Source organism: Streptomyces sp. NPDC008150, from assembly GCF_042956945.1.
GTDB lineage: Bacteria > Actinomycetota > Actinomycetes > Streptomycetales > Streptomycetaceae > Streptomyces.
On record NZ_JBIBHJ010000006.1, the window covers coordinates 1 to 187,607 of the forward strand.

176 protein-coding genes and 2 pseudogenes are annotated in these 187,607 nt (G+C 71.3%); 88 read left to right on the forward strand and 90 right to left on the reverse strand.

All coding sequences use genetic code 11. From position 1 onward, the window contains the following. Positions 1-86: 86 nt before the first annotated feature. Complete coding sequence (locus ACFZA0_RS16400) at positions 87-719, reverse strand: SRPBCC domain-containing protein (protein WP_391016595.1); 633 nt, start codon at positions 717-719, stop codon at positions 87-89. A 206-nt stretch (positions 720-925) separates the two neighbouring features. Further along, a complete protein-coding gene (locus ACFZA0_RS16405; protein ID WP_391016597.1) occupies positions 926-1,720 on the reverse strand; it encodes an ATP-binding cassette domain-containing protein in 795 nt (264 codons plus the stop codon). 568 nt (positions 1,721-2,288) lie between these two features. On the opposite strand from ACFZA0_RS16405, the gene ACFZA0_RS16410 reads away from it, so the two are divergent. Then, positions 2,289-2,981, forward strand: coding sequence for an FCD domain-containing protein (locus ACFZA0_RS16410; RefSeq protein WP_391016600.1), 693 nt, complete (start codon positions 2,289-2,291; stop codon positions 2,979-2,981). 115 nt (positions 2,982-3,096) lie between these two features. Here the strand turns inward: ACFZA0_RS16410 and ACFZA0_RS16415 are convergent, their stop codons facing one another. The 3 genes from ACFZA0_RS16415 to ACFZA0_RS16425 all read right to left on the reverse strand — a co-directional run bounded on the left by ACFZA0_RS16415 (position 3,097) and on the right by ACFZA0_RS16425 (position 5,640). Beyond that, complete coding sequence (locus tag ACFZA0_RS16415) at positions 3,097-3,534, reverse strand: hypothetical protein (RefSeq protein WP_391016602.1); 438 nt, start codon at positions 3,532-3,534, stop codon at positions 3,097-3,099. 178 nt (positions 3,535-3,712) lie between these two features. Beyond that, entirely contained in the window at positions 3,713-4,921 is a 1,209-nt protein-coding gene (locus ACFZA0_RS16420; RefSeq protein WP_391017578.1) for a sigma-70 family RNA polymerase sigma factor, read from the reverse strand. A gap of 17 nt (positions 4,922-4,938) precedes the next feature. After that, entirely contained in the window at positions 4,939-5,640 is a 702-nt protein-coding gene (locus ACFZA0_RS16425) for a YciI family protein (RefSeq protein ID WP_391016605.1), read from the reverse strand. Positions 5,641-5,729: 89 nt separating this feature from the next. Between ACFZA0_RS16425 and ACFZA0_RS16430 the strand changes: the two genes are divergently transcribed. After that, complete coding sequence (locus ACFZA0_RS16430; protein ID WP_391017582.1) at positions 5,730-5,963, forward strand: DUF664 domain-containing protein; 234 nt, start codon at positions 5,730-5,732, stop codon at positions 5,961-5,963. Positions 5,964-6,158: 195 nt separating this feature from the next. On the opposite strand, the gene ACFZA0_RS16435 is transcribed toward ACFZA0_RS16430, so the two are convergent. Both ACFZA0_RS16435 and ACFZA0_RS16440 read right to left on the reverse strand, forming a co-directional pair. After that, a complete protein-coding gene (locus ACFZA0_RS16435; RefSeq protein ID WP_391016608.1) occupies positions 6,159-7,472 on the reverse strand; it encodes an NtaA/DmoA family FMN-dependent monooxygenase in 1,314 nt (437 codons plus the stop codon). A gap of 337 nt (positions 7,473-7,809) precedes the next feature. Further along, positions 7,810-9,174 (reverse strand): cation:dicarboxylate symporter family transporter, encoded by a 1,365-nt coding sequence (locus ACFZA0_RS16440; protein WP_391016611.1) that lies wholly within the window; start codon positions 9,172-9,174, stop codon positions 7,810-7,812. Between the two features lie 555 nt (positions 9,175-9,729). Between ACFZA0_RS16440 and ACFZA0_RS16445 the strand changes: the two genes are divergently transcribed. Both ACFZA0_RS16445 and ACFZA0_RS16450 read left to right on the forward strand, forming a co-directional pair. Next, positions 9,730-11,640: a lamin tail domain-containing protein gene (locus tag ACFZA0_RS16445; RefSeq protein WP_391016614.1), complete on the forward strand. Its 1,911-nt coding sequence runs from the start codon at positions 9,730-9,732 to the stop codon at positions 11,638-11,640. A gap of 221 nt (positions 11,641-11,861) precedes the next feature. Next, positions 11,862-12,425 (forward strand): GNAT family N-acetyltransferase, encoded by a 564-nt coding sequence (locus ACFZA0_RS16450; RefSeq protein ID WP_391016617.1) that lies wholly within the window; start codon positions 11,862-11,864, stop codon positions 12,423-12,425. Between the two features lie 110 nt (positions 12,426-12,535). On the opposite strand, the gene ACFZA0_RS16455 is transcribed toward ACFZA0_RS16450, so the two are convergent. Beyond that, a complete protein-coding gene (locus ACFZA0_RS16455) occupies positions 12,536-13,348 on the reverse strand; it encodes a UTRA domain-containing protein (protein WP_391017585.1) in 813 nt (270 codons plus the stop codon). Between the two features lie 294 nt (positions 13,349-13,642). Between ACFZA0_RS16455 and ACFZA0_RS16460 the strand changes: the two genes are divergently transcribed. The 7 genes from ACFZA0_RS16460 (at position 13,643) to ACFZA0_RS16490 (ending at position 21,154) form a co-directional block, all read left to right on the forward strand. Then, the gene (locus ACFZA0_RS16460) at positions 13,643-14,911 is read left to right on the forward strand and encodes an extracellular solute-binding protein (protein WP_391016620.1); all 1,269 of its coding nucleotides are present in this window, start codon (positions 13,643-13,645) and stop codon (positions 14,909-14,911) included. Between the two features lie 123 nt (positions 14,912-15,034). Then, on the forward strand, positions 15,035-15,919 hold the full coding sequence (locus ACFZA0_RS16465) for an ABC transporter permease subunit (protein ID WP_391017587.1): 885 nt from the start codon (positions 15,035-15,037) through the stop codon (positions 15,917-15,919). After that, entirely contained in the window at positions 15,916-16,752 is an 837-nt protein-coding gene (locus tag ACFZA0_RS16470) for an ABC transporter permease subunit (RefSeq protein ID WP_391016624.1), read from the forward strand. Before ACFZA0_RS16465 ends, ACFZA0_RS16470 begins: the two co-directional genes overlap by 4 nt. A 155-nt stretch (positions 16,753-16,907) precedes the next feature. Next, a complete protein-coding gene (locus ACFZA0_RS16475) occupies positions 16,908-18,473 on the forward strand; it encodes a family 20 glycosylhydrolase (protein WP_391016627.1) in 1,566 nt (521 codons plus the stop codon). Continuing rightward, positions 18,470-19,900, forward strand: a complete 1,431-nt coding sequence (locus ACFZA0_RS16480; protein WP_391016629.1) for a cellulose binding domain-containing protein — start codon at positions 18,470-18,472, stop codon at positions 19,898-19,900. Before ACFZA0_RS16475 ends, ACFZA0_RS16480 begins: the two co-directional genes overlap by 4 nt. A gap of 191 nt (positions 19,901-20,091) precedes the next feature. Continuing rightward, positions 20,092-20,526, forward strand: a complete 435-nt coding sequence (locus ACFZA0_RS16485; RefSeq protein ID WP_391016631.1) for a hypothetical protein — start codon at positions 20,092-20,094, stop codon at positions 20,524-20,526. 58 nt (positions 20,527-20,584) lie between these two features. Then, positions 20,585-21,154: a GNAT family N-acetyltransferase gene (locus ACFZA0_RS16490; RefSeq protein ID WP_391016634.1), complete on the forward strand. Its 570-nt coding sequence runs from the start codon at positions 20,585-20,587 to the stop codon at positions 21,152-21,154. Between the two features lie 118 nt (positions 21,155-21,272). On the opposite strand, the gene ACFZA0_RS16495 is transcribed toward ACFZA0_RS16490, so the two are convergent. Continuing rightward, the gene (locus ACFZA0_RS16495; protein WP_391016635.1) at positions 21,273-21,833 is read right to left on the reverse strand and encodes a TetR family transcriptional regulator; all 561 of its coding nucleotides are present in this window, start codon (positions 21,831-21,833) and stop codon (positions 21,273-21,275) included. Positions 21,834-21,912: 79 nt separating this feature from the next. On the opposite strand from ACFZA0_RS16495, the gene ACFZA0_RS16500 reads away from it, so the two are divergent. Continuing rightward, the gene (locus ACFZA0_RS16500; RefSeq protein ID WP_391016637.1) at positions 21,913-22,971 is read left to right on the forward strand and encodes a zinc-binding dehydrogenase; all 1,059 of its coding nucleotides are present in this window, start codon (positions 21,913-21,915) and stop codon (positions 22,969-22,971) included. Between the two features lie 123 nt (positions 22,972-23,094). Here ACFZA0_RS16500 and ACFZA0_RS16505 read toward each other — a convergent pair whose 3' ends face one another. Together ACFZA0_RS16505 and ACFZA0_RS16510 are read right to left on the reverse strand one after the other, a co-directional pair. Then, entirely contained in the window at positions 23,095-25,581 is a 2,487-nt protein-coding gene (locus tag ACFZA0_RS16505; RefSeq protein WP_391016639.1) for a Helicase associated domain protein, read from the reverse strand. A 312-nt stretch (positions 25,582-25,893) separates the two neighbouring features. Beyond that, positions 25,894-26,523 (reverse strand): TetR/AcrR family transcriptional regulator C-terminal ligand-binding domain-containing protein, encoded by a 630-nt coding sequence (locus tag ACFZA0_RS16510; protein WP_391016641.1) that lies wholly within the window; start codon positions 26,521-26,523, stop codon positions 25,894-25,896. Positions 26,524-26,667: 144 nt separating this feature from the next. Between ACFZA0_RS16510 and ACFZA0_RS16515 the strand changes: the two genes are divergently transcribed. The 4 genes from ACFZA0_RS16515 (at position 26,668) to ACFZA0_RS16530 (ending at position 30,478) form a co-directional block, all read left to right on the forward strand. Then, positions 26,668-27,435 (forward strand): SDR family oxidoreductase, encoded by a 768-nt coding sequence (locus ACFZA0_RS16515; RefSeq protein WP_391016644.1) that lies wholly within the window; start codon positions 26,668-26,670, stop codon positions 27,433-27,435. Between the two features lie 105 nt (positions 27,436-27,540). Continuing rightward, positions 27,541-28,434, forward strand: coding sequence for an SDR family NAD(P)-dependent oxidoreductase (locus tag ACFZA0_RS16520; RefSeq protein ID WP_391016646.1), 894 nt, complete (start codon positions 27,541-27,543; stop codon positions 28,432-28,434). Positions 28,435-28,484: 50 nt separating this feature from the next. Further along, on the forward strand, positions 28,485-29,399 hold the full coding sequence (locus tag ACFZA0_RS16525; protein ID WP_391016649.1) for an alpha/beta hydrolase fold domain-containing protein: 915 nt from the start codon (positions 28,485-28,487) through the stop codon (positions 29,397-29,399). A gap of 161 nt (positions 29,400-29,560) precedes the next feature. Next, positions 29,561-30,478, forward strand: coding sequence for an alcohol dehydrogenase catalytic domain-containing protein (locus tag ACFZA0_RS16530; protein WP_391017590.1), 918 nt, complete (start codon positions 29,561-29,563; stop codon positions 30,476-30,478). A gap of 52 nt (positions 30,479-30,530) precedes the next feature. Here ACFZA0_RS16530 and ACFZA0_RS16535 read toward each other — a convergent pair. Beyond that, positions 30,531-30,761: pseudogene (locus ACFZA0_RS16535) on the reverse strand (hypothetical protein); the annotation flags it as partial. On the opposite strand from ACFZA0_RS16535, the pseudogene ACFZA0_RS16540 reads away from it, so the two are divergent. Next, positions 30,718-31,140, forward strand: a pseudogene (locus ACFZA0_RS16540) (class I SAM-dependent methyltransferase); the annotation flags it as partial. The pseudogenes ACFZA0_RS16535 and ACFZA0_RS16540 sit on opposite strands and share 44 nt — an antisense overlap. Positions 31,141-31,200: 60 nt before the next feature. On the opposite strand, the gene ACFZA0_RS16545 reads toward ACFZA0_RS16540, so the two are convergent. After that, complete coding sequence (locus ACFZA0_RS16545) at positions 31,201-31,794, reverse strand: hypothetical protein (protein ID WP_391016652.1); 594 nt, start codon at positions 31,792-31,794, stop codon at positions 31,201-31,203. Between the two features lie 300 nt (positions 31,795-32,094). Between ACFZA0_RS16545 and ACFZA0_RS16550 the strand changes: the two genes are divergently transcribed. Then, complete coding sequence (locus tag ACFZA0_RS16550) at positions 32,095-32,763, forward strand: Type 1 glutamine amidotransferase-like domain-containing protein (protein ID WP_391016654.1); 669 nt, start codon at positions 32,095-32,097, stop codon at positions 32,761-32,763. Between the two features lie 179 nt (positions 32,764-32,942). Next, entirely contained in the window at positions 32,943-33,533 is a 591-nt protein-coding gene (locus tag ACFZA0_RS16555) for an exonuclease domain-containing protein (RefSeq protein ID WP_391016656.1), read from the forward strand. Positions 33,534-33,571: 38 nt separating this feature from the next. Here the strand turns inward: ACFZA0_RS16555 and ACFZA0_RS16560 are convergent, their stop codons facing one another. The 4 genes from ACFZA0_RS16560 to ACFZA0_RS16575 all read right to left on the reverse strand — a co-directional run bounded on the left by ACFZA0_RS16560 (position 33,572) and on the right by ACFZA0_RS16575 (position 38,797). Beyond that, positions 33,572-34,150 (reverse strand): GNAT family N-acetyltransferase, encoded by a 579-nt coding sequence (locus ACFZA0_RS16560; RefSeq protein WP_391016659.1) that lies wholly within the window; start codon positions 34,148-34,150, stop codon positions 33,572-33,574. Between the two features lie 112 nt (positions 34,151-34,262). Next, positions 34,263-36,008, reverse strand: a complete 1,746-nt coding sequence (locus ACFZA0_RS16565) for a SpoIIE family protein phosphatase (RefSeq protein ID WP_391016661.1) — start codon at positions 36,006-36,008, stop codon at positions 34,263-34,265. Positions 36,009-36,593: 585 nt separating this feature from the next. Next, on the reverse strand, positions 36,594-38,240 hold the full coding sequence (locus ACFZA0_RS16570; RefSeq protein ID WP_391016664.1) for an FAD-dependent oxidoreductase: 1,647 nt from the start codon (positions 38,238-38,240) through the stop codon (positions 36,594-36,596). Positions 38,241-38,296: 56 nt separating this feature from the next. Further along, positions 38,297-38,797, reverse strand: a complete 501-nt coding sequence (locus ACFZA0_RS16575; RefSeq protein ID WP_391016667.1) for an SRPBCC family protein — start codon at positions 38,795-38,797, stop codon at positions 38,297-38,299. Positions 38,798-39,164: 367 nt separating this feature from the next. Here ACFZA0_RS16575 and ACFZA0_RS16580 point away from each other — a divergent pair, with 367 nt between their 5' ends. Next, on the forward strand, positions 39,165-39,839 hold the full coding sequence (locus tag ACFZA0_RS16580) for a GPP34 family phosphoprotein (RefSeq protein ID WP_391016670.1): 675 nt from the start codon (positions 39,165-39,167) through the stop codon (positions 39,837-39,839). A 164-nt stretch (positions 39,840-40,003) separates the two neighbouring features. Here ACFZA0_RS16580 and ACFZA0_RS16585 read toward each other — a convergent pair whose 3' ends face one another. Next, positions 40,004-41,668: an ATP-binding cassette domain-containing protein gene (locus ACFZA0_RS16585; protein WP_391016673.1), complete on the reverse strand. Its 1,665-nt coding sequence runs from the start codon at positions 41,666-41,668 to the stop codon at positions 40,004-40,006. Between the two features lie 157 nt (positions 41,669-41,825). Between ACFZA0_RS16585 and sigJ the strand changes: the two genes are divergently transcribed. Both sigJ and ACFZA0_RS16595 read left to right on the forward strand, forming a co-directional pair. Next, positions 41,826-42,764: an RNA polymerase sigma factor SigJ gene (sigJ, locus tag ACFZA0_RS16590; protein WP_391016676.1), complete on the forward strand. Its 939-nt coding sequence runs from the start codon at positions 41,826-41,828 to the stop codon at positions 42,762-42,764. Between the two features lie 39 nt (positions 42,765-42,803). Continuing rightward, the gene (locus ACFZA0_RS16595; RefSeq protein WP_391016679.1) at positions 42,804-43,310 is read left to right on the forward strand and encodes a VOC family protein; all 507 of its coding nucleotides are present in this window, start codon (positions 42,804-42,806) and stop codon (positions 43,308-43,310) included. A 123-nt stretch (positions 43,311-43,433) separates the two neighbouring features. On the opposite strand, the gene ACFZA0_RS16600 is transcribed toward ACFZA0_RS16595, so the two are convergent. Together ACFZA0_RS16600 and ACFZA0_RS16605 are read right to left on the reverse strand one after the other, a co-directional pair. Continuing rightward, positions 43,434-44,171, reverse strand: coding sequence for an alpha/beta fold hydrolase (locus tag ACFZA0_RS16600; protein ID WP_391016682.1), 738 nt, complete (start codon positions 44,169-44,171; stop codon positions 43,434-43,436). Between the two features lie 127 nt (positions 44,172-44,298). Beyond that, positions 44,299-45,075 (reverse strand): alpha/beta fold hydrolase, encoded by a 777-nt coding sequence (locus ACFZA0_RS16605; RefSeq protein WP_391016685.1) that lies wholly within the window; start codon positions 45,073-45,075, stop codon positions 44,299-44,301. Between the two features lie 131 nt (positions 45,076-45,206). On the opposite strand from ACFZA0_RS16605, the gene ACFZA0_RS16610 reads away from it, so the two are divergent. After that, positions 45,207-46,016 (forward strand): helix-turn-helix domain-containing protein, encoded by an 810-nt coding sequence (locus ACFZA0_RS16610; RefSeq protein ID WP_391016687.1) that lies wholly within the window; start codon positions 45,207-45,209, stop codon positions 46,014-46,016. A 282-nt stretch (positions 46,017-46,298) separates the two neighbouring features. Here the strand turns inward: ACFZA0_RS16610 and ACFZA0_RS16615 are convergent, their stop codons facing one another. Continuing rightward, positions 46,299-46,943 carry a dihydrofolate reductase family protein gene (locus ACFZA0_RS16615; RefSeq protein ID WP_391016690.1) on the reverse strand — a complete coding sequence of 215 codons (645 nt, stop codon included), beginning with the start codon at positions 46,941-46,943 and terminating at the stop codon, positions 46,299-46,301. Between the two features lie 217 nt (positions 46,944-47,160). On the opposite strand from ACFZA0_RS16615, the gene ACFZA0_RS16620 reads away from it, so the two are divergent. Both ACFZA0_RS16620 and ACFZA0_RS16625 read left to right on the forward strand, forming a co-directional pair. Further along, positions 47,161-48,747, forward strand: coding sequence for a UbiD family decarboxylase domain-containing protein (locus ACFZA0_RS16620; protein ID WP_391016692.1), 1,587 nt, complete (start codon positions 47,161-47,163; stop codon positions 48,745-48,747). Between the two features lie 43 nt (positions 48,748-48,790). Next, positions 48,791-49,435, forward strand: a complete 645-nt coding sequence (locus ACFZA0_RS16625; RefSeq protein ID WP_391016694.1) for a UbiX family flavin prenyltransferase — start codon at positions 48,791-48,793, stop codon at positions 49,433-49,435. A 318-nt stretch (positions 49,436-49,753) separates the two neighbouring features. On the opposite strand, the gene ACFZA0_RS16630 is transcribed toward ACFZA0_RS16625, so the two are convergent. Next, positions 49,754-51,901, reverse strand: coding sequence for a glycoside hydrolase family 6 protein (locus ACFZA0_RS16630; RefSeq protein ID WP_391016697.1), 2,148 nt, complete (start codon positions 51,899-51,901; stop codon positions 49,754-49,756). A 1,054-nt stretch (positions 51,902-52,955) separates the two neighbouring features. On the opposite strand from ACFZA0_RS16630, the gene ACFZA0_RS16635 reads away from it, so the two are divergent. The 3 genes from ACFZA0_RS16635 to ACFZA0_RS16645 all read left to right on the forward strand — a co-directional run bounded on the left by ACFZA0_RS16635 (position 52,956) and on the right by ACFZA0_RS16645 (position 56,081). Further along, positions 52,956-54,782, forward strand: coding sequence for a cellulase family glycosylhydrolase (locus ACFZA0_RS16635; protein WP_391016699.1), 1,827 nt, complete (start codon positions 52,956-52,958; stop codon positions 54,780-54,782). Between the two features lie 180 nt (positions 54,783-54,962). Then, positions 54,963-55,472 carry an NUDIX domain-containing protein gene (locus ACFZA0_RS16640; protein WP_391016702.1) on the forward strand — a complete coding sequence of 170 codons (510 nt, stop codon included), beginning with the start codon at positions 54,963-54,965 and terminating at the stop codon, positions 55,470-55,472. A 57-nt stretch (positions 55,473-55,529) separates the two neighbouring features. Next, positions 55,530-56,081 carry a YciI family protein gene (locus ACFZA0_RS16645; protein ID WP_391017593.1) on the forward strand — a complete coding sequence of 184 codons (552 nt, stop codon included), beginning with the start codon at positions 55,530-55,532 and terminating at the stop codon, positions 56,079-56,081. Between the two features lie 231 nt (positions 56,082-56,312). Here ACFZA0_RS16645 and ACFZA0_RS16650 read toward each other — a convergent pair whose 3' ends face one another. Continuing rightward, entirely contained in the window at positions 56,313-56,924 is a 612-nt protein-coding gene (locus ACFZA0_RS16650; RefSeq protein WP_391016705.1) for a TetR family transcriptional regulator, read from the reverse strand. 113 nt (positions 56,925-57,037) lie between these two features. On the opposite strand from ACFZA0_RS16650, the gene ACFZA0_RS16655 reads away from it, so the two are divergent. Beyond that, positions 57,038-57,997, forward strand: coding sequence for a zinc-binding dehydrogenase (locus ACFZA0_RS16655; RefSeq protein WP_391016708.1), 960 nt, complete (start codon positions 57,038-57,040; stop codon positions 57,995-57,997). Between the two features lie 216 nt (positions 57,998-58,213). On the opposite strand, the gene ACFZA0_RS16660 is transcribed toward ACFZA0_RS16655, so the two are convergent. Both ACFZA0_RS16660 and ACFZA0_RS16665 read right to left on the reverse strand, forming a co-directional pair. Further along, complete coding sequence (locus ACFZA0_RS16660; protein WP_391016711.1) at positions 58,214-58,705, reverse strand: MSMEG_6728 family protein; 492 nt, start codon at positions 58,703-58,705, stop codon at positions 58,214-58,216. Between the two features lie 346 nt (positions 58,706-59,051). Then, positions 59,052-59,645 (reverse strand): TetR family transcriptional regulator, encoded by a 594-nt coding sequence (locus ACFZA0_RS16665; RefSeq protein ID WP_391016713.1) that lies wholly within the window; start codon positions 59,643-59,645, stop codon positions 59,052-59,054. Positions 59,646-59,795: 150 nt separating this feature from the next. Between ACFZA0_RS16665 and ACFZA0_RS16670 the strand changes: the two genes are divergently transcribed. Continuing rightward, the gene (locus ACFZA0_RS16670; RefSeq protein WP_391017595.1) at positions 59,796-60,101 is read left to right on the forward strand and encodes a hypothetical protein; all 306 of its coding nucleotides are present in this window, start codon (positions 59,796-59,798) and stop codon (positions 60,099-60,101) included. Next, positions 59,989-60,570: a hypothetical protein gene (locus ACFZA0_RS16675; protein WP_391017627.1), complete on the forward strand. Its 582-nt coding sequence runs from the start codon at positions 59,989-59,991 to the stop codon at positions 60,568-60,570. The genes ACFZA0_RS16670 and ACFZA0_RS16675 overlap by 113 nt, the downstream gene beginning before the upstream one ends. A 129-nt stretch (positions 60,571-60,699) precedes the next feature. On the opposite strand, the gene ACFZA0_RS16680 is transcribed toward ACFZA0_RS16675, so the two are convergent. Next, positions 60,700-62,217 carry a DHA2 family efflux MFS transporter permease subunit gene (locus tag ACFZA0_RS16680; protein WP_391016715.1) on the reverse strand — a complete coding sequence of 506 codons (1,518 nt, stop codon included), beginning with the start codon at positions 62,215-62,217 and terminating at the stop codon, positions 60,700-60,702. Positions 62,218-62,401: 184 nt separating this feature from the next. Between ACFZA0_RS16680 and ACFZA0_RS16685 the strand changes: the two genes are divergently transcribed. Beyond that, positions 62,402-62,989, forward strand: a complete 588-nt coding sequence (locus tag ACFZA0_RS16685; RefSeq protein WP_391016718.1) for a TetR/AcrR family transcriptional regulator C-terminal ligand-binding domain-containing protein — start codon at positions 62,402-62,404, stop codon at positions 62,987-62,989. Positions 62,990-63,219: 230 nt separating this feature from the next. Here the strand turns inward: ACFZA0_RS16685 and ACFZA0_RS16690 are convergent, their stop codons facing one another. Then, entirely contained in the window at positions 63,220-64,062 is an 843-nt protein-coding gene (locus tag ACFZA0_RS16690; protein WP_391016721.1) for a maleylpyruvate isomerase family mycothiol-dependent enzyme, read from the reverse strand. A 193-nt stretch (positions 64,063-64,255) separates the two neighbouring features. Here ACFZA0_RS16690 and ACFZA0_RS16695 point away from each other — a divergent pair, with 193 nt between their 5' ends. The 3 genes from ACFZA0_RS16695 (at position 64,256) to ACFZA0_RS16705 (ending at position 66,385) form a co-directional block, all read left to right on the forward strand. Then, a complete protein-coding gene (locus ACFZA0_RS16695; RefSeq protein WP_391016723.1) occupies positions 64,256-65,170 on the forward strand; it encodes an alcohol dehydrogenase catalytic domain-containing protein in 915 nt (304 codons plus the stop codon). 37 nt (positions 65,171-65,207) lie between these two features. Continuing rightward, positions 65,208-65,684, forward strand: a complete 477-nt coding sequence (locus ACFZA0_RS16700) for a MarR family transcriptional regulator (protein WP_391016726.1) — start codon at positions 65,208-65,210, stop codon at positions 65,682-65,684. Between the two features lie 290 nt (positions 65,685-65,974). Then, positions 65,975-66,385, forward strand: coding sequence for an SRPBCC family protein (locus ACFZA0_RS16705; RefSeq protein WP_391016728.1), 411 nt, complete (start codon positions 65,975-65,977; stop codon positions 66,383-66,385). Positions 66,386-66,430: 45 nt separating this feature from the next. Here ACFZA0_RS16705 and ACFZA0_RS16710 read toward each other — a convergent pair whose 3' ends face one another. After that, complete coding sequence (locus tag ACFZA0_RS16710) at positions 66,431-66,907, reverse strand: hypothetical protein (RefSeq protein ID WP_391016731.1); 477 nt, start codon at positions 66,905-66,907, stop codon at positions 66,431-66,433. 120 nt (positions 66,908-67,027) lie between these two features. After that, positions 67,028-68,629, reverse strand: a complete 1,602-nt coding sequence (locus ACFZA0_RS16715; protein ID WP_391016732.1) for a SpoIIE family protein phosphatase — start codon at positions 68,627-68,629, stop codon at positions 67,028-67,030. Between the two features lie 391 nt (positions 68,630-69,020). Here ACFZA0_RS16715 and ACFZA0_RS16720 point away from each other — a divergent pair, with 391 nt between their 5' ends. Then, positions 69,021-69,395 (forward strand): hypothetical protein, encoded by a 375-nt coding sequence (locus tag ACFZA0_RS16720; protein WP_391016733.1) that lies wholly within the window; start codon positions 69,021-69,023, stop codon positions 69,393-69,395. 177 nt (positions 69,396-69,572) lie between these two features. Continuing rightward, positions 69,573-69,941, forward strand: coding sequence for a metalloregulator ArsR/SmtB family transcription factor (locus tag ACFZA0_RS16725; protein ID WP_391016736.1), 369 nt, complete (start codon positions 69,573-69,575; stop codon positions 69,939-69,941). Between the two features lie 29 nt (positions 69,942-69,970). Here ACFZA0_RS16725 and ACFZA0_RS16730 read toward each other — a convergent pair whose 3' ends face one another. Next, complete coding sequence (locus ACFZA0_RS16730) at positions 69,971-70,591, reverse strand: NUDIX domain-containing protein (protein ID WP_391016739.1); 621 nt, start codon at positions 70,589-70,591, stop codon at positions 69,971-69,973. Positions 70,592-70,800: 209 nt separating this feature from the next. Then, positions 70,801-74,994 carry a hypothetical protein gene (locus tag ACFZA0_RS16735; protein WP_391016742.1) on the reverse strand — a complete coding sequence of 1,398 codons (4,194 nt, stop codon included), beginning with the start codon at positions 74,992-74,994 and terminating at the stop codon, positions 70,801-70,803. A gap of 176 nt (positions 74,995-75,170) precedes the next feature. On the opposite strand from ACFZA0_RS16735, the gene ACFZA0_RS16740 reads away from it, so the two are divergent. Beyond that, positions 75,171-76,142, forward strand: a complete 972-nt coding sequence (locus ACFZA0_RS16740) for a helix-turn-helix domain-containing protein (protein ID WP_391016745.1) — start codon at positions 75,171-75,173, stop codon at positions 76,140-76,142. 108 nt (positions 76,143-76,250) lie between these two features. Here ACFZA0_RS16740 and ACFZA0_RS16745 read toward each other — a convergent pair whose 3' ends face one another. The 4 genes from ACFZA0_RS16745 to ACFZA0_RS16760 all read right to left on the reverse strand — a co-directional run bounded on the left by ACFZA0_RS16745 (position 76,251) and on the right by ACFZA0_RS16760 (position 80,226). Beyond that, entirely contained in the window at positions 76,251-77,087 is an 837-nt protein-coding gene (locus ACFZA0_RS16745) for a hypothetical protein (RefSeq protein ID WP_391016747.1), read from the reverse strand. 373 nt (positions 77,088-77,460) lie between these two features. Continuing rightward, positions 77,461-78,405, reverse strand: a complete 945-nt coding sequence (locus ACFZA0_RS16750; RefSeq protein WP_391016750.1) for a GNAT family N-acetyltransferase — start codon at positions 78,403-78,405, stop codon at positions 77,461-77,463. A gap of 303 nt (positions 78,406-78,708) precedes the next feature. Beyond that, on the reverse strand, positions 78,709-79,350 hold the full coding sequence (locus ACFZA0_RS16755; protein ID WP_391016753.1) for an NAD(P)-binding domain-containing protein: 642 nt from the start codon (positions 79,348-79,350) through the stop codon (positions 78,709-78,711). Positions 79,351-79,413: 63 nt separating this feature from the next. Continuing rightward, positions 79,414-80,226, reverse strand: a complete 813-nt coding sequence (locus tag ACFZA0_RS16760; RefSeq protein ID WP_391016755.1) for an inositol monophosphatase family protein — start codon at positions 80,224-80,226, stop codon at positions 79,414-79,416. 114 nt (positions 80,227-80,340) lie between these two features. On the opposite strand from ACFZA0_RS16760, the gene ACFZA0_RS16765 reads away from it, so the two are divergent. Further along, a complete protein-coding gene (locus tag ACFZA0_RS16765; protein WP_391016757.1) occupies positions 80,341-81,252 on the forward strand; it encodes a LysR substrate-binding domain-containing protein in 912 nt (303 codons plus the stop codon). A gap of 114 nt (positions 81,253-81,366) precedes the next feature. On the opposite strand, the gene ACFZA0_RS16770 is transcribed toward ACFZA0_RS16765, so the two are convergent. The 3 genes from ACFZA0_RS16770 to ACFZA0_RS16780 all read right to left on the reverse strand — a co-directional run bounded on the left by ACFZA0_RS16770 (position 81,367) and on the right by ACFZA0_RS16780 (position 82,946). Beyond that, complete coding sequence (locus ACFZA0_RS16770) at positions 81,367-81,498, reverse strand: hypothetical protein (RefSeq protein ID WP_391016759.1); 132 nt, start codon at positions 81,496-81,498, stop codon at positions 81,367-81,369. A 159-nt stretch (positions 81,499-81,657) separates the two neighbouring features. Next, complete coding sequence (locus tag ACFZA0_RS16775) at positions 81,658-82,188, reverse strand: YfcE family phosphodiesterase (RefSeq protein ID WP_391016762.1); 531 nt, start codon at positions 82,186-82,188, stop codon at positions 81,658-81,660. Between the two features lie 95 nt (positions 82,189-82,283). Then, on the reverse strand, positions 82,284-82,946 hold the full coding sequence (locus ACFZA0_RS16780; RefSeq protein WP_391016764.1) for a 1-acyl-sn-glycerol-3-phosphate acyltransferase: 663 nt from the start codon (positions 82,944-82,946) through the stop codon (positions 82,284-82,286). Between the two features lie 292 nt (positions 82,947-83,238). Between ACFZA0_RS16780 and ACFZA0_RS16785 the strand changes: the two genes are divergently transcribed. Next, positions 83,239-83,667 (forward strand): polyketide cyclase, encoded by a 429-nt coding sequence (locus tag ACFZA0_RS16785; protein WP_391016767.1) that lies wholly within the window; start codon positions 83,239-83,241, stop codon positions 83,665-83,667. A 108-nt stretch (positions 83,668-83,775) separates the two neighbouring features. Here the strand turns inward: ACFZA0_RS16785 and ACFZA0_RS16790 are convergent, their stop codons facing one another. The 3 genes from ACFZA0_RS16790 to ACFZA0_RS16800 form a co-directional block, all read right to left on the reverse strand. Next, on the reverse strand, positions 83,776-84,339 hold the full coding sequence (locus ACFZA0_RS16790) for a hypothetical protein (protein WP_391016769.1): 564 nt from the start codon (positions 84,337-84,339) through the stop codon (positions 83,776-83,778). Between the two features lie 111 nt (positions 84,340-84,450). Further along, complete coding sequence (locus tag ACFZA0_RS16795; protein ID WP_391016771.1) at positions 84,451-86,280, reverse strand: alkyl sulfatase dimerization domain-containing protein; 1,830 nt, start codon at positions 86,278-86,280, stop codon at positions 84,451-84,453. 181 nt (positions 86,281-86,461) lie between these two features. After that, the gene (locus ACFZA0_RS16800) at positions 86,462-87,079 is read right to left on the reverse strand and encodes a TetR family transcriptional regulator (RefSeq protein WP_391016774.1); all 618 of its coding nucleotides are present in this window, start codon (positions 87,077-87,079) and stop codon (positions 86,462-86,464) included. A 57-nt stretch (positions 87,080-87,136) separates the two neighbouring features. Between ACFZA0_RS16800 and ACFZA0_RS16805 the strand changes: the two genes are divergently transcribed. Beyond that, the gene (locus ACFZA0_RS16805) at positions 87,137-88,093 is read left to right on the forward strand and encodes an alcohol dehydrogenase catalytic domain-containing protein (protein WP_391016777.1); all 957 of its coding nucleotides are present in this window, start codon (positions 87,137-87,139) and stop codon (positions 88,091-88,093) included. Between the two features lie 358 nt (positions 88,094-88,451). Here the strand turns inward: ACFZA0_RS16805 and ACFZA0_RS16810 are convergent, their stop codons facing one another. The 5 genes from ACFZA0_RS16810 to ACFZA0_RS16830 form a co-directional block, all read right to left on the reverse strand. Continuing rightward, a complete protein-coding gene (locus ACFZA0_RS16810; RefSeq protein WP_391016780.1) occupies positions 88,452-89,414 on the reverse strand; it encodes a UbiA family prenyltransferase in 963 nt (320 codons plus the stop codon). Then, positions 89,411-90,460 (reverse strand): polyprenyl synthetase family protein, encoded by a 1,050-nt coding sequence (locus ACFZA0_RS16815; RefSeq protein WP_391016783.1) that lies wholly within the window; start codon positions 90,458-90,460, stop codon positions 89,411-89,413. The genes ACFZA0_RS16810 and ACFZA0_RS16815 overlap by 4 nt, the downstream gene beginning before the upstream one ends. A 204-nt stretch (positions 90,461-90,664) precedes the next feature. Further along, complete coding sequence (locus ACFZA0_RS16820; protein ID WP_391016785.1) at positions 90,665-91,372, reverse strand: acetate uptake transporter; 708 nt, start codon at positions 91,370-91,372, stop codon at positions 90,665-90,667. Beyond that, complete coding sequence (locus tag ACFZA0_RS16825) at positions 91,369-92,214, reverse strand: fumarylacetoacetate hydrolase family protein (RefSeq protein WP_391016788.1); 846 nt, start codon at positions 92,212-92,214, stop codon at positions 91,369-91,371. Before ACFZA0_RS16825 ends, ACFZA0_RS16820 begins: the two co-directional genes overlap by 4 nt. A 103-nt stretch (positions 92,215-92,317) precedes the next feature. Beyond that, on the reverse strand, positions 92,318-92,962 hold the full coding sequence (locus ACFZA0_RS16830; RefSeq protein ID WP_391016791.1) for an MBL fold metallo-hydrolase: 645 nt from the start codon (positions 92,960-92,962) through the stop codon (positions 92,318-92,320). 178 nt (positions 92,963-93,140) lie between these two features. Here ACFZA0_RS16830 and ACFZA0_RS16835 point away from each other — a divergent pair, with 178 nt between their 5' ends. Both ACFZA0_RS16835 and araB read left to right on the forward strand, forming a co-directional pair. Next, a complete protein-coding gene (locus tag ACFZA0_RS16835; protein WP_391016793.1) occupies positions 93,141-93,593 on the forward strand; it encodes a MarR family transcriptional regulator in 453 nt (150 codons plus the stop codon). A gap of 408 nt (positions 93,594-94,001) precedes the next feature. After that, the gene (araB, locus tag ACFZA0_RS16840; RefSeq protein ID WP_391016795.1) at positions 94,002-95,684 is read left to right on the forward strand and encodes a ribulokinase; all 1,683 of its coding nucleotides are present in this window, start codon (positions 94,002-94,004) and stop codon (positions 95,682-95,684) included. Between the two features lie 71 nt (positions 95,685-95,755). Here araB and ACFZA0_RS16845 read toward each other — a convergent pair whose 3' ends face one another. Continuing rightward, positions 95,756-96,139 carry a winged helix-turn-helix transcriptional regulator gene (locus tag ACFZA0_RS16845; RefSeq protein WP_391016797.1) on the reverse strand — a complete coding sequence of 128 codons (384 nt, stop codon included), beginning with the start codon at positions 96,137-96,139 and terminating at the stop codon, positions 95,756-95,758. A gap of 115 nt (positions 96,140-96,254) precedes the next feature. Here ACFZA0_RS16845 and ACFZA0_RS16850 point away from each other — a divergent pair, with 115 nt between their 5' ends. Then, positions 96,255-97,238, forward strand: coding sequence for a zinc-binding dehydrogenase (locus tag ACFZA0_RS16850; RefSeq protein WP_391016799.1), 984 nt, complete (start codon positions 96,255-96,257; stop codon positions 97,236-97,238). Positions 97,239-97,417: 179 nt separating this feature from the next. On the opposite strand, the gene ACFZA0_RS16855 is transcribed toward ACFZA0_RS16850, so the two are convergent. After that, the gene (locus ACFZA0_RS16855; RefSeq protein ID WP_391016802.1) at positions 97,418-98,293 is read right to left on the reverse strand and encodes a LysR family transcriptional regulator; all 876 of its coding nucleotides are present in this window, start codon (positions 98,291-98,293) and stop codon (positions 97,418-97,420) included. A 123-nt stretch (positions 98,294-98,416) separates the two neighbouring features. On the opposite strand from ACFZA0_RS16855, the gene ACFZA0_RS16860 reads away from it, so the two are divergent. Together ACFZA0_RS16860 and ACFZA0_RS16865 are read left to right on the forward strand one after the other, a co-directional pair. After that, positions 98,417-99,415 (forward strand): zinc-binding dehydrogenase, encoded by a 999-nt coding sequence (locus ACFZA0_RS16860; RefSeq protein ID WP_391016805.1) that lies wholly within the window; start codon positions 98,417-98,419, stop codon positions 99,413-99,415. Further along, a complete protein-coding gene (locus tag ACFZA0_RS16865) occupies positions 99,412-99,825 on the forward strand; it encodes a nuclear transport factor 2 family protein (RefSeq protein WP_391016808.1) in 414 nt (137 codons plus the stop codon). The genes ACFZA0_RS16860 and ACFZA0_RS16865 overlap by 4 nt, the downstream gene beginning before the upstream one ends. Before the next feature lie 203 nt (positions 99,826-100,028). On the opposite strand, the gene ACFZA0_RS16870 is transcribed toward ACFZA0_RS16865, so the two are convergent. The 6 genes from ACFZA0_RS16870 to ACFZA0_RS16895 form a co-directional block, all read right to left on the reverse strand. Further along, on the reverse strand, positions 100,029-101,375 hold the full coding sequence (locus ACFZA0_RS16870; protein WP_391016810.1) for a SpoIIE family protein phosphatase: 1,347 nt from the start codon (positions 101,373-101,375) through the stop codon (positions 100,029-100,031). After that, positions 101,372-102,532, reverse strand: coding sequence for a SpoIIE family protein phosphatase (locus tag ACFZA0_RS16875; protein WP_391017597.1), 1,161 nt, complete (start codon positions 102,530-102,532; stop codon positions 101,372-101,374). Before ACFZA0_RS16875 ends, ACFZA0_RS16870 begins: the two co-directional genes overlap by 4 nt. Beyond that, positions 102,529-102,942 (reverse strand): ATP-binding protein, encoded by a 414-nt coding sequence (locus ACFZA0_RS16880; protein WP_391016813.1) that lies wholly within the window; start codon positions 102,940-102,942, stop codon positions 102,529-102,531. Before ACFZA0_RS16880 ends, ACFZA0_RS16875 begins: the two co-directional genes overlap by 4 nt. Then, positions 102,939-103,352 (reverse strand): STAS domain-containing protein, encoded by a 414-nt coding sequence (locus ACFZA0_RS16885; RefSeq protein WP_391016815.1) that lies wholly within the window; start codon positions 103,350-103,352, stop codon positions 102,939-102,941. Before ACFZA0_RS16885 ends, ACFZA0_RS16880 begins: the two co-directional genes overlap by 4 nt. After that, complete coding sequence (locus ACFZA0_RS16890; protein WP_391016817.1) at positions 103,349-104,203, reverse strand: RsbRD N-terminal domain-containing protein; 855 nt, start codon at positions 104,201-104,203, stop codon at positions 103,349-103,351. The genes ACFZA0_RS16885 and ACFZA0_RS16890 overlap by 4 nt, the downstream gene beginning before the upstream one ends. A 173-nt stretch (positions 104,204-104,376) precedes the next feature. After that, positions 104,377-104,745, reverse strand: coding sequence for an STAS domain-containing protein (locus ACFZA0_RS16895; RefSeq protein WP_391016819.1), 369 nt, complete (start codon positions 104,743-104,745; stop codon positions 104,377-104,379). 224 nt (positions 104,746-104,969) lie between these two features. Between ACFZA0_RS16895 and ACFZA0_RS16900 the strand changes: the two genes are divergently transcribed. After that, positions 104,970-105,350: an ATP-binding protein gene (locus ACFZA0_RS16900; protein ID WP_391016821.1), complete on the forward strand. Its 381-nt coding sequence runs from the start codon at positions 104,970-104,972 to the stop codon at positions 105,348-105,350. A gap of 33 nt (positions 105,351-105,383) precedes the next feature. On the opposite strand, the gene ACFZA0_RS16905 is transcribed toward ACFZA0_RS16900, so the two are convergent. Continuing rightward, on the reverse strand, positions 105,384-106,088 hold the full coding sequence (locus tag ACFZA0_RS16905; RefSeq protein ID WP_391016823.1) for a type III effector protein: 705 nt from the start codon (positions 106,086-106,088) through the stop codon (positions 105,384-105,386). 151 nt (positions 106,089-106,239) lie between these two features. Here ACFZA0_RS16905 and ACFZA0_RS16910 point away from each other — a divergent pair, with 151 nt between their 5' ends. Together ACFZA0_RS16910 and ACFZA0_RS16915 are read left to right on the forward strand one after the other, a co-directional pair. Further along, entirely contained in the window at positions 106,240-106,671 is a 432-nt protein-coding gene (locus ACFZA0_RS16910) for an Hsp20 family protein (RefSeq protein ID WP_391016825.1), read from the forward strand. A 397-nt stretch (positions 106,672-107,068) separates the two neighbouring features. Further along, a complete protein-coding gene (locus tag ACFZA0_RS16915; protein WP_391016827.1) occupies positions 107,069-107,518 on the forward strand; it encodes a DUF2267 domain-containing protein in 450 nt (149 codons plus the stop codon). A gap of 333 nt (positions 107,519-107,851) precedes the next feature. Here the strand turns inward: ACFZA0_RS16915 and ACFZA0_RS16920 are convergent, their stop codons facing one another. Continuing rightward, on the reverse strand, positions 107,852-108,472 hold the full coding sequence (locus ACFZA0_RS16920) for a DUF3500 domain-containing protein (RefSeq protein WP_391016829.1): 621 nt from the start codon (positions 108,470-108,472) through the stop codon (positions 107,852-107,854). Continuing rightward, positions 108,469-108,864: a DUF3500 domain-containing protein gene (locus tag ACFZA0_RS16925; RefSeq protein ID WP_391016831.1), complete on the reverse strand. Its 396-nt coding sequence runs from the start codon at positions 108,862-108,864 to the stop codon at positions 108,469-108,471. Before ACFZA0_RS16925 ends, ACFZA0_RS16920 begins: the two co-directional genes overlap by 4 nt. Before the next feature lie 561 nt (positions 108,865-109,425). Between ACFZA0_RS16925 and ACFZA0_RS16930 the strand changes: the two genes are divergently transcribed. The 3 genes from ACFZA0_RS16930 (at position 109,426) to ACFZA0_RS16940 (ending at position 111,875) form a co-directional block, all read left to right on the forward strand. Then, positions 109,426-110,175, forward strand: a complete 750-nt coding sequence (locus ACFZA0_RS16930) for an SDR family oxidoreductase (protein WP_391016833.1) — start codon at positions 109,426-109,428, stop codon at positions 110,173-110,175. Positions 110,176-110,350: 175 nt separating this feature from the next. After that, on the forward strand, positions 110,351-110,767 hold the full coding sequence (locus ACFZA0_RS16935; RefSeq protein WP_391017599.1) for a MarR family transcriptional regulator: 417 nt from the start codon (positions 110,351-110,353) through the stop codon (positions 110,765-110,767). Positions 110,768-110,972: 205 nt separating this feature from the next. After that, entirely contained in the window at positions 110,973-111,875 is a 903-nt protein-coding gene (locus ACFZA0_RS16940) for an alcohol dehydrogenase catalytic domain-containing protein (protein WP_391016836.1), read from the forward strand. 328 nt (positions 111,876-112,203) lie between these two features. On the opposite strand, the gene ACFZA0_RS16945 is transcribed toward ACFZA0_RS16940, so the two are convergent. From ACFZA0_RS16945 to ACFZA0_RS16960, 4 genes are all read right to left on the reverse strand, one after another. Then, positions 112,204-112,686 (reverse strand): hypothetical protein, encoded by a 483-nt coding sequence (locus ACFZA0_RS16945; protein WP_391016839.1) that lies wholly within the window; start codon positions 112,684-112,686, stop codon positions 112,204-112,206. Between the two features lie 113 nt (positions 112,687-112,799). Next, positions 112,800-113,258, reverse strand: a complete 459-nt coding sequence (locus ACFZA0_RS16950; RefSeq protein WP_391016841.1) for a DUF6924 domain-containing protein — start codon at positions 113,256-113,258, stop codon at positions 112,800-112,802. 251 nt (positions 113,259-113,509) lie between these two features. Further along, positions 113,510-114,529, reverse strand: a complete 1,020-nt coding sequence (locus ACFZA0_RS16955; protein WP_391016844.1) for an aldo/keto reductase — start codon at positions 114,527-114,529, stop codon at positions 113,510-113,512. Between the two features lie 95 nt (positions 114,530-114,624). Beyond that, complete coding sequence (locus tag ACFZA0_RS16960; RefSeq protein ID WP_391016845.1) at positions 114,625-115,521, reverse strand: helix-turn-helix domain-containing protein; 897 nt, start codon at positions 115,519-115,521, stop codon at positions 114,625-114,627. Between the two features lie 414 nt (positions 115,522-115,935). Between ACFZA0_RS16960 and ACFZA0_RS16965 the strand changes: the two genes are divergently transcribed. Continuing rightward, complete coding sequence (locus tag ACFZA0_RS16965) at positions 115,936-116,820, forward strand: aldo/keto reductase (protein ID WP_391016847.1); 885 nt, start codon at positions 115,936-115,938, stop codon at positions 116,818-116,820. 220 nt (positions 116,821-117,040) lie between these two features. Here the strand turns inward: ACFZA0_RS16965 and ACFZA0_RS16970 are convergent, their stop codons facing one another. From ACFZA0_RS16970 to ACFZA0_RS16985, 4 genes are all read right to left on the reverse strand, one after another. Beyond that, positions 117,041-117,163 carry a hypothetical protein gene (locus ACFZA0_RS16970; protein WP_391016849.1) on the reverse strand — a complete coding sequence of 41 codons (123 nt, stop codon included), beginning with the start codon at positions 117,161-117,163 and terminating at the stop codon, positions 117,041-117,043. A 219-nt stretch (positions 117,164-117,382) separates the two neighbouring features. After that, a complete protein-coding gene (locus tag ACFZA0_RS16975) occupies positions 117,383-117,631 on the reverse strand; it encodes a non-oxidative hydroxyarylic acid decarboxylases subunit D (protein WP_391016852.1) in 249 nt (82 codons plus the stop codon). A 50-nt stretch (positions 117,632-117,681) separates the two neighbouring features. After that, positions 117,682-119,109, reverse strand: a complete 1,428-nt coding sequence (locus tag ACFZA0_RS16980) for a non-oxidative hydroxyarylic acid decarboxylases subunit C (RefSeq protein WP_391016854.1) — start codon at positions 119,107-119,109, stop codon at positions 117,682-117,684. 144 nt (positions 119,110-119,253) lie between these two features. Continuing rightward, positions 119,254-119,847 (reverse strand): non-oxidative hydroxyarylic acid decarboxylases subunit B, encoded by a 594-nt coding sequence (locus tag ACFZA0_RS16985; RefSeq protein ID WP_391016857.1) that lies wholly within the window; start codon positions 119,845-119,847, stop codon positions 119,254-119,256. A gap of 105 nt (positions 119,848-119,952) precedes the next feature. On the opposite strand from ACFZA0_RS16985, the gene ACFZA0_RS16990 reads away from it, so the two are divergent. Next, positions 119,953-120,879, forward strand: coding sequence for a helix-turn-helix domain-containing protein (locus ACFZA0_RS16990; protein WP_391016859.1), 927 nt, complete (start codon positions 119,953-119,955; stop codon positions 120,877-120,879). 141 nt (positions 120,880-121,020) lie between these two features. On the opposite strand, the gene ACFZA0_RS16995 is transcribed toward ACFZA0_RS16990, so the two are convergent. The 3 genes from ACFZA0_RS16995 to ACFZA0_RS17005 form a co-directional block, all read right to left on the reverse strand. Further along, entirely contained in the window at positions 121,021-121,188 is a 168-nt protein-coding gene (locus tag ACFZA0_RS16995; protein ID WP_391016861.1) for a hydrophobic protein, read from the reverse strand. 275 nt (positions 121,189-121,463) lie between these two features. Then, positions 121,464-121,853, reverse strand: a complete 390-nt coding sequence (locus ACFZA0_RS17000; protein WP_391016864.1) for a VOC family protein — start codon at positions 121,851-121,853, stop codon at positions 121,464-121,466. Positions 121,854-121,981: 128 nt separating this feature from the next. Further along, the gene (locus ACFZA0_RS17005; protein WP_391016866.1) at positions 121,982-123,379 is read right to left on the reverse strand and encodes a DUF1214 domain-containing protein; all 1,398 of its coding nucleotides are present in this window, start codon (positions 123,377-123,379) and stop codon (positions 121,982-121,984) included. A 176-nt stretch (positions 123,380-123,555) separates the two neighbouring features. On the opposite strand from ACFZA0_RS17005, the gene ACFZA0_RS17010 reads away from it, so the two are divergent. Beyond that, entirely contained in the window at positions 123,556-123,900 is a 345-nt protein-coding gene (locus ACFZA0_RS17010) for a DUF6233 domain-containing protein (RefSeq protein WP_391016868.1), read from the forward strand. Positions 123,901-124,180: 280 nt separating this feature from the next. On the opposite strand, the gene ACFZA0_RS17015 is transcribed toward ACFZA0_RS17010, so the two are convergent. The 3 genes from ACFZA0_RS17015 to ACFZA0_RS17025 all read right to left on the reverse strand — a co-directional run bounded on the left by ACFZA0_RS17015 (position 124,181) and on the right by ACFZA0_RS17025 (position 128,389). Further along, positions 124,181-124,858 (reverse strand): BlaI/MecI/CopY family transcriptional regulator, encoded by a 678-nt coding sequence (locus ACFZA0_RS17015; RefSeq protein ID WP_391016871.1) that lies wholly within the window; start codon positions 124,856-124,858, stop codon positions 124,181-124,183. A gap of 393 nt (positions 124,859-125,251) precedes the next feature. Further along, the gene (locus ACFZA0_RS17020) at positions 125,252-125,812 is read right to left on the reverse strand and encodes an isochorismatase family protein (protein ID WP_391016874.1); all 561 of its coding nucleotides are present in this window, start codon (positions 125,810-125,812) and stop codon (positions 125,252-125,254) included. A gap of 150 nt (positions 125,813-125,962) precedes the next feature. After that, positions 125,963-128,389, reverse strand: coding sequence for a glycosyl hydrolase family 65 protein (locus ACFZA0_RS17025; RefSeq protein ID WP_391016877.1), 2,427 nt, complete (start codon positions 128,387-128,389; stop codon positions 125,963-125,965). A gap of 409 nt (positions 128,390-128,798) precedes the next feature. On the opposite strand from ACFZA0_RS17025, the gene ACFZA0_RS17030 reads away from it, so the two are divergent. Then, positions 128,799-129,461: a class I SAM-dependent methyltransferase gene (locus ACFZA0_RS17030; protein ID WP_391016878.1), complete on the forward strand. Its 663-nt coding sequence runs from the start codon at positions 128,799-128,801 to the stop codon at positions 129,459-129,461. Between the two features lie 241 nt (positions 129,462-129,702). On the opposite strand, the gene ACFZA0_RS17035 is transcribed toward ACFZA0_RS17030, so the two are convergent. Then, positions 129,703-130,056: an anti-sigma factor antagonist gene (locus tag ACFZA0_RS17035; RefSeq protein WP_391016881.1), complete on the reverse strand. Its 354-nt coding sequence runs from the start codon at positions 130,054-130,056 to the stop codon at positions 129,703-129,705. A 580-nt stretch (positions 130,057-130,636) separates the two neighbouring features. Beyond that, the gene (locus ACFZA0_RS17040; protein ID WP_391016885.1) at positions 130,637-132,367 is read right to left on the reverse strand and encodes a SpoIIE family protein phosphatase; all 1,731 of its coding nucleotides are present in this window, start codon (positions 132,365-132,367) and stop codon (positions 130,637-130,639) included. Between the two features lie 505 nt (positions 132,368-132,872). On the opposite strand from ACFZA0_RS17040, the gene ACFZA0_RS17045 reads away from it, so the two are divergent. Beyond that, the gene (locus tag ACFZA0_RS17045; RefSeq protein WP_391016887.1) at positions 132,873-135,152 is read left to right on the forward strand and encodes a catalase; all 2,280 of its coding nucleotides are present in this window, start codon (positions 132,873-132,875) and stop codon (positions 135,150-135,152) included. Positions 135,153-135,285: 133 nt separating this feature from the next. Here ACFZA0_RS17045 and ctaD read toward each other — a convergent pair whose 3' ends face one another. Both ctaD and ACFZA0_RS17055 read right to left on the reverse strand, forming a co-directional pair. Beyond that, positions 135,286-137,004, reverse strand: a complete 1,719-nt coding sequence (ctaD, locus tag ACFZA0_RS17050; RefSeq protein WP_391016889.1) for a cytochrome c oxidase subunit I — start codon at positions 137,002-137,004, stop codon at positions 135,286-135,288. Between the two features lie 586 nt (positions 137,005-137,590). Continuing rightward, positions 137,591-138,025: an ATP-binding protein gene (locus tag ACFZA0_RS17055; protein WP_391016891.1), complete on the reverse strand. Its 435-nt coding sequence runs from the start codon at positions 138,023-138,025 to the stop codon at positions 137,591-137,593. Between the two features lie 320 nt (positions 138,026-138,345). Between ACFZA0_RS17055 and ACFZA0_RS17060 the strand changes: the two genes are divergently transcribed. Next, on the forward strand, positions 138,346-138,639 hold the full coding sequence (locus ACFZA0_RS17060; RefSeq protein WP_391016894.1) for a hypothetical protein: 294 nt from the start codon (positions 138,346-138,348) through the stop codon (positions 138,637-138,639). 116 nt (positions 138,640-138,755) lie between these two features. Here ACFZA0_RS17060 and ACFZA0_RS17065 read toward each other — a convergent pair whose 3' ends face one another. Then, positions 138,756-140,033: a helix-turn-helix domain-containing protein gene (locus tag ACFZA0_RS17065; RefSeq protein ID WP_391016897.1), complete on the reverse strand. Its 1,278-nt coding sequence runs from the start codon at positions 140,031-140,033 to the stop codon at positions 138,756-138,758. Between the two features lie 201 nt (positions 140,034-140,234). Here ACFZA0_RS17065 and ACFZA0_RS17070 point away from each other — a divergent pair, with 201 nt between their 5' ends. Further along, on the forward strand, positions 140,235-141,644 hold the full coding sequence (locus ACFZA0_RS17070) for an alkyl sulfatase dimerization domain-containing protein (protein WP_391016899.1): 1,410 nt from the start codon (positions 140,235-140,237) through the stop codon (positions 141,642-141,644). 2 nt (positions 141,645-141,646) lie between these two features. Then, entirely contained in the window at positions 141,647-143,026 is a 1,380-nt protein-coding gene (locus ACFZA0_RS17075; protein WP_391016902.1) for an MFS transporter, read from the forward strand. 356 nt (positions 143,027-143,382) lie between these two features. Here the strand turns inward: ACFZA0_RS17075 and ACFZA0_RS17080 are convergent, their stop codons facing one another. Beyond that, complete coding sequence (locus tag ACFZA0_RS17080; RefSeq protein WP_391016905.1) at positions 143,383-144,357, reverse strand: amidohydrolase family protein; 975 nt, start codon at positions 144,355-144,357, stop codon at positions 143,383-143,385. Between the two features lie 140 nt (positions 144,358-144,497). Between ACFZA0_RS17080 and ACFZA0_RS17085 the strand changes: the two genes are divergently transcribed. Then, the gene (locus tag ACFZA0_RS17085; protein WP_391016907.1) at positions 144,498-144,947 is read left to right on the forward strand and encodes a MarR family transcriptional regulator; all 450 of its coding nucleotides are present in this window, start codon (positions 144,498-144,500) and stop codon (positions 144,945-144,947) included. A 177-nt stretch (positions 144,948-145,124) separates the two neighbouring features. On the opposite strand, the gene ACFZA0_RS17090 is transcribed toward ACFZA0_RS17085, so the two are convergent. Then, positions 145,125-146,645 (reverse strand): MFS transporter, encoded by a 1,521-nt coding sequence (locus tag ACFZA0_RS17090; protein ID WP_391016910.1) that lies wholly within the window; start codon positions 146,643-146,645, stop codon positions 145,125-145,127. Between the two features lie 629 nt (positions 146,646-147,274). Then, on the reverse strand, positions 147,275-147,964 hold the full coding sequence (locus tag ACFZA0_RS17095; protein ID WP_391016913.1) for a helix-turn-helix domain-containing protein: 690 nt from the start codon (positions 147,962-147,964) through the stop codon (positions 147,275-147,277). A 115-nt stretch (positions 147,965-148,079) separates the two neighbouring features. On the opposite strand from ACFZA0_RS17095, the gene ACFZA0_RS17100 reads away from it, so the two are divergent. The 14 genes from ACFZA0_RS17100 to ACFZA0_RS17165 all read left to right on the forward strand — a co-directional run bounded on the left by ACFZA0_RS17100 (position 148,080) and on the right by ACFZA0_RS17165 (position 162,008). Then, entirely contained in the window at positions 148,080-148,586 is a 507-nt protein-coding gene (locus tag ACFZA0_RS17100) for a flavin reductase (RefSeq protein ID WP_391016916.1), read from the forward strand. A 26-nt stretch (positions 148,587-148,612) separates the two neighbouring features. Continuing rightward, positions 148,613-150,067 carry a 4-hydroxyphenylacetate 3-monooxygenase, oxygenase component gene (gene hpaB / locus ACFZA0_RS17105; RefSeq protein WP_391016919.1) on the forward strand — a complete coding sequence of 485 codons (1,455 nt, stop codon included), beginning with the start codon at positions 148,613-148,615 and terminating at the stop codon, positions 150,065-150,067. 229 nt (positions 150,068-150,296) lie between these two features. Then, a complete protein-coding gene (locus ACFZA0_RS17110) occupies positions 150,297-151,652 on the forward strand; it encodes a DUF3500 domain-containing protein (protein ID WP_391016921.1) in 1,356 nt (451 codons plus the stop codon). 141 nt (positions 151,653-151,793) lie between these two features. Further along, positions 151,794-152,957, forward strand: coding sequence for a DUF3500 domain-containing protein (locus tag ACFZA0_RS17115; protein WP_391016924.1), 1,164 nt, complete (start codon positions 151,794-151,796; stop codon positions 152,955-152,957). 141 nt (positions 152,958-153,098) lie between these two features. Further along, complete coding sequence (locus tag ACFZA0_RS17120; protein ID WP_391016927.1) at positions 153,099-154,619, forward strand: fumarylacetoacetate hydrolase family protein; 1,521 nt, start codon at positions 153,099-153,101, stop codon at positions 154,617-154,619. Further along, positions 154,580-155,299, forward strand: a complete 720-nt coding sequence (locus ACFZA0_RS17125; RefSeq protein ID WP_391016929.1) for an FCD domain-containing protein — start codon at positions 154,580-154,582, stop codon at positions 155,297-155,299. Before ACFZA0_RS17120 ends, ACFZA0_RS17125 begins: the two co-directional genes overlap by 40 nt. 58 nt (positions 155,300-155,357) lie before the next feature. Then, positions 155,358-156,143 (forward strand): 2-oxo-hept-4-ene-1,7-dioate hydratase, encoded by a 786-nt coding sequence (hpaH, locus tag ACFZA0_RS17130; protein WP_391016932.1) that lies wholly within the window; start codon positions 155,358-155,360, stop codon positions 156,141-156,143. Further along, entirely contained in the window at positions 156,128-156,931 is an 804-nt protein-coding gene (locus ACFZA0_RS17135; RefSeq protein ID WP_391016935.1) for an aldolase/citrate lyase family protein, read from the forward strand. Before hpaH ends, ACFZA0_RS17135 begins: the two co-directional genes overlap by 16 nt. 326 nt (positions 156,932-157,257) lie before the next feature. After that, complete coding sequence (locus tag ACFZA0_RS17140; protein WP_391016937.1) at positions 157,258-157,998, forward strand: dienelactone hydrolase family protein; 741 nt, start codon at positions 157,258-157,260, stop codon at positions 157,996-157,998. A gap of 107 nt (positions 157,999-158,105) precedes the next feature. Beyond that, positions 158,106-159,386, forward strand: a complete 1,281-nt coding sequence (locus ACFZA0_RS17145; RefSeq protein ID WP_391016939.1) for an FAD-dependent monooxygenase — start codon at positions 158,106-158,108, stop codon at positions 159,384-159,386. 82 nt (positions 159,387-159,468) lie between these two features. Then, positions 159,469-160,251: an SDR family oxidoreductase gene (locus tag ACFZA0_RS17150; protein WP_391016940.1), complete on the forward strand. Its 783-nt coding sequence runs from the start codon at positions 159,469-159,471 to the stop codon at positions 160,249-160,251. Further along, the gene (locus tag ACFZA0_RS17155) at positions 160,248-160,748 is read left to right on the forward strand and encodes a DUF4440 domain-containing protein (RefSeq protein ID WP_391016942.1); all 501 of its coding nucleotides are present in this window, start codon (positions 160,248-160,250) and stop codon (positions 160,746-160,748) included. Before ACFZA0_RS17150 ends, ACFZA0_RS17155 begins: the two co-directional genes overlap by 4 nt. Continuing rightward, positions 160,745-161,599, forward strand: a complete 855-nt coding sequence (locus tag ACFZA0_RS17160; protein ID WP_391016945.1) for a fumarylacetoacetate hydrolase family protein — start codon at positions 160,745-160,747, stop codon at positions 161,597-161,599. Before ACFZA0_RS17155 ends, ACFZA0_RS17160 begins: the two co-directional genes overlap by 4 nt. A 16-nt stretch (positions 161,600-161,615) precedes the next feature. Then, on the forward strand, positions 161,616-162,008 hold the full coding sequence (locus ACFZA0_RS17165) for a Rid family hydrolase (RefSeq protein ID WP_391016947.1): 393 nt from the start codon (positions 161,616-161,618) through the stop codon (positions 162,006-162,008). 117 nt (positions 162,009-162,125) lie between these two features. Here the strand turns inward: ACFZA0_RS17165 and ACFZA0_RS17170 are convergent, their stop codons facing one another. Beyond that, on the reverse strand, positions 162,126-163,208 hold the full coding sequence (locus ACFZA0_RS17170) for an EamA family transporter (protein WP_391016949.1): 1,083 nt from the start codon (positions 163,206-163,208) through the stop codon (positions 162,126-162,128). Positions 163,209-163,281: 73 nt separating this feature from the next. Here ACFZA0_RS17170 and ACFZA0_RS17175 point away from each other — a divergent pair, with 73 nt between their 5' ends. From ACFZA0_RS17175 to ACFZA0_RS17195, 5 genes are all read left to right on the forward strand, one after another. Next, on the forward strand, positions 163,282-163,776 hold the full coding sequence (locus ACFZA0_RS17175) for a winged helix-turn-helix transcriptional regulator (protein WP_391016951.1): 495 nt from the start codon (positions 163,282-163,284) through the stop codon (positions 163,774-163,776). A 763-nt stretch (positions 163,777-164,539) separates the two neighbouring features. Further along, entirely contained in the window at positions 164,540-165,295 is a 756-nt protein-coding gene (locus ACFZA0_RS17180; protein WP_391016954.1) for a (5-formylfuran-3-yl)methyl phosphate synthase, read from the forward strand. 8 nt (positions 165,296-165,303) lie between these two features. After that, positions 165,304-166,716: an aldehyde dehydrogenase family protein gene (locus ACFZA0_RS17185; RefSeq protein ID WP_391017602.1), complete on the forward strand. Its 1,413-nt coding sequence runs from the start codon at positions 165,304-165,306 to the stop codon at positions 166,714-166,716. Continuing rightward, positions 166,713-167,819, forward strand: coding sequence for an alcohol dehydrogenase catalytic domain-containing protein (locus tag ACFZA0_RS17190; protein ID WP_391016956.1), 1,107 nt, complete (start codon positions 166,713-166,715; stop codon positions 167,817-167,819). Before ACFZA0_RS17185 ends, ACFZA0_RS17190 begins: the two co-directional genes overlap by 4 nt. Next, positions 167,816-168,841 carry an SAM-dependent methyltransferase gene (locus ACFZA0_RS17195; protein WP_391016958.1) on the forward strand — a complete coding sequence of 342 codons (1,026 nt, stop codon included), beginning with the start codon at positions 167,816-167,818 and terminating at the stop codon, positions 168,839-168,841. The genes ACFZA0_RS17190 and ACFZA0_RS17195 overlap by 4 nt, the downstream gene beginning before the upstream one ends. A 128-nt stretch (positions 168,842-168,969) precedes the next feature. On the opposite strand, the gene ACFZA0_RS17200 is transcribed toward ACFZA0_RS17195, so the two are convergent. Beyond that, positions 168,970-169,503 carry an EF-hand domain-containing protein gene (locus tag ACFZA0_RS17200; protein ID WP_391016959.1) on the reverse strand — a complete coding sequence of 178 codons (534 nt, stop codon included), beginning with the start codon at positions 169,501-169,503 and terminating at the stop codon, positions 168,970-168,972. A 391-nt stretch (positions 169,504-169,894) separates the two neighbouring features. Here ACFZA0_RS17200 and ACFZA0_RS17205 point away from each other — a divergent pair, with 391 nt between their 5' ends. After that, entirely contained in the window at positions 169,895-170,830 is a 936-nt protein-coding gene (locus ACFZA0_RS17205; protein ID WP_391016962.1) for a zinc-binding dehydrogenase, read from the forward strand. Between the two features lie 565 nt (positions 170,831-171,395). Here ACFZA0_RS17205 and ACFZA0_RS17210 read toward each other — a convergent pair. Both ACFZA0_RS17210 and ACFZA0_RS17215 read right to left on the reverse strand, forming a co-directional pair. Continuing rightward, a complete protein-coding gene (locus ACFZA0_RS17210) occupies positions 171,396-172,307 on the reverse strand; it encodes a DJ-1/PfpI family protein (RefSeq protein ID WP_391016965.1) in 912 nt (303 codons plus the stop codon). Between the two features lie 10 nt (positions 172,308-172,317). Continuing rightward, the gene (locus ACFZA0_RS17215) at positions 172,318-172,917 is read right to left on the reverse strand and encodes an isochorismatase family protein (RefSeq protein WP_391016968.1); all 600 of its coding nucleotides are present in this window, start codon (positions 172,915-172,917) and stop codon (positions 172,318-172,320) included. 883 nt (positions 172,918-173,800) lie between these two features. Between ACFZA0_RS17215 and ACFZA0_RS17220 the strand changes: the two genes are divergently transcribed. Beyond that, complete coding sequence (locus ACFZA0_RS17220; RefSeq protein WP_391016971.1) at positions 173,801-175,270, forward strand: amidohydrolase family protein; 1,470 nt, start codon at positions 173,801-173,803, stop codon at positions 175,268-175,270. Positions 175,271-176,004: 734 nt separating this feature from the next. Here the strand turns inward: ACFZA0_RS17220 and ACFZA0_RS17225 are convergent. From ACFZA0_RS17225 to ACFZA0_RS17235, 3 genes are all read right to left on the reverse strand, one after another. Next, positions 176,005-176,517, reverse strand: coding sequence for an SMI1/KNR4 family protein (locus ACFZA0_RS17225; RefSeq protein WP_391016974.1), 513 nt, complete (start codon positions 176,515-176,517; stop codon positions 176,005-176,007). A 241-nt stretch (positions 176,518-176,758) separates the two neighbouring features. After that, positions 176,759-177,505: a phosphotransferase gene (locus ACFZA0_RS17230; protein ID WP_391016977.1), complete on the reverse strand. Its 747-nt coding sequence runs from the start codon at positions 177,503-177,505 to the stop codon at positions 176,759-176,761. A gap of 135 nt (positions 177,506-177,640) precedes the next feature. Then, positions 177,641-178,096 carry an Lrp/AsnC ligand binding domain-containing protein gene (locus tag ACFZA0_RS17235; protein WP_391016979.1) on the reverse strand — a complete coding sequence of 152 codons (456 nt, stop codon included), beginning with the start codon at positions 178,094-178,096 and terminating at the stop codon, positions 177,641-177,643. 130 nt (positions 178,097-178,226) lie between these two features. Here ACFZA0_RS17235 and ACFZA0_RS17240 point away from each other — a divergent pair, with 130 nt between their 5' ends. Beyond that, complete coding sequence (locus tag ACFZA0_RS17240) at positions 178,227-178,844, forward strand: LysE family transporter (protein ID WP_391016982.1); 618 nt, start codon at positions 178,227-178,229, stop codon at positions 178,842-178,844. Between the two features lie 456 nt (positions 178,845-179,300). On the opposite strand, the gene ACFZA0_RS17245 is transcribed toward ACFZA0_RS17240, so the two are convergent. Further along, positions 179,301-179,873, reverse strand: a complete 573-nt coding sequence (locus ACFZA0_RS17245) for a TetR family transcriptional regulator (protein ID WP_391016984.1) — start codon at positions 179,871-179,873, stop codon at positions 179,301-179,303. Between the two features lie 98 nt (positions 179,874-179,971). On the opposite strand from ACFZA0_RS17245, the gene ACFZA0_RS17250 reads away from it, so the two are divergent. Together ACFZA0_RS17250 and ACFZA0_RS17255 are read left to right on the forward strand one after the other, a co-directional pair. Beyond that, the gene (locus tag ACFZA0_RS17250) at positions 179,972-180,370 is read left to right on the forward strand and encodes a nuclear transport factor 2 family protein (protein WP_391016986.1); all 399 of its coding nucleotides are present in this window, start codon (positions 179,972-179,974) and stop codon (positions 180,368-180,370) included. After that, entirely contained in the window at positions 180,370-181,266 is an 897-nt protein-coding gene (locus ACFZA0_RS17255; protein ID WP_391016989.1) for an NAD-dependent epimerase/dehydratase family protein, read from the forward strand. Before ACFZA0_RS17250 ends, ACFZA0_RS17255 begins: the two co-directional genes overlap by 1 nt. A 124-nt stretch (positions 181,267-181,390) precedes the next feature. Here the strand turns inward: ACFZA0_RS17255 and ACFZA0_RS17260 are convergent, their stop codons facing one another. Then, positions 181,391-181,927, reverse strand: a complete 537-nt coding sequence (locus tag ACFZA0_RS17260) for a TetR family transcriptional regulator (RefSeq protein ID WP_391016992.1) — start codon at positions 181,925-181,927, stop codon at positions 181,391-181,393. 73 nt (positions 181,928-182,000) lie between these two features. Here ACFZA0_RS17260 and ACFZA0_RS17265 point away from each other — a divergent pair, with 73 nt between their 5' ends. Then, on the forward strand, positions 182,001-183,047 hold the full coding sequence (locus ACFZA0_RS17265) for an aldo/keto reductase (RefSeq protein ID WP_391016995.1): 1,047 nt from the start codon (positions 182,001-182,003) through the stop codon (positions 183,045-183,047). Between the two features lie 445 nt (positions 183,048-183,492). Then, positions 183,493-183,687, forward strand: a complete 195-nt coding sequence (locus ACFZA0_RS17270; RefSeq protein WP_391016996.1) for a hypothetical protein — start codon at positions 183,493-183,495, stop codon at positions 183,685-183,687. Between the two features lie 340 nt (positions 183,688-184,027). On the opposite strand, the gene ACFZA0_RS17275 is transcribed toward ACFZA0_RS17270, so the two are convergent. Both ACFZA0_RS17275 and ACFZA0_RS17280 read right to left on the reverse strand, forming a co-directional pair. Further along, positions 184,028-185,158 carry a fatty acid desaturase gene (locus ACFZA0_RS17275; protein ID WP_391016999.1) on the reverse strand — a complete coding sequence of 377 codons (1,131 nt, stop codon included), beginning with the start codon at positions 185,156-185,158 and terminating at the stop codon, positions 184,028-184,030. A gap of 7 nt (positions 185,159-185,165) precedes the next feature. Then, positions 185,166-186,221 (reverse strand): FAD-binding oxidoreductase, encoded by a 1,056-nt coding sequence (locus tag ACFZA0_RS17280; protein WP_391017001.1) that lies wholly within the window; start codon positions 186,219-186,221, stop codon positions 185,166-185,168. Positions 186,222-186,307: 86 nt separating this feature from the next. Between ACFZA0_RS17280 and ACFZA0_RS17285 the strand changes: the two genes are divergently transcribed. Continuing rightward, positions 186,308-187,447 (forward strand): helix-turn-helix domain-containing protein, encoded by a 1,140-nt coding sequence (locus ACFZA0_RS17285; RefSeq protein WP_391017004.1) that lies wholly within the window; start codon positions 186,308-186,310, stop codon positions 187,445-187,447. Positions 187,448-187,607: the final 160 nt, after the last annotated feature.

The window sequence follows — 187,607 nt, forward strand, 5'->3', positions numbered from 1 at the left end:
CGACACCGCATCCGCCGCCGAGAACGTCGCGAACACATGCTCACCCGCGGCGAGAGCACCAACCACCCTGTTCAACCTGCCCGTTGTCATCGTCGATCCCCTCGGCCCAGAGCTTCACCGGTCTTGTTGGTTGCGGGAGCCGCCGCTTGCGGCGTGTTCGCCCGACGTCCGGAGCGCCGTCCCGCCCACCAGGCGCGCAGGCGGGCGAACAGGCCGACGGGACGGGACCCGGCCGGTGGTTCGGCGGCGGCGGTCGCCGTCGTCGCGGGCTCCGCGCACGCCTTGACCAGTTCGGCGGTGAACTCCTTCGTCATCCGGGAGACCACCATCCCGGCACCCGACTCGATCAACTTGGCGAGCTTGCCGTTGAGTTTGATCTCGCCGTCGCAGAAGACGCGTGAACTGCCCGGCTCCTGCCCTTCGGTGACCCGGAAGGTGGCGCCGGCGCTGAAGCGGGTCGCCCCCTGCCCGTCAGCGCCCCGGGCGGTCAGACGCCCTTCGCGCGCTGGTTCGTCCAGGTCCAGGGAGACGCGGGCGGCGAACTTGACCCGCAGACCGCCGAACCGAACGGCCAACGTGCCGTCGAAGGAGCCGTCCTCGTGCGACGCTCCGAGCTCCGCGCCCCCGATGCAGGAGACGACTGCCGAGGGATCCGAGATGATCTCCCAGACCCGTTCGGGCGGACTCGGTACGGCGATCTCTTCCTTGATCGATATCAAAGTCGTGCACCTTACTCGGCTGCGGTCGCGACGTCATGGCGGATACGCACGGGGAAGGGCCTGTGCGGGGGCAGTTCCCGTGCGGGGGCATGACGGCATGGCCGCTTGGCGGTCGGGAGCGGGAGCGTCCAAAGTGTCGGACGCGCCGTCCTCGTGAGCGACGGACCTTCGGGCGGGCGGGCGGGCAGGCAGGCGCTGCGGCCGTGTTACGCGGCGGGCTTCCGCTCCGCGGCGAACAGGCCCCAGATGTCGTTGTAGAGCTCGGAGAACTCGGGTGACTCCACGAGGGAGCCGATCTGCCGCGGACGTTCGAAGGGGACGGGGATGATCCGGCGGACCGTACCGGGCCCCTTGGACATCACCACGACCTCGTCGGCCAGGTAGATGGCCTCGTTGAGATCGTGCGTGACGAAGACGAGGGTTCCGTTCTGCTCGCGCCAGATGTTGAGGAGTTCCTGCTGGAGTTCGAGCCGGGTGATGGCGTCCAGGGGCCCGAAAGGCTCGTCCATCAGCACGATGGACGGGTTGTAGATCAGCGCACGCGCGATGGCGCAGCGCTTCTGCATTCCGCCGGACAGCTCGCGGGGGAAGTGGTTCTCGAACCCGGTCAGCCCGACGAGGTCGACCCAGTGCGCGACGCGTTCCTCGCGCTCGTCCTTGGCGACCTTGCGGAACTTGAGCGCGAGGCCGATGTTGCCCTTGACGCTGAGCCACGGAAGGAGGTGCGAGTGCTGTGTCACGTACGCGGCGTCGGAGTTGACGCCCTTGACGGGCTCGCCCGCGTAGTGGACCTGGCCCTCCGTGGGGGTGAGCAGTCCTGCGGCCAGGTTGAGGATGGTGCTCTTCCCGCACCCGCTGGGGCCGATGACGGCGACGACCTTGCCGCGGTCGACCTTGAACGACACGTCCTCGATCGCCGGTTGATGCGTGCCGGGGAACCGCAGGGTGACGTCGTCGAGACGGAGTGCCTCCGGGTGGAGGGTGCGCTGGTTGGTCGACATAGCTGTCTCCTCGGCTCCCTGGCCGCGATGCGGGAAGGGGGGCCGTGCGCTCGTGCCGGTTGGTGGCGTGGGTGTGTGACGGTGCTGACGTGCGGACGGTGCGGTGAGCTGCCGACGGGGGGTGCGGGGGCCGGTGGGGAGCGGCCGGGGTCGGTCGGTCCTTCCGGCCAGGCAGCCTCGGCGACACCGCCGCGTCTCCGAGATTGTCCGACAAGCGGTGATGCGAACGTAACACCGTCGACTCCTGGCGGACAAGGATGCTGCGGGAAAACATCCCAAGCCCGTGGATGACGACTTCACTGGAGCGGCATTGTCGGACAACTCGCGGGATCGGGGTTGCGGAACGGTGCCGAGCAGTGGCACCCGGCGACCCGCAACTCCAGCTCTGCGCGCCGAGGTTGTACCGACCGCCGGAGGGGGTGCGGAAGGGGAGGGCGGCGCGGGACCGTTCGACTGCGGGGGCGCCGGGCGGGCGGGGGCGGTGGCGATCCGTTGGCATGTTCCGCTCCGGACGGCAGCCATACTGCTCGGCAGGCGGCAGACATCCCCCCGAGCCACAGGTGATCATGTGAACCCGAAGCAGGACGACGAGACGGCCGACTCCGAAAAGAGCCCCTCGACGCGGCACAGCCAGGCGTACGAGAGTCTGCGCTCGCTTCTGCAGTCGGGGACCTTCGCGCCGGGCACCCGGCTCACGGAGGCCGACCTGACCCAGCGCTTCGGTGTCTCACGCAGCACGATGCGCGCCGTACTCGTGCAGCTCACCCACGAGGGATACGTCACCAGCGAGGTCAACAGGGGAGTGCGCACAAGGGACTTCACGGTCGAGGAGGCCCTGGACATCCTGGAGGCACGCGAGACGCTCGAATCGGCTCTGGCCGGCAAGGCCGCCGAGCGCGCGACCGCCGAGGAGGTGGCGGCCCTGCGCCGCACCCTCGAACTCATGGCGGAGTGCCAGGCCGCCGGCGACCAGGCCGGCTACTCCCGGGGCAACCGGACCTTCCACCAGCAGATGAAGCGCGCCGCGCACCAGCAGACGCTTGCCCGCGCCTACGACACGCTCCTCTATCCCCTGGTGATGAGGCAGTACCGCGACCTGACGGTGCCGCATCCGCGGACCGGATCACTGGAGGAGCACCAGGCCATCTTCCTGGCGGTTCTCACCCGCAACCCCGACGCCGCGGTCGCCGCGATGCGCCACCACGTCAGCTCCGCCCGCAGGGCCCTGCTGCTGCGCTCGGACCAGGACCCCGCCGACTGACGACGGCGCCCCTGCGGAGCGCCGGTCGGGCGCGGACGGGGCCCGATCCGGACCGGGCGGACCCGAGACGCGGGTACGTGCGCGTGCCGGATCCGCGAGCCCTGCCGTAAGCCCGTCACGCGGGTGCGCTGAGCTGGGCGAGGGCTCCCCGCACGACACCGGAGAGCCTGCGGTCTGCCTCCGCGGACGGGAGTTCGCCCTGCCACGCGTCGACCGACTGCCAACCGCGCCCGGCCGGCAGGCCGACGGGCGGGCCCGCCCGGAGCTTCGGGGGCAGCGCGGGAAGGCGTATCACCAGGGCCGAGGTGCCCAGTGCGACGGCGGCCGCGATGCCCTCGTGGGCCAGGACGGGAACGCCGTAGGCGGCGTGCAGGGGCGCGCGGGGCGCCAACTCGGCCAGCCGCTCGCAGAGATCGGGGTGGGTGTGGAGCTGCCACTCACCCAGCGCGAGGTCGTCCGGTCCGTCCGGCGGTGCGGCCTGGGCCCGCAGGAACGTCAGCAGCGCGCTGTTGCGGGGGTGATCGACGGCCAACGGTGGCAGGTCCCGGCGCATGGGAGCGACCGTACGCCCGCCGCCGGACGCGAGGACACCCCACGGGCCGCCCTCGGTGGCGGTCCGACGCCCACCCGTCTCCTGCCCATGGCCCACCGGCGGGCTGCGGGGCCGGACACTCTCTGGTCCCCTCACCGTGGGTCGGCCACGACGCCAACCGGCCGGAGCGTCGTCGGCCTCAATCGTCCAGACCGCATTCGGCTGCGCGCCGCGCGTACTCCTGGGTGATCGCCCCGTTCGGCGCGAGCGACCCGGCCGCCCGGTAGTCGTCCGCCGCCTCCCGGGTGCGGCCCAGGCGGCGCAGCGCGTCCGCGCGCACGGCGGGCAGCGCATGGTTTCGGGCCAGTTCCCCGGGCGTGCCCAGCGCGGCGACGGCCTCCAACTGCGCCTGCGGGCCGTCGCGCATCCCGACCGCCACCGCACGGTTGAGCGCCACCACAGGATTGGCGCGCAGGGCGAGAAGGCGGTCGTACAGCGCCACGATCGCCGCCCAGTCGGTCGCGGCGGCGGTCGGCGCGAGGGCGTGCTGCGCGGCGATTCCGGCCTGGAGCGCGTACGGGCCGCCCGCCACGACCGACTCGCGGGCGAGGGCCACGCCCTCGGCCAGGAGTGCGGGGTCCCAGCGCGTCCGGTCCTGGCGGTCCAGCGTGACCAGGCCGCCCTCCGTGTCGAGCCGGGCCGCGCGCCGCGCGTGCTGAAGGAGCAGCAGCGCCAGCAGCCCCTTCGCCTCCGGCTCCCGCGGCGCCTCGGCGGCGACGAGCCGGGCGAGCCGAACGGCCTCCTCGGCGAGGACGTCGCGGACGGTGCTGCCGTCACTCGGCGCGTAGCCCTCGGTGAACACCAGGTAGATGACGGCGAGGACACCGTGCAGACGTTCCGCGCGCGCCCCGGGCGGCGGGACCCGGTAGGGGATCCCGGCCGCCGCGATCTTGCGTTTCGCCCGCAGGATCCGCTGCGAGACGGTCTCCTCGGAGACCAGGAAGGCGCGGGCGATCTCACGGGTGGTGAGGCCGCCGACCGCGCGCAGGGTCAGCGCCACCCGGGACTCCAGGGGGAGCGCCGGATGGCAGCAGGTGAACACCAGCCGCAGCCGCTCGTCCCCGGGAGGCGGCGCCTCGCGGACCGACTCGGCGGTGGCGACCTCGGCGAGCTTGCCGCGTTCGGCCGCCCGGCGGCGCAGTACGTCCAGGGCGCGGTGCCGGGCGGAGGTCACCAGCCACGCACCCGGCCGGCGCGGCACCCCGTCCCGCTCCCAGGCCGGCAGGGCGCGGGCGAACGCCTCCTGGGCGCAGTCCTCGGCGAGCTCCCAGTCGCCGGTCAGGCGCACGACGGTACCGAAGACGACCCCCCACTCGCCGCGGTACGCATCGGCGAGCGCCACCCGCACCTCCGCCGGCCCGGCCCTCACGCGAAGTCCGTCCAGAACTCCCGCAGTTCGGCGATTCCCGACCGTGCCATGGGGCTGCGGGCGAGGTAGTCCAGCGCGTCCTGCCGGTCACCGTCGACGAAGACGATCCCGGTCACCCACTCCGGCACGTCGGTGTACGCGCCGTCGTTGATCAGCAGCTCGCCTCCGCGGCGCCGGACGAGGGTGGCGTCCTGGACGGGCCGCAGGTGCTCGCCGCCGACGTAGCGGCCGGAGGCGAGCCCCTCGCGCACCCACTCGGCGACGGCGGCGGGATCCGGGGTGACGGGCGGCGCGCTCGGATCCGTCCGGAAGATCCCGAGGAAGCGGGACGCGGGCGCGTCCCCCTCGTGCGGGACGTTCGCGGTTCCCGGACCGAGGTCGAGCGGTTCGACCGGCCGGATCTCCATGCGGCCGCCGGCCGCCATCGGGTGCGACGCGGCGACCTCGATCGCCTCGTCGAGGTCGGCCGCCTCGACGAGGTCGTAGCCGGCGATCCACTCGGCCGTCTCCGCGAAGGGGCCGTCGGTGACCAGGACCTGGCCGTCCCGGACGCGCACCGTCGTCGTCTCACCGACCGGCCTGAGCGGCATCCCCTCGGTCCGCACGCCGCGGCCGTTCCACTTCTCGACCCACGCCTCGGGGCTTTCGTCGACCGCTTCCCCGGCGGGGTCGGTGGCGACGAACAGCACGTACTTCATGACCGTTCTCCTGTCGTGATGCGATGTTCGAGCGTTTCACGAGGACGACGAAGAGCCGTCGCGGAATCCGACAACGCGGCGAGAATTCCATGACATCTCCGACGGGGAGCCGGGATCGCGGGGAAGTGCGCTGTGCTCGGTTCGAGTTGACCCGGCGTTCCGTGTCCCCCTCCTCGCTTTCGCCGCTCGGGCCGGTCCGGCACCTCGCCGACGTGGAACGCCGCTGGTTCCGGGTCGCATTGGCCGGGCACGACATCGAACTGCGTTACTGCTCACCCGAGTTGTCGAGAACGACTTCGACGGCGCCGATCCGCGAGCCGTGACGGAGTCGTGGAAGGAGTCTCAGCGTGGCGCGCCCTGCGTCCAGCAAAGCCCGTCGGGGAACGGGGTTTCTCCGGCGGGCGGCGTGGACCGCCGGCTCCGGGCCGGTTCCCGGCGCCGCCCCGAAGGCCCCAGGGGCGGAGACCGCTTCGGCGAGCCACAAGTGGCCCCCGAAAGCGAGCAGTTGGGCGGCCGAATCAGGGCCGCCGGGCGAGCCGCCGTCCCGCGGGCAGGTCGAGACCGAGGTTCTCCCGCAGGGTGCCGCCGGTGTAGTCGGGTGCGACGATCCCGCGTCGGCGCAGTTCGTGCAGCAGGCCGTTGACGATGAAGTCGTGCTCCCGCGGGTCGCCCAGGTCGCCGAGCGTGATCATGTCCAGCACCCCCGCGCGGAACCGTTCCTCGACCGCGTCCGCGATCTGCTCCGGTGTGCCGGCGACGGCCCAGTGGCCGGTGTCCTGCGCCGCGACGACGAGTTCCCGCAGGGTGCGGCCCGCGCGGGCGTAGGCGCTGAAGATCTCGACCCGGCCGCGACGGCCGTTGACGGCGGAGACGTCGGGAAGCAGGCTCTCCGGCAGTTTGTCGTCGAGCGGAAGGTCGGAGAGGTCGACACCGCCGCCCAGCATGTCGGCCACCAGCGAGCGGCCACGTTCGAAGTCGATGGCCTCATGGCGTTCGCGGACGCGCCGCCGGGCCTCCGCCTCGGTCGCTCCGTACGTGGCGTGCAGCGAGGAGAAGATCAGCGGCAGCCCGTCGGGCCGCCCGAACCCCCGCGCGGACGCGCGGATCTTCCGGGTGAAGTCCGCCGCGGCTTCGAAGGTGGGCAGGGACGTGAAGACGATCTCGGCGTACCGGGCGCCCAACTCCCGGCCGGCGTCGGACTGTCCGGCCTGCATCTGCACCGGGCGGCCCTGCGGCAGCGGCGGGATGTTGAGGGGACCCGCGACCGTGAAGAACTCGCCCGCGTGGTCGATGCGGTGGACGAGGTCGCGGTCCAGCACCGCCCTGCCGTCCTGTCCGGCGGTCAGGGCGCCGGGCTCCCAGCTGTCCCACAGGGCGTTGACCACGTCGAGTGCCTCTGCCGCGCGGGCGTAGCGCTCCTCGGGGCCGGGCAGCGCGCCAGGACCGAAGTTCTCCTCGCCGACCGCCGAGGTCACCAGGTTCCAGGCGGCCCGTCCGTTGCTGACATGGTCGAGCGTGCCGAACAGACGGGCCAGGTTGAACGGGTGGTGGTACGTGGTCGACACCGTGGCGATCAGGCCGATCCTCGACGTCACCTGGCTGAGCGCGGAGACGAACACCAACGGTTCCTGCGAGCCGATCGGTCCCTGGGCGTCGAAGCGCAGCAGGTCGGCGGTGAACAGCGCGTCGATCCGCGCGACTTCGGCCAGCCGCGCGACGCGCACGGCCCGCTCCAGGGTGGACCGCGCCGGATCCACCGCGAGGTCGTAGGTCTCCGACGTGCCACCGGCTCCGGTGACGGTTCTCAGCGTCCTGGGCTGCTGCGTGCTCACGATGCGTCCCATCTCGCGTGCGATGACGGCTCCGGTCCGGCCGCCCGTCGCCCGGCCGGTGCGTCGCACGGGCGACGGGGCACGGGCGACGGTGCACGGGCGGAGGCGTGCGGACCCTCGACGATGTGCCGGACACGGGCCGCCGGGCAACGCTTTCCGGGACGCGTCACGGACACGCAACGCCCCGTCATTGTTCGCAGCACTGCCGCAACACGAGAGCAACGGCTCGGCCCTGTGGGGGAGTTCGGGCTCCGCGGACGGCTGTGCCCCGCCGGGAGGACCCGGCGGGGCACAGGGAGCGAAACCGGCGACGGCGTTGTACGCCGACCGCCGGGGATCAGCCGGCCACTCCCGCTCCGGCCGGCTCGCGCACCGGTTCGGCGTCCTGGTGCGGCTCGTTGTAGACGCTCTCCACCTCGTCGACCAGGGAGGCCGTCGCGCTGTCGTACTTCGTGCGGTCGAGGATGTTCTCCCGGGCGGAGACCAGGACCGGGACCAGGGTCTGGCCGGCGACGTTGGTGGCCGTGCGCATCATGTCGAGGATGGGGTCGATCGCGAGCAGCAGGCCCACGCCCTCCATCGGCAGGCCCAGGGTGGACAGGGTGAGGGTCAGCATGACCGTGGCGCCCGTCAGGCCGGCGGTCGCCGCGGAGCCGATCACCGAGACGAAGGCGATGAGGACGTACTCCTTGATGCCCAGGTGCACGTCGAAGATCTGCGCGACGAAGATCGCGGAGATGGCCGGGTAGATGGCCGCGCAGCCGTCCATCTTGGTCGTCGCGCCGAACGGCACGGCGAAGGAGGCGTAGTCCTTCGGAACGCCCAGGCGGATCGCCGCCTGCTGGGTGACCGGCATGGTGCCGACCGAGGAGCGGGAGACGAAGGCGAGCTGGAGCGCGGGCCACGCGCCCTTGAAGAACTGCAGCGGGCTGAGCTTGGCGACCGTGGCCAGCAGCAGCGGGTACACCCCGAACAGGACCAGGGCGCAGCCGATGTAGATGTCGGCGGTGAAGGTGGCGTAGTTGCCGAGCAGGTCCCAGCCGTACTGCACGATGGCGCGGCCGATGAGGCCGGCGGAGCCGATCGGCGAGAGCACGATCACCCACCACAGGGCCTTCTGCAGCAGTTCGAGGACGGACTCGGAGAGGGTGAGGATCGGCTGGGCCTTGGAGCCGATCTTCAGGATGGCGATGCCCGCGACGACGGCCATGAAGACGATCTGCAGCACGTTCAGTTCGGTGAACGGGGTGACGACGTCGGTCGGGATGATGCCGGTCAGGAAGTCGATCCAACTGCCGGAGTACTCGGGCTTGGAGCCGTCGGCGGGCGTGAGGCTGGAGCCGGAGCCGGGGTTGGAGATCAGGCCGATGGCGAGACCGATGACCACCGCGATCAGCGAAGTGATCATGAACCAGAGCACGGTGCGGCCCGCCAGGCGTGCCGCGCTGTTGACCTTCCGCAGATTGGTGATGGACACCAGGATCGCGAAGAAGACCAGGGGTGCGACGGCCAGCTTGAGGAGCTGGACGAAGATGCTGCCCACCTTGTCGAGCGTGGTGGCCAGCCAGGACACGTCGTAGGTGCGGGCGACGAAGCCGAGGACGAGACCGACGGCGAGGCCGATCAGGACCTGGGCCCAGAACGGCACGGGTATCCGGAAGCCGGGCTTCGGGGGTCGGGTATCTGCGGTGTTCGCGGACACGGACACACTCCAGTGAGAACGCGCGGGTGACGGGGGAGGTGCGCGGGCGCCGGCCGTGCGGGAGGAAGGGACGGCGCTGCGACGGTGGGACGCGGCTGCCGTGTTCGAACGTGGGGCAGCGTCGCTGTGCGGGGGCCGGGTCAGAGGTGACAGGGCGCGAGCGGACAGCGACAGAGACCGGTGCGCGTGCGTGCCGTGGGCAGGACGCCGACGGCAGCGCGGACGTGGCCCGGAAGGGGCTCGACGCGGTGCACCGCTGTGATCTTCATGTCGCCGAAGTTAACACGTGTACTTTGAATCAATCAAAGCTTTTCTTTGGTCCCGGCCATACCCGGGGCCGTCACCGCCCCTTCCCGCCGGGCGTCGCCGGGGCGCGGCGCCGCGGCGCCGTCCGTCCGACGTTCTCCCGGCCGGCGACCGGAGTTCAACCGGAGTACACGCCGTTTCAAGATCGTCTCGCCAGAGTTCCGCCTCGTGCCTACCTCACACTCGCGTACCGGCGTCGCCTCACTCAGCGCCGTAACTCTGACGCTTTCAGGACTACTTGCCACCGGGATGCTCGTCGCCCAGCCTGCGGCCGCGGCGGATCCGGTCGGTTACCAGAACGTTCGGATCAACGAAGTCACCTCGTCGGGCAACGACACGGTGGAGCTGTACAACACCGGCACGACCGCGGTGAGCATCAGCGGCTGGAAGATGTCCGACGACAGCTTCTCGCAGCAGTCCTTCAGCCCGTCCGCGAGCACCATCCCCGCCGGCGGCTTCGTCACCTTCAACTCGCCCAAGGGACTGGGCGATGCGGACAAGCTGGTCGTCTACACGTCCGGCGGCACGCTGGTCGACCGCGTCGAATGGGCGACCGACAAGGCGAAGCCGGCGATGGCCCGCTGCGGCGGCGACGGCACCGGGGCATGGGTGACCGCGACCTCGGCGGCGACGTTCGGTACCGCGAACGCGTCGGGCTGCCCCTCGTCGATACCCGCCGCGAGCAAGGTGCGGATCAACGAGGTCACCTCGGACGGTTCCGACACGGTGGAGCTCTACAACGGCGGAACGAGCGCCGTCAGCGTCGGGTCGTGGAAGTACCTCGACAGCGACACCACCCACTCCGCGGCGACGATCTCGTCGTCCGCGCCGAGCGCGAGCAGCATCCCCGCCGGCGGCTACATCACGTTCAACTCCACCATCGGCCTCGGCGACAACGACTCCGTCCTCCTCCTCGACGGCAGCGGCAACACCGTCGACTCGGTGACCTGGACGACCAATGCCGCGAAGCCGTCGGAGGAGCGCTGCGCCAACGGAACCGGCTGGTTCCAGACCGCCACGACCGCGACGCTCGGCAGCGCGAACTCCTGCTCCGGCAGCACGGGCGGCGGTACCGGCGGCGGCACCACCCCGCCGGCCACCGGCCAACTGCTGGGCGGAGGCGGCTCGTTGACGAGCGGCTGCGAGCCCGAGGCGCCCTCCGGTTCGGGTTCCACCCCGTCGGGCACCCTGGCGTGGCCGGGCGGGCTGAACGTCACGATCGCGGACAACGTCTGCGCGTTCACCACGTCCACCGGTCCCGAGGGCCGGGACGTGAGCGGTCTCGCGTTCGACCCGTCCAACCCGTCGGTGCTGTGGGCCGCCAAGAACAAGAACTGGCTGTACAAGCTGGTCAAGAGCAACGGGAAGTGGATCCCGGACGCGACCTGGAGCGCCACCGGCAAGCAGATCCGCTTCTCGGGCGGCACCGGTGAGCCGGACTCCGAGGGCCTGACGGTCGGCAGCAACGGCCACCTCTACGTGACCTCCGAGCGCGACAACACGAACAACGACGAACCCAAGGACACCATCCTGGAGTTCGACCCGACCTCGACCGCGTCGACTCTGTCCCCGGTCCACCAGTGGGACATGACCGCGCAGTTCCCGCAGTTGAACACCGGTGACAAGGACGACGCCAACCTCGGCTTCGAGGGCGTCGGTTACGTGCCGGACAGCTGGCTGACCGCGGGCGGCTGGGTCGACCCGCTCACCGGTGCCGCGTACAAGCCGGCGAACTACCCGCTGCACGGATCGGGCCTGTTCTTCGCCGGTCTGGAGGTGGACGGCTCGCTGCACGTCTACGGTCTGAACTCCGACGGCACGTTCACCACGTTCGGCACGGTCGCCACCGGCAAGGCCGGCGTGATGGACGTGACGTTCGACGCCGGTACCGGGCGCCTCGTCGCGACCTGCGACAACACCTGCGGTGAGACGCACACCTTCATGAAGGTCAACGCCTCCGGCGCGATCGTGCCGGACGTGACCTACACGAACCCCGCCGTCATGCCGGCCGACAACCTGGAGGGCTTCGCGATCGCCCCGACGTCGACCTGTGTCAGCGGGTTCCGCGAAGCGGTCTGGAGCGACGACGGCATCTACGGTTCCGGCTCCGGCTCCGCCGCCTACGGGCACGCCCTGTACAGCGGCACGTTCCCCTGCTGAACCGAGTGACCGAGTGACCGAGTGACCGGGTGACCCCCTGGTACGGCCCGTCCGCCGGGCCGTACCAGGGGCGGTGCGCGGCGACGAAGCACGGGCTCCCGGCGACCATCGGCCGCCGGGAGCCTTCGCGTACCCCTCCGGTCCGAACCCTGCGGACGGGCGGCCGGCGGCCGGTCCGCGCCCCTTGATCCGCTCGAAGACCGGTGGCTAGGTTGGCCCGTGTGACCGACAGCCGAGCCCTCGCCTGGCCGGCCGCCCCGATCAGGACCGAGCGGCTCGTACTGCGTCCCTCCGAGGCGCGTGACAGGCCGGTGGTCATCGACCTCAACGCCTCGCCCGAGGTGGGTACTTACCTCGGCGGCCCCCGGCCGCGCGCCGAGCTCGAACGCGACGTGCCCGAGGTGCCGGGGCGCCGGCCCGGCTTCTTCGTGGCCGACCTCGACGGCACGGCGATCGGCACCGTCCACCTCGACCCGCACGGCGAGAGCGACCCCCTCGGCCCCGACATGCCGGCCGGCCGCCGGGCGGCCGGGAGGACCCATCTCGGCTATCTCTTCCTGCCGCAGACCTGGGGACACGGATACGCCACCGAGGCGTGCGCGGCGGCACTCGACTGGTTCACCGCCGAACTGCCCGGCGAACCGGTGGTGCTCTACACCCAGACCGCCAACGCCCGTTCGATGCGCCTCGCGGCGAGGCTGGGGTTCACCGAGGCGGAACGGTTCGAGGCGTGGGGCGCCGAGCAGTGGTTCGGCGTACGGCCCCCGACGCCACCGGCCGCCTGACCACCCCCGGCCTCCGCCGGTGACGGCCTCCCAGGTCGCCCGGCACGGCACGGTCGGCTCCCCGCGCACCGGTCGCGCGCCCAGGGCTTCCGCGATCCGTCCTGGCCCCGTCAAGGGCCCTGCACGTCGCCCCGGGTGGACGAGACGACCGTGTCACGGTGGGCGAAGTCGCCCGGCGGGATGCCGGGGTGGTGGCCGGGCAGCGGCTCCGGAGCGGTGGCGGCCGGGCCGAGGGTGAGGCGCGAGACGATGCGGTAGCGGTCACCGCGGTACAGCGAGTGGACGTACTCGACGGGGCGGCCGGAGGTGTCCGAGGTCAGCCGCTCGACGAGGAGGGCGGGGGACAGCTCGGGCACGTCCAGCACCTCGGCCTCGGCACGGGTCGCCACGGTCGGCTCGATGGTCTGGATCGCCTCGCGGACGTGGACGTCGTGGTGCTCGCGCAGGTGCTCGTACAGGTCCCCGTTCTCCAACTCCTGCGCGGAGAGGCCGGGTACCAGGTCGGCGCGGATGTGGAGGTGCTCGATGGCCATCGGCGCGCCGTCGACGAGCCGCAGTCTGGCCACGTAGACGATCCGGGCGGCGGGGGAGAGGCGCAGCTTGCGGCCGACGCGGGCGCCCGCCTGGATGGTGGTGAACTCCAGGAGCCGGCTGGACCAGGCCCCGCCGGCGCGCGGGACCTTGAGGCCCTGCTCCGGCGAGACCAGCTCCTGGGTGATCTTCTCCGGCGCGACGAACATGCCGCGTCCGTGCTCGCGGATGACGAGTCCCGCCGCGACGAGTTCGTCGACGGCCGCGCGCAGGGTGGGCCGCGAGACGCCCAGGTCGGCGCAGAGAGCGCGCTCGGAGGGGATGGGGTCGCCGGGTCGGCGCGCCTCGATGAGTTGCAGGAGATGGTCGCGGACGCGTTCCCGCTTCAGCACCGCTCCCGGGGAATGCCGTCCGGTCGTCCCTCCCGTCGTTCCGTCCGCGTCGTGCCCGTCGCCCGCGGCGTGCGCGTCGGTGGTCACTGTCCGCCCCCTTGCTCTGTACTACCAGTTGCTTGACCAGTTGACCATAGGCGCACGGAGATCGACAAGCGAAAGCCATCAGCATCGTCAACTGGCCGTATTCCACAGGGGGTTGACGCATCCAATGGTCTATGCCAGTTTTCTCCCTCACTAGAGGTCACCTGACCAGTTGTCTACTGGTCAGGTCCGGCACCCCAGAGGTGAACCGTGAAGCTCCGTTTGCTCGCCGGTGTGTCCGCGCTCGTCGCGGTCGCCGGACTCAGCGCCTGTTCGTCCGGCTCCGATGACACGGAGTCCGCCGGCGGCGGAAAGACCGCGATCGACGTGTGGCTGATGCGCGACAGCGTCTCGGCGGCCTTCCAGAAGGACTTCGAGAAGGGCTTCGAGGCCGACCACCCCGACATCGACGTACGCATCCAGATCCAGGAGTGGGACGGCATCGGGGAGAAGGTCACCGCCGCGCTCGCCAGCAACGACGCGCCGGACGTGATCGAGACCGGCAACACCCAGGTCGCCCAGTTCGCGCAGAGTGGCGGCCTGCTGGACCTGAGCGACAAGGTCGCCGAACTCGGCGGCAAGGACTGGCTGAAGGGACTCGCCGAACCCGGGGCGTACGAGGGGAAGCAGTACGGCATCCCGTACTACGCGGCGAACCGGGTGGTCATCTACCGCAAGGACCTCTTCGCGCAGGCCGGCGTCGACGCCACGGCGATCAAGACCCGCGACCAGTGGATCGCCGCGACGAAGAAGCTCAACAAGGGCTCCCAGCAAGGGATCTACCTGCCCGGACAGAACTGGTACACCTACGCCGGATTCGTCTGGGACGAGGGCGGCGACCTCGCCGTCGAGTCGGGCGGTACCTGGAAGGGCGCGCTCGACAGCCCGCAGGCGCTGCGCGCGACGGCCTTCTACAAGCGGCTCCAGGCGCTCGGCAAGGGTCCGAAGGACTCCGACGAGGCGCAGCCGCCGCAGGCCGAGGTCATGGCCAAGGGGAAGGTGGCCCAGGTCATCAGCACACCGGGCGGCGCCAACGTCGTCGCGCAGAACAACCCCGCGCTGAAGGGCAAGTTGGGCTTCTTCCCCATCCCCGGCAAGACGGCGGACACCCCGGGCGCGGTCTTCACCGGGGGCTCCGACCTCGTCATCCCCACCGTGGCGCGGCACCAGGACGCCGCGTTCACCTTCGTCAAGGAACTGACCGGCGACACGTGGCAGCGCAAGCTCGCGGCGGCCATGAGCTACGTCCCCAACAAGACCACGCTCGCCGGTGCCGTCGCCGCCGACCCGGGCGCCTCCGCGATGGCGGTCGGCGCGGCCGTGGGCCATGCCACGCCCAACACCCCCGGCTGGGCCGCCGTCGAGGCCAAGAACCCCATCAAGGACTACCTGACGGCCGTACTCACCGGTGGTGACCCCGAGAAGGAGGGCGTCAAGGCGTCCGACGCGATCACCAGTGCCATGAAGTCCGGTTCCTGATCCGCCCGTTCGTCGCCCCGGCATCGAAAGGAGTGCGCCGTGACGATCGTCCGCGACCCCGTGGTGTCCCGACCGCCGTCCCGACCGTCCCGGCGTACGCCGGGCACCCCCCGCCGCGCCGCCATGTCCGGCGCCTGGCCGTACCTGCTCGTGGCCCCCGCCGTCCTCGGCATGCTCTACCTGCTCGTCTACCCCCTCGCGCGGGCCGTCCTGATCTCCTTCCAGGACTACGGACTGCGGCAACTCATCCTCGGCGACGCCCACTTCACCGGATTCGACAACTACACGACCCTGCTTTCCGACCCGCGCTTCTGGGCAGTGGTGCGGCGCACCTTCCTCTTCATGGCCGTCAACGTCGTCCTGATCATGGGACTGTCCACGCTGGTCGCACTGATGGTGGAACGGCTCGGCCGGATCTGGCGGACCGTCGTGCTCAGCGCGCTCGTGCTCACCTGGGCCATGCCCGTCGTCGCCGCGACCACCGTGTTCCAGTGGCTGTTCCACTCGGAGTTCGGCATCGTCAACCACGTGCTGACCGGCCTCGGTTTCTCCTCGTTCGAGGGGTACCCGTGGCTGGCGCACGGGCCCGCGGCGTTCGCGATCCTGGTGACGCTCGTGGTGTGGCAGTCGGTGCCGTTCGCCGCGATCACCCTGTACTCCGCACTCACCACCGTGCCGGCCGAACTGTACGAGGCGGCCCGCCTCGACGGCGCCTCCGGCCCGCGGATCTTCCGCTCGGTCACGCTGCCGATCGTGCGGCCCATCCTCATGCTGGTGCTCTCCCTCGAAGTGATCTGGACGTTCAAGGCGTTCGTGCAGATCTGGGTGATGACGCGCGGCGGCCCCGGCGACGCGACGACGATCCTGCCGGTGTACGCGGTGCAGACCGCCCTGGCCGGACAGCACTACGACCTGGGCGCCGCCGCGTCGATGCTGACCGTGCTGATGATGTCCGGCGTGCTCGTCGCCTACTTCCGCCAGATGTTCCGACAGGAGGACGAGCTGTGACCGCCCCGCGCGCCCTGCGCCGTCTCCCGCTCCACGTCGCCGCGACGGTCACCGTCGTCGTCTGCCTCTTCCCCGTCTACTGGATGGTGACGACCGCCTTCAAGCCGAACCGCGACATCCAGTCGGACCACCCCCGACTGCTGCCGCAGAGCTGGACACTTGACCACTTCCGGCGAACCGTCGACGCCGACGGCTTCGCACTCTTCTGGCGCAACAGCGTGCTCGTCACGCTCGGGGCGGTGCTGCTCGCCCTCGTGGTCGCGCTCGGCGCCTCGTTCGCCGTGGCGCGGATGCGCTGGCGGGGACGGCGGCAGTTCATGCTGATGGTGTTCGTCGCTCAGATGGCGCCCTGGGAATCCCTGATCATCCCCGTCTACATCATCTCCCGGGACACCGGGATGCTGGACCGGCTGCCGACGCTGACACTGGTCTACTTCATGATGACGCTGCCCTTCACCATCGTCGTGCTGCGCGGCTTCATCGCCACCATCCCCGCGGAACTGGAGGAGTCGGCCCAGGTCGACGGCTGTACCCGGCTCGGCGCGTTCCGCCACGTGGCGTTCCCGCTCCTCGCGCCGGGACTGATGGCCACGTCGTTGTTCGGCTACATCACCGCGTGGAACGAGTTCGCCTACGCCAACTTCCTGATCATCAAGCAGCAGGACCACCGCACGCTGCCGGTGTGGCTGTCCTCGTTCCAGAACACGTTCGGCACCGACTGGGGCGCCACGATGGCCGCCTCCACGCTGTTCGCGCTGCCGGCCCTGGTGATCTTCCTGCTGCTGCAACGGCACGTCACGTCCGGTTTCGCGTCCGGGGCGGTCAAGGGCTGACACGCCGCCCCGCCGCCTCACGGCCCGCCGCCGACCGGGCCACGGGGGGCCTCGCCCGCCTCCTCAACCGTGACCCGGTGGCCCCCGCGCGGGCCGACCGCCGACGCTGCCCGCTCCCACGTCCGCAGACCCCGCTCACCGCCCGGAGGTCCGCAGTGCCCGCACCCCGCCCTGCCCTCGTCCCACTGCCCACCCAACTCTCTTTCCGCCCCGGCCACTTCACCCTGGACGCGGACAGCTCGCTCCGCGTCCTGCCCGGCGCGGAACCCGCCGCCGCGCTGCTGCGCGAACTCCTCGCCCCGGCCACCGGACTGCCGCTGCGTCCCTCCCCCGAGGGCCCCTTCGTCCTCGCCCTCGACCCGGACCTCGGAGGTCTGGGCGAGGAGGGGTACGGCCTGACGGTCGCCCCGGACGCGGTGCTGCTGCGCGCCGCGCACACCACCGGGCTGCTGCGCGGCATCCAGACCCTGCGCCAGCTCCTGCCCGTCGAGGCGCTCGCGCCCGGACCGCGGCGTGCCGTGGCCTGGAAGGTGCCCTGCGTGGAGATCACCGACGTGCCCCGGCACGCCTGGCGCGGATTCCTCCTCGACGTCGCACGGCACTTCCAGCCCGTGTCGCAGGTGCGCCGCTACGTCGACCTGATGGCCCTGCACAAGCTGAACGTGCTGCATCTGCATCTCACCGACGACCAGGGCTGGCGCATGCCGGTCGCGGCGTATCCCCGGCTCACCGAGGTGGGCGGGCGGCGCGCCGAGTCCATGGTGGGTCCCGCCGGCAGCGACGTCTTCGACGGCGTCCCGCACCAAGGCGCCTATACGCGTGCGGAGTTGAGCGAGCTGGTCGGCTACGCGGCCGCGCGCGGGGTCACCGTCGTCCCGGAGATCGACATGCCCGGCCATATGCGGGCCGCACTCGCGGCCCATCCCGAGTTCGGGAACTTCCCCGAGCGCCGGCTCGACGTGTGGACCCGCTGGGGGGTGTGCGACACCATCCTCGGCGTCCAGGAACCGACGTTCGACTTCGTGCGCACCGTTCTCGACGAGGTCCTCGACGTCTTCCCCTCGCCGTACATCCACATCGGCGGCGACGAGTGCCCCACCGCGGAGTGGGCCGCGAGCCCGGTGGCCCGCGCGCGGGCCGCCGCCGAGGGACTGGCGGACACGGCCGCGCTGCACGGCTGGTTCCTCGGCCGGATCGGTGACCACCTGATCGAACGCGGACGGATCCCGACCGCGTGGGCGGAGACCGGCGAGGGACTCCCGGCCCGGTTCACCGTCATGACCTGGCGCGACCCCGAGCACACGCGGATCGCGCTGAAGCGCGGGCACGACGTCGTCAGCGCACAGCACCGGGCGACCTATCTGGACTACGCCCAGTCCGTCCGTCCCGACGAGCCGAAAGGACAGCCCGGCGACGTCGTCGACCTGCGCGCGGTCCACGATCACACACCCCCGGACGACACCGACACCGCGGGGCGCGTCCTCGGCGTACAGGCCCAGGTGTGGACCGAGTTCGCCCCGGCCGCCGACCGCGTCGACTACCTGGCCTTCCCCCGGCTGTGCGCACTCGCCGACCGCGCCTGGCACGGCAACCCGTCGTGGCCCGGCTTCCGTGACCGCATCGCCACGCACGCCGCCCGGCTCGCCGAACTCGGCGTGCGCCACGGGCCGCTCGACACGCACGTCCCCAACTCCCGGAGCTCCGGAAAGGAACCGTCATGAGAAGGACGTCCCACCGCAAGTCCCTCACCCGAGCGGCCAGTTGCGCCGTGGCCGCCGCCCTCGGCTGCGCGGGGCTGCTGACCCTGCCGGCCTCGGCGTCGGCCGCCGCGAGCGGGCTGACCGTGCAGTACCACACCGGTTCCACCGGCAGCGACCAGGCCGAACCGTGGCTGAAGGTGGCCAACACCGGGTCGTCACCGGTGGCCCTCAGCGGCGTGAAGCTGCGCTACTACTTCAAGGCCGACTCGGCGAGCACGACCTACCGGTTCGCCTGCTCCTGGGCGCCCCGCGGGTGCGCCAACATCACCGGCACGTTCGGCACCCTCGCCCACCCGACCGCCACCGCCGACCGGTACCTGGAGATCGGCTTCACCTCCGGTGCCGGAACGGTCGCCGCGGGAGCCGACAGCGGCGACCTCCAGCTGCGCTTCTACCGCTCCGACTGGCAGCCGCTGAACCAGGCCGACGACTACTCCTTCGGCGCCACGCAGACCTCCTACGCCAACTGGACCAAAGTCACGGCCCAGTTGAACGGAACCACCGTGTTCGGCACCGCACCCGAGGGCAACGACCCGACCGACCCCACCGGACCGACCGATCCCACCGATCCGCCGGCCTCCGGCGCCAGTCTCTTCGACGACTTCAGCTACACGAAGTACGACGACCCGGCGATCTCGGCACACGGCTGGAACGTGCGCTCCACCTCCGGCGGTCCCGGCGTGCCGGGGGCGACCTGGGCACCGCAGAACGTCACCTTCCCCACCTCCGGCGGCAACACCGTGATGAACCTGGAGACCTCGACCTCCGGCACGGGAGAGAGCACCAGGCAGACCGAAGTCCTCACCAAGGCGACGAAGTTCAAGAACGGAACGTACGCGGCGCGAGTGAAGTTCAGTGACGTGCCGAAGAGCGGACCGGACGGCGACCACCTGGTGCAGACGTTCTTCACCATCAACGACCTGACGGCGCCGATGGCCGACGACTACGCCGAGTACGACTTCGAGTACCTGCCCAACGGCGGCTGGGGCGAGCCGTCCAACATCCTCTACACGACGTCGTGGGAGACCTACAACCCCGATCCGTGGCAGGCGGTCAACCAGCACACGGAGGGCCGCCAGAGCTACGCCGGGTGGCACGACCTGGTCCTCACCATCGACAACAGCTCCATCCGGTACTACGTCGACGGACAGCTCTTCGGCACGCACGACGCCGCGTACCTGCCCGAGCGGCCCATGTCGATCAACTTCAACCAGTGGCTGATCGACCTGGCGGGCAACACGAGCACCAGTGCCCGCGCGTACGACGAACAGATCGACTACGTCCTCCACGTGAAGGACCAGGCGCTCACCCCCGCGCAGGTCACCGCGAAGGTGGCCGCCTATCGCAGCGCGGGCACCGCCTTCGAGGACACCGTTCCGGGGGCGTGACATCAACTCGGGGCCCGCGCATCGCCGTTGGCACGCGGGCCCCGAGGCGCAGCGGCGTGTTCCGGCGGTGGCAACGGTCGTGGTGACGGAACCGCGGGGACCGTGTTCGCGTGATGATCAGCGCGTGCTCGAGGGGCGCGTTCGCCCGTCTCCGCGCGGTGCGAAGGGGCCGACGGATTCGGGACGACGTCATGGCGAGCAGGGCGAGCACGAGGCCGGACAGAGAGCCGAGCCTGCTGCCGGTGCTGGGGGTGTTCGCGGTGCTGGCCGTGGTGCTGGAACGCCTCAGGTCGTTCATGGGCAAGTCGACGATGTACATCCTCTGCGACGACGTGGGCGGCCTGTCCGCGCAGCTCGGCCACGAGGTGAACCTGAACCGGTGGTTCCTGCTGGCAGGGCTGCTGCTGTCCGTGGCGGTGGCGATCGCCTCGCGGGTGCGGCGCTGGCGGGCCCTTTCGGCCGTCGGGCTGTTCGCGGTCGTGGTCCTCCTGGTCCTGGCCGACGGGTTCGCGGTACGTGCGGACGCGGTGGCGGAGCGGATCGCGGCGACCCAGCACTGCGACGAACCCACGAATATCCACGACACCTCGCCCGGCTGGTTCGACTGGAGCCCCCTCGGCCCGTGAACGGCACGGCGTGAAAAAACCGTTGGGGCTTCCGTCCGCCCTAGGCGATGATCACCCCGTGGACACCTACCTGGAGACCGGACGCCTGACGCTGCGCCGGTTCACCGCCGACGAGGCGGACCTGCTGATCGAGCTGGACAGCGATCCGGCGGTGATGCGCTACCTGAGCGGCGGCATTCCCACGGCGCCGGAACTGGTCCGCGAGCGTTACCTGCCGAACATCCTCGCCGGTTACGAGAAGTGGGGCGGAAACCTGGGGCTGTTCGCCGCGCACGAGAAGGACGGCGGTGCGTTCGCAGGCTGGTTCATCCTGCGCCCCGAGCCGGACGGCCCGCTCGACGAGGTCGAACTCGGCTACCGGCTGCGGCGGTCGGTGTGGGGCAGGGGATACGCGACCGAGGGCTCGCGGGCCCTGTTGGCCAAGGCGTTCACGGAACTCGGGGTGCGGACGGTGTGGGCCGAGACGATGTCGGTGAACCTCGGCTCGCGCAACGTCATGGAGAAGCTCGACATGACGCACACGGAAACGGTGCCCGTCCCCGCCGACATGAAGTCGATCGAGGGCGCCGAACACGGCGGCGTACGGTACGAGATCCGCAAGGAGCAGTGGGAACGCCGGTCACGATAGGGGCCACCACCGCGCGGTTCCACCGGCTCACGGGGGAGCAGCGGCCGTCCCGCCCCCGCCCGGACGGCTGCGGTCGCGTGGGTTCGCCGGCGGTGCGGTTTCCGCTGCGAACCCGCGATCAGCCGGCCCGTACCAGGGTGCGTGCCAGGTCGGTGATGTCCCGGAGGTTGTCGAGGGAGAGCGGCTGGGTCGCGAGGGCGCCCTCGTGCAGGGCGAGGAGCTGGTTGGCGAGAGGGGCCGGGTTCGGGCATCCGGCGGTGGTGGCGAGTTCCCTGAACAGGTCCAGCAGCCACAGTTTCTGGTCCGCGGCGATGCGGTGCGCCGGGTGTGCCGGGTCCGGGATTTCGGCGAGCGCGTTGATGAAGGCGCACCCGCGGGTGTTGGTCGTGCTCCAGGTCCGCAGTGCCTCGAAAGGCGCGGTGACGGCCTCGGCGGGGGTTTCCGCGGCGTCGACGGCGACACGGACGAGCGACCGCCAGCGTTCGTCGCGCCCCGCGAGGTAGACCGTCACGAGGTGATCCTTGGAGCCGAACTGGTTGTACAGGGTCCGCTTGGTCACCCCCGAGTGCTCGGCGATCAGATCCACCCCGACGGCCGTGATCCCGCGGTCGTAGAACAGCTCTTCCGCGGCCGCCACGATGCGGCGGCCGGCCGGGGTCACGGGGCGCGTCTCCTGCACGACTGGACCTCTTCACTGATCGGTGTACGGTGGAGAACATGATGTTCACAGATCAGTGTACCCATGGGAGGTTCCAGTGATGAGCGCATCGAGGTCCATGCGGGCGGTACGTATCACCGGGCACGGAGGACCGGAGGTTCTGGAGACCGTGGAGGTTCCCGTACCCGTCCCGGAGGCGGGGGAGGTGCTGGTCCGGGTCGGAGCGGCGGCCCTGAACAACACCGACCTGTGGACCCGGGAGGGCGCCTACGGGCGGCCGGGAGACCCGGAGGCGAAGTCGGGCTGGCGCGGCCCGGTCGCCTTCCCGCGCATCCAGGGTGCCGACGTGGCCGGCCGGGTCGAGGCGGTCGGGACCGGGGTGGAGCGGAGCCTCGTCGGACGTCGGGTCGTCGTCGACCCCGCGATCTACGACACAGATGAGACGGACGCCAACCCGGTGGGCCTGATGGGAAGCGAACGCGACGGCGGGTACGCCCAGTTCGTGACCGCACCGGCGGAGCGCGTGCACGACGTGACGGAATCCCCGCTCACGGACGACCAGCTCGCGACGTTGCCGACCGCCTACGGCACCGCCCTGGGCATGATCGAGCGGGGCCGGCTGCGGAAGGGGGAGACCACGCTGGTCTCCGGAGCGTCGGGCGGCGTCGGCGTCGCGCTGGTGCAGATCGCCCGTGCCCGCGGGGCGAGGGTCCTGGCCGTCAGCAGCGGGGCGAAGACCGACGCGGTGCGCGAGGCGGGCGCTCACGAAGTCGTCGACCGGGCGGGAGATCTCGCCGGGCAGCTCCGCGCCGCCGCGCCGGACGGCATCGACGTCGCACTCGACGTCGTGGCCGGCGAACTGGTGGAGCAGGGGCTGCCGTTGCTGCGCGAAGGAGGCCGCTGGGTCGTCGCCGGTGCGCTCGGCGGCTACGACGTGTCCTTCGACGTGCGCCGTCTCTACCTGCACAACGCCCGACTGGTCGGGTCCTCGATGCACACACCGGCGCACTTCGCCCTTCTCATGGACATGGCCCGTCGGGGTGAGATCCGCCCCGTGGTCGCCGCGACCTTCCCGCTGGACCGCGCCGCTCAGGCACAGGAAGAACTCGCCCGCAGGGGGCACGTCGGAAAGATCGTCATGCACCCGTGGGCACAGTGACCCCCAACTCCCGTTCACGGTGCGTGCCTTGGCCGCGACCGTCCGACCACCATCGCGGCGACCACCTCCGCGCCGAGCTCCGACGCCGGGCCTGGGGCCCCGGGGCGGACGCGCGACCGGGGGCTACGTCCACCGCATGCCGATGGCGTCGAGCTGCGCCACCCGTTCCGGTGTGAGGGTCGCGACTCTGCTGCGCTGGTTGCTGATCCAGGCCCCGAGCTTGAGCTCGCGTTCCTCCTGGTCCGCGCCGACGGTCCGCTCGACGTGCTTGCGGGGGACCCGCAGGTGGCCTTCGCGTGCGTAGAACCGTTCGGCGGCCTGGTAGTTGAGGGCCCACTTATCGGCCTGCGTCCGCCGCGGCGGCGGCTTCTCGTCCTCGCTCGCGGGCCGGACACCGAGGACGTGCTCGCACATCCACTGCTGGACGGTGGAGAGGTCGTCCCAGCCGAACCGGACCGATCGCACCCACCGCCCGAGATCCTCACCCTGGTGGACCACGGCGCCGGGGACGGTGGGGAGACTGCCGCCGGTTCCCAGATGGCGCCGGACGAGGTTGAAGAGGCGTTGCCATTCCACCGGCCAGGCCGGGCACCACGACGGATCGATCTCCTCCAACTGCTCGCGTCGCTCGTCCGTCAGGGCTCCGGCCCCGGACGCCACGGGCAGGCCTTCGTCGCGCCGCTGCTCGTTCTCAACGGCCTTGCGCGCGGCGGCTCGTGCGTTCTTCAGCCAGATCCCCACCCGATGGCCCCGGTGCGTGGCGTGCAGCGGGGCGAGCAGGTGCCCGTTCGCCTCGGCCCAGCCGCGGGCGGCGGCGAGGCCCTCTTCCCACGCGACGTCGAAGTGACTCCAGACCATGCCGAGTTGTTCCAGCTGGGCGACGCGGTCGGCGGCCATGTCGCCACGGGTGTGGAAGCGCCGGGCGTCGGCGATCCACTGCCCGAGGGGGAAGCCCGCGAGCGGGGCCGGCCACTCCCCGGCCCCGTCCTCCGCCCGTCGGCGGTCGGGGCCGGGCACACGGTACGTGAACGGGACCTTCAGGTCGCCGTGTTCGCGGACGTAGAAGCCGGCGGCCTCCACCCCCCGCCGCCAGTGCTGGTGTTCGGGATCGAGGACCCGCAGGTTGATGAAGGCGGCCAGTTGCGCCGGGTCGCGGGGCACGGAGAACTTCAGCAACTGCCGGGCGGGCGCCGACGGCCCGGCGGCCCTGCCCCCCTCGCCCCGCACACCCCGCTGGGCGGGCTGGTCGGCGCCGGGGACCTGCTGCTGCGCCAACTGCTCGACCACGCGGGTGTCGTGGGCCCTGAGCGCCTCCAGAAGCTTCGCGAGTCCGCCGTACGCCCTGCTGGTCAGCATGTTGTCGGCGGTCTCGCCGGGCCCGAGCAGGACCGGCACCACGAGCGAGGCGACCTTGCCCTCACCGGGCCGCATCCGCAGCGCGCGGCCGACCGCCTGCACGAGGTCGGGCATGGAGCCGCGCACGTCGGCCCAGTAGACGGAGTCGCAGGTCTTGGTGTCGACGCCCTCACCCAGGACTCTCACCGAGCCGAGGAAGCTCGCCCCGACGGCGGTGCCGTCCGCACCGGTCCCGGCCGCGAACTCCTCAAGCACCCGGCGACGGTGTCCGGGCCTGTGCTCGCCGCAGAGCCAGTCCGCCCGGATCGAAGCGGGATACAGGCCGGGGTCGGCCGCGTGCAGTCTCCCGGCGACGGCGGGGAGGCCGGCCGCGAAGGCCTCCGCCTCGCGCACCACGTGGTGGAAGACGAGCGTGCGCCGGAAGCCTTCCTCCGCCGACGCCTTCACCAGGGCGGTCTGGAGCGCGGCGAGCCTGGCTCCGCGGATCGCGTCCGAACGTGCCTCCGCGCCCAGGAGTTGGGCCGCCTGAAGCCCGGCGTCGGTGATGTCGACGCACACCACCTGGTACGGCGCGCAGATCCCCCGGTCGATCGCCTCGGACAGCGTCAGCGTGTGACAACGGGCCCCGAACGGTCCGTCCGCATCGTCCTCCATGCTCGCGACCAACTCGCCGGGCGCGCTCCCGGAGTCCTCGTCGAGCTGCCACATCCGCGGGGTGGCGGTCATGTACAGCCGCCGCAGGGACGGGATCCGCCGGTTGTCGTGGACGACCGCCCAGGGCTTGCCCAGCCGCCCCGACGTCCGGTGCGCCTCGTCGACCACGATCAGGTCCCACCCCGGCAGGCCCGCCCGGTGCGCGCGTTCCAGGGTGCCCAGCCCGAGGGAGGCGTAGGTGGCGAAGACGGTGATTGTGTCGAACGGCCTTGCCCAGTCGACGAGTTCACCGACGTCCGTGGTGTTGGGGAAGGTCACGTCCTCTCCCCGCAGGGAGGAGACCCCGATCGTGGGGCCCGTGCGGCCGCCGGCGCGCCAGGCGTCCTCGGTCTGCGCGAGCAGGTCCAGCGAGGGGACGAGTACCAGGACGCGGCCCGCGCGCAGGGCATGGGCGCTGTGGGCGGCGACCAGGGTCTTGCCGGTCCCGGTCGCCATGATCACCTGGGTGCGCAGCCCTCGTTCGGGCAGGGGCCCCGGGGGTACGTCGAGGGCGCGCAGTACCGCGTCGACGGCTTCTCGCTGGTGAGGGCGCAGGTTCATTCGTGTTTCCGGGGACGGGGCGGCTCGTGTGACGGCGTGGGCGGTACGGCCGGGCGGGGCGACCGGCCCCACCCGGCCGTCGACCCGGCTGGTCGGGTCGACGGGCGGGGCGGGCACCGACCGCGGTGTTCCTGGTGGCCGGTGCTCAGGGTACGGGCGCGTCGCGGCACCCGGCTCTCCGGGCCGCGGCGAGCCGCGTGGCGCGTGGCGCCCGCGACGCGTTCGGCCCTGGGCTCACTCGAACCGGGACGGTACGAGGCCGGACGGAGGCGGAGGGCGGTCGAGGTCGGCCGGTGCGTCCGTGCTGCCGCCTCAGGGTGCCGTGTCCGGGGAGCCCGGGGTGGCGATGCCCTGAAGGAGGTTGGCGACCAGGCGGTCCGCGAAGTCCGGGGTCAACGGCTGCGCGGGGAGCAGCAGGCGGTGGTAGACGGCACCCCAGAGCTGGTCGACGACTGTCTCCAGGTCGACCTCTTCCCGGATCTGGCCGACCTGCTGCGCGCGGGTGAGGCGCTCGACCGCGAGGGCACGCCGCTGGAGGACGTAGTGGGTCGACAGCGCCTCCGCCAGGTCGGCGTCCCCCTGGGCGGCGCCGATGATCCCCGCGATGACCGTGCCGTTGCGGTTCATGAGGTTGACGAAGGTGTTGAGCTGGGTGGTCAGGTCGCGCCCGATGTCGCCGGTGTCGGGGAAGGCGAGGGTCTCCCTGAAGGTGTCGAAGTAGGCGTCGAAGGCCAGCGCCCCCGGGGTGGGCCACCACTTGTAGAGGGTCATCTTGCTGACGCCCGCGCGGGCGGCGACCTTCGAGAAGGTCAGGGCGTGGACTCCTTCGTCGAGCAGCAGCTCGGTCGCCGCCGTGAGCGTCGCACGGCGGACGTCCTCCGCCCGGCGGCGTCCGCGTCCCGGCTTGAGCGGTTCGGCCGCTTCGGCCTCTGATCGCTCCACGTGTCTGCTCCTTTCCCGCACGGCCGGCCCGGTGGGCGCGGCTCCCGAAAAAATTATATGGACCTGGAGGCCATTTCTATGTGGACTCACCGTCCACATGACGTTAGTGTACTTACTGTCCACAAAAACGAGAGGGAAACCGTCATGGCAACCATTGAGCAGTCCGCCGCCAACGAGAAGTCCGCCACGCGTGTGGCGATCGTGACCGGAGGTTCGGGAGGGATCGGCGGGGCCGTCGCCGCGGCGCTGGCCGCGCAGGGTGCCGCGGTCGTCGTGCACTACTCCGGCAGTGCCGAGCGCGCCGGGAAGGTGGTGGCGTCGATAGAGGAGGCAGGCGGGACGGCTGTAGCCGTGCCGGGAGACGTCGCGGACGAGGCGGCGATGACGGCCCTGTTCGACGCCGCCGAGGAGCACTTCGGCGGGGTGGACGTGGTGGTGAACACCGCGGGGATCATGCTGCTCGCGCCGGTGGCCGAGATGGACCTCGACGCCTTCGACCGGATGCACCGGGTCAACGTGCGCGGCACGTTCGTGGTCTCGCAGCTCGCCGCCCGGCGGCTGCGCCCCGGCGGCGCGCTGATCAACTTCTCGACCTCGGTCACCAGGCTCCAGCAGCCGACCTACGCCGCCTACGCGGCGACCAAGGGCGCCGTGGAGGCCATGACCCTGATCCTCGCCCGTGAACTGCGCGGCCGGGACATCACCGTCAACGCCGTGGCCCCCGGCCCGACCGCGACTCCGCTCTTCCTGGAGGGCAAGAGCCCCGAACTGGTCGGACGGATCGCCGCCGCGTCGCCGCTGGAGCGGCTCGGCACCAGCGAGGACATCGCGAGCGCCGTCGCCTTCCTGGCGGCCCCCGAGGGCCGGTGGATCAATGGCCAGGTCCTGTTCTCCAACGGCGGCATCGCCTGACCGCCGCGCTGCCCGCCCACCCGCAAGGAGCGGGCCGCCACCCGGCGACCCGAACAAGCGCAAGACCAAGAACACCCACCGCTACCGCACGACAGGAATGATCTGATGTCCACCGTTCTCATCACCGGTGCTGCCACCGGCATCGGCAACCTCACCACCAAGGCGCTCGCCTGCGCCGGACACCGCGTCTACGCGACGATGCGCGCACCCGAGGGCCGCAACGCCCAACGCGCCCAGGAACTGCGGGACTTCGCCACCGAGGTGGGCGCCGACATCCGCGTCGTCGAACTCGACGTGGCCTCCCAGGAGTCGGCCGACGCCGCCGTCCGCGCGGTGGTCGCCGACTGCGGCGAACTCGACGTCGTCATCCACAACGCGGGCCACCTGCTGGTCGGTTACGTGGAGGCCTTCACCGCCGAGGAGATCGCCCACCTCGTCGACGTGAACACCCTGGGCGTCCAGCGGCTCAACCGCGCCGTCCTGCCGCACCTGCGCGGACGCGGTCAGGGCACCCTGCTCTACGTCGGCAGCACCACGTCGATCACGACGCCGCCCTTCCTCGGCCCCTACGTCGTGTCCAAGGCCGCGATGGACTCGCTCGCCCTGGTCACCTCCTACGAGGTCTCCCAGTTCGGCATCGAGACCGTGATCGTCATGCCCGGTGCCTTCACCGAGGGCACCGACCACTTCCCCAAGGCCGGCCGCGCCACACCCTCCGCCGACGTGGCCGAGGCGTACAAGGCCCTGGACCCGCTGGTCGCCCGCAACGAGGAGGCCACCGCCGGCCTGTTCACCCCCGGCACGCATGCCGACCCCGTCGTCGTCGCCGACGAGATCACCCGGATCCTCGCGCTCCCGTACGGCCAACGTCCCTTCCGCAGCGTCGTCGACCTGACCAACTCCACGGTCGAGCAGGCCAACGACGCCGTCACCGAGGCCCGCACCGACTTCGTCCGCCGCATGGGCTTCGGCGAGGTCCTGGAACTGCGCCACGCCTGAGCCACGCCCCACCTCATCCCTGCTGAACCGAACGAAACAGCGAGACCACCATGGCTGAGTCCCCGCTCGACGCGATCGTCGACATGCTGCGCACCTCCCCGCTCGACATGGGCGGTGATCCGTACAAGATGCGTGTCGTCTTCGACGAGATGATCGGCGCCCACCCCGTTCCCGACGACGTCCGCGCCGTACCCGTCGAACTCGGCGGCGTCCCCGCCGTCGCGGTCACGGCGGGCGAGGGCCGGCCGGCGGGGGCGGTGCTCTACTTCCACGGCGGCGGCTACGTGCTCGGCTCCGCCGCCGCCAGCGTCAACCTGGCCGCCGACATCGCCCGCCGCTCCGGCACCACCGTCTACACCGTGGACTACCGCCTCGCGCCGGAAGACCCGTTCCCGGCCGCCGTCGACGACGCTCTCGCCGCCTACCGCGGTCTGCTCGACCACGGCGTCCCGGCGGAGGAGATCGCGGTCAGCGGCGAGTCGGCCGGTGGCGGGCTCGCCGTGGCCGTCCTGGCCATGATCAAGGAGGCCGGCCTGCCCCGCCCGGCGGCGGCCGCCGTCCTCTCACCGTGGACCGACCTCACCCTTTCGGGCCTGAGCCACCGGACCAAGGCCGCCCTCGACCCCGCGCTCACCCGGCAGGCACTCTTCACCCGTGCCGGCGACTACCTCGCGGGCGCGGACCCCCGTTCCCCCCTTGCCAGCCCCCTGTTCGCCGACCTGCGCGGACTGCCCCCGCTGCTCGTCCAGGCCGGAACCCACGAGATCCTGCTCGACGACGCGGTCCGGCTGGCCGCCAAGGCCGCCGACGACGACGTGGCGGTCACGCTGCGGACCTTCCCCGGTGCCCCGCACGTCTTCCAGGGGTTCGCCGCCGTGCTCCCCGAAGGCGCGCGAGCCCTGGACGAGGTCGGCACCTTCCTGCGCGGCCACCTCGACAGCCACCCGCACCGGCAGGCCGACTGACACCCGGACGCCCCGTCCGGAGGCGGGATCCCACAGCGCGGTACCAGGGTGGACCGTCGCGCACCACGACGGTCCACCCACCTCCGGCCGGGCCGTGCCCGGCGGACACGACCGACAGCCATCGCCCGACGCACCACGGCGACGAGCAGAAGGAGCAAGCCATCAGAGCCGTACGATTCCACCACTACGGAGACGTCGACGTCCTCGACGTCGAGGACGTCGAGCCGCGAGCCCTCGGACCGCAGGAGGTACGGGTCGAAGTACGCGCCGCGGGCATCAACCCCGGCGAGGCCAAGATCCGCACCGGCGCCCTGCACGCGTTCCTCCCGGCGACCTTTCCCTCCGGACAGGGCAGCGACCTGGCCGGCACCGTCGTGGAGACCGGTACCGACGTGACACGGTGGCAGCCCGGTGACCACGTCCTCGGCTGGTCCTGGGAGCGGTCCAGCCATGCCGAGTACGTCGCCGTACCGGAAGGCCAACTCGTCGCCAAACCGGCGGACTTGTCCTGGCAGGTGGCCGGTGCCCTGTACGTGTCGGGCTGCACCGCCCACGCGGCCGTCGCCGCCGTGGCCCCCGGCCCCGGCGAGACCGTCGTGATCACCGCGGCCTCCGGGGGAGTGGGGAGCATCGCCGTCCAGCTGGTGCGCCGTACCGGCGCGCGCCCGGTGGCCGTGGCCTCACCCCGGCACCAGGAGTGGCTGGAGGCCCGGGGCGCGACCTTCGTCAGCTACGGCGAGGGCGTCGAGGGCCGGATCGAGGAGGCGGTCGGCGGAACGGCGCCGGAAGCGTTCCTGGACTTCTACGGAGGGGACTACGTGCGGCTCGCTCTCGACCTCGGTGTCGCCCCGGCACGCATCAACACCATCGACTACGCGGCCGCCGAGGCACACGGGACGAGATCGGACGCGAGCACGGAGGGAACCAGGCCGGAGGTCCTTGCCGAACTCGCCCTCCTCGCGGCCACGGGAGCCATCGAGGTCCCCGTCAGCGCGGTACACCCGCTGGAGGACGTGCGGCAGGCGTTCCAACAGCTCGAACACGGCCATCCCCTCGGCAAGATCGTGCTCGCCCCCTGACCCGGCCCACATGCGAGGCGCCGCCCCGGCTCGACGGTGGCCCGATCGGCCGGGGGGCTCGCCGCGAGGACAGGGTGGTGATCCCCGGATCGGACTCGACGGCCTGCACGGACCCGGCTCGTACGGCCAAGAGCCTGGCGAGATCCCCACTGCCGGCACCGACGTCCAGCGCACGGTCGCAGCGACTGGGCAACTGCCGCAGGAGCCAACGGTGGTAGTGAGCGTTGTGGTCCCAGGGAACTCCTGCCGCGCTCCCGGTCGCGTTCACCGTCGCGGACGCGATGGCCGAGCTTCCGGCCGGCCCCTACGACGTCGTCACGTGCGTCGCCACGATCCACCACCTGCCGTTCACCCGGGCGCTCACCCGATTCCGGCGAAGCCTGGTGCCGGGAGGGACCCTGGTGATCGTCGGGCTGTCCCGGGCCCGGACCCCGGCGGACCATCTGCTCGGCGCCGTGGCCATCCCGGCCAACGCTGTGACGGGCTGGCTGAAGAACCGGGGCCGCCCCTCGCGGCGGCCCGTTTCGATGACGGCCCCAACTCGCCCCGCGAGCATGCCCTTTGACGACATCGTCCGCGAAGCCGGAGACGTCCTCCCCGGTGTCCGGCTGCGCCGACGGCTGTTCTGGCGCTACACGCTGGTGTGGACTCGGCCCGAGTAACCCGCTGCCGGGGCGGGACGACGACGTCGCCGTCCCGCCCCGGCAGCCGGATGCCTCGGGTCAGGACACCGCCACCACCACGTTGAACCACGGTGTGCTGAGTGAGGACAGCGGCGACTTCAGCTTCTGCATGTCCAGCCGATAGGTCCCCGCCGGGAGGACCCCGCCGCCCGGGTAGGGAGCGAGCGGGAGGTAACGGCCGTTCAGGACGCCGGTGTTCGGGTCCCGGGTCCACACGCCTGCCGAGGTGTGCAGCCAGGTCACCGGACCCCGGCTCAGGGAGGGGTTCACGGCCGAGCTCTGCGCGGAGGTCAGGCGGAAGGTCGCCCCGGCCAGGGATGGCACTCGGGCCGCCCGGGTCAGGGTGAAGGAGAAGTACCGGTGGTTGTAGGGGAGGCCTGAGGTCAGAGGCGGGCAGTTGACGGCGACGACGGTGCGTCCGGTGACGTTGCCGAGCTGCTTCGGGCTGTTGTAGGAGCCGGCGCCGACGAGCTTGCGGCAGTCGTAGCGGTAGGTCGCGGCGGACGCCGTCGGTGCCACGGCTCCGGCGGCGGCGGTGAGGACCACCGTGACCCCCGCCCAGGTCGCGGTGCGCCAAAGTACCTTCCGTGTCCGGGTGTTGACGGCGTGAACATCGGTGTGCGATCGGTTCATCGAAGGTCCCCCTGGTGCTGTGTCCACCTCGTGCTCGCGCGGCCGCCCGCCGCGCCTTCTCCCCGCCGGCGGTCCCGTCCGGGCCTGACGGCGTGGAGAGTTGGAGCATAGGAGGCGATGTCCCGACTCCGCGCGCCTTGCGTGAAGAGGTGCGAGATCGACCTTTTCCTCCCTGTAAGGGATCGGATCTGTCTCTCCCGGACGGTGGGAAGCGAGGGCGAGAACACCGGTCGTGCCAGGGGGAATCGGTGAGTCCGGGGGTTCGTTGCGCGCGTTCGCCCGCCGTGCTTGGCTCGCCCGATGAATCTTCTGCTGACGGCGAGCGGCTTGCGCAACGAGACGCTGCGGGACGCGCTGCGGGACATGCTGGGAAAGCCGTTCGGAGCGGCGAACGTCGTGTACATCCCCACGGCCTCGGTCGCCGAGCCCGGGGACCACGGGTGGTTCGTGGCCGACATGAACCGGCTGTACGGCCTGGGCTGGCGCGAGTTCGACGTTCTGGAGCTGAACGGCCTGCCCCGGCAGGTGGTGCTCGACAGACTGCTCCGTGCCGACGTCCTCTACGTCGAGGGCGGCAACCACTACCACCTCGCGCGGAGCATCACCGGCAACGACCTGGCCGACGGAATCCTGGAGGCGTTGGAGAGCCGGGTCTACGTGGGAGTCAGCGCCGGGTCGATGGTCTTCAGCCGGAACCTCACCGGCCACTCCGCCGACGTCATCGGGGACACCGCGGACCTCCACCTCCTCGGTGCGACGACCGTGGAGCCGCCGTTCGGCCTCTTCGACTGGTATCTCAAACCCCACCTGTACTCCCCGGACTTCCCCGAGCGGGACGACGCCTGGGTCGATCGCATCGCCGCGCGGGCCGACTTCCCGCTCTACTTCATCGACGACGAGACGGCGGTACGCGTCAGGGACGGCAAGGTGGACGTCGTCTCCGAGGGGCGGTGGCGGTTCCATCCGTGACCCATCGGCGTGCCGGGGCGAGGGCCGGAGGGCACGGCGCCCCGGCCCAACGGCTGTGCCCGTTCCCGCGAGCGCGCGCACCGTCGCGCGACCGGGCGGACCGGGACGCCTGCCACCACCCTTGCCGCCCGCGCGGAAACCCACGTGCCCGAGCCGCCGTCCGTCCCTACGCTTTCGCCATGGACAGCACCCGTGCCGACGCCGACGGTCTCCTCAACGTCGTGGACGTCGAGGCCACCTGTTGGGCCGGCCCCCAACCGGCCGGTGAGGTCAGCGAGATCATCGAAATCGGCCTGACCGTCGTCGACTTGACCGCCGGCGAGCGCGTCGCCCGGCATCGGATCCTGGTGAGGCCGGCCCGTTCGAGGGTCAGCGAGTTCTGCACCGAGCTGACCGGCCTCACCCAGCACGAGGTCGACCGGGGAGTCACGTTCGCGCAGGCGTGCCGACTGCTGGCGGCCGAGCATCGGGCGGGTGCCCGCCCGTGGGCGAGTTGGGGCGACTACGACCGTCACCAGTTCACCCGGCAGTGCCGGGCCGCACCGGCCCCGTACCCCTTCGGCCGCCACCACACGAACGCCAAGGCCGTCTTCACCCAGGCGTACGGCCTGCGCAAACGGCCCGGCATGGCCCAGGCGCTGGAGATGGCCGGGCTGCGGCTGGAAGGCCGTCACCACCGGGGCGAGGACGACGCCTGGAACATCGCCGCCCTGGTGCTTCTTCTCTCGGAACGGAGCGCCTGGCCGATCTCGGCAGGTCACCCGGCCTGACGCAACCCGCACGGGCCGACGGCCGTCAGGACGAGGACTCAGCGGGCGGAGAGCGTCCCGGACCCGGGTCGCCACTCCCGCCTGAGCAGCCCGTAGACCCATGAGTCGGAGACATCGCCGTTCACGACGCAGTCCTCCCGCAACGTCCCTTCGAGCAGGAATCCAAGCTTTTCGAGCACGCGCCCGGATGCCGCGTTGCGGGTGTCCGCCTCGGCCTGGACGCGGTTCAGGTCCAGCGTGTCGAACGCCCATCGCAGCACGGCGTGTGCGGCCTCGGTCGCGTAGCCGTGTCCCCACGCCGCTTCCTTGAAGCAGTACCCCAGCGAGGCGCTGCGGTGCTCCGGGTTCCACGAGGCCAGGGTGCACCAGCCGGTGAACGTTCCGTCGGACACACGGTCGACGGCCCACCGCACCCCGGTGCCGTCCTGCTCCATCCGCCGGCAGGTCGCGAGGAACTGCTCGGCGCGCACCGGGTCGTTCCACGGTGGCGAATCCCAGTAGCGCAGCACGTGGGCATTGCTGTGCAGCGCGAAGAGGTCGTCGGCGTCCGCGTCCTCGAAGGCACGCAGTCGAAGGCGAGCGGTCAGCAGCGTGGGGGTGGGCAGCGACGCGGTCATCGTTCCGTCCCGGGGTTCGGTGGCAGGCCCATCCGACACCCGAGGCGGGGCACTCGCAACGGGTTTCCCGGAGGACGGCCAGCGCGCCCAAGTCCGTTCGGTGGAGCGGGAGTCAGGGCGTGCACCGCACGGCGAGCAGGGTCGCGTCGTCCGTCTGCGGCAGCTCGGTCATCGCCCGTACGACACGTTCCGCGTACTCCTGAAGTCCCGCACGGCCGGGCCCGATTCCGTCCCGTTCGAGCAACTCCGCTCTGCGCCGCAGCAGTTCGGTGTCCGCGTCGATGTCGCTCGGCCGCCGTTCGACGAGACCGTCGGAGTACATGAGAACGACGTCCCCGGCGCACAGGACGGTTTCGACGGCGGTGTAGTACGCGTCCGGGAGGACGCCCAGGGACAACCCCGCGGACCGGGGCGGAGCGGCGAGCAGCTGCGCGTCGCCGTCCCGCAGCAGGATCGGCGGCAGGTGTCCGGCGCTGACCCAGCGCAGCAGGCGGCGGTCGGGGTGGTAGCGGGCGACGACGGCGGTGGCGGTGGACTCGGGGCCGTCGTCGTAGGCCACCTTGTTGAGCCAGCCGGTGAGCTTCTCCACCGGCCTCTCGGTGAACGCGAGGCCCGCCAGCGCGTACCTGAGTTTCGCCATGAGCGTGACGGCACCGAGGCCGTGGCCCCGTGCGTCACCGAGCGCCAGCAGTGTCCGGCCGCTGGGCAGGACCCGCGCCTTGAACCAGTCTCCGCCGACACGTGCTCCGGAGTCGGGCCGGTACACGGCCGCCGTCTCCAGTCCCGAGCGTGCCGACTCCCCGGCGAAGCGGGGTGAGACGGCCTTGCGCAGCGTGGCCGCCACCTCGCCGAGGGCCTGGACCCGGTGCTGGGCGCGCTGGGCCTCCTGTTCGGCACGGTCGGCGCGGTCACGCGTGAGGCGGTCGCCGGTGACGTCCATCATGACGCCGCGCACCGCCCACACCGGTCCGTCCGGCAGTGAGATCGGTTCGGCCAGGAAACGCAGGACGCGGTTGTGCCCCGTGACCAGGTTCAGGTCCCGCTCGGAGGTCCGCCCGCGCAGCAGCACGTCGGACAGCACCTCGTGGAGCAGCCTGCCTCCCGCCGCGTCGGTCATGGCCGCCATGTCGACGAGGCTGGGAAGCGACGCGTCGTCCGCAAGACCCAGCACGCTCCGCACGCCGAAGGAGGCGCGCGGGCTCTGGCCGGTCAGGTTCCACTCCATCCAGCACGTCCTCGCCAGGTGCTGGGCCGCGAGCGCCAGCGCCTGCCGGTTGCCGCGCTCCCACGTGCACATGAGGTACGTGCCGCAGCGCACGACCCGTACGTCCGCGCTGATGCGAACCGCGTCCCCGCTGGGGGCCCGCAGCGAGAACTCCACCGGCTGCGGGCCCTGGCTCTCGCCGCTGCTGTGGGCCTCCCCGAGCATGCGGGGCAGCGGCGTGCCCGCCATCTCGGGGTAGCGGACGAAGAGGGGCACAGGCTGGGCGGGGCGGGGCGGGAGGGTGCCCGGAGGGATCACCGTTTCGGCGTACTGCCGGGCGGCGGTGTTGTGCCGGACGTAGTAGTAGTCGGGCTCGCCGCCGTCCGCCGCGCGGACCGGTGCGACGAGAAGCGCCGCCGTCGGCATCGCGTCCATGAGTTCCTGCCACCGGGGCTCGGGCAGGGACCCGGCGCCGAAGCCCGCGCCCGGCCCGGCCGCGGCGGATGTCCGGCTTCCGGCCCGGTCGTCGGACCCGGCGAAGCCCGCGATCCTGCGGCGCTGTTCGGTGAGCAGGTCGGCGATCGCGGTGAGTTCCTCGCGGGCACAGGCCCTGCCGGCGTCGTCACCCGCACCGGCCTCCGACTGCAGGGACATCGCCACTCCATCTCTCGCAGGGACCGGGACCGGATCGTGGGCACACGGACTCGGTGACGGTTTCCGTCGCGGGGCCGGAGTGCGGTGTCGGGCCTGGCCGGGCGGGGAAATCCACGGCGAGCCGTCCAGGTGCGCGCCGTCCGTCTATCTACCGTGCGGCGCACCTTGCGCAAACAGCTCCGCCGGGGAGTCCGGCAGCACGTCGGTACGTGTCCTGCGTGTGCGGTCGTGCCGGGGATCCGGGCAACGAAGGAGCCGCTCGGGGTAGACGCGCGGGTATGACGGTGCGGAGACGGTGCGGAGCGGACCCGCGGGGGCGGCGCCTCCGACGACCGGCGGCACTGCGATGGGGCGCCGCCTGCGTCCTGAACTTCGGGCTCGGTGCCGTGGTGTGGCACGTGGTGCTCGGCCATTCGTGGCGGTACTCGCTGGGTTTCGCTCCCGTTCTGATGGTGGGCGTGTTGGTGAGCATGTGGCTGGGGTCGACCATCCTTGAACGCGCTCGGCACACGGGTGGGCGTTAGCCGCTCCCGGCCTCCCCGGTCCTCCGCGGCCCCGGTGGGCGTCCGACGCGTCACCGCCGCCTCACCCGGCGGCCGGCGGCAGCCTCCGCACCGCCCGGTCGCCCTTGCGGTCGCGGTGGGTGAGCAGCCGTTGCGCCCTGCTCAGGGACGCGTGGCGGTGTCCGCGCAGGGCGGCGCGGGCCGCGTTGGCTCCGGGAGCACCATGCACGCCGCCCCCGGGATGTGCCGACGCCGAGGCGAGGTAGAGGCCGGCCACCGGGGTCTCCGGCCGCCCCGAGCCGGGTGTCGGACGGAGGACGAGCTGCTGGTGGAGGGCGGTCGTCCCGCCGTTGATGGCGCCGCCGTGCAGGTTGGCGTCGAGGGACTCCAGCGTGGCCGGTGCCAGCACGCGCCGGGCCAGTACGGCCGAACGGAACCCTGGCGCGAACCGCTCGACCTGTCGTTCCACGCGGTCGGCCATCAGGTTCTGCTCGCGCTCGTCCCAGCGCCCCGTCAGGCCCTCCTCCCCGGCGTCTCCGGTGATCCGCTGCGGGACGTGGGTATAGGCCCAGGCCGACTCCGTACCGCGTGGTGAGCGTGCGGCATCGGTGGTCGTCATCTGTCCGAAGAGCGCGAACGGACGGTCGGGCACGAGGTGTTGTGCGATCTGCGCCGCGAAACGGGTCAACTCGTCGACACCGTCCGCGAGATGGACCGTTCCGGCTGTCGATGGCTCGTGCGCGCGCCACGGCACGGGACCGTCAAGTGCCCAGTCGACCTTGAAGGTGGCGAAATCCCACTGGAACTTCCCCAGATCCGCCAGGAGTTGGCCAGGCAGGTGGGCGGCGTCCACCAACTCGCCGTAGAGCGCGGGTGCGGAGACGTCCGCCAGAACCGCCCGTGCGGCCGCGACCGTCTCGCCCTCCGCGGTGCGGACCCCCACGGCGCGCCCGCCCCGCACGACGACTTCGACGACCCGCCGCCCGCACAGCACCCGGCCCCCACGGCTCTCAAGACGCCTGACGAGGGCAGAGGTGAGGGCGCCCGAGCCACCGACCGGTACGGGAAAGCCGTAGGTCTGGCCCAGCATGGACATCAGCCAGCCGAAGCCGCCGCTGCCCGCCGCCTCGGGCGAGAGGTCGGCGTGCAGAGCGTTTCCGGCGAGGAGCAGCCGCCCGCCCTCGCCGTGGAACTCCTCCTCGCCCAGCCGCCGCACCGGAAGCAGGAGTGAACGCGCCAGCCGCAGCCCGCCCGCCGTGCGCAGCCGCCTGGCGAGCCCGGTCGCGGCGCGCACGGGCGGGAACGGGGTGAACAGGGCGCCGAGCACGTTCTGCCGAAGGCCGTCCCACACGTCGTGGAGTTCGCGCCATGCCGCGCCGTCACCGTCGGCGAAGGCGTCGAGGGAGGCGGCGGTGACGTCGAGGTCCCGGCTCAGCACGGCGCACCGGCCGTCCACCAGCGGATGGGCGAGCACCTCGGGCGCGTGGGTCCAGCGCAGCCCCTCGCGGTCCAGGCGCAGGGCGGCGAGTACGGGGGAGGCGGCGGCCAGCGGATAGAACGAGCTGAAGAGGTCGTGCACGAAACCGGGGCGCACCCCCTCGTCGTGACGCACAGCGCCCCCGGGGACGGCCTGTTCCTCGACGACCGTCACGCTCCAGCCCGCGTCGGCCAGCACGTTCGCGGCGACAAGGCCGTTGGGCCCTGCCCCGATCACCACAGCGTCCGGCACGGTGACCTCCGGTTCGTCGAGGGTGGCGGACCCGGTCCGCCGCCCGGTGGCGCGTCTCAGCCGGGCCCCGGCCCGTGCGGCGCGGGTGGCCCCACAGGTGCGGCGCGTACGGTCTCGCCCTCGGTGTCCTGCGCCTCGCACAGGTCGGCGAGACGCTTGAGCATCGCCCGGTGGCGCACCTGGATGATCACTTCCACGGCGGGGTTGTGCAGCGTGCCGCCCGCCCCGCGCAGCGGATGCTCGTCGATGATCACGAGGCTGTCGTCGCCCCACGGCCGGATCTCGACGGCGATCCTGGCCGTGCCCAGCGGCCCGGCGTGCGCCTCCAGCTCCAGTTCCCTGCCCTCGACGCACGCGCGTACGACGGTCCTGTTGGCCAGGCGCACCGGACCGAGGCGCACCTCGTAGACGAGCGTCGAACCGACCTCGGGCCACCGGCCGTGCACAGGGCGGGCGGCGGCGGTGCCGACGACCCAGTCCGCGTAGCGGGTGCCGTCGGCCAGGACCGCCCAGACGTCGCCCGGACTCCTGCGGATCACCCGATGACGTACAGCCATGAACCCTCCTGTGCCACGGGCCTCTCCTCGGCCCTTGCGGCTGCCGAAGAGGCGGGACATGGCCGACGAGTTCCCACGACGCCGCTTTTGAATCGGTGTGCTCGACTTTGTGCGGTCCTGTCCGGATGGGACAGGGGCGGTGGCCACGCGCCCGGCGCCCCCGGAGCGGCTCACCCGCCGGGGCGGGGGCGGAGGGACGGGACAGGACGTCGCCACGGGGCGGCCGTAGGTGCCCGTTGCCCGTCGTGCCTGCCGCCGCGGGACGCCGACGCCGATCGGCTGCCGCTCTGCCGGGTTGGGCGTCGGGGCCGGGGGAAACCTCCACCACGTGGACGCTGTACCTGACCGCTACGGAAGAGGCGGTGTCGTGCGACTGACCTTGGCCGAGGAGTTGTTCCTCGTGCCGAAACGCGACCGTACGGGACGCCTGCTCAGCAACGACGCGCTGTCGTTCGGGGTGGCGGGCGCGGTGCTGACGGAGTTGGCGCTGCTCGGCCGGCTCGTGCTGCGCGACGGCAGGCTCGTAGCGGTCGACGGGCGGAGCGGCGGCCTCGCCGGTGAGCGGGCCGGCCCGCCGGCCGAGGAATGGTGGCAGGCCGTACGCGCGCAGTCCCGCCCGCGGCGGCCGGCGCGGACGGTGGGGACGGTCGCGGCCGGCAAGGCGTACAGGAGCGTGGGGGCCGGTCTGCGCGACCGTGGTGTCGTGCGCGACGAACGGCGGCGGTTCCTGGGGGTGTTCCCCGTGACCCGGTGGAGCGAGGTCGACGCCGCGCCGGGCCTCGCCGTACGCGACCGGCTCGCACGGGCGATGGGCGGAGGCGCCGTGGACGAGCGAACTGCCGCACTGGTCCTGCTGGTTGACGCGTGCGGGCTGTCGCGCAGGCTCTTCCCGGAGGCCGACCGCCGTGCGCGCAAGGCCCGCCTGGGCGAACTGTCCGCGGGCCCCTGGGCGAACGAGGGGACCGGGGAGGCCGTCCGGGCCATCGCCAAGGGCGTCGCCTCCGCGATCTCGACGGCGCGGGCGGTGCGGTCGTCCGGTTGAGGCTGACACCGGGGCCGGGCTGACACCGAGGTCGGGGCTTGCGCCGGGCTCAGGACCCGACGGCCCCCACCCGGGCGGCCCCTCACCGGGCGGGGCCGGTCCCCCGGCGGTGCCCATGTCCTGGCCGGTCCCCTTCCAGGACCCGGCCAGGCCGGTCTCTGTCCCTACCCCGCTGCGCCGCGGTCGGCCGCAGCGACGTCCGTGACCTTCCCGCCCGCCACGAGGAGGCGGCGGTCGGTGCGGACGGCGTCCAGCATGCGGCGGTCGTGGGTGACGAGCAGGAGGGTGCCCTTGTAGGCGTCGAGGGCCGCTTCGAGCTGCTGGATCGCCGGGAGGTCGAGGTGGTTGGTGGGTTCGTCCAGCACCAGCAGGTTGACGCCGCGCCCTTGCAGGAGGGCGAGGGCGGCCCGGGTGCGTTCGCCGGGGGAGAGGGTCTCCGCGGGGCGCCGGACGTGGTCCGCGGCGAGCGCGAACTTGGCCAGCAGGGTGCGGACATCGGCCGGCTCCATGTCGGGCACCGCCGCACCGAAGGCGTCCAGCAGCGTCTGCGGCCCGTGGAAGAGCGCGCGGGCCTGGTCCACCTCACCGACCACGACACCCGAACCGAGGGTCGCGTGTCCCGCGTCGAGGGGGAGGCGACCGAGGAGAGCGGCGAGCAGCGTCGACTTGCCGGAGCCGTTCGCGCCGGTGATGGCGACACGGTCCGCCCAGTCGATCTGGAGGGTCACAGGGCCGAACCGGAAGTCCCCGCGCCGCAGTTCGGCCTGGTTGAGGGAGGCCACGACGGCACCCGACCGAGGGGCGGCCGCGATCTCCATGCGCAGCTCCCACTCCTTGCGCGGTTCGTCCACCACATCCAGACGCTCGATCATGCGCTGGGTCTGCCGCGCCTTGGCGGCCTGCTTCTCGCTGGCCTCGCTGCGGAACTTGCGGCCGAGCTTGTCGTTGTCGGTCGCCTTCCGGCGCGCGTTCTTCACGCCCTTGTCCATCCAGGAGCGCTGCATCTGGGCGCGGCCCTGGAGCGCCTCCCGCTTGCCGGCGTACTCCTCGTACTCCTCGCGGGCGTGCCGCCGGGCGATGTCGCGCTCTTCGAGGTAGGCGTCGTACCCGCCGCCGTAGAGGCGGGTCTGCTGCTGCGCGAGGTCGAGTTCGAGGACCTGCGTGACCGTGCGGGAGAGGAACTCACGGTCGTGACTGACGACGACGGTGCCCGCGCGCAGACCGCTGACGAAGGCCTCCAGGCGTTCCAGGCCGTCCAGGTCGAGATCGTTGGTCGGCTCGTCGAGGAGGAAGACGTCGTAGCGGGAGAGCAGCAGGGAGGCGAGTCCGGCGCGGGCGGCCTGCCCGCCGGACAGGGACGTCATGCTCTGGTCGAGGCCGACGCGCAGGCCGAGCTGCGCGGTGATCTCCTCGGCGCGCTCGTCGAGGTCCGCCCCGCCGAGGGCGAGCCACCGTTCCAGGCTCGCCGCGTAGGCGTCGTCGGCGCCGGGCGTTCCGTCGACGAGCCCCTGGGTCGCGACGTCCATGGCGAACTGGGCGTCGGCCACGCCCGTGCGCCGGGCGAGGAACTCCGCGACGCTTTCGCCGGGGCGCCGCTCGGGCTCCTGGGGGAGGTGACCGACGGTGGCGCCGGCGGGGGAGAGGCGCAGCTCCCCCTCTTCCGGGACGGAGAGGCCCGCGAGCATGCGCAACAGGGTTGATTTGCCCGCGCCGTTGGCGCCGACCAGCCCGATCACGTCGCCGGGAGCGACGACGAGGTCGAGGTCGGAGAAGAGCAGGCGTTCCCCATGACCTGCGGTGAGGCCCTTGGCTACGAGAGTGGCAGTCATCAGGGCACGATCCTAGGGCGTCCGGCGCCCCCGCCCGCGCCCGCCTCGGGCGAGCGTGCCGCAGGGGCCGCGGTCGTTGCCCCCTGACATCGAGGGGGCCCGGCTCGTCGTACTCCGCGGAAGGATGCGTACGTGGCGAGTGAGAGGCGCTGACCGAATGGACGACACCGGCGGAAACGAAGATGCTTCGACGCGTCCCGAGGACGACCCGTTGCTGTCCCAGCGGCGCGGCCTCGCCAACCTCGCCTACCGACTGCTCGGTTCGCTGTCCGAGTCGGAGGACGCCGTGCAGGAGGCGTACGCCCGTTGGTTCGCGCAACCCGCCGACCACCGGTCCGCCGTCGCGAATCCGGCTGCCTGGCTGACGACGGTCGTGAGCAGGATCTGCATGGACCAGCTGCGTTCGGCACGCGTGCGCCGGGAGCGGTACGTCGGTGAGTGGATTCCGGAGCCGTTGCCGGCGCGGGCCGAGTGGAGCGCGCTCTCCCACGGATCGAGGGAGGGAGATCCCGCCGATCACATCACGTTGGACGAGTCCGTCGAGATGGCGTTCCTGGTCGTGCTCGACTCGATGACGCCGGCCGAGCGTGTCGCCTTCATGCTGCACGACGTGTTCCGGGTGCCGTTCAACGAGGTCGCGGAGATCGTCGGCCGCACGCCGGGTGCCTGCCGCGAGCTCGCCTCGTCGGGCCGTCGACGCGTGGCCGCAGCGCGCACCGGAGCCGGCGGCGCGGGAGCGCGGCGGCGGTCCGCGGTCGTCGGTGAGTTCCGGCAGGCGTGGCAGGCCAAGGACGTGGACGCGCTGGTGCGGCTCCTCGACCCGTCGGTTGTCGCCGTCGCCGACGGCGGTGGCCGGGCGGCAGCCTCGCCGGAGCCGGTCCACGGCCACGTCCGGGTCGCGGAGTTCCTCGTACACCTGGCGGGCCTCGCGGGCCGGCTCGACCTCCTCGAACGCACCGTCAACGGCCAGCCGGGCCTCGTGGCGGTGAGCGGAAGCCAGGTGCTCACGGTGTACGCCTTCGACATCGACGACTCGCGCATCCGGCGCATCTGGGCGATGCGCAACCCGGACAAGCTGCGGTCATGGAGCAATTGAGGCGTACGGCGGCACTCAGGTCCTGAAGAGGGAGCACCGATGTCTTTCAACCCAGACCCCGACACCGACACCGACACCGACACCAACTTCGTTTCCCCTGCCCGTTCCCACACCCTGCACCTCACCGTGCACGGCGCGGACGAGGCATCCACCTGGTATCAACAAGCCTTCGGAGCATCGGAGTTGACCAGGCTGGTGGTGCCCGGCGGCAGGCTGATCCATGTCCAGGTCCGCATCGGGACGCTCACCCTGATGCTTGCCGACGAGTTCCCCGAGATGAACTCGTTCGGGCCGCGGCACTTCGGCGGCACCTACGGTGCCCTCTACCTGCACGTCGACGATGCCGACAGCGCCTGGGAACGGGCCGTCGGGGCCGGGGCAACAGTGATCCGCCCGTTGAGTGACGCCTATTGGGGCGAACGGGAAGGCCAACTGCTCGACCCCTTCGGCCACCGGTGGGGGCTCACCCAGCGTCTCCGCGACGTCCCGCCCACCGAGCTCCAGGAACTCACGACCGAGGCGTTCGCGGGCTTCACCACGGACTGAGCTCCCCGCTGCCGACGGCACCCTGCCGTTGAATCCCTCCCGCCCCGTCGGACGAACCTCTGTCGGGAGCGGGCCGGCAGGGGCTGCGTGCTGCGCCCCTGCCGACCCGCTCCCCCTCGACGGTCAAACAGCCTTCGCGAAGTCCTTGGCGGCGCGCCCGACGAAGTCGGCGACCCGCTTCGGGTGTGCGACGAACGCGGTGTGGGAGGCGTCGATGTCTTCGGTGTGGGCGTGCATGCGTGCGGCCATGTCCCGTTGGAGCTGCGGCGGGATGGAGTTGTCGTCGTTGGAGACCAGGTACCAGCTCGGCTTCCGGTCCCATCCGCGGACCGTTGCGGCTTCCGTGAACGCGGCTGCGGACAAAGGCCGTTGGGTCGCGTACATCGTGCGGGCCAGCTCGTCGGAGGAGTCGCCGCAGAAGACCTCACGGAATCGGCCGGGGTTGATGTAGAGGTCGGGGCCACCAGGGGCGCCGGGGGCGTCGTAGGGGGTGGGCGCGTTCTCGGTGCCGAGCAGCGAGGGCTCGTACCCCTCCTGGGCGCTGAGGCAGCTCTCGCCGACGTCGAGGCCGAACGCGGCGAGGTAGACCAGGCCGGTCACGTTGTCGAGGCCGTCCGCGGCGTGGCCGATGACGGCGCCTCCGTAGGAGTGGCCGACGAGCACCACGGGGCCGTCGACGGCGGCGACACGGGTGCGGATCGATGCCGCGTCGGATGCGAGAGCGCGCAACGGGTTGGGCGGGGCGACCACGGTGTGGCCGTCGGCCTCCAGGGCGGAGATCAGTCCGTTGAAGCCGGACGCGTCCGCGAACGCGCCGTGGACGAGGACGATGGTGGGCCTGTCGGCGGGCGTTGTCGTCATGGTGGTGCCTTTCCCCTTCGGATGGAGCGGAGTCGGTTCGTGCGACGCACCGCCGCTGCCGCCGTTGAGCGGATCGCTTGAAGGCGGCGCGGCGCGGGGCGTGGTGGGTACGGATGCGGCCGGTAGGTCAGGCGGCCGGCGCGAACGCCGTGATGGCGTCGGCGAGTTCGGCGGCTGCTTCGAGCGGGATGAGGTGCCCGGTGTTCGGCATCACCGCGAACTGCGCCCCGGAGAGGTACGGGACGAGGTTCCGGCGCAGCACGTCAACGGGTTCGACGCGGTCGTGCTCGCCGGCCACGACGAGGGCCGGGACGTTGATCATGCGGGTGTGTTCGGTGATGTCCTCGGCGATGCCGTGCAACGGCCATTCCGTGCGGGCCGCGCCGACGCCGGCCCGGGAGTCCCTGCTGATCTGCGCCTTGATCGGCGCCGGCAACGCGGTGGCGGTCAGCACGGTGTCCCGCGCGGCCGCGGTGGATTCCTCGGTGTCGTAGGCGCGGGAGAGGAACTCGCGGTATTCGGCGGTGATTTCAGCCGCCGGCCTGGCCGGTCCGGATCCGACGAGAACGATCCCCCGCAGACCGGTGGGACGCTTCGCGGCGACGAGCTGTGCGACCTTGCCGCCCATGGAGTGTCCGACGAGGACGTAGTCGTCGATCCGGGCGTCGGCCAGGACGGCGACGGTGTCGTCGGCGAGACGCGTGAGCGTGTAGGGACCGGGCAGGGCGTTCGAACGGCTCCATCCGCGGAAGTCGACGGCGAGGGTGTCCCGGCCCGGCAGACGGTCCACGACCAGGTCCCAGGTGCGGGCGGATCCTCCCCAGTAGTGCAGGAACACCAGGGTCGGACCGGCGCCTGTCCGGTGGTCGTATGTGGGCAGTGCGAGCTGTCGCGTGCTGGTCATGCGGAGGTCCTCCGATTGTGCTCACCGGCTGCTTTCGCCTTGTTTCCATTGGACCGCCGCACGCCGGGAGGGGCATCGGCGTGACTGGACGGCCGATGGTGAAAACTGGACTCGTGGCAACGATCCGGCAGATGACCTACCAGCCTGTCGACCGTGGGGCGTCGTCGGTCGAAGTGATGACGTTCGAGCGGCTGAGGGAGATGAACGACGGGGGCACGCAGCGCGCCGACTTCCACGTACTGGCCCTCGTGGACGACGGCGACGGCAGGGTGACGGTCGACTTCGTCGCCCACTCGCTCACGGCGCGCACAGCGGTGTGGATCTCGCCCGGCGCGGTGCACCGCTGGGACGACATCGCCCGCCTCACGGGGCACCTGGTGCTGTTCGTCCCGACCGCGCCGGTGACCCACCGCACACGGGAACTGGTCGCCTCGCCCGATCTCGTCGCCCGGTGGCCCATTCCCGCCGAGGACTGGCCGTTCGTCGACGCGGCGCGCGGGCATCTCGTCCTCGAAGCGGCGGCCCTCGCCGAGGACGCGTCGACCGAGCTGCCCGACATCCTGCTGTCCGCGCTGCTCACCCGCGTCGAGCCCCCGCACGCGCAGGCGCGCTCGGCGAATCCGACGTTTCAGCTGTTCCGGTCGAGCGTCGAGGCCCACTTCCGCACCCACCACGACGCCGGTTACTACGCCCGTGCGCTCGGGTTCGCCCCGCGCACCCTGACGAGAGCGGTGCAGCAGGTCACCGGCCGGACCGCGAAGGCGTACATCGTGGACCGGATCGTGCTGGAGGCGAAGCGCCTGCTCGCCCACGAACGCGTCACCGCGGCACACTGCGCACGCGAGCTCGGCTTCCCGGACCCGTCGAACTTCTCGCTCTTCTTCCGGAACGCGACGGGCATGCGCCCCGGCGCCTGGCAGGCGGCGACGGTCCTGGACTGACCAGGGGCGTGCCCAGAGCCGGGTCGGAGCCCGGCCCGGCCGGGTACCGCACGGGCCGTCTGGATCTCCGCACCGGTGGGGTGGGCGGATCGGCGGCGCCGCGAGGGCCTGCCCGGCCCGGCGTCGCAGGATCGGACACGAAGCCGGGTCGGAGCAGATCGAGGCGTGTCGGGCGACGAGGAACCGTCGAGCGAGCTGCTCCCGGTGCGGGCAGGCACGGCACGGCACGGCGCCGGTGCCGTGCCTGCCCCGCGCTCCGACCTGGAAGCGATCCTCCTTACGTCACCTTCGCCAGAACAGGTGGTGCGTCACGCCGCTCGGGCTGGGCACGACCTCCAGGTGGAACCGGTCGAGCAGTTCGTCGGGGGACTCCCAGAGCCGAAGCCCCGCCCCCAGTTCGATGGGCGAGACCGCCACGTGCAGGGTGTCGACGAGGTCGGCGTCGAGGAACTGCCGGACGGTGGTCACTCCGCCGCCGAGTCGGACGTCCATGCCCTGGGCCGCTTCCCGCGCCTGTGCGAGGACCGCCGCCGGGTCGCCGTCGACGAAGTGGAACGTGGTGTCGGAGAGCGCGAACGACGGACGCGTGTGGTGGGTCATGACGAACACCGGTGTGTGGAAGGGGGGTTCGTCACCCCACCAGCCGCGCCAGTCGTGGTCCGTCCAGGGGCCGCGCTGAGGCCCGAACTTGTTGCGGCCCATGATCTCGGCACCGATGTTGCGCGCGAAGTCCCGCGTGAAGTAGTCGTCGATCCCCCTGCTTCCGCCGGAGTCCGTGCGCATGGGCCAGCTCGCGGTCGCTCCTGCCCAGGAGAACAGTCTCTCGGGACGGTCGAAACCGAACGGCCTGGCGAGACTCTGGTCCTCACCGGCGGCGACTCCGTCGGCGGAGACATTGAAATTCATGACTCTCAGTAGTTGTTGCACGTTTTCCCTTGTCCGATCCTGTCGCTCATGACGGGCGGCAGGAGCCGCCCGTCATGACGTCGAACGAGACACCGGCAGATCGACAACGGCCTGCAACTTTTTCGGCCGCCTTCTGGGCCGAGATGCCGACGCACACAGCCCCTTGAGGTGAAAATGGCCGCATTCGTGCTCAAATCGACTCTCCGGTCGGGTTGGAGTGACGGTAAGGAAGCCTCTGATGGTGTCCTCGCAGCAGCAGGACGGCGTTCACGATCTGCGGTCCGCGCTGGAACGCCTGCGTGAGAACCCGGGACAGCTGATCGAGACGGATCGTGCTGTCGATCCGATCGCGGAACTGGCCGGCGTGTACCGGTACGTCGGCGCCGGAGGCACCGTGGTGCGGCCCACACGGATCGGTCCCGCGATGATGTTCAACAACGTCACGGGGTATCCCGACGCCCGGGTCCTGGTGGGACTGATGGCCAGCCGCGAGCGGGTGGGCCTGCTCCTGGACGCCCCGCCCCGCCGCCTGACCCAGCACATGGGGCAGGCGATCCGCGACGCGATCAGCCCCGTCGACGTCGGTCCGGAGAAGGCGCGGTGCCAGGAGGTCGTCCACCGGGCCGACGACCCCGGCTTCGATCTCCGCAAGATCCTGCCCGCCCCCACCAACACCGAGAAGGACGCGGGGCCGTACTTCTGCCTCGGGCTGGTGCTGAGCAGTGACCCCGAGGGCGAGAAGGGCACGGACGTCACCATCCACCGGCTCTGCGTGCAGGGCAAGGACGAGATGACGATCTTCTTCGCCCCCGGTCGGCACATCGACGCCTTCCGGAAGAAGGCCGAGGCGCAGGGCAAACCCCTGGCCGTCTCGGTCAACATGGGCCTCGATCCGGCCATCCACATCGGCGCCTGCTTCGAAGCACCCACGACTCCGTACGGCTACGACGAGTTGGCCATCGCTGGCGGGCTGCGCGGCAGGCCGGTGGAACTGGTCGACTGCCTCACCGTCGGGGAGAAGTGCATCGCCGCCGCCGAGGTCGTCATCGAGGGCGAGATCCTGCCGGACGTCCGCCAGGCCGAGGACCAGAACACCCACACCGGCCACGCCATGCCCGAGTTCCCCGGCTACGACGGACCCGCCAACTCCGCCCTGCCCGTCATGAAGGTCACGGCCATCACCACCCGGCGCGACCCCGTTCTCCAGACCCTGGTCGGCCCCGGTGAGGAGCACGTGAGCCTGGTCGGCATCCCGACCGAGGCGAGCATCTACAACGCCTGCGACGCCGCCATGCCCGGCTTCGTCACCGAGGTCTACGCGCACTCGGCGGGCGGTGGGAAGTTCCTCGCCGTCATCAAGGTGAAGAAGACCAGCGCCTTCGACGACGGCCGCGCACGTCAGGCCGCGCTGGTCGCGCTCGGCACCTACGCCGAGGTGAAGAACATCATCCTGGTCGACGAGGACGTCGACATCTTCGACACCGACGACGTGCTCTGGGCGATGCAGACCCGGATGCAGGGGGACATGGACATCATCATCGTCCCCGGCATCGCCGGTCACGTCCTGGATCCGTCGCAGACACCCGAGTACGACCCCCGGCTGCCCACCAAGGGAGTCACCGCCAAAACGATCTTCGACGCCACCGCCCCGTACGCCCTGCGGGACGACTTCGTGCGCGCTCAGTTCCGCGAGGTCGACCCGAGCCTGTGGGCACCCGAGCTGTTCCCGGACGCGGCCGGCACCGCCGGCCCCGACGCGGAGAGCGGTGACGACAGCCCGCGCCGCGCGTCGTCGACCCGCGGCAAGAGCAGTCAGCACGACTGACCGCCCGGTCGCCCCCACCCCCGAAGGCATCGAAGGAGACACCGTGCCCGAGCAGCGCCGCGTCATCATGGCCGTCACCGGAGCGGGCGGCACCCGGCTGGCCGGCCGGGTCCTCGCCGACCTGACGGCTCATCAACAGGTAAGTCACGTCGACCTGTTGGTGTCGGCGAACGGGCGGCGGCTCATCGCCCACGAACTCGGAGGAGACGAACAGGACGATCCCGTCGAGCGCCTGCTGGGTGCGCCGTCGGACAAGGTCACCGTCCTGCACCCGGAGTCGGACTTCGCCGGGCCGCCCGCGTCGGGCAGCTACCGCAGTTGGGGAATGATCGTCCTTCCGTGCGCGATGGGCGTGATGAGCCGCATCGCGCAGGGCCAGTCCGACACCCTTGTGGAGCGGGCGGCCGACGTGTGCCTCAAGGAACGACGCCCTCTGCTGCTGTGCGTGCGCGAGACTCCGTTCAACCTCATCCACCTGCGCAACATGACCCAGGTGACGGAGGCGGGCGCGATCGTCTACCCGATGATCCCGACCTACTACAACACCCCGCGAACCGTTGCGGAGATGGACGAGGAGTTCGCCGCCCGACTGCTGAGCTTCGTCGGTCTCGACAGCGGCACGGGCGACTACTACGAATGGCAGGGAGGCGGCACGCCCGCCTCCCACGACCGGGCCCCGAGCAGCTAGCCGTTCGGCACGCGGCCTCCCACGAACCGACCTGTTGGGAAACGGAGTTGGTGGGTGGGACTGCCGGGCGGCGGCTCGAAGGGACGTATCCGCTCGTCCGCGCCGGGGCTTCGCGGTGGGATGCCGCTCTCCGGTGAGCGTGCCCGCGCACACCGGGAGCCCCGGAGGCGAAATGCCTCCGGGGCTCCCGGTCGGGGCTGCCGGGTGGGAGATGTCACCGGGTCACTGGGGCACCGGTGTATCCCGCACCTCGGCCGGCTCCGACCGCCGTGTCGTGCGGTGGGCGCGAGCGCCGTGCCGCCAGTGGTGGGTAGCGGTTTACGGCTCCGAGCCCCACACCAGGGTTCCTCCGACGTAGACGGTGACCTTGGGAGCGTCGGCGTAGGAGGTGTTGGTGCCCCGGCTGTAGTCGTCGGCCTCGTTGAAGTTCGACCAGTCCGACTTGGCCAGGCGGAGCTGGAGATCGCCGCTGTTCGCGCCGGCCGCCAGCGAGCCGCTGCTGAAGCCGACCTCCAGGTAGTGGTCGGCGCCGGTCCGGGCCTGGGGCAGTGCGGTTGTCGACAACTTCACCGTGGAGCAACCGATTTGGGCCCAGTCGCAGAAGCTCTGGTAGCCGGCGGAGGAGGACTCCCCGGTGAACCAGTAGCGGACGGTGACCTTCGACAGGTCGACGGCCGCGGTGCCGCCGTTGACCAGTTGCAGGCCCGGCCGGATCCCGTTGTCCGTGGCGGAGGAGTCGTTGTTCTTGTACTGCGCCTTCAGACCGGAGGTGCTGCCGCCCCCGCCGCCGCTGGTCGCCTTGGTGACGGCGGTCGCCGCCGTGGAAGCGGCCGAGACGTTGCCCGCCGCGTCCTTGGCCTTGACCGTGTAGGTGTAGCTGGTGGACGCGGAGAGACCGGTGTCGGTGAAGGACGTGGCGGTGGCGCTGCCGACCTTCGTGCCGTTCCGGTAGACGTCGTAGCCGGTGACGGCGGTGTTGTCCGTCGACGCCGTCCACGTCAGGGAGGCGCTGTCACTGGTCGTGGCCGACACCGTGAGCCCGCCCGGAACGGTGGGGGCCTGGGTGTCACTGGTGCCGCCTCCGCCGGTGCCGCTCAACGGCGGGTTGGCGTTGGCGAGCAGCTGCTGGAACTGGGCGGAGAACCAGTGGCCTGCGAGCGGCGCGTTGGGCAGTGCGCCGGTGAGGTTGTTCCCGTTGCGGGCGTTGCCGGTGTACGTGGGGTCGCACATCTGGTCGAAGCCCTTGCCCTCGTCATTGGCGATGGCCTGGCTCGCGCCGTCCGACTCGCCCGGGGGCTTGGCCCATACGTAGGCGTCGATCCCGGTGTCGGGAGCGGTGGCCGGACGTTCACCGATGCCGGCACCGCTCTGGTTGCACCAGTTGCCGGCGTGGATGCGCCGGTCGATGCGTCCGCCGTCCACGTAGGCGTCGACACTGGTCGTCGGGCCGGGGCCGGTGGGCCGGGAGCTGCCGCCCCACCCGTTGCGGGAGGTGTCGATGAGCATGCCGATACCGCTGTCGAAGCCCTGGGCGACGAGTGCGGTGCGCAGCCCCTGCGCGTAGGTGGTCTCGTCGTTGTACTGGTTCCAGTCGATCCACTTCGACTGGCGCACCGTCGTGCCGTTCACCGTGTCGGTGATCTTGACGTAAGGCTCTTTGGTGGCCGAGTAGTTGGCGGTGTTGACGATGAAGCCGGTCACGTCGTTGACGGTCGCGCCGTTCGTGGTGGCGGCCTTCTTGAACTCCTGGGCGGCCGGGACGAGGTTGCTGTCCCAGCCGAGCCAGCCGTGGTGGCCGGCGTCGATGTAGTTGTAGGAGTTCGACAGCGCGCCCAGCTTGTGCAGGGCGTAGCCGACGCCGTTCTCGTAGTTGCCGTTCGCCTTCATCGTGGCGCACTGGGTGGTCGAGCCCGCGGTACCGCCGGCGTTGGTGACCAGGTTGGGCAGGGAGTCCGGCTCGATGAGGTTGACGATGCGCAGGCTCGCGTAGGCGGGGTCGGCGAGGATGGCGGCGATGGGGTCGATGTAGTCGGACTCGTACTTGGCGAGGTCGGTCGGACCCAGTTCGCCGTTGGACGCCAGGGCCGCGCAGTCACGGCCCGGGAGGTCGTAGATGACCAGTTGCACGAGGTTGGCGCCCTGCGCCTTGGCGGCGTCGAGGTGGGCCTTCAGACCTCGGGCGTCCGCCGTGCCCTGGATCGCGGCGATGCGGTCCAGCCACACGAAGGTCGGCTGGTTCGCGATGGCCGAACCACCGGGCTCGGCCGCGGCCTTGGCGGACCAGTCGGGGTTCACGTAGGTCTTGGCCCCGACGTACGGGTTGTCGAGCTTCGCCGCGGCGCTGGCGGTCTGCGGCAGGGCCGTCAGCGACAGTGCGCCGACGAGGGCGGCCGACGCGAGGGCGGCGGTTCGTCTCGGGGCACGTGAACGTGCGGAGCGGGCAGGTCTGAACAAGCGCAAGCGCATGGTCTCTCCTGTGAGCAACGGGGGAACGGGGTTACAGGCAGGGCGAGTTCGCCTCTCCGGTGCGGTCCGGAAGGGCGCTCCCGTCGTCCGGCGAACCGGATGGCGGGCAGCCCGGACCGGCGCGTCACGATCTGCTGAGTCGTGATGCGCGAGGGGCCGTGCCGGCTCTGCGGTGGTGCGGCTCTGCGGGTGGTGCGGCTCTACGGCGATGCGGCTCTGCGGGTGGTGCGGCTCTGCGGATGCTGCGGTCCTGCGGTGAAGCGCCGGTGCGGGAACGCGCCGGGCGCTTCCGGACGGGGGCCGTGAGGCTTTCAGGCGGGAATTTCAGGGGGTCGGGGGTGGGCCTGCCTGGGGGTTTTCGCATCGCGGCTGTGGTCCCCTGCCGCGGAGCTGGGTGCCGAACACCGGCCGCCGGTTGTCTCTTCGATTCGGCTCCAAGAGGGGCCGGCGGACGGTGCGTTGAGCTTGGGAGCGCTCCCGCAGCGTGCGGTCACGGAATCGAACCTGTCAACACCCCCGCGTCAGATGGGTTGTTCGGGATCATGCCGAGCAACGGTGCGCCGTACGGCGGCAGTTAGGGCAACGGGTGGCTGTTGTCGCAGCTCGGGAGTGGTCGGACCGCCTGCGTGACCGGCGGGCGGGCGACGGCCGGGGGAGTTGGAGGAGGCCCGGGGCGCGGACGCCATTGGGTGCCGCCGCCGTCGTGAGGACCGTGGCGGCGACGGGACGGGGGATCTCGCGCCGCGCCTACGGCGATCGCCCGGTAGTGGCCGCCGCGTTGTTTCCGCCGCCCCGCGTCGGGGCCGGTCGCGTGGGGAAATTTTCGCTCTCCGGGACCCGATCGTTGCGCGGGGTATTGACGCATGTACGCCAAGTGGCTTCCATGGGCGCGGTCACGGCTTCGACGAGCGGGTCGCACGGGAGGGACACCCCGGGCGGCTCGTGGGAGCGGTCGCTGCCGGGACGGCCCAGCCGCCCTCACGTCATCCGCATGCCTGCTTCGCAATATGGGAGCGCTCCCACGCTCTCGCTTCTCCCTCCGAGAGGACCCCCCATGAGAACCGAGCCGCTCCGCCGGCTGAGAAACACCCTGGTCACCCTGGTTGCCGGCGCCGTGATCACACTTGTGTCGCTCGCCGCGCCGCCCGCGCAGGCGTCGCCCGGCCCTGCCTCGACCGTCACGACGGCGACCGCGTCGGCGGGCTCCGGGTACTGGCACACCAGCGGACGCCGCATCCTCGACGAACAGAACCAGCCGGTCCGGATGGCGGGAATCAACTGGTTCGGGTTCGAGACCTCCAGCTACGTCGCTCACGGGCTCTGGTCACGCGACTACAAGTCGATGATGGACCAGATGAAGTCGCTCGGTTACAACACGATCCGGCTGCCCTACAGCGACGACATCTTCAAGAACACCGCGCCCGACAGCGTCAACTACTCCGGCGGTCTCAACGCCGACCTCCAGGGCCTCAACTCCCTTCAGGTCATGGACAAGATCGTCGGCTACGCGGGGACGATCGGCCTCAAGGTCGTCCTCGATCGTCACCGCCCGGACGCCTCGGGCCAGTCGGCGCTCTGGTACACCGCGGCGGTGCCGGAGACCACGTGGATCACGAACCTGAAGGCCCTCGCCACCCGTTACCTGGGCAACAGCGCCGTGGTCGGCATCGACCTGCACAACGAGCCGCACGACCCGGCCTGTTGGGGATGCGGGGACACGAGCATCGACTGGCGGCTGGCCGCTGAACGGGGTGGCAACGCCGTCCTGTCCGTCAACCCCCAGCTCCTGATCTTCGTCGAGGGCGTACAGACCGTGAACGGCCAGTCGACCTGGTGGGGCGGCAACCTGGCAGGCGTGGCCACGGCCCCGGTGCGGCTGGACGTCGCGAACCGTGTCGTCTACTCGGCCCACGACTACGCGACGAGCGTCGCGCAGCAACCGTGGTTCAGCGACCCGTCGTTCCCCGCCAACATGCCCGCCGTGTGGGACAAGAACTGGGGATACATCTTCAAGCAGAACATCGCGCCCGTGTGGCTCGGGGAGTTCGGCACCACCCTCCAGTCCACGATCGACCAGAAGTGGCTCGCGGCGCTCGTCGACTACCTGCGTCCCACCGGAACCTACGGCGCCGACAGCTTCAACTGGACCTTCTGGTCGTGGAACCCCAACTCCGGTGACACGGGCGGCATCCTCAAGGACGACTGGCAGACCGTGGACACCGTCAAGGACGGCTACCTGGCGTCCATCAAGTCACCGTCCTTCAGCGGCGGTGGCGGCGGGGGAACCGGCGGCGACACCACCGCGCCGACCGCGCCGGCCGGACTCAAGGTGACCGGCACGACGTCCACGAGTGTCTCCCTCTCCTGGACGGCGTCCACCGACGACACCGCCGTCACGGCCTACGACATCTACCGCGGCACCGCCAAGGTCGGGTCCGTGACCGGCACTTCCTACACCGACACCGGCCTCACCGCCGGCACCGGTTACGGGTACACCGTGCGAGCGCGCGACGCGGCGGGCAACACCTCGCCGGCCTCGGCGTCGGTCACCGGGACCACGTCCGGCTCGGGCGGCACCTCCTCCGGCTGCACGGCCACCTACAAGGTGAGCAGCGACTGGGGCAGCGGCTTCAACGCCGACGTCACCGTCACCAACACCGGTACGTCGCCGACCAAGACGTGGCAGGTCACCTGGAACTGGCCCGGAAGCCAGACCATCAGCAGCATGTGGAACGCCTCCTACACGCAGACCGGCAAGGCGGTCACGGCACACAACGCCGACCACAACGGCGCCGTCGCCGCCGGAGCGTCGACATCGTTCGGCTTCGGCGCCGCACCCGGCGGGGCGGGCACACCCACACTGGTATGCACCGCGAGCTGACACCCGGGACCACCTGACCATCAAGGGCCGGTCCGCCAACTCCGGCGGACCGGCCCCCACTTCAGTCGCTGTCCGCGTGCCGGCGGCCCCTTGGCCCAGGTTCGCCTCGGGTCGGTCTCCACCGGTCACGCCGGTCACCGGGAATCGGCGTCGCCGGCGTTGTCGGTGGGTTCTGCCAGGGTGGGCGTCGTGGACGAACTGGTGGAGCGTGTCGACGGTCAGGATCGTGTCCTGGGGGTGGTCAGCAGGCGGCAGGCAGTTCATGAAGGCTGGCTGCACCGGGTCGCCGTGACGGTGTGCCGCGACGAGCGGGGACGGATCCTCGTTCACCGGCGGTCGGGGCAGTTGTCGCGCTTCCCCGGGTTCCACGAAGTCGTGGCCGGTGGCGCTGTGGGCGTCGGCGAGTCCTATGAGCGCGCCGCCAGGCGGGAGTTGGCCGAAGAGCTGGGTGTCCGTGTGCTGCCGCGCCTGCTGTTCACGTTCCTCAATCGCAGCGGTCTGAGCCCCCATTGGCTCGGCGTGCACGAAGCCGTGCTGCCGAGCGTCTTGGTCGCCGATCCCGATGAGGTCGCCTGGTACGGCTGGCTGAGCGAGCCGGAGTTGAGGTCGGCCCTGGCGGAGTGGCGCTTCACCCCGGACAGCCACGCGGCCTTCAGCAGGTACGTCGCCTTCCGGACCGCGCAATCCTGATCCGACCGCCCGGGAAAGTCACTCGACCCTGCCACCCCTGTGAAGGACCCTCTGGGCATGGAGTTTCCTAGCTACCACCGCGATCGTTCCGATTCCGCGGCGTTGCGAGACGATTTGCTGGAAGAGCACTGGTCCTACATGGATCAGTACGCGAAGGAAATGATCGCCCGGGGGCCGACCCTCGCCGACGACGGCGACACGGCCACCGGAAGTGTGCACATCGTCGATCTGCCCGATCCGACCGCTGCCCGCGCGTTCGCCTTCGAGGAACCGAACTACCAGGCCGGCGCCTACAGAGACGTGCTGCTGCGACGGTGGCGCAACGTGCTGGGGCGCACCATGTGGGACTTCCCGGGCGGGCGCACCGGCGGAAACCGGTACCTCGTGCTCGGCTTCGGCACGGGAGAGGCGGTGGATCTCACGGTACCCGACGACCGGGACGACCTGATCGCCTACGGACCACTGCTGTCCGACGACGGTACGACCTGGCTGGGCACGGCGGTTCTGCTCCGCGCTCCCGACCCGTACGCGGCACGCGCCATCCTGACCTCTGCGCGGTACGCCGATGTCGAGGTGCACAACTGGCAGTTCGGCGGGCGTCCTTCGTGACCCGGAGTGCTCAACTCGGCCGACCGGAAGGGTCCGTGGGGGAGGGGGAGCAAGACCCGGCGTGTCGCTCGCTTCTGGTCGACGTCCACCCGGGCAGCCGACCCTCGTTGTGACACGACGACGGGGCCCGCCGTCTCAGAGGCCCAAGTGGGCTGCGCACAGTCTGCGGCGTGGCGTGCGACCGGTGGCCGTACCGCGTCCGCCGCGGCTGTGACCGCGAGCGTCGATCGGTCAGGGGCGTCTCTCCAGAACGTCCGGCGTCCCCGGCTCCGGAACGGCGCGGAACGCCTCAATCATGTACGCGGCGAAACGACGGGATGCCGCGAGCCGGTCGGCACGCGGGAGTTCCTGGACCCCTCGGTGGGCCATGAGCATGAGGACCAGGTCGTCGACGACGAAGCCTGGCCGCAGCCGTCCCGACTTCTTGGCCAGGTGGGCCAGTTCGGCCACCGCGCGCAGGGTGCGCTCACGGTCGGCGGCGAAGTCCATGGCCTCGGGGAAGGCAGCCATGAACGCGTCGGCGAATCCCCTGCTGTCGGCGTGGAGTTCGCAGATCCGCTCGATCAGAATCCGGAAGCCGCGCCAGGGGTCCGGGTCCACGAGAGCATCACGAACGATGGCGTGACAGGCGTGCCGTTGCTCGGCGAAAGTCTCGGTGATCAGGTCCTGCTTGGTCGGGAAGTGCCGGTAAAGCGTCGCGGGACCGACATCGGCCTGCCGTGCCACCTCCCGCACGGGCGCGCTCAGACCCTTCTCGCCGAACACGGTGCGAGCGGCGCGCAAGAGGCGGTCGCGGTTGTCGCGGGCGTCGGAACGCGCGGTGTGAGGCAATTGGCTGGGCATCGTGTCTCACTTTAGCCAAACGGACGGGAGCGTCCGTTACGTTCCGAAGGCGCCGGCCCGCCGATCACGGCCGGCGTGGGGCTGCCTGTCCCGCACTGACCCGAGGAGTCGCAGTGAAAGCCGTTGTCATCAGGAAGTTCGGAGACCCCGCGGGCCTGGAGGTCCGGGACCTACCCGAGCCCGTCCCGGCGCCCGGACAGGTACGGATCACCACGGAGGCGATCGGGGTGGGAGGGGTGGACGCGGTGATCCGCCGGGGCGCGCTCGCCGCCTACGGTTTCCGGGAGGGGCATCTGCTCGGCAGCGAGGTCGCGGGCCTCGTCACCGCGGTGGGTGACGGCGTGGACGGCTCGTGGGTCGGGCGGAGGGTGTGGGCGTTCACCGGTCTGTCCGGTGGCTACGCGGAGCAGACCGTCGCGGCGGTCGGGGATCTCCTGCCGCTGCCCGACGGTCTGACCGGTGCCGACGCCGTGACTCTCGGGGGCTCCGGCGTGGTCGCCCACTTCGCTCTCGAACGTGCCCGGTTCGCACCCGGCGAGAAGGTGCTGCTGCGGGGCGCCGCGGGCAGCATCGGCATCACGGCGCTCCAGCTCGCGGCGCGGGGTGGTGCGGGTGCGGTGGCGGTCACCACGTCCTCGGCCGAGCGCGGCACTCGCCTGCGGGAGCTGGGCGCCACGCACGTTCTCGACCGTTCCGGCGACGGCCCGGACGCGCCCGTCGGCTTCGACGTGGTGATCGACGTTGTGGCAGGTCCTCAACTGCCGCTCTTCCTGGACAAGTTGAAGCCCAACGGGCGATACGTGGCCGTCGGCGTGGTCGGCGGTCAGCCACCGGCGGACTTCGGCACGCATCTCATGGACGCCTTCCGCAGATCGCTGTCGTTCTCCACTCTCAGCACCGACACCGTGCCCGCCCCCGAGCGGCAGGCCGTGCGGTCCTCCCAGTTCAAGGCCGCCGCACGCGGGGACCTCCGTACCGTGGTGCACGCGACGCTGCCGTTGGATCAGGCGGAGGCCGCCCATCGCAAGATGGACGCGGGCACGGTGTTCGGAAGGATCGTGCTGACGCCCTGAGCCGGCCGGGTGCGGAGCGGCCAGCGGCCAGCGGCACGGGACGGGACCGTCTGCGGGGGCGCGGTGCGCCGTGCGTGCGGAGGTCGTGCGAGCCACCGGTTGCCTGTGCACCTTTAGGTCGGCCTCTTCGCCGAGGCGTCCGCACGTGGGTCGGCGGGGGCGTCCGCCCGGTTCCGGCCGCCGAGCGCACCGTCGCGTCACCGGCCGGCGTGGGCGTCACGGCTGCCCGTTCCCGGCCCGTGAGGGATCCCGGTCCGACGCGGGCCAGATGTAGGGCAGGTCGTCCGGGACGTCGGTGAACAAGGGGCCGTAGTGATCGGGGTCCTTGCGCCGCAGAGCCGAGCGGTGGCTGCGGTGGAAGCCGGCGTCTCCCAGCCAGGGCGGCAGTTCGCCGGCCGCGGCCAGCATCGACTGCGTGCGAACCCGCGCGCCGGGCCGGTGACCGGTGAAGTCGGCCATCAGGGACGCGGCACAGGTGTCCGTACGCCCACCCGCCGTCCAGGTACCGCAGATCTCCAGGCCGTAGCGGACCAGTGCCTCCTCGTAGCCGGTCCACATGCGGACAGCCGGATGGTGCCGCCACCCGTAGCCGGGAACCGTCAGCCCGCGAAGCACCTGGAGGGTCTCCACCCGCTGCTTGCCCAGGCGTCGGGTGTCGAGGGCGGCGGCGGATGCCCTGAAATCCGGGAAGGGCAGGAATGTCTGCATCTGTCATGAGTACCCCGGGGCGCCGTGAGCGCCACGTCGGCGACCTCGCGCGGGCGCCTCCGAGCCCCTGTGCTCCCGAGCCAGGCTCCGTGACTCTGCTTCCCGGCCCGGCGTCGTTCCCCCGGCGCCGCCGACAGGGCTGTCGTCGCCTTCGGCCGGTAGGCGTTGCTTCCTGACGGACCGCGCTCCCCGTGGGCGCCGCGCGATGATCACCACGCCCGGAGGCCGTGCGCGGCATCCCTCTCAAGGGGGCGCCCCTCGGTGGCCGGGCTTCGCCGGGCAAGGGTCCCGCCGTGGACGGACCCGCACGCCCCGCAGCGTTTCGTCGGAGGAGTCGGAGGGTGGGTCAGGCGCGCAACAGGCGCAGCGTGCGCGCCAGTTGTTCGGCGTAGGCCCGCTGGAAGTCCGGGTCGGCAGGGTCGCTGCCGAAGATGCCGCGCACCGTGTCCGGCATGAGGTGCGGGGCCATGACGAGCGCCTGGGACAGCAGCATGACCATGGCGGGGCTGATTGTGTCGCTCAACTCGCCCTCGGCCTGCCGACGTTCGATGTCGGCCAGGTCCTCCGCGTTCGGCTCGGAGTCGTCGGGGCGGCCCGTCAGTTCCGACCATGCCTTCAGCCGGATGCCGCGCGGGTCCGCGAAGTTGGTGCGCAGGTAGCCGAGGACCAGCTCTTCGTAGGGGAGTTCGGGGTCCTGGAGCTCGGTCTCGTTCGTCAGCCACTGGCGGCCCAGCTCGGCGTAGATCCCGCTCTTGCCGCCGAAATAGTAGTTGATCAGCTGCTTGTTGACGCCTGCCCGGTCGGCGATCTCCTGCACCCGGGCCCCGGCGTACCCCTTCTCGGCGAAGACGTCCTTCGCGGTCTCCAGCAGACGGCTCCGGGAGTCCTCGGGCGCGGGGGCCGCGGCGTCGGCGGCCCGGCGACGGGCGGGCGGGTTCATGGGGCCAAGGATATCGACGAGGGCCGGAGCGTCAATCAACTGGTTGGTTGACAAAATTCAACCGGATGGTTGACGTTGGACCCGGTACTCAGAACGGAGAGAGCCTTGATCCTTGTCACCGGAGCCACCGGCACCGTCGGCCGCCCCCTCGTGGCGGACCTCGCCGCCGCCGGCCATCCCGTCCGCGCGCTCACCCGCTCCCCTCGCACCGCCACCTTTCCGGCGGGTGTCGAGTCCTGCGACAGCGCGCATCCCGACCTCGACGGCGTCACGTCCGTGTTCGTGAACCCGGCGGCTCTGTGGCGGAGCGAGCGGACCCTGTTCGACGCGGCCAGGGCCGCCGGTGACGCGCGTGGTCACGCTGTCGTCCTCGTCCGTCCTCACCGGCGACAGCGACCACGCGGTGGCCAACCGCCACCGCGAGCTGGAAGCCGCCGCCGAGGCCGCCGCCCCTGAGTTCGTCCACCTGCGGCCGGACGCCTTCGCCGCCAACGCCCGGCAGTGGATCGGCCAGGTGAGGACCGGCGACACGGTCGTGGGTCCCTACGCTCACGCCGTCACCGCCCCGGTCCACGAGGACGACCTGGCCGCCGTCGCCGCCCGTGCCCTGACGGGATCGATCCCGTCGGGCGAGGCGCCGGTACTGACCGGACCCCAACCGCTGAGCTTCACGGAGCAGGTCGGCATTCTCGGTGCGACCCTCGGACGCCCCCTGCGCTACCGGGAGATCCCGCACGCTGCTGCCCGTGACGCGATGCTCTCCGGGCCCTGGATGACCGAGGAGATCGCCGACTCCCTGCTGCGCTACTTCGCGTCGTGCGTGGAGACGCCGACCCCGGTCTCCCCGGACCTGGAGCGCATTCTCGGCCGCCCCGGCCGCACGTTCGCCGAGTGGACGGCGGACCGCGTCGCCGAGTTCCGCTGACGGCGCGGCGGTTCTGCGCCGCCGAGCCGTCGACGTCGGGCGCCGCGACAGGCCAAAAAGCGGCTGCCCCGCCTCCACGACATGGAGGTGGGGCAGCCGCTTTTGGAACCGGCAGCGGTTCCAGCACGATCACATGTGCACGACCGGGGCGTCGTCGTCACCCGTGACGACGCGGCCCTTCCGGTACATGAACACCGTGATGACGGCGCCCAGCAGGAAGATGCCCGCGGACCACCAGTAGGCCGTGGAGTAGCTGTGCAGCTGCGCCTCGACCAGGGCCTGCTCGGTGGGCTTCTTCCCCTTCAGGTAGTTGGTGGCGGCGCTGGCGGCCAGCGTGTTCAGCAGCGCGGTGCCGATGGCGCCACCGATCTGCTGCATGGTGTTGACGGTCGCGGAGCCGACTCCGGCGTCCTCCGGCAGGACACCGTTGATGGCCAGGCTCATGGCGGGCGGCATGACCAGGCCGATGCCCACGCCCATCACCAGCAGCCAGGGCAGGATGTTCGCCGCGTAGGTGCTGTCCACCTCCAGGCGGGTGAGCATGGCCAGGCCGACGGCGCCGATCAGGGCGCCGATGGGCACCACGTACTTGGGCCCGTAGCTGGGCACCAGCTTGATGGTGGACAACTGGGCCGCGACCATCAGGATGCCGATCATCGGCAGGAACGCGAGACCGGTCTGCACCGGGCTGAAGCCGAGGGTCGCCTGGAGGTAGTAGGTCAGGAAGAGGAAGACGCCGAACATGCCCGCGCCGCTGACCGCCACCACGATGAACGAGGCGCCGCGATTGCGGTCGGCGAGCACCCGGAGCGGGAGCAGCGGGTGCTTCGCCTTCGTCTGCCACACGGTGAAGGCGACCAGCAGTACGGCGGCGGCGATCAGGAAGCCCCAGGTCATCGGCGACGACCAGTGGTGGCTCTCGGCGTTGGAGAACCCGTAGACCAGACCGAACAGGCCGGCCGTGGCGAGGACCGTGCCGGGGATGTCCAGCTTCGGGCGCTCGGCGGGACGGCCGCCCTTCAGCAGGACGATGCCGCCGGCGAACGCGAGCACCGCGAAGATCAGGTTGACGTAGAGGGTCCAGCGCCAGCTGAGGTGCTCGGTGAGCAGGCCGCCGAGGAGCAGGCCGATACCGCCGCCCGCGCCGGCGATGGCGCCGAAGATGCCGAACGCCTTCGCGCGTTCCTTGGCGTGGGTGAAGGTGGTGTTGAGCAGCGCGAGCGCGGCCGGGGCCAGCAGTGCGCCGAAGACGCCCTGCAGGGCGCGGCCGGTGACGAGCACCTCGAAGTTCTGTGCGGCGCCGGCCAGCGCGGACGCGCCGGCGAAGCCGACGACGCCTATCAGGAAGACGATCTTGCGGCCGACCAGGTCGGCGAGCCGGCCGCCGAGCAGCAGCAGACCGCCGAAGGCGAGGGCGTAGGCCGTGATGATCCACTGCCGGTTGCCGTCGCTGAAGCCCAGGGCCGTCTGGGCGGACGGAAGGGCGATGTTCACGATGGTGGCGTCGAGCACCACCATCAGCTGGGCAAGAGCGATCACGGTCAGGACCCACCAGCGCCTGGCGTGGTCGGGGTCGCTGTGATCACCTGCGCCCCGCGCGACGTGATCCGTCCCGCCCGGGGGACGGTCTTGGAGGTCTTGACTCATGGGGAAGCTCTCCGGAGGCTTGGGCGTCATTCAACGGTACGAAACCGTTTCGTTCGCCCACTGTACAGGAGTTCTAACGGCCCTCCGCGCCGCAAGAGGCCGTGCAGTACAGAACCGTTTCGTTCCCCAGCGGGGGCACGTACTCTGGACCGTGGGTAACGGGGCCTGACGGAAGGACGTGCCGGTGGTTGCGGCTACACGCTCGGTCAAGAGCAGACTGACCTCCGAGCGCATGGACGAACTGGGCGGGACGACACTCGCGTTGCTGCGCGAGGTCGGCTACGAGTCACTCACCATGGACGCCGTGGCTTCCCGTGCCCGAGTCAGCAAGGCCACGCTCTACCGGCTGTGGAAGGGCAAGGCGGAGCTGGTGGCGTTCGCGCTCGCCCGCACCAAGCACGCCAAGACGCGCGTCGACACCGGATCGCTGAGGGGCGACCTGGAGGCCGGAGTCGCCCACTTCGACGACGAAACGGTCAAGGCCGACGCCGACCTGATGCGGAGCCTCGCCCAGGCCGCCATCACCAACCCCGAACTCCTGCACGCGCTGCGCGACCAGATCATCGCCCCCGAGCAGGAGTACGTGCAGACCATGCTGCGGCGAGCGATCGCCCGCGGCGAGGTGTCGGCGGACAACGCGGCCCTCGACTACGTGATGCACATGATGATCGGCGCTGTGATGTGCCGCGAACTCATCGACCAGCGCCCGCCGGACCAGGCCTTCTTCCGCTCCTACGTGGAAGCGGTCGTCCTGCCGGTGCTGCTTGCCTGATCCTCACCGCCTTCGCCGTCTTCCCTGCCTTCGCCGCCGTGGCCGTCGAAACGTGACGCGCGGCGGATCGCCCCCCCTGCGGTCCCCGTCCGGCGCGATGATCGGCGCTCTGGGGCTTGGGGTCCGCAAGTAGCTTTGCGTGCACCGGAGTTGACGGTTGACGTTGGTGTCCGCACTGCCGACGCCGACGCCGATGCGAATGCCGGGCCCGGGGTGGCCAGCGGATGTCGTCAGGGGACGATCGACACGATCTGGCACGCGGCTGCGGCGAGTCGCCGGTCCCCCTGCACCCGGGCTCGGGCAAGGGCGTCCGCGGGATCGATGTCGCGTGTGGCCAGTCGCCAGAGGGTTTCCGCGTCCATCATCACGACTGCGGAGGGGCGGCCGTTCGGTGCCTCGGCCGGCGACCACCGGTCGGCCCTCGCGGTAGCGGTCCACGAGCCGGAGACCGCACCCTCGGCGATCACGTCGATCTGCGTCCCGGTGGGTGCCGACGTGAACCGGAGCGTGTGGGGGAGGGCCCGCATGAAGGTGTCGAGGGCCGTGTCCAGCGCGCGTGGCTCCGGGTCGGTGGTGTGGCCCGTGGCATGACGGATCTGCTGGCGGTGGGTCCAGTACTCGGTGAACTCCCGCGCGATGTCCAGCCAGGCCGGCGCGGGGTCGACGCCCGCCCAGGACACGCCCGTGGCGGTCTCGTGGAGGTCGGCGGTGGCGAAGCGCCGGGCGAGCCGGTCGCCCGCCGCCGCCAGGTCGTCGATGAGCGAAGCGGGGCTGGTGTCCGCGTGCCGGTCGACCCATTGCTGATTCGTGCGGTGGATGAACGCCTCGACCGTTTCCCCCTCGCCGAATCCTCCTCGGTGGTTGTGGCCGAGGCGGCCGAGGCAGTCGCCGAGCACGTGGGCGGCGACGGCGTGCACCGTCCAGTGTCCGGTCGCGGTCCTGCTCCAGTCGGCGGGAGTCAGGACCCGCAGGGTGGCGACCAGTGCGGCGAGTTCCGGGGCGAACAGCGCACGCGCGTCGATCGGCCCACCCAGCCAGGAAACCTCCGGCGCACCGCTGGGCTCGGGACTCATGCCCCGCACCCTCTCAGTCGGGAGGCGTGGGCTGCCATCGAATACTCCGTGCCGCAGCGGTCCGCGGGGCGGTACGACGGAGGTACGGGCCACCCTCCGGCCAATTACTTGGCCAGCCACATAATCGGTGCTACTTTTATGTGGCTGGCCACGTAAAGGTGGTCGGCCTACCCCCTCGAAGGAGACAGCAGCCATGAAGGCCATCGTTTTCGACACGTTCGGCGGCACCGAGGTCCTGCACGAGGCGCAGCTCGCGACCCCCGAGCCCGGCCCCGGTCAGGTCCGCGTCCGCGTCCGGGCCGTCGGCGTCAACCCGGTCGAGGGCAAGATCCGGTCCGGCGCCATGGAAGCCATCTTCCCGACCACCCTGCCCGCCGTCCCCGGTGGTGAGATCGCGGGTGTGGTCGACGCCGTCGGTGAGGGAGTCGACGGCGTGAAGGAGGGCGACGAGGTCCTGGGCTGGTCCGACACCGGTTCCTACGCCCAGTACGCCCTGGCCTCCCCGGCCGTCCTCGCCCCGAAGCCCGCCGGACTGGACTGGACGCACGCCGCCGCCCTGCCCGTGGCGACGGACGGCGCCGAACGAGTGCTGGACCTGCTGCACGTCACGGCGGGCGAGACGCTGCTGATCCACGGCGCGTCCGGCGCTCTCGGCACCATCGCCGTACAACTCGCCGTCGCCCGCGGCGCCCGCGTGATCGGCACCGCCGGCCCCGCCAACCAGGAGTACGTGACCTCGCTCGGCGCCACCGCCCTGGTCTACGGGGAGAACCTGGTCGAGCGCGTCCGGGCCGTCGCTCCCGAGGGCGTCGACGCGGTCTTCGACGCGGCGGGCAAGGGCGCGCTGGAGGACTCCATCACCCTGCGCGGCGGGACCGACCGGATCGTCACCACCGCCGACTTCCGCGCCGCCGAACTCGGCGTCATCTTCGCCGAGGGCCCGCAGCGCCGCTCCGCACCCCGCCTCGCCGAACTGGCCCGGCAGGCTGCCGACGGCGCGTTGGTGACCACGGTCGGCGCCACCTATCCGCTCGCCGAGGCGGCCAAGGCCCAGCAGGCCAGCGACGGCGGCCACAACCGGGGGAAGATCGTCCTCACCGTCGCGTAGACGGTGCGCCTCTACCCGGAACGCCGAAGGAGCAGCATTGTCCGAGACCCCGCCCGAGCCGCCGAGCGCCGCGCGCGAGGGGAGCCTGAGCTTCGCCATTTTCCTGCTCGCCCGTGCGCATCGCGGTTACGCCGCCGCGATGCTGCGCGCGATGAACCTGCATCCGGGGCAGGAACTCCTGCTCATGCAACTGTTCGACAAGGATGGTCAGACCCAGGCCGAACTCCTGGAGAAGGCCGGCCTCGACCACTCCACCGTCTCCAAGTCCCTGCGTCGCATGCAGGAGGCGGGGCTGCTCACGCGGGAGCAGGCCCCGCACGACCGCCGCGTCATGGTCGTCCGCCTCACCGACGAGGGCCGCGCGCTGCGGGCGCCCATCGCCGACATGTGGCGGACCCTGGAGCAGATCACCGTCCGCGACCTGACTCCCGAGCAGATCGAGACGTTCACCGCGTCCGCGTACGTGATCGAGAGGTCGGTCAGGAACCACGTCCGTCAGCCCCCCGGCGAGTGACAACTTTTCGGCTGAGCCGCCGGCTCAGCCGGGCCGGCCCCTCAACTCCCCTGCGGAGTAGCCGCCTTGGGTGCTGCCGCGGACATCTCCGGTGCCCGCGCGTGCTCCTGAGCGAACGGAGGGCCGGGCTCTGGGACGAACGACCAAAGCGCCGGGCCGGGGCCCCGCCGGAGCGCTGTTGCCAGGCTGGATCGAGAGGCGCACCCGCGTCCCGGACGGCCGGGGCAACAGGGCGGGTACGTCCGATTCGTTCAAGAAGGCGAGGACGTCGGCCCACTACCCTCGATGCCATGAACAGCGCCGACAAGCAATCACGTCACCTCAGCGTTCACGTCGCCCGCACGGTCGACGAGGTCTACACCTACGCGTCCGATCCGGAGAACCTGCCCAAGTGGGCGCGCGGTCTGGGCGGAACCATCGAGAGGGTCGACGGGCAGTGGATCGCGGATTCCTCTCCCCTGGGACGGGTGGTGGTGAGCTTCGTGCCGCGAAACGATCTGGGTGTGCTGGACCACGAGGTCACGCTCCCCTCCGGAGAAACCGTCTACAACCCGGTCCGTGTGATCGGCGACGGCAAGGAGAGCGAGGTCGTGTTCACCCTTCGCCGGCAGCCGCAGATGAGTGACGCCGACTTCGAGCGCGATGCCGAGACCGTCACCGGCGACCTGAACCGGCTCCGGGAGCTGCTGGAATCCGCCTAGACACGCGGGTCCGGCCGGCACTCCGCACCGCCGTCGTGCTCGCGCTCACCCACCTTGCCCGGCGGCTCCGGTCGCTCCGGCCGCGGTGGCGAGCAGAGCGGCGAGGCGGACCACGACTTCCTCTCCGGCCCGCTGCTTGATCAGCCCCTCCTTGGCGGCTCCGCGAAGCCAGACCTCCGAGCTGCCCTCGTCGGCTCCGAGCACGCGCGCCGTCACCACCACGGGATTCAGACCGCCGGCACCGCCATCGGCGACGACACGGATCGTCCTGTCGCCTTGGCTCTCGTCCCCGCCGGAGGCGGAGCCGACCGGCGGGGTTTCGACCGGGTGGCCCGCCGCCCCGAGGACGTCGGAGACGACCCCCACCGCATCGTCGAAGGGCAGAGGCAGACGCAGATCGATCTCGTGGACGTTGTTCCTCATCAGCTTGGCCACAACACCGACCAGGCGGCCGGTGCCACCACTCGCCCCGCCGAGAGCTGCAAGCTCCTCAGCCAGTATCTGGCCCTCGCTCTGCCGCACGAACCCGCCCCTTCCGCCGAATCGTCCGCCCGGCGGCCCCACTTGACGATCCGCCCGGCACACACATGGTGGCCCATACGGATCGACGAGGCGCATCCAGGTCGCGGGGCGGGCCCAGGCTCAGCTGAAGACGCCGCGCAGGGTGAACCAGGTGGTCTTGCCGTCGCCGGTGGGCCGTGCGCCCCATTCGTCGGAGAGGGTGCTGACCAGCAAGAGGCCACGCCCGGACTCGTCGCCCGGCTCGGCGAGCCGGGGTTGCGGGAGCCTCGGGTCCTGGTCGCCGATCTCGACGGTCAGATCACGCAGTGAACGGCGCACGTTCACGGTGACGGGGCCCGCCGCGTACCGGACCGCGTTGGTGAGGACCTCCGACAGCAGGAGGCAGACGTCGTCGGCCCGTTCCTCAAGTCCCCAGTCCCGCAAGGTGTTCTTGAGGAACCGCCGGCCCGCCGGCACCGACGAGGTCTCGGCCGGCAGTTCGCACGAGGTGCGGGCCACGGGCGCGTCGGGGACCCGGACGAGGAGCAGGGTGACGTCGTCGTGCGTGTCGTTGTCGGGCAGCAGACTGTTGAGCAGGGTGTCGGCGACCTTCTCCAGGTCGGGGGTCGAGGAGGCCGTGGCGCTCACCAGGCTCCCCAGCAGGGCGATCCGCTCCTCGATGTCGCTGCCGGGTGTCTCGACGAGCCCGTCGGTGTAGACGGTGAGCAGGGCGCCGCGTTCCACGGTGAGCGTGTGCTGTTCGTAGATGACGTCCCCGAGTCCGAGCGGGCCGTTGACCGGTGCGTCCACCCAGGAGCTGCGGTTCCGGCAGGTGACGAGGGGCGGGAGGTGGCCGGCCGAGCAGACGGTGACCTCGGCGTTCTCGGCGGAGAGGGTCAAGTAGCAGCAGGTGACCAGTTGTTCGGGTACCCGCAGGCCCGCGACGAAGGTGTCGAGGGCCTGCATGAGCTGCTGGGGCTGCATGCCGGTCTGCGCCAATGCGTGTGCCGCGGACCGCAGTTGCCCCATGACCGCGGCGGCCTCCAAGCCGCGGCCCATGACGTCGCCGACCAGGACGCCCACCCTGCCGCCGCCGAGGGGGACCAGGTCGAACCAGTCGCCGCCGACACCGGCCCCCTGGGTGGCCGGGAGGTAGCGGCTGGCGGTCGCCAGTCCCGCGACGGCGGGCGGCGTGCCCATCAGGCTGCGTTGCAGGGTGAGGGCGATGTGCTTCTGCTGCTCGTACAGGGCGGTGAGTTCGGCCTCGGCGGCCTTGCGGTCGCTCACGTCGCGGACGGCCGCGGAGACCAGCAGCCCGGCATCGGTGTGCAGCGGGCTGAGACTGATCTCGACCGGGAACTCCGTACCGTCCTTGCGCACTCCGTACAGGTCGAAGCCGGCGCCCATGGGCCGCACCTGCTGCCCGCTGCGGGTGTAGGCGCCGCGATGCGCGGTGTGGCGGCCTCGCATGCGCTCGGGAACCAGTAACTCCACCGGGCGGCCCAGGAGTTCGCTACGGCTGTAGCCGAACAGGGCTTCGGTCTGCGCGTTCACGAGGACGATGGCCCCCGCGTCGTCGACGATGACCATCGCGTCCGGGGCCGACTCCATCAGGCCGCGGAACAACTCCTCCGCGGTCCCCGCCCCGGGGAAGAGAGTGCTGTCCGCGGAGCAGGCCGCGCACCTGGTTTCCGACGCCACGGCAGCCGCCGCCCTGGTTCGCGCAGTCGTTCCGTCTCTCATACCGCTCCCCGATCCGGCCGTGGTGCGCCTCGTGTCCGCCATCCCACCGCATTCCGCCGCGGAACGCCCCGGCATTGGACGGACGCCCGGATACGTACATCTGTATGCGTGTAACGCACTGTTCGCGCCGTGTGCGGAACGGAGGGGTCAACACATGCGCCGGACGGCCGTGTTCACCGCACGTCACGTGGGTCAGGTCCGCCCCGGGTGCCCCGCCGCCGGTCCAAGTGGCCTGCGGTCGTGGCCTTTTGGTGCCCTCTTCCGAGCGGGATCAGGCACGTTGCGACACGAATGCGACATGCGGGGACGGTCGGCGCCGCGGCCTCCTAGGGTCGGCGTCAGCAGGGGCTGACCGATCCCGGTCCGGCCCCGCGAAACCGGGAGTGGTGCCATGGCCAGTGTCGATACCTCGCTCAAGGAACTGATGACCGGCATCGAAGGGGCGGTCGGCTGCGCCATCGTGGACTACACCAGCGGAATGGCGCTGGGAACCCTCGGCGGCGGTGCGGATCTGGACCTGCTGGTGGCCGCTGCAGGCAACACGGACGTGGTGCGCGCGGAGATGCGCACCATGGCCGAGGTCGGCCTCGGCTCCGCCGTCGAGGACATCCTGATCACGCTCGACCGCCAGTACCACCTGATCCGGCTGGTCGCGGGCAAGCACGGCCAGGGACTGTTCGTCTACCTCGTCCTCGACAAGGAGCACTCCAACCTCGCCATGGCCAGACATCAACTCAGGCGCGTGGAGCAGCAGTTGACAGTGTGATCTCATTTTCGCATGCCCACAATGTGAAGACTTCTTCAAGTTGTCACATCCGCATCTGCTCATCGTGTGGACTGACCGGCCGCCGAACGGCAGGATCGACGTGACGGACCGGCTCCGGGCGCCCCGGGTCCTCTCGGGGCCTCCCGTCGCCGTCGGTGACTACCGGGAGCGCGTGTCATGCAGGTCCCCCTCTACCAGGCCAAGGCCGAGTTCTTCCGCATGCTCGGTCATCCGGCCCGTATCCGCATCCTGGAGCTGCTGCAGAACGGCCCGCGCCCCGTACGGGAGTTGCTCGCCGACATCGAGATCGAGCCCTCCAACCTCTCGCAGCAGCTCGCCGTGCTGCGCCGTTCCGGCATCGTCGTCTCCTTCCGGGAAGGATCGACCGTCAGTTACGCGCTGGCGGGCGGCGACGTGGCCGACCTCCTGCGGGCCGCACGACGCATCCTCACCGAACTGCTCGCCGGCCGGAACGAACTCCTGGCCGAACTGCGCCAGGACGAACCCGCCGCCACCTCACCCGACGCACCCGCCTCGGCCCACTGACCCCGGCACGGCCGCGCCGCCCTGCTGGACTACCCGCTGACGTTCGTCGCGGTTCGCGCGTCCCGCAACTTGTGTGTGAAGCGGTGCATATGGGGGTCGAGCGACGCGACCGGCTCCGCCAGCACCTGCTCGTCGGACAGCCACCGGATCGCGTCGAACTCGCGTTGGTCGTAGGAGGTGACGGAGTCGGCGTCGGCGTCGAGGAGGTACCAGAGCGAGACGTCGGTGTGCGGGCCCTGTCCACGGGTCTCGGTGACGGTGAGGAACAGGGGGTGCTCGCCCGTGATCGACGACGCCGTGGCCTCGATGTCCAGCTCCTCACGGCATTCGCGGACGACCGCGACCCACGGGTCCTCACCCGGTTCGACGTGTCCGCCGGCCGGCAGCCACAGGCCCGCCTTGCGGTGCGCCACGAGCAGTTGCCGCCCGCGCGCGTGGTCGCGGACGACGAAGTAGCTCACCAGGTGCATCGGTGGCACGTCCGGCTTGCGTACGCGGTAGAGCGGTGCGCCGCCGGTGATCCACCGCGTGGCGGTCTCCAGGTGGGTGCGCTCCACGTCGTCCCAGGGAGTGATGGCGCCGACCACTTGGAGAAGGCGGGAACGCGCCGCGTCCTCGTGGTCGTTCGAGCGGGGGTGAGTTGAGGTCACCCGCGCATCCTGGCAGGAGACACCGACAGCCGAACCGGCAGATGGCCAGCACCACTTCGCGGTGCGCGAGTTCGTGGGACGCCGCGAGCCTGCTCGCGGCCTCCAACTGGCTGCAACTCCTGACAGCAGAGAGGTCCAAGTGGGACCGCGCGGACGCCCCGACAGCAGGTGGCTGTCGGGGCGTCCGCGCGGTGGGGCGGTCCGGGTTCCTACTTCATCGTGGACAGTGCCTTGTCGACGCCCGCGAGGGGGGAGCCGAGGCCGGTCACGGTGTCGTAACCCGAGGCCGCGGTGCACTCGGTGCCGCAGACGCCGTTGCTGCCGGAGGTGACGTCGTACAGGTGGCTGCCCAGGGCGTAGACGTCGCGGTGGGCGGTGTCTCCGTCAGGGCCGGCGGCGGCGAGGTGGGCCTTGCCGTTTGCCGCGCGGAGCTGGTCGGTTGCGGCCAGGATGCCCGCCCAGGACGGAGCCGAGAGGCTGGTGCCGCCCACCTCCAGCCAGGTGCCCGTGCCCGTGGCGCTCAGGGCGGTGGTGTAGACGGCCACACCGGTGGCGGGGTCCGCGACGAAGCTGACGTCGGGGGTGGCCCGGAACGGGGACGACTGGACGCCGTCCTGGTACGCGGGGCGCTTCTCGAAGTAGCTCAGGCCGCCGCCGGTCGAACTCCAGGCGGTCTCCGACTCGGTGGCGCCGGACTCGTCGAGGACCATGTTGGTGCCGCCGACGGCCAGCGCGTACGGGTCGGTGCTGGAGTACCCGGCGGGGTAGCCGTCGTCACCGGTGGACTGCGTGCACACCGAGTCGGTCAGCTTGCAGTGGCCGTCGTAGAAGGACTCCTCGGAGAACTCCGACATGCCCCAGCTGTTGCTGACGGCGGCCGGGTGGTAGGTCTCCGCGACGTCGACCGCCTGGTAGAGACCGGCGGCGGAGGCGTCGGTGGCCTCCACCAGGACGATGCGGGCGTGCGGGGCGACGGAGTGGACCCACTCGATGTCGAGGGCCTCCTCTTCCTCCCAACTGGCGTTCGCGTCCGGGGTGGTGGTCCCGGCGTGGACCTGGGTGAAGTCGAAGCAGTCGGTGCCCTTGTCGACGCTGTCGCAGGTCTGCGGCAGGCCGAAGTGGGCGGCGAAGTGGTTCAGGTCGGACTTGGCGTTCGGGTAGTCGTAGGCGTCGACGATGGCCACGGTCTGGCCGGTGCCGTCTCCGGTGAGCCCGAGCCGGGCCTGGATCTGCTGCGGGGTGTAGCCCTTGGTGGTCTCCGTGACGTCGGTGGTGCCGTTGGACCGGGCGGTGTCCGGGTCGGTGACCTTGACCGACGACTTGATCTTCAGCGGCAGGGACGCGGTGCCCTTGGGCAGGCCGGGGTCCTTGAGGGGAGCCGCGACCACGATGTCCGCGGAGGTGCCGAACTCGGTGGTGGCACCGGTGTCGGCCGGGCTGCTCGGGACGGCGGTCGTGGTGCTGCCTCCGCTGCCGCCGGTCACCGAGTAGACGGTGATGCCGTGCTGGTAGTAGTCGGACTCGTAGTAGTCGAAGCCACCGGTCTGCAGGGAGATGGCGAGCCCGCGCTGGTCGACCGTGAGGGCGATCAGGTTCTGCGTTGACGCGGAGCCGAGGTGGGCGGAGAGAACGCGGCCGGCGTTGAGGCCGAAGTCCTCGGCGGCCGGATCGGGGTAGCTCTCCGCCGGGTCGAGGGGCAGGTCGTAGGCGTAGATGCCGTTGATGGCGGTGATCAGGTGGTCGTTGCCGTCGATGACTCCGGAGAAGGGCTGCACCCCCATGGTGAGGTTGTAGGGGGCGCTGCCGTCGGCCGGGTAGACGGTGACCGCGTTGAAGTGCAGCTCGATCAGGCCGTCGGCCTTGGAGGCGACGAACCCGAGGGCGGTGTCGACGCCGACGGTGTGGTGGCTGTAGGCGACGGAGCCGTCCGCGGAGTCGAGGACCTGCGTGAGGTGGGTGATGTTGAGGCCCCCCGGCTTGTCACCGCCGAAGGCGAAGGCCACGCCCCGTCCGTCGGCGCCGGGGATGTCGGCGCTGGCGTAGACGCCCTGGTTCTGGACGACCCAGGCGGCGTTCGCGGCGTCGTTCGGCTTGGCGCTCCAGCGGGACTTGCCGCTCGGGGACAGGCTCAGCTCGGTGGGCGCGGGGTCGGACGCACCGCTGGCGAGGGTGGGCCGGACGCCGCCGTATTCGAGGTAGAGGTTGCCGTCGGCGTCGGAGGCGACGTTGGAGAAGACCAGCGTCCTGCCCGCCGTGCCGGCCGGGGTGTACGTCCACAGGGCCTTGCCGGTGGCGTCGTACGCGGCGACGGCGTGGCTGCCGGCGGCGACGATCTCCGTGCCGCCGTGGCCGTCCTTGGTGAGGGTGACGGTGGGCACGAAACCGCCGCCGAGGTTCTTGTCGGTGCGGACGGCACCGGTGGCGGTGGTCAGCACGGCGAAGCCGGACGAGGTCGCCGCGACCAGCGACGCGGTCCCGCGACCGCGGCTGTCGGTCAGCGTCGCGGTCTGGAGCTGCCGGACCGGGCCGCCGACGGCGGCGTGCCAGAGCTGGTGGGGCACGGCGTCGTCGAGGGTGCGGCCGTCGAGGGCGAAGACGCCCCGGCTCTGACCGCCGACGACGAGGTCCTTGACGCCGTCGCCGTTCACGTCGGCGGCGACGGCCGTGTACGCGTCGCCGAGCAGCGGCAGGGTGGACGTGGTGGTGCCCTTGCGGGGGTCGGTGACGTACGCGGTGTCGTCGTAGCCGACGCTCAGCAGGCCGCCGCGGTAGTCGGTGATCCGGTCACCGGTGACAGCGCCGTCCCGCGCCCAGGCGACGGTGCCCTTCTTGCCGTCCAGGGCGGTGAGCTGGGTGTGCTCGGGGCCGTTGGGCCGCTCCGCGCTCCAGTAGGCCGGGTCGGAGATCGCGGCGACGACATCGCCGCCGTTGTTCTCCCACTTCAGGCCCGTGGTGGGGGCGTTGGCGTTGCCGACGGTGGAGAGGGTGGTGCGGGTCCACAGGGTCTTGCCGTGGGCGTCCCAGCCGGAGATGGTGCTCTGGCCGTCCGACAGGTCGGCGTTGATGCCGAGTTCGGCCACGGCGTAGGCGGCCTGGCCGCCGTGGGCGTCGGTGTTGACCTCGAAGTCCTCCGGGACGGTGCCCTCGCGCGAGGCGAGCACGGTGCGCTTTCCGGAGTGCGCGTCAACCGCCGTCAGGTCCCAACGGACCGCGTCGTAGGGGTCGTTCTGCTCGACGACCAGGACCCGGTCCGAGCCGGGCTCGGCGGCGAGCATGCGCGGGTAGCCGGGGGTCTTGGTGTCGACCGTGGCCTTGCCGGTGCTGCCGTTGAGGACGAGGACGTGGCCGGCGGCGGGGCGCGGATTGCCGAGACCCATCGGGGTGTCGGTCCAGGAGGCCGCGATACGGCCTCCTGACAGCGTTGTCACGTCGCCCCAGTAGGCCCAGGGAGCACCGGTGGAGTACGTCCAGGCGACGTGCCCGGCCAGCTTGCCCTTGCCGTTGGAGGAGAAGGTGTACGCGGTCAGGTTGGAGCGGCTGTCGCCCTGCTCGGCGACCGGGTTGTTCGTCCAGTCGGGGCCGGTGCGGTCGGCGACGACGAGTTCGCCGTTCTGCACCAGCAGCGAACCGACGTATCTCGGCAGCAGCTTGCTGTAGAGGGTGCCTCCGGTGCGACCGTCGAGGACGGTCACGAAGGTGCCGGACGCGAGGTCGGAGCCCGGCGACGTGAAGTCGCGGACGGGATTGGACCCGACGTTGTACGCGACGGCGAGGTCGGGGGTGCCGTCGTGGTTGAAGTCGCCCGTGGCGTAGGGGCTTTGGCCGGTGCTGGAGGGCTGGTACGGGTCGTAGCCCTCGTACAGCTCGGGCACGTACTCCTCGGGCTGTATCGAACTCTTGGGCTTGACGCCCCAGTCGGTCATCAGGGAGTGGCTGGTGCGGGTCCAGACCGGGGAGCCCTTGGCGTTGAGCCGGGTGACGCTGCCGGAGCTGTAGATGCTCAGCCAGTCGCCGGTCGAGCCGAGCGTGACGGTGGAGGCGACACCGCGGGCGGTCTCCCACTGGCCGTCCTGCTTCAGGCCGAAGCCGTCGGTGCCGGTGCTGCCGGAGCCCGAGTCGGCAGAACCCGAACTCGTCTTGCCGGAGCTTGAGTTGCCCGTGTCCGAGGTGGTGTTGTCGCCGCCGACAGAGGCCACCTGGCCCGCCGTGCCGTCGGCCCGGGTCTTGTATCGGTCGCTCAGCTTCTTGAGCGCGGACGGCGTCAGGCGGACGACACCCTTGGATCCGCCGCCGGGGGCCGCCTCGGCCGCGGGCGCGGCCATCAGGCTGGTCGCGCCGAGCGCGGTGGCGGCCAGCAGGGCCGGCGCCAGTAGGCGTATTCGTCTCGTGGGGGGCAACAGCACGCTTCCTCCTCGTGGTTCGCCGTACCGGCAGGGGTGGTACCGGGCAGGCAGTGCGACTGTCGCAGGCGCGACCACGTCAGCGGGAGGGATCTTGGTGGCCGATACCGGCCAGGAACGGGAACCGGCCACTGGATAGAATCGGACCGTTGGCGCAAACCGAGAGAAGAGGGCGTTCGTTGCTGGAGCCACTGGGCATCGACGCGCACACCGAGCAGGTCTACGGCCTGCTGATACGCGAGTCCCCGCGAACCTCGTCCGAGGTCGCGGACGGGCTCGGCTGTTCCAACGACCGGGCGCGGCGCGGACTGGACCGCCTGGTGAAAGCGGGCCTCGCCTCGGTGGACGGCGGCCATCCCGCGCGCTACCGCGCCGCCGATCCGCGCCTGGGGCTGGCGGCGCTGCACCGGGCCCGGCTGCACGAGGTGGAACGGACCGCCCAGGACGTCGACGCCTACGTGGCCGAGTACCACGAGCGCATGCTCCGCTCCGACACCCGGCGCCTGGTCGAGGTGGTCGAGGGACCGCGCGCCATCAACTCCCGCATCGCCGAACTCCTGGCGGGCGCCGAGCACGAGGTCCTGGCCTTCGACGCGCCTCCCTACGTGAACGCGGACGGGGCCTCGGACGCCGAGAAGGAGGTGCTGCGGCGCGGTGTCGCCGTCCGGGCCGTGTACCAGTCGGAGGTGCTGGACCTCCCGGACCACGCCGACCGCCTCCGCCACATCGTCGGGATGGGGGAGCAGGCCCGAGTGGTGCCGCGGGTCCCGCTGAAGATGGTGATGGTGGACGGACGCGACGCGGTCGTGCCGCTGACCGCCAGCGAGGAGGGCACCCGGACCACCATCGCCCAGGTCCGCCGCTCCCGGCTGTGCGACGCTCTCCGCGAACTCTTCGAGGCGTACTGGGTGCAGGCCACGCCCGTCTTCCCCACCGCGTTGCCCGGTGGGGGCGGCCACCCCGATCTCTCCGAGCAGGAGCGCGCACTGCTCGGGCTGCTGAACGCCGGACTCAAGGACGAGGCCGTCCAGCGCCAACTGGGCATCAGCGAGAGGACGTTGCGCCGCAAGGTGGCCGACCTGACCGCGCGGCTGGGCGCCACCAGCCGGTTCCAGGCGGGGGCGCAGGCGGTCCGGCGGGAGTGGATCTGAACGCTCGCGCCGCCGGGGCCTGGAGGTGGGACGTGTCGGTCGGGGAACGGCGGTCTGTGCCGTCGCCCGCGACCGCCGGCCGGGGGAGTGCCGGCGCGAGCCTGTGCGTCAGTCGCTGGGGGAGGCGTCCAGGAACCGGTGGAGGGAGTCCGTCATCGCGGCCACGAAGGTGTCGCGGGTGCGGTCGGGGACGCTGTCGAGCGACAAGTAGGGGTTCAGGTCCTCCAGTTCGACGAGGAGCAGGTCGCCGTCCTGGGTGCGGCAGGCGTCGACCCGTTGGATTCCGTGGGCGAGGGTGTTCCATTCGATGAAGCGACGGGCGAAGCGCAGGTCGGCGTCGGTGGGTTCGTAGGGCTCAAGGGCCCAGCGTCGCGCGGGGTCGGGGGCGTAGAGCGCGTACAGCGGGGCGTCGTCGACGAAGTAGAAGGAGACTTCGTAGCGGAAGTCCACGCCCGGCTGCACCAGGATGTCCCCGTAGGCGAGGGCGCCGAGTTCGCCCCTGGGCACGAAGCGCAGACCTATGGAGTCCGCCCCCGCCTTGGGCTTGACGGCGTAGCTGGTGGCATCGGGCAGCACCGCCAGGTCCTGGGGGCGGTCGACGGTGGGGATGACCGGATGCCCGTCGGCGGTCAGATCCAGCAGGTACTGCTTGCCCGCCATGTCGCCCCGGCCGTTCAGGGGGTTGTAGACCCGGGTGCCGCGTGCTTGGGCCTCACGCCGGAACGCGTCGTAGTGCGCCTGGTAGTGAAGCACCGGTCCGCTGTTGCGGACCACCACCGCGTCGTGCGCGTGCATCAGCGCCGCGGCGTCCAGGGGGTGGCACAGGGCGATGTCGAACGTCTCGCGCAGCCGGGAGGTCAGGTAGATGTCCTCGTCGCAGTACCGCCGTCCTCGGGCCTGGTAGGCGAGGTCGGTCACGAACAAGAGGCTGCGGCGGACGGACACGCTTGATCTCCCTCGGTAGAGATCGCCAGCCTAGACGTCACAATCGGCGGCACCCCTCCCCGGTCCGTCCGCCTCGCGCCCACGACACGTGTTGCCGTGTGCCGTTGGCCCGGAGGGTTCCACGCGCGGCTCGCGCGCTCGAAGACGGCGGCGCCCGCCTGGGTGGTCGGCCGTGCGGTCCGCCGTACCGCAACGTGCCGGCCCGCCACGAAGAGGGGTACCGCCGACTACGCCCGCAGGACGAGCGCCAGCGGCGGTGCGGTGTTCTGCGCCGACGTGATCGCCGCGGTCATCGCGTCGCGCGGTTCCTTCTCGCCGTCGAAGAGACACCTCGCGCATGTCGGCAGAGTGCCGGAAACAGGTTCGCTCGGTGTCAGCTCCAGGTCATGTTGATCTGGCGTTCGAAGTTGACGTACCCGGCGCGTCGGAAGGCCTGCGCCATGGGGACGTTGGCGAGATCCGTGGAGGCGCGGATTCGGCGGACGTTCTGCTCGGCCAGGATGCGGGTGCCCTCGGCGAGGAGACCGTCGACGTAACCGTTGCCGCGGTGGGCGGGAAGGACCGCGATGTAGGCGATGATCGCGTTGTACCCGTTGTGGGCAGGCAGGACGAATCCAACTGGCGCTCCGTGGGGCAGCGTTGCGATCCGCCACCAGTCCCGCGGGCTGGTGTAGCGCGCGAGTTCGTCCTCGTAGTGCTTGACGGCCGCCTCCCGGGCGGACATCCGCGTCAGGTCGTCGCGACTGTGCGCGTCCAGCGTGCCGTCCAGTGCAACAGCCATGAGAGACACGAGTTCCTCGGCATCGACCGGCGGCCGGAACACAAGGCCCGTGTCCAGCATCGGAGTTGGCGAGTGGGGCCGCCACTCCAGGCGTAGCCGTTCGACGAAGAACCGGGCACCGGTCCGCTCCAGTACGGCCATGCGAGCCTCAACCGCCCGCCTGGACACCGTGTTCTCGCGCCAGTCCGACGGTACGAAACGACTGTATTCGGGTGGAAGCGACCCGCCCGGCAGGGTGGCGGCCATGGCGGTCCGCAGAAGTCGTACCCCAATGTCCGTGTGGTCGTGCGGTGTTGTGCCGTCGTCGATGTCGAGGATGTCCAGGGCGACGGGTGGGCCGCCGCCCGGTCGGCCCCACCAGGCGGCCCTGGCCAGCAGACGGTCGCCGCGCAGCGCGACCCACATCCATTCCGGTCGCCGTCGGCCGAGCGCGAGGTCGTCCGCCAGTTCCGCGTTGAGGACGTAGGGGAGTCGGCAGAAAAGGTCGAGTTCTTCGCGCCCGGTGATCGGACGCACGGTGAGGTCGTTCCGTTCCACGGTCGAGGCACACTCCCTTGAAGGCGCCCGTCCACTCCGGGGTCGGACGCGGTCGGCGCCCCGCAAGGGCATGTTTGTCCGACTGCGGATACGTGCGCAAACCCTTTTCGAGTACGTCGCGCGGGCGGGCGACGGCGGAGGTGGAGGCGGAGGAATGCCCATGGTCCCTGCGCGGGAACGGAGGACGGCCACCTCGCCCACGGTTCCCGCCCGTGGCGGTGGCGGTGGCGGTGGGCGAGGTCGCGTCCGTCGCCCGGCGCGGCACGTCCTCGCCGCAGACGTACACGTGGGTCCGGGGAGGGTTCAGCGGGACAGTGAGACGGCGAAGGGCTTGAAGCCGTGGCGCCGCAGGACGTGGGGGACGACCAGGATCATGGCCTCGGTGGCTCGGGCCGTTTCGATGCCCCCGAGGTCCTCGATCCATCGGGACTGCCACCCGAGGTCGGCGAGCAGGCCGACGACGGTCTTCTTCGCGGTCTCGTCGTCGCCTGAGACGTAGGCGGTCGGAGCGGTGTCCAGGGTCTCCGGGGCGGTCATCACCATGAACAGCATCGTGTTGAGGGTCTTGACCACGTGGGTGTCGGGGAGCGCCTGCTGGAGCTTCTCGGCGAGGCTGCTGCCGGGATAGCACAGCTCACCGGGCAGGCCGTCGGCTGTGTCGCGGGTGGCGTTGGAGACGTCGACGAGGATCTTTCCGGAGAGTTCGGTGCGCAGTTCGCCCATACGGGCCAGGGACGTGTCGCCCGGCGTAGCGTTGATGACGACGTCCGCGGTGCGGGCGGCGGTGCGGTGGTCCGCGAGGACGATGCGCGGGGTCCCGGCGAGGCGGTTGCCGTCGCTCTGCGGGCTGCGGCTGCCGAGCGTGACGTGGTGTCCGGCGGCGGCGAGTTTGTCGGCGAGGTTGGTGCCGACGCGGCCCGCGCCCAGGATGCCGATGTTCGTCATGGGGTGAAGCTCCTTGTAGGGGGCGGTAGTTGCCGGGGGTCCGGCGGAAGTACGGGATGCCCGTCAGGCGATGGGCGAGAGGATCTTCAGGACGGCGGCGTGCAGACCGGGGGCGGCGGCCAGGAAGTCGCGGCTGCCCGTGTTCCAGGCCTCGCCCGCGAGGTCGGTGACGGTTCCCCCGGCCTCGGAGACCAGCAGGGCGCCCGCGACCAGGCCGGAGCGGACGTCGGAGAACTGCCAGAAGGCGTCCATACGTCCGGCGGCGACGTGGATGAGCTGCATGGTGGCGGGAACGGACACACGTACGACCAGGCCGTTGACGAGCATCGCGGTGACCGAGTCGCCGATCCGCCGGAAGGTCCGCTCGTCCTCGCCGGGCCGGGCCTGCCCGGTACCGATGAGCGCGGCACCCGGATCGGTCTTCGCCGACACCTTCAGCGGCCGGCCGTTGAGGTGGGCCCCGCGGCCGGCGACGGCGGTGTAGGTGTCGCCGGTCAGCGGCAGGTGGACGACGGTGAGCACCGGCCGGTTGTCGCGGACCAGAGTCGCCGTGACGGCCCATTCGTCCATGCCGTGCACGTGGTTGATGTTCCCTTCGGCGGGGTCGACGACCCACCACTCCCCGGGCGGGAGCGCCCCACCGGCCAACTCGTCCTGGGCCCACTGCGACCCCTGCCGGGCCCGCAGCAACGGTTCGCGGAGCACGGCGAGCACGGCGTCGTCGTTGGCGTGGATCTCCGCCACGATCTCGTCGAGACTCACGCCCCGGGCCTGGCGGGTGTACCGGTCGCGCAGGGTTATGCCGGCGGTCTCCACCGCGGCGGTCACCTCTGCGAGCAGCGTCGACCCGGCGTCGAAAGGCATGGTCACGGCCATGGGAAGGCTCCTTGCGATCTGTGGTGCGGGCGGTCCGTTCCGTCCCGCACCTCGAAGGTAGGCCGCCGCTTCATTAACAACAAGTGCATGCTTTTCACTTGTAGAGTTACTGGCATGCAACTGGATTTGAACCTGCTCACAGCGCTGGACGCACTGCTGGAGGAGGGCAGCGTCGCCGGTGCCGCGGCTCGCCTCCACGTCACTTCACCGGCGATGAGCCGCTCCCTGGGCCGCATCCGCAAGGCCACCGGTGACCAGATCCTCGTGCGCACCGGTCGCAGCATGACTCCCACCACCCGCGCCATGGCCATGCGGGCCGAGGTGCACGCCCTCGTGCAGCAGGCGCACCGCCTGCTGTCCGCGGACCAGGAACTCGACCTGGCGCTGCTGGACCGGGTGTTCACCGTGCGCTGGCACGACGCCCTGACCGCGGCGTGCGGCACCGCCCTGGTCACCGCCGCCCACCGCCAGGCCCCCGGCGTCCGGCTGCGGCTGTCCGCCGAACCCGGGACGGACGGCCCCGAACTGCGCCGGGGCGAGATCGACCTCGAATCCAGCTCCAGCAGGCCGACACTCCCCGACATCCGCCACCGCCTCGTCGGGAAGGGCCGGTTGGCCGTCGCCGTCCGCCCGGGGCATCCGCTCACCGAGAGCCCGATGACCGTGGAGCGCTACGCGGCCGCCGAACACATCACGGTTTCCCGGCGCGGAAGTCTGCGTGATCCCGTCGACGACGCCCTGGCAGCACAGGGCTTGGAACGCCGTGTCGTCGCCGCGGGCCCAACAGCGGTCTTCGCACTGCACCTTGTCCTCGGCAGCGACCTCGTGGTGACCCTTCCCGACGCGGTCACCCGCACTGCCCGGGACCAACTCGGCCTGGTCACCCTGCCGTTGCCCCTGTCGTTGCCCGACGTCCCGTTGTACCTGCTGTGGCACCAGCGCTACGACGACGACCGGGCCCACGCCTGGCTGCGCGACCTGGCCACCGAAACCGTCCAGGCGCTGTTTCCGCCGACGGACGCGTGACCGGCACGGGGGCCGGAGGAGGTCGGTGCTCTGTGGTTCCCCGCCCGAGGGCCCGTCGGCCCGCCGGCCCGACCGGTTGGCCAGTGGCCGTCGGCGTGACGGTACGGCTGTCCGTCAGAGGTCGGTCTCGCCGGGCTTGATCAGGCCGCTCTCGTAGGCGAGGACGACGGCCTGGGCCCGGTCCCGGAGCGAGAGTTCCGCCGACCCGAACTCGGTTCTCCTGCTGAGGTGTTGCGAAGAAGACATGGTCTGCTCCCGCCCTTCGGCCCGTCCTGCTGTCGACGACCAAAGCCAGGAACGGGGAGCCGCGCGTTGTTCGTCGACGAGGGGTGGGTGGACGCGCGGAGACGCGCGTTCAGGGGAGCCCGTTGCCTCCCTGCGCGCCGGGTGCTCCCGTGATGCCCGTCACCCGCGTGACCGGGACGGCCCGGGGGCGCCGGGGTCGGGCAGCCGGTGCAGGACGACGTCGCCGAGGCGGCCCTCGGTCAACTCAGCTGTCATATACGTGCGGTGGGGCATCCGGCGTCGGTCGGTGGGCGAGCCGGGGTTGAGCAGTCGCGGTCCGCCCGGCGCGGAGGTGTCCCAGGGGATGTGACTGTGCCCGAAGACGAGTACGTCGGTGTCCGGGAAGCGGGCGGCGCAGCGAGCCTCCCTGCCCGTGGCGGGGCCGGTCTCGTGGACGACGGCGAAGCGCACCCCGTCGAGTTCCACCCGGGCCACCTCGGGCAGCCGGGTACGCAGGTCCGCGCCGTCGTTGTTGCCGTACACACCGACGAGCGTCCGGCTTCGGGCCTCGAAGAGGTCGAGGGTGGCGCTGTCCACCCAGTCCCCGGCGTGAAAGACGACATCCGCGTGCGTCAGCTCGGTCAGCAGCTCGGCCGGGAGCTCCCGCGCGCGCTTGGGGACATGGGTGTCCGTGGTCAGCAACAGTCGCATCGCGCCAGAGTAGGCGCACGGCGTCCCGCACCGGGGGAGGCATGGATCCGCACTGCCGGTGAACGGCATGGCGGACGTCCCCCGGATGTCCTCGGCTACGCGGCGAGGGCGGCCGGTTCCCCGAGGTGGGCGGCGGCGGTGCGCCAGGCCGTCGTCACCGCTGTGCGGGTCCGTTCGGTCCGCGCGGGAACGTCCGCCGTCGACCGAAGGGGCTTGCCCACGTGCACGTGCAGTTCCGGGCGGCGCAGTGGCGCCGTGAGCAGGCCCGCGAGCTGCTTGGCCGTGCTCCCCGAGGTGATCCGGCGGGCGCCGGCCTGCCCAACAGGCACCACGGGAGCGCCCGTTCGCTGAGCGAGCCGGGACACGCCACTGCGGAAGGCCCCCGGGGCCGCCTCCGCGGCGTCCGTCCGGCGCGGGAGGCCTCCCTCGGCGTAGATCAGAACCAGGCGGCCGCGGTGCAGCGCCTCGACGGCCGCGTCCACGGCGTCCGCCGCGCGCCGTTCGCCACGGTGGACGGGGATGTGCCCCTCACGGGCCAGCGCCGGGCCGAGTACGGGAACACGCCACAGTCCCGCGGCCGCCATGACGACCGGACGGACATCCAGGCGGTGCAGCGCGGCAAGCACGACGGCCGGGTCGGCGAGCGAGGTGTGGTTGGCGACGATGATGCTGCCGGGGGCGAGTTCCGCCTCCGCGTCGGCGGTGACCGTCAGGCGGCCCACGGCGGGCACGAGGAAGTCGGCGAGGCGGCTGAGCATGTTCGGTCTCCCGGTCTCGGTACTGGTGACCTTCATCGTCGTTGCCGGGACCGCCCACCGCCTGAGTAGCAGCACTCATCCGTGCCGGCCCGGTACCCAGAGGGACCCGGGCATGCCCTTGCGTTCGAGGAACCGGCACCGGAATCACCCACCGTCGGTCCGCCCCGCCCCGCCCCGCCCCCGTGCGTGACGTGCCGTGGCGGCTGCGACCGGGCGGCAGGCTGGGCCGGGGGCGGGGGATCGTGCGAGGGTGGCCCGTATGACGACGGAACGGTTCGAAGTGCGGCGTCGGATGGCTGCGCCCCCGGAAAAGATCTTCGCGTTGCTGTGCGATCCCGCGGGACACGTGGCGATCGACAGCTCGGGGATGCTCCAGTCCGCCGAGGGGCGACCCGTGCGCGCGGTCGGCGACGAGTTCGTCGTGCACATGGATCGCGAGGCGTTGAACGACTACCCGCTGGGCAAGTACGACGTCACCGTGATCATCACGAAGTTCGAGCAGGACGTGCTGATCGAATGGACCATCTCGGGCCAGGTGCAGCCTCCCATCCGGCATCTCTACGGGTACCGGCTCGAGGCCGACGAGGGCGGCACACTGGCCACCTCGTACTACGACTGGAGTGAGATCGAGGAGCGGTACCGGGACGCGGGCATCTTCCCGGTCATCCCCGAGGCGGGGCTTCGCGCGACGCTCGGGATCCTGGCGCGGAACGTGGAATAGCCGCGTCAGTGTCCTGCCGGACGGGGAGGAAGAGGGCCTGCGGGGTGCGGAAGAAGCGAAGTCGGCAGTAGTCACGCCGGGCGCCACGGCACAGGCCGGAGCAGCGGGTCACAGGGGTGCCATCTGCAACTCGCCCATGACCTCCAGGCCGACCTGTGCCGCCAGCCACACGGCTCGCTCGGGCTCGGACTGCTTCACGTGGACGTACAGGGTGTGATCCGCGGCGGGCTCTTCGAGGTACAGGTCGCGGGCGTTCACGCACACCGTCACGTAGGCGCCCCTCGTGCCCCCGCGGCCCAGGCCGGCCTCCGGAGCCTCGGGCCAACCGCTGAAGTCCCAGCGCACCATGGCCGGCACCGTTCCCGCCGCGGCCAGGAACGGCTCCACGGTCTCGGCGGGCATGCACCATCTGCTCATGAAGAGGGGCAGGAAATCTGACGGGACGTCACCGGCACGCGAGGAACCGTGCCGGTCGTCGGCCCCCAGGGACCACCAGTCGGCCTCCGGCATCGCTCCGCTCAGCCGTTCCAGTTCGCAGGCCGTGGAGACCCGTGCTTCGAAGTCGACCTCCAGTTCACCGGTGTCGGCGAGATCGAGCAGCCGCTCGGCCGCACGCAGCGCCTCGGCGATATCCGTCGTCCTCAGTACCGCCTGCGCGTACGAGTTGCTCATGCGGAGCAGTGTGACAAGTCCTCCCGCGATCGACGAGCGAATACCCCACGAGCCTGCTCTCCGACGCTCCCCCCCGGCCGCCCCCCCCCGGAGCGCACGGGGCGTCGGTGGTCAGGGCGTGACGATGGCGAAGTCGGGGTCGGGGGTGTCCAGCAGGCCCACGAGGGTCGCGAAGACCTGGGGGTCGCCCTGGGCGCGCACGTCGGCCAGGCCCTTGCCCGCCAGGACTGCGAGCAGCTGCGGTTTGGTCAGGGTCAGGGTGAGGTCGGAGTCCTGGCGGGGCTCGTTCGTCTCCGGAACGGTGTCGGTGCTGCGGTAGGTGAGGGCGCCGTTGGAGAGCAGCAGGTGCCAGGTGCGCCCCTCGTCGGTGACGTTCCACGTCATGCTGAGCCTCTCGTCCCACGCGCGTGGGCCGTCGACGCGGATGGCGAGCGAGTCGATGAGCATGTCGACCGTGAGGGCCATCGCCATCTCGGGGTTGGTCGTCTCCAGCGCCGTGTGTGCGACCGTTCCGCGCAGTTCCTGGGCGCCCATCAGGTAGAAGTTGCGCCAGGTGCCGTTCTCCGCGCCGTACCCGAGGTTCTCGTACACCGAGGCCAGGGCCTGCTTGGCGATCGCGTCGGTAGGGGCCGCGAAGACCGCGTGCCCCAGCAGGGTGGCGGCGAACCGCAGATCCCCGGAGGCGGCGTACTCCTCGCCCTTGGCGATCAGTGCCGGCACACCGCCGTAGTCGGCGGCGAACCGCTGCGCCTGCTCGACGGGCGGGTGCTCCCACAGGTGGGCGGGGTTGCCGTCGAACCAGCCCATGTAGCGCTGGTAGATGGCCTTGACGTTGTGGCTGACGGAGCCGTAGTAGCCGCGGTTGGCCCACCGGTTCGCGATCGCCGGCGGGAGTTCCATCCGTTCGGCGATCTCCATGCCGGTCAGTCCCTGGTTGGCCAGGCGCAGGGTCTGGTCGTGGAGGTAGGCCCACATGTCGCGTTGACCGGCCAGGTGCTCGACGATGCGGTCCTGACCCCAGGTGGGCCAGTGGTGCGAGGCGAACGCGACCTCGGCCTGCTTGCCGAACAGCGTGATCGTCTCACCCAGGTAGTGCGCCCAGATGCGGGTGTCGCGGACGACCGCCCCGCGCAGGGTCAGGATGTTGTGCATGGTGTGCGTGGCGTTCTCCGCCATGCACAGGGCGCGTCGGTCGGGGAAGTAGAAGTTCATCTCCGAGGGTGCCTCGGTGCCCGGCGTCATCTGGAAGACGATCCGCACACCGTCGACGGTCTCCTCCTGGCCGGTGTGCGTGATGTCCACGGTCGGCGGAACGAGAGTGATCGTGCCCTTGGACGTCGTCATCCCGAGCCCGGCACTGATGTGCCCGGCGGGGCCCCTGTCCAGTTCCGCCCCGTACATGTAGACCGCGCGGCGGGTCATCGCTCCGCCCGCGTACACGTTCTCCGCGACCGCGTGTTCGAGGAATCCGGCCGGGGCGATCACCGGCACCGGGGCATGGCCGTGCGGCAGAACGCCGCGAGAGCCGCCGAAGTGGTCGCCGTGCGAGTGGGTGTAGATCAGGCCGGTGACCGGGCGGTCGCCGCGGTGCTCGCGGTACAGGGCGAGGGCGGCGGCCGCGGTCTCCGCCGAGATCAACGGGTCGATGACGACGACGCCGGTGTCGCCCTCGACCAGCGTCATGTTCGAGAGGTCCAGGTTCCGGACCTGGTAGATCCCCTCGGTGACCTCGAACAGGCCCTGCTTGTTGCACAGTTGGCTCTGCCGCCACAGGCTGGGGTGCGCGCTGGCGGGGCAGTCCCCGTCGAGAAACGCGTACGCGTCCCCGTCCCAGATCACCCGCCCGTCGTCCGCGCGCACGACCGCGGGGGAGAGGGCGGCGACGAAGCCCCGGTCGGCGTCGTCGAAGTCGGACCTGTCGGCGTAGTCGAGATCGCTCATGGACAACGAATAGCCTAGAAACCTTCTCTTTCCGAACAAATGCGTCGCGCGCCCTGCGGCAATACGGGGCGCTTCCCCGTCTCTGTCCCTGCTCCCGCCCCTCCCCGGTGAGGTGATGGCGCGGCGGCCGTGTCCGCGCGACGGAGCCGGCCGGGGGAGGCGGGTGGTGGCCGGTCCCGGCTCAGGCCGGGCGGGGTGTGGGCCGGAGGCCGTCCATCAGGAGGTCCAGGAGCCGGCCGGCCTGGGCTTCGCGTTCCGGTCGGGGTGCCACGGTGAAGATGCCGATGAGGGAGGCGGCGATGTCCTCGGCGGCGACGTCGGAGCGGAGGTCCTCGGTCTCGCGGCCGGCGTCGAGGATCGTGGTGATGGCCGTCAGCAGTTCGGTGCGGGTCTGCGCGTGAGCGATCTCGCCCGTCTCGATCATCGCGAGCAGCGTGTCGAGCATGCCGTTCTTGGTCGCGATCCAGTCCCCGAACAGGTCCATCCAGCGTCGCATCGCCGCGGCCGGGGTCGTCCGGCCGAGCAGTCCGCGCGCGCCGGTCGTCAGTCGCACGACCTGGTCCCGGTAGACCGCGTCGACCAGGGACTCGCGGGTGGGGAAGTGTCGGTAGAGCGTGGCGATGCCGACCCCGGCCTCGCGGGCGATCGCGCGCATCGAGGGCTCGGTGCCGGCCGACGCGAAGACGCGGGTGGCCACCGCGAGCAACTGGTCGCGGTTGCGGGCCGCGTCCGCCCGTGGGACGCGTGTCTCCGAGGCAGACGAAACGGATCGCGCTCCGTTTGTGTTACGGTCATCCATGTAAACGGAGCATAGTCCGTTTCGTTGGGTGTGCGGATCATGGGGAGTTGGACGGATATGCGGGAACAGGGCACTCAGTCGTCGGCCGGGCGGGGCAGGGCGGTCAGGCTCGACGCGTTCGGCGGCCCCGACGTCCTGGCCGTCCGCGAGGTTCCGGTGCCGCAGGCCGGTCCGGGACAGGTCCGGGTGCGGGTCACCGCGGCCGGTCTGAACCCGATGGACTGGTTCATGACCGCCGACGCGGAGACCGCCGCCCGGTTCGGGCTGAGCCTTCCCGCCGGGTTCGGGACCGATTACGCGGGCACCGTGGATCAGGTCGGCGAGGGAGTGAACGGCTTCGCGCCCGGTGACCGGGTGTTCGGCGCTGCCCTGTCCCGCGCGGTCGCCGACTACGTGGTGGTCGACGCGGACGGGGGGACCGCGGCGAACGAGGCACATCACACGCCCGACGGTGTCGACGACCGTGTCGCCGCCACGCTCACGATCGCGGGCCGCACGGCGTCCGCCGCCCTCGCCGCGGTCGCCGTGGGCCCGGACGACACCGTGCTGATCGGCGGCGCGGGAGGCGGGGTCGGGGTGTTCGCCGTTCAGCTGGCCCGGATCGCCGGAGCGCGCGTGATCGGAACGGGGTCGCCGTCGTCGGCCGACTACCTGCGCGAGCTCGGAGCCGAACCGGTCGCCTACGGCGACGGCCTGGCCGACCGGGTGCGGGCCCTCGTCCCCGGCGGTGTCACCGCCGCCATGGACCTGCACGGGGTGGAGACGGTGCACGTCGCGCGGGAGCTGGGTGTCCCGGACGACCGCATCTGCACGATCGCCGCGCAGGTCGACGGGGTGACCGGCGCCAACGGCGCGAACGCGGTTCCCGGCGCCCTCGAAGAGCTTGCCCGGCTGGTGGCGGAGGGTCGACTCCGCGTGCCCGTCGCGGAGAGCTTCCCGGTCGAGCGGATCCGCCGTGCGGTCGAGATCCAGGCCGGTCGGCATGTGCGCGGCAAGATCGTCATCGACCTCTGACGTCCTCGACGGACCCGGACCGGCGCACACGTGGGCCGGTCGCCGCCGGGACGGCGGTGCCGTGCGGCGTGCGGGTCCTGCGCGGGTCCGGCTGTCGTGCGTGCGCCGTCCGTATCGGTGGCCGGGGGGCGGTGCGTCGGGGCTGGAGGCGTACTGCCCCGGCTGGGCAGGGCCGGGCCGCACTACCGCAGGGCGGGACGGCGACCGTGACCGCCGAGAGCGCCGGCCAGGGGGACGGCGATGGCACTGGGGCGGCTTTCGGCGTACCGGTTCCCGCTCCTGTGACGGGACTTCTGCCGATCCGGTCCGTTGCCGGGCGGTCCGTCGCCGCCGAGCCGGGGACCGGTGTGAGGGCCGTTCACTGCCCCACCATGGTGCGCGGGGTGAGGGCCAGGAGGCAGGCCCCCGTGGCGACGAGGACGAGGGCGGGCAGCGTATGGCCTGCGAGGGCCAGCAGCGCCCCGGGCAGCGCGACCCGCTCGTACAGGTGGAGTTCGGTGGCCACCCGCAGCCGGGCGCGGTGACGGGTACGGGCCAGGACGAGGCAGCCGAGCGCGAGCAGAGCCCCGCAGGCGGTCAGCCCGAAGAACACGGGAGTCGGCGAGCGGTGAAGCGCCGTCGGCGTGGCGGCACTCAAGGCGTAGCAGGCGACGGCGCAGGCGGCCATCGAGGCGACGGCGCCCTCGGACCCGACGCGTACGGGAAGGGTGCGGCAGGCCGCGGCGCGGTCGGTGTCGACGTCGCTGAGGGCCAGCAGGGTGTTGCTGAAGACGCCTTGCAGACCGAGCGCCGCCGCGGCCGGCCACAGCGCGAGGGGCGGCCACGCGGAGGTGAACGTGGCCGCTGTCAGCAGGGTGCAGGTCCAGCCCGAGAGGCCGACCGCGAGGTCGCCCCACCACCCGCTGCCTTTGAGCCGCCACGCGTAGGCCGCCTGGCCCGCGGCGGCGAGGGCGATGAACAGCAGGCCGTGCCAGTTGACCGCGCACGTGACGCCGAGCGCGGCCACTCCCGCGAGGGCGGCACAGCGCCTGGCGGTCGTGCCGGGGAGCCGTCCCGAGGGGATCGGCCGGTGGGGCTTGGTCGTGAAGTCGTCGTGGCGGGTGAGGTAGTCAGCGGCGTACAGGGCGGCGGCGCAGGCGCTCAGGGTGACCAGGACGGCCAGCACGACCCGCACCGGCGCCGCGGTGTGGGCGCACAGTACGGCGCCGGCCGCGCCGATCTGCGGCAGCGCGACCAGGTCGTAGGGCCGCAGGGTGTCCAGGTGACCGGACAGGCGTCCGGGGCCTGACGGGTCGTCGGTGTACGGGACGGCGCCGGTCACCGCAGGGGTGCCGTCGTGGGTGGGACGGGTCGGTCCCGCAGCCCCTCGGCCAGGGTGGCCAGGGCGGTGACGGCCGGTCCCGGCGCCAGTTCCGACAGTGCGCGGCCGCACTCGTGCACCTGTTCCTCGATGAGCGCGTGGGCAGCGTCGAAGGCTCCGGTGCGCCGCAGCACGGCGTCCGTCCGTGCCCGGGTGTCGCTTCCTCTGGCGCCCTCGGCCAGCAGCCTTTCGAGGAGCCGGCGGTCCCGGGCGTCGGCGAGGCGATGGGCGAGCAGGACGGGCAGGGTGGGCCGTTGATTGGCGAGATCGCTGTCGGCGGGTTTGCCCGCCGCCTCGTGCGGAGTGTCGTAGGGCAGCAGGTCGTCCCGCGCCTGGAAAGCCAGTCCCAGAGCGTGACCGTACCGGCCCAGCGCCGCTGTCGAGGCCGGCGATGCGCCCGCCAGCGTCGCACCGATCCGGCAGGCGCCGCTGAGCAGGGGCGAGGTCTTGAGCCCGGCCATCCGGAAGTACTCGTCGGGCGTCGTGGGGAAGGTGCCGGCCTGGTCGAGTTCCAGCATCGCCCCCTGGCACAACTGCCGGCCCGCCTCGGCGAGCAACTGCGTCGCGGCGACGATCCGTTCGTCCGGGACGCCCCGCTGCCGGCAGGCGGCCAGCAGCGCGAACGGCTGGACGAACAGGGCATCCGCGCCGACGATCGCGCGGTCCGTGCCGAAACGCTGATGGACGGCGGGCCGCCCACGCCGTTCGGTGTCCCCGTCGATGATGTCGTCGTGCACGAGGCTCCCCACGTGCAGGAGCTCCAGGCCCAGGGCCGCCGGCAGGACCGGATGCGCCGAACCGCCCACGGCGAGCGCGGACTGCACCACCAGCAGCGGTCTGAGGAGCTTTCCCGCCGGCCGCAGGGCATGGCTGTGCAGGGCGGACAGCGCTCCGGAGTCGGTGCTCAGGTAGGCGCCGAGTTCGTCCAGCACCATCGCGCGCACCCTGTCACCGGTGGGGACGGTGTCGGCGACGGCAAGAGGGGCGGCGCCAAATCCAGCGATCATGACGTGCGTAACGATCGCCCTCCGCATGCGTCACCGAGAGCGAGAGGGAAGCGATCGACGAAGGCGGCGGGCAGGCCCGAAGCCCTCGCTCAGTGGTCGGCGTTGCCGTGCCCGCGGCCCTGAAGTCGGCATGTGCGGAGGGGACTTCGGCCGGTGCGTCACGTCAACCGGGCTTCGGCCGATCCGGCGGTTGCTCCCCGGCGACTACGACCGTGCCCGCCCGGCGGGCACGCCCAGGGGCAGGACGGTCCGCCGGTAGGCGGCGTTCCAGAAGCCGGCGGCTGTCGTGTAGAGGGCGGCGACCGCGCAGGCGACGAGAAGCCAGGCACCGGTCCGGGTGAGGAGGATGTCGTCGGTGAAGGACCCCACCGCCTTGGCGAACAGCCCGGCGCAGGACAGTCCGACGGTGATTTCGAGGGCCCGGTTGAGAGCGGGGGTGGCGCCGAACAGGACGCCCGCGAAGACCGTCCAGAGGGCCAGGTACCAGCCGAGGGAGACATGGTCGACGGGCGCGAGGACGTGCAGGGCGGTGAGCCAGTCCGTCGTGCCGATGGTGATCCAGAAGAGGCCGAAGGCGGTGAACGACGTGGCGCCGAAGACGCTGCCGGCCCGGTATGCCTCGACGCCGGCGAGGAGTTGGGCGAGTCCGCCGAGCAGGACCGCCACGGTGATGGTCAGTCCGGTGCGGCCGACGAGTCCGGTGTCCGGAAGGTTGCCGAGGAAGGTGCCGACCGCGAAGGCCCAGAGTCCCAGGGTGTCGGGTGAGGCCACCTCCCTGCCGACGACGGCCGGAGGGCGCGGAACCCGTGGTTTCCCGTCCGGGTAGGGAGCGCGTGACTCGCCGTCCGGGTGGACGGCCGCTGTCCTCTCGTCGGAGCGAGGGGCCGGGATGTCCGTGAAGTGCGCGCTCATGTTCGGGTCTGTTTCTGCCAGAGGGGCCGGGTGTCCGGCAGGGGGTCCTCGACCGTGGTGTTGATCGCGGCTCCCAACCCCTCGATGGCGGTGATCAGTTGGCGTCCGGGGGTGAGGGACTCGGCGGCGGCGGACGTCTTTCCGGGCGTGCCGGTGAGGATGACGTCGCCGGGTTCGAGAGTGAGGAAGGTGCTGCAGTAGGCGAGGAGTTCGGCCGGTGTGAACAGGAGGTCACCGGTGTTGCCGCGCTGCCATGCGACGCCGTCGACGGTGAAGGTGACGTCGAGGTCGCGGGCGTCGTCCACCTCGTCGGGGGTGACCAGCAGCGGGCCGAGGGGGGTGGAGCGGTCGAAGACCTTGCCCTGGAGTGCCTCGGTGGTGCGGTGCTGCCAGTCGCGCAGGGACATGTCGTTGGCCACGCTGTAGCCGGCGATGGCGTCCCGGGCCTCGTCCGTGTCGGCGCGGCGGAGGCGTCGACCGACGACGACCGCCAACTCCGCCTCGCCGTCGACGCGGTCACTGACGCTGGGGAGGGTGATCGCGTCACGGGGGCCGGTGAGTGTGGACGGGAACTTGGCGAAGAACGTCGGGTAGGTGGGAGTGGGGCGCCCCAACTGCTCAATGTGGCTGCGGTAGTTGAGGCCGATGCAGAGGATGTGCGCCGGGGCGGGGGAGACGCGGGCGTAGTGGGCGGTGCGGGCGTCCACCTCGCCCGTGTCCGTCAGGTGGTCGCGGCGCAGGTAGGCGTCGACCGCGTTGGCGGCGTCGACGAGGACGGCACGGTCGCCTTCGATACGTGCCGCGGTGAGGGTGTTGTCGATGCGGAGAGTCGCGTAACGCATGCTCGATCTTCCAGGGAGGCCGGGGGCGGCGGTCGGCGGCGCCCCGGCCCTGCGGCCGGAGGGGGTCCGGGCCGGCGAGGGCGGCGGGGCGGGAGCCGGAGACCTACAGTTCGACGGTGGTGCCGGGTTCGAGGCGCTCGAACGGGACACCTGTCAGGCCGTTGACGCCCAGGAAGTTGGCGGTGGAGTTCTGGCCGAGGTCGCTGAGCATGAGTTCGTGGATCTGGACGACGCGCTCGGGCTTGACCGCGCGGACGTAGTCGGCGGCCTCGCCGAGCTTCGTCCACGGACCGCTGGTGGGCAGCAGCAGGGTGCGGACGGGCGTTTCGGGTGCGAAGTAGGCGTCGCCGGGGTGGTACAGCGTCCCGTTGTCGAGGAGGTAGCCGACGTTGTCCGGGCACGGGATGTCGGCGTGGATCAGTGCGTGGCGATGTCCGTGAACGGTCACGGCGACGGGCCCGACGCTGAAGGAATCGCCCGCGGCGACGGCGTGGACGCGGCCGTTCCGGTCGCCGAGCGCGGCCGCGACGGCCGGCGTTCCGTAGACCTCCAGCGCGGGGCGCGCGGCGAGCTGGGCGGCGACGAGCTTCTCGTCGAAGTGGTCGAAGTGTTCGTGGGTGATCAGGACGGCGTCGGCGTGGGCGACCGCCTCGGCGGCGTCCGGGGTGAAGGTTCCGGGGTCGATGACGAGGCGGGTGCCGTCCTTCTCGATCGTGACGCAGGCGTGGGCGTGCTTGGTGAGCTGCACAACGGGTCCTTTCGGGGCCGAACGTTTTCTACAACCAAACTGTACACCTTGGTTGTAGATCTGTCTCCCGGGTGCCGCTCCGGCGGTCGGTCGCGGCCACTCGTCGACCCGCAGCGGCGGATCGGACTGTGCAACCTGGGTGTACAACCCGGGTGGCGAAGATGAGTAGGTTGGTGCCATGAAGGGCACGGAAGACGATCAACTTGCCGAGGAACTCCGCCAGGCCGTCGGGCAGCTCGTGCGCGTCGTGCGCGCCGCCGACACGATGCCGCCCGGTGAGGCCGCCGTCCTGGGATACCTGGACCGCGAGGGCCCGCTGACCACGGCCGACGTGGCGCAGCAACGCGGGGTCAGCCACCAGTCGGCCGCCAAGGCGGTCAAGGAACTCTCGGCCCGGGGTCTCGTCCGCGCGGAACCCCACCCGAGCGACGGACGCAAACTGCTGCTCCACATCACCCCGGCGGGAAGCGGCCGGCTGGCCCAGGAGCGCCAGGGGCGCGCGGACACCCTCGGCACCGCGATCAACGACACCCTCGACCCCGCCGAACGTGGCACGCTCGCCGCCGCGCTTCCCCTGCTCGCACGCCTGACCGCGCATCTGAAGGCCACCACCGACCCCGGATCACGATGACCACGGTGCGGCCTGCCGCGACCGCCGTGCGCGTCCGCCGCACCCCGTGGCGACCTCTGTGATCGTCAACTCCGTTGCGCTGACGTGGAGTTCGCGCCGGAACGATCGGCAAGGCGTGCCGGAGAACGGCGCCGGGCTTGCCGGTCCGCGCCGTCGCCGGCCGGGCGGCCTCGGAGATGTGCCGCGTGATCGGCCTCCTCGTGACGCTGCGGTCCGTCGAACGTGGCGTCGGAAGGACCGACGGCCTCGGCGTCCGACGCGCTGCTCGTGGGAGCGTCCCCGTGCCGACGGCCACGCGAACTGCCCGGGTTTCCCCGGCGACGGCACCTGGAAGACCCAGCACGAAGGCTTCCTGCCCCGGCCAGGAGCCGACCCCGGCCCGCACCACTCCGTACCGGAGGCAATCGCGTGAGCACAGACAACCTTCCCCGGGTCACGGTGGGCGTCGACTTCGGCACCCTCTCCGGACGTGCCGTCGTCGTCGCGGTCGACGACGGGACCGAACTCGGTTCCGCCGTCCACGACTACGAGCACGCCGTCATCGACGGCACGCTGCCGGTCACCGGTGAGGCATTGCCGCCCGACTGGGCGCTCCAGCACCCCCAGGACTGGCTGCGCGTCCTGCGGACCGCCGTGCCGGCGGCCCTTGCCGCCGCCGGGGTGCGGCCGGAGCAAGTGATCGGTATCGGCACCGACTTCACCGCCTGCACGGTGCTGCCCGTCGAGGCGGACGGTACGCCGCTGGCCCTGACGTCCCGCTGGGGCGGCACCCCGCACGCCTGGCCGAAACTGTGGAAGCACCACGCCGCCCAGCCGCAGGCCGACCGCATCAACGAACTCGCCCACGCCCGCGGAGAGCAGTGGATCAGCCGCTACGGCGGGAAGATCTCCAGCGAGTGGCAGTACGCCAAGGCCCTCCAGGTCCTTGAGGAAGCCCCCGAGGTCTACGCCGCGACCGCCCGCTGGATCGAGGCATCCGACTGGATCGTGTGGCAGCTGTGCGGCAGGGAGACCCGCAACGCCTGCGCGGCCGGCTACAAGGGCATCCACCAGGACGGCACCTACCCCGGCCGGGACTTCCACGCCGCGCTGCACCCCGACTTCGCCGACTTCGCCGCCACCCGCCTGGAACACCCCCTGCTGCCGCTCGGCGCGCGGGCCGGGGCCCTGACCGCGCAGGCCGCCGCCTGGACCGGCCTGCCCGCCGGTGTCACCGTCGCCGCGGGCAACGTCGACGCCCACGTGACAGCGCCCGCCTCCCAGGCCCTCGACCCGGGGCAGATGCTGGCCATCACCGGCACCTCCACCTGCCAGCTCCTCAACGCCGAGATCCTCGCCCCCGACCTGCCCGGGATCTGCGGCGTCGTCGACGGAGGCATCGTGGCCGGGTCGTACGGCTACGAGGCCGGACAGTGCGCGGTGGGCGACATCTTCGCCTGGTGCACCCGCCTGGGTGTCCCGCCCGAGTACGAGGCCGAGGCCGCGGCGCACGGCGAGGACCTCCACCAGCTCCTGACCCGCAAGGCAGCCGCCCAGCCGGTCGGCGCCCACGGCCTGGTCGCACTCGACTGGATGAACGGCAACCGGTCCGTACTCGTCGACCACCGCCTCTCCGGTGTCGTCGCCGGACTCACCCTGGCCACGCGCCCCGAGGACCTCTACCGCTGCCTCCTGGAGGCCACCGCCTTCGGGACCCGCGTCATCACCGAGACGTTCGAGGCGGGCGGTCTGCACGTCACGGAGTTCATCGTCAGCGGCGGCCTGAAGAGGAACAGTCTGCTGATGCAGATCTACGCGGACGTCCTCGCCCGCCCCGTCTCCGTGGGCCTGTCCGAACAGGCGGCCGCGCTCGGAGCCGCGATCCACGCCGCCGTCGCGGCCGGCGCCCACCCCGATGTCCGCACGGCGGCAGCCGCCATGGGCAGCAAGCAGACCGCGGCCTACGTCCCCGACCCCGACCGCACGGCGGTCTACGACGCCCTCTACGCCGAGTACCGCCGACTGCACGAACTCTTCGGCACCGGCGACGACAAGCTGCTGCACCGCCTGCACGCCATCCGCAGCAACGCCCTTGTCCCGCCGACGACATGAGAGCGACGGTGCGGGCCCACCGCGTGAGTCCGTGCCCGAGTCGCCGGTACGCGCGCGGTCGTCGCCGGTGGTCAGTCCGTTGCCCCGACCCCCGGTGAGGGAGCGGCTTCGGCGGCCTCCTGGAAGTCGGCGATGGCGCCGCCGTACGTCTTCGCCCAGTCCGTCAGGACCTCGATGGGCTCGACGAGGGTGCGGCCGAGGTCCGTGAGGGCGTACTCGACCCGGTGCGGGGTTTCGGCACGGTGTTCCACCAGGCCGTACTGCTGGAGCCTGCGCAGTGTCTGGGTGAGGACCTTGCGGGAGATGCCGCCGATGAGGTCGACGAGTTCACCGTGCCTGCGGGGGCGCAGGCTGAGCCCGAAGAGGACGAGAACGGCCCATTTGTCGGAGATGATCTCGACGGCCAGTCGTGTCGGGCAGTCGGCCAGGAAGGCGGAACCGGTCTCTTGCTGCATGGAAATCGAAGGTACCAAAAGGTAACGGGCGCCTCCGTAACGTCGTTCGTGGGCAACGAGGCCGGCCCTGGAAACCGGCCGCACGTTGAACACCACCGAGAACCAGGGAGTCACCATGCCGCGCATTGTTGTGTTCGACGAGTTCGGCGGACCGGAGGTCATGCATGTCGTCGAGGAACCGGTCACCGAGCCCGGTGCCGGTGAGGTCCGGGTGCGCATCGAGGCGTTCGCCGTCAACCCGCTCGACCAGATGATGCGCGCCGGTGCCTCGCCCGCCCCGGTCCCCCTGCCGCACGCGCGGCTCGGCGTCGAGGGGACCGGCGTCGTCGACGCGCTGGGCCCGGGGGCCGACGGCCTGCGCGTCGACGACCCGGTCGTCATCGCCGCCATCGCGGACGCCCACGTCAGGGGCAGCTACGCCGACTACACCACGCTCCCCACCGACCAGGTCTTCCCCCGCCCGGCGGGCCTCGGCGTCACCGACGCGGCGGCGATCTGGGTCGCGTTCTCCACCGCCTACGGCGCACTCGTCGAGAAGGCGGGGATGCGGCCCGGCGACCACGTCCTCGTCACCGCCGCGTCCGGCGCCGTGGGACGGGCGGCCATACAGGTCGCCCGGCAGATCGGTGCCGTGCCCATCGCCGTGACACGGCACGCCGCGCGCCGGGACGAACTGCTCGCCGCGGGTGCCGCCGCCGTCGTCGCCACCGACCGGGAGAACGTCGTCGAGGCCGTCCACCGCCACACCGGGGGAGCGGGCGCCGACATCGTCCTCGACCTCGTGCGAGGGCCGGGCCAGCTCGAGCTCCTCCGGGCGGGACGCCCCGGCGGAACGCTGGTCGCCGCGGGCTTCCTCGACCCCCGGCCCACACCCGCGCCGGAATCACCGCAGCTCACGGTCATCAACTACCGGGGTTTCGAGCACACCCTCGACCCGGCGGTGGTGCGGCGCATGGCTGCCTTCCTGAACGCGGGTGTCCGACTCGGCGCGCTGCGGCCCGCCGTCGACGAGGTGTTCGCCCTCACCGACGTAGTCGAGGCACACCGCCGGTTCGAGAAGGGCCTCCACGGCGGACGGAAGATCGTCGTGGAGCTGTAGGGCCTGTGCGCGAGGCGTGACCCGGCCGCCGTGCCGGTGGTCCACGTCCTCGTGCGGAGCCGCACCGGACACGCGAAGGGCGTACGTCGCGTCGTCACCCTTGAACCCGAGGGGTGACGACGGGTGCGGCTGTGAGGGCGCCCAGGCCGTTCGGCGCCGGGCGGTTCGGCGGCTGCCGGTCAGGCCGCCGGGGAGGTCAGGGTGGCGCCGGCCGCCAGCCGGAGGTTCCCGATCATCGGATTCGGGTCGCCCTTGCGGCTGACCAGGACGACCTGGCTGGGGGGAGCGCCCTCGATCGGGACGGTGACGAGGTCGGGGCGCAGTGAGCTGCGCCGGTCGCCCAGCGGCAGCACGGCGATCGCCCTGCCGCTCGCGACGAGTTCGAGCTTGTCCTCGTAGCTCTCGGTCGGCGGCACGTCCGCCCCGAGGATCCGGTAGGACGTCCAGTCCGCGGTCCCGAACGCACAGGGCGCCACCTCCTCGCCGGCCAGTTCCTCCACGGTCACCGACGTGCGGCCGGCCAGGGGATGGCCGTGGGGGACCGCGAGCATCCGGGGCTCCTCGTACAGCGGGGTGGTCACCACGTCGTCGGCGGCGAACGGCAGCGGGGCCCGCGCGATCAGGGCGTCGACGCGCTTGTCGGACAGCGCCCCGACGTCGCGGCAGCTCAGGTACCGGGTGGCGATCTCGGCGTCCGGATGGCGACGGCGCAGTTCCCGCACGGCCGTGGTGATCACCAGGTCCTCGACGTAGCCGATGGCGATGCGTTCGGTCTCCGCCTGCTCGCGGACGGCCAGCTCGGCCTGGTGGGCGGCGTGCAGCACGGCCTGCGCCCGGGGCAGGAACGTGCGGCCCGCCGGAGTGAGCCGGGTGCCCCGGGGAGTGCGGTCCAGCAGACGTGCGCCGAGGTACTTCTCCAGCCGTTGGATCTGGCGGCTCAGCGCGGGCTGGGCCACGTGCAGCTCGGCGGCGGCCCGGCCGAAGTTCTGGTGCGCGGCCACCACGGTGAAGTAGCGCACCAGTCGCAGTTCCAGGTCCTGTCCGAGATCGTTCACTCGTGCAGCGTACGCGGCCATGCCGTTTCGGAATGAGCGGGTTGCCGAACGGGTCTTGGACGGCGGCACCGCCCCGGGCCTTGACTGTGGGGGCAACGTTCTCCCAGGAAAGTGACAGGCGCGATGAAGGCGATCCAGTTCCACGAAGCGGGCGGTCCGGAAGTCCTGCGGTACGACGAGGTGCCGGTTCCCGGGATCGGATCCGGCGAGGTGCTCGTCCGGGTGCACGCGACGGGCGTCAACCCGCCGGACTGGTACCTGCGTGAGGGGATGAAGGTCATGCCGGCCGAGATGAGGCCGGTGCTGGAATACCCCCTGATCCCCGGAACGGACATGTCGGGCGTGGTCGAGGCGGTCGCTCCGGACGTGCGTGGATTCGCCGTCGGTGACGAGGTCTTCGGCATGCTGCGCTTCCCCGGATTCGACGGCCGGACCTACGCCGAGTACGTGGCCGCGCCGGCTTCGGACCTGGCGCACAAGCCGGCCGGCCTCGACCACGTGCAGGCGGCCGGGGCGCCGATGGCCGTGCTGACGGCCTGGCAGTTCCTGGTGGATCTCGGGCACGACGTGCCCTCTCCCTTCACCGGACAGGTGCACCGGCCGGTGCCGATCACGCCCGGGACGACCGTGCTGGTCAACGGAGCCGCCGGTGGGGTGGGCCACTTCGCCGTGCAGCTGGCGAAGTGGAAGGGAGCACGCGTCGTCGCGGTGGCCTCGGGACGGCACGAGCGGTTCCTGCGGGAGCTCGGCGCCGACGGGTTCGTCGACTACACCAAGGAGCGGGCGGCGGACGTCGTCAGCGGCGTGGACCTGGTCGTCGACGCCGTCGGCGGCCCGGACAGCTCACGCTTCCTGACCGTGCTCAGGCGCGGCGGCACCATGCTCCCGGTGTTCTTCGCCGAGTACGACCCGGAAGAGACCGCGCGTCTGGGCATCACGGTCTCGAACATCCAGGTGCGCTCCAGCGGTCCCCAACTCGCCGAGATCGGGCGCCTGTTCAGCGAGGGCAAGCTCCGGGTCGGGGTGGACAGCACCTACCCGCTGTCCGAGGCGGCCGACGCGCACGCGCGAGCGGCACGCGGCCACATCCAGGGCAAGATCGTGCTGACGGTGACCTCGTGATCGCCTTCGTGATCGCCGAACTCCAGCAGGCGGTGGCGAAGTACGCCCACGCCCTGGACGAGTTGGACGTGCCCGGGCTGGAGGCCGTCCTGACCGAGGACACCACCTGGACCTTCACGATGCCCGGACGGGGAGTGCCCGGCCCGGTCGCCGGACGTGCGGCGGTGCTGGACTTCGTCCGCGAAGGGCACGCGGCCCGGACCGGACGCGTGCGGCACCACCTGGGCAATGTCGCGGTCACGACGACGGACGCCGCCACCGCCGAGGTGCGGGCCTGCCTGGTGCAGACGGAGAACAACGGCGAGAGCGCCCGGACGATCTCGACCGGGGTCTACACGTTCGGCCTGCGCCGGTCCGACGGGGGCTGGCGGATCGCCGAGCTCGCCCTGGCGCTGGACAACGCCCTCTAGGGCGGGCCGGGCAGGTGCCGGGCGGAGCGCCGGACATCCGCCCGGCGGCGCCGTCTCCGGGACGGCACGTCCCGCGTGCGCCGGTCACGCACCCGTCGCCGGAACGAGCCGAGGAGCCGGACGCCCGGCTCGCCTCTTCCCCGGGGACGCGCCGACGGTGGGGCCCACCGGGCCCGAGCGCCGCCGCTACAGGCCGCGGTGGCTCACCCGGGTGAGCCGGGCGGCCGCATACGCGCGGTGAAGACGATGATGTCGTCCTCGGGATCGGTGCCGAAGGTGTCGACCAGTTCCGTGCACAGGGCCTCGGGCTCTCCGGGGCCGTTCGCGGTGACCGCGCTCAGGAGGTCCATGCGGTCCCGCAGGTCGCTGTCCCGCGTCTCGATGAGCCCGTCGGTGATCATGACGAGCCGGCTCCCCGGGGCGACGGGATGGCTGACGGCCGTCGGCTGCGGCAGGTTCAGGCCCAGCAGGGGGCCGTGCTGCGTCAGGTAACGGGGCTCCTTGCCCGGCTCCAGCAGCAGGGGCGGCAGGTGACCGGCGTTGGCGACGTGCACATGCCCGTTGTCGGGGTCCACGAGGACGAGGCAGACGGTGGCGGTCCACCCCGGCTGGTGCAGGCCGAGCAGGTGGTCCAGGTGTTGCAGCAGGACGTGCGGGGCGTGGTTCTGGGCGGCGTAGGCGCGCAGGGCGTGGCGCAGTTCGCCCATGACGACGGCCGCCTGGAACGAGTGGCCCACGACGTCCCCGACGGCGAGCAGCAGGCCGTTCCTGGTGGCGACCGCCTCGTAGAAGTCCCCGCCGATCTCGGTCGTGGTGGCGGCGGGGAGGTAGCGGACGGCCAGTTCCACGCCGTCCGCCTGGGGCAGGGTGGCCGGCAGGAAGGTGCGTTGCAGGGTGAGGGCGAGTTCGTGTTCCTGTCCGAAGCGCTCGACGACGTCCTTGTGCTCGACGGTGAGTTCGGCGTAGAGGGCCATCACGCCGACGTTGGTCTCGGTGAGTTCCTCGTTCAGGCGTTCCAGTTCGTCGCGCTGGGCGTGGGCCTCCTGAAGGGCCGCCATCAGGTCGCGGGACTGCGCCTGCAAGTCGTCGATCGCGGTGGCCGGGCCGTCCGACTCCAGCAGCGCCAGGACACGTTTCGCCGCGAGGTCCCTGCCCACGGTCTTGGGAAGCGGACAGACGATCTCCACCCGTCCGCCCCCGCCGTCGGGGCGGCGCGGGTGGTCGGCGGGCTGGTAGCGGGTCGACGGGAGCAGCCGGGTGACGGCGGTCAGCGACTCTTCGCTGGGGGCGCGGTCGTCGTTCCACTGCAGGAGCGCCTGGAGGCCCGCGGGCTCCGGCAGCAGGCTGAAGGCGGCCGTCATGGGGGTGGAACGCAGAAGGTCGCGGCCCAGTTCGCTCAGGGCGGTGGCCAGGCGTACCTGGTGGCGGTCGTCCAGGGACACGGCCTGGCCGATGGTCTTGGCGTGGCGCCGCAAGGTGAAGACGTCGCCCTCGGTGCTGATCGGGGTGACCAGCAGGGGGACGGGGCCGCCGGGGCCGGGTGCGTTCACAGCATGGCCTTGGCGATCACGGCGCTCGCGTCGTCGCGTCGCGTTCCGGCCAGGCGCAGCAGGGCCGCCGCGATCAGGGCGGGCGGGTGGTGCAGGAAGCTCGCGAGATCGGTGTGCCGCCAGCGTCCGCTGATGCCGTCGGAGTGCATCGCGAGGATTCCGCCCGCGGGCAGGTGGTGCTCGTAGGTGCGCAGGTGGCGCATCTGCTGGCCGACGATCCCGGGGTGGGAGACGAGGGTGGTGCGGGCGGTGCCGGTGACCAGTGCGGCGGTGATGTTGCCGACGCCGCAGAACAGCAGTCGGCCGTCCGGCTCCAGGCGGGCCACGGCCACCGCCGCGCCGCGGGTCTTGCGCAGGGCCCGGTGCACGTTCTCCATGGCCTGTTCCGGAGTGCGGGCCGCCTCCGTCCGGAAGGCGTGGACGGCTGCCTGCGCGGCCGTGGCGGCCATCGGGCCGTGGCCCAGCCCGTCGCAGGACATGACCAGCACACCCGGGCCCGGTCCCACGACGGACGCGAGCACGGGCGCGGAACGCGGCGGCCGGGCGGCCGGTGCGGGGGAGGCGTGGCCGTACGGCGTCCGCTGCGTTCCGCCCGAGGACGGGGCGGGGGGAAGGTGAGACGTCCGCCCGGCCGGATCCACGCGGGCGGCCCAGGCGTCGCCGCACACCTGTTCACCGCTGATCGGCCGGGTGATGCCGCCCACCAACGGCTCCGTGACCATGAAGGGCTGCGGAGGACGCGGCCAGAAGCGGGCGAGTTGCACGGTCCCCATGCCCGGCAGGGAATGGACGGCGAAGGCGTCGGCCAGGCGTTGGACCGCTCCGAGGCCGATGCCCAGGGTGCCGATGGTGGACATGCCGTCGCGCAGCGCGGCGGGCACGTCCGTCATCCCGGGGCCGCCGTCCACGGCCAGCACCTCGACGCCGGCCGCCGCCTCGTTGCGCAGCGCCCGCAGGAGCAGGAACCCGTCCACGGCGTGCTTGGTGAGGTTGGTCGTCAGTTCGGCGACGGCCAGGACCAGTTGGGAGGTGCGCTGCTCGCCCAGGCCGACACGGCGCCCCAGCGCGGCGGCGGCGCCACGGGCGGCGTCGTAGCGGTCCCGGAACAGGGCCACGTCCTCGCAGTCCAGCAGGACAGGCGTACCGGTGGGCGTCATCGCGCCCACTTCGTGATGGTCACGGTGGTGCCCTGCCCGGCGGCGGTGTCCAGGACGAAGTCGTCGACGAGCCGCTTGGAGCCGGACAGCCCCAGCCCCATGCCGCTGCCGGAGGTCCAGCCGTCGGTCAGGGCGAGGTCCACGTCGGGAATCCCGGCCCCCTGGTCGGCGAAGACCACACGGACGCCGCGGCGGCCGCGCTCCTCCACCACGCGGGCCGTCATGGAGCCGCCGCCACCGTGGATGAGGGTGTTGCGGGCCAGCTCGCTCGCGGCGGTGATCAGTTTGGTCTGCTCCACCAGGGAGAGCCGGCACTCCTGGGCGAGGGTGCGCACGACCTGGCGCGCCTGCACCACGCCCGCGCTGTTGGTGATCGCCAGTGCGTCGGGACCGCCGGAGCTGTCGGTCACAGGCCGGCCGCGGAATCCGGCACGAAGCCCTCGACGGCCTGACCGGTGGAAGCGGCGTGCGCGTGCTGCAACACGCGCAGCCCCTTCTCCAGCGTCAGCGCGGTCCTGACCCCGCCCAGCGACAGGCCGAGCTCGACCAGGGTGATGGCCACGGCGGGACGCATGCCCACCACGACGGTCTCCGCGTCCAGCAGACGCGAGATGGACGCGATCGTGGAAAGCATGCGGCCCACGAACGAGTCCACGATGTCCAGAGCCGTGATGTCGATGATCACACCGTGGGCACCGGTGTCCACGATCCTGGCCGCGAGGTCGTCCTGCAGCGTCAGCACCGAGTGGTCGTCCAGGTCCACCTGGATGGACACCAGCAGAATCTGCCCGATCCGCAGAACGGGCACGCCCTCGCTCAACGGACACCCGCCGAGGAGGAGAGCACCACGCCGGAACGGCGCAGGGCGTGCCGCAGCGCGTCGGCCAGCGTGGCCTTGGTGACGATGTCGCCGAACTCGATGCCCAGCGCGACCACCGTCTGCGCGATCTGCGGACGGATGCCGGAGATCGTGCACTCGGCCCCCATCAGCCGGGCCGCGACCACCGTCTTCAGCAGGTGCTGGGCGACCTCGGTGTCCACCGCCGGAACCCCGGTGATGTCGATGATGGCCTGCTCGGAACCGGTGTCGATCAGCGCCTGGAGCATCTTCTCCATCACGACCATCGTGCGCGCGGAGTCGAGGGTTCCCACCAGCGGAACGCCGATCACGCCGTCCCACAGCTTCACGACCGGCGTGGACAGCTCCATCAACTGCTCGGCCTGCGCCGAGATCAGTTCCTCGCGGGCGCCGGTGTACACCTCGATGGTGAACAGGCCCAGCGTGTCCAGCAGCGCGGCGAAGCGCAGGTACGCCTCGGGGTCGCTTCCCTCGCCGATCATGACCGGTTCCAGGACCTGCTTGAGGGCGAACACGCTCACGGCGGTCTCGCTGGGCGTGAACCCGCGCATCGCGCGGTTGCGGGACAGCTCGGTGAGCAGCGCGCGGACCTCGGCGAACGCCTCGTCGTGTCCGTCCGTGCTGCCGCTGCCGAGCGCGGTCACCAACGCCGCGTAGATCTCGCTCAGTTCCTGGTGCACCTCGGCCCGGCTCACCCGCCCGCCGAGCGAGTCGGCGACCCTGACCGCCCAGTCGGCACCCAGATCCTCACCTCGAACCGACAACAGACCGACCAACCGGTTCGCGACGCTCTTACTGGCCACCAGGCACATCCCTCATCATGGAAGGCCGAACGGCCCCCCTGGGAAATCTAGGCCATCGGAGTGGACGGCGGGTACTCGCCCCGAGTGTCGCCCGCCACGCCGGCTCCGCCGCGCAGCCGCCACCGACCCCGACACCGGCGTGGACAGGCGGGGTTCCGCCGCGATCCGCTCACGCCTCGCGGTCACGCCGAGGCACTGATGGCCTCCCGCACGGTGGGGTAGCAGTCGATCATCTGATCGAGGCCGACGAGTTCGACGACCCTCAGCACGGCGCCCGTGGCACCGGCGATCCTGAGCCACCCGCCGTCCGGCACGGAACCGTGGGCCCGGATGAGCACGTTGACACCGCTGGAGTCCATGAAGGTGGTGCGGCTGAAGTCCACGACGGTGCGCGCGGCGGCCGGGCCCGGCGGGTGCGGCAGCGCGCTGCGGACCTGCTCGGCCGTGTCGCCGTCGATCTCGCCGACGACGGCCACCACGTCGACGCCGTCGGCGTCGAGACAGGTGATCGAGAACTCTTCGGTGCTGTCCGGAAGATGAATTGCTGCCACTCACTCTGGTCGACGACGGGGACACTGCGACCGCACATTATGCGCGAAGTCCCGCACCGGTCGGCCTCGGGGGCCCTCTTCACAGGAAAGAGGGTGCTGGTGCGTGCAGGTCGTTCCCCCCGGGGTACCCGTCGCCCGGCAACCGGGAGAAACGGCGAAGGCGGACCAATGTGAGGGCATCGCCGGGCGACCCGGGCGGCAGCCGGCCGGGCAACGCGCCCGAAGTGACATTCACCGTCCGTGACGGTGCCGCCATCTCCGAGGCCCGGCGCCGCGCCGAGCGCTTCCTCACCCGCCTGCACCGCTCGCACGGCATCGCCGTGCCCCCGCACGCCGTGGAGATCACCCAACTCGTGGTCAGCGAACTGGTCACCAATGCCCGCAAGTACGCGCCCGGCCCCGTCCTGGTGCACCTGAAGGTCGCGGAGGGAACCGTGCAGGTGACGGTCCGCGACACCGCGCCCGGCCTGCCCAAGTCCCTCCCGGCCGACCCCGGCCGGGTCGGCCGGCACGGCCTGGAGATCGTCAAGGCCCTCGTCCAGCGCTTCGAGATCCACCCCGACGCCACCGGCAAACGCATCACCGGCCACATCGCCTACCCCTGACAGCGCCTCCGCGCTCGGTAGCCCGCACTCGGCTCAGGGGCCGGCGTCGGGGTCGGCGCCCCCGGGGTCGGGTGCGGTGGCGTCGTCGTCGCCGTCGGTACGGGCCGTCAGGGCGTCGAGACGCTCGGCGAGGGCGGGGTGGTCCGGCGTCAGGTGGGGGCGGACGGCCCGAAGCGGCTCGACGAGGGCCGCCGGGTCGTCGAGGGTGAGCGCGGCGTCGAGATCGGCGAGGGGCCGGCGCGCTGCGGGGGCCAGGTCGGTGAGCGCGGTGATCCGGCCGGCGATGCCGCGCAGCGCACCGGCGTTGCGGCGTGCCCAGGCGCTGGTCGTGCGGTCGGCCGCGCGACGGTCGCGGGTGGCCTGGACGCGCTGTTCCCCGGTGGATCCGGCGGGCCCCGGGCGGTTGCGCAGGTAGCGCCGTTCGGCGGCTTGCCGACTGGCGACTCCCAGCGGACGGGCGAGGTCGGACCAGCTGGCACCCCGGTCGCGAGCCGTCTCGATCAGGCCGGTCTCCCAGCCCGCGAGGCGTTCACGTACCTGTCGCAGCAACAGGAGCGAATCCAGGACCTGTTGTTCCTCGGTGCCGCCGGTGTCTCCCGGCTCCGCGGTGTCCGCCGGCCGCTGCCGCGCGGCGCGCATCGTCTCGTCGATGGCCTCGATGGCTGCCTCCGCCGCGCGGAAGGAGGCTGGGCTGCCGGGCGCGTCCTCTCCGGGCGAGCCGGGCCGTTCGGTGGCCATGGAGCCCCTTTCCCGCATGTCAGCCATGCCGTTGCCGCTTTGTCATCCGTTCGATGACGCCGCTGTTTGTCATCCATCGGATGACATGGTACAACAGTTTCAGTGCAGCGCATTGGCAGGTACTGCCCGAGCCTTATGGAGGTGTTTCGCGATGTTGATGCGCACCGACCCGTTCCGCGAACTCGACCGCCTGACCCAGCAGTTGACGGGACCGGCCACCTGGTCGCGGCCGTCCACGATGGCCATGGACGCCTACCGCGTGGGGGACGAGTACGTCGTCGCCTTCGACCTTCCCGGCGTCAGCGCCGACGCGATCGACATCGACGTCGAGCGCAACATGCTGACGGTCAGCGCCGAGCGCCGGCCGACCGTCAAGGCGGACGACATCCAGATGGAACTGTCGGAGAGGCCGCTCGGTGTGTTCACCCGGCAGATCGTGCTGGCCGACACCCTCGACACCGAGCGCATCCAGGCCGACTACGACGCCGGCGTGCTGACGCTGCGCATCCCGATCGCCGAGCGTGCGAAGCCCCGCAAGATCACCGTCGGCGGCCGTGCCGACCGCAAGGAGATCGACGGCTGACGGCCCTGCGGGCATGTGGCAACCCATCCACCGGAGCGCCGCCCGCCGACGCCGCACGACAAGGGGCGGCGGCGGAGGCGGCGTCTCCGGTGGGGGCCCGCGGCCCTCGACCCGTCACGGGTGATGTGTGAATCCGCGGATTTCTCCCGTGCGGGTCCGAGCGGAACAGGCGGGCCGCTCGGGCGCTGATCCGGCGGTCCACGAGACGCGGGTCGAACCAGGATCCGTAGTCCGTCATCCGGTATCCGTAATCCGTAGGGCGAACGGGGAGGGCACGCCAACTCCGCCGTCGTTCCCCTCTGTTGTCAGGCGCGCGCCGCGCCCCGGACATGTCGCGCCGGGAGGACGACCGCTCTCCCGCACGCACCCCGCGAGTACGAAAGGAACCAACGCAGTCATGTCCCTCTCCTCGTCCCCGACCCTCGCGGCCACTCGGCTCCCGGTCCTCACGTCGTACGAGCGGCTGCTGGAAGCCGTCCGTTACGCGGGCGCCTACCCGACGCGTGAACGGGCGGAGAAGTCCGTCCGTCTGGTCCTGGCGGAGCTCGGCCGTCAACTGCCCTCTTCCGAGCGGGAGGAACTGGCCGCGAGCCTGCCCGAGGAGGCGGCCCGCCTCCTGGCCGGGGACGCCACGGACCACGCCGCCCCCATGACCGGGTGGTCGTTCGTGAAGACCCTTGCCACCCGCACCGGGACGGCGCCCGCCGTCATGCGCTGGGACGTGGGATCCGTGCTCACCAGCGTCGCCGGCCTGGTCGACCCCGACCTCCTCACCCGGCTCCTGCGGCGGCTGCCGTCCGGCTACGCACTGCTCTTCGGCCGCGCGGAGCTCGTCCAGGCCGCCTGAGGGGCGCTGACGGCGAGGACCGCGGGTGACGGTCGCGGCGGCGAGTTCGCGGGAAGCGGGAATCCGACCGACCGCCGGACCGGAGACCCGCCCGCCTCGGTCGCCGGTCGGGGTGGGGGCCCGGACGACCGCGTCGCGTGCTCTGGGCCGAACCCAAAAACCGTACAGAGCAACCTGGTTGAGAACCGACCGCCGTTGGGGCGCCATCGGGCGCCCCGGAGCGAGGGCGGGGCTGAGCGGCCGCGGGGCTCTCGGCGAAGCGCGAGGCTCTCGTGCCTCCGGGGTCTGTCACGCCCGGAGGCACGGGAGCCTCTTCTGTTTCTGTCCGTCGACTCAGTGGTCGAGAGCCAGGTGCAGAGCGAGGAGATCCTTGCCGTAGTCGTTGCCGTTGGGGGTGCGGATGACGGAGTGGATGTGACGCTGGTTGCTCCCGGCCGCCCATCCCGCGGCCTTGCCGATGGGGCCGAGATCCTGGCAGTCCAGCTCGATGAGCACGACAGGGCTATGGACGCGGTAGTACATCGGCGCGTCGTCGTCGGTGGGGCCGTGCCAGGAGAAGTGGGTCTCGTTCGTGTGTTTCTTGATCTCGGCCATCCTGACCCTGGCGTGGGGTTCGTCGACGTGCCCGACGAACAGCTCGACGATCCTCCACAGCTTCGCGACCTGACGTCGGTTCAGGGCGGAGGCCCTGATGCCCTCGTAGGGCATGACCGCGTTGTCCGAGTAGGCGCCGGCCGTCAGGTCCCTGTCGCTGGTGGATGCGGCGGTGATCGCGACCTTCCGCTGACCGGCGCTCAGTGAACGGAGGAACGCGAAGCCGGCGGCGAGTTCCTCCTCGAAGCTCTTCGTCCCCTCGTACTCGCTGTCGATGCCGTAGTCGGCGACGCGGGGCTCGGACCCCATGAAGGTCGGGGTCATGACGACCTGGTCACCCAGGACGAAATAGTTGATCACCAGGTGGTGGCCCTCGAACTGCCAGCCAACTGGTCCGTCAGGTCCACCAACTGCCCGCCGTACAGGTTGAGATGGCGCATCTTGTCGGCGTTCTCGACCCCGCGGACGCTCATGCCCGCCTTCAGGATCGCCAGCGCCCTGACGCGCTGCGCCTCGGTCATGTCGGCAAGGCTCAGCCCGGCGTCCCGGTCGCCGTCGACGTTGGTCCACAGGCGCCACTGGTCCTGGGTGTAGTCGGTCGTGCTGACGGGGAACGTGACGGCCTGGCGCTGAGCCTCCGTGAGGGAGGCGAACCACGCTCGGGCTGCGGCCACGACCTTCCCCGTGGACGCGCCGGTCCGGTGGACGCTGTAGAGATCCTCGACCACGGTGCCGTCCGTGGTCACGCCCACGAAGGCGTCCTTGACCCCCGGGGCCCCGCCCCCGCCTCCGGGGCCGCCGGTCGGCCCGGCGGAGGGGGCGGCCGACACGGAGGCGGAGGCCGTCGGTGAGACCGACGCCGACGTGTCCGCGGCGTCCGACAGGAACCGTGCTCCGAGCTGTGAAGCCGGTGCCGCGGTGCCTGGCGGCTCGGAGGGCACGTGCCGACGACGTTTCGACGAGCCGCGCGTGGTTCGACCGCTCCGGAAGCCCGGCGTCAGCTCCGGGAATCTCGCTTCAGAGCACGGGAATTTATATGACACGTCATTGATTGGAGTCGGTGTGAGTCCGCAGGATCGGGCTCACGGACAGGGCCCCGGGCACGGATCGGGCGCCGGAATGGATGAGGGTATGTCGCGGTTACCAGAGACCAAGTGGGGCGCTTCCTTGCTGGACCGCCTTGCGCGAGGAGTCGCGGCTCCTCGGGTCGACGAAGGTTCGCAGTCGGAGTGAGAGTCTCCGGAATACATGACGAGTCAAATATTTCAACGATCGGCGGTCGTCGAGACCGCCAGAAGCGAAACGAGAAGATCATGGGACAGTTCGACACCAAGACCGTCGTGATCACGGGCGGGACCACCGGTATCGGCCTCGCGACGGCACGCAAGTTCGCTGCCGAGGGCGCCCGCGTCTACCTCACCGGCCGCCGCAAGGAGACCCTGGACGAGGCTGTCGCCGCCGTGGGCGGTGACGTGACCGGGATCCAGGCGGACAGCTCCGACCTGGCGGACCTCGACCGGCTCTACGCGGCCGTCGCCGCCGACGGATACCGGATCGACGTGCTCTTCGCCAACGCGGGCGGAGGCGAGTTCGCGACCCTGGAGCAGGTCACCGAGGAGCACTTCGACACCACTTTCGGCTCCAACGTGCGTGGCGTCCTCTTCACCGTGCAGAAGGCACTGCCCCTGCTCAACGACGGCGCCTCGGTCATCCTGACCGGCTCCACCGCCGGCTCGGCGGGCGGCGAGGCGTTCGGTGTCTACGGCGCATCGAAGGCCGCCGTGCGCTCGTTCGCCCGTACCTGGGCCAACGAGCTGAAGGGACGCGGCATCCGCGTCAACGTCGTCGCCCCCGGGCCGATCGAGACGCCCGGTCTGGCCGGTCTCGCGGCCGACGACGACGCTGCCGCCCAGATGCGCGACTACCTGGTGAGCACCGTTCCGCTCGGCCGCATGGGCGCGGCGGACGAGGTCGCGTCCGTGGTCGCCTTCCTCGCCTCTCCCGCGGCGAGCTTCGTCACCGGGACCGAGCTGTTCGTCGACGGTGGCGCCCAGCAGGTCTGACCGCGGCCCCGGCCCGCCGTCCTCGCGCCGGCGGGCCGGTCGGCCGTCCGCGCCCTTGGACCCGGCTCTCCCCGCCACCGGTGCCAGGACGAAGTCGCCTAGGGTGACTGCCATGGACAGCGAGACCGACCCCCTCACCCCCACCGAGGAGAGGGCGTGGCGCGGCGTGCTCCGCATGCACGACCTCCTGGTCAACCGTGCGGGCCGGTCGCTCCAGTCGGCCTTCGGCCTGTCGGCCGCGGACTACTCCGTACTGGCCGAACTCACCCGCGTCCCCGGCAGCCGCCTGCGGATCCAGGAACTGGTCCGGGTGCTGGGGTGGGAGAGCAGCCGGCTCTCCCACCACCTGGCCCGGATGGAGTCCCGCGGCCTGGTCCTGCGGGAGACCTGTGCCGAGGACCGGCGCGGTACCACGGTGGTGGTGACGCGGCAGGGTCTCGAAGCCATCGAGGCCGCCGCCCCGCGCCACATCGAGGACGTACGCCGTATCTTCCTCGACCACCTGACACCCGGTCAGGTCGCCCTGCTCGCCGAGATCGCCGAGCAGGTCATCGAACGCAACACCCGTGGGGACGCGGCCTCGGACGCCTGACGCCTGACGCCTGACGCTTGACGCCCGGCGTGCTGCGGCCTGACGCGTCGGGCCCGGCGCGCCGCGTGCCGGTCCTCCGCACCGGCGACGGCATCGACGTGCCGAACGGTTCGCACCGTCGCTTCGCGGTCTCCTCTCCTCCGAAGACGTCGACGGCGGCGCCGATGTGGCGTCGGCCGACGTCGGAACAGAAAGGCAGTGCGCAGTGCCGAACGCCATGGTGATGAGCGGGTACGGGCCGCCGGACGTGCTCCGGTGGAGCCACGTGCCCCTCGTGGAGCCCGGTGAGGGCGAGATCCGCATCCGGGTCAAGGCCGCAGGTGTCAGCCCCACCGATCTCGCGATCCGGTCCGGGGAGCTTCGCTTCCCCTTGGGCGATCCCGCCGTCCTGGGCTACGAGGTCGCGGGCGTCGTCGACGCGGTGGGCCCCGGCGTGACGGGAACCTCCGCCGGCGACGAGGTCGCCGCCATGCTCATGGACCGCGGGGGCTACGCCGAGTACGCACTGGCCTCCGCATGGGCGCCCAAGGCGGCCTCGGTCTCGTGGACGGACGCCGCAGCGATTCCCGGCTCGGTGGAGGCGGCGGCCGGAGTCCTGCGCCAACTCGGCGTGAAGGGCGGGGAAAGGCTGCTGATCGTGGGCGGCGGCGGTTCCGTGGGAGCCATCGCCACGCAACTGGCGGTGGCGCAGGGCGTCGAGGTCGTCAGCGCCGTCGGGCAGCGGGACGACGCGTTCGCCGAGGAGATCGGGGCCCGTCCGGTCCGGTACGGCGCCGGTCTCGTCGAGGCCGTGCGGGCCCTGGGGCCGGTGGACGCGGTCTTCGACGCCGCGGGCACGGGAGTTCTGGCCGACGCCGTCACCCTGGCCGGTGGACCGCGGCGGGTCATCACCCTCTCGGACCACGAAGCCGCCAAGCACGGCGTCACCCTGTCGGTGCCCACCGCCGACCGCGCGCCCGGCGCGGTGGCCGAGGGGCTGAAGCTGTTCGCCGAAGGCCGTCTCCGGCTGAAGGAACGACACGTCATGCCCCTGCGGGACGCCGCCGAGGCCCACCGACTGCTGGAGAACCACGAGGTACGGGGCCGCGTCGTGCTCACCGTGGACTGAGCGACTCAGGGCAGCGGGGCTCTCCCGCCGAAGATCCCTCCGAAGGAAGGACGGCGCGGGCCCCGTAGCCGTGTGCCCGCGCTGTCCCTTCGGCCGGATCCGCCCCGCGGCCCTGTCTGTCCCGTAGGGCTGACCGGGGCACCGGCCGATGCCCCGGTCAGCCCAGCCGGAGACGGCGGCCGCAGAGGCCCGCGCCCCCCGAGCGAAGGCGGAGCGACCTTGCCGGCGTCCGGCGACGGTGCGCCACCCCCCAACTAAGCGCGCGTTCGCGGGTGTTGGTGGCCCACCCCTCCAGCCGGACGGCATCGGCGTCGGCGTCGCAGCGCCGTCACGTCTCCCGCCCCGCCCCGGGGGTCAGCAGCCGGCGGATGCGTGCGTACTCGGCGGCCATCTCGGGTGTGGCGAGGAAGTCGTCGAGGTCGGCGGAGACGTCGTGGTCGACGTCCTCGACGGAACGGATGGCGAGTTCGTAGATCTCGCCGCGCCGGTTCTGCTCCAAGTAGCTCTGCCAGTGCGCCAAGGCGCTGATGACGGTGAGGACGCCCTGGTCCAGGCCGTCGTCGACCAGGATGCCGTCGTAGACGGTCGCGAGAGCGTCGTGCAGTTCGGCCGCGCCGATGGTCAGCACGTTCGCGCAGGCGTCGCCGAGTGCGGTCAGGGCCTCTTCGCCGAGTTCGTCGTCCGTCGCGCCGACGAGCAGGTCCGGCCGCACCAGACGCGTGACCGTCTCCTCCCCGAAGGCGCGCACGCCACCTTCGGTGGCCTCCACGACGAGGCGGAGGACGGCCGCCTCAAGTTCACTGTAAGTCACGTGCGCAGCCTATGAGTTGAGGTCGGCGGTGGGGGAGGCGCGGTGCGCGGGGCGGACCGAACCGGCCCGTCATGAACAGGCAAGTCACCGCCCCCGTGGACCGGTTGACGCCGTCACTGGATCGCGGACGCGTCGTCCCAGTCCTCGAAGTCGTCGAAGTCCATGTTGGCGATGGCCAGGTTGCAGTGCATCTCGTGCGGAGTGACGGACGCCGATATCCGGAACGGCGGCGTCTCCTCCTCGGGGTCGGTACTCACCGCGAGGAGCGTCGGCCGCGGGCCCTCCATACTGGTGCGGTCGGCGAGGAACACCACCGCCCAGCCGCATTCGACCGGCTCCTCACCGTCCTCGGAGGCGGTGAGGGCGGCGAGGATCTCGTCGGGGGAGGCGTCCGCCCACGCCGGATCGTCGACGAAGCGGATCTCCTCCTTGAGGCTGCCGTTGTCCTCGTCGCGCGCGTCGAAGACCCACGGTTCGTCGAGGGCGTTCCGCACGCGCTGCCATGCGGCATCGTCCCGGTGGTCGGTGCGGACCACCAGCATGGGCGGATAATCCTCGTCGGTCCTCGGCATTGCGCGCACGAAAGTCCCCTCTTCTCAACTGGCGGCTTCGACAGCCGCGTTGGCAGTGTGGGGACAGCCTAGGGACAGGGTCCGACAACGGCGCGGGGCATCCCTTCCGGGACACCCCTGTGCCGGTCGCCGGACCGTGGGAAGACGAGGGTGCCACGAGGTCACCGGACGCTGGAACGCCTCCGGCCCCCGCCGGTCCGGCCGAGGCCGGCACGCCCCGCCCCGCCCCGGCCGGCTCGGCTCAACGCGCCTCAGCGGCGGCGCTGTTCGGCCCGGAGTTCGAAGTCGCCGTAGCTGTTGTCGGCGGGGTTGACCGTCACGCCGGGAGCCACGATCTCGTCGATGCGGTCGAGCACGTCGGTGCTCAGCGTGATGTCGGCCGTCGGCAGGAACGCTTCGAGCTGCTCCATGGTGCGCGGCCCGATGATCGCCGAGGTGACCCCGGGGTGGTTGATCACGAAGGCGACGGCCAGCTCGATCAGGGAGAGGCCGGCCTCCTCGGCGAGGAGCGCGAGTTGTTCGACGGCGTCCAGCTTGCGCCGGTTGGCCGGGGTGCTCATGTCGAAGCGGGCCTGCGGGCGGGCCGCGGAGGCCGGGCCCGAGGTGTTGTCCTTGCGGTAGCGGCCCGAGAGCCAGCCGCCGGAGAGCGGGCTGTAGGTCAGCGTGCCCATGCCGTGGCGGCGCACGGTGGGCAGGACGTCCTCCTCGATGCCGCGGACCAGGATCGAGTACGGCGGCTGCTCGGTCACGAACCGCTCCAGGTGGCGCTCCCGGGAGACGAACTGCGCCTCGGCGATCTGGGAACCGGCGTAGGACGAGGAGCCGATGTACCGCACCTTGCCCTGGTGCACGAGGTCCGAGAGGGCGCCGAGGGTCTCGGCGACGTCGGTGTCCGGGCTGGGGCGGTGCACCTGGTAGAGGTCGATGTGGTCGGTGCCCAGGCGCCTGAGCGAGTTCTCGACCTCGCGGATGATCCAACGCCGGGAGCCGCCACGCTGGTTGGGGTCGTCCTGGCTCATCGGCATGAAGAACTTGGTGGCGAGGAAGACGTCGTCGCGGCGGCCCGCGAGGGCCTTGCCGACGATCTCCTCCGAGACCCCGGCGGAGTACACGTCGGCGGTGTCGACGAAGTTGATGCCGGCGTCGAGGGCGCGGTGGATGATCCGTACGGAGTCGGCCTCGTCCTCGTTGCCCCAGGGACCGAACATCATCGCGCCCAGGCACAGGGGGCTGACGTGGACGCCGGTACGGCCGAGCGGTCGGTACTGCATGCGCTGTTCTCCTTGTTCGTTCGAGTGGTCGGTGGTGCGGCCGTCCGTCCCTCCCGCTGTGGGGAGGGACGCCGGGGACGGACGGACGCGGACGGTCAGTCGTTCCCGGCGGAGACGACCGTGCCGGTGGTCGTCCAGCTCGCGAGCAGGTCCAGTGCCTCGCGCTCCGGGGAGTCCGGCTCGGGGGTGTAGAAGTTGAGGCGCAGCCCCGGGTCGGACGGCAGCTCCATGGCCTCGTAGGGCAGGGCGAGAGCGCCGACCAGCGGGTGGTGGAGCCTCTTCACACCGGAACGGTGGAACTTCACGTCGTGCCGCGCCCACCGGCGGGCGAAGTCGTCGCTCCGGGTCGTCAGTTCCCCGATCAGGTCGGTCAGCGCCTTGTCGTGCGGGGCCCTGCCCGTCTCGGAGCGCAGGAAGGCGACGGCGTCGTCGGCTCCCCGGTCCCAGTCCACCCAGAAGCGCCGGCTCGCGGGGTCGAGAAACATGAAGCGGGCACTGTTGACCGGCCCCCGCTGGGCGAACAGCGGCGAGTCGAAGAGCGGCGCGTACAGCGCCCGGCCCAGGGCGTTGGCGGCCACGGTGTCGAACCGGGCGTTGCGGACGAACGCCGGCACGCCGCTCATCGAGTCGAGCAGCCGCAGGATCGTCGGCCGCACCCGGGAGGAGGTCACCGTGGGCCGTCGGCCGGACGGGGTCGAGGCGCGCGCCAGGTCGTAGAGGTGGGTGCGCTCGGCCTCGTTGAGCTGGAGGGCGTGCGCCAGGGCTTCGAGTACGGAGTCCGAGGCGCCGCCGAGGTTCCCGCGCTCCAGCCGGACGTAGTAGTCCACGCTCATGCCCGCGAGCAGGGCGACCTCCTCGCGGCGCAGACCCGCGACGCGGCGATTGCCGCCCCAGACCGGCAGGCCCGCCTGTTCCGGGGTGATCCGGGCCCGCCGCGTGCCGAGGAACTCCCGGATCTCGGCGGCCAGGCCCTTCTTGTCAGACATGGCCACGGCCGGACTTCGCGCGGGCGTTGCGCGGTGGTGCCGGACGGCACCACCCGGTGCGCGATACGGCTCCGGCGGGGGCCAGTGACACGGGGAACTCCTCTGCGTTGGTGTGCGGTCCGCGTGGCGGTCCTGTCCTGCCTCGCGATCTGTCCCGCCCCTCCACCGTAGGTCGGCCGGCGGCCACCTGCGAGGTACTGCCAGTACCTGGAAGAACAGTGACTCCCACCCGCGGGCCCGTGCGCGGTTAGCTGGAGAAGCCCCGGAGGGCCGGACACGCCGGGACCGTCTCCGCGACGCTCGGGCGCGGCGCTGACCTGTGCTCCGCCGTCCCTCCGCCATCCTCTGGGTACTGGCCCCTCGTGAAGGCCCCGCCCCTTCTCGTGCCCGCACGGGCACTCCGCACGGAAAGGTCCCGCAATGCAGACCCTCACCCTGAACAACGGCGTCGAGATGCCCGCCCTCGGCCTCGGCGTCTTCCAGACCCCGCCCGACGAGACCCGGGACGCCGTGAAGGCCGCGCTCGAACTCGGCTACCGGCACATCGACACCGCGGCGGCCTACGGCAACGAGCGCGAGGTCGGCCAGGCACTGCGCGACTCCGGGGTGCCCCGCGACGAGGTCTTCGTCGAGACCAAGATCTGGATCAGCGACTACGGCTACGACGAGACCCTGCACGGTTTCGACAAGAGCGCCGCCAAGCTCGGCGTGGACCGGATCGACCTGCTGATCCTGCACCAGGCTCTGCCAGCGGACTTCGACAGGACCCTCGACGCCTACCGTGCCCTGGAGAAGCTCCTGGCCGACGGCAAGGTCCGCGCGATCGGCGTCAGCAACTTCATGACCGACCACCTCACCGCACTGCTCGACGCCACCTCCGTCGTGCCGGCCGTGAACCAGTTGGAGATCCACCCGTACTTCCAGCAGCGCGCCGTCCTCGACTTCGACGACGAGCACCACATCCTCAACCAGGCGTGGTCCCCCATCGGCGGGATCACCTTCTACCCGGGCTACGGCGAGCACCGCAAGAGCGTCCTGGAGGACCTGGCCGTCACCGGCATCGCCGAGGCTCACGGCAAGAGCCCGGCCCAGGTGCTCCTGCGCTGGGGCATCCAGCAGGGCCGGTCGGTCATCCCCAAGTCCACCAAGCGGCACCGTATCGCCGAGAACATCGACGTCTTCGACTTCGAACTCACCGGCGAGGAACTCGCCGCCCTCGACGCACTGGAGACCGGCCGGCGCGGAGGCCCCGAGCCCGAGGCGGTCACCCTCGCCTCCTTCGGCCGCGCCATCCCCGAGGCCTGACGGCGCCGCCGTCCGACGCCACGCCTGACTCTGCTCCCGGAGTGCTGTTCCGGGGGAGCGGGGGAGCGGACAAGACGCGGTACGTGCTCGGGTGCGGCCGCGGCCGAGCCCGCGCAGGGCCTCTTCGGGCCGTGAAGTGCCGTGCCCGCGACGGGAGTTCGGGCGGGGACCGCCCCCGGCGACTGGGGATACACCGGGGGCCGTCCAGGGCGTCACACCCTCAATGGTGGAGCAGCCGTTCGACCAGGTTCCACACCGCGCGCGCCGCGAGTGCGGTTCCCAGGCGTCCGACCACCTCGCGCAGCCACCCCTTCCGGGACGGCGCGCTCTCGGTCGCCACCATGTGCCCACCTCACCTCATCTTGTTGGGCCGGGAGCGCCGGAGAGCCCGGCACCCCCCAGCAGGACCCGGGCGGCCAACCGCTCCCGGCCGAGCCAACTGATGAGGTGTGGCACCACGAAGCTACGCACGCCCGGTGCGGCCGGGCAGGGCGCAGACGAAGCACGGAGGGCGTGTTCGGGCGGCGCTCGCCACGGCTGCCTCACAGGCATCGGGCAAGGCTCAGCCGGCGGTGCGCAGCGGTGGGACGGTCGGTACCTCGATGGCGTTCTCGATGTCCGCGAGGGTCATCCTGAACTGCTCGGGGTAGGAGTCGCGCTCGGTGCGGCGAGCCGGTTCGCTGGTGCGCCAGGTGTACAGGCACTGGCCGCACTGGAGCACGTCCCAGACGCCGGGCACGGGCGAGGTGGCGAGCTTGCCGACCGTCTCGAAGGCACAACGGGGGCAGACGAGTGGGGAGTTCGAGTTCACGACAGGTCCTTTCGGGGGAGGGGATACGGCGGTAGGCGGGGCCGCGCTGGTCAGCCGCGCGAGGCCATCAGCTTCTGGAGCTTCGCCGCCCACTCCTTGGTCTCCGGCAGGTCCTTGGCGGGGGTGGAGAAGTTGCCGCGCACGTCGGGGGAGACCGGCGTCGTCGCGTCGATGATCATCTTGCTGGTGATGCCGGCCGGCTGGGCGGCGGGAGCCAGTTCCAGGACGGACAGGTTCGGGATGATGACCACGTCGTCCTTGGGGTTGACCTTGGCCGACATCGACCACAGGACCTGGGGCAGGTTGAACGGGTCGACGTCCTCGTCCACCAGAACCACCTGCGCCACGTATCCCAGGCCGTGCGGCGTGGTCATCGCCCGCATGCCGACGGCCTTGGCGAAACCGCCGTACCGCTTGGCCGTGGAGATGATGACCATCAGCCCGTGCGTGTACATGGCGTTGACGGCCTGCACCTCGGGGAACTCGGCGCGCAACTGCTTCAGCAGCGGTACGCAGGTGTTGGGACCCACGAGGTAGTCGACCTCGGTCCACGGCATGCCCAGGTAGAGGGACTCGAAGACGGGGTCGGTGCGGTGGGAGACGCGGTCGACACGGATGACCGGCATGCGGCGCCCGCCCGAGTAGTGACCGGTGAACTCGCCGAAGGGTCCCTCGATCTGGCGCTTGCGGGACTCGATGACTCCCTCGATGACGACCTCACTGCCCCACGGCACGTCGAAGCCGGTCAGGGGAGCGGTGGCGATGGGAGCCGGTGCGCCGCGCAGGGCGCCCGCCATCTCGTACTCGCTCTGGTCGTACGCCATCGGCATGCCCGCCACCACGGTGATCACCGGGTCGTTGCCGAGGGTGATCGCGATCGGCAGGTCCTCGCCCTTCTCCTCCGCCTTGAGAAGGTGCTGGGCGATGTCGTGCATCGGCACGGGCTGGAAGGCCAGTTGGTTGGCGCCGATGACCTGGATGCGGTAGGTGCCGACGTTCTGCTTGCCGAAGTCGTCCGGGTCCTCCGGGTCGCGGGACACCACGGCGGCCTTGTCGAGGTAGAACCCGCCGTCGCCGTCGTTGAGCCGGAACAGCGGGAGCACGGAGAAGAGGTCGACGTCCGCGCCCTCCTGCGTGTTCTCGCGCCAGGGGGCGTCCTCGCGGCGTTCGGGGGCGACCGGGAAGGCGTCCCAGCGGGCGGCGAACGTCTCGACCTGTTCCTTGACCGGAGTGTTCTTCGGCAGGCCGAGCGCGAGGGCGTGGTTGGCCCAGGAACCGTGCACGTTCATCGCGATCCGGGCGTCGGTGAAACCGGCGACCCGGTCGAAGTAGAGGGCCGGGGCGTTCTCGCCGATGCGCCCCGTGGCGTTCGCGGCCGCCGCCAGATCCGGTTCCGGCAGCACCTCCTCGGCGATGCGCAGCAGTTGTCCCTCCTTCTCCAGGGTCGCGAGGAAACTGCGCAGGTCGTCGTAGGCCATGGGTGCTCCAAAAAGTGGTGGTCGGTGAAGGACTGCGAAAGGGGAGGTTGTGCGAAGTGCCGGGCTCTGTCGGTGAGTTGTCGGGGGGCCTGGCCGGAGGCCGCGTGGACGCTCGGCTCGCCCCGTGCCGGGGTGGGCCGGGCCTCAGGAAGCGGTCCGCGCGGTGGCGCGCGCGGCGCGCATGCCCTCCCAGCGCCGGGCGGCCGGGGCGGGCAGGTCGAACTGGTCGAGAACCCGGGCGGTGATGTGGTCGACGATGTCGTCCACGGAGCGCGGGTGGTTGTAGAAGGCGGGCATCGGCGGCACGATCCGCACGCCCGTGCGGGCCAGGGCCAGCATGTTCTCCAGGTGGATCTCGCTCAGCGGCGTCTCCCGCGGCACCAGGACCAGCCTGCGCCGCTCCTTGAGGACGACGTCGGCGGCCCGCGCCACCAGCCCCTCCGCGTAACCGACGCGGATGCCCGCCAGTGTCTTCATGGAGCACGGCACGATCACCATGCCGTCGGTGCGGAACGAACCGGAGGAGATGGTCGCCCCCTGGTCGTCCGGGCTGTGCGTCACGTCCGCGAGCGCGGTCACCTCGGCGACCGGCCGGCCCGTCTCCAGTTCGATCGTCGCCCGCGCCCAACGGGACAGGACGAGATGGGTCTCCACGTCCCGCAGCTCCGCCAGGTTCTCCAGCAACCGCACGCCGATCGCGGCCCCCGTCGCTCCGGTCATGCCCACGATCAGACGCACCGCTCACTCCCCGCACCTCGGTGACCTGCGCGAACGTTCGCGCGGTCGGTTGAGTCCACGCTAGGAGCCAGTTCGTGCGGGGCGGCGGTACCCTCGGGACTCACGATGGGAAGAAACGGACAACCTGGCGGGGTACGGGATCTCGACTACACGGCCGGCGTCGGTGCCCCCACCGGCGTCGAACTGGTCGAACTCGCCGGCCTGTACGACCGGTCCCTGCGGCACGGCAACGATCCGTACGCCCCGCTGCGCCCCGCCTTCCACCAGTTGATCGCGGTCCGTGGCCGCCCGTTGCGCATGGCGGTGGACTTCGTGGAACACGTCCTGCCGCCCGGTTCCTGGATCTGGATCCGGCCGGGCCAGGTGCAGCGCTTCGGCCCGGACCTGGTGACGGCGGACGGAGTGATCGTTCTGTTCCAGCGCGGCTTCCTGCCCCCGGCGACCGTCGCCGCCGCCCACATGGACCCCCCGTACCAGCAGGAGCCGCTGCTGCCCGCCGGTACGGACGCGGAGGCCCTGGCCCGGGGGCTGGACCATCTCACGTACGAGTACGGCGCCATGGCCACCCTGCCGCTCGACTCGCACGTCGAGGTGCTGCGCCACCTGGTGTCCGTGCTGGTCCTGCGGCTCGCGACCGTACGGGGCACGGCCTCGCGGCCCGGCACGGTGAGCGAGGTGTTCCGGCGGTTCCACGACGCGGTGGAGCGCGACCACGCGACGACCCGGCGGGTCGGGGACTACGCCGCGGCACTCGGCTACAGCCCCCGGACCCTGACCCGGGCGACGCGCGCGGTGACGGGAGCCGGGGCGAAGCAGCTCGTGGACGACCGGGTCCTGCTGGAGGCCAAGCGTCTCCTCCAGCACAGCCGTCTCTCGGCGAAGGAGGTCGCCGGGAGGCTGGGTTTCGTGGACGCGAGCGACTTCACCAAGTTCTTCCGGCTGCGGACCGGGGCGACCCCGGCGGTGTTCCGCGCCCAGGCCCTCGGGCGCGGTACACCGCCGGGGCCGCCCACGAGGCCGGCAGGTCCTTGAGCCCGCCACCGACTCCCCGGAACCCTGCCGCTCGCGGACAGGGGAGGGGCCGGCGACGAAGAAGGGGTGTGCCCACGGACGGGCATACCCCTTCACGCACCGGTCGGCGCGCGGTCGTTCAGCCGAAGGCGATCGAGAACGTCACCACCGGTACCAACGGCCCTTGCGGCCGCTGCCGGACGGCTTGATCACGAAGCCGAGCAGCCACACGATGAGCACGATCACCGCGATCCACCACAGGGCCTTCAGCGCGAAACCCGCACCGAAGAGGATCAGGGCCAACAGAAGAACGAGAAGCAGGGGAACCATTTCATCAACCTCCGAGCGGCCGTCTGCTCCGTGCTCCGATCTTCAAACGTTCTTCCCGTTCGTGATCGAAGCCGCGGGTGCGCCCTCGTCGCCGACGCGAGCGGGCGGAGAGGCCGCTGTGCGAGCAGCATGCGCGGGGATGCCTCTGCCCGGCGTGCGCACGCGAGGCGCCGGCATCCTCGGCACCATCCTCAACGCGCGGTCGACGAAGGCGCGCGGCGAGGTGAACAGGTGGGCGGACGCCGGGCGGCCCCGCGGTGGGCACCGGCGGTGTGTCACGGCTGCGTGGTGATCTGGATCAGGTTGCCGCAGGTGTCGTCGAAGACCGCCACGGTGACCGGCCCCGCCTCCAACGGCTCCTGGGGGAAAACGACCCCGAGACCGCGCAGGCGTTCGTACTCCGCGTGCACGTCGTCGACGGCGAACTGGGCGAGGGGGATGCCGTCGGCGACGAGCGTGTCGCGGTAGGTCCGTGCGGCCGGATGGCCGAGGGGCTCCAGCAGGAGTTCGGTGCCGCCGGGCTCCTCGGGGGACACGACGGTCAGCCATCGGTCCTTCTCGCCCAGGGGGACGTCGTGCTTCGTCACGAAGCCGAGGATCTCGGTGTAGAAGTGCAGGGCCTTGGCCTGGTCGTCGACCAAGACACTGGTCAGGTGGATTCTCATGCGTGCTCTCCGGTCCGTCCGTGACTGAGGCCCGACGGGGTTCGGCGGCAGGCCACTCGCCGGCCACCGTATGCCGCGCGGCCGCAGGGCCCCCGCACCTTGGCGGCCCGACATCGCGGGCCGGTGGGTCAGTTCCCGACCCGCCGGAAGTCTCCCGGTTTCCACGTTCCGTCGAACGCGGCCTCCTCCGGCCCGTAGATGCGGAAGTACGCGAACCAGCCACGCCCCGGCACGGTCTGGATCCACCGTCCGCCCGCGTCCGCGGGTTCGTCCGGCCCGAAGCAGAGGTCCACGCTGTCCGCGCCGTCGGCCGGCTCCAGCGTGTCGAAGAGGGAGCGCAGGGCCGCCCGGCCCTGCGCGGCGACGACTTCGGAGCGGGTCCGGGCGTCGTAGGCGGTCACCGACCAGAACAGCCCGGCGGGCACCGGCAGCGGAACGGTCAGCCGGTAGGTGGCCCCGCCGTCGAGGTAGGCGCCGCCGTCGTCCCGCAGGCCGACCCAGTACAGCGAGCCCTGTCCCACGGCCCGGCGGAACATCGCCGGTGAGCTCACGATCGCCTGGGCGAACCAGCGGTCCTTGGCCTCGACGTCCAGGGACCCCTCGCGTTCGAAGGTGCCGTTCTCCGGCCGCAGCCCCGCCCACTCCCAGGTCCGGTCGGGCCACACCATCCGGTCCGGCCGGTCGGAGGCGAAGGCGGAGACCAGCAGTTCGTCCCGCCCGGTGCGCGCCGCCTCGGTCAGCAGGGCGGCCTGCCGCTCGTCGGGTTCGAAGGGGCGGCCGGCCTCGATGCCCAGTTCGGCGAGGAGCCCGAGCATCGGCCGCATCTCCTCGACGGCGGGCTCGGAGTCGATCACCGCGTGCAGGACCCGCCAGAAGTCGAGGTTGTCCTCCCACGCCAGGCAGGTGCAGTCGATGGCGTGGTCACTGTGGTCGGTGAAGGTGTACGGCGGCGGGTCGCCGCTCCTGTCCAGCGGATAGAAACGCACCGACGACAGCAGCTTGTTCGCCGTCGCGACGTCCCCGCCCAGCGGGAGAACGCGCAGCGCGCAGAACGCCGTCCAGGTGTCGCTGCGGGCCACGACGTAACCGCTCCCGGGCACGTCCCCGTCGTAGCCGGGAGGCAGCAGCAGGTGCTTGCCGCCCCGTGCTCCGTACGCGCCGGGCAGTCCCACGTCCACGATCCACCGGTGGTGGTGGTCGTCCACCAGACCGATCAGCGGCCCCGCGGGCAGCTCGATCACCATCGGGCCGCTCTTGCGCAGGTCGAGGATGCCGCCCGAGTACGGGGTGTCCGAGTTCAGCGTGAACCCGACGTGGTGCGGCCGGGCGATGAACAGCAGTGCCGTCTCGTTGTCGACCGCGCCCGCGTCCCGAGTGCCCTTGAAGATCCCCTCCAGCGACACCGTCGGGTAGAAGAAGCGGTACGCCTCGACAGCGCGGCGCAGGTCACGGCGACGGCGTGCGGCTGCCGCGCTCCGCTCGACGGGGTAGCCGCCGTCCTCGAAGTCCACCTGATCAGTCGTCACGACACGAGCCTCTTCCCAGCCGGTCCGCGCCCGGGACGGCACCTCGCTGCGCCCCGGCCCGCGTCTTACGGACCACCCTTGCCCCAGGTTCCTCGCCCAGCCATCGAACGGGGCCGAACGAGGGATGCCCCGTGGTGGATTCGCGTCCAGCAGGATTCGGATATATGTTCGAGTCTGTGACCGAGGGAGCGAACCGCCTGGAGAAGCTGCGCTTCACCCGCCGCGTGGTGGAACAGCAGACGGCGGCCGCTCTCGCGCAACTGGACCGGTGGATCGCGCAGGAGGAGGAACGCGAAGCCGACCGGCGCCGTGCCGAGGAGCGGCGGCCTCCACCGTCGGACTGGCTGTTCGAGCGCGGTCCGGGCGGCGGCGCCCCGGTGACCGTGCACCGCAGCGACTGCTGGGCGCCGGGACGCCTGTACGCCCCCGCCACCCGGGCCCAGGCCGTCGAGGCACTCGCCCGCCAGGTGCCCGCCTGCCAGGTCTGCCGCCCCGACACGGCACTGGGACTGCTGGACTAGGTGCCGGCCGGCTACCCGACGGCAGCCGTCAGACGCTCAGGTTCGTGATGCCGACGACGGCAACGCCCGTCAGGCGAGGGGGAGTTGCTCCGGTGCACGGGCGCGGCGCAGCCGACGGCGACGGAGGCGAGAGGCGACCGGGAGTCGTGAACAGGCGGCGTCCCGCTACGGCGAGCGTCACGAGACGGTCGGGCGGCGTCCGCACTGCTTGGCGCCGGGCACTCCCGCACACCCGGGTGAAGGCGGCCGGGAAGACGCCTACCGCGGAGCCGGCGGGGAGTCAGCTCTCCTTCTTCGCCGAGGCCGTCGAGGTCGCGGCGTCCTGCTGTGTCCGCTCACCCGCCGCCTTGGCGTCGGCGCCGGTGTAGAACACGGACGAGCCCTGCTTCGTGCGGTGGACCAGGGTCTTGGCGACCAGGTTCTCGAGCGTGGTCCTGACCACCGTCGCCTTGATGTTCCGCTGCGGGTGTTTGGCGGCCAGGTCGGCGGTGACCTCCGCGGCGGACAACGGCTGCGTCTGCCGGTTCAGGAACGACCGGACGAGTTCGACCAGGGTGGGCTGCGAGGGCGCCTTGTCCGTCGACGCGCCGGGGGCGGTGCCCGTGGACTTCTTGTCCGGACGGTTCTTCGGGGTCGTGCTCTTCCGCTTTCCGGTGGCCTTGTCCGCCGCCGCGGACGCCGCCGTGGGGGCCGAGGCGGTCGCGGACTTGGGCCCCCGCTTCGGCGTCGCGGAACCGGACGGCGGGGGAGTGGGAACCGACGCCGAGCCGCCGGACACGGCCTTGTAGACGTCCCGCAGCACCTTTTGGTCGTTCTGGAGGACGTCGAGCTGTTCCTGCAGGGCGGTGATGTCCGCCGAGATCCGTTCCTGTTCCGCGGCGTTCTTCTCCAGGTCCTGGGTGACCTGGGCCGCGTAGTGCGAGGTGACGCTGGTGACAGGGGTCTGCGTGGTGGGCATGGGGTGGCCTCGCTTCGGGGGTTGGCTCTCCCTTTTCCGGGCGTCGCCGAGGTGCCGGGGCCGACGGTTCCACCGTGAGCGGTGGCCGAAAAAGGACGGATCCAGCGATGGTACGCATCAGTGAACCCTCATGCGCTCAGCAAGTGATGATTCACCCTGATGTCGACAGCCGGTAGCCGGAGACGCCGAGACGCGAAGCGGGAACCGTCACCCCCGCCGACGGACCTCCCGCTCTCCGAAGAAGGAGGGAGACACAGGCGCCGAACGTCGGCTGTTCGCACGGGAGTTCGCGACCCGCGGTCCGCTCCGGGCCCGTGCGCGACGAGCGCCTTGTCCCGGCCGGGTGGCCGGGACAAGGCGCTCGTCCTCCGGGTCGGATCCGTGTGGGTCGCGTCAGGATGCGTCGCCGAAGTCGACGTCCTTGGTACTGGCCGTCCCGGCCGTCCGTCCCGGCGCCGTCTGGTAGGACCAGTAGAGGTTGGTGTGTGCCACGACCTGGTCCACCGGCGGCGCGCCCCACGCCGACTTGTCGCCGGCGGTGTGGGCGTCGCCGACGAGTGTCGCGTCGTAGCCCCTGGTGAAGGCGCCGTGCAGCGTCGAGCGGATGCACGCGTCGGTCTCCGCTCCGACGACGACCAGCCGCCCGACCGCGAGGCCGGACAGCGTGCTCTCCAGGGCGGTGTCCTCGAAGGAGTCGCCGTAGTTCTTCTCGATGACTGTCTCGGTCTCGTCCGGGGTCAGTTCGGGGACGATCCGCCAGCCGTCGCTGCCTCTGGCGAGCCCGTCGTCCGAGTGCTGGACCCAGACGACGGGCACGTGTTCGCGACGCGCCTTCTCGACGAGGCTGCGGATGTTCGCGACGACCGTGTCGCGTTCGTGGGCCCCCGCGACGACGTCGTTCTGCACGTCGACGACGAGGAGCGCGGTGTTCGGACGGTTCGCCAATGTGGTCATGATCTCCCCTGGCTGACGTTGTCCGCGATGGACGATGGACGCTGAACTCGTTCGACCTCGCACGCTAGGCCCACCCCCCGACAACGGGTCGGAGGAGACTGGACGGACCGGGCCCGCCCACGCCTTCCCCGCGTCCTCCCGGGGACCGGCTCACTCGGGGAGCGGCAGCCTGTAGAACTCTCCGGGCCGCAGGTCGAGCGTGTGTTTCGGAAGCCGCACCGTGACCGGGGCGCGGCCGTACGGCGGTACCTCGATCCGCAGGACGCCGTGTTCGAGGCGCAGTTGTACGCCCCAGTGCCCCCGGTAGTGGAGGGTGAACGCGTACGTGGACAGCTCCGGCAGGGGCACCGGGTCGAGCCACAGGGCGCCGTCACGGATCTCCAGCCCGGTCAGGCCGCGTTGGACGAAGTCCACCGTCCCGGCCATCGCCCCGAGGTGAATGCCCTCGCCGGTCGTCCCGCCCTGGAGGTCCGCCACGTCGCCCCGCAGTGACTCCAGGCAGTACCGCCACGTGTCGGCGCGCCGGCTCCTCGCGAGCACCCAGGCGTGTACCAGACCGCTCAGTGTCGAGCCGTGGCTCGTCCGGGCGAGGTAGTGGTCGACGGTTCGCTGCCAGGTCGCCTCGTCGAGTTGGTAGCCCAACCTCCCGAACAGGGAACGGAGTTCGGCCGGAGGGAAGAGGTAGCCCAGCATCAGGACGTCGGCCTGCTTCGACGCCTGGTAGCGGTTGGTCGTGTCGCCCTCCGCCTCGAGGATCCGGTCCAGGCGCCTGATGTCGCCGTACCGCTCGCGGTAGCGGGGCCAGTCGAGTTCGGCGAGGTCGCCGTAGCCCTCGAACTGGCTGATCACCCCGTCGTGGAACGGCACGTAGAACTGGTGCGCCACGTCCCGCCAGCGTTCCAGTTCCCCGGTGTCGAGCCCGATGCGCTCGACGAGTTCACGGTGCCGGGGCGCGGGCAGGAGGTCCACGAGTTCCAGGGCACGTTCGAGGACCCACGCCGCGGTGACGTTGGTGTACGCGTTGTCGTCGAGCCCGGGTCGGACCGCCTCCGGGTAGGCGTCGTGGTACTCGTCCGGGCCCACGACCCCGAGGACGTGGTACCGGCCCCGCACCGAGTCGTACTCCGCCGCGTCGGCCCAGTAGCGGGCGATCTGGAGGAGCATCTCCGCGCCCTCGCCGTACAGGAACTCGGTGTCGCCGCTCGCCTCGCAGTACCGCCAGACGTTGTGGGCGATCGCGGAGTTCACATGGTGCTGGAGCCGGGAGTCGTCCGGCAGCCAGTGTCCCGAGCGCGGGTTCAGGTGGAGCTCCTGTGTCTCCTCGCGGCCGTCACTGCCGCTCTGCCACGGGTAGAGCGCCCCGCGGCGGCCGGCGGCGCGGGCAGCCGCGCGCGCCTTCCCGAGCCGCCGGTGCCGGTAGCGGAGCAGGGCGCGCGAGACCTCGGGGAAGTGCACGTTCAGGTAGGGGAGGACGAAGAGTTCGTCCCAGAAGATGTGGCCCCGGTACGCCTCGCCGTGCAGTCCGCGGGCCGGTACTCCGACGTCGAGGTCGGCCGTGTGCGGCGAGAGCGTCTGAAGGAGGTGGAAGAGGTGCAGGCGCAGCACGTGGCCGGCCTCACCGGGGACCTCCAGTTCGGCTCGTCGCCAGATGTGCTCCCAGGCCGCGGTGTGGGAGCCGCGCAGGTCGTCGAAGGAGGGGGCTTCGCGCGCGGCGGCGACCGCCGCGCCCAGGGGGTCGCTGATGGCGGTGTCCCGGGAGGTGTGGAGCGCCACCGTCTTGTCGACCGTGGCGGGAGCTCCGGGCGTCAGCGTCAGCAGCAGCCGTTGGACGGCGCGGGAGGGGTCCGCACCGGCCGCCTGCGCGGTGTCCGTGTCCGCCGTGTCCATCGCGTCGGCTGCGGACGTCGTGGCAATCGTGTCCGTGTCCGTGCGGAGCCTCGCCGCCAGGCAGATGCGGACGTCGGAGTTCCGGGTCCGGCAGCGCAGCCACACCGTGTCGGGCCCCGCCGTGCCGGTGTGCACGTGGGAGAGGTGGCGTCCGTCGAGGGCCCGGTACCGCTCGACTCCGGTGTTGGTGACGGTCCCGTCCAGCGCTGCCTCGACCTCCAGCTCATCGGCGAAGCCCTCGGCGGTGAACTCGGTCCGCAGCGCGGCCAGACGCGTGTCGGCCATGTGCACCAGGCGTTGTTGCCGCACGACGAGGCAGCGGCCGTCGCCCAGCCCGAAGCGGGTGTGTCTGTCCAGGACTCCCGAGGCTGTGTCCAGGGTCAGGTGGTGGTCGAGGACCGTGGTCCGGTCAGGGGTGATCCAGTCCCCTCCGCGCAGGCGGAAACGCAGGGGAAGCCAGTTCGGGACGTTGACGATGTCCTCGTTCTCGACCTGTCGGCCCGCGATCTCCGAGACCAGCCGGTCGTAGCACCCGGCGACATAGGTGCCCGGCTGGTGCACGTCGTCCGCGCGGCACTCCGGGAGCGCTCCGCGGGTGGCGAAGCGGCCGTTGCCCAGCGTGCACAGCGACTCCCGCAGACGCTCCTGAGACGGCTCGTATCCCTCGTACTCCCAGGCCCAGCCCGTCATCCCGGCTCTCCTCGTCCGTGCGCCGCTCACCGTCGGGCGGACCACCGGCCACCGGCCACCGACGACGAGCGGCGAGCAACCCCCGGTCCGCCGGGGACGAGCGCCACGGGACGACGAAGGTGTGGGTCAGGGCGCGCGAGCATGCCGTGCCGGGCTCCGACAGGGGTCTGCCGGGCACGGGGGCGTCCTCGCCGTGTCGTGCGCGGATGTCCGTCCGACCGCCGGTGCCGCAGTTCCGGCCGCACCCCGTCGGCCCTTCCTTCCACGGTGACACGCTGGGCCGCGATGCGCAGAGTGGTCCGCCGGGGCCTTCGACGGACGGCCCGGTCCTTGGGGGAGGCGGCTGCCCGACCCTTGACGACTCGTCTACGATATATCGATGACGTTCGGCGATATTTGGGAGACTGACATGTCCGAGGCCCATCCGTCGCGAGGCCCCCTTCTCGACCCTCGGGTCCTCCGGGTCGTCGACCGGCTCTGCGCGGAGCGACGCAGGCCCCCGAGCGGAAACACTCGTGAGGAGAGGGAGCGACGCGACCCCCACGACTTCGCGGACTACGGCTTCTCCATCCAGCCCGACCAGGGTGACCTGATCTATCTGCTCTGCCGTGCCCTGGGGGCCCGGCGGGTCGTCGACTTCGCCAGTTCGGTCGGCATGTCGACTCTTTACTTCGCCGCCGCCGTCCGCGACAACGGCGGGGGATTGGTGATCGGCTCGGAGCTCGTGCCCCAGAAGGCAGATGTCGCGAGGCGCAATCTGGCCGAGGCCGGTCTGGAGGAGTTCGTCGATCTTCGTGTGGGCGACGCCCGAAAGACCCTGTTGGATCTCGGAGGTCCGGTCGACTTCGCCCTCGTGGACGGCTGGCCCGGTGCCGGGAAGCCCACGCTGGCGCGCGAGGTGCTGGAGATCGTGGCGCCCCAACTGCGGGTCGGAGCCGTGGTGATGAATGACAACGCCGAGGAGGACTACCTCGACTTCGTGCGCGATCCGGCGAGGGGTTTCAGGTCCCTGTCGCTGCCCCTGAAGGGGGCCACGGAACTGTCGGTCAAGGTGGCGACGGCCGCCGAGTGAGTCCGCGGGCTGCTGAGATCCACCGCCGGGAGTGGACGCCGGCTGACGGCGGTTCCGGATGCCGGACGAGCGAGGCGGTCGCAGGCGTGGCCGACGAGATCCGCGAACAACGGTGAATCGAGCGCGCCATTGACGTCCTGATCTTGGTCGACCGGGCCCGGCGGTGTGCGCCCGGGTCGCCCGGCCCCGGCACGGGCGACCCGCAGCGACTGCCCTTCGCGGGGCGCTGCTTGGAGAGCGTCTACCGGCTCTTGTAGGCGGTCAGCGCCCGGTCCAGGCTGGGATGGACGTCGAACAGCGGCTCGTCCCCGCTGATGAGCGCCAGCAGTTGGCTCACCTGGGGCGGCGGCCCGGCGAGTGCGAGCCAGCCTCCTGCCTCCGAGGTCCGACGCCGGATGCGCAACAGCGCGTTGAAGCCCGAGGAGTCGCAGAACGTCACCGCGGACATGTCGAGCACGAGGTCGGTGTGGGTCTCCAGCAGTTCGACGATCTCGGTGTGCAGGGACCCGGCGGTCGCCTCGTCGAGTTCTCCTGAGATGCCCACTACCGCGAGCCGGCCCTCGTCTCGCACGGTCACGCGCAGAGTGTCGCTCATCGCTGCTCTCCTTTCGTTGCGGGCGCTGCCGGCGTGTACCGGTATCGAGCCACCCATGCACAGGTCCGGCACACGGACGCCGTGGACGTCAGCATCCGCAGCGGTGTTCCCCGCACACGGGGCGCGGGCGAGCGGCAGCGGTTGTCAACGAAACCTCCGGTCGGGTCCAGTCACCGGCGTCGCGCCTCGCCAGGTGCCGGGCCGACCTCTTTCCCATCGACGCACCGGAAGACTGCCGCCACCGGACGACGATCGTCTCGGTGGGTACCCCCTGTGCACCGTCGCAACCACCTCGCAGCTGCGAACATCGTGCGACAGGCCGTCAGGAAGTGCCTCGAACGCGGACGCTGACGCGCGTGCGGCACCGGCGGTCGCGCCGGACGACGTTGACGCGGTCCCGGCGGCTCGCCCTGGCAAGCGTCGTCGGCCACGGCGTACTCCTGGGTCACTGCCCGCGGGTGGACGGCCTGTCGCAGCGGCTGTCGCTCCCCGGTGGGGCCGCCCTGTCCGGACCGCGGGGCCACCGGCCTGCCGTCCGCGGCACAGGCCGGATGACCGGCGACGACGGCGGGCGCAGCCGTCATGCGCAGGTGCGGTCACGATGTTCGCGCGGGGCGGGGATGCGCAGGGCGAGCAGTGCGGCGTCGTCGCCGTTGTCGTCGGGGCGGGTTCGCTTCAGCAGGCCGTCGGCGAAGTCGGGCAGCGACTCGTGGGCCAGGGCGGCCGCGTGGTCACGCATGCGGGCGAGGGAGACGTCCAGTGGCGTGCTGCGGCTCTCCACCAGGCCGTCGGTGTAGAGGACGAGCGTCGACCCCGGCGGCAGGGCGATCCGAGCGTCGGTGCGCACCCGGTGGGAAGCGAGGCCGAGGAGCAGACCGTGGCCGTCGCCGAGGTGGCTCGCGGCGCCCCCGGGTTCGACCAGCAGCGGGGGGAGGTGGCCCGCGTTGGTCCAGCACAGGGTCCAGCCTCCGTCGGCGTCGAGGGACAGCCGGGCCAGGATCAGGGTGGCCATGCGGACGTCCGTGATGTGGGCCATGGCCTGGTCGAGCCGCTGGACGACCTGCCCCGGAGGCTGGTCCTGCGACCACGCGTAGGCGCGCAGCATGTTGCGCAACTGGGCCATGCCCGCGGCCGCCTGAAGGTCGTGTCCGACGACGTCGCCGATGACCAGGGCGGTGTCGTGGCCGGGGAGGGTGAAGGCGTCGTACCAGTCGCCGCCGACGTCGGAGGCGTCCGGGGCGGCCAGGTACCGGGCCGTCATCTCCACGCCGGGCAGTTGCGGGAGCTGGGGCAGGAGATAGCGCTGCATGGTCTCGGCGACCTGGCGTTGACGCTGGTGGTGACGCGCGTTCTCCAGGGCGATGCCGATGCGCCGCGCGATGTCCTCCAGGAGGTTCAGGTCGCGCGGGGTGAAGGGCTCGTCGGCGTCGGTGCGCCCCAGCGTGATGGCACCGAGTACCTCGCGCGGCCCCCGCAGGGGAGCGACGGCGGCGCTGCGTATGCCGGTCGCCCGGAACAGTTTTCGCTGCTCGACGGCGATGCCGGTGTCGGGGGGAACGTCGTAGGTCTCGGGTCCGATGAGCGCGGCGGCCGCGCCCCGAAGCGCCTTGGACAGGGGCATGGTGGAGCTCTCGGCCACCGGCGGCAGGGGGCCCTGAAGCTCGTGGTGGGCGGTGAGCGTGCCGTTGTCCGCGTGGACGACGAGGGACCTGGTGACGGCGTCCGCCTCGGTGATCAGGTCGATGACGGCCCAGTCCGCGAGACGCGGCAGCAACAGCCGCACCACCCCGTCCAGGAACTCCTGGACGTCGATGCTGTAGATGAGCTGGGCGGTGGTGTCCGCCAGCAGGGCCAGCCGCTCGCCCCTGGACAGCGTGCGGGCGCCGGTGTCCGTCTTCCGCGGCGGGGCGATGTCCGCCGGCTCCGCGGGGTCGAAGGCGATCAGGGCGGCCACGTCCGAGCGGCCGGGGGAGAGCGGCAGGGCGAACCACCGCACGGGCACCACGGAACCGTCGCCACGGGGAAACCACGCATGCCCCACGGGAGACTCGCCACGGGACTCGGGGACGCGGGACAGGACGCAGGTGTTCCTGTCCACGGGACGGCCCTCGGCGTCCCGGTGCAGCAGATCGTGCGCGTCCTCGCCGAAGACCTCGTCCTCGACGCGGCCCAGCAGTTCGAGGGCGCGGGGGTTTGCCCAGACGAGGTTCCCCCGGCTGTCGACCGCGTAGACGCCGACGCGTGCGTCCAGCAGCGCCGTGGGCAGCCAGGGCGGCCCGGCAGCCTCGTCGGGGAGCGCATTCTCCGCCACGCGCCATTCCTCGTTTCTGGTTGCTCGGGCTCTGGGAACGTGCCGGACGGAACTCGTCCGACCGGCATCGTGACAGGGGCTGCCCGTATAGGGGTCGTGGTGTTCCGACGCTGCGACGTCCGTCGTACGGCACGTGGATTCCTGGGGGCCGCAAGCCGCGGCAGCCGCTACAGGATCAGCCGGGACGGGCACGGGGCCGAGCACGAGTTGGCCTGTCGAGGACAACACCTTTCCGTAGTCGTTCCCTGCGCGGTGAGGGTGGACGGGGCTGTGCGTAAGAGTAATGGAGCCGGTCCTACACACACCGCGGGGCCGAAAAGTTACGGCGGCACCCGCACGGTGCTCTCCGCGCCCGGCGGCGGTGCGCGTCGCGTACCGCCGGTCGGCGCAGTGTGGTTGTTCCCGGCCCGCGCTTCGGGGTACCCGTCACCGCACAATGTCCCACTACGCCCGGTTGGTGGTGACATCTGCGTTTACCGGGTGTCGGTTCAGCGAACGGAGACCCATGAGCGAGAAGAAGAACCCGGTGGCGTCGGCGGCGGAGAAGGTGGTGGACGCGGTGCAGCAGGCCACCGGCCGCGGCAACGAGATCCCCGGAGCCCCCGCCGCCAAGCCGGTTCCCGTGGAGGAGCCGACCGATCCGACCGGTCCGCTGCCGCCCAAGCCGGACCAGACGGGTCCGGACACGTACAGCCCGACCGGCCAGCCGACCCGTACCGCGCAGGAGAAGGTCGCGCAGGGCGGCGAGCGGCTCACGACCGCCCAGGGCGCGCGCCTGTACGACACCGACCACTCGCTGAAGGCGGGCCCGCGCGGCCCGGTCCTGCTGCAGGACCACCATCTGCGGGAGAAGATCACCCACTTCGACCACGAGCGCATCCCGGAGCGGGTCGTGCACGCCCGCGGCGCCGCGGCGCACGGCGTCTTCCAGGGCTACGGAACGGCCGCGCAGATCACCAAGGCGGCGTTCCTGGCCGACGGCGCGGAGACCCCGGTGTTCGTCCGGTTCTCCACGGTGCTCGGCTCGCGCGGTTCCGCGGACACGGTGCGCGACACCCGCGGCTTCGCGACGAAGTTCTACACCGACGAGGGCGTCTTCGACCTGGTCGGCAACAACATCCCCGTGTTCTTCATCCAGGACGCGATCAAGTTCCCGGACGTGATCCACGCGGGCAAGCCCCACCCCGACCGGGAGATCCCGCAGGCGCAGAGCGCGCACGACACGTTCTGGGACTTCGTCACCCTGCACACCGAGGCCACCCACCACACCCTGTGGAACATGTCCGACCGGGGCATCCCGCGCTCCTACCGGATGATGGAGGGCTTCGGCGTCCACACCTTCCGCCTCGTCAACGCCGAGGGCGCCACCACGCTGGTCAAGTTCCACTGGAAGCCCAAGCTCGGCGTGCACTCCCAGGTCTGGGAGGAGGCGCAGATCACCGCCGGCATGGACCCGGACTTCCACCGCCGCGACCTCGCGGACGCCATCGAGGCAGGGGCGTTCCCGCAGTGGGAACTCGGCGTGCAGACCTTCCCCGACACCGAGGACCAGATGTTCGAGGGCATCGACCTCCTCGACCCGACGAAGATCGTGCCCGAGGAACTCGCACCGGTCCAGCCCATCGGCCTGATGACCCTCAACGCCAATCCGTCCAACTACTTCGCCGAGACCGAGCAAGTGGCCTTCCACGTCGGCCACTTGGTACCCGGCATCGACGTCACCAACGACCCGCTGCTCCAGGGGCGGCTGTTCTCCTACCTCGACACCCAGATCACCCGTCTCGGCGGACCCAACTTCGGTCAGCTCCCGATCAACCGCACGCACGCGCCCGTCAACGACATGCTGCGCGACGGCATGCACCAGACGGCCGTCCACCGCGGTGTCGCCCCGTACCGCCCCAACTCCCTCGACGGGGGCTGCCCGTTCCTGGCCGGGGCCGACACGGGTGCCTACATCGAGGTGCCCGCCGTGGTGCCCGCAGGCCGCAAGGTGCGCGACGCCGCCGCCTCCTTCGACGACCACTTCAGCCAGGCCAGGCTGTTCTGGCTGAGCATGACCCCGACGGAGCGCGAGCACATCGTCGCCGCGTACACGTTCGAGCTGAACAAGTGCTGGGAGCAGGCGATCAAGGAGCGCGCACTGCTCGTGCTCGCGAACATCGACGGCGAACTGTGCGCCCAGGTCGCGGCCGGGCTCGGTCTGCCCGCACCGCAGGCGTCCGTCGCCGTCCCGGCCGTCGAGCCGAGCCCCGCGTTGTCGCAGCTCGGCGGGACCTGGCCGGTCGACGGGCGGATCATCGGCATCGTGACCGACGGCTCCGACGACCTGGACGGCGTGCGGCAGGTGCGCCGGGCGGTTCTGGAAGCCGGCATGGTCCCCCTCGTCGTCGCGCCGGCGGGCGGCAAGCTGGACGCGGAGGGCGACCCCGTCACCGTCCAGCGGACCTTCGCGACCGCCCGCTCCATCGAGTTCGACGCCGTCCTCGTTGCCGGTTCGCCCGCACCGGGCGCCGACGCGTACGGAGCGCGCGACGCCAAGGTGGACGACACCGCCACGGCGGTCACCGGAGTCGACCCCCGGGTGCTGCTCCTGCTCACCGAGGCGTTCCGCCACGGCAAGGCCGTCGGCGCCTGGGGCACGGGTGTCGACGCCGTCCAGGCGGCGGGCCTGCCCGCCGACGCCGCCGGACTGGTCACCGGCGAGACCGGCACCGCGGTGCTGGATACCGTGACCACGCTCCTCGGCGAACACCGCGCCTGGGACCGCTTCACTCCGGCCGTCTGACCAGCCGGAGTCCGCACGGCCGAGGGGTGGGACGGCTTCCGTCCCACCCCTCAACCGCGCCCGCCCTCCCGCCGGTTGCGTCCTCAGCCGGCTTCCGGCTTCCGGCTTCGTGCCGCGTCGGCCCGCGCCCCTGTCAGGACCGCTCGCCCTTGTGGCCCTCCGGGTCCAGCACGTCGCGCTGTCCGCTGTTCTCCGCCTGGTCGTGGCGGACCAGCTCGGGATGGTGCAGGTCGAAGGCCGGTGACTCGGAGCGGATCCGCGGCAGGGTCGAGAAGTTGTGCCGGGGAGGCGGACACGAGGTCGCCCACTCCAGCGAACGCCCGTACCCCCAGGGGTCGTCCACGTCGACGCGTTCGCCCTTCCGCGCCGTCTTCCACACGTTGTAGAGGAACGGCAGCGTGGAGAGGCCGAGCAGGAAGGCGCCGATGGAGGAGATCGTGTTCAGGGCGGTGAAGCCGTCGGCGGCCAGATAGTCGGCGTAGCGGCGCGGCATGCCCTCGGCGCCCAGCCAGTGCTGCACCAGGAACGTGGTGTGGAAGCCGACGAACAGTGTCCAGAAGTGAATCCTCTCCAGACGCATGTCCAGCATCGTGCCCGTCATCTTCGGCCACCAGAAGCTGAATCCGCCGAACATCGCGAAGACGATCGTCCCGAAGAGCACGTAGTGGAAGTGCGCGACGACGAAATAGCTGTCGGTGACGTGGAAGTCCAGCGGGGGAGAGGCCAGCAGCACGCCGGTCAGTCCACCGAAGAGGAAGGTCACCAGGAAGCCGGACGCCCACAGCATCGGGGGTTCGAAGGACAGGCTCCCGCGCCACATGGTGCCGATCCAGTTGAAGAACTTCACGCCCGTCGGCACGGCGATCAGGAAACTCATGAACGAGAAGAACGGCAGCAGCACCGCGCCCGTCGCGAACATGTGGTGTGCCCACACCGTCACGGACAGGCCGGTGATGGTGATGGTGGCGCCGATCAGGCTGATGTAGCCGAAGATCGGCTTGCGGGAGAAGACCGGGATGATCTCGCTGATGACCCCGAAGAACGGCAGGGCCAGGATGTAGACCTCCGGATGCCCGAAGAACCAGAAGAGGTGCTGCCACAGCAGCGCCCCGCCGTTCTCCGCGTCGAACACCCTTGCCTCGAAGCGCCGGTCGGCCTCCAGCACCAGGAGCGACGCCGCGAGCACGGGGAAGGCGAGCAGGACGAGTACGGAGGTCAGCAGGATGTTCCAGGTGAAGATCGGCATCCGGAACATGGTCATTCCGGGTGCGCGCATGCAGATGATGGTGGTGATGAAGTTGACGGCGCCCAGGATGGTGCCGAACCCCGAAAGCGCGAGGCCCATGATCCACAGGTCGCCGCCCACGTTGGTGGAGTGGATCGGACCGCTGAGCGGCGTGTAGGCGGTCCAGCCGAAGTCGGCCGCGCCTCCGGGGGTGAGGAAGCTGCCCAGGACGATGAGGCCGCCGAAGAGGAACAGCCAGTACGAGAGCATGTTCAGCCGGGGGAACGCGACGTCGGGCGAGCCGATCTGCAACGGCATGATCGCGTTGGCGAACCCGGCGAAGGTGGGCGTGGCGAACAGCAGCAGCATCAGGGTGCCGTGCATCGTGAACGCCTGGTTGTACTGCTCCGTCGAGAGGATCTGGAGCCCCGGGCGGGCGAGTTCGGCCCGCATCAGCAGGGCCAGCGCACCGGCGATCAGGAAGAAGACGAACGACGTGATCAGGTACAGGTGACCGATCTTCTTGTGGTCCGTCGTGCTGAGCCAGGTGACGATCACCCGCCCCTTGGCGCGTTTGCCCTCCTTCGCCCGGACGGGTGAGACCGGTTCGGTCGTACGGATCGCCATGGGAGCCCCTGTCCTTCAGCGCGCCGGACTGAATCGCGGGTGGTAACGCGGCGTTCCCGTGAAGGAACGTCGGCCATTGCGTAACCAGTTGCGGGCACGATAGTCCTTCCGTCGCCTCAACTGGAGTGCTGGACAAGGCAATCGAGGCGCTTTCGCGTCAAGTGACGCGCGGGGGACGACAGATGGGTTCGCCCGTATCGCCTGGTCCGGCGGTACGGGAGTCCCTGGTCCGCCGCCGGCCCCTGATGCGCGCGGGCCGGCCCAGCGAGCGGGACGGGCGGTGTCCGCGTCATGCGGCGGCTCGGGATTCCCGCGCGCCGCCGCGTGGGAAACCCGCCACATCGTCGCCGGACGCGACGACCGACTCGACCTGGATGAGCTCGATGGTCTCCTCGACCGGGGACCGGGCGCGGCGGCAACGGGACTCCTTGGAGGAACTGCGCCGCGAGCAGGCGGCATCGCGCGTGGCCCCGCCCGAGCGGTGGCAGGCCGTGGCGGCCACCGTCCGCCGCCTCCGACACCGGCGCGGCACTGGCGGTTCGGAGATCGCGATGTCCCGGGCAGTGCCGTCAGGCGCAGGCGACCGTCAGGCGCAGGCGATGTGGCCGGTGACGCGCTTGCCCAGAGCCTCCTGGTGAATCTCGACCTTCTGCACGACGGCCGTCACGATCTCCAGTCCGTGCTGGCCGGGCCGCTCCGGATCGGTGTCCCCGGTGCGGGGCAGCTCCGGATCCTGGTCCCACAGGGTGACCCGTACCATCTCGTCGTCGACCTGCAGATGCAGGAGGGCCACGCCGTACGCGAACTTGCGGGCGTTGGTGGCCAGTTCGCTGACCACCAGAAGGGTGGTCTCGACCGTGCTCGGCCGCACCCGGATGCGGTGGGTCTTCGCCGCCTGTGCCAGGAAGCCGGCCGCCAGTGCACGGGCCTCCGCTATTTTCGTCCTGCCGCGCAGGGTGAACGTTTCTTCGGCGCTGCGGGCCGCGTTGGGGGACTTGTCCTTGCCGTCCATGGTGTTCATGTCCGCGTCTGTCGCCTCACTTTCCCTGTTCATGCCTGCGGGTGCCCATTCGGGGCGTTCTGTACCCCGTCCGGCCGCGCGCGTACAACTGCCGTGCGCGAGCGGCCACTTCCGCCCGACGTCACGGCCCCCCGCGCGCCCGGCGGTGTGCTGCCGTGCGGGGCCGCTCCGCGACGGTGACAGCCGCGGGCGACGGAGGCGGCGGGGACGGCTCGGCGGAACCGCACCGGAGACCGTGCGTCCGGTGGGACCGTCGCGGCAAACGGGCGCTCGGGGCCGACGAGGGGTGTCCTGTCCGACGGTCCGTCGTTGGCCCAGGCATGAGAAAGATGATCATGCATGGTGCGATGGCCGCCGCGGCCGTGACCGCGATCGCGACGGCCGGGGCCTCGCCCGCCTTCGCCGACAACGACAGCAACTTCGGTGGTGGCGTCAACGCCACCAACAACTGGAACTTCACCGCGGCCGCGGTCTGCCTCCAGGAGGTGGCGGTGGTGCCGGTGCTCGGCGACTACGTGAGCGACCACGTCAACAACTGCTCGAACGGCAACGTCGTCGGCGACGCGGCGCGTGCCGTGGCGGGCGGGACCGTGCACGACCTGACCGGACACTGACGGCCGACGCCCGCGACCGCGGCCCCCTCGGGGGCGCGACACCGGCCGGGGAACGCGTCATGTCCCCCGGCCGGCACGCACCCCCCCGCCCCGGCTCCCCGGTCGCCGGGCCTCTGTCACCCTCCGTCGCAGGCGCTGTCGCGCAGCAGCAGCGCCGCGAGTGCCAGGGCACTGCCCCGGGGCGAGGCGATGTCGAGGCCGGTGAGCTCGGCGATCCGCGCGAGCCGGTTGTCCACGGTGTTGGGGTGAAGGCCGAGGCGGCGGGCGGTACTTCGGCGGTCCTGGCGCTGTTCGAGGTGGACGCGCAGGGTCTCGACGAGATCGGGCCGGTCCTCGATGGGTCGAAGGAGCGCGACGATGCGGTCGCTGCTCTCGTCGCGCTGGGACAGGTGGTACTCCAGCAGCACGTCGTCCATGAGGTGGAGTCCCGGGGGACGGCCGCCGGCGCGGGCGACGCGGACGATGTCGCGCCCGGTGCGGGCGGCCGTCGGCACGTCCTGCGCGGTGTCCGCGGTGACCGCTGCCAGGCGGACGTCCTCCCCGCAGAACTTCCGCAGCGCGGCGCGTAGTTGCTCGCAGGCGCGGAGGTCGTCCTGGTCCCCGGCCCGCCGCGTGAGGATCACATGCCCTCCGTCGGTGTCGAGCAGGGAGACGGCCCCGGGGCCGCAGTCCCGGTCGACCGCGGCCTGGACACGGCGGACCAGCCGACGTCCGGCGACGTTCGTGATCGCCGCGCCGTCCCGTGGCGGAAGGCCCAGCCGCAGGTGCACGACGAGGCACGGGCCTTCCAGACCCAGTTCCTCGAAGGCACGCTCCGGCGGCAGGGAACCGTCCAACAGCCCCCGCACCAGGGCACGTTGGTGTTCGCTGCGCTCGGCCGAGAGGGTGGCCTGCTCGGCGACGTACGTCTCGGTGACGGCGCCGATGACGGCCTCGTGGCCGCGCAGAAGAAAGTCGACGAGCTCGATCAGCGCTCCCGACTCCTGGTCGGTGGCCTCGTCCCGCAGGGCCTGCCACAGGACGTAGACCGCAGCGGAGTGACTGCGCAGCAGCGTGTGCAGGGGCATGCCCTCCTCGGCGCGCTGGGCGGCACGTTCCCGGAAGAGGGTGTAGTCCCCGGGGCGTCCCCGTGGTTCCTGGACGCGGCGCAGGAAGAGACGCAGGCCGTGCCGGACCGTGGCGGCGACCTCCACGTCCTTCACGTCGTCGGGAAGCTCCGCGTAGCCGGGCAGCCGTTCGAAGTCGTCGCGCGCCATCCGGCGGGCGAGCTCGTTGACACGGCTCTCGCACCGCGCGGCCAGCGCCCGCGCGGTGGTGGACAGCACCGGGTACGACGCGCGGTGTTCGCGCTCGGGACGCGGCGCCGGGCACTGCGGCTGCGGGTCGCTCGACACCGGTTCTCCTCTCCGCATTTCCGTCCCGCCCCTCCCTTGGATGGCCCGACGCACCTGTGACGGATCACAGGTCGAGCCGCCCGTGACTGTGAGGGCGACGGATGTCTCCCCCACCGCTCCCGGCGCAGACTACCGACATCAGCGGGTCGCCACCGGGGCCGGGACGGCGACCCCGGACGAGACGGCCGAGGAGCTGGACCTATGACGGAACACAATGCCGGCGGCTACATGGCGTACGCGGACCGGGTCTGGTCCGGCGAGGAGACGTTGTTGGCCCACTTCACGGGTGCGTTCACCGACGGCGGCCTCGTCGAGGTCGGTGAACGCACCCTGTTCTTCCCGGCGTTCGCGAACGTCGCCGTGTTCGACACCGGTGACGGTCTGGTGCTGGTCGACTCGGGAGACTTCCGTACGGCCGCCCAACTGCACGCCTCCGTGCGCGGGCACTCCCCGGACGCGGTGACGGCCGTCGTCTACACCCACGGCCACGTGGACCACGTCTTCGGTGTGGCCCCCTTCGACCGGGAGGCGGCGGACACCGGGACCGCGCGCCCCGAGGTGTTCGCGCACGAGGCGGTGGCGGCGCGCTTCGACCGCTACCGGGAGACCGCCGGGTACAACACCTGGATCAACCGCCGCCAGTTCGGCGTCCCCACCTTGCAGTGGCCGACGGAGTACCGCTATCCCGACACGACCTACCGGCAGCGGCACACCGTCCGCCGGGGAGCGCTGACCTTCGAGCTGGTGCACGCCCGCGGTGAGACGGACGACCACACCTACGTGTGGATCCCCGAGCTGCGCACCCTGTGCACCGGCGACCTGTTCATCTGGAACGCGCCGAACGCGGGCAACCCGCAGAAGGTGCAGCGCTATCCGGTCGAGTGGGCACAGGCGCTGCGCGCCATGCGGGAACTGGGCGCCGAGGTGCTGCTTCCCGGTCACGGCGTGCCGATCGTCGGCGCCGACCGCATCCGGCAGGCGCTCGGGGACACGGCCGAGCTGCTGGAGTCGCTGTGCACCCAGACACGGGACCTGATGAACGCGGGTGCGCGCCTCGACGAGGTGCTGCACGGGGTGAAGGTCCCGCCGGGCCTGCTGGAGAAGCCGTACCTGCATCCCGCCTACGACGAGCCGGAGTTCGTCGTCCGCAACCTCTGGCGGCTGTGGGGCGGCTGGTACGACCAGAACCCGGCGAACCTCAAGCCGTCCCCCGAGGCGGCGCTGGCCGCGGAACTCGCCGACGCGGCCGGTGGCGCACGCGCGCTGGCGGACCGGGCCGAGCGGTTGCTCGAACGCGGGGAACTGCGGCTGGCGGCGCACCTGGCCGAGACCGCCGCGCTGGCCGCGCCCGCGGACCGGGAGGTGGCCCGCGTCCGGGCCGAGGTGTACACCCGCCGGGCCGAGCGGGAGACCTCGACGATGGCGCGCGGCATCTTCCACTGGGCGGCCGCCGAATCGGCCGCCGTCGCCGGGGACACGGACCTGGCCACCGAACTCACGCGCAGCGACGCCGGACGCCGTCGGGCGGCGGGTGCCATCAGCGTGGGGGTCGTCGACGACGACTGCGGATGCGGCACGCCCGCCGACGGCAGCGCGCGGCAAGGGATGTGACGGTGGCGCTGACCCGGGCCGCACAGGCGGACCCCGCCGGTCCGCAGGGCGCGGCGCCCGCCGGGCGGGGAGCCTGGACGACCACCTGGCTGCTGCTGGCCTTCATGCTCGTCAACTTCGCCGACAAGGCCGTCCTGGGGCTGGCCGGCCCGGAGATCATGAAGGAGTTCGGTCTCGACCGCCAGGAGTTCGGTGCGGCCCAGGCCGCGTTCTTCGCCCTGTTCTCGCTGTCCGCGCTGGCCGTGTCGTTCCTGACCCGCGCGGTGCGCACCTCGGTGCTGCTCCTGCTGATGGGCCTGGTGTGGTCGGTCGCCCAGTTGCCGATGCTGTTCGCCGCGGCGGGCTTCGGGACGCTCGTCGCGACGAGGGTGCTGCTCGGCTTCGCCGAGGGGCCGGCCGCGCCGGTGGCGACCCATCACGTGCACGGCTGGTTCGAGCAGCGGGAGCGCGCCCTGCCGACGGCCGTCCTCATGGTGGGCGCGGCGACGGGGGTCGCGGTGGCCGCGCCGGCCCTGGGCGCGGTGATCTCCCACTTCGGCTGGCGGTGGGCCTTCGGAGCGGTGGGGCTCGCCGGGCTGCTGTGGGCGGCGGCATGGGCGGTGAAGGGCGCGGAGGGTCCGTGGGCACCGCGCGTGGGCCGCCGCGCGGGGGCGGTGGAGGTGGGGTCGGGCGGCGCGGAGGTGCCGCTGCGGTCGGTCTTCCTCTCGGGCACGTTCGTGACGGCGGCCCTGGGTTCGTTCGCGGCGTACTGGGTGATGAGCGTCGAGCTGACATGGCTGCCGGACTATCTCAAGACGGTGGACGGCTGGAGTCTCCAGCAGGCGGGTGCTGCGGTCGGCGGGGGCGCCGTCGCCAACGGCGTGGTGCTGCTGGCACACGGGCTGCTGGCCCGGCGCGCCGCCCTGCGCGGTACCGGCCGAAGGCTGCCCGAGGGTGCCGGCGCGGGTCTGCTGCTGGTGGCCTCGTCGGGAGCGGTGACCGTGTTCGCCACCGTCGGCGTGCCGGGAATCAAGGTGCCGATGATGTTCGGGCCGATGGCCCTCGCCCTGGTCATGATCACTGCCGCGCAGACGGCCGTCGCCCGCGTCGCACCGCCCGCGCAGAGAGGAGTCGTGCTCGGGGTCCTGGTGGCGGTCTTCGCTCTCGCGGGGGTCGTGTCGCCGCTGGTCCTGGGCCGGATCGTGGACAGTGCGACGACCGCTGCGGCCGGCTACCGGGACGGCTGGCTCGTCACGGCGGGGCTCCTGCTCGGCACCGGTCTCCTGGCGTCCGTCTTCATGCGTCCGGAAAAGGACGCACGGCGCCTGGGCGTCCCCGGGACACCGGGACGGGACAGCGCCGCACGGGGCGATTCTGCGGACGCGCTCCCTGACGGGGCGTGACACGTTGCGTCGAAGGTGACCGAAGACGCCGGCACCGACGGCGCCGAAACCACCGACGGCGCAGACGGTACCGGCGAGGCTGAAGACACCGGCGAGGCTGATGGGGTCGACGAGGCCGGTGGGGCGAAGGCGCGCCGCGGCCGGGCAAGGAGGGTGTGGTCCTCGGCGGCACATGGCCTTGGCGGCCTTGCCGTCGACGCAGCTTCGGCGACATGGCGTAACCGTGCCGCGATGGCCCGCGAGGAGCCGTCGGCCGCGCCCCGGCCGAAGACGAAGCTGCGACCGAGTCCGGCAATGCGAGGCTCAACCCGGCTCAGCGCAGGGGCAGTTCGACAGGTCGGACCGCTACCGCCCGGTCAGAGATCGAGACCGAAGAGCGCCGTCGCGTTGGCGGAGGTGAACTTCCGCCGGTCCTCGTCGGTGGTGAGGTGCCCGAGGAAGGAGTCGATCTCGTCGCGGGTCGGGTGCTGGAACGGGTAGTCGGTGGAGAAGATCAGCCGGTCGACGGTGGTGACCGACAGGGTGTGGGTGAGCAGCGCGGGGTTGAGCATGCCGGACGCGGTGATGTGGAAGTTCGTGCGGACGTAGTCCGAGACGGTTCGTGGCAGACCGGCGGCGCGCGCGAGGCTGTCGGCCCTGTCGAGCCAGAACAGCAGCATCTCGCCCCAGTGCCCGAGGACGATCTGCAGGTCAGGGTGACGGTCGAACGTGCCGCGCAGGATGAGCCGGAGCGCCGCGGTCGCGGTGTCGAGGTGCCAGCCCCATCCGAAGGTGGCCAGGGCGAGATCGGTCAGTTCGCCGAGACCTCGGTAGGACGCGTCGCGGACCGCGTCGGTGGGGATCTGCGGGTGGAGGAAGACCGGCTGGCGGAGTTCGGCCGCCGCGGCGAAGAACTCGTCGTAGACCGGGTCGTCCAGGAAGCGGTCGCCGGAGCGGCCGTAGACCATGGTGCCGACGTGGCCCATCTCCTTCGCGCGCACGAGCTCGTCGACGACGTGCTCGGGGGAGGACATGGGCAGGGTCGAGAGCGCACGGAACCGCGTCGGGTGCTTTTCGCAGGCCGCGACGGCCGTGTCGTTGGCCGCGCTGCTCAGGCGCCGGGCCTGCCCGGGGGAGAGCGGGTGGGTTCCGGGCGGGGTCAGGGCGAGGATCGAGACGTCGATGCCCTGGGCGTCCATCGTGGCGATCCGGCCCTCGCCCAGGTCTTCCAGGCGCTGCCGGTGGTCGCCCATCTCGTTGAAGGCGAGGCTCTCGTCCGGTCGGGGCAGCGCCTTGAGGGCGGACGTGAGGTCGGGGGTGATCCAGTGTTCTTCGATGGCGATGAGCGTCACGGATGTCGTCCTCCGGTCGAGCGGACGGCAGGACCGGCGGGGTGGCTCCGTCGATACCTGTCAGTTGACAGCAAAAATAACGCACGGACTAAAGTAACTGTCAACTGACAGCAATCAAGGACGCGACGGAGGACCGGTCGATGGAGGACGAGGAACGGACGCCGAGGCTCTTCGAACTCGCCGACCTGATCCTGGCGGTGAGCCGCCACATCGGAGCGTCCAAGCAGGGCGAGGTCGAGTCGGGAACTCCGCTGGAGGGCGCGGTGATGCGGTACATCGACCGCCACCCGGGCACCACCGCCGGGGCGGCCGCCGAGGCCACCCAGATGATCTCCAGCAACTTCAGCCGCGCGGTACGGCGCCTGGAACAGGCGGGTCTGGTCCGCCGTGACGCGGATCCGCAGGACGCCAGGCGGGTACGCCTGTATCCCACCGCGAAGGCGCGGCAGAACCTGCGGCGCCTGCACGAGGTCTGGTCCGGCCTCCTGGAAGAGGCCGTGACCGAGTCCGACGAGATCGACGGCGTGATCGCGACGCTGCGGACCATCGAGAGCCGCCTGGTCGCGCGCAACCGCCCGGAAGCGCACTGACTTCCCGAACGGCCGGGACGTCACCGGTGGGCCTCCATGGACCTCCCCCTCCGCACCGGCTGCCGACGGACCGGCAGGAGGGGCACCTGCGCACGGGGCAGCACCACCCCCGCGCGGGGGTGAAGCGCGCCCGTCCCGGAACGGCAGCGCTCCTGGGACGGGCGGTCGAGCCCGGAGTCAGGAGCCGGCGGCGGCGTTGTGTGCGGTCTTGCGCACACCGATGGTGACCAGTGCCACCGCGGCGGCGAGCAGCATGCCGATGCCGCCGACGAGTGCGCAGGTGTGCAGCGCGTCAGTGAAGCTCGCACCGTAGACGGTCCGTGCCTCGGCGGTGGCCGGGTCGGTCGGGAGGCGGAGGAAGGCGCCCGCCTGTATGCCGGCGTCGGAGACCATGCCCAGTACCTGCCCCCGGTCGGAAGGGGCGAGACCCGAGGACGCCAGGTGGTCGGGCAGGGTGCTCAGGGTCCGGTTGGTGAGCAGGACCCCGAAGACCGCGGGCCCGAGCGCGCTGCCGATCTGGCGGAGGGCGCTGCTGGCGGCCCCCGCGGTGGGGGCGAGACGCAGCGGCAGGCTGTTCACGGCGATGGTGGTGATCGGAGCCGTGGCCAGGGCTATGCCCGTGCCGAGCACGCCGACGACCACGGCGGACGCGGCGAGGCCGGTGGAGGCGTCGAACGTGGTGACGAGGAGGGCGCCGGTGCCTCCCACGGTGAGACCGGCGATCAGGACGAGGCCGGGTGTGGTGCGCACCATGAGACGTCCGACCAGCGGGCCGAGGACGACGGTGAAGCCGTTGAGGGCGATCAGACGGATGGCGATGTCGAGGGTGGAGTCGTGGTGCACGAGGCCGAAGTACTCGCTCAGGGTGAAGACGAGGCCGACCTGGGCGAACAGAGTGAGGCACATGACGACTGAGGTGCCGGAGAAGGCGAGGGAGGAGAAGAGCCGCATGTCGAGCATGGGATGGGGAGAGCGCAGTTCGACGGCGACGAACGCGGCGAGGGTCACGGCGGCGACGACGAAGCCGACGACAACTTCCACGGAGCCCCAGCCGGCCACACCGCCCTCGATGACCGCGTAGACGAGTGAGGTGATGGTGACGATGGCCAGGAGCTGGCCGGGAATGTCGAGGTGGCGTTCGCGGTCGGCGCGGGAGTCGGTCAGCAGGAACGCTCCGGCCACGGCGACCAGGCCGCCGACGATCACGCAGGGCAGGAAGATCCACCGCCAGGTGGTGCGGTCGAGGATGAGCCCGTTGATCAGCGGGCCGAGCGTGAGGCCCAGGCCGAGGGAGGCCGTCCACAGGGCGATGACCCGGGTTCGCTGCCTGCGGTCGGTGCAGGTGTGAGTGAGCAGGGCGAGGGTGGAGGGCATGAGGGCGGCGGTGCCGAAGCCGGTGAGGGCCTGGCCCGCGCAGAGCTGGACGACACCGTTCGCGGTGAGGCAGGTCAGACACCCGACGACGAGCAGCGCCAGTCCGGCGAGGAACACCTTCTTGCGGCCGAAGATGTCGCCGAGCACTCCGAAGGTCAGCAGTAGCGCGGCGGTCGGCAGGATGAAGAGGGTGGTGATCCACTGCAGTTCGGTGGTGGACGCGTTCAGGGCCTGCTGGATGACGGGCAGGGAGACCGAGACACCGACGACGGGCAGGTACGAGACCAGCACCCCCAGGCAGGCCAGCACCGTGGTGGCCGCCAAGTGCCGGGAGGCTACGGGCTTTTGCGGCGACTGCGCCGATGTGGGTGACGTGATGACAGGCATGGCACCTCAAGACATTCGGGACAGCGGTGTCCGGCTGTCCGTGACGGGTGTCGGGCTGGCCGATGAGTGACGGCGGTGCGGCCGACGGTTGTGAGGCGGATGTGCGGTGCCCCGCGAGGCCGTGGAAGGGCCCACTGCGAGGCGCCGGTGCGGCGACTCGCGCAGGGGCCGAAGCATGCCTGCTCGACCCTGAGCTGCGGCCGACCGTATCCGGCAATCGTGTACGATCACAAGATGTCTGCTCGGTAAATATTCCGTGGATCGAGCAACATGTCGTACACGATTCGCCGAGGCGTGCACGTGCCCGCCGTACGGCCCGGTTCCGCCTGCGCCGCGTCCGGCGTGGATGGGGGATCCGCGGGGCGTGACGGGGTGTCCGGGCGCGAGTTCGTTCCCGGGCCGGACCGCTCCGAGGCTGACGTTCGGCGCTGCTCAGGGCCGGGGGTATCGACCCCTTGTGCGTCTGGGGTCGCTGTCGAGAACGGCGCCGGGGAGAGGCGCCACGTGGACGCGGACCGGCGCCGGACACCCGAGGGCGGCGGCCCGGCCGGTCCGTCCGTGGGGTCTCAGCCGACGAGTTCGCCGATGGCCTTGGCCGTGGTGGCCAGGCGCTCGGCGATTTCCTCCACGGGGCGGTCGCTCGTCACGTAGACCACGGCGACCGCGGCCTTCACCGGGCCGCGGTTGTGCATGGGGACCGCCACCGAGGCGACCCCGGGGAGTACCTCGCCGCGGCTGACGGCGTAGCCCTTGTGGCGTGCCTCGACGAGTGCCCTTTCGGTCTCGGGGTCGTCGGCGGGCTCGTTCCGTGCCGACAGGATCGCGACGCCGGGCGCGCCCCTGGACAGGGAGTGACGGGTGCCGGGGCGCTGCATCACCGTGGCCGGGGCGTGGCGCGGTTCGACACTCACGAGGGTGACGCACTCGTGCTCGTCGTCGATCGCCACGAAGGTGGTCATCCCGAGATCCTCGGCTGCCGAGGCGAGTTCGGGCAGGGACACGGTGTGCAGATCACGTTCCACCGACTGGGCCAGCACCACCAGTCCGGCTCCGGGGGCGTATCCGCCCGCGGCCTGCCGGCTGATCAGCCGGTGGCTCTCCAGGGTCCGCAGCATCCGGTACGCGATGGAGCGATGCACTCCGAGTTCGGCGGCGATCTCGTCGACGCTCAGTGGCCGCTGCGCCGCGGCGAGTACCTCCAGCACGCGGATGCCCCGCGAGAGCGTCTGGGATGCGGGTGCCTTGCTGTCCACCATGCCGCCGAACTATAGCGGCCACCCCCTCTTGCTATCCGTCGGGTCCGCGATCTATCGTTCTCTATTAGAACGATGAGTTCGTATATAGAATTCTCACGATGTCACGGGAGGCGTCATGGGCGCTGGCACCACGCACCCCGCAGGACTGGACCGGCGATTTCGCGCTTCGCTGGCCCGTTTCGCCACCGGTGTCACGGTGGTGACCTTCGACGGCCCGGAGGGCCGGCGCGGCTTCACCGCCAACTCGTTCGTCTCGGTCTCACTGGACCCGCCGCTGGTGCTGGTGAGCGTGGCGCGAAAGGCCCGTTCCCACGACGAGCTCGTGGACCGTCCGTTCGTCGTGAACGTGCTCGGCGCGGAGCAGGAAGCCGTGGCGATGCACTTCGCCGGCAGGCCCCAACTGGAGCCCGGCTGGTCCGACAGTCCCGTCGGTCCTCGCCTGGACGGCGCGCTCGCCCACTTCGCCTGCGAGCCGTGGGCCGCGTACGACGGCGGGGATCACACCCTGTTCGTCGGCCGGGTGGTCGACTTCGACTACCGCCAGGGTGACCTGCTCGGCTTCTGCGGCGGCTCCTTCGTGACCATCCCCGAGCCCCTGCTCGGCATCGAACACCTCATGTGACCCCACCCGTCCGCAAGGAGATCCCCATGGGCGCACGTTCCGGTCAGGACTTCATCGACCGCCTGGCTCAGCGACACCCGCATGTGCAGATCGACGGTGAGACTCTCACCGACGGCGGGCTGCACCGCCACCCGGCCTTCGCGGGCCTGGCGCGCAGCTACGCCGCGCTCTACGACCTCCAGGTCGGCCCGGAGCGCGACACCCTGACCTTCGCCTCGCCCTCCTCGGGCGAGCGGGTCGCCACCTCGTTCCTGGTGCCCAGGACCTACGAGGACCTGGTCAAGCGGCGCACCGCCTTCAGTACGTGGGCCAACTACAGTTTCGGCACGCTCGGTCGCACCGGCGACTACCTCAACAGCGGTCTCATGGCGCTCTCCGAGGCGTCCTCGTGGTTCAGCGAGTCCAACAAGGAGTTCGGCGAGAACCTCGTCCGCTACGTGGAGAAGGTCCGCGAGGAGGACCTGCTGACCACGCACACCCTGATCCCGCCCCAGGTCAACCGCAGCGTGGCCGCGAGCCAGCAGGCCGGCGGCACGTTGGCGGCCCGGGTGGTGGCGGAGGACGACAACGGCATCGTCGTCCGGGGTGCGCGCATGGTCGCCACCATCGCGCCGATCGCCGACGAGATCCTCGTCTTCCCCTCCACGGTGCTGCGCAACACCCCGGAGGACGAGCCGTACTCCTACGCGTTCGCCGTCCCGCTCGACGCGCCGGGGCTGCGCCTGATCGCGCGCCAACCCGTGCTGCACGGCCGCGGCAGCTTCGACGAGCCCCTCGCGTCCCGCTTCGAGGAGAGCGACGCGCTGGTGATCTTCGACGACGTACACGTGCCGTACGAGCGTGTCTTCGTGCTGCGCGACACCGCGATCTGCAACCAGTTCTACACACGGACGTCCGCGACCGCGCACATGACGCACCAGGTGGCGGCCCGCACCCTCGCCAAGTCCGAGTTCTATCTGGGCCTGCTGTCGGCGATGGCCGAGTCGATCGGCATCGGTCAGTTCGGCCACATCCAGGAGGACCTCGCCGAGGTCATCAACATCGTGGAGATCCAGAAGGCCCTGATCCAGTCCGCGGAGACCCAGGCGGCGGTCAACGACTTCGGTGTCCTCACGCCGAAGTGGGAACCGTTGAACACGTCCCGGAACTGGTTCCCGAAGGTGGCGCAGCGCCTTCCCGCCATCGTCCGCAAGTTCGGTGCGGGCGGTTTGATGGGCCTGCCCGGCGCCGAGGACGTGTTCGGAGCCGCCGCCGACGACGTGGCTACCTATCTGCAGGGCAAGGCGATCGACGGCCCGGACCGGGTGCGCCTGTTCAAGCTGGCCTTCGACGCGAGCATTTCCTCCTTCGCCGGCCGCCAGACGCTGTACGAGAACTTCTTCTTCGGTGACCCGGTCCGCATGGCCGGCGCCCTGGCGAACAGCTACGACCGCACCGAACTCACCCAGCGCGTGTGGGACTTCGTGAAGCGCGAGGACTGATCCGCGGGACCCCGCGCGCGGCGGTCGAGGGCGGCCCGGCCCCAGCCACCACGCGCGGGGCCGGCATCCAGAGGGGCACCTGGTCGTTGTCCGTCACGCATGAAGTCATATACGATCACGCCGGTCTGTGTCGGACCGAGATGCCCCTCGGGCGCGGATCCTGGTGAGCGCCAGGTCCGGGCGTGCCTCGAAGCAGGGCCGGCGCTCCGTACGTCAGAAGGAGACGACGATGTCCCCCGGAGACTTCCGCAACCACCTCATCCCGGCCGACGCGGAGCGACTGCGCGACGCGCGAGGTCTGGACCCGTGGACCTACGCCGAGCCGATCCGGCAGAGCGACAAGGCGACCGGTCTCATCGATCACTGGCAGCGCCTGTACGCCGAACCCTTCAAGGGCATCACCACTGACGGGCATCTGCTCGAAGGGCGCTACGCCCTGGCCGACGAGGGGTTCGACGTGGCCGGCGCCGCCAGGGCGGCCCAGCAGGTCGTCGCCGCGTTGACCGAGGGCGAGCTGGCCCGGGTACGGCACTCTGTCGACGCCGCCGAGTGGCGGGACTGGTACAACCCCGAGTGGCCGATGAACGCCCACGGGCTGCGCCTGGACGAGGTCTCGCCCGAGGTCCGCGAAGCCGTCGGCGGTCTGCTGCGCGCATGCTTCAGTGACGACGGATACGTCAAGACCCGACAGGTGCGCTCGGCCAACCTCTATCTCGGAGAGCTGTACGACCTGCGGAACATCATGAACGAGTGGAGTTACCACTTCCTGATGTTCGGCGAGCCCAGCGAGACCGAACCGTGGGGCTGGAACCTCTACGGCCACCACTTGGCCCTCAACTGTCTCGTCATCGGCCCGCAGATCGTCGTCTCACCCACGTTCATGGGCGCGGAGCCGACCACCGTGGACCGCGGCGAGGGCGACAGCTTCGAGCTGTTCAGACGGGAGGCGCTCACCGGTATCGAGCTGATGCGGTCCCTGCCGGCCGAGCAGCGCCGGCTTGCCACGGCCTACCGGCAGATGAAGGACCCGGCGATGCCCGATGGCCGCTGGCACTTCGCCGACGAGCGCACCCTCGGCGGGGCGTACCAGGACAACCGCGTCGTCCCCTACGAGGGCGTTCGCGCCCGCGACCTCACCTCGGTGCAGCAGGAGCAGCTGCTCCGCGTCGTGGAGAGCTTCGTCGGCTTCCTGCCCGAACGTCCGCTGCGCGCGCGGATGCGGCAGATCGAGTCGGCGCTCGACGACACCTGGTGGAGCTGGATCGGCCCCGACGACGGTGTCCAGCCCTTCTACTACCGGGTGCAGAGCCCGGTCGTCATGGTGGAGTTCGACAACCACCAGGGCGTGTGGCTCACCAACACCGAACCCGCCCGCTTCCACGTGCACACGGTCGTGCGCACGCCCAACGGCAACGACTACGGCAAGGACCTGCTGCGGCAGCACTACGCCGCCGCCCACCCGGCGCATGCGGACCGCGGGCGCGAGGCGCCGGGCGAGCGCACCGGAACCGACGGCAGGCCGCCCGCCCCGGCGCACGGGCACGACGCGCACCTGCACACCGGCGAACCGAACCACCCCGCCTAAGCCGATCACGGGGATTCCCGGGCGGATCCCCGGGGTTTGGTCCGACGCCGCACACCGGTCCGGCCCGACCCGACCCGCGCTCCGGCGCCTCCCGCGCCCTCGGTCGCCGACGGCGGCACCCCTACGACGACGGAGAAACACATGGTGTCATCGCCCGATCGCGTCCCGGACGGCGAAGAGAAGCCGATATCGCTGACCTACGAGGCCCCCACGGCGATCAGGCAGATGCTGTTCGCCACTTGGGCGCTGCTCAACTCCCTGACCCGCGACCAGCGTGAGCAGGCTTTCCTGCCCATGGACGACGAGCGCCGCATCGACTGGGACTTCATTCCCAAGCCCGACCGCTGCGGTGTCCCGCTGTTCGCCCTGGACCGGCACCAGCGGACCGTCGCCCACACCCTGCTCAAGTCCGGGCTCAGCATGCACGGCTACAGCCAAGCGGTGTCGATCATGGCCACCGAGAACATACTGCGCGAACTGGAAGCGGTGCCGCGCGGCTTCGGAGCCATCGCCGGAGACTTCCGTGACCCGGAGGGCTACTGGTTCAGCTTCTTCGGCCGGCCCGGCTTCGAGGACACCTGGGGATGGCGGGTCATCGGGCATCACATCTCCTTCAGCTACACCATCGTCGGCCAGCGCTACCTCACCGTCACGCCCCTCGCGATGGGGGCCCAGCCCTTCCCGGCCGGCGTGCTCAACCCCCTGGGAGGCAACGAGGAACTGGCCTTCCGCATCCTCGGCGCACTGGACGACGGCAAGCGGTCCACGGCACTGATCCACCCGGTCGCCCCGGCGGACTTCGCCACCCGGCAGGTGCCCCGGATCGGAGCCGAGGAGTGGCCCGACCACGTCGACCTCGGCATCGTGGGCTACAGCATCACCGACGAGGACCGCAAGGCCCTGCGCTTCGTGAAGAGCGCGCCGTCCGGCCTCAACGGCGCCGACCTGTCGCGCGCCGAACTCGACCTGGTGCACGAGTTGTTGTTCCGGTACTTCGACACCGTGCCCGAGGAACTCGCCGCTCAGTATCGCGACGCGACGCTGGCGGAGGACCCGGAACGCCTGACCTTCGCGTGGGCGGGCGGCACCGACCCCGACAGCCCCCACTACTACCGGATCTCCACCGGCCGCGTGCTGGTCGAGTCTGACAACGCCGTCGCCCTCGGGCAGCACATGCACAGCGTCTGGCGGGACCTGGACAACGACCTCGGCCACGACCTGCTGCTCGACCACCACGAGCGCGACGGCCACCACGGTGGTCACCTGCGCCGCCGGCTCGACAGCACGGTGCCGGAGAGCGGCTGAGCCACGGACAGGGCGTCCCGCGGTGTCCGCGTCGCGTACGTCGGTCATTGCGGGGTGGCTCTCCGAGCGAGGTGGTCCCTTGCCTCGTTTTCACGGGAACATATATGATTTTGCCCGGATGGGCGCGCGACGAGGGGACCCATGAGCAGAGAACCATCGGCGACGGAAGCATCGCGGGGAGAAAGTCCCGACGTGCGCTTCGGTGCGCTTCCGTGCCGTCCCGGAAAGATCATCGGCGTCCACCTGAGCTATGCCTCACGTGCGGACCAGCGGGGCCGGCGGCCCGACCATCCCTCGTACTTCCTCAAGCCGTCCAGTTCCGTCGGCACCGGTGGCGGCGTCGTCGAGCGGCCGGCCGGCACCGAACTCCTCACCTTCGAGGGGGAGGTCGCGCTCGTCGTCGGAACCCCCGCGCGGCGAGTGGTCCCGGAAGAGGCATGGCAGCACATCGCCTGGGTCACCGCGGCCGACGACCTCGGCCTGTACGACCTGCGGGCGAACGACGGCGGCTCCAACCTCCGCGCCAAGGGGGGTGACGGTTACACCCCGATCGGTCCGGCGCTCCTCGACGCGCGCACGGTCGATCCGTCCGCCCTGCGCGTACGGACCTGGGTCAACGGCCGCCTCGTGCAGGAGGACACCACCGCCGGCCTGCTCTTCCCGCTGGCCCGGATCGTGGCCGATCTCTCTCAGCACCTCACACTGGAACGCGGGGACGTCATCCTCACGGGGACACCGGCCGGAGCCGGTGTCGTCGTCCCCGGGGACGTCGTCGAGGTCGAGGTGGACGCCCCCGAGTCGGCCGGAGCGCCCACCACGGGCCGGCTGATGACCAGCGTGACCGAGGGCGACGCCGCGTTCGACGCCGCGCTCGGTTCGCTCCCCGCGGCCGACGACGCCCAGCGGATCGCGGCCTGGGGTTCGCGCGAGGCAGCGGGACTCGGCTCTGCGGCGGCCGGGGCGGGCGTCCTGACCGGGGAGCTTCACGAGAAGCTGACGCGGACGCCGGTCGCGGGACTGTCCGCCCAGTTGCGCAAGCGCGGCCTGAACAACGTGACGATCGACGGCGTCCGGCCCCTGCATCCGGACGCCAAGCTGGTGGGCACCGCCCGGACCCTGCGGTTCGTCCCGAACCGCGAAGACCTGTTCGCCGGTCACGGCGGCGGCTACAACGCCCAGAAGCAGATCTTCGACATTGTCGGCGCCGGCGAAGTCCTCGTGATCGAGGCACGCGGCGAACGCGGGGCGGGCACCCTGGGCGACATCCTCGCGCTGCGCGCGCACGCCCGCGGAGCCGCAGGCATCGTCACCGACGGCGGTGTCCGAGACGCCGACGCCGTCATGGCCGTCGGCATTCCCGTCTACACCGCCGGCGCCCACCCCGCCGTCCTCGGCCGCAGGCACATCCCGTGGGAGGCGGACGTGACCGTCGGCTGCGGCGGTACGACCGTGCAGCCCGGCGACATCCTCGTCGGCGACGCGGACGGTGTGATCGTCGTCCCCCCGGCGCTCGCAGAGGAAGTGGCCGACGCGACCCTCGCCCAGGAGGACGAGGACGCGTGGATCGCCGAACAGGTGGCGGCCGGCCACCCGGTCGAAGGACTGTTCCCGTTGAACACCGCATGGAGAGCGAGGTACGAGGCATGGCGGGCGGCCCGTTGAACAAGGTGAAGACGCTGAGCAAGTCTCAGCGGGCATACCACTGGATCAAGGAGCGCATCGCGCAGCAGGAGTTCACGCCGGGCTACCGGCTGGTGCTCGCGACGATCGCGAGCGAGCTGGACATGAGTGTGGTCCCCGTGCGCGAGGCGGTACGCCAGTTGGAGGCCGAGGGACTCATCACCTTCGAGCGCAACGTGGGCGCACGCGTGTCCATGGTCGACGACTCGCAGTACCGGACCACCATGCAGGTCATCAGCATCGTGGAGAGCGCGGCGACGGCGCTCTCGGCGCGAGAGCTCTCGGCGGACGACCTGCGGCAGGCCCGCGCCGTCAACGACATCATGGGGAGCCGGCTCGAACGCTTCGACCCGCGTGCCTTCTCCGCCTTGAACCAGGAGTTCCACCGGATTCTCTACGGCCGGTGCCCCAACGCGCGGCTGCTGGAGATCGTCGACACCGAGTGGACGCGCCTCAGCCACCTCCGAGACTCGATCTTCGCGTTCGTTCCCGACCGGGCGAGGGAGTCCGTGCGTGAGCACGACCAGATCCTCGGGCTCATCGAGCGGGGCGCCCCCCTGAAGGAGATCGAGGAGGCGGTGCGGCGCCACCGCAAGGGCACGCTGTCGGCGTTCGTCGAGCACGAACACCCCGACGAGGCAGTCGAGTTGCCGGACATGTGAGACCACTACGGTCGTGGACCGGCGGCCTGCCGCCGCGTCCTCACGACGAAGGAGCACGATGCTGCCCGCCGAGACGATAACCGCGCTGGCCGAGGAACTCGCCGACGCGGAGCTGCGACGCGGGGTCATCCCGCGTATCACCGCCCGCTATCCCGAGGCGACGGTGGAGGACTCCTACGCCATCCAGGGCGTGTGGCGCGACAAGAGCATCGCGGCGGGACGCCGTCTGATCGGCCGCAAGATCGGTCTGACGTCCCGGGCCATGCAGGCCGCCACCGGGATCACCGAGCCCGACTACGGCGTGATGTTCGACGACACCGTCTGGGAGAGCGGCGCGGTCATCCCGCACGACACCTATTCCAATGTCCGCATCGAGGTCGAGCTGGCGTTCGTTCTCGCGGCGCCGCTGGACGGCCCGAACTGCACGCTCTTCGACGTGCTGCGCGCGACCGAGTTCGTCGCGCCCGCCCTGGAGATCCTGAACTCCCACATCGAGATGGAGGGGCGCACCATCGTCGACACCATCGCCGACAACGCCGCCTACGGCGGAGTGGTGCTGGGTGGTTCCCCGGTGGCACCCGCGCAGGTCGATCTGCGCTGGGTCTCCGCCCTGCTGTACCGCAACGAGAGCATCGAGGAGACGGGCGTCTCGGCGGGCGTTCTCAGCCATCCGGCCACCGGGGTCGCCTGGCTCGCCAACAAACTGCACCAGCACGGCGCGCGCCTGGAGGCGGGGGAGACCGTCCTGGCCGGGTCCTTCACCCGCCCGGTGTGGGTCGAGCGCGGGGACAGCGTCGTGTGCGACTACGGAAAGATGGGAACGATCTCGTGCCGCTTCGTCTGAACGCCTCCTTCCGCGACGTGCTGCGGGATGCCGCGCCCCGGCCCCTCACCGGCATGTGGGTGTGTTCGGGCAGCGCCACCGCGGCCGAGATCTGTGCGGGCGCCGGCCTGGACTGGCTGCTGATCGACATGGAGCACGGTCCGAACGGGCTCGGGTCGGTGCTGGCGCAGCTCCAGGCCGTCGCGGCCTACCCGGTCGTCCCGGTGGTTCGGGTGCCGGCCAACGACCCCGTGACGATCAAGCAGGTGCTCGACCTCGGGGCGCAGAACCTTCTGGTGCCCATGGTGTCCTCGGTGGCCGAGGCGCGGGCCGCCGTCGAGGCGGTGCGGTATCCGCCGCGTGGCCGGCGCGGCGTGGGTTCGGCTCTCGCGCGGTCGGCCCGTTGGAACCGCGTGGACGACTACCTCACCGAGGCCGAGCTGCACACCTCACTGTTCGTGCAGGTGGAGACGGCCGCCGGGGTCAGGGCCGCGGCCGGGATCGCCGCCGTCGACGGGATCGACGGCGTTTTCGTCGGACCGTCGGACCTGGCGGCGTCGATGGGCCTGCTCGGCAGGCAGACCCATCCGGACGTGCGGGCCGCCGTACTGCGTGCCTTCGACGCCGTCCGGGGCGCGGGCGTACCCGTGGGGGTCAACGCGTTCGATCCGGACGTCGCACGGTCCTATGTGGAGCAGGGGGCGGCCTTCGTCCTCGTCGGCGCCGATGTCGCCCTGCTGGCCCGGGGCTCGGAGGCCCTGGCCACCCGCTTCGCCGGAGAACCGGGCCCGGATCGGGCAAGTTACTGAGCTTCAGCGGGTAGACGCCGAAGATCGTATATGACTCCGGCCTGACCTTGCTGCTCCCGGCAGCGTTCCCGGAGGAAGGGGCGGTAACCGCCTCCGTTCCGCAAACCCCCATTGAGCAGGGGTTATTCGAGTCGGGCCCCCTTTGACGAGCCCCCGTTTCGCAAAGGGTGCGCGTGCTCGCTCTTTCTTTCGAAGTGCAATATCGTGTACGATTTGAAAAGTAATAGTGATCATCATCGAAGCGGGTGGCCGCCGGAAACGGCGGCGGGAGTCTCCGGACAGGCCCGCGCACCCTCGACGGGACTGCGAGCGAGGAACGGCGACAGATGAGTAATCCGGTCTCTCGGGACATCACGTACACCCATGACGGCACACGAATGATCGGCCACCTGTGTGCGCCGGCCGCTTCCGGGAGCCTCCCCGGTGTCCTCCTCGTCCACGACGCCTTCGGCCTGAGTGACGACACGATCGCCACGGCCCGGAGGATCGCCGGCCTGGGTCACGCCGTGTTCGCCATGGATCTGTGGGGCGGGCGCAGGCTGCCGCGGACGCACGACGAAATCGGCCCCCTCATCGGGGCGCTGGCCGGTGACCGGGCGCGCTGGATGGGCCGCGTCACCGCCGCGCGGGAGGCCGCCGCGGCACAGCCCGAACTCGACGCCTCCACGCTCACCGTGCTGGGCCACTGCTTCGGCGGCTCCACCGCCCTGGAGTACGTGCGGACCGGTGGCGCCGTGCGTGGCGCGGTGAGCATCCACGGCGGCCTCGACGTCGTCGACCCGGACTGGAGCGCGCCGACCCCCTCCGCCTCGATCCTCGTGTGCACCGGCGCCGACGACCCGATGGCCCCCGCCGACGCGCTGACCCGTCTGCAGGCCGCCATGAGCGCGGCCGACGTCGACTGGGAGGTGGACGTGTACGGCAACACCAAGCACGCGTTCAGCGACCCGAGGGCCACGCAGTCCGAGGTCGTCGCGTACAACCCCCGCAGCGCCGAACGCGCCTGGGAGTCGGCCACGAGGTTCCTCCGCGACCTCGTCCCGGTTCCGCGCCCCGTCGCACGCTGACCGCCGCCCCGTCCCACGCCGCCCGCACGGCCAACGGCCGGACGCGCACGGCACGGCACGGGGCAGGCCGGGCCGTGCCCCACCACCCGACAGAGAACGAGGACGCCATGCTCGACATCGCCATCATCGGAGCCGGCCCCTGTGGTCTGGCCACCGCCCTGCGCCTGCACCAGCAGGGACTGCGCCCCCGCATCTACGAAGCGGTGCCGGAACTGCGCCCACTGGGTGTCGGAATCGACGTCAAGGTCTACGGCACGCGGGAGCTGGACGAGCTGGGCCTGCTCGACGAGTTCCGGGAGATCTCCGTCGACGCCGACGAGTCGATCTTCTTCAACAACCACGGCCAGGAGATCTACGCGGAGAAGTGCGGCGTCCACATGGGCTACGCACACGAGCAGCGCTTCGTGCACCGCGGCACCTTCCAGATGTTCCTGTACCGCAAGGTGCTGGAACGTCTCGGCGACGACGCGGTCGTGCTCGGGGTGCGCACCACCGGCTACACGCAGGACGCGGACGGTGTCACCCTCCAGGTCGAGCACGCGGACGGCACCGGCGGCCAGGTGCGCGCCGACGTCGTGATCGCCGCGGACGGAATCAAGTCGGTGATCCGCAGGCAGATGCACCCGGAGAGCGCGGACCCCCGGTACTCGGGCCTTACCATGTGGCGCGGCACGACGCTCATGCCGCCGTTCAAGACCGGCGGCACGATCCTGCACATCGGCGACCCCCGGGTCTCCAGCCTGATCGTCTACCCGATCGAGAACGACTTCAAGGGAACGGGCCTCGCACTCGTCAACTGGGTCGCCGAAGCCACCCGGAGTGAAACGACCGAGGACTGGAACCAGAAGGGATCCGTCGAGGAGATCCTGCCGTACTACGACGACTGCAAGATCGACTTCATCGACGTGCAGAAGATGCTCTCCGACGCGCGCGAGGTGTACCTCTTCCCGCTCATCGACCACGATCCGCTGGACAGTTGGGTGGACGGCCGCGTCGTGCTCGTCGGCGACGCCGCGCACGCGATGTACCCGCGCGGCGGCAACGGCGCCTGCCAGGCGATCGTGGACACGCGCGTCGTCGCCGAGAAACTCGCGCACATCAGCGACCCCCACGAGGCACTCCTGGCGTTCGAGGCCGAGCGTTTGGAGGGCGTCAACCGGATCGTCCTGGCGAACCGTGGTGAGGGCTACGAAGTCATCCGCCGCATCGTCGCCGAGCGGACCGACGGTCTGCGCTTCGACGACATCGAGACGGTCCTGCCGCTCGCGGAGGCCGACGAGATCTTCAGCAAGTACCACCAGCTCGTCGGTCAGCGACGTACGGACTCGGACGGCAGGCACATGGCCGGCTTCCGGACCTCGACCGACCGGTCCGCCGAGTCGGCCTGACGGCAGGCATGCCATGCACTCGGCGGCACGGCCCCTCCCGAGCCTGCCGCTCCCGGCCACTCACGGAAAGGATGCCCTTCCCATGGATCTCGGACTGACCGGACGCACGGCGTTCGTCGCGGCCTCGTCCCAGGGGCTCGGACACGCGTGCGCCCGTTCACTTGCCCGCGAGGGCGTCGCGGTCACTCTCAACGGCCGCGACCGGACAAAACTCGCTGCCGCGGCGGAAGCGCTGCGGACCGAGATCGACGGTGCCCGGGTCTCCTGGGTGGCTGCCGACCTCACCACCTGGGACGGCCGCGCCGGGATCGTGACGGCCCTGCCGTCCGTCGACATCCTCGTCACCAACAACGCGGGCCCACCCCCCGGCGGCCTCGACGACTGGGACGAGGAGGCGCTCGTCAAGGCGCTGCGCGCGAACACGGTGCCCGCCGTCCAGCTCATGCGCGCCTACGTCCCCGGCATGCGCGAACGCGGGTTCGGACGGATCGTCAACATCACGTCGGCGATGGTCAAGAGCCCCGCCTACGACATGGGCCTGTCGACCTCGGCCCGGTCGGCGCTCACGGCGATCAGCAAGTCCCTCAGCAATGAGGTCGTCGCCGACAACGTGACGGTCAACAATCTGCTCCCGGAGCGGATCGACACACCCCGGCAGGAGTTCATGGCACGGCGGCTGATGTCGGAACGGGGCATCGACCACGACGAGGCCCGTCGGCACATCGCTTCCACCGTCGCGGCACGACGGCTGGGCCGGCCGGACGAGTTCGGCGACGCCTGTGCGTTCCTGTGCAGCGCGCAGGCGGGCTACATCTCGGGCCAGAACCTCCAGCTCGACGGTGGTTCGTACCGGGGGCTTCTGTGACCGGGGTCGTGAACGCGGACGCCGCGACCAGGGCCGAGCTGCTCGACCTGGAGGAGCGCCGACGCGCGGCCCTCGTCGCCGTGGACCTCCCGGCGCTGGACGACATGTTCGACGAGTCGCTCGTGCACATCCACGCACCCGGACTCACCCACAGCAAGGCCCAACTGCTGGAGCACGTCGCGACCCGCCGGGCCTATCTCGACTCCGCGCGGGGCGAGTTGAGGATCCGGCTCATCGGCGACGTGGCCGTCATGACGGGCCGGCTCACCAACCGGCTGCGTTCCCCCGGTGGGCAGGAGCGGGTCCTCGGCGGAGTCGTCACCCAAGTGGTGCGGCGCTGCGCGGACGGCAGGTGGCGCTTCCTCAGTTTCCAGATGACGCCGGACGGCGAACACGTATGGCCCGCGATGCCTTCGGAACTGGAACCTTCGGAGCCGGGGCCGGAGCCGGAGCCGGAGGCGCGGGACGAGACCACAGGGAAGGACGGACAACGATGAAGATCGCACGATTCCGTGTCGCCGACGGCCCCGTACGGCTCGGACGCGTTGACGGTGACCGGATCACCGACATCTCCGACGTCCCGGGGGTGGGCACGTCCCTGCGGGCGATCCTGCCGGCGCTGGGCACGCTGCGGCAAGGCATCCTCGCCGCCGACGGCCCGGGCCGTCGGCTGGACACCGTCGTGCTGGAGGCGCCGGTGGACGACCCGCAGAAGTACCTCGGCATCGGCATGAACTACAGGGAGCACGCGGAGGAGGCCCGCCGGGCCGGCGTGCCGGTCCCGGACAGCCAGATGTGGTTCAACAAGCAGGTGTCGTGCATCGCCGGACCCTACGACGCAATCCACAAACCGGCGGTGTCCGACCAACTCGACTACGAGGTGGAGCTCGGCGTCGTCATCGGGCGCCGCTGCCGGAACGTCTCCGTCGAGGACGCGCGCTCGGTGATAGCGGGCTACCTCGTGGCTAACGACGTGTCCGTACGCGACTGGCTCGCCAAACGGTCGCCGACCTTCACGCTGGGCAAGTCCTTCGACACCCACGGGCCCATCGGCCCGTGGCTCACGACGGACGAGGAGATCGCGGATCCGCACGCCCTGCGGATGCGGCTGTCCGTCAACGGCGAGGTCCGGCAGGACTCGCCGACCAGCGACATGATCTACGACATCTACGAGCAGATCGCCTACCTGTCGCAGGTCATGACCCTCATGCCGGGCGACATCCTCGCCACCGGCACCCCGGCCGGAATCGGCGCTCCCACCGGGTGCTTCCTCCGGGTCGGAGACACCGTGCGCGCCGAGATCGAGGGTCTCGGGGTGATCGAGAACCATGTCGTCGCCGCCCCCTGACCGGCACCCCGGTCGCATGCCGCGCCGTGTCGGTGTCCAGCTCCCAGGGTTCGGGCACGACAACCCGGTGCCGGTCGCGAGCCGTATCGGACCGTTCCTCGCCTCGGGCGCCCTCACTGGCCGTGACCCGGCCACCGGTGAGATGCCGGAGGACCTCGGGACGCAGTGCGCGCACGTGTTCGAGCACGTTCGCGCCCTCATGGCTGCCGTGGGCGGGTCGACGGACGACATCCTCAAGATGACGTTCCGGCTCGTCCGGTACCGCGACCGGGACGCTCTCAACCGGGAATGGACCAAGATGTTCCCGGACGCCGGCCACAGGCCCGCCCGTCAAGTGGTCGCGGCTCGACTGGACGGGGCTGCGCTCGTCCACTGCGACCTCCTGGCGGTCCTCGGCGACACGCGCTGACCCCGACGGCGTGCACGAAGACCCGGGACGGTGCAGGCGCCCCTTCCCTCGGCCGGGCTCGCCGTCGTCGCTTTCCGGGTCCTCGCCGGTCACGGCGAGGGGCAGCCCACGATGCGCCTACCGCGTCGAACATGCCTCTCGCACAGGATCACGCGGCGAGCGAGACTCCTCCACGGATGGCGCGTTGCCCCGGTCGGGACCTGCGGCGCCGCCCAGGTGCAGATCCGGAGCAGCACCGGTGGCCGACCGTCGCCCTGCCCTCCCCGTGGCGACGCGGCTGACGCGCGAGGTCCGCGGAGGTCGTGCGGAGCCGGGGAGGAGGCGCGGCGGCAGGCACATGACGATCATTCCGGCGAGGATCAGCGCGCCGCCCGTCCATGCGACCGCCGACAGCCGCTCGTGGAGCAGGAGAACGCCGATCAGCGCGGCGGCCAATGGTTCGGCGAGGCTGAGGGTGCCGGCGGTGGTCGCGCGCACCCGGGTGAGGCCGGTGGTGAACAGCCAGTACGCCACGGCGGTGGTCGTCACCCCGAGCCAGAGGGTCAGGGCGAGGGTGGAGCCCTGCCGCACGGGTGAGGCGCTGCTGATCATCCAGGGAGCAAGCGGAACGGCGCCCGCGAGGAGGGAGAGCGCCGAGAACGCGGGCAACTGCGCGGCCGGGACGGCGCCGGCCAGCTTCTTCGCGAAAACGGTGTAGAGGCCGTAACAGGCCCCGGCGGCCACCGCCAGGAGCAGGCCCAGTGCGTCCACACCCGCGCTTGTCGGCGTCAGCAGCAGGGCGCAGCCGATGACGGCGGCGACCGTGCCGACCGTCCAGACCGCCGTCATCCGCTCGCCGGTGACCCACCTCGCGCACAGACCGATCGCCGCGGGCGCGACGCCCAGGGCGACCACCGTGGCCAGGGCCGCCCCCGTCCGTGCCACCGAGGACATGAGGGCCGCCTGGTAAACGCCCGTGGACACCGCGCAGACCAGCAGGGGGCGCACCACCGAACCCTTGCCCAGGGAGCGCAGGGTGGTCCGGCGAACGGTGAAGACCCCCAGCACCAGCCCGCCCACGAGCAACCGCCAGCCTCCGAGAGCCGCCGGGGCCATGGGACTGGACGCCAGCACCTGGGCGGGACCGACCGTGCCCCACAGCACGGCGGCGCCCAGCACCAACCCCGCGCCGGACAACGATCCGTTCGTTCGTGTCTCCATGGCCCCCGACACTAAGCAGACATCCAGGCCGCCCGACCGGTTGCCGTACTTCGTACGCCGTAGGGTCGGTTTCATGGAACTTGATGCGCTGGACCGGGCCCTTCTGCGGGAGTTGCAGAACGATGCACGGCAGACCAACCGCGACCTCGCAGCCAAGACCGGGGTCTCGCCCTCCACCTCACTGGAACGGGTACGGCTGCTGCGCGAGCGCGGTGTGATCACCGGCTACCACGCCGTGCTGGACCTCGACGCGGCCGGCCGTCCCGTGCAGGCGCTCATCTCGGTGCGCATCCGGCCCCCGGCCCGCCCGGTCATCGAGGGATTCCGGGAGTGGGCGGCACGGCTTCCCGAGGTGATCGGCTTGTTCGTCACCTCGGGCCCGCACGACTTCCTCATCCACATCGCCGTCCCGGACGTCGACAGCGTGTACGCCTTCGTCATCGACCGCCTCACCGAACGCCGCGAGGTCGCAGACGTGCAGACCACCATGGCCTACGAGCACGTCCAGTCACGCCGCATCGAACCCGCCGACCCCGAGCAGCCGCGCTCCGCGCGCAGGGCGCGCTGAACCGGAGTCCTGCGGTCGGTGGTCTCCGTGGCGCCGTACAGCCTTGCGTGCGGTGCGGAAGCCGCCGGGACCGGTTGCACGCCCCCGGGCCGGCGGTCGAACGGCCGCCGCCCGAGCCGGCGGGTTCGGGCGGCGGCCGAGAGTGCGAAGGCAGCGTCGGATTCCCCTCTCCCCGTCGCCGTCTCGCACCGACCGTCCTCACCACCCGTCCGGAATGCGCGGGAGTGCATCCCGGTCTCGAACAGGGTTGGGGAGGACGAGGGGCTGGAGCTGCGGTGTCGGCGATGCGGCTCCAGCCGTTCACAGTGGTCGGATGGTCACTGACCTGGGGGCTGGGGGCCGAAAACAAGCGGACCGGCAGCCGTTGCCGCTCGGGGCGTGGCTGGTGATGGTCCTGTCAGGGGTGATCTGACACACCGTCACATTGTGCTCCTGGAACGGTCGAACCGGCTCTCGATCCACGCCGACCCGACCCGGGGACGGCGGTCCGCGCCCGCGCTCCCAACTGTCCGCAGCGCTCAACTCGCAACCGCCGTCCGGGCATTGGCCGCACCCGGCTCCCGTGGCAACGCGGCGTCCGCAGGCCGCACTTCACGCCGGTACGCAACGACTCACAGGTGTGTGCGTACGCGCCGCCCAAGGAGTCCCGCACGCTCTACCGGTGTACACGGGGGGTGGAAATGATGAGCGGACACCACATCAGCCCGGAGTCCGCGGCCACCCGTGCCCCGGCCGGGCGGACGCGTGGCGGAAGGAGCTCAGGGTGTTGCTTCTCATCTCTCCGGACGGTGTCGACGAGGCTCTCGACTGTGCGAAGGCGGCGGAGCACCTCGACATCGTCGACGTCAAGAAGCCCGACGAGGGATCGCTCGGTGCCAATTTCCCGTGGGTCATCCGGGCGGTCCGCGACGCCGTGCCGGCGGACAAACCGGTGTCCGCCACCGTGGGCGACGTGCCCTACAAGCCCGGAACCGTCGCGCAGGCCGCGCTCGGCGCGGTCGTCTCCGGCGCCTCGTACATCAAGGTCGGCCTGTACGGATGCACGACGCCCGAGCAGGGCATCGAGGTCATGCGGGCGGTCGTCCGGGCGGTGAAGGACCATCGTCCGGACGCGCTGGTCGTCGCCTCCGGTTATGCCGACGCCCACCGCGTCGGCTGTGTCAATCCGCTGGCCCTGCCCGACATCGCCGCCCGCGCCGGCGCCGACGCGGCCATGCTGGACACCGCCGTCAAGGACGGGACACGCCTCTTCGACCACGTTCCCCCGGACGCCTGCGCCGAGTTCGTCCGCCGCGCCCATGCGTCCGGACTGCTCGCCGCCCTCGCGGGCAGCGTCAAGCAGGCCGACCTCGCGGTGCTCACCCGCATCGGCACGGACATCGTGGGCGTGCGGGGAGCGGTCTGCACCGGCGGCGACCGCAACGCCGGCAGGATCCAGCCGCACCTGGTCGCCGCCTTCCGGGCGGAGATGGAGCGGCAGGCCCGCGAGTGCGCCGTCGACGTCGCCGCAGCGAGCTGACCACCAGGATGCCGATACCGCAGGCCGCCGACCGCGTCCCCCGACGCGGTGCACCGGGGCTCGATGTCGTGGACCCGGCCACCGGCGAGACCTTCGACCAGGTGCTCGACCAGCGGCCCGAAGAGCTGGACGACCTGGTCGACCGCTCCCGACGCGCCTGGACCGGATGGCGGGCCGACCCTGCCGCCCGTACCAAGGCCCTGCTGGCCGCCGCGGACGCGGTGGAGGCGGCCGGCGACGACCTCGCTCCGCTGCTCACCCGGGAACAGGGCAAGCCCCTGGCCGAGGCCCGCGCCGAGGTCGCCCGCACGGCCGCCCGGCTGCGGTACTTCTCCGCCATGGTTCCCCGCACCCGACCGATCGACGACGGCCGACCCGTGCACAGTGAGGTCCGCTGGCGTCCGCTCGGGCCGGTCGCCGCGATCGTCCCGTGGAACTTCCCCCTCCAGCTCGCGGCGGCGAAGTTCGCGCCCGCGCTCGCGGCCGGCAACACCGTGGTCCTCAAACCGTCCCCCCGCACCCCCCTCGCCACCCGGTTGCTCGGCACGGTCCTCGCCGCCGTCCTGCCCGAGGACGTCCTGACCGTCGTCACCGGCCGGGAACCCCTCGGCGCCCGCCTCGTCTCCCACCCGGGCATCCGTCACGTCACCTTCACCGGCTCGGTCCCGACCGGGCGGACCGTCGCGACGGCGACGGCCGCCTCGCTCGCCCGGGTCACGCTGGAACTGGGCGGAAACGACGCGGCCGTCCTCCTGGACGACGTCGACGTGGACCGGGTCGCGGACCGGCTGTTCTGGTCCGCCTTCCGCAACTGCGGGCAGGTCTGCATGGCCGTCAAACGCGTCTACGCCCCGGCCCGGCTCCACGCCGACGTCGTCGAGGCCCTCGCACAGCGCGCGAGGACCGTCGTCGTGGGGTCCGGCCTGGACCCGGACACCCGGCTCGGACCGGTCAACAACGCCGCCCAGCTGGCCCGGGTCGAGGAGCTGACACACCGGGCCCTGGCAGCCGGAGCCCGCCCCGCGGCAGGCGGTCAACGGCTCGACCGGCAGGGCTACTTCTTCGCCCCCACGATCCTCACCGCGGTCCCTCCCGACGCCGCGGTGGTGACGGAGGAACAGTTCGGTCCCGTCCTGCCGGTGCTGCCGTACCGGAACCTCGACGAGGCCGTCGACGCGGCGAACGGCACCGGCTTCGGCCTCGGCGGCTCCGTGTGGGGCACCGATCTCGACCGGGCGGCCGCGACGGCGGACCGGCTGGAGTGCGGCACGGCCTGGATCAACCACCACGCCGAACTCTCCCTCGCCCAGCCCTTCGCCGGCGTCAAGGACAGCGGCCTCGGCGTCGCGGGCGGACCGTGGGGCCTCTACGGAAACCTCCGCCCGTTCGTCGTGCACCGTCCCCGGGAGGAAGGACCTTGAGATTCCGAGCCGCCGTACTGCGCTCGTACGAGACCCCGTTCACCGTCGAGGAGGTCGTCCTCGGCAGCGGTCCGGCAGCCGGTGAGATCCTCGTGGAGATCGCCGGCAGCGGAATGTGCCGCACCGACCTCGCGGTGCGGCGGTCCGCCGGCCGTACGCCCCTGCCCGCGGTCCTCGGCCACGAGGGAGCCGGCGTCGTCGTGGCGTCCGGCGGCGGCCCGCACAGCACCGTCGACGTCGGCGACCACGTCGTGCTGAGCTTCGACTCCTGCGGGGAGTGCCGCAACTGCCGCGCGGCGGCCCCCGCGTACTGCGACTCCTTCGCCTCCCTCAACCTCTTCGGCGGACGCGGGGAACACCCGCCGCGCCTCACCGACGCAGCGGGGAGCGCGCTGGCTCCCCGCTGGTTCGGGCAGTCCTCCTTCGCCGAGTACGCCCTCGTACCGGCACGCAACGCCGTACGGGTCGATCCCGCCCTGCCCGTCGAACTGCTCGGACCGCTCGGCTGCGGCGTCCTCACCGGCGCCGGAGCCGTGCTGAACACCTTCCGGGCCGGTCCCGGCGACACCCTGGTCGTCCTCGGCGCGGGAGCGGTGGGCCTGGCCGCCGTGATGGCGGCGGGCGCCGCCGGCGCGCGGGCCGTGGCCGTCGACGGGAACCCCGCGCGACTGGCGCTGGCCGAACGGTTCGGCGCGACCCCGTTGTCCGCCACGACGCCCGATCTGGCCGGGTGCGTCCGCCGACGCAGCGACGGCGGCGCGCAGTACGCCCTGGACACCACGGCCTCGGCACCCCTGATCAACGAAGCACTCCGCGCACTGCGCCCCACCGGCGTACTGGGCCTCGTGGCACGCCTCCACGAAGCACTGCCGCTCGAACCGGGCACGCTCGACAGGGGGCGCGGCATTCGGCACATCTGCGAGGGGGACGCCGTCCCCGGGCTGCTGATACCCCGGCTGATCGGTCTGTGGCAGGCCGGCAGCCTCCCCTTCGACCAACTGATCCGGACCTATCCGCTGGCCGACATCAACGACGCCGAACGCGACTGCGACGCCGGGCGCGTGGTCAAACCCGTCCTGCTGCCGGAAAGAAGAGACCGATGAGTGAAACGTCCATGGGAACGTCCGTCACCGGGGACCTTCCCGCACCCGCCCGCGGACCCGCCGTCCCCTCCATGCCGTCCCCTGCCCACGCGCCCGCCCTGCCCGCCACGGAGGACGACGGGACCACCACCGCGCGGCGCACCGACGTGGAAGGCGTAGACGCGGGCGTGGGCCTGACCGCCCTCCTGGTCGCCGCCGCGCGGGCGATCGAGACCCACCGCCACGACAGCCTGGCGCAGGACGTCCACGCGGAGCACTTCGTGCGCGCCGCCGGGGCCTGCGCGGACTGGCCGCTGCGCATCCAGGAGGTCCCGCACGGGGACGACAATCCGCTGTGGGGCAGGTTCGCCCGCTACTTCGGCCTGCGCACACGGGTCCTCGACGACTTCGTGTGCCGGTCGGTCGGTGCGGGCGTCCGTCAAGTGGTCCTCCTGGGAGCCGGGTTGGACACCCGGGCGCTCCGGCTCGACCTGCCGTCCGACTGCGTCGTCTTCGAGGTCGACAGGGCCGGCGTCCTCGCCTTCAAACAGCGGGTGCTCGCGGACCTCCCGGCCACGCCGAGTGCGAGGCGCGTCCCCGTCGCGGTCGACCTGCGTGCCGACTGGGTCGGCGCGCTCACCTCCGCCGGCTTCGACCCGGCCGTCCCCAGCGTCTGGCTGGCGGAGGGGCTGCTCTTCTACCTGCCGGGCCCGGCGGAGACCTTCCTCGTCGACACGGTGGACCGGCTCACCGTCCCGGGCAGCGCCCTGGCCTTCGAGGCCAAACTGGAGAAGGACCTGCTGGCGTACCGGGACAGCGCGATCTACACGGCGACGCGGGAGCAGATCGGCATCGACCTGCTCGACCTCTTCGACAGGGGGCCGCGCCCCGACTCCGCGGGCGACCTGGCGGCGAAGGGGTGGTCGACCTCGACGCACACGCCGTTCGACTTCACCCGCCTGCTGGGACGGGGCCCCCTCCCCGAGCCGAACGACGCGCTGGAGGGCAACCGGTGGGTCTTCGCGCACAAGACCCGACGCTGACGCCCGTGCTGTCGTGATGTCGTGACGGCGTACGGCGGTGGGGGAGGGCGCCCGGTTCCCTCGCCGCGCCGGGAGGACCGTGCCCGCGGCTGCCTGCGCGGCCCCGGGACACAGTCCTCCGGGCGGTGTCAGACGGCTCGGGCGCTCACCAGCCGGTCACCCGGAATCCCGGCCATGTCCGGTGCGTAGTAGTCCTTGATGCCCTCGGCCCACGTGCCCACGGTGATGCGGTCCTCGGCGTCCGGGCCGAAGGCGTCGAAGAGCGCGTTGATGTTCGCCTCCTCGAACCCGATCGCCGTCATCAGCGACACGAAGAGCGGGCGCTCGATCAGACCGTCCCCGTCCGGGTCGCCGAGGGCGGCGAGGGCTTCGGCGAACTCCGCGATCGTGGGGCCGAAGCGGCCGGGGTCCAGCACGAAGGGACGGAACTCGTCCACGCTGATCACACCGTCGCCGTTCGTGTCCAGTTCCGCGGCCAGCGTCGTCCAGTAGCGGCGGAAGGCGGCCGCGATGGCCCGTTTCGCGTTGTCGTCGGAGGCGACCGCCGCCTTGAGGACTCGTCCCGACATGAGATCGAAGTCGTCGGAGTCGAGGACGCCGTTGCCGTTGGCGTCGAAGAGGGAGAAGACCAGCTCGATCCGCTCGGCAGCCTCAGTCCGCATGTCCGTCACCTGTCTCCCGCGGTCCGTTCGCTCGGCGATCCCGGACCTGGCCCAATGAGTGCTCCTACACAACCGCGCCTGGGGGAGGAGCGTGCGGAGAGCGTGGCTCGCACCACCGGAAGGAGTGAGCTTCCCGCCGATGAGGTGTGCGGCGGGGAGGAGCAGATTCACCGCCTGCCCGCGTGTCCGCCTGCCTGCTCGCCTGCCCGCCGTCCGAACCACGGCGGGCACCCGGCGCGTGCGGCAGACGGCCGGAGACCGACGGGACCTCGATCGCCATCGGTGCGATGATATGGAACAGGCTTGACGTCGTACGGTTCCGCGTCCGCCAGGGGTTCGGTGGAGGAAGACGTCGCTCCGACTCGGCACGCAGAGCAGACAGGAGTCGCTCATGGGCACGATGCACGCTGTGCGAGGGCACCGGCGGGGCGGTCCCGAACAACTCGTGTACGAGGAGGCTTCCCGGCCCGTCGCAGGCAAGGGCGAACTCCTGGTACGGGTGCGCGCCGCCTCGATCACGGCCGCCGAACTGAGCTGGCCGGCCACATGGACCGACTCCTTCGACGAGACGGGATCACCCCGCGTGCCCGTCGTACCGTCCAAGGAGTTCTCCGGGGTCGTCGACGCCGTCGGTGAGTCCGTGACGGGATTCGACACCGGCGACGAGGTGTACGGGCTGATCCCCTTCCTGCGCGACGGAGCAGCCGCCGAGTTCACCGTGGTGCCCGCCGACGTGGTGGCCGCCAAGCCCGCCGGCCTCGACCACGAGCACGCCGCGGCCCTGCCGCTGGCCGGTCTCACCGCCTGGCAGGGGCTGGTCGAGCACGGTGGCCTGACGGCAGGGCAGCGCGTCCTCGTCCACGGCGGTGCCGGCGGAGTGGGATCGATCGCGGTCCAGGTGGCCGCCGCCCTCGGAGCGGAAGTGATCGCGACCTCGAACGGCCGGGCTGCGGAGTTCGTCGGGGAACTCGGCGCCCACCGGGTCATCGACTACTCCACGCAGCGGTTCGAGGACGAGGTCGCCGACGTCGACCTCGTCTTCGACACCGTGGGCGGCGACACGCTGAGCCGCTCCTGGAAGGTGCTCAGGCCCGGCGGCACCCTGGTCTCCGTGGCGAGCCCGCCAGGCGAACGGGACGGCTTCAAGGGCGTCTTCTTCATCGTCGAGCCCGACCGTGAGGGCCTCGGCGAACTATCGGGTCTGGTATCCCGGGGGCTCCTGGATCCCCGCCTGGACCGGGTCGTGCCGCTGAGGGACACGGCGGACGCTTACAGGGCCCTGGAACAGGGGCGGCGCCGAGGAAAGATCGTCATCAAGGTGTCCTGACGCACCCAAGCCGCCGTCGCCCTGCTCGGCCCGATGGACACGACGCGGCCGCCTGGCGTGCAGGCGCGGCCGTTCGCACGGCGGCGCCGCCCGTTGGCTGCGCGAGCACACCACGCGCGACCCCAACAGGCCACGCGGGCAAGGGAGATGCGGGGGCTGCGGTTCTCACGTGCGGCGCGGGACGCCTGTTGGTCGCGCGAGCAGAGGCCTGTGCGGCCTCAACAGGGCGCGCGGGCAAGGGAGATGCGGGGGCTGCGGTTCTCCCGCGCGGCGCGGGACGCCTGTTGGTCGCGCGAGCAGACGCCTGCGCGGCCTCAACGGGCTACGCGGGCAAGGGAGATGCGGGGGCTGCGGTTCTCCCGCGCGGCGCGGGACGACTGTTGGTCGCGCTAGCAGACGCCTGCGCGGCCTCAACGGGCTACGCGGGCAAGGGAGATGCGGGGGCTGCGGTTCTCCCGCGCGGCGCGGGACGCCTGTTGGTCGCGTGAGCAGAGGCCTGTGCGGTCCCAACAGGCCACGCGGGCAAGGGAGATGCGGGTCTCGCGGTTCTCCGTGAACCCCTGCTTCAGCTCGCTCGCGCCCGCAGTCGGCGCAGCATCCGGGCGTCCTCGAAGCCGACCGCGCGGGCCGCGGCCTCGACGGTCGTCCCGTGGCCGATGAGGTGGTCGGCGCGCTCCAGGCGCAGCGTCTGCTGGTAGCGCAGGGGAGTGAGGCCACCGGTGGCGCGGGCGAACAACCGGGTGAGAGTACGTTCGCTCACGCCCACGGCCGTTGCCAGGGCCGACAGCGGCAGGGGTTCGTCGTAGCGGGCGTCCAGCAGGTCCTGGGCGCGGTGCACCGTGTCGTCGAGGTGCGAGCGGTACCTGAGCATCGCGCTTGCCTGCGGTTCGTGGCCGTTGCGCCGTGCGTAGACGACCATGTCGCGGGCGACCTGCGCGGCGAGCGCGGGACCGTGCCGGGTGGCCAGCAGATGCAGGGCCAGGTCGATGCCGCTGGCGATGCCGGCCGACGTGACCACCCGGTCGTCCGTCGTGTAGAGGACGTCACGCATCACGACCGCCCGAGGATGACGGCGGGCAAGCTCGTCCTGGACGGCGTGGTGCGTGGTGCAGCGACGCCCGTCGAGCAGCCCCGCCCGGCCGAGGGCCTCGGCCCCGGCGCAGACGCTGGCCACGGTTCCGCCCCCTTCGTGGTGCTCCCGCAGCGCCTTGAGAGCGGCCGCGCCGATGGAGGGGTGGCCCGCGGTCCCGCGCACCCGCCAGCCCGGCACCACGATCAGGTCGTCGGATCCGAGCGGCGGCCAGTCGAGCTGGGCCGCGAGCGGCAGGCCCTGCGCGCTCAGGACCTGCTCGTGTTCGGCGACGTAGCTGAGGGTGTAGGAGTGCCCGAAACCGGCCGCCGTGGAGAACACCTGCGCGGGTCCCGCCAGGTCCAGCAGATGGACCCCGGGCACAAGGAAGAAGACGATGTGGCTCACGATCCGGTCATCATGCCTCAGTGTCGGCCGCGGCTTCCAGCTCGGCCAGGGTGGCGATGGTGGCGAACCGCCCGGCCAGGGCGTACTCGGTGCGCCGGATGATCTCCTGCGCGCTCAGGGTGCGCGGGTCGGCGAGCAGCTCGGTGGCGGTCAGCCCGGCGGGTGCGTCGCGGTGCGGGATCGGGTTCGTCGCGGTGGCGTCGATCACGAAGGTGACCCCGTAGCCGAGATCACTGGCCAGACGGGCGGTGGTCTCCACGCACTGTTCGGTGCGGATGCCGCAGACGGTGAGCTCGCGGATGCCCCGCTCGGTGAGGAGCTGCTGCAGGTTGGTCGTGGTGAATGCGTTGTGCGCTGTCTTGTGAATCAGGGGTTCGCCCTCCTCGCGCCGCAGTTCGTCCAGCACCCTGACGTGGCCGAGAGCGGGGTCGAAGACGCCCCCGCTGCCCGGCTCGGAGTGCAGTACCCACACGACGAGGTCACCGGCCCGGCGTGCGATGCGGAGCAGCCGGTCCACCCGGTCGCTGATCTTCGGGTCGGAGAGGGTCTCCCACTGCCCACCGGCTCGGAAGGACTCCTGGACATCAATGACGATCAGTGCTCGGTTCATGCCTCGATCCTGGGCGCCCGGAGCCTGGGGCGGAAGTCCGTATCGGGTCCGGAGGCGGACCGATCCGGTCAGGAGCATGCGCGGACACGCGACGGGCAGGCATGGCGGGGGAGGCGTGGCGGGGGAGGCCGAGGAAGGGCCACTACTCGTGATCGCCGGCCGCAACGTCAAGCGGCCGGCTCGTCGAACCACTACGCCGTCCCTCGGGCGCTCCCGCGGGTCGACCACCGCGGGTACGGGCCGTCTCGGCCGTCCCCGACTGTCAGGTGGCGTCCCACTCCGCCCACACCTGGGCCACCTCGGCATCGCGGCCACATGTTCTCCGGCCCGTGCCGGTCGCAGTGCAGGGCGATCAGGTGCGGCCCGTCCCCGCAGGACCCGTGCGAGTACGGGCGGTCGTGCGCCTGGCCTCGTCGGTCGGCTCGTGGAAGCCGGGGTCGCGGACGATCGCGGTCACCGGATCCTGCCGGTTGAACCGGGGGACGGGCCGAGGATCGCACCACAGCAGTCGTGGGGGCAGCACGAGCCCATCCTGCCCGCTGGGCGGCCCTGTCGAGAACGGGAACCGGCAGTCTCCGGCGACCGACCGAGGCACAGTCTTCCTTCCGACGTCGTACTGGAAGACGGCCGTCACCCTTGTGCCCGACTCGGCGCTGAAGTCACCGCGAACGTGAAGAAACGGGCGCGGTCGAGCTCTGCCGCAAGGGAAAGCGCGTGCCATTCAGCGGTACGGCACGTGCCGCCACCCGGGTCCGCTCCCTAGCGTGGGACGGACCCGGGGGAAACCGGTCGGCGGCGTCCGACGGGGGTCCGCACCCGCCGTTCGAACACAGGCCGGCCGCCCCGCCCGGGACACCCGACAGCAAGCAAGGAGAGCACGGCCATGACCACCTCCCCCCAGTCCCCGGCCCGGGAGTCCGCGCGGGACGACGTCCTGCTGGTGCGTTCGGTGACCGTCGTGAACACCCGGGACGGCAGCGTGACGCCGGGCACCGATGTCCTGGTGCGGGACGGGAGGATCACCGAGGTGCGTCCCGGCATCGAGGCTCCGGAGCGGCTGCGGGCGCGCGTCGTGGACGCGAAGGGCCTCTTCGTCGTCCCCGGCTACAACGACATGCACGCACACCCTCTCGACCAACTCCCCGCCCGCAGCCGCGATCGGGACCTTCGGCTGCTGCTGGCCCACGGAGTCACAGGGTTCCGCCAGATGTCGGGTTCGGCCGGTCTGCTGCGGGCCCGTGCCGAGGGCACACTCGACCTGCCGTCGGACGGCGCACGGCCGCTGTCGATGCCCGGGACTGTGCTGGTCACGCCACTGAACGCCGGCTCGCCGGAGCAGGGGGTGGCCACGGTGCGCCAACAGCACGCAGCGGGAGCGGACTTCATCAAGGTGGCCATGGCCACGCCGGACGTGTTCTTCGCGGCGCAGCAGGAGGCCCTACGACTCGGGCTGACCATCGTCGGACACCTTCCCCAGGGCATCGACGTCGTCCGGGCCTCGGGCATCGGCATGAAGTCCGTGGAGCATCTCGGTCCCGGCGTCGGTCTGTTCGCCTGCTGCTCCTCCGCCCCGGCCGCAGTCCAGCCCGACGCGGACGGGGGCGGGGAGGACAAGCTCAAGGCGCCTCCCGTCAAACTGCCCTTCATGGACCGTCTGATCGACCGCATGGTCAAGAGGCTGGTCATCAACCCCGTCAACCGGACCACACCGCAGGCCGTGGAACGCATGCGCCGGGCCGTGGACACCTACGACAGCTCGATGGCCCACACGCTCGCCCGGCGCTTCGTCGACGACAACACCTGGCAGGTCCCGACGTTGATCCGGGTGAAGACCCAGCAGATCGCCGACGACCGCGCCTTCGCGGAGGCCCCGGAACTGCGTCACATGGACGCTCCCACGCTCAAGCGCTGGCGGAAGGCCACCGCCAGGTTCGCGCGGTTCCCCGAGTCCGCCCGCGTCACGTTCCGCGAGCTGTACGACCGCCAACTCCAGCTGACCCACGCCTTCGACGACGCCGGTGTCTCCATGCTCGCGGGCAGCGACACCTCGGGAGCGGGCTGGGTGGTCCCCGGAGCCTCGTTGCACCGCGAGTTCGACGAACTGGGCCGGGCAGGGCTTTCCCCGCTCCGCGTTCTCCAGATGGCCACCCTGCGACCCGCCGAGTTCCTCGGCACCACCGACACGATGGGCACCGTGGAGCCCGGCAGACTCGCCGACCTGGTCCTGCTGCGGGCCAACCCGGTGGACGACGTCGAGAACCTGCACGCGGTGGCAGCGGTGATCCGCGACGGCCGCTACTACTCGGAGACCGACCTGACAGCCATCAAGAACCGTGCGACGAACGACCGTTGACGCACGCGCCTGCGACTTCGCGACCCAGGAGCGCACGAGGACGCCGGGTCAACCGGGCCCGGGGGTCCAGGACTTGGGCCCGGTGAATCGGTGCGGGAACAGCCAACGGCCTGCTACCCGTTGGGGGGCCCAGAACTACGCCGGAGGCGGTGCAGGCCGGCAATGCCTGCTCGTCCCGCGCGATCCAGAGCCCTCTCCGTTGGCGCGGAATCCGGAAGGTGATCCACCAGCCCGCCGATCAGCCCGCCAGCCGCAGGCGAGTTGGCAGGCTCGGTGGCCGTCCGCCGGCCTTCGGCCGCGAGGCCTACAAGCAGCGGTATCCGCCCGCCCGGCTGGACCAGAACGACGGCCTCGCCGTCCTCTGCTGCGTTGCCGCCCATGTCCCATGCCTTCCTCGTGCAGGAACAAGTAGGCGAGGCGTGCCTCGTTCCCTGGCACCTGGAACTGGCCGATGAACGCACGAGGTTCTCCCGTTCGCGGATGCACCGGCCACGCCGGATCTTCCAGCCAGACCGGCTGCCCGCCAAACTTTGGCACCGGGGCCGTGACCGGCTCGGGTGCGGCCCGGAAGGACATTTGCAGCCGCGGCAGGAAAGCCGCATCGTAGGGTCCCTTGGCCTGGCTCGTCGGCTCGGAGATCATGCTGCCGACGTTACGGCACCCCACCGACGGCACCCAGCTTTATGTCGCCTGCTGTGCATCCTGCCCGACCTGCAAGATTCGGGGGAGACGGCCTAGTTCAGTTGCTCGTAGAAGGCGTGGGTCGGGGCCGAGGAACCCGCCATGACGTCCTTGCCCTTGAGAAATCCCAGCAACCATTCGCTGAACGGCATCTCGTAGAGCAGAAACTCCCCGCTGTCCATTTCCTGGACGCCCACGGCCCACAGCGCCGACGGCCCGTATGGCACCTGAAGGAATACTTGCTCTGCTGTTGCTCCTGTTGCTATCGGAAGCAGTTGTCCCGGGCCGGACCCTGCCTTGCTGGGGAGGAAATCGGCCAGATCTTCTTCGAGCCAGAACTCGATCGACTCCTTGATCTCTTTTCCCAGATTCCTGGTCGGATGGCCCGGGTGGTCCAGATACAATTTTTCACTGATCAAAACTGGGCCGTAGGCGTCGGTCAGTTCTCGAAAATCGGCGGGGAAGGAGACTCCGAGTTCCTGTTCCAGCAGGATCCACGGAGTGGGATCAGTCCAGTTGAATCTGGGTTCTCCCAGGAGTGCTTTGATTTTTTCGATCGTCGTCATTCCATCTCCCCACGTGCGCCCACAGCACACGAACAGATTTTGGCGAAGCGGACACATCGCTAGGAGAGTCCCCAGGGCTCCACTCGTCACGTCCCTCAAGGGCCTCGAACGACTCATGCGTGGTCGCTTTTTATGCGTGAGTGCAGGGTACGGCCCGACGCCGTCGTACGAGCTTGGAGACCTCGCCAGCTGGACGCCTTCCCGGAGGGGGCCGGACCGCAAGGGCCGGTCTCCCGCTGCCTCACATCCGGGACTTCAGAACGTCGACCTCGCAGCCCGGCGCGAACGGGTCGAAGCCGTGCTCGGCCAGCCAGCGGACTCCGAGCAGACTGCGCACCGACCACCAGGCCCGGACCACGTCGAGGTCGACGGCGTTGCCGTAGCCGGCGACAACCTCGTCGAGGTGCTCCTCGTGTCCAAGTGTCAGAGTGGCTAGGTCGAACAGGGCGTCACCGCGGCCTGCCTCCGACCAGTCGATGATGCCCGTGATCTCGTCGCCGTCGACGAAGACGTGATCGACCTGTAGGTCGCCGTGCGTGAACGCCGGTGTCCACGGCCGTAGTACGGAGTCGGCGATCCGGCGGTTCCGGGTCACCAGGTCGGCGGGCAGGATGTCCCTCGCCACGAGCAACGCGCACTCGCCGTCGAGCTCCGCCGCCAACTCCTCGGGTCCCCGGCGGCGTCGGCCGCGCCAGGGCGGCAACGGCGCGTCGTGCAGCCTCCGGACGGCGGCGCCCGCTGCCGCCCACGCACCCGGGGAGGCGGTGGACGGCTCGCCGAGATGACCGAGCGGTACCCCCGGGACCGCGGCGATCGCGAGCACCGGTGGCCTGCGCCAGAGGATTTCCGGGGTCGGAACCGGCGCGAGGGCCATGGCGTTCACTTCCACATCGATGCGTGCCTGATCGGTGTCCACCTTCAGGAACACGTCCCCGACGCGCAACGTCGCGCGTTCGGAATGGGCAACGACGACCTCGACCTCATCCATGGCGGTCAGTGTTCCAAACGGCCGTCCGGGCCGCCGGGACCGGCGCAGGTGGGGGTCGGCTTCCTCCGCGGCCGTCCTGCATTCCGTCGCTCCAGACCGTCCGCCGAGCGATTCCGCGCCGCACTTGGCCGACGGCTAGCCACCGGGCAGCGGCCGGTCGTCGATGACGTTCTTCATGACGAGCGTCGACGTCAGGCGCTGTACTCCTGGCAGGCGGGCGAGCTGCTGGTCGTAGAGCTGCTGGAACGCGTTCAGGTCCGCCGTCGCGACGCGCAGGAGGTAGTCGGGTTCGCCGAACAGGCGCTGCGCCTGGAGCACGTTGGGGACGGCGGTCACCGCCTCTTCGAAGGCGGTCACGGTGTCGGGGCTCTCCCACCGGAGGGTGACGAAGACGAGTGCTTCGAAGTTCAGGCCGACGGCCGCCGGGTCGACGACGGCGCGGTAGCCGCGGATCGCACCTTCGCGTTCGAGGTCGCGCAGTCGACGGTGGCAGGGCGAAACGCTGAGCTGCACTCGCGTCGCCAGCTCGGTGATCGTCAGGCGGCCGTCGAGCTGGAGCTCGGCAAGAATCTTCCGGTCCATGGCGTCCATGGGGGAGATTCTCCCTCAACAGGCCGGTGAGTGGGGGAAAGAAGCAAACACTTGCGGGCCTTCCGCGCCTAGCCTTCCTTTCGCGGCGGGAATGTGCGAGACGTGCGAAACATGTGAGAGGGAACGATCGATGAGTGTGGCGACGCTGGCGGCCTTCCTGGCTGTGGATCTGCTGCTGGTGTTCACTCCCGGCGCGGACTGGGCCTACGCGATATCCGCCGGACTGCGGGGACGCTCGGTCGTACCGGCCGTCACCGGCCTGATCGTCGGGCACGCGGCTTACGCGCTGGTGGCCGTCGCGGGTCTGGCGGTGGTGGTGGCGAGTTCTCCGGCAGCGCTCACCGTTCTGACCGTGGCGGGCGCCGGTTACCTGCTGTGGCTGGGCTGGTGCGTCCTGCGGCAGCCGGCCGTACCGGCGACGGCGGGAGAGAACACGGACGCCTCCCGCCTGCGCGTACTGCTCAGAGGGGCCGGGATCAGCGGCCTGAACCCCAAGGCGCTCCTGCTGTACTTCTCGCTGTTCCCGCAGTTCATCCACCCCGCCCAGGGCTGGCCCGTCGCCGCGCAGACCGGCCTGCTGAGCACGGTGCACCTGGCCGCGTGTGCCGTCGTCTACCTCGCCGTCGGCTTGCTGGCTCGTACGGTCCTGAGCACGCGGCCCTCGGCCGCCCGCGCGGTCACCCGCGTCAGCGGTGCCATGATGATCGCCATCGGCGCCCTCCTGCTGGTGGAACGCCTGGCCGGCTGAGACATCCACCGCCCTCCGTCCGACACGCGGATCCCCCTGGTGAGGTGGCCGAACGGCCCGACGGTGAACGGGGATACGGGAGCCGGGTGGGGTCGGCATCGGCCTCGGCCCTGCCCCGCCCGGAAGGGGAGGCAGGGACGGGATGAGGGCCGGGCTCGGGGTGGTCCCGAGGGTGCCCCTGAGATCGTGCTCGCGGCCTTTCACCGCTGTTGTCCAGGTGGCATCCTCGAATCGAGACCGGTCCTCGGTCGCCGCGTGCAGGTGGCTCGCGTCTTCGCGACGAGTGCCCGCGCCGCGCAGTCCCGGGCGCCGCGGCCTTGTCCGGCGGACGCGTCACGCGACGAAGTGGGCGCGGGGCGCCGTCGTCTCAGATCTGCGCCGCTCCGCAGAGGGCCGCCGGCCGACGCTGCCGGGCCCGGCAGCGAACGCGGGAGGCGGTCCTGCGCCCGGATGTCCTCATGCGGGGCCGGTGTCTCCGCCCGGCGGCCCCGCGTTCAGGAGGCGCCGCGTGAGCGTGGCCAGGTCCTCCGCGACGGCGGCCGCGTCTCTGCCCGAGTCCAGGAGTTCACCGACAACCTCGGTCCGCAGGGCCCCGAGGAGCATGTGGGCGGCGTAGTTCCCGACCGTCGCGGACGAGCCGGTCTCGACGATCAGCCGTGCGAGGACCTCGTGCACCCACACGTAGTGGGGTGCACGCAGCAGGCTCGCCCCGTCCAGCTCCCGGGCGGCGGTGAGCCGAGGGTTCTCCAGCTTGAACGCGAGCAACTGGCCGAGCACCGCCACGATCCGGTCGACCGGCGGCGCGTCCGGGCCGACAGGTGAACCCGGTCGGTCGAGCTCCGCCCGCCATGGGGCGATCCGCGCGGCGAACACCGCGTCGAGGAGGCCGTCCCGACTGCCGAATGCCCGGAACAGCGTCCCCTTCCCGACCCCCGCGGCCGCCGCGATGTCGTCCATCGAGACAGCGGTCGGCGTCGAGGCGTCGGCGAACAGGGCCTCGGCCGCCTCCAGCACGCGTTCCTTCGGCACAGGGGGGCGCCCGCGGCGAGGCATCTTTTCGGACTGCTGGTCCGAAACCGTGTTAGCCTTTTCTGGACTCACAGTCCGTAATCATAGGGGAGGGCCTCGTGGCCGACGAACCAGAATTCCCGGAATGGCTCGCGGAGGCGGCGATCGGTCTCGCTTCCGGCGACGCCGAGGCGTGGATGGAGATGTACGCCGACGACGCGGTGCACGAGTTCCCGTTCGCCGCCCCGGGTGCCGTCCGGCGCCTGGAGGGCAAGCCCGCCATCAGGGCATACATGTCCGCGATGGGCGGCAGTGTCCAGTTCGGCAGCCTCGACGACGTGACCGTCCGGGAGATGGGCGACGAAGTCCTCATCGAGGCCGAGGGGCACCACTTCGACGCCGTCACCGGGGACCCGTTCGACCTCCGGTACCTCTGGATCATCACGCGCCGGAGCGGTCGCGTCACACGGCTCCGCGACTACATGGGGCCCCGGCGGCCCGCCGAGAGCGGGAACTGATGCGCGTCTTCGTGACGGGCGGCACCGGCTTCATCGGCGCGGCCGTCGTCCGCGAGCTGCTGCGGAGCGGCCACTCGGTTCTCGGCCTCGCCCGCTCGGCGGAGTCCGCGGCGGCTCTGGCGGCGGCCGGGGCCGAACCGCACCGGGGCTCGCTGGAGGATGTCGACAGCCTCCGCGCCGGTGCGGAACGCTCCGAAGCGGTCGTCCACACCGCGTTCGACAACTCGGCGATCGTCCGGTTCCCCAAGAACAGCCGGGTGGAGCGCGCGGCGCTGCGGGCCGTCGGTGACGTTCTCTCCGGCGGCGCCAGACCCCTCGTGGCGGCCGGTGGGTTCGCGCCCGTCGTTCGGTCGGGACCGGTCTTCACCGAGCACGACCCGGCTTCCCCCACCGGTGGACCCGTCAACCGCAACGTCGAGCGCACGATCATGGAGCTCGCGGACGCCGGAGTGAACGCGTCCGTCGTTCGCCTGCCGTGCGTGCACGGGGACGGCGACCGGTTCACGATGCCGCGCCTGATCGACATCGCGCGGAAGCACGGCGAGGCCGGATACCTGGGTGACGGGGCCAACCGCCTCCCGGCGGTGCACAACACCGACGCGGCCCGGGTGTTCCGCCTGGCCGTCGAACGCGCCGTTCCCGCCTCGCGCTACCACGCCGTGGCGGAGGAGGGCGTGCCCTACCGGTGCATCGCGGAAGTCATCGGCCGCCGCCTCGGTGTCCCCGCCGTGAGCATGTCGCCGATGAAGGCCCGGAGGCACTTCGGGATCTACGCCGGCTACGCCGAGAGCGACGGCCCCGCGACCAGCTCGACGACCCGGGAACTGCTCGGCTGGAGTCCCGTGGGGCCAGGGCTGCTCGCCGACCTCGACCGGCCCGAGTACTTCGTCCGGTGACGGACGGCACGCGGGCCGGCCGCGACAGGGGCGCGGCTGGCCCGTGCCTTGCCGGACCCGTACTTGGTCGGCCCCGCGCCCGGCCGCCCCCGCGCCTGGTCGTGCCCGTGCCCGGCCGTCCGCGCTAGCCGTTGACGATCGACGTCAGTGCTTCCGCGAACGGGGCGGGATCCAGGTCGCCGCGGACGGCCAGCTGCTGGCTGTAGCTGAGGCAGACGGCCACGAACCCCTCGGCGATCGTCTCGGCGTGCTCCCTGCGGTGGTCGGGCACCAGTTCGGCGACCGCGGACCGCAGGGCTTCGAGCTGCTGTCCCACGACGGTCGCCAGCTTCGGCGACACCGCTGCTTCGGCGTAGATCTGGGCGACCAGGCGTGCATGGCCCGTCTCGCGTGCCCGGGTGCGCACGTATTCGAGGAAGCCCGTCACGGCCTCGGCCGTGAGTGACTTCGGCAGTGCCTGGCCGCCCTGCTCGCAGACGGCGACGACGATGTCGTCCTTGCTGGTGAAGTAGCGGTAGATGGCTCCGTTCGAGAGCCCCGACTCGGTGACGATGTCGGCCATCGACGTGCGCGCGAAGCCGTGACTGGCGAACCGGGCCCGTGCCGCGTCCACGATCTGCCGGCGGCGGGCGTCCAGGTGTTCCTGGCTGACCTTCGGCATAAAAAAGAATGACCCCTCGTTTTATTTGGTACGTTGGGCGAGCTTACCGCACCGCCACACACCAGGAGCTCCCATGCGTTACCGGACTTTCGGCCGGCTGACCGGACTGCGGGTGTCGGAGTACGCGCTCGGGACGGCGAACTTCGGCACCTCCGACGCCGGAGCGGGCCCCGAGGGTTCCCGGCAGATCTTCGAGGCCTTCGTCGCCGCCGGCGGCACCACCTTCGACACCTCCAACCTCTACCAGGACGGCGACGCCGAGACCGCGCTCGGCGGGCTGCTCGGCAGCAGGCGGGACGACTTCGTCGTCATCACCAAGTACGGGGGAACGCGGCAGCGGCATCCGCGCCCCGGTACCACCGGCAACAGCCGCAAGACCATGGTCCGCTCCCTGGAGGCGAGCCTGCGCAGACTCGACACGGACTACGTGGACGTCTTCATGCCGCATTTCCCCGACGGAACCACCCCCGTCGAGGAGATCCTGGCCGGGTTCGACGACCTGATCCGTTCCGGCAAGATCCTCCACGGCGCGCTCTCCAACTTCCCGGCCTGGCGGGTCGCCGGTGCCGCGGTCCTGGCGGACGTGCGCGGCCTGGCCCCGCTGATCGGCATCCAGACCGAGTACAGCCTGGCCGAACGCTCCGCGGAGCGGGAGTTGCTGCCGATGGCCCAGGCCCACGGTCTCGGCGCGTTCCTGTACTCCCCGCTGGCCGGAGGACTGCTGACCGGCAAGTACCGGCAGGGCGAGCAGGGCAGGCTGACCGCTCGCGGCGACGCCGTCGAGGGCACCGCCCGGCGCACCGCCGTCGTCGACGCCGTCCTGGCGATCGCCGACGAGGTCGGCGCGAGCGCGACCCAGGTCGCCCTCGCCTGGCTGCGCGGCCGGGCGGCACAGGCGCCCACCGCTCTCGTCCCGATCGTCGGCCCCCGCACCCTCGCGCACCTGGAGGAGTACCTGGCGTCCCTCCGCCTCGAACTCGACGACCACCACCACCGGCACCTGGACCGGATCAGCGCGGTCGGCATGGGGACACCGCACGAGGACGTCGCCGCCGCGCTGGAGCACGGCTTCGACGGGGACCGCGCACTGCTCGAACCCCTGGCCGTTCCGGTCGTCTGACCGTCGCGCGGCACTTCGGCGGGTGGGCGTCGTCCGTGGGGACCGGCACGCGGCGGCACCCGATCGGCCGTTCCGGCTCCGTGCGGGCGGTGACGCACGGGCCCCTCCGCCCGACGACAGGAACGCACGGGACCTGTGGAGATCGCGACCGTCGGGCCCACCCGCACGGCGCGCGCGCATCATTGCCGCGTGCGCCCCAACGCCGGTGCGGCGAGCGCACCTTGAACCATGCCGCCGCACCGTGGACGAGTGGTCGCCGACGGCCGAACCGGACGGCTCGCCGGACAGTCTCCCGCGGTGACGGTATCCTCGCGCCGCTGGCCGGAAGAGGGAGAAGAACGGGAACACTGCCGGTACGTTCGTCGTGACGGTGTCCGAGCGGCACCGGCAACCCTCGCCGAGCAGCGGAACGACCGCATGAACGACACAGGAGAGGACGGGCCGCATGACGACGCCCACGAAGCGCCGGTACAGCCTGACGTGGACCGATCCCGACGGCGCCACGCAGGTGGCGGCAGGGCACTTCGACAAGCGTGCCGCGGCCAAGCGGCGGCGGGCGCTGGAGATGTTCGGCTGCACGGGCGTCGAAGTGGTCGTGGTGGGCCCCGACGAACTCCAGGAGCCGGCGGCCACGCTGTAGCGCGCCGCGACCCGCACGATCCGGGCGTCCCCGCCATGTGACGGGCGTGGCGCGCCCGTGGGGGTCCGTGTTCGGCCCTGACGGGCGCTCCCGCCGGGGCGGGGCCGCCAGGCCCTCGGAAGGGCCAACCGGCGGAGCGGGCAGCCCTGTTGGGCCAACCGCGCCGCCGACGCGAGGTGCCGGCGGCGGGTCGGGGACGCGGCCGGCCGGTCCGACACCCCTGACCCGCCTCACGGACCGCTGTGTGCACCGGTGAACTCGCGCCGGTGGCAAGCGTGTTGGACGCAACGCCGGCGCGCGGTCCGCCGCACCGCCGGGTGGGGCGAACCGGGCCCGGCGATCAGACGGCGACGAGCTCCTGCTCGCGTTCCGGTTCGCGCACCTGCGTTACGATCCGGGGCTTCTTGTTCGGCAGCGAGAGCCGGAAGACCTTGTGCCAAGCGGAGAACACCTGCTTGGGCAGCGGCCCGGTCACGTAGTCCAGCTCGTACTTCTCGAACAGGGCGCGCACCTTCACCGCGACCTCGGCGTACCGGTTGCTCGGCAGGTCCGGGAACAGGTGGTGCTCGATCTGGTGCGACAGGTTGCCGGTCATGAAGTGCATGGCCTTGCTGCCGCTGATGTTCGCCGAGCCCATCATCTGGCGCAGGTACCACTCGCCGCGGGTCTCGCCCTTGATCGACCGGCGCTCGAAGACCTGCACGCCCTCGGGGAAGTGCCCGCACATGATCACCGAGTGGGACCAGACGTTGCGGACCAGGTTCGCGGTGAAGGTGGCGGCGAGGGTCGTGAAGAAGGACGGGCCCGACAGCAGCGGGTGGATCACGTAGTCCTTGAGCACCTGCTTGCGGATCTTGCGGCCCACGTCCTTGGCCCGCGCGCGGAACTCCGGATTCTTGCGGCGCCGCTTGCTCAGGTTCTTGCCCAGTTCGAGGTCGTACGCCGCGATGCCGTACTCGAAGAAGCAGGCGTTGAGGAAGTTCCACAGCGGCTGGCCGAGGTGGAACGGCTGCCACTTCTGGTCCTCGTCGACGCGCATGATGCCGTAGCCGAGGTCGTTGTCCTTGCCGATCACGTTGGTGTACGTGTGGTGCAGCTCGTTGTGCGAGTGCTTCCACTGGTCGGCCGGCGAGACGTGGTCCCAGTCCCACGTGGTGGAGTGGATCTTCGGGTCCCGCATCCAGTCCCACTGGCCGTGCAGGATGTTGTGGCCGATCTCCATGTTGTCCATGATCTTCGCCACGGACAGGCCGGCGGTGCCGATGAGCCACGCGGGCGGGAAGAACGAGAACAGCAGCACGCCCCGGCTGGCCAGTTCGAGCTTGCGCTGCGCGGAGATGACCTTGCGGATGTACGCGGCGTCCTTCTCTCCGCGGCTGGCGATCACCTCGTCGCGGATCGCGTCCAGCTCGCGGCCGAGCTCCTCGATCTGCTGAGCGGTCAGGTGGGCGGTGGGGTCGATGGCGGTCAAGGTGCTCCTAGCGTTCGATGGCGCAGGGGCCCGCCGCGGCGGACACGCAGGTCTGGATGAGGACGCCCGGCTCGGCCTCGGTGATCTCGCCGGTGCGCAGGTCGCGGACGGCGCCCGCCCGGAGGGGCGTGACGCAGCCGAAGCAGATGCCCATGCGGCACCCGGACGGCATGAGTACTCCTGCCCCCTCGCCGACGTCCAGCAACGGCGTGGCGCCGTCCGCGTCGACGGTCTTGCCGGTGGTGCTGAAGGTGACCTCTCCACCGTCGCCGGCGGCGACGATGCTGGGTCGGAAGCGTTCGGTGTGCAGGCGCTCCGGGACGCCGTGCTCGGCCCAGTGCTTCTCGGCGGCGTCGAGCATGCCCGCGGGCCCGCAGGCCCAGGTCTCGCGCTCGGTCCAGTCGGGCACGAGTTCGCCGAGACGGGCGATGTCGAGAATGCCGTCGGTGTCGGTGTGCAGCTCGGTCAGGCGCAGCTTCTTGTCCGTGACGAGGGCGTGCAGGTCGTCGCGGAAGATCACGTCCTGCGGCTTCGGCGCGGAGTGGACCATGGCGACGTCGTCGAACTCGCCGTCGCGCAGCATGCCCATCACGGGCGTGATGCCGCTTCCGGCCGTCAGGTAGAGCACCTTGGCGGGCCTGGCCCTCGGCAGTACGAAGTCACCGGTCGCCTGGTCGAGGTGGATCAGCGTGCCCGGCTTCGTCCTGCGGACCAGGTGGTTGCTGACCTTGCCGTCCGGGATCGCCTTCACGGTGATCGTGAGGCGGCCGTCCCGGCGGTGGCTCGGCGACGTGACCGAGTAGGCACGCCACAGGCGCACCCCGTCGACATCGATCCCGATCCGCACGTACTGACCGGCCGTGTGACCGCGCCAGCCCCGCCCCGGTCTGATCACGATGGTCGCGGCGTCGTTCGTCTCGGGATGCACGGCCTCGATGCGCCCGCGCAGCTCGGCACCCGCGCGCAGCGGGTTGAGCAGGTCGAGGTAGTCCGACGGCAACACCGGCGTCGTGACCATCTCCAGCAGTTTCCACGCCCCACTGCGCAGGGCTGCACTCCTCATGACTCCAGCTTGATGCGCCTCAAGGCGTAAAGTCCTGTCCGCAGGACGTAAACCTGGCCGGCAGAATTGTTCGCAGGGAACAAAACATGAGCCAAGCACTCCGAAAGGCCACCGAACTGGCCCTGGACGAGACGACGGTCACCGCATTGCGGGCCGCACTGAAGACCACCGCCGACGAGGTCGTACAGGCCATCATCGACGAGGTTCCTCCGTATGCCAACGCACTTTCGGGCAGCATGGGCGCCACCATCCGCCGATCCGTCCGTACCGCTCTGGGGCACTACCTCGACCTCGCGAGCGGGAACGCGGAAAGCGGTGACGCCGGTGACGCGGCCTACGAGCTGGGCCGGGGCGAGGTGCGCGACGGCCGTTCGATGGACGCCCTGCTCAGCGCCTACCGCGTGGGCGCCCGTGTGGCCTGGCGGTGCCTGGCGGCCGGTGCCGTACCCGCGGGGCTGCCCGCCGCCGAGGTCGCCAAGTTCGCCGAGCTGACCTTCGCCTACATCGACGAGCTCTCCGCGGCGAGCGCGGCGGGCCACGCCGACGCACTGGCCGCCCGGGGACGGGCTCACGAGCGGCTCCTGGAACAACTGGCCCGCGACCTCCTCTCCGGTGCGAACCCGGACGTCCTGCTGGCATCCGCCCGGCGGGCCGGGTGGCAGCCTCCGGTTTCGCTGACCGCGGTCCTGCTGCCCGCCGGCCAGGCCCGGCCCGCCTACCGCACGCTCAACCCGAGCACCCTCGTCCTCGACGATCTGCCGGAGTCCCTCGGCGTGCTGCTCGTCCCCGACGCCGACCGGTCGCATCTCCTGCGGCAGCTGGCCGAGCGCACAGCGGTGGTCGGACCGGCCCGGCCGTGGACCCGCGCGGTCGCCTCGTACGCGCGCGCCGTACGAGCCCGCTTCCTCTCCCCGGACATCCGCGACACCGAGGACCACCTGCCGGCGCTGGTGCTGAGCGCCGACATGGACGCGTTCGCGGACCTGTGCGCCCGAGCCCTCGCGCCGCTGCGGGCCCTGCCTGCCGCGACGGCACGGCGGCTGGAGGAGACGCTGCGGTCCTGGCTGCTGCACCAGGGCAGGCGGGACGAGGTGGCGGCGGCGCTGTTCGTCCACCCGCAGACGGTGCGCTACCGGATGTCGCAGCTGCGGGAACTGTTCCCTGACCTCGGCTCGCCGCATCGGGTCCTCGAACTGACCCTGGCGCTCGGTCTTCCGGCCGGCTGACGCGTCCGTCGGCCGGCCACGGGGCGTCCACGGGGCGTCCGGCGGAAGCCCTCCGGACCGGCCGCGGCCCGGTTCGCCGGGACCTCCCCGTGGGGGGGGGGGGGGGGCCCCCCCCCGGGGGGGCCCCCCCCCCCCCCGGGGGGGGGGGCCCCAGCCCCCC

What these genes read in the sequence shown, in the direction of transcription:
- ACFZA0_RS16405 (WP_391016597.1), bottom strand. Translation starts at nt 1,720, where the DNA reads ATGTCGACCAACCAGCGCACCCTCCACCCGGAGGCACTCCGTCTCGAC.
- ACFZA0_RS16415 (WP_391016602.1), bottom strand. Translation starts at nt 3,534, where the DNA reads ATGCGCCGGGACCTGCCACCGTTGGCCGTCGATCACCCCCGCAACAGC.
- ACFZA0_RS16425 (WP_391016605.1), bottom strand. Translation starts at nt 5,640, where the DNA reads ATGAAGTACGTGCTGTTCGTCGCCACCGACCCCGCCGGGGAAGCGGTC.
- ACFZA0_RS16430 (WP_391017582.1), top strand. Translation starts at nt 5,730, where the DNA reads ATGACATCTCCGACGGGGAGCCGGGATCGCGGGGAAGTGCGCTGTGCT.
- ACFZA0_RS16445 (WP_391016614.1), top strand. Translation starts at nt 9,730, where the DNA reads ATGCTCGTCGCCCAGCCTGCGGCCGCGGCGGATCCGGTCGGTTACCAG.
- ACFZA0_RS16465 (WP_391017587.1), top strand. Translation starts at nt 15,035, where the DNA reads ATGTCCGGCGCCTGGCCGTACCTGCTCGTGGCCCCCGCCGTCCTCGGC.
- ACFZA0_RS16480 (WP_391016629.1), top strand. Translation starts at nt 18,470, where the DNA reads ATGAGAAGGACGTCCCACCGCAAGTCCCTCACCCGAGCGGCCAGTTGC.
- ACFZA0_RS16485 (WP_391016631.1), top strand. Translation starts at nt 20,092, where the DNA reads ATGGCGAGCAGGGCGAGCACGAGGCCGGACAGAGAGCCGAGCCTGCTG.
- ACFZA0_RS16500 (WP_391016637.1), top strand. Translation starts at nt 21,913, where the DNA reads ATGAGCGCATCGAGGTCCATGCGGGCGGTACGTATCACCGGGCACGGA.
- ACFZA0_RS16505 (WP_391016639.1), bottom strand. Translation starts at nt 25,581, where the DNA reads ATGAACCTGCGCCCTCACCAGCGAGAAGCCGTCGACGCGGTACTGCGC.
- ACFZA0_RS16515 (WP_391016644.1), top strand. Translation starts at nt 26,668, where the DNA reads ATGGCAACCATTGAGCAGTCCGCCGCCAACGAGAAGTCCGCCACGCGT.
- ACFZA0_RS16520 (WP_391016646.1), top strand. Translation starts at nt 27,541, where the DNA reads ATGTCCACCGTTCTCATCACCGGTGCTGCCACCGGCATCGGCAACCTC.
- ACFZA0_RS16525 (WP_391016649.1), top strand. Translation starts at nt 28,485, where the DNA reads ATGGCTGAGTCCCCGCTCGACGCGATCGTCGACATGCTGCGCACCTCC.
- ACFZA0_RS16545 (WP_391016652.1), bottom strand. Translation starts at nt 31,794, where the DNA reads ATGAACCGATCGCACACCGATGTTCACGCCGTCAACACCCGGACACGG.
- ACFZA0_RS16550 (WP_391016654.1), top strand. Translation starts at nt 32,095, where the DNA reads ATGAATCTTCTGCTGACGGCGAGCGGCTTGCGCAACGAGACGCTGCGG.
- ACFZA0_RS16555 (WP_391016656.1), top strand. Translation starts at nt 32,943, where the DNA reads ATGGACAGCACCCGTGCCGACGCCGACGGTCTCCTCAACGTCGTGGAC.
- ACFZA0_RS16560 (WP_391016659.1), bottom strand. Translation starts at nt 34,150, where the DNA reads ATGACCGCGTCGCTGCCCACCCCCACGCTGCTGACCGCTCGCCTTCGA.
- ACFZA0_RS16565 (WP_391016661.1), bottom strand. Translation starts at nt 36,008, where the DNA reads ATGTCCCTGCAGTCGGAGGCCGGTGCGGGTGACGACGCCGGCAGGGCC.
- ACFZA0_RS16575 (WP_391016667.1), bottom strand. Translation starts at nt 38,797, where the DNA reads ATGGCTGTACGTCATCGGGTGATCCGCAGGAGTCCGGGCGACGTCTGG.
- ACFZA0_RS16585 (WP_391016673.1), bottom strand. Translation starts at nt 41,668, where the DNA reads ATGACTGCCACTCTCGTAGCCAAGGGCCTCACCGCAGGTCATGGGGAA.
- sigJ (WP_391016676.1), top strand. Translation starts at nt 41,826, where the DNA reads ATGGACGACACCGGCGGAAACGAAGATGCTTCGACGCGTCCCGAGGAC.
- ACFZA0_RS16595 (WP_391016679.1), top strand. Translation starts at nt 42,804, where the DNA reads ATGTCTTTCAACCCAGACCCCGACACCGACACCGACACCGACACCAAC.
- ACFZA0_RS16600 (WP_391016682.1), bottom strand. Translation starts at nt 44,171, where the DNA reads ATGACGACAACGCCCGCCGACAGGCCCACCATCGTCCTCGTCCACGGC.
- ACFZA0_RS16605 (WP_391016685.1), bottom strand. Translation starts at nt 45,075, where the DNA reads ATGACCAGCACGCGACAGCTCGCACTGCCCACATACGACCACCGGACA.
- ACFZA0_RS16610 (WP_391016687.1), top strand. Translation starts at nt 45,207, where the DNA reads ATGACCTACCAGCCTGTCGACCGTGGGGCGTCGTCGGTCGAAGTGATG.
- ACFZA0_RS16620 (WP_391016692.1), top strand. Translation starts at nt 47,161, where the DNA reads ATGGTGTCCTCGCAGCAGCAGGACGGCGTTCACGATCTGCGGTCCGCG.
- ACFZA0_RS16630 (WP_391016697.1), bottom strand. Translation starts at nt 51,901, where the DNA reads ATGCGCTTGCGCTTGTTCAGACCTGCCCGCTCCGCACGTTCACGTGCC.
- ACFZA0_RS16635 (WP_391016699.1), top strand. Translation starts at nt 52,956, where the DNA reads ATGAGAACCGAGCCGCTCCGCCGGCTGAGAAACACCCTGGTCACCCTG.
- ACFZA0_RS16645 (WP_391017593.1), top strand. Translation starts at nt 55,530, where the DNA reads ATGGAGTTTCCTAGCTACCACCGCGATCGTTCCGATTCCGCGGCGTTG.
- ACFZA0_RS16650 (WP_391016705.1), bottom strand. Translation starts at nt 56,924, where the DNA reads ATGCCCAGCCAATTGCCTCACACCGCGCGTTCCGACGCCCGCGACAAC.
- ACFZA0_RS16660 (WP_391016711.1), bottom strand. Translation starts at nt 58,705, where the DNA reads ATGCAGACATTCCTGCCCTTCCCGGATTTCAGGGCATCCGCCGCCGCC.
- ACFZA0_RS16665 (WP_391016713.1), bottom strand. Translation starts at nt 59,645, where the DNA reads ATGAACCCGCCCGCCCGTCGCCGGGCCGCCGACGCCGCGGCCCCCGCG.
- ACFZA0_RS16680 (WP_391016715.1), bottom strand. Translation starts at nt 62,217, where the DNA reads ATGAGTCAAGACCTCCAAGACCGTCCCCCGGGCGGGACGGATCACGTC.
- ACFZA0_RS16690 (WP_391016721.1), bottom strand. Translation starts at nt 64,062, where the DNA reads ATGAGTCCCGAGCCCAGCGGTGCGCCGGAGGTTTCCTGGCTGGGTGGG.
- ACFZA0_RS16695 (WP_391016723.1), top strand. Translation starts at nt 64,256, where the DNA reads ATGAAGGCCATCGTTTTCGACACGTTCGGCGGCACCGAGGTCCTGCAC.
- ACFZA0_RS16705 (WP_391016728.1), top strand. Translation starts at nt 65,975, where the DNA reads ATGAACAGCGCCGACAAGCAATCACGTCACCTCAGCGTTCACGTCGCC.
- ACFZA0_RS16715 (WP_391016732.1), bottom strand. Translation starts at nt 68,629, where the DNA reads ATGAGAGACGGAACGACTGCGCGAACCAGGGCGGCGGCTGCCGTGGCG.
- ACFZA0_RS16720 (WP_391016733.1), top strand. Translation starts at nt 69,021, where the DNA reads ATGGCCAGTGTCGATACCTCGCTCAAGGAACTGATGACCGGCATCGAA.
- ACFZA0_RS16725 (WP_391016736.1), top strand. Translation starts at nt 69,573, where the DNA reads ATGCAGGTCCCCCTCTACCAGGCCAAGGCCGAGTTCTTCCGCATGCTC.
- ACFZA0_RS16755 (WP_391016753.1), bottom strand. Translation starts at nt 79,350, where the DNA reads ATGACGAACATCGGCATCCTGGGCGCGGGCCGCGTCGGCACCAACCTC.
- ACFZA0_RS16760 (WP_391016755.1), bottom strand. Translation starts at nt 80,226, where the DNA reads ATGGCCGTGACCATGCCTTTCGACGCCGGGTCGACGCTGCTCGCAGAG.
- ACFZA0_RS16765 (WP_391016757.1), top strand. Translation starts at nt 80,341, where the DNA reads ATGCAACTGGATTTGAACCTGCTCACAGCGCTGGACGCACTGCTGGAG.
- ACFZA0_RS16770 (WP_391016759.1), bottom strand. Translation starts at nt 81,498, where the DNA reads ATGTCTTCTTCGCAACACCTCAGCAGGAGAACCGAGTTCGGGTCGGCG.
- ACFZA0_RS16775 (WP_391016762.1), bottom strand. Translation starts at nt 82,188, where the DNA reads ATGCGACTGTTGCTGACCACGGACACCCATGTCCCCAAGCGCGCGCGG.
- ACFZA0_RS16780 (WP_391016764.1), bottom strand. Translation starts at nt 82,946, where the DNA reads ATGCTCAGCCGCCTCGCCGACTTCCTCGTGCCCGCCGTGGGCCGCCTG.
- ACFZA0_RS16785 (WP_391016767.1), top strand. Translation starts at nt 83,239, where the DNA reads ATGGCTGCGCCCCCGGAAAAGATCTTCGCGTTGCTGTGCGATCCCGCG.
- ACFZA0_RS16790 (WP_391016769.1), bottom strand. Translation starts at nt 84,339, where the DNA reads ATGAGCAACTCGTACGCGCAGGCGGTACTGAGGACGACGGATATCGCC.
- ACFZA0_RS16795 (WP_391016771.1), bottom strand. Translation starts at nt 86,280, where the DNA reads ATGAGCGATCTCGACTACGCCGACAGGTCCGACTTCGACGACGCCGAC.
- ACFZA0_RS16800 (WP_391016774.1), bottom strand. Translation starts at nt 87,079, where the DNA reads ATGGATGACCGTAACACAAACGGAGCGCGATCCGTTTCGTCTGCCTCG.
- ACFZA0_RS16805 (WP_391016777.1), top strand. Translation starts at nt 87,137, where the DNA reads ATGCGGGAACAGGGCACTCAGTCGTCGGCCGGGCGGGGCAGGGCGGTC.
- ACFZA0_RS16815 (WP_391016783.1), bottom strand. Translation starts at nt 90,460, where the DNA reads ATGATCGCTGGATTTGGCGCCGCCCCTCTTGCCGTCGCCGACACCGTC.
- ACFZA0_RS16820 (WP_391016785.1), bottom strand. Translation starts at nt 91,372, where the DNA reads ATGAGCGCGCACTTCACGGACATCCCGGCCCCTCGCTCCGACGAGAGG.
- ACFZA0_RS16825 (WP_391016788.1), bottom strand. Translation starts at nt 92,214, where the DNA reads ATGCGTTACGCGACTCTCCGCATCGACAACACCCTCACCGCGGCACGT.
- ACFZA0_RS16835 (WP_391016793.1), top strand. Translation starts at nt 93,141, where the DNA reads ATGAAGGGCACGGAAGACGATCAACTTGCCGAGGAACTCCGCCAGGCC.
- ACFZA0_RS16845 (WP_391016797.1), bottom strand. Translation starts at nt 96,139, where the DNA reads ATGCAGCAAGAGACCGGTTCCGCCTTCCTGGCCGACTGCCCGACACGA.
- ACFZA0_RS16850 (WP_391016799.1), top strand. Translation starts at nt 96,255, where the DNA reads ATGCCGCGCATTGTTGTGTTCGACGAGTTCGGCGGACCGGAGGTCATG.
- ACFZA0_RS16860 (WP_391016805.1), top strand. Translation starts at nt 98,417, where the DNA reads ATGAAGGCGATCCAGTTCCACGAAGCGGGCGGTCCGGAAGTCCTGCGG.
- ACFZA0_RS16875 (WP_391017597.1), bottom strand. Translation starts at nt 102,532, where the DNA reads ATGACGCCCACCGGTACGCCTGTCCTGCTGGACTGCGAGGACGTGGCC.
- ACFZA0_RS16890 (WP_391016817.1), bottom strand. Translation starts at nt 104,203, where the DNA reads ATGTGCCTGGTGGCCAGTAAGAGCGTCGCGAACCGGTTGGTCGGTCTG.
- ACFZA0_RS16905 (WP_391016823.1), bottom strand. Translation starts at nt 106,088, where the DNA reads ATGGCCACCGAACGGCCCGGCTCGCCCGGAGAGGACGCGCCCGGCAGC.
- ACFZA0_RS16910 (WP_391016825.1), top strand. Translation starts at nt 106,240, where the DNA reads ATGTTGATGCGCACCGACCCGTTCCGCGAACTCGACCGCCTGACCCAG.
- ACFZA0_RS16915 (WP_391016827.1), top strand. Translation starts at nt 107,069, where the DNA reads ATGTCCCTCTCCTCGTCCCCGACCCTCGCGGCCACTCGGCTCCCGGTC.
- ACFZA0_RS16930 (WP_391016833.1), top strand. Translation starts at nt 109,426, where the DNA reads ATGGGACAGTTCGACACCAAGACCGTCGTGATCACGGGCGGGACCACC.
- ACFZA0_RS16935 (WP_391017599.1), top strand. Translation starts at nt 110,351, where the DNA reads ATGCACGACCTCCTGGTCAACCGTGCGGGCCGGTCGCTCCAGTCGGCC.
- ACFZA0_RS16950 (WP_391016841.1), bottom strand. Translation starts at nt 113,258, where the DNA reads ATGCCGAGGACCGACGAGGATTATCCGCCCATGCTGGTGGTCCGCACC.
- ACFZA0_RS16955 (WP_391016844.1), bottom strand. Translation starts at nt 114,529, where the DNA reads ATGCAGTACCGACCGCTCGGCCGTACCGGCGTCCACGTCAGCCCCCTG.
- ACFZA0_RS16965 (WP_391016847.1), top strand. Translation starts at nt 115,936, where the DNA reads ATGCAGACCCTCACCCTGAACAACGGCGTCGAGATGCCCGCCCTCGGC.
- ACFZA0_RS16970 (WP_391016849.1), bottom strand. Translation starts at nt 117,163, where the DNA reads ATGGTGGCGACCGAGAGCGCGCCGTCCCGGAAGGGGTGGCTGCGCGAG.
- ACFZA0_RS16980 (WP_391016854.1), bottom strand. Translation starts at nt 119,109, where the DNA reads ATGGCCTACGACGACCTGCGCAGTTTCCTCGCGACCCTGGAGAAGGAG.
- ACFZA0_RS16990 (WP_391016859.1), top strand. Translation starts at nt 119,953, where the DNA reads ATGGGAAGAAACGGACAACCTGGCGGGGTACGGGATCTCGACTACACG.
- ACFZA0_RS16995 (WP_391016861.1), bottom strand. Translation starts at nt 121,188, where the DNA reads ATGGTTCCCCTGCTTCTCGTTCTTCTGTTGGCCCTGATCCTCTTCGGT.
- ACFZA0_RS17000 (WP_391016864.1), bottom strand. Translation starts at nt 121,853, where the DNA reads ATGAGAATCCACCTGACCAGTGTCTTGGTCGACGACCAGGCCAAGGCC.
- ACFZA0_RS17015 (WP_391016871.1), bottom strand. Translation starts at nt 124,858, where the DNA reads ATGCCCACCACGCAGACCCCTGTCACCAGCGTCACCTCGCACTACGCG.
- ACFZA0_RS17020 (WP_391016874.1), bottom strand. Translation starts at nt 125,812, where the DNA reads ATGACCACATTGGCGAACCGTCCGAACACCGCGCTCCTCGTCGTCGAC.
- ACFZA0_RS17025 (WP_391016877.1), bottom strand. Translation starts at nt 128,389, where the DNA reads ATGACGGGCTGGGCCTGGGAGTACGAGGGATACGAGCCGTCTCAGGAG.
- ACFZA0_RS17030 (WP_391016878.1), top strand. Translation starts at nt 128,799, where the DNA reads ATGTCCGAGGCCCATCCGTCGCGAGGCCCCCTTCTCGACCCTCGGGTC.
- ACFZA0_RS17035 (WP_391016881.1), bottom strand. Translation starts at nt 130,056, where the DNA reads ATGAGCGACACTCTGCGCGTGACCGTGCGAGACGAGGGCCGGCTCGCG.
- ACFZA0_RS17045 (WP_391016887.1), top strand. Translation starts at nt 132,873, where the DNA reads ATGAGCGAGAAGAAGAACCCGGTGGCGTCGGCGGCGGAGAAGGTGGTG.
- ctaD (WP_391016889.1), bottom strand. Translation starts at nt 137,004, where the DNA reads ATGGCGATCCGTACGACCGAACCGGTCTCACCCGTCCGGGCGAAGGAG.
- ACFZA0_RS17055 (WP_391016891.1), bottom strand. Translation starts at nt 138,025, where the DNA reads ATGAACACCATGGACGGCAAGGACAAGTCCCCCAACGCGGCCCGCAGC.
- ACFZA0_RS17060 (WP_391016894.1), top strand. Translation starts at nt 138,346, where the DNA reads ATGAGAAAGATGATCATGCATGGTGCGATGGCCGCCGCGGCCGTGACC.
- ACFZA0_RS17070 (WP_391016899.1), top strand. Translation starts at nt 140,235, where the DNA reads ATGACGGAACACAATGCCGGCGGCTACATGGCGTACGCGGACCGGGTC.
- ACFZA0_RS17085 (WP_391016907.1), top strand. Translation starts at nt 144,498, where the DNA reads ATGGAGGACGAGGAACGGACGCCGAGGCTCTTCGAACTCGCCGACCTG.
- ACFZA0_RS17095 (WP_391016913.1), bottom strand. Translation starts at nt 147,964, where the DNA reads ATGGTGGACAGCAAGGCACCCGCATCCCAGACGCTCTCGCGGGGCATC.
- ACFZA0_RS17100 (WP_391016916.1), top strand. Translation starts at nt 148,080, where the DNA reads ATGGGCGCTGGCACCACGCACCCCGCAGGACTGGACCGGCGATTTCGC.
- hpaB (WP_391016919.1), top strand. Translation starts at nt 148,613, where the DNA reads ATGGGCGCACGTTCCGGTCAGGACTTCATCGACCGCCTGGCTCAGCGA.
- ACFZA0_RS17110 (WP_391016921.1), top strand. Translation starts at nt 150,297, where the DNA reads ATGTCCCCCGGAGACTTCCGCAACCACCTCATCCCGGCCGACGCGGAG.
- ACFZA0_RS17115 (WP_391016924.1), top strand. Translation starts at nt 151,794, where the DNA reads ATGGTGTCATCGCCCGATCGCGTCCCGGACGGCGAAGAGAAGCCGATA.
- ACFZA0_RS17120 (WP_391016927.1), top strand. Translation starts at nt 153,099, where the DNA reads ATGAGCAGAGAACCATCGGCGACGGAAGCATCGCGGGGAGAAAGTCCC.
- ACFZA0_RS17125 (WP_391016929.1), top strand. Translation starts at nt 154,580, where the DNA reads ATGGAGAGCGAGGTACGAGGCATGGCGGGCGGCCCGTTGAACAAGGTG.
- hpaH (WP_391016932.1), top strand. Translation starts at nt 155,358, where the DNA reads ATGCTGCCCGCCGAGACGATAACCGCGCTGGCCGAGGAACTCGCCGAC.
- ACFZA0_RS17140 (WP_391016937.1), top strand. Translation starts at nt 157,258, where the DNA reads ATGAGTAATCCGGTCTCTCGGGACATCACGTACACCCATGACGGCACA.
- ACFZA0_RS17145 (WP_391016939.1), top strand. Translation starts at nt 158,106, where the DNA reads ATGCTCGACATCGCCATCATCGGAGCCGGCCCCTGTGGTCTGGCCACC.
- ACFZA0_RS17150 (WP_391016940.1), top strand. Translation starts at nt 159,469, where the DNA reads ATGGATCTCGGACTGACCGGACGCACGGCGTTCGTCGCGGCCTCGTCC.
- ACFZA0_RS17160 (WP_391016945.1), top strand. Translation starts at nt 160,745, where the DNA reads ATGAAGATCGCACGATTCCGTGTCGCCGACGGCCCCGTACGGCTCGGA.
- ACFZA0_RS17165 (WP_391016947.1), top strand. Translation starts at nt 161,616, where the DNA reads ATGCCGCGCCGTGTCGGTGTCCAGCTCCCAGGGTTCGGGCACGACAAC.
- ACFZA0_RS17170 (WP_391016949.1), bottom strand. Translation starts at nt 163,208, where the DNA reads ATGGAGACACGAACGAACGGATCGTTGTCCGGCGCGGGGTTGGTGCTG.
- ACFZA0_RS17175 (WP_391016951.1), top strand. Translation starts at nt 163,282, where the DNA reads ATGGAACTTGATGCGCTGGACCGGGCCCTTCTGCGGGAGTTGCAGAAC.
- ACFZA0_RS17185 (WP_391017602.1), top strand. Translation starts at nt 165,304, where the DNA reads ATGCCGATACCGCAGGCCGCCGACCGCGTCCCCCGACGCGGTGCACCG.
- ACFZA0_RS17195 (WP_391016958.1), top strand. Translation starts at nt 167,816, where the DNA reads ATGAGTGAAACGTCCATGGGAACGTCCGTCACCGGGGACCTTCCCGCA.
- ACFZA0_RS17200 (WP_391016959.1), bottom strand. Translation starts at nt 169,503, where the DNA reads ATGCGGACTGAGGCTGCCGAGCGGATCGAGCTGGTCTTCTCCCTCTTC.
- ACFZA0_RS17205 (WP_391016962.1), top strand. Translation starts at nt 169,895, where the DNA reads ATGGGCACGATGCACGCTGTGCGAGGGCACCGGCGGGGCGGTCCCGAA.
- ACFZA0_RS17215 (WP_391016968.1), bottom strand. Translation starts at nt 172,917, where the DNA reads ATGAACCGAGCACTGATCGTCATTGATGTCCAGGAGTCCTTCCGAGCC.
- ACFZA0_RS17220 (WP_391016971.1), top strand. Translation starts at nt 173,801, where the DNA reads ATGACCACCTCCCCCCAGTCCCCGGCCCGGGAGTCCGCGCGGGACGAC.
- ACFZA0_RS17225 (WP_391016974.1), bottom strand. Translation starts at nt 176,517, where the DNA reads ATGACGACGATCGAAAAAATCAAAGCACTCCTGGGAGAACCCAGATTC.
- ACFZA0_RS17230 (WP_391016977.1), bottom strand. Translation starts at nt 177,505, where the DNA reads ATGGATGAGGTCGAGGTCGTCGTTGCCCATTCCGAACGCGCGACGTTG.
- ACFZA0_RS17235 (WP_391016979.1), bottom strand. Translation starts at nt 178,096, where the DNA reads ATGGACGCCATGGACCGGAAGATTCTTGCCGAGCTCCAGCTCGACGGC.
- ACFZA0_RS17240 (WP_391016982.1), top strand. Translation starts at nt 178,227, where the DNA reads ATGAGTGTGGCGACGCTGGCGGCCTTCCTGGCTGTGGATCTGCTGCTG.
- ACFZA0_RS17255 (WP_391016989.1), top strand. Translation starts at nt 180,370, where the DNA reads ATGCGCGTCTTCGTGACGGGCGGCACCGGCTTCATCGGCGCGGCCGTC.
- ACFZA0_RS17260 (WP_391016992.1), bottom strand. Translation starts at nt 181,927, where the DNA reads ATGCCGAAGGTCAGCCAGGAACACCTGGACGCCCGCCGCCGGCAGATC.
- ACFZA0_RS17265 (WP_391016995.1), top strand. Translation starts at nt 182,001, where the DNA reads ATGCGTTACCGGACTTTCGGCCGGCTGACCGGACTGCGGGTGTCGGAG.
- ACFZA0_RS17270 (WP_391016996.1), top strand. Translation starts at nt 183,493, where the DNA reads ATGACGACGCCCACGAAGCGCCGGTACAGCCTGACGTGGACCGATCCC.
- ACFZA0_RS17280 (WP_391017001.1), bottom strand. Translation starts at nt 186,221, where the DNA reads ATGAGGAGTGCAGCCCTGCGCAGTGGGGCGTGGAAACTGCTGGAGATG.
- ACFZA0_RS17285 (WP_391017004.1), top strand. Translation starts at nt 186,308, where the DNA reads ATGAGCCAAGCACTCCGAAAGGCCACCGAACTGGCCCTGGACGAGACG.